191 protein-coding genes, 3 tRNA genes, 2 other RNA genes, 1 pseudogene and 1 riboswitch (2 of these 198 only partly in view) are annotated in these 230,686 nt (G+C 42.2%); of the genes and pseudogenes, 100 read left to right on the plus strand and 97 right to left on the minus strand.

What is annotated here, in order from left to right; translation table 11 throughout:
* Nucleotides 1-560: the 3' portion of a PepSY-like domain-containing protein gene (locus IRJ18_RS07470; protein ID WP_194105567.1), read on the plus strand. Its footprint begins 382 nt before the window's first position; 560 of the gene's 942 nt are visible here — the last part of the coding sequence; its start codon lies off the left edge, out of view; it ends in the stop codon at nt 558-560.
* 66 nt (nt 561-626) lie between these two features.
* Here the strand turns inward: IRJ18_RS07470 and IRJ18_RS07475 are convergent, their stop codons facing one another.
* On the minus strand, nt 627-1,523 hold the full coding sequence (locus tag IRJ18_RS07475; protein ID WP_194105568.1) for a pirin family protein: 897 nt from the start codon (nt 1,521-1,523) through the stop codon (nt 627-629).
* A gap of 68 nt (nt 1,524-1,591) precedes the next feature.
* On the opposite strand from IRJ18_RS07475, the gene IRJ18_RS21280 reads away from it, so the two are divergent.
* Together IRJ18_RS21280 and IRJ18_RS07485 are read left to right on the plus strand one after the other, a co-directional pair.
* On the plus strand, nt 1,592-1,792 hold the full coding sequence (locus IRJ18_RS21280) for a YqaE/Pmp3 family membrane protein (protein WP_194105569.1): 201 nt from the start codon (nt 1,592-1,594) through the stop codon (nt 1,790-1,792).
* A 26-nt stretch (nt 1,793-1,818) separates the two neighbouring features.
* On the plus strand, nt 1,819-2,580 hold the full coding sequence (locus IRJ18_RS07485) for a YdcF family protein (protein ID WP_194105570.1): 762 nt from the start codon (nt 1,819-1,821) through the stop codon (nt 2,578-2,580).
* 5 nt (nt 2,581-2,585) lie between these two features.
* Here the strand turns inward: IRJ18_RS07485 and IRJ18_RS21205 are convergent, their stop codons facing one another.
* Nucleotides 2,586-3,923 (minus strand): sensor histidine kinase, encoded by a 1,338-nt coding sequence (locus IRJ18_RS21205; protein ID WP_194105571.1) that lies wholly within the window; start codon nt 3,921-3,923, stop codon nt 2,586-2,588.
* A 197-nt stretch (nt 3,924-4,120) separates the two neighbouring features.
* On the opposite strand from IRJ18_RS21205, the gene clpB reads away from it, so the two are divergent.
* The 8 genes and pseudogenes from clpB (at nt 4,121) to rseP (ending at nt 14,462) form a co-directional block, all read left to right on the plus strand.
* Nucleotides 4,121-6,724, plus strand: coding sequence for an ATP-dependent chaperone ClpB (gene clpB / locus IRJ18_RS07495; RefSeq protein WP_194105572.1), 2,604 nt, complete (start codon nt 4,121-4,123; stop codon nt 6,722-6,724).
* A 342-nt stretch (nt 6,725-7,066) separates the two neighbouring features.
* A pseudogene (locus tag IRJ18_RS21285) lies at nt 7,067-7,159 on the plus strand (hypothetical protein); the annotation flags it as partial.
* A 308-nt stretch (nt 7,160-7,467) separates the two neighbouring features.
* Nucleotides 7,468-8,421: a glycosyltransferase family 2 protein gene (locus IRJ18_RS07505; protein ID WP_194105574.1), complete on the plus strand. Its 954-nt coding sequence runs from the start codon at nt 7,468-7,470 to the stop codon at nt 8,419-8,421.
* A 111-nt stretch (nt 8,422-8,532) separates the two neighbouring features.
* On the plus strand, nt 8,533-9,501 hold the full coding sequence (locus IRJ18_RS07510) for a glycosyltransferase (RefSeq protein ID WP_194105575.1): 969 nt from the start codon (nt 8,533-8,535) through the stop codon (nt 9,499-9,501).
* A gap of 9 nt (nt 9,502-9,510) precedes the next feature.
* Nucleotides 9,511-10,227 carry a glycerophosphoryl diester phosphodiesterase membrane domain-containing protein gene (locus tag IRJ18_RS07515; RefSeq protein WP_194105576.1) on the plus strand — a complete coding sequence of 239 codons (717 nt, stop codon included), beginning with the start codon at nt 9,511-9,513 and terminating at the stop codon, nt 10,225-10,227.
* 6 nt (nt 10,228-10,233) lie between these two features.
* On the plus strand, nt 10,234-11,727 hold the full coding sequence (locus IRJ18_RS07520; RefSeq protein WP_194105577.1) for a GH3 auxin-responsive promoter family protein: 1,494 nt from the start codon (nt 10,234-10,236) through the stop codon (nt 11,725-11,727).
* A gap of 197 nt (nt 11,728-11,924) precedes the next feature.
* Entirely contained in the window at nt 11,925-13,094 is a 1,170-nt protein-coding gene (locus IRJ18_RS07525; RefSeq protein WP_194106670.1) for a 1-deoxy-D-xylulose-5-phosphate reductoisomerase, read from the plus strand.
* A gap of 21 nt (nt 13,095-13,115) precedes the next feature.
* Complete coding sequence (rseP, locus tag IRJ18_RS07530; RefSeq protein ID WP_194105578.1) at nt 13,116-14,462, plus strand: RIP metalloprotease RseP; 1,347 nt, start codon at nt 13,116-13,118, stop codon at nt 14,460-14,462.
* A gap of 88 nt (nt 14,463-14,550) precedes the next feature.
* On the opposite strand, the gene IRJ18_RS07535 is transcribed toward rseP, so the two are convergent.
* The gene (locus IRJ18_RS07535; RefSeq protein ID WP_194105579.1) at nt 14,551-14,775 is read right to left on the minus strand and encodes a hypothetical protein; all 225 of its coding nucleotides are present in this window, start codon (nt 14,773-14,775) and stop codon (nt 14,551-14,553) included.
* Nucleotides 14,776-14,857: 82 nt separating this feature from the next.
* Between IRJ18_RS07535 and IRJ18_RS07540 the strand changes: the two genes are divergently transcribed.
* Together IRJ18_RS07540 and mutS are read left to right on the plus strand one after the other, a co-directional pair.
* Nucleotides 14,858-15,358, plus strand: a complete 501-nt coding sequence (locus IRJ18_RS07540; protein ID WP_194105580.1) for a hypothetical protein — start codon at nt 14,858-14,860, stop codon at nt 15,356-15,358.
* Between the two features lie 143 nt (nt 15,359-15,501).
* Complete coding sequence (gene mutS, locus IRJ18_RS07545) at nt 15,502-18,111, plus strand: DNA mismatch repair protein MutS (protein ID WP_194105581.1); 2,610 nt, start codon at nt 15,502-15,504, stop codon at nt 18,109-18,111.
* A gap of 61 nt (nt 18,112-18,172) precedes the next feature.
* Here mutS and IRJ18_RS07550 read toward each other — a convergent pair whose 3' ends face one another.
* The 3 genes from IRJ18_RS07550 to IRJ18_RS07560 form a co-directional block, all read right to left on the minus strand.
* Nucleotides 18,173-19,339 (minus strand): DUF418 domain-containing protein, encoded by a 1,167-nt coding sequence (locus tag IRJ18_RS07550; RefSeq protein ID WP_194105582.1) that lies wholly within the window; start codon nt 19,337-19,339, stop codon nt 18,173-18,175.
* A gap of 108 nt (nt 19,340-19,447) precedes the next feature.
* Nucleotides 19,448-19,663: a hypothetical protein gene (locus IRJ18_RS07555; RefSeq protein WP_194105583.1), complete on the minus strand. Its 216-nt coding sequence runs from the start codon at nt 19,661-19,663 to the stop codon at nt 19,448-19,450.
* Nucleotides 19,664-19,913: 250 nt separating this feature from the next.
* The gene (locus IRJ18_RS07560; protein ID WP_194105584.1) at nt 19,914-20,318 is read right to left on the minus strand and encodes a hypothetical protein; all 405 of its coding nucleotides are present in this window, start codon (nt 20,316-20,318) and stop codon (nt 19,914-19,916) included.
* Nucleotides 20,319-20,742: 424 nt separating this feature from the next.
* Here IRJ18_RS07560 and IRJ18_RS07565 point away from each other — a divergent pair, with 424 nt between their 5' ends.
* Nucleotides 20,743-21,969, plus strand: a complete 1,227-nt coding sequence (locus IRJ18_RS07565; protein ID WP_194105585.1) for a multidrug effflux MFS transporter — start codon at nt 20,743-20,745, stop codon at nt 21,967-21,969.
* Nucleotides 21,970-21,985: 16 nt separating this feature from the next.
* Here the strand turns inward: IRJ18_RS07565 and IRJ18_RS07570 are convergent, their stop codons facing one another.
* Nucleotides 21,986-22,552 (minus strand): C40 family peptidase, encoded by a 567-nt coding sequence (locus tag IRJ18_RS07570; RefSeq protein WP_194105586.1) that lies wholly within the window; start codon nt 22,550-22,552, stop codon nt 21,986-21,988.
* Between the two features lie 63 nt (nt 22,553-22,615).
* The gene (locus tag IRJ18_RS07575; protein WP_194105587.1) at nt 22,616-23,098 is read right to left on the minus strand and encodes a tetratricopeptide repeat protein; all 483 of its coding nucleotides are present in this window, start codon (nt 23,096-23,098) and stop codon (nt 22,616-22,618) included.
* Between the two features lie 107 nt (nt 23,099-23,205).
* Between IRJ18_RS07575 and IRJ18_RS07580 the strand changes: the two genes are divergently transcribed.
* A complete protein-coding gene (locus tag IRJ18_RS07580) occupies nt 23,206-23,400 on the plus strand; it encodes a hypothetical protein (protein WP_194105588.1) in 195 nt (64 codons plus the stop codon).
* A gap of 32 nt (nt 23,401-23,432) precedes the next feature.
* Here IRJ18_RS07580 and IRJ18_RS07585 read toward each other — a convergent pair whose 3' ends face one another.
* From IRJ18_RS07585 to pfkA, 4 genes are all read right to left on the minus strand, one after another.
* Nucleotides 23,433-24,605, minus strand: coding sequence for an aspartyl protease family protein (locus IRJ18_RS07585; RefSeq protein WP_194105589.1), 1,173 nt, complete (start codon nt 24,603-24,605; stop codon nt 23,433-23,435).
* Nucleotides 24,606-24,702: 97 nt separating this feature from the next.
* Nucleotides 24,703-25,698, minus strand: a complete 996-nt coding sequence (gap, locus tag IRJ18_RS07590; RefSeq protein WP_194105590.1) for a type I glyceraldehyde-3-phosphate dehydrogenase — start codon at nt 25,696-25,698, stop codon at nt 24,703-24,705.
* A gap of 6 nt (nt 25,699-25,704) precedes the next feature.
* A complete protein-coding gene (locus IRJ18_RS07595; protein ID WP_194105591.1) occupies nt 25,705-26,553 on the minus strand; it encodes a hypothetical protein in 849 nt (282 codons plus the stop codon).
* A gap of 5 nt (nt 26,554-26,558) precedes the next feature.
* Nucleotides 26,559-27,545: a 6-phosphofructokinase gene (gene pfkA, locus IRJ18_RS07600; RefSeq protein ID WP_194105592.1), complete on the minus strand. Its 987-nt coding sequence runs from the start codon at nt 27,543-27,545 to the stop codon at nt 26,559-26,561.
* 126 nt (nt 27,546-27,671) lie between these two features.
* On the opposite strand from pfkA, the gene IRJ18_RS07605 reads away from it, so the two are divergent.
* Nucleotides 27,672-28,367, plus strand: a complete 696-nt coding sequence (locus IRJ18_RS07605; protein WP_194105593.1) for an NUDIX hydrolase — start codon at nt 27,672-27,674, stop codon at nt 28,365-28,367.
* A 125-nt stretch (nt 28,368-28,492) separates the two neighbouring features.
* Here IRJ18_RS07605 and IRJ18_RS07610 read toward each other — a convergent pair whose 3' ends face one another.
* The 6 genes from IRJ18_RS07610 to IRJ18_RS07635 form a co-directional block, all read right to left on the minus strand.
* Nucleotides 28,493-29,344 (minus strand): N-acetylglucosamine kinase, encoded by an 852-nt coding sequence (locus IRJ18_RS07610; RefSeq protein WP_194105594.1) that lies wholly within the window; start codon nt 29,342-29,344, stop codon nt 28,493-28,495.
* Between the two features lie 169 nt (nt 29,345-29,513).
* The gene (locus tag IRJ18_RS07615; protein ID WP_194105595.1) at nt 29,514-30,107 is read right to left on the minus strand and encodes a dihydrofolate reductase family protein; all 594 of its coding nucleotides are present in this window, start codon (nt 30,105-30,107) and stop codon (nt 29,514-29,516) included.
* Nucleotides 30,108-30,135: 28 nt separating this feature from the next.
* Nucleotides 30,136-31,047 (minus strand): VOC family protein, encoded by a 912-nt coding sequence (locus IRJ18_RS07620; protein WP_194105596.1) that lies wholly within the window; start codon nt 31,045-31,047, stop codon nt 30,136-30,138.
* A gap of 105 nt (nt 31,048-31,152) precedes the next feature.
* On the minus strand, nt 31,153-31,554 hold the full coding sequence (locus tag IRJ18_RS07625; protein WP_194105597.1) for a DUF5655 domain-containing protein: 402 nt from the start codon (nt 31,552-31,554) through the stop codon (nt 31,153-31,155).
* Between the two features lie 62 nt (nt 31,555-31,616).
* Nucleotides 31,617-32,909, minus strand: coding sequence for a nucleoside hydrolase-like domain-containing protein (locus IRJ18_RS07630; protein ID WP_194105598.1), 1,293 nt, complete (start codon nt 32,907-32,909; stop codon nt 31,617-31,619).
* Between the two features lie 111 nt (nt 32,910-33,020).
* Complete coding sequence (locus tag IRJ18_RS07635) at nt 33,021-33,548, minus strand: DinB family protein (RefSeq protein WP_194105599.1); 528 nt, start codon at nt 33,546-33,548, stop codon at nt 33,021-33,023.
* Nucleotides 33,549-34,047: 499 nt separating this feature from the next.
* Between IRJ18_RS07635 and arr the strand changes: the two genes are divergently transcribed.
* Nucleotides 34,048-34,461 carry an NAD(+)--rifampin ADP-ribosyltransferase gene (gene arr, locus IRJ18_RS21290; protein ID WP_377094624.1) on the plus strand — a complete coding sequence of 138 codons (414 nt, stop codon included), beginning with the start codon at nt 34,048-34,050 and terminating at the stop codon, nt 34,459-34,461.
* Between the two features lie 947 nt (nt 34,462-35,408).
* On the opposite strand, the gene IRJ18_RS07645 is transcribed toward arr, so the two are convergent.
* Nucleotides 35,409-35,482, minus strand: a tRNA-Arg gene (locus tag IRJ18_RS07645).
* Between the two features lie 176 nt (nt 35,483-35,658).
* On the opposite strand from IRJ18_RS07645, the gene IRJ18_RS07650 reads away from it, so the two are divergent.
* Together IRJ18_RS07650 and IRJ18_RS07655 are read left to right on the plus strand one after the other, a co-directional pair.
* Nucleotides 35,659-36,990, plus strand: a complete 1,332-nt coding sequence (locus IRJ18_RS07650; RefSeq protein ID WP_194105601.1) for a cytochrome ubiquinol oxidase subunit I — start codon at nt 35,659-35,661, stop codon at nt 36,988-36,990.
* Nucleotides 36,987-37,997 carry a cytochrome d ubiquinol oxidase subunit II gene (locus IRJ18_RS07655; protein ID WP_317174061.1) on the plus strand — a complete coding sequence of 337 codons (1,011 nt, stop codon included), beginning with the start codon at nt 36,987-36,989 and terminating at the stop codon, nt 37,995-37,997. The genes IRJ18_RS07650 and IRJ18_RS07655 overlap by 4 nt, the downstream gene beginning before the upstream one ends.
* 23 nt (nt 37,998-38,020) lie before the next feature.
* Here IRJ18_RS07655 and IRJ18_RS07660 read toward each other — a convergent pair whose 3' ends face one another.
* The 3 genes from IRJ18_RS07660 to IRJ18_RS07670 form a co-directional block, all read right to left on the minus strand.
* Nucleotides 38,021-39,178: an MFS transporter gene (locus IRJ18_RS07660; protein WP_194105602.1), complete on the minus strand. Its 1,158-nt coding sequence runs from the start codon at nt 39,176-39,178 to the stop codon at nt 38,021-38,023.
* Between the two features lie 156 nt (nt 39,179-39,334).
* Nucleotides 39,335-39,601: a hypothetical protein gene (locus tag IRJ18_RS07665; RefSeq protein WP_194105603.1), complete on the minus strand. Its 267-nt coding sequence runs from the start codon at nt 39,599-39,601 to the stop codon at nt 39,335-39,337.
* A 156-nt stretch (nt 39,602-39,757) separates the two neighbouring features.
* Nucleotides 39,758-41,692 carry a tetratricopeptide repeat-containing sensor histidine kinase gene (locus IRJ18_RS07670; RefSeq protein ID WP_194105604.1) on the minus strand — a complete coding sequence of 645 codons (1,935 nt, stop codon included), beginning with the start codon at nt 41,690-41,692 and terminating at the stop codon, nt 39,758-39,760.
* A 272-nt stretch (nt 41,693-41,964) separates the two neighbouring features.
* Between IRJ18_RS07670 and IRJ18_RS07675 the strand changes: the two genes are divergently transcribed.
* Nucleotides 41,965-43,950, plus strand: a complete 1,986-nt coding sequence (locus IRJ18_RS07675) for an alpha-L-arabinofuranosidase C-terminal domain-containing protein (protein ID WP_194105605.1) — start codon at nt 41,965-41,967, stop codon at nt 43,948-43,950.
* A 32-nt stretch (nt 43,951-43,982) separates the two neighbouring features.
* Here IRJ18_RS07675 and IRJ18_RS07680 read toward each other — a convergent pair whose 3' ends face one another.
* Nucleotides 43,983-46,964, minus strand: coding sequence for a sensor histidine kinase (locus tag IRJ18_RS07680; protein WP_194105606.1), 2,982 nt, complete (start codon nt 46,962-46,964; stop codon nt 43,983-43,985).
* A gap of 154 nt (nt 46,965-47,118) precedes the next feature.
* Nucleotides 47,119-47,488, minus strand: a transfer-messenger RNA (tmRNA) gene (gene ssrA, locus IRJ18_RS07685).
* A gap of 288 nt (nt 47,489-47,776) precedes the next feature.
* On the opposite strand from ssrA, the gene IRJ18_RS07690 reads away from it, so the two are divergent.
* The 4 genes from IRJ18_RS07690 to IRJ18_RS07705 all read left to right on the plus strand — a co-directional run bounded on the left by IRJ18_RS07690 (nt 47,777) and on the right by IRJ18_RS07705 (nt 50,537).
* A complete protein-coding gene (locus IRJ18_RS07690; RefSeq protein WP_194105607.1) occupies nt 47,777-48,442 on the plus strand; it encodes a helix-turn-helix domain-containing protein in 666 nt (221 codons plus the stop codon).
* Nucleotides 48,443-48,593: 151 nt separating this feature from the next.
* Nucleotides 48,594-49,025 (plus strand): hypothetical protein, encoded by a 432-nt coding sequence (locus IRJ18_RS07695; RefSeq protein ID WP_194105608.1) that lies wholly within the window; start codon nt 48,594-48,596, stop codon nt 49,023-49,025.
* Between the two features lie 226 nt (nt 49,026-49,251).
* Nucleotides 49,252-49,716 (plus strand): hypothetical protein, encoded by a 465-nt coding sequence (locus tag IRJ18_RS07700; protein WP_194105609.1) that lies wholly within the window; start codon nt 49,252-49,254, stop codon nt 49,714-49,716.
* Nucleotides 49,717-49,754: 38 nt separating this feature from the next.
* Nucleotides 49,755-50,537 (plus strand): Abi-alpha family protein, encoded by a 783-nt coding sequence (locus tag IRJ18_RS07705; RefSeq protein ID WP_194105610.1) that lies wholly within the window; start codon nt 49,755-49,757, stop codon nt 50,535-50,537.
* A 59-nt stretch (nt 50,538-50,596) separates the two neighbouring features.
* Here the strand turns inward: IRJ18_RS07705 and IRJ18_RS07710 are convergent, their stop codons facing one another.
* Nucleotides 50,597-52,246 carry a serine hydrolase domain-containing protein gene (locus tag IRJ18_RS07710; protein WP_194105611.1) on the minus strand — a complete coding sequence of 550 codons (1,650 nt, stop codon included), beginning with the start codon at nt 52,244-52,246 and terminating at the stop codon, nt 50,597-50,599.
* A 248-nt stretch (nt 52,247-52,494) separates the two neighbouring features.
* Between IRJ18_RS07710 and IRJ18_RS07715 the strand changes: the two genes are divergently transcribed.
* Nucleotides 52,495-52,905, plus strand: a complete 411-nt coding sequence (locus IRJ18_RS07715) for a transcriptional regulator (RefSeq protein ID WP_194105612.1) — start codon at nt 52,495-52,497, stop codon at nt 52,903-52,905.
* Nucleotides 52,906-52,933: 28 nt separating this feature from the next.
* On the plus strand, nt 52,934-53,506 hold the full coding sequence (locus IRJ18_RS07720; RefSeq protein WP_194105613.1) for a hypothetical protein: 573 nt from the start codon (nt 52,934-52,936) through the stop codon (nt 53,504-53,506).
* Nucleotides 53,507-53,587: 81 nt separating this feature from the next.
* On the opposite strand, the gene IRJ18_RS07725 is transcribed toward IRJ18_RS07720, so the two are convergent.
* The 3 genes from IRJ18_RS07725 to IRJ18_RS07735 all read right to left on the minus strand — a co-directional run bounded on the left by IRJ18_RS07725 (nt 53,588) and on the right by IRJ18_RS07735 (nt 55,749).
* Entirely contained in the window at nt 53,588-53,869 is a 282-nt protein-coding gene (locus IRJ18_RS07725; protein WP_194105614.1) for a hypothetical protein, read from the minus strand.
* A gap of 158 nt (nt 53,870-54,027) precedes the next feature.
* The gene (locus tag IRJ18_RS07730) at nt 54,028-55,254 is read right to left on the minus strand and encodes a pyridoxal phosphate-dependent aminotransferase (protein ID WP_194105615.1); all 1,227 of its coding nucleotides are present in this window, start codon (nt 55,252-55,254) and stop codon (nt 54,028-54,030) included.
* A 90-nt stretch (nt 55,255-55,344) separates the two neighbouring features.
* Complete coding sequence (locus IRJ18_RS07735; protein ID WP_194105616.1) at nt 55,345-55,749, minus strand: DUF1573 domain-containing protein; 405 nt, start codon at nt 55,747-55,749, stop codon at nt 55,345-55,347.
* 138 nt (nt 55,750-55,887) lie between these two features.
* On the opposite strand from IRJ18_RS07735, the gene IRJ18_RS07740 reads away from it, so the two are divergent.
* The 3 genes from IRJ18_RS07740 (at nt 55,888) to IRJ18_RS07750 (ending at nt 59,956) form a co-directional block, all read left to right on the plus strand.
* Nucleotides 55,888-58,320 carry an alpha-ketoacid dehydrogenase subunit alpha/beta gene (locus IRJ18_RS07740; RefSeq protein ID WP_194105617.1) on the plus strand — a complete coding sequence of 811 codons (2,433 nt, stop codon included), beginning with the start codon at nt 55,888-55,890 and terminating at the stop codon, nt 58,318-58,320.
* 91 nt (nt 58,321-58,411) lie between these two features.
* Complete coding sequence (locus IRJ18_RS07745) at nt 58,412-58,993, plus strand: nitroreductase family protein (protein WP_194105618.1); 582 nt, start codon at nt 58,412-58,414, stop codon at nt 58,991-58,993.
* Nucleotides 58,994-59,137: 144 nt separating this feature from the next.
* The gene (locus IRJ18_RS07750) at nt 59,138-59,956 is read left to right on the plus strand and encodes a murein L,D-transpeptidase catalytic domain family protein (RefSeq protein ID WP_194105619.1); all 819 of its coding nucleotides are present in this window, start codon (nt 59,138-59,140) and stop codon (nt 59,954-59,956) included.
* 64 nt (nt 59,957-60,020) lie between these two features.
* On the opposite strand, the gene IRJ18_RS07755 is transcribed toward IRJ18_RS07750, so the two are convergent.
* Nucleotides 60,021-61,562: a L,D-transpeptidase scaffold domain-containing protein gene (locus tag IRJ18_RS07755; protein ID WP_194105620.1), complete on the minus strand. Its 1,542-nt coding sequence runs from the start codon at nt 61,560-61,562 to the stop codon at nt 60,021-60,023.
* A 150-nt stretch (nt 61,563-61,712) separates the two neighbouring features.
* Between IRJ18_RS07755 and IRJ18_RS07760 the strand changes: the two genes are divergently transcribed.
* On the plus strand, nt 61,713-62,243 hold the full coding sequence (locus IRJ18_RS07760) for a DinB family protein (protein WP_194105621.1): 531 nt from the start codon (nt 61,713-61,715) through the stop codon (nt 62,241-62,243).
* Between the two features lie 54 nt (nt 62,244-62,297).
* Here IRJ18_RS07760 and IRJ18_RS07765 read toward each other — a convergent pair whose 3' ends face one another.
* Nucleotides 62,298-64,469, minus strand: a complete 2,172-nt coding sequence (locus IRJ18_RS07765; RefSeq protein WP_194105622.1) for a glutamine synthetase III family protein — start codon at nt 64,467-64,469, stop codon at nt 62,298-62,300.
* A gap of 552 nt (nt 64,470-65,021) precedes the next feature.
* Here IRJ18_RS07765 and IRJ18_RS07770 point away from each other — a divergent pair.
* The 4 genes from IRJ18_RS07770 to IRJ18_RS07785 all read left to right on the plus strand — a co-directional run bounded on the left by IRJ18_RS07770 (nt 65,022) and on the right by IRJ18_RS07785 (nt 69,495).
* Complete coding sequence (locus tag IRJ18_RS07770; RefSeq protein WP_194105623.1) at nt 65,022-66,584, plus strand: ammonium transporter; 1,563 nt, start codon at nt 65,022-65,024, stop codon at nt 66,582-66,584.
* A gap of 222 nt (nt 66,585-66,806) precedes the next feature.
* On the plus strand, nt 66,807-67,856 hold the full coding sequence (locus IRJ18_RS07775; protein ID WP_194105624.1) for a porin: 1,050 nt from the start codon (nt 66,807-66,809) through the stop codon (nt 67,854-67,856).
* 66 nt (nt 67,857-67,922) lie between these two features.
* A complete protein-coding gene (locus tag IRJ18_RS07780) occupies nt 67,923-68,501 on the plus strand; it encodes a DUF4468 domain-containing protein (protein WP_194105625.1) in 579 nt (192 codons plus the stop codon).
* 148 nt (nt 68,502-68,649) lie between these two features.
* On the plus strand, nt 68,650-69,495 hold the full coding sequence (locus IRJ18_RS07785; protein WP_194105626.1) for an energy transducer TonB: 846 nt from the start codon (nt 68,650-68,652) through the stop codon (nt 69,493-69,495).
* Between the two features lie 47 nt (nt 69,496-69,542).
* Here IRJ18_RS07785 and IRJ18_RS07790 read toward each other — a convergent pair whose 3' ends face one another.
* Genes IRJ18_RS07790 through IRJ18_RS07810 form a run of 5 tightly spaced genes read right to left on the minus strand, consistent with a single transcriptional unit; the run spans nt 69,543 to nt 73,755 of the window.
* Nucleotides 69,543-70,166 carry an RNA-binding domain-containing protein gene (locus tag IRJ18_RS07790; protein ID WP_194105627.1) on the minus strand — a complete coding sequence of 208 codons (624 nt, stop codon included), beginning with the start codon at nt 70,164-70,166 and terminating at the stop codon, nt 69,543-69,545.
* 17 nt (nt 70,167-70,183) lie between these two features.
* Nucleotides 70,184-70,642, minus strand: a complete 459-nt coding sequence (locus IRJ18_RS07795; RefSeq protein WP_194105628.1) for a GNAT family N-acetyltransferase — start codon at nt 70,640-70,642, stop codon at nt 70,184-70,186.
* A 3-nt stretch (nt 70,643-70,645) separates the two neighbouring features.
* Nucleotides 70,646-71,104, minus strand: coding sequence for a PaaI family thioesterase (locus tag IRJ18_RS07800; RefSeq protein ID WP_194105629.1), 459 nt, complete (start codon nt 71,102-71,104; stop codon nt 70,646-70,648).
* Between the two features lie 49 nt (nt 71,105-71,153).
* On the minus strand, nt 71,154-71,846 hold the full coding sequence (locus IRJ18_RS07805; protein ID WP_194105630.1) for a response regulator transcription factor: 693 nt from the start codon (nt 71,844-71,846) through the stop codon (nt 71,154-71,156).
* Nucleotides 71,839-73,755, minus strand: coding sequence for a sensor histidine kinase (locus tag IRJ18_RS07810; protein WP_194105631.1), 1,917 nt, complete (start codon nt 73,753-73,755; stop codon nt 71,839-71,841). The genes IRJ18_RS07805 and IRJ18_RS07810 overlap by 8 nt, the downstream gene beginning before the upstream one ends.
* Before the next feature lie 216 nt (nt 73,756-73,971).
* Between IRJ18_RS07810 and IRJ18_RS07815 the strand changes: the two genes are divergently transcribed.
* Nucleotides 73,972-74,175 carry a hypothetical protein gene (locus tag IRJ18_RS07815; protein WP_194105632.1) on the plus strand — a complete coding sequence of 68 codons (204 nt, stop codon included), beginning with the start codon at nt 73,972-73,974 and terminating at the stop codon, nt 74,173-74,175.
* A 155-nt stretch (nt 74,176-74,330) separates the two neighbouring features.
* Here the strand turns inward: IRJ18_RS07815 and IRJ18_RS07820 are convergent, their stop codons facing one another.
* Nucleotides 74,331-74,852 carry a dihydrofolate reductase family protein gene (locus tag IRJ18_RS07820; protein WP_194105633.1) on the minus strand — a complete coding sequence of 174 codons (522 nt, stop codon included), beginning with the start codon at nt 74,850-74,852 and terminating at the stop codon, nt 74,331-74,333.
* Between the two features lie 181 nt (nt 74,853-75,033).
* On the minus strand, nt 75,034-77,559 hold the full coding sequence (locus tag IRJ18_RS07825; RefSeq protein ID WP_194105634.1) for a zinc-dependent metalloprotease: 2,526 nt from the start codon (nt 77,557-77,559) through the stop codon (nt 75,034-75,036).
* 261 nt (nt 77,560-77,820) lie between these two features.
* On the opposite strand from IRJ18_RS07825, the gene IRJ18_RS07830 reads away from it, so the two are divergent.
* The 3 genes from IRJ18_RS07830 (at nt 77,821) to IRJ18_RS07840 (ending at nt 82,302) form a co-directional block, all read left to right on the plus strand.
* Nucleotides 77,821-79,443, plus strand: a complete 1,623-nt coding sequence (locus IRJ18_RS07830) for an ArnT family glycosyltransferase (RefSeq protein WP_194105635.1) — start codon at nt 77,821-77,823, stop codon at nt 79,441-79,443.
* Nucleotides 79,444-79,559: 116 nt separating this feature from the next.
* A complete protein-coding gene (locus IRJ18_RS07835) occupies nt 79,560-80,744 on the plus strand; it encodes an alginate lyase family protein (protein WP_194105636.1) in 1,185 nt (394 codons plus the stop codon).
* Between the two features lie 7 nt (nt 80,745-80,751).
* Nucleotides 80,752-82,302 carry a hypothetical protein gene (locus IRJ18_RS07840; protein WP_194105637.1) on the plus strand — a complete coding sequence of 517 codons (1,551 nt, stop codon included), beginning with the start codon at nt 80,752-80,754 and terminating at the stop codon, nt 82,300-82,302.
* Nucleotides 82,303-82,399: 97 nt separating this feature from the next.
* On the opposite strand, the gene IRJ18_RS07845 is transcribed toward IRJ18_RS07840, so the two are convergent.
* From IRJ18_RS07845 to IRJ18_RS07875, 7 genes are all read right to left on the minus strand, one after another.
* Entirely contained in the window at nt 82,400-83,023 is a 624-nt protein-coding gene (locus IRJ18_RS07845; RefSeq protein ID WP_194105638.1) for a tetratricopeptide repeat protein, read from the minus strand.
* Complete coding sequence (locus IRJ18_RS07850) at nt 83,011-84,216, minus strand: hypothetical protein (protein WP_194105639.1); 1,206 nt, start codon at nt 84,214-84,216, stop codon at nt 83,011-83,013. Before IRJ18_RS07850 ends, IRJ18_RS07845 begins: the two co-directional genes overlap by 13 nt.
* Nucleotides 84,192-86,363: an urea transporter gene (locus IRJ18_RS21210; protein WP_194105640.1), complete on the minus strand. Its 2,172-nt coding sequence runs from the start codon at nt 86,361-86,363 to the stop codon at nt 84,192-84,194. Before IRJ18_RS21210 ends, IRJ18_RS07850 begins: the two co-directional genes overlap by 25 nt.
* Nucleotides 86,364-86,395: 32 nt before the next feature.
* Entirely contained in the window at nt 86,396-87,757 is a 1,362-nt protein-coding gene (locus IRJ18_RS07860; protein WP_194105641.1) for a type III PLP-dependent enzyme domain-containing protein, read from the minus strand.
* A gap of 16 nt (nt 87,758-87,773) precedes the next feature.
* The gene (locus tag IRJ18_RS07865) at nt 87,774-88,832 is read right to left on the minus strand and encodes an ATP-grasp domain-containing protein (RefSeq protein ID WP_194105642.1); all 1,059 of its coding nucleotides are present in this window, start codon (nt 88,830-88,832) and stop codon (nt 87,774-87,776) included.
* A 5-nt stretch (nt 88,833-88,837) separates the two neighbouring features.
* The gene (locus IRJ18_RS07870; protein WP_194105643.1) at nt 88,838-89,080 is read right to left on the minus strand and encodes a PqqD family protein; all 243 of its coding nucleotides are present in this window, start codon (nt 89,078-89,080) and stop codon (nt 88,838-88,840) included.
* 499 nt (nt 89,081-89,579) lie between these two features.
* Nucleotides 89,580-92,438 carry a S9 family peptidase gene (locus IRJ18_RS07875; RefSeq protein ID WP_194105644.1) on the minus strand — a complete coding sequence of 953 codons (2,859 nt, stop codon included), beginning with the start codon at nt 92,436-92,438 and terminating at the stop codon, nt 89,580-89,582.
* A 185-nt stretch (nt 92,439-92,623) separates the two neighbouring features.
* On the opposite strand from IRJ18_RS07875, the gene IRJ18_RS07880 reads away from it, so the two are divergent.
* Nucleotides 92,624-93,061 carry a nuclear transport factor 2 family protein gene (locus IRJ18_RS07880; protein WP_194105645.1) on the plus strand — a complete coding sequence of 146 codons (438 nt, stop codon included), beginning with the start codon at nt 92,624-92,626 and terminating at the stop codon, nt 93,059-93,061.
* An 829-nt stretch (nt 93,062-93,890) separates the two neighbouring features.
* On the opposite strand, the gene IRJ18_RS07885 is transcribed toward IRJ18_RS07880, so the two are convergent.
* The 13 genes from IRJ18_RS07885 to IRJ18_RS07945 all read right to left on the minus strand — a co-directional run bounded on the left by IRJ18_RS07885 (nt 93,891) and on the right by IRJ18_RS07945 (nt 106,703).
* Nucleotides 93,891-94,346 (minus strand): hypothetical protein, encoded by a 456-nt coding sequence (locus IRJ18_RS07885; RefSeq protein ID WP_194105646.1) that lies wholly within the window; start codon nt 94,344-94,346, stop codon nt 93,891-93,893.
* 107 nt (nt 94,347-94,453) lie between these two features.
* The gene (locus IRJ18_RS07890; protein ID WP_194105647.1) at nt 94,454-95,833 is read right to left on the minus strand and encodes a sigma-54-dependent transcriptional regulator; all 1,380 of its coding nucleotides are present in this window, start codon (nt 95,831-95,833) and stop codon (nt 94,454-94,456) included.
* A gap of 117 nt (nt 95,834-95,950) precedes the next feature.
* Nucleotides 95,951-96,322, minus strand: an RNA gene (gene rnpB / locus IRJ18_RS07895) — RNase P RNA component class A.
* Nucleotides 96,323-96,433: 111 nt separating this feature from the next.
* The gene (locus IRJ18_RS07900) at nt 96,434-96,850 is read right to left on the minus strand and encodes a c-type cytochrome (RefSeq protein WP_194105648.1); all 417 of its coding nucleotides are present in this window, start codon (nt 96,848-96,850) and stop codon (nt 96,434-96,436) included.
* Nucleotides 96,847-97,500, minus strand: coding sequence for an SCO family protein (locus IRJ18_RS07905; protein ID WP_194105649.1), 654 nt, complete (start codon nt 97,498-97,500; stop codon nt 96,847-96,849). The genes IRJ18_RS07900 and IRJ18_RS07905 overlap by 4 nt, the downstream gene beginning before the upstream one ends.
* Entirely contained in the window at nt 97,497-97,895 is a 399-nt protein-coding gene (locus tag IRJ18_RS07910; protein ID WP_194105650.1) for a hypothetical protein, read from the minus strand. Before IRJ18_RS07910 ends, IRJ18_RS07905 begins: the two co-directional genes overlap by 4 nt.
* Before the next feature lie 12 nt (nt 97,896-97,907).
* A complete protein-coding gene (locus IRJ18_RS07915) occupies nt 97,908-98,126 on the minus strand; it encodes a heavy metal-binding domain-containing protein (protein WP_194105651.1) in 219 nt (72 codons plus the stop codon).
* A 2-nt stretch (nt 98,127-98,128) separates the two neighbouring features.
* Complete coding sequence (locus IRJ18_RS07920; RefSeq protein ID WP_194105652.1) at nt 98,129-99,568, minus strand: PepSY-associated TM helix domain-containing protein; 1,440 nt, start codon at nt 99,566-99,568, stop codon at nt 98,129-98,131.
* 2 nt (nt 99,569-99,570) lie between these two features.
* Nucleotides 99,571-101,925, minus strand: a complete 2,355-nt coding sequence (locus IRJ18_RS07925) for a TonB-dependent receptor (RefSeq protein ID WP_194105653.1) — start codon at nt 101,923-101,925, stop codon at nt 99,571-99,573.
* A gap of 191 nt (nt 101,926-102,116) precedes the next feature.
* A complete protein-coding gene (locus IRJ18_RS07930; protein WP_194105654.1) occupies nt 102,117-102,491 on the minus strand; it encodes a hypothetical protein in 375 nt (124 codons plus the stop codon).
* Between the two features lie 117 nt (nt 102,492-102,608).
* Nucleotides 102,609-103,007, minus strand: coding sequence for a GNAT family N-acetyltransferase (locus IRJ18_RS07935; protein ID WP_194105655.1), 399 nt, complete (start codon nt 103,005-103,007; stop codon nt 102,609-102,611).
* A 162-nt stretch (nt 103,008-103,169) separates the two neighbouring features.
* A complete protein-coding gene (locus IRJ18_RS07940) occupies nt 103,170-105,158 on the minus strand; it encodes a M1 family metallopeptidase (protein WP_228072621.1) in 1,989 nt (662 codons plus the stop codon).
* 96 nt (nt 105,159-105,254) lie between these two features.
* The gene (locus IRJ18_RS07945) at nt 105,255-106,703 is read right to left on the minus strand and encodes a TlpA family protein disulfide reductase (RefSeq protein ID WP_194105656.1); all 1,449 of its coding nucleotides are present in this window, start codon (nt 106,701-106,703) and stop codon (nt 105,255-105,257) included.
* A gap of 199 nt (nt 106,704-106,902) precedes the next feature.
* Here IRJ18_RS07945 and IRJ18_RS07950 point away from each other — a divergent pair, with 199 nt between their 5' ends.
* Nucleotides 106,903-107,568 carry a carboxypeptidase-like regulatory domain-containing protein gene (locus tag IRJ18_RS07950; protein WP_194105657.1) on the plus strand — a complete coding sequence of 222 codons (666 nt, stop codon included), beginning with the start codon at nt 106,903-106,905 and terminating at the stop codon, nt 107,566-107,568.
* Between the two features lie 2 nt (nt 107,569-107,570).
* Here the strand turns inward: IRJ18_RS07950 and IRJ18_RS07955 are convergent, their stop codons facing one another.
* The 4 genes from IRJ18_RS07955 to IRJ18_RS07970 form a co-directional block, all read right to left on the minus strand.
* Nucleotides 107,571-108,497 carry a Ppx/GppA phosphatase family protein gene (locus IRJ18_RS07955; RefSeq protein WP_194105658.1) on the minus strand — a complete coding sequence of 309 codons (927 nt, stop codon included), beginning with the start codon at nt 108,495-108,497 and terminating at the stop codon, nt 107,571-107,573.
* 169 nt (nt 108,498-108,666) lie between these two features.
* On the minus strand, nt 108,667-110,007 hold the full coding sequence (locus IRJ18_RS07960; protein ID WP_194105659.1) for an ABC transporter permease: 1,341 nt from the start codon (nt 110,005-110,007) through the stop codon (nt 108,667-108,669).
* A 4-nt stretch (nt 110,008-110,011) separates the two neighbouring features.
* Nucleotides 110,012-110,914: an ABC transporter ATP-binding protein gene (locus tag IRJ18_RS07965; RefSeq protein ID WP_194105660.1), complete on the minus strand. Its 903-nt coding sequence runs from the start codon at nt 110,912-110,914 to the stop codon at nt 110,012-110,014.
* A gap of 199 nt (nt 110,915-111,113) precedes the next feature.
* Nucleotides 111,114-111,773: a hypothetical protein gene (locus IRJ18_RS07970; RefSeq protein ID WP_194105661.1), complete on the minus strand. Its 660-nt coding sequence runs from the start codon at nt 111,771-111,773 to the stop codon at nt 111,114-111,116.
* A gap of 115 nt (nt 111,774-111,888) precedes the next feature.
* On the opposite strand from IRJ18_RS07970, the gene accC reads away from it, so the two are divergent.
* Nucleotides 111,889-113,373 carry an acetyl-CoA carboxylase biotin carboxylase subunit gene (gene accC, locus IRJ18_RS07975; protein WP_194105662.1) on the plus strand — a complete coding sequence of 495 codons (1,485 nt, stop codon included), beginning with the start codon at nt 111,889-111,891 and terminating at the stop codon, nt 113,371-113,373.
* Here the strand turns inward: accC and IRJ18_RS07980 are convergent.
* Together IRJ18_RS07980 and IRJ18_RS07985 are read right to left on the minus strand one after the other, a co-directional pair.
* Nucleotides 113,368-114,615 (minus strand): transglutaminase-like domain-containing protein, encoded by a 1,248-nt coding sequence (locus tag IRJ18_RS07980; RefSeq protein ID WP_194105663.1) that lies wholly within the window; start codon nt 114,613-114,615, stop codon nt 113,368-113,370. The two genes, accC and IRJ18_RS07980, sit on opposite strands and share 6 nt — an antisense overlap.
* A gap of 57 nt (nt 114,616-114,672) precedes the next feature.
* On the minus strand, nt 114,673-115,140 hold the full coding sequence (locus IRJ18_RS07985; RefSeq protein WP_194105664.1) for an NUDIX domain-containing protein: 468 nt from the start codon (nt 115,138-115,140) through the stop codon (nt 114,673-114,675).
* Between the two features lie 128 nt (nt 115,141-115,268).
* On the opposite strand from IRJ18_RS07985, the gene IRJ18_RS07990 reads away from it, so the two are divergent.
* Complete coding sequence (locus tag IRJ18_RS07990; protein ID WP_194105665.1) at nt 115,269-115,853, plus strand: riboflavin synthase; 585 nt, start codon at nt 115,269-115,271, stop codon at nt 115,851-115,853.
* On the opposite strand, the gene IRJ18_RS07995 is transcribed toward IRJ18_RS07990, so the two are convergent.
* Nucleotides 115,850-117,121 carry a tetratricopeptide repeat protein gene (locus IRJ18_RS07995; protein ID WP_194105666.1) on the minus strand — a complete coding sequence of 424 codons (1,272 nt, stop codon included), beginning with the start codon at nt 117,119-117,121 and terminating at the stop codon, nt 115,850-115,852. The genes IRJ18_RS07990 and IRJ18_RS07995 overlap by 4 nt on opposite strands.
* A 114-nt stretch (nt 117,122-117,235) precedes the next feature.
* On the opposite strand from IRJ18_RS07995, the gene IRJ18_RS08000 reads away from it, so the two are divergent.
* Both IRJ18_RS08000 and IRJ18_RS08005 read left to right on the plus strand, forming a co-directional pair.
* Nucleotides 117,236-117,523: a hypothetical protein gene (locus tag IRJ18_RS08000; protein WP_194105667.1), complete on the plus strand. Its 288-nt coding sequence runs from the start codon at nt 117,236-117,238 to the stop codon at nt 117,521-117,523.
* A 72-nt stretch (nt 117,524-117,595) separates the two neighbouring features.
* The gene (locus IRJ18_RS08005) at nt 117,596-118,681 is read left to right on the plus strand and encodes a DNA topoisomerase IB (RefSeq protein WP_194105668.1); all 1,086 of its coding nucleotides are present in this window, start codon (nt 117,596-117,598) and stop codon (nt 118,679-118,681) included.
* Nucleotides 118,682-118,684: 3 nt separating this feature from the next.
* On the opposite strand, the gene IRJ18_RS08010 is transcribed toward IRJ18_RS08005, so the two are convergent.
* The 6 genes from IRJ18_RS08010 to IRJ18_RS08035 form a co-directional block, all read right to left on the minus strand.
* Nucleotides 118,685-119,488 carry a hypothetical protein gene (locus IRJ18_RS08010; protein WP_194105669.1) on the minus strand — a complete coding sequence of 268 codons (804 nt, stop codon included), beginning with the start codon at nt 119,486-119,488 and terminating at the stop codon, nt 118,685-118,687.
* Between the two features lie 100 nt (nt 119,489-119,588).
* Nucleotides 119,589-121,418, minus strand: coding sequence for a M56 family metallopeptidase (locus IRJ18_RS08015; protein ID WP_194105670.1), 1,830 nt, complete (start codon nt 121,416-121,418; stop codon nt 119,589-119,591).
* 5 nt (nt 121,419-121,423) lie between these two features.
* The gene (locus tag IRJ18_RS08020; RefSeq protein ID WP_194105671.1) at nt 121,424-121,786 is read right to left on the minus strand and encodes a BlaI/MecI/CopY family transcriptional regulator; all 363 of its coding nucleotides are present in this window, start codon (nt 121,784-121,786) and stop codon (nt 121,424-121,426) included.
* A gap of 287 nt (nt 121,787-122,073) precedes the next feature.
* Nucleotides 122,074-122,514, minus strand: coding sequence for a c-type cytochrome (locus IRJ18_RS08025; protein ID WP_194105672.1), 441 nt, complete (start codon nt 122,512-122,514; stop codon nt 122,074-122,076).
* A complete protein-coding gene (locus IRJ18_RS08030) occupies nt 122,514-123,806 on the minus strand; it encodes a PQQ-dependent sugar dehydrogenase (protein WP_228072622.1) in 1,293 nt (430 codons plus the stop codon). The genes IRJ18_RS08025 and IRJ18_RS08030 overlap by 1 nt, the downstream gene beginning before the upstream one ends.
* A 62-nt stretch (nt 123,807-123,868) precedes the next feature.
* Entirely contained in the window at nt 123,869-125,806 is a 1,938-nt protein-coding gene (locus tag IRJ18_RS08035) for a heparinase II/III domain-containing protein (RefSeq protein ID WP_194105673.1), read from the minus strand.
* A gap of 252 nt (nt 125,807-126,058) precedes the next feature.
* Between IRJ18_RS08035 and IRJ18_RS08040 the strand changes: the two genes are divergently transcribed.
* Complete coding sequence (locus IRJ18_RS08040) at nt 126,059-126,901, plus strand: hypothetical protein (RefSeq protein WP_194105674.1); 843 nt, start codon at nt 126,059-126,061, stop codon at nt 126,899-126,901.
* Nucleotides 126,902-126,982: 81 nt separating this feature from the next.
* On the opposite strand, the gene IRJ18_RS08045 is transcribed toward IRJ18_RS08040, so the two are convergent.
* On the minus strand, nt 126,983-127,933 hold the full coding sequence (locus tag IRJ18_RS08045; protein WP_194105675.1) for an aldo/keto reductase: 951 nt from the start codon (nt 127,931-127,933) through the stop codon (nt 126,983-126,985).
* A 15-nt stretch (nt 127,934-127,948) separates the two neighbouring features.
* Nucleotides 127,949-128,185, minus strand: coding sequence for a hypothetical protein (locus IRJ18_RS08050; protein WP_194105676.1), 237 nt, complete (start codon nt 128,183-128,185; stop codon nt 127,949-127,951).
* A gap of 337 nt (nt 128,186-128,522) precedes the next feature.
* Here IRJ18_RS08050 and IRJ18_RS08055 point away from each other — a divergent pair, with 337 nt between their 5' ends.
* Nucleotides 128,523-129,785 (plus strand): cation:proton antiporter, encoded by a 1,263-nt coding sequence (locus IRJ18_RS08055; RefSeq protein ID WP_194105677.1) that lies wholly within the window; start codon nt 128,523-128,525, stop codon nt 129,783-129,785.
* On the opposite strand, the gene IRJ18_RS08060 is transcribed toward IRJ18_RS08055, so the two are convergent.
* Complete coding sequence (locus tag IRJ18_RS08060; RefSeq protein ID WP_194105678.1) at nt 129,786-130,403, minus strand: FMN-binding negative transcriptional regulator; 618 nt, start codon at nt 130,401-130,403, stop codon at nt 129,786-129,788. It abuts the gene before it with no gap.
* A 9-nt stretch (nt 130,404-130,412) separates the two neighbouring features.
* The gene (locus IRJ18_RS08065) at nt 130,413-132,083 is read right to left on the minus strand and encodes an ArnT family glycosyltransferase (protein ID WP_194105679.1); all 1,671 of its coding nucleotides are present in this window, start codon (nt 132,081-132,083) and stop codon (nt 130,413-130,415) included.
* A gap of 139 nt (nt 132,084-132,222) precedes the next feature.
* Between IRJ18_RS08065 and IRJ18_RS08070 the strand changes: the two genes are divergently transcribed.
* Nucleotides 132,223-132,744: a GNAT family N-acetyltransferase gene (locus IRJ18_RS08070; RefSeq protein WP_194105680.1), complete on the plus strand. Its 522-nt coding sequence runs from the start codon at nt 132,223-132,225 to the stop codon at nt 132,742-132,744.
* A 106-nt stretch (nt 132,745-132,850) separates the two neighbouring features.
* Here the strand turns inward: IRJ18_RS08070 and IRJ18_RS08075 are convergent, their stop codons facing one another.
* The gene (locus IRJ18_RS08075) at nt 132,851-133,564 is read right to left on the minus strand and encodes an SRPBCC family protein (RefSeq protein ID WP_194105681.1); all 714 of its coding nucleotides are present in this window, start codon (nt 133,562-133,564) and stop codon (nt 132,851-132,853) included.
* A 283-nt stretch (nt 133,565-133,847) separates the two neighbouring features.
* Nucleotides 133,848-134,051, plus strand: a riboswitch (cobalamin riboswitch).
* A 105-nt stretch (nt 134,052-134,156) separates the two neighbouring features.
* Here IRJ18_RS08075 and IRJ18_RS08080 point away from each other — a divergent pair.
* The 5 genes from IRJ18_RS08080 to IRJ18_RS08100 all read left to right on the plus strand — a co-directional run bounded on the left by IRJ18_RS08080 (nt 134,157) and on the right by IRJ18_RS08100 (nt 138,795).
* Nucleotides 134,157-136,055, plus strand: a complete 1,899-nt coding sequence (locus IRJ18_RS08080; protein ID WP_194105682.1) for a TonB-dependent receptor plug domain-containing protein — start codon at nt 134,157-134,159, stop codon at nt 136,053-136,055.
* A gap of 37 nt (nt 136,056-136,092) precedes the next feature.
* The gene (locus IRJ18_RS08085; RefSeq protein ID WP_194105683.1) at nt 136,093-136,662 is read left to right on the plus strand and encodes a DUF6580 family putative transport protein; all 570 of its coding nucleotides are present in this window, start codon (nt 136,093-136,095) and stop codon (nt 136,660-136,662) included.
* Nucleotides 136,663-136,733: 71 nt separating this feature from the next.
* Entirely contained in the window at nt 136,734-137,426 is a 693-nt protein-coding gene (locus tag IRJ18_RS08090; protein WP_194105684.1) for an SIR2 family NAD-dependent protein deacylase, read from the plus strand.
* Nucleotides 137,427-137,511: 85 nt separating this feature from the next.
* Nucleotides 137,512-137,988 carry a hypothetical protein gene (locus IRJ18_RS08095; protein ID WP_194105685.1) on the plus strand — a complete coding sequence of 159 codons (477 nt, stop codon included), beginning with the start codon at nt 137,512-137,514 and terminating at the stop codon, nt 137,986-137,988.
* An 81-nt stretch (nt 137,989-138,069) separates the two neighbouring features.
* Complete coding sequence (locus IRJ18_RS08100; RefSeq protein ID WP_194105686.1) at nt 138,070-138,795, plus strand: Dph6-related ATP pyrophosphatase; 726 nt, start codon at nt 138,070-138,072, stop codon at nt 138,793-138,795.
* 320 nt (nt 138,796-139,115) lie between these two features.
* Here IRJ18_RS08100 and IRJ18_RS08105 read toward each other — a convergent pair whose 3' ends face one another.
* On the minus strand, nt 139,116-139,364 hold the full coding sequence (locus IRJ18_RS08105; RefSeq protein ID WP_194105687.1) for a hypothetical protein: 249 nt from the start codon (nt 139,362-139,364) through the stop codon (nt 139,116-139,118).
* 83 nt (nt 139,365-139,447) lie between these two features.
* Here IRJ18_RS08105 and IRJ18_RS08110 point away from each other — a divergent pair, with 83 nt between their 5' ends.
* From IRJ18_RS08110 to IRJ18_RS08130, 5 genes are all read left to right on the plus strand, one after another.
* Entirely contained in the window at nt 139,448-139,927 is a 480-nt protein-coding gene (locus tag IRJ18_RS08110; protein WP_194105688.1) for a GAF domain-containing protein, read from the plus strand.
* Nucleotides 139,924-140,577 (plus strand): alpha/beta hydrolase, encoded by a 654-nt coding sequence (locus IRJ18_RS08115; RefSeq protein WP_194105689.1) that lies wholly within the window; start codon nt 139,924-139,926, stop codon nt 140,575-140,577. The genes IRJ18_RS08110 and IRJ18_RS08115 overlap by 4 nt, the downstream gene beginning before the upstream one ends.
* Nucleotides 140,574-141,176 (plus strand): DNA-3-methyladenine glycosylase, encoded by a 603-nt coding sequence (locus tag IRJ18_RS08120; RefSeq protein ID WP_194105690.1) that lies wholly within the window; start codon nt 140,574-140,576, stop codon nt 141,174-141,176. The genes IRJ18_RS08115 and IRJ18_RS08120 overlap by 4 nt, the downstream gene beginning before the upstream one ends.
* 64 nt (nt 141,177-141,240) lie before the next feature.
* Nucleotides 141,241-142,521: a kynureninase gene (gene kynU / locus IRJ18_RS08125; RefSeq protein ID WP_194105691.1), complete on the plus strand. Its 1,281-nt coding sequence runs from the start codon at nt 141,241-141,243 to the stop codon at nt 142,519-142,521.
* Nucleotides 142,522-142,560: 39 nt separating this feature from the next.
* Nucleotides 142,561-143,463, plus strand: coding sequence for a histone deacetylase family protein (locus IRJ18_RS08130; RefSeq protein ID WP_194105692.1), 903 nt, complete (start codon nt 142,561-142,563; stop codon nt 143,461-143,463).
* A gap of 116 nt (nt 143,464-143,579) precedes the next feature.
* Here IRJ18_RS08130 and IRJ18_RS08135 read toward each other — a convergent pair whose 3' ends face one another.
* Nucleotides 143,580-144,935, minus strand: coding sequence for an MATE family efflux transporter (locus IRJ18_RS08135; protein WP_194105693.1), 1,356 nt, complete (start codon nt 144,933-144,935; stop codon nt 143,580-143,582).
* A 211-nt stretch (nt 144,936-145,146) separates the two neighbouring features.
* On the opposite strand from IRJ18_RS08135, the gene purL reads away from it, so the two are divergent.
* The 5 genes from purL to fbp all read left to right on the plus strand — a co-directional run bounded on the left by purL (nt 145,147) and on the right by fbp (nt 150,142).
* Nucleotides 145,147-147,372 carry a phosphoribosylformylglycinamidine synthase subunit PurL gene (purL, locus tag IRJ18_RS08140; RefSeq protein WP_194105694.1) on the plus strand — a complete coding sequence of 742 codons (2,226 nt, stop codon included), beginning with the start codon at nt 145,147-145,149 and terminating at the stop codon, nt 147,370-147,372.
* The gene (gene gloA2 / locus IRJ18_RS08145) at nt 147,373-147,762 is read left to right on the plus strand and encodes an SMU1112c/YaeR family gloxylase I-like metalloprotein (protein WP_194105695.1); all 390 of its coding nucleotides are present in this window, start codon (nt 147,373-147,375) and stop codon (nt 147,760-147,762) included.
* Nucleotides 147,762-148,475 (plus strand): tRNA1(Val) (adenine(37)-N6)-methyltransferase, encoded by a 714-nt coding sequence (locus IRJ18_RS08150; protein ID WP_194105696.1) that lies wholly within the window; start codon nt 147,762-147,764, stop codon nt 148,473-148,475. Before gloA2 ends, IRJ18_RS08150 begins: the two co-directional genes overlap by 1 nt.
* Nucleotides 148,476-148,578: 103 nt before the next feature.
* Complete coding sequence (locus IRJ18_RS08155) at nt 148,579-149,070, plus strand: metallophosphoesterase family protein (protein WP_194105697.1); 492 nt, start codon at nt 148,579-148,581, stop codon at nt 149,068-149,070.
* A gap of 22 nt (nt 149,071-149,092) precedes the next feature.
* Complete coding sequence (gene fbp, locus IRJ18_RS08160) at nt 149,093-150,142, plus strand: class 1 fructose-bisphosphatase (RefSeq protein ID WP_194105698.1); 1,050 nt, start codon at nt 149,093-149,095, stop codon at nt 150,140-150,142.
* A 117-nt stretch (nt 150,143-150,259) separates the two neighbouring features.
* Here fbp and rnhA read toward each other — a convergent pair whose 3' ends face one another.
* Together rnhA and IRJ18_RS08170 are read right to left on the minus strand one after the other, a co-directional pair.
* Nucleotides 150,260-150,733, minus strand: a complete 474-nt coding sequence (rnhA, locus tag IRJ18_RS08165; RefSeq protein ID WP_194105699.1) for a ribonuclease HI — start codon at nt 150,731-150,733, stop codon at nt 150,260-150,262.
* Nucleotides 150,734-150,844: 111 nt separating this feature from the next.
* On the minus strand, nt 150,845-152,938 hold the full coding sequence (locus IRJ18_RS08170) for a heavy metal translocating P-type ATPase (protein ID WP_194105700.1): 2,094 nt from the start codon (nt 152,936-152,938) through the stop codon (nt 150,845-150,847).
* 168 nt (nt 152,939-153,106) lie between these two features.
* Between IRJ18_RS08170 and IRJ18_RS08175 the strand changes: the two genes are divergently transcribed.
* Nucleotides 153,107-153,183, plus strand: a tRNA-His gene (locus tag IRJ18_RS08175).
* A gap of 119 nt (nt 153,184-153,302) precedes the next feature.
* On the opposite strand, the gene IRJ18_RS08180 is transcribed toward IRJ18_RS08175, so the two are convergent.
* Nucleotides 153,303-156,113 carry a PAS domain S-box protein gene (locus tag IRJ18_RS08180; protein WP_194105701.1) on the minus strand — a complete coding sequence of 937 codons (2,811 nt, stop codon included), beginning with the start codon at nt 156,111-156,113 and terminating at the stop codon, nt 153,303-153,305.
* A gap of 285 nt (nt 156,114-156,398) precedes the next feature.
* On the opposite strand from IRJ18_RS08180, the gene IRJ18_RS08185 reads away from it, so the two are divergent.
* The 3 genes from IRJ18_RS08185 (at nt 156,399) to IRJ18_RS08195 (ending at nt 159,692) form a co-directional block, all read left to right on the plus strand.
* Nucleotides 156,399-156,472, plus strand: a tRNA-Pro gene (locus IRJ18_RS08185).
* A gap of 267 nt (nt 156,473-156,739) precedes the next feature.
* Complete coding sequence (locus IRJ18_RS08190) at nt 156,740-158,881, plus strand: hypothetical protein (protein WP_228072623.1); 2,142 nt, start codon at nt 156,740-156,742, stop codon at nt 158,879-158,881.
* Between the two features lie 67 nt (nt 158,882-158,948).
* The gene (locus IRJ18_RS08195; RefSeq protein WP_194105702.1) at nt 158,949-159,692 is read left to right on the plus strand and encodes a hypothetical protein; all 744 of its coding nucleotides are present in this window, start codon (nt 158,949-158,951) and stop codon (nt 159,690-159,692) included.
* An 80-nt stretch (nt 159,693-159,772) separates the two neighbouring features.
* Here the strand turns inward: IRJ18_RS08195 and IRJ18_RS08200 are convergent, their stop codons facing one another.
* The gene (locus tag IRJ18_RS08200) at nt 159,773-160,990 is read right to left on the minus strand and encodes a hypothetical protein (RefSeq protein ID WP_194105703.1); all 1,218 of its coding nucleotides are present in this window, start codon (nt 160,988-160,990) and stop codon (nt 159,773-159,775) included.
* 147 nt (nt 160,991-161,137) lie between these two features.
* Nucleotides 161,138-162,967: a sodium:solute symporter family transporter gene (locus IRJ18_RS08205; RefSeq protein ID WP_194105704.1), complete on the minus strand. Its 1,830-nt coding sequence runs from the start codon at nt 162,965-162,967 to the stop codon at nt 161,138-161,140.
* A 530-nt stretch (nt 162,968-163,497) separates the two neighbouring features.
* Between IRJ18_RS08205 and IRJ18_RS08210 the strand changes: the two genes are divergently transcribed.
* From IRJ18_RS08210 to IRJ18_RS08245, 8 genes are all read left to right on the plus strand, one after another.
* Nucleotides 163,498-164,967, plus strand: coding sequence for a hypothetical protein (locus IRJ18_RS08210; RefSeq protein ID WP_194105705.1), 1,470 nt, complete (start codon nt 163,498-163,500; stop codon nt 164,965-164,967).
* 209 nt (nt 164,968-165,176) lie between these two features.
* Nucleotides 165,177-166,394: a pectate lyase gene (gene pelA / locus IRJ18_RS08215; protein WP_194105706.1), complete on the plus strand. Its 1,218-nt coding sequence runs from the start codon at nt 165,177-165,179 to the stop codon at nt 166,392-166,394.
* Nucleotides 166,395-166,499: 105 nt separating this feature from the next.
* Nucleotides 166,500-168,764: a DUF7133 domain-containing protein gene (locus tag IRJ18_RS08220; RefSeq protein WP_194105707.1), complete on the plus strand. Its 2,265-nt coding sequence runs from the start codon at nt 166,500-166,502 to the stop codon at nt 168,762-168,764.
* 91 nt (nt 168,765-168,855) lie between these two features.
* Nucleotides 168,856-169,446 carry a TetR/AcrR family transcriptional regulator gene (locus IRJ18_RS08225; RefSeq protein ID WP_194105708.1) on the plus strand — a complete coding sequence of 197 codons (591 nt, stop codon included), beginning with the start codon at nt 168,856-168,858 and terminating at the stop codon, nt 169,444-169,446.
* A 36-nt stretch (nt 169,447-169,482) separates the two neighbouring features.
* A complete protein-coding gene (locus IRJ18_RS08230) occupies nt 169,483-169,707 on the plus strand; it encodes a hypothetical protein (protein ID WP_194105709.1) in 225 nt (74 codons plus the stop codon).
* 12 nt (nt 169,708-169,719) lie between these two features.
* Nucleotides 169,720-171,006: an MFS transporter gene (locus IRJ18_RS08235; protein WP_194105710.1), complete on the plus strand. Its 1,287-nt coding sequence runs from the start codon at nt 169,720-169,722 to the stop codon at nt 171,004-171,006.
* A gap of 163 nt (nt 171,007-171,169) precedes the next feature.
* On the plus strand, nt 171,170-172,834 hold the full coding sequence (locus IRJ18_RS08240) for an ATP-binding cassette domain-containing protein (RefSeq protein ID WP_194105711.1): 1,665 nt from the start codon (nt 171,170-171,172) through the stop codon (nt 172,832-172,834).
* Nucleotides 172,824-173,945, plus strand: coding sequence for a glycosyltransferase (locus tag IRJ18_RS08245; RefSeq protein ID WP_194105712.1), 1,122 nt, complete (start codon nt 172,824-172,826; stop codon nt 173,943-173,945). Before IRJ18_RS08240 ends, IRJ18_RS08245 begins: the two co-directional genes overlap by 11 nt.
* Here IRJ18_RS08245 and IRJ18_RS08250 read toward each other — a convergent pair.
* Genes IRJ18_RS08250 through IRJ18_RS08260 form a run of 3 tightly spaced genes read right to left on the minus strand, consistent with a single transcriptional unit; the run spans nt 173,870 to nt 176,881 of the window.
* A complete protein-coding gene (locus IRJ18_RS08250) occupies nt 173,870-174,979 on the minus strand; it encodes a glycosyltransferase family 4 protein (RefSeq protein WP_194105713.1) in 1,110 nt (369 codons plus the stop codon). The genes IRJ18_RS08245 and IRJ18_RS08250 overlap by 76 nt on opposite strands.
* A 19-nt stretch (nt 174,980-174,998) precedes the next feature.
* Nucleotides 174,999-176,141, minus strand: a complete 1,143-nt coding sequence (locus IRJ18_RS08255; protein WP_194105714.1) for an amidohydrolase family protein — start codon at nt 176,139-176,141, stop codon at nt 174,999-175,001.
* Nucleotides 176,138-176,881, minus strand: coding sequence for a class I SAM-dependent methyltransferase (locus IRJ18_RS08260; protein WP_194105715.1), 744 nt, complete (start codon nt 176,879-176,881; stop codon nt 176,138-176,140). Before IRJ18_RS08260 ends, IRJ18_RS08255 begins: the two co-directional genes overlap by 4 nt.
* Nucleotides 176,882-177,021: 140 nt before the next feature.
* Between IRJ18_RS08260 and IRJ18_RS08265 the strand changes: the two genes are divergently transcribed.
* Genes IRJ18_RS08265 through IRJ18_RS08285 form a run of 5 tightly spaced genes read left to right on the plus strand, consistent with a single transcriptional unit; the run spans nt 177,022 to nt 182,641 of the window.
* Nucleotides 177,022-178,521, plus strand: coding sequence for a B12-binding domain-containing radical SAM protein (locus IRJ18_RS08265; protein WP_194105716.1), 1,500 nt, complete (start codon nt 177,022-177,024; stop codon nt 178,519-178,521).
* A 19-nt stretch (nt 178,522-178,540) separates the two neighbouring features.
* Complete coding sequence (locus IRJ18_RS08270) at nt 178,541-179,257, plus strand: class I SAM-dependent methyltransferase (RefSeq protein ID WP_194105717.1); 717 nt, start codon at nt 178,541-178,543, stop codon at nt 179,255-179,257.
* Between the two features lie 4 nt (nt 179,258-179,261).
* Entirely contained in the window at nt 179,262-180,311 is a 1,050-nt protein-coding gene (locus tag IRJ18_RS08275) for a radical SAM protein (protein ID WP_194105718.1), read from the plus strand.
* 45 nt (nt 180,312-180,356) lie between these two features.
* Nucleotides 180,357-181,826, plus strand: coding sequence for a B12-binding domain-containing radical SAM protein (locus IRJ18_RS08280; RefSeq protein WP_317174062.1), 1,470 nt, complete (start codon nt 180,357-180,359; stop codon nt 181,824-181,826).
* Nucleotides 181,820-182,641, plus strand: a complete 822-nt coding sequence (locus IRJ18_RS08285) for a class I SAM-dependent methyltransferase (protein WP_194105719.1) — start codon at nt 181,820-181,822, stop codon at nt 182,639-182,641. Before IRJ18_RS08280 ends, IRJ18_RS08285 begins: the two co-directional genes overlap by 7 nt.
* Before the next feature lie 2 nt (nt 182,642-182,643).
* On the opposite strand, the gene IRJ18_RS08290 is transcribed toward IRJ18_RS08285, so the two are convergent.
* From IRJ18_RS08290 to IRJ18_RS08310, 5 genes are all read right to left on the minus strand, one after another.
* Nucleotides 182,644-183,564 carry a hypothetical protein gene (locus IRJ18_RS08290; protein ID WP_194105720.1) on the minus strand — a complete coding sequence of 307 codons (921 nt, stop codon included), beginning with the start codon at nt 183,562-183,564 and terminating at the stop codon, nt 182,644-182,646.
* A gap of 139 nt (nt 183,565-183,703) precedes the next feature.
* Nucleotides 183,704-184,945, minus strand: a complete 1,242-nt coding sequence (locus IRJ18_RS08295) for an O-antigen ligase family protein (RefSeq protein WP_194105721.1) — start codon at nt 184,943-184,945, stop codon at nt 183,704-183,706.
* Nucleotides 184,923-186,029 carry a glycosyltransferase family 4 protein gene (locus IRJ18_RS08300; protein ID WP_194105722.1) on the minus strand — a complete coding sequence of 369 codons (1,107 nt, stop codon included), beginning with the start codon at nt 186,027-186,029 and terminating at the stop codon, nt 184,923-184,925. The genes IRJ18_RS08295 and IRJ18_RS08300 overlap by 23 nt, the downstream gene beginning before the upstream one ends.
* A gap of 5 nt (nt 186,030-186,034) precedes the next feature.
* Nucleotides 186,035-186,994 carry a glycosyltransferase family 2 protein gene (locus IRJ18_RS08305; protein WP_194105723.1) on the minus strand — a complete coding sequence of 320 codons (960 nt, stop codon included), beginning with the start codon at nt 186,992-186,994 and terminating at the stop codon, nt 186,035-186,037.
* Entirely contained in the window at nt 186,984-188,645 is a 1,662-nt protein-coding gene (locus IRJ18_RS08310; protein ID WP_194105724.1) for a hypothetical protein, read from the minus strand. Before IRJ18_RS08310 ends, IRJ18_RS08305 begins: the two co-directional genes overlap by 11 nt.
* A 257-nt stretch (nt 188,646-188,902) precedes the next feature.
* Between IRJ18_RS08310 and IRJ18_RS08315 the strand changes: the two genes are divergently transcribed.
* Together IRJ18_RS08315 and IRJ18_RS08320 are read left to right on the plus strand one after the other, a co-directional pair.
* Nucleotides 188,903-190,324, plus strand: a complete 1,422-nt coding sequence (locus IRJ18_RS08315) for an oligosaccharide flippase family protein (RefSeq protein WP_194105725.1) — start codon at nt 188,903-188,905, stop codon at nt 190,322-190,324.
* Entirely contained in the window at nt 190,324-191,526 is a 1,203-nt protein-coding gene (locus tag IRJ18_RS08320; RefSeq protein WP_194105726.1) for a glycosyltransferase family 4 protein, read from the plus strand. Before IRJ18_RS08315 ends, IRJ18_RS08320 begins: the two co-directional genes overlap by 1 nt.
* Before the next feature lie 3 nt (nt 191,527-191,529).
* Here IRJ18_RS08320 and IRJ18_RS08325 read toward each other — a convergent pair whose 3' ends face one another.
* Both IRJ18_RS08325 and IRJ18_RS08330 read right to left on the minus strand, forming a co-directional pair.
* Nucleotides 191,530-192,348 (minus strand): glycosyltransferase family 2 protein, encoded by an 819-nt coding sequence (locus IRJ18_RS08325; protein WP_194105727.1) that lies wholly within the window; start codon nt 192,346-192,348, stop codon nt 191,530-191,532.
* 109 nt (nt 192,349-192,457) lie between these two features.
* Nucleotides 192,458-192,646 (minus strand): hypothetical protein, encoded by a 189-nt coding sequence (locus IRJ18_RS08330; RefSeq protein ID WP_194105728.1) that lies wholly within the window; start codon nt 192,644-192,646, stop codon nt 192,458-192,460.
* Nucleotides 192,647-192,861: 215 nt separating this feature from the next.
* On the opposite strand from IRJ18_RS08330, the gene IRJ18_RS08335 reads away from it, so the two are divergent.
* Together IRJ18_RS08335 and IRJ18_RS08340 are read left to right on the plus strand one after the other, a co-directional pair.
* Nucleotides 192,862-193,500 carry an RNA polymerase sigma factor gene (locus IRJ18_RS08335; protein ID WP_194105729.1) on the plus strand — a complete coding sequence of 213 codons (639 nt, stop codon included), beginning with the start codon at nt 192,862-192,864 and terminating at the stop codon, nt 193,498-193,500.
* A complete protein-coding gene (locus tag IRJ18_RS08340; RefSeq protein ID WP_194105730.1) occupies nt 193,497-194,774 on the plus strand; it encodes a hypothetical protein in 1,278 nt (425 codons plus the stop codon). Before IRJ18_RS08335 ends, IRJ18_RS08340 begins: the two co-directional genes overlap by 4 nt.
* An 88-nt stretch (nt 194,775-194,862) precedes the next feature.
* Here the strand turns inward: IRJ18_RS08340 and IRJ18_RS08345 are convergent, their stop codons facing one another.
* From IRJ18_RS08345 to IRJ18_RS08360, 4 genes are all read right to left on the minus strand, one after another.
* On the minus strand, nt 194,863-195,972 hold the full coding sequence (locus IRJ18_RS08345; protein WP_194105731.1) for a bile acid:sodium symporter family protein: 1,110 nt from the start codon (nt 195,970-195,972) through the stop codon (nt 194,863-194,865).
* 108 nt (nt 195,973-196,080) lie between these two features.
* Entirely contained in the window at nt 196,081-196,260 is a 180-nt protein-coding gene (locus tag IRJ18_RS08350) for a hypothetical protein (RefSeq protein WP_228072625.1), read from the minus strand.
* 113 nt (nt 196,261-196,373) lie between these two features.
* A complete protein-coding gene (locus tag IRJ18_RS08355; protein ID WP_194105733.1) occupies nt 196,374-196,568 on the minus strand; it encodes a cold-shock protein in 195 nt (64 codons plus the stop codon).
* A 258-nt stretch (nt 196,569-196,826) separates the two neighbouring features.
* Nucleotides 196,827-199,337 (minus strand): MG2 domain-containing protein, encoded by a 2,511-nt coding sequence (locus tag IRJ18_RS08360; RefSeq protein WP_194105734.1) that lies wholly within the window; start codon nt 199,335-199,337, stop codon nt 196,827-196,829.
* A 435-nt stretch (nt 199,338-199,772) separates the two neighbouring features.
* Here IRJ18_RS08360 and IRJ18_RS08365 point away from each other — a divergent pair, with 435 nt between their 5' ends.
* The 10 genes from IRJ18_RS08365 (at nt 199,773) to IRJ18_RS08410 (ending at nt 218,583) form a co-directional block, all read left to right on the plus strand.
* Nucleotides 199,773-202,004: a fasciclin domain-containing protein gene (locus IRJ18_RS08365; protein ID WP_194105735.1), complete on the plus strand. Its 2,232-nt coding sequence runs from the start codon at nt 199,773-199,775 to the stop codon at nt 202,002-202,004.
* Nucleotides 202,005-202,019: 15 nt separating this feature from the next.
* Entirely contained in the window at nt 202,020-205,340 is a 3,321-nt protein-coding gene (locus IRJ18_RS08370; protein WP_194105736.1) for a SusC/RagA family TonB-linked outer membrane protein, read from the plus strand.
* 18 nt (nt 205,341-205,358) lie between these two features.
* Entirely contained in the window at nt 205,359-206,855 is a 1,497-nt protein-coding gene (locus tag IRJ18_RS08375) for a RagB/SusD family nutrient uptake outer membrane protein (protein ID WP_194105737.1), read from the plus strand.
* A 24-nt stretch (nt 206,856-206,879) separates the two neighbouring features.
* Entirely contained in the window at nt 206,880-208,634 is a 1,755-nt protein-coding gene (locus tag IRJ18_RS08380; protein ID WP_194105738.1) for a fasciclin domain-containing protein, read from the plus strand.
* Between the two features lie 38 nt (nt 208,635-208,672).
* The gene (locus IRJ18_RS08385; RefSeq protein ID WP_194105739.1) at nt 208,673-210,259 is read left to right on the plus strand and encodes a fasciclin domain-containing protein; all 1,587 of its coding nucleotides are present in this window, start codon (nt 208,673-208,675) and stop codon (nt 210,257-210,259) included.
* Nucleotides 210,260-210,273: 14 nt separating this feature from the next.
* Nucleotides 210,274-213,501: a SusC/RagA family TonB-linked outer membrane protein gene (locus IRJ18_RS08390; RefSeq protein ID WP_194105740.1), complete on the plus strand. Its 3,228-nt coding sequence runs from the start codon at nt 210,274-210,276 to the stop codon at nt 213,499-213,501.
* Nucleotides 213,502-213,526: 25 nt separating this feature from the next.
* Nucleotides 213,527-215,317 carry a RagB/SusD family nutrient uptake outer membrane protein gene (locus IRJ18_RS08395; protein ID WP_194105741.1) on the plus strand — a complete coding sequence of 597 codons (1,791 nt, stop codon included), beginning with the start codon at nt 213,527-213,529 and terminating at the stop codon, nt 215,315-215,317.
* A 124-nt stretch (nt 215,318-215,441) separates the two neighbouring features.
* Nucleotides 215,442-215,897 (plus strand): hypothetical protein, encoded by a 456-nt coding sequence (locus IRJ18_RS08400; RefSeq protein WP_194105742.1) that lies wholly within the window; start codon nt 215,442-215,444, stop codon nt 215,895-215,897.
* A gap of 126 nt (nt 215,898-216,023) precedes the next feature.
* The gene (locus tag IRJ18_RS08405) at nt 216,024-216,968 is read left to right on the plus strand and encodes a glycoside hydrolase family 43 protein (protein ID WP_194105743.1); all 945 of its coding nucleotides are present in this window, start codon (nt 216,024-216,026) and stop codon (nt 216,966-216,968) included.
* 67 nt (nt 216,969-217,035) lie between these two features.
* On the plus strand, nt 217,036-218,583 hold the full coding sequence (locus IRJ18_RS08410) for an alpha-N-arabinofuranosidase (RefSeq protein ID WP_194105744.1): 1,548 nt from the start codon (nt 217,036-217,038) through the stop codon (nt 218,581-218,583).
* A gap of 6 nt (nt 218,584-218,589) precedes the next feature.
* On the opposite strand, the gene IRJ18_RS08415 is transcribed toward IRJ18_RS08410, so the two are convergent.
* Complete coding sequence (locus IRJ18_RS08415) at nt 218,590-219,621, minus strand: GntR family transcriptional regulator (protein WP_194105745.1); 1,032 nt, start codon at nt 219,619-219,621, stop codon at nt 218,590-218,592.
* A 200-nt stretch (nt 219,622-219,821) separates the two neighbouring features.
* Here IRJ18_RS08415 and rhaT point away from each other — a divergent pair, with 200 nt between their 5' ends.
* From rhaT to IRJ18_RS08450, 7 genes are all read left to right on the plus strand, one after another.
* Nucleotides 219,822-220,952 carry an L-rhamnose/proton symporter RhaT gene (gene rhaT / locus IRJ18_RS08420; RefSeq protein WP_194105746.1) on the plus strand — a complete coding sequence of 377 codons (1,131 nt, stop codon included), beginning with the start codon at nt 219,822-219,824 and terminating at the stop codon, nt 220,950-220,952.
* Between the two features lie 31 nt (nt 220,953-220,983).
* Nucleotides 220,984-223,104: a bifunctional aldolase/short-chain dehydrogenase gene (locus tag IRJ18_RS08425; RefSeq protein ID WP_194106676.1), complete on the plus strand. Its 2,121-nt coding sequence runs from the start codon at nt 220,984-220,986 to the stop codon at nt 223,102-223,104.
* Between the two features lie 72 nt (nt 223,105-223,176).
* Nucleotides 223,177-223,491 carry an L-rhamnose mutarotase gene (rhaM, locus tag IRJ18_RS08430; protein ID WP_194105747.1) on the plus strand — a complete coding sequence of 105 codons (315 nt, stop codon included), beginning with the start codon at nt 223,177-223,179 and terminating at the stop codon, nt 223,489-223,491.
* Between the two features lie 20 nt (nt 223,492-223,511).
* Nucleotides 223,512-224,786, plus strand: coding sequence for a TIM barrel protein (locus tag IRJ18_RS08435; RefSeq protein WP_194105748.1), 1,275 nt, complete (start codon nt 223,512-223,514; stop codon nt 224,784-224,786).
* Entirely contained in the window at nt 224,786-226,168 is a 1,383-nt protein-coding gene (locus IRJ18_RS08440; RefSeq protein ID WP_194105749.1) for an FGGY-family carbohydrate kinase, read from the plus strand. The genes IRJ18_RS08435 and IRJ18_RS08440 overlap by 1 nt, the downstream gene beginning before the upstream one ends.
* Nucleotides 226,140-229,562, plus strand: coding sequence for a DUF4450 domain-containing protein (locus tag IRJ18_RS08445; protein WP_228072628.1), 3,423 nt, complete (start codon nt 226,140-226,142; stop codon nt 229,560-229,562). The genes IRJ18_RS08440 and IRJ18_RS08445 overlap by 29 nt, the downstream gene beginning before the upstream one ends.
* A 4-nt stretch (nt 229,563-229,566) precedes the next feature.
* Nucleotides 229,567-230,686 carry the 5' portion of an arylsulfatase gene (locus tag IRJ18_RS08450; RefSeq protein WP_194105750.1) on the plus strand. Its footprint extends 482 nt past the window's final position, so 1,120 of the gene's 1,602 nt are visible here — the first part of the coding sequence; it begins with the start codon at nt 229,567-229,569; the stop codon falls past the right edge of the window.

Here is a 230,686-nt window from a genome sequence, read left to right on the forward strand (position 1 = left end):
CTATTAATTACAATGGCAAGCCGGTAGGCTTAAAATTTGATGCCAGCGGTGCTTTTATACAAGTGCTGGAACAACGCGAGCGTAACGATCACGACGGACCAGGATGGCATATGGGCGGCCGTTTTGATAACCGTAATGGTATGCACCCGGATACGATAGCCTTAAGCGCATTGCCAAGTGCTATTAAAAGCTATTTTACAGCTAATTATGCTACCGATACCTTGCTGCATGCCGTAGTAACAAAAGATACGACCTATATTGTATTTAGTGCCAATAAAGGTTTATTTGCTACATCATTCAATTCTAAACTGGTATTTCTTAAAAGGATACAGCTTTATCCGCGGCCAATTAAAACCCCGGTTTTACAGGCTAATTTGCCAGCAGCAATCAGCACTTACTTAACCACCACTTATGCCGGTTACGTATTTGATAAAGCTTTTGTAGAAAAGGTTAACGGCGTAGTATCTAAATATGTGGTGTTGATAGACGCCAGCGGGACGCGTTATGCCGTGCAATTTGATGCGACAGGCACATTTATAAAAAGTACAACAATAAAATAACTACCCGATCCTAATATATATGATTAAGCGTTGTCCCCCTGGTTGTACCAGGGGGGCTTTTTTATATTATGTACGCGCTTTTAAATGCAGGTTTTCTGGCGGCAGTGGTACAAAGTCGGTTTCACCGGGCACTGGTTCAAATTGTTGTGCTTGCCATTTTGCTTTAGCCAGTTCAATCCGCTGCTGGCTGGTGGCAACAAAGTTCCAGTAAATGAAACGTTCTTCGGGGAACGGTTCGCCGCCAAAAAAATAAACTGTTGTATGGGCATTCATAGTAAATTCACACAGTTTGCTATCATTGGCCACTAATAATTCTTTTGGTTGAAAAGTTGTACCATCGCTTTCAATACTACCTTCTAATATGTACAGGCCAACTTCGCCATATAAGTCGTTACCAAGTTTTATGGTTTGCCTGTTTTCGCTTTTCAATTGCAAAAAGTAAAGCGGACTATAAACCGGCACCGGCGATTTTTTGCCCGCAATTTCACCGGCCACCAAAGTGTAACTTACACCATCGTTTTCCCATGTGGGTAACTCATCTTCATTAGCATGGAAAAAGGAGGGGGCCATGTCCTCTAACTGTTTAGGTAATGCCACCCAAATTTGCAGTCCATGTAAAGTTTTTTCACTGTTACGCAGGTTATCTGGTGTACGTTCGCTATGTACAATACCTTTACCAGCAGTCATCCAGTTTACTTGTCCGGGTTTAATTTCTATGGCTGTGCCCAGGCTGTCTTTGTGCATAATATTACCCTCAAATAAATAAGTAAGGGTTGATAAGCCAATGTGCGGATGCGGTGGTATATCCAGGTTTTCACCCGCAGATAGCTTTGCCGGGCCCATATGGTCGATAAAAATAAAAGGGCCAACCATTCGCTTAGTTTGAAATGGCAGCAGGCGGCCAACCATAAAGTTACCGATGTTACGCGGGCGTTCTTCTATAATCAAATTAATGTTAGACATAGCTTGTATAATGATGTAGCGCAATATAATCAGCTATTTGTATATTAGCCTAAACAAGTAATACATTTATGCGCTATTTCCTTTGCTTTATATTCCCCCCAGCTGCGGTTTTAACCACAGGCAGATTATTTACGCTGCTATTAAATATTATTTTAACCATCTGTTTTTGGATACCGGGGGTTATACATGCCATTTTAATAACTCAAGATTATTATGCAGCCAAACGGCAAAGGCAACTGGTTAAGGTTATGAAACGTAACCATTACTAAACCGCCTTTACAATTAAATCTGGCTTATGTATTTCCTGCTCTCAAAAATCCTGTTGTTTCTAATTTTCCCTATTAACTGGATCATAGTTTTATTGGTAATAGCCATATTCACCAAAAGGCAAAAGCTTAGGAAATGGGCCACTATAGCGGGTATAGTTCTATTGGCCATATTTTCTAATACCTGGTTATGCAATTGGTTTGCCCATGCCTGGGAATGGCCCGCAACCAATCTGCCCGAAAATGCACATTACAGTTGTGCTATAGTTTTAGGTGGTTTTGTCTCACAGATCAATGATAAAGATGGGCGGTTTAATCATTCGTCAGACAGGTTTATTGAGGGTATACGGTTAGTCAGTACAGGCAAGGCATCGCATATATTAATCAGTGGTGGCAATGGCAATATAAACCCAGACCAATTTTCTGAAGGGGAGTGGACACGCAAACAGCTTAAGCAATTGCATTTTGGTGACAGCACTATCCTTATCGAAGGAAAATCGCGTAATACGTTGGAGAACGCTAAATACTCGGCCGCCTTATTAAAAAAAAGTGGCTTAAAACCACCGTACCTGCTAGTAACATCAGCCTATCACATGCGCAGGGCTATGCACATTTTCAAAAATGCCGGTGTTAATGTGGTGGCTTATCCTTGCGACTTTATATCAGGAGATGTTGGCTGGCCCCGTTTGGCCGATCTGATACCAAATTTTGAGGCGCTAACCTGGTGGAATACCACTATTAAGGAAGTATGGGGCTATGGAGTGAATTATTTTATGAAAACTAACGACTAATATCGTTACTCACCCTTGGCTAAAGGCAACCATATGCTAAAGGTCGAGCCCTTACCTTCTTCGCTTGCCACACTTATTTTGCCGCCATGTTTTTCTATAATTTGTTTAACAATACTTAACCCCAGGCCTGTAGATGTTTCACCTTTTAAACCGCTGCGGCCTGCTTTGGTGAAGCGTTCAAAAATATGTGGCAGCATGGCTGCTGGTATCCCTACACCATGATCCTGTATTTGCAGTAGGGCCATATGATGATCGTGCCCTAATATAATATCAAGATCATCCCGTTCTTTCGAGAATTTCAACGCGTTACTGATCAGATTGTCCAATACCCGGTTAAATTTTTCGGGGTTAATATGCACAAATACGTTTTTTTCGTGCTCCGTCAGTCTGATGTGATTGCGTACCTCGCTCATACTTTTCCAGGTAGCAATAGTATTTTTTACTAAAGCATTCAATTCTATTAGTTGTGTTTCAAATGGGCGGTCGTTCTCGTTTTTGGCTACCTCAAGTAAATCGCTTACAATAGAGCGTGCTTTAACGCATGACGTTTTGATCATACCCAGGTTATCTTGCAATTCCTCATCCGGGCTTTCCAGTTCCATAATCATAGCTATCGATTCTATGGCTGCTATAGGGTTACGCAAATCGTGCGCTACAATGCCTAATACATCATTTTTGAAATCGCTGGCTTTCTCTATCTCGATGTTTTTACGCTGGATCTCATTCAGATGCATAAAGTGGCTGGCCTTATACGAATATATATATCGTGTAATAAAGTAAAATCCGCATAATAACACCATAGAGGTAACCTGATTGTAAATTACTTCGGTAGGGTCGGTTTCACACCAAAACAAAATTACGGTAAACAACAGTTCGGTAAGGATAGTGAGCATAATAGTATCTTCATACTCAAACACACACATTACACTAACGGTTATTAATGCTACCAGGTACATAGTCAGGTTATCCTGAAGGTTATACATAGCAATAAAGCTGGCCAGGATACCGCTAAACATCAGGTAAACCGAAAATGTGATTACGAAAGCATTCATTAGTCCGGTCGGCTTATTTTTTTTACCAAACGCGGTTAATAGCTGTTTACTAATGAGATAAAATATGGGCGTAAGGATAATATAAGCCCAGTTGCTATAATTAAACTCGGGAAAGTTTGCAGCACGTGTTAAACTATTGGGTACCAGTGTGTAAAATAGCCGTAAAAAAACATTCAGGGCAAAAAATATAGCGCTGGCAACCTGCACCGCCTTCAGGTTTTGAAGTGTGTAATGCTTGCGAAAGGCGGCGCGGTTGTTCGCCGGGATGTTTTTAAAAAAGTAAATATTCACAAATGTGTGTGGTTTAGTATAGCAAAACTATAAATTTTTTGCCCTAAAGCGCACATAAACAAAACAATAGGAATTAATGACATATTTATGATAAGGGGTTTATGTAATGATTGACAAACTGTCTGATGCTTTTAATTCTGCCTGACTTTTTTTCATATAATGCTCATTGGCAGGAGGTTTGAACAACAATTAATACTATGAATTTTAACAACTTTACCATAAAAGCGCAGGAGGCTGTTCAAAAAGCTTCCGAGATTACTACAGGTAACCAGCAGCAGGCTATTGAGAATGCACACCTGTTGAAAGGTTTATTATTGGTTGATGAAAATGTGATCACCTACCTGTTAAAAAAATTAAACGTAAATATTAACCGGCTTAACGAGCAGCTCGATCAGCAGATCGCGTCATTCCCTAAAGTTAGCGGCAGCAACGTATATCTTTCATCAAACGCTAATAGTGCCTTGCAAAAAGCACAGGGCTACCTAAAAGAATTTAAAGATGAGTTTGTTTCGGTTGAACATGTTTTATTGGGCATTTTAGCTGTAAATGATAAGGCCGGCACATTGCTTAAAGACATGGGCGTAAGCGAGAAAGATCTTAAAAAGGCCATTGTAGGTTTACGCGGTGATAGCAAGGTGACCGATCAAAACGCTGAAGCGACTTATAACGCGCTGAATAAATACGCCCGTGATTTAAACGAATATGCCGAATCGGGTAAGCTTGACCCTGTTATTGGTCGCGACGACGAGATACGCCGGGTAATACAGATATTATCGCGCCGTACAAAGAACAACCCTATTTTAGTAGGAGAGCCGGGCGTAGGTAAAACCGCTATTGCAGAGGGTATTGCTTTCCGTATTATAAAAGGCGACGTGCCCGAGAACCTAAAAAGTAAAATAGTATACTCATTGGATATGGGTGCACTGATAGCTGGTGCCAAATACAAAGGCGAGTTTGAAGAACGGTTAAAAGCAGTAATAAAAGAAGTTACCCAATCCGATGGCGAGATCATCCTGTTTATTGACGAGATACACACCTTAGTAGGCGCCGGTGGCGGTGAAGGGGCTATGGACGCTGCCAATATATTGAAACCCGCTTTAGCCCGCGGCGAACTGAGGGCTATTGGTGCCACTACGCTAAACGAGTATCAAAAGTATTTAGAGAAAGACAAAGCGCTGGAACGCCGTTTCCAGATGGTGCTGGTTGATGAACCAGATACGGCTGATGCGATCTCTATTTTACGTGGCTTGAAAGAACGTTATGAAACCCACCACAAGGTGCATATTAAAGATGAGGCCATAATAGCCGCGGTTGAAATGTCGCAGCGGTATATATCTGACCGTTTCCTACCGGATAAAGCGATTGACCTGATGGATGAAGCTGCATCCAAATTGCGTATGGAAATGGATTCGGTGCCGGAGGCCGTTGATGAAATGGAGCGCCGTATAATGCAACTGGAGATTGAGCGTGAAGCTATCAAGCGTGAAAAAGATACTGCACGGGTGAAAGAGCTGAGCGAGGAAATAGCCAATTTATCAGCCGAACGTGATTCACTGCGTGCTAAATGGCAAAGTGAAAAGGATTTGGTTGATAGCATAAACCTGAAAGTGGAGCAAGTGGAAAACATGAAACTTGAAGCCGAACAGGCGGAGCGCGCCGGTGATTATGCTAAGGTAGCCGAATTACGTTATGGCCGCATCCGCGAGGTTCAGGAGGAAGTTGAGAAGCTGAAAGCTGCCTTGCTTGAAAATCAACAGGATAGCCGTATGCTGAAAGAGGAGGTTACTGCCGAAGATATTGCCGGTGTTGTATCGCGATGGACAGGGATACCAGTAAGTAAAATGATACAAAGCGAACGCGAAAAACTGCTGAACCTGGAAGATGAACTGCACAAACGCGTGGCGGGCCAGGAAGAAGCAATAGAAGCTATTAGCGATGCCATACGTCGCAGCCGTGCCGGTTTGCAGGACAAAAAGAAACCTATCGGATCTTTTATATTCCTCGGTACTACCGGTGTTGGTAAAACAGAGCTGGCTAAAGCCCTTGCCGAATATCTTTTTAATGATGAAAATGCGCTGGTACGTATAGATATGTCGGAGTACCAGGAACGCCACGCGGTGTCAAGGCTGATCGGTGCGCCTCCGGGCTATGTGGGTTATGATGAAGGCGGACAATTAACTGAGGCCGTTAGGCGCAAGCCCTATAGCGTAGTACTGTTGGATGAAATTGAAAAAGCGCACCCGGATGTATTTAATATATTATTACAGGTATTGGATGATGGCCGCCTTACTGATAATAAAGGCCGCGTGGTGAACTTTAAGAATACCATTATCATCATGACATCTAATATTGGTTCAAACATTATCCAGGAGAATTTTACCAATTTCGATGATCAGGATAAAGAACAGGTATTGGCCAAAACTAAGAACCAGTTGTTTGAACTGCTGCGTACCACCATCAGGCCTGAGTTTTTAAACCGGATAGATGAAGTGATCATGTTCACTCCGTTAAGTCGCGATGAAATAGGGGATATTGTGAAACTTCAATTCAGGCATGTGCAACAAACTCTTGCTGAAATGGGGGTTACTATAGAAGCCTCGGATGAAGCGCTGGATTGGCTTGCACAGTTAGGTTATGATCCGCAATTTGGCGCCCGCCCGCTAAAACGTGTAATACAAAAGAAAATATTGAATGAATTATCTAAGCAAATTTTAGCTGGTAAAATTGATAAGGATGCGAAAATTAAATTGGATATGTTCGATCAGCAGTTTGTATTTTTAAATGATGATAGCGGAAAATAATAAGTGTCAGATTGACCATTAATTAATAATTAATTAATAACTATAAAAGGGGGCCGAAAGCCCCCTTTTATAGTTATTAAATTACTGTAACTGAAATGCTTGATATTATTAACTTATAAACATAATAGTCCCATATGTTCAAAAATAAATTTTCAAACATTAAAAATAAGTTATAATATTGTACCCCGATATCCTTAAGTTATCACAGTGAAAAATATAATATTTCTATTTATCATTTTTGGGTTTCTTATTACGTCCGCTTGTACAAAAGGTGGGGCACAGGTAGTCCTGCAGGGTATTTCCTTCACCCCTGATACTATAACCGTATCAGTTAACTGTTCAATGCAACTGACACCTGTATTTACTCCTTCTGTTTTCAGTTCAATCCCTGTAGAATGGTCTTCAACTGATAATTCTGTTGTTTCTGTTTCTTCAAATGGTGTTTTAACTACAAATTTGACCAAGGGCCAAGCCTGGATAAAAATCAAGGATAAATACAGCGCCACCACCGGCAAGTGCCTTGTGATAGTTCAGTAATCCGCCTTTTCTTTTCATTGCTTTCACCTTTATTGTTTAGTGTTTCTGCTTTTTACGAAAGCTGTTTTCAAAAGGTTTCTTTTTTTTTTGATTTTTTTTGATTTTTTCATCAGTATACAACCTGATGCAATCTGACAGCTTTTTTATATTTTTGCGCAAAGGACAGGCTGACAATAATTGTCTAACCGTCCCGTTTTTCCTTATCAATGGATATATCAGTTGTAGTACCCTTATATGATGAAGTAGAATCGTTACCCGAATTGGTATCATGGATAGCCAGGGTAATGAGCGAAAATCAATTCACTTACGAAGTAATTTTGGTTGATGACGGCAGTTCCGACGGTAGCTGGGATATGATAGTTAAACTGAAAGAGCAATTCACCTTCATTAAAGGTATCAAATTCAGGCGCAACTATGGTAAGTCGGCCGCGCTGAATGTCGGTTTTGAGGCGGCAAAGGGAAATGTTATTATTACTATGGACGCCGATTTGCAGGATAGCCCCGATGAAATCCCCGGCCTTTACCGACGCATTATTGAGGAGAAATACGACCTGGTATCCGGCTGGAAAGCCAAGCGTTATGATCCGCTGAGCAAAACTATCCCTACCAAATTATTTAATGCGGCTACGCGCCGTATGTCGGGCATCCCTAACCTACACGATTTTAATTGCGGGTTAAAAGCATACCGCAACGCCGTAGTTAAGAATATCGAAGTATATGGCGAAATGCACCGCTACATACCCGTATTGGCCAAATGGGCTGGTTTTACAAAAATAGGCGAGCAGGTGGTTGAACACCGGGCCCGTAAATACGGCAAAACCAAGTTTGGCATGGCCCGCTTTATCAATGGCTTTTTAGATCTGCTCTCTATATTCTTTGTTGGTAAATTTGGAAAACGCCCCATGCACTTTTTTGGCTCGATGGGCGTTTTAAGTTTTTTGCTTGGCTTTGCAAGTATAGTATGGGTTATTGGTGAAAAGCTTTACGCTATTGCCCAGCATATACGTTACGACCGCGATGTGACACAAAAACCGCTGTTTTATATAGGGCTTGTTGCTGTGATAGTTGGTTTCCAATTATTTTTAACAGGCTTTGTGGCCGAACTGGTGGCCCGCAGCGCAAGTGAGCGCAATAAATATCAAATTGAGGAAACGGTATAAATGTAAATTTCAAATGTGCAGATGTGCAATTGATATATACATTAATCGTTAACATTTAAAAATTAAATAAATCTGCATATCTGCATACCCGCACATTTGCACATCCAATATATGTTTTTCTCTATCATAATTCCTTTATACAACCGTCCGCAGGAGATAAAAGAACTGCTGTATACTCTCACTAAACAAACCTATACCCGGTTTGAGGTGCTGGTAATAGAAGATGGTTCGGTTAATGATGCCAGGGAAATAGTGGAAAGCTATGCTGATAAGCTGGATATTAAATACTTTGTAAAGCCCAACTCGGGCCAGGGCTTTAGCCGTAATTATGGTTTTGAGCGCGCCATGGGCGATTATTTCGTCGTGTTTGATTCCGACTGCCTGATACCGCCCGATTATTTGGAGATAGTGGCCGAAAGCCTTGCGGCAAACTATCTTGATGCGTATGGCGGCCCCGATGACGCGCACGCCTCGTTTACACCCATACAAAAGGCCATTAGTTATTCCATGACGTCGCCATTTACTACCGGAGGTATCAGGGGGAATAAAAAGGGGATAGGGCAGTTTCATCCGCGCAGTTTCAACATGGGTATTTCGCGCCGGGTGTGGGAAACAGCCGGTGGTTTTGTCATTACCCGCCTGGGCGAAGATATTGAATACAGTATCCGTATCCACAGCCTTGGTTTTAAAATTGGGCTGATCCCCGAGGCTAAAGTATACCATAAGCGCCGTACAAGTTTTGCACAATTTTACAAGCAACTGCACTTTTTTGGGCGTGCACGTATTAACGTATACAAGTTTTTCCCTGCAGAACTGAAGGCCGTACATTTTTTTCCCGCTGTGTTCACGCTGGGTTTACTGTTTACGGTCATTGCCAACCTGTTTCATTGGCCCATTGCCTTATTGGCCAATATGTTTGTATTATTATTCTTTTTGTTGATATTTTTTCATTCGTTGATTAAAAACAAATCGTTAAAAGTTGCATTTTTGAGCATTATTGCTGCGTTTATCCAGCTTACTGCTTATGGTTTAGGCTTTATGCAGGATTACTGGAAGCGGGTAATATTAAAAAAACAATAAATAGGCTATATGTACCACCCGTTCTCCGTTGCAGAAACCATAAAAGCTGCATGGAATATTGTAAAAAAGAATTTCGTTACAATAATTATTTATTCTGCCCTGGCGGTAGTGGCGCTTGTTGTTATACAATTAATTAATTTCATATTCAGGTCTTCGGCAGATTATGCCATACAGGTTATTTTGTTTTTCCTGCTTATGATTATGCAGGGCTATACCACGCTTGGATTATACAAACTGATATTTACACTTATTGATAGCGAATTTTACGAGTTTGAGTTTTCGCAAATAGTGCCGAGTATGCGCATGGTATTAAGCTATATTACTATCAGCTTAATATTTGCTTTTATTGTTACAACATTCAACTTTTTTATCATAGACACCTGGCTGGTTAATTATCCTGCCACCCAAACTATTGTTAAATTTTTTGGTGTGCTAATTTTAATGTACCTGGCATTGCGTTATATGTTTTGTGTATGTTTTATTGTAGATGATGACTCAGGCCCGTTTGAATCGCTACGACAAAGCTTTGCCATAACCAAAGGGAACCTTGCCAAAATTATCCTGATATTGCTGATCAGTATAGCGCTGATAGCCCTGGGTGTAATTGCTTTATTTATAGGTATTATTATTACTTATCCGTTAGTAAACATTATTTTGGTGGTTACCTACCGCAAATTGGTTTATAGCCATATGGATGTAGATGATGACATTGCCGAAACCAATTAATAGCGCATGGGTTTTAAATCTGTTTTAAGTAGGGTATTCGCGGCGGTTGTAAACAGAAAACTAAATTATCTCCGTAAAAACGCGGTAGCGTTACAGCAACAAGTTTTTCTCCAATTAATTGAACAAGCCAAAGCGACTGCTTTTGGGAAAGATCATCATTTCGATCAAATTAAAAGCTACACTGATTTCAAAAAGCAAGTCCCCATACGTGATTATGAAGACCTGCGCCCCTATATCGATCGTGTGGTGAACGGCGAACCCGATGTGCTTTGGCCCGACAAGCCAGCTTATCTGGCTAAAACATCAGGCACAACATCCGGGGTAAAATATATTCCCATTTCTAAAGAAAGCATGCCCGAGCATATTACCGCAGCGCGTAACGCATTGCTTAATTATATCCACGAAACCGGTAACGCCGATTTTGTAGACGGCAAATTGATCTTTCTACAGGGTAGTCCTGTTTTGTCTGAGAAAGCTGGTATATCAACCGGACGCTTATCGGGCATTGTAGCGCACCATGTGCCCGCGTATCTGCAAAAGAGCCGCCTGCCCAGCTACGAAACTAACTGTATTGAAGACTGGGAGCAAAAGGTAGATGCCATTGTTGATGAAACCATTTCGCAGGATATGCGCCTTATTAGCGGCATACCGCCATGGTGCCAAATGTATTTCGACAGGTTATCCGCCAAAGTTGGTGATAAAAAAATAAAAGACATTTTCCCCAATTTTAAGCTATTTGTATACGGCGGTGTGAATTACGAACCTTATCGCGCCCGCATTGAAGAGAGCATTGGCTTCGCCATTGATTCTATTGAAACTTACCCGGCATCCGAAGGTTTTATCGCTTTCCAGGATTCACAAAAAGATAAAAGTCTGCTGCTGTTATGCAATGCGGGGATGTTCTACGAGTTTATCCCGGCTGAAGAATATTTCGATGAAAACCCAACGCGTTTAAGTTTAGCCGAAGTGGAATTGAACAAAAATTACGCGTTGATATTAAATACCAACGCGGGTTTATGGGGATACAGCCTGGGCGATACCATTAAATTTGTTTCTAAAGACCCATATCGCATATTAGTTACCGGTCGGATAAAACATTATATATCAGCTTTTGGCGAGCACGTAATAGGCGAAGAGGTGGAGCATGCGCTGATGAGCGTAGCCAAAGCCGAAGGGGTAGATGTGGTCGAATTCACGGTAGCGCCACAGGTAAATCCGCCAGCAGGGCAACTACCTTATCACGAGTGGTTTATAGAGTTTGGCACCGATCCTGCAGACTTGCAAACCTTCGCGCAAAAAGTGGACAAAGCCCTGCAACAAAAAAATATTTACTATTTTGACCTGATTGAGGGTAACATTTTGCAGCCATTGGTTATCAAAAGCTTAAAAAAGGATACCTTTATAAATTATATGCGCGCGCAGGGGAAGCTCGGCGGGCAAAATAAAGTCCCAAGGTTATCAAATGATAGGAAGATAGCGGAGGGGTTGGAAAATTGTTAATTAAACAAGGTTTGTCATTGCGAGCGATAGCGTGGCAATCTCATAGTAATAACACCATGTCATTTCGATGGAGCATGGGCAGGAAGGAGCGGAGCGCGAAAGAGAAATCTTATACACGAAAACTGATTATCTTAGAAGATTTCTCCCTCCGGTTCGAAATGACAGTGTAGACAAAGATAAAGAACAATAAAGAATTGATTAAAAATATAGCAGTTTTAGGCTCTACAGGCAGTATTGGAACGCAGACATTAGAGGTAATTCAGGATAACCCTGACCGCTTCCATGCTTATGTGCTTACGGCCCAAACCAATGCCGATTTGTTAATAGCGCAGTCGCTTAAGTTTAAACCGGCGTACGCTATTATTTGCGACGAGCAGAAATATCCTCTGGTAAAGCAGGCTTTGGCGCATACCGCCGTTAAGGTATTATGCGGGCATCAGGCTATTTGCGAAGTAGTGACCGAAAAGCATATTGATATGGTGCTAACCGCCATGGTTGGGTTTGCGGGGTTGGAACCAACCATCGCTGCCATAAAGGCTGGTAAAGATATTGCCCTGGCTAATAAAGAAACACTGGTGGTTGCCGGGGAATTAGTTACCCAACTGGCCAAACAGCATAATGTTAAAATACTCCCGGTTGATTCCGAGCACTCGGCAATTTTTCAATGCCTGGCAGGCGAGGAGCATAACCCGATAGAAAAAATTATCCTCACCGCATCGGGCGGGCCATTCCGTGGCAAAGGTTTGGATTACCTTTCAACCGTTACGCGCGAAGCCGCACTGAAACACCCTAATTGGGTGATGGGCGCCAAGATCACTATCGATTCAGCATCGCTGATGAACAAGGGCTTAGAGGTGATAGAAGCCAAATGGTTGTTCAACTTAAATGTTAATAAAATTGAGGTAATAGTTCATCCACAGTCGATTATACATTCGATGGTGCAGTTTATCGACGGCTCTATAAAAGCCCAGATGGGTTTGCCGGATATGAAGTTGCCTATCCAATACGCGCTTACTTATCCGCATCGCGTAAGGAATGATTTTAAACGTTTTAGCTTTACCGATCACCCAACCCTAAGCTTTGAAAAGCCTGATAAGCAAAGTTTTCGTAACCTTGCATTAGCGTTTGAAGCGTTGGAGAAAGGCGGGAACATGCCCTGCATTATTAACGCCGCCAACGAAATTGCCGTGGCCGGATTTTTGAAGGATGAAGTGGGTTTCCTTGCGATGAGCGATATAATTGAACAATGTATGACAGGCATAACATTTGTGCAAAACCCATCGTTAGATGATTATTTGAATACTGACAAAGAAACACGCATATTAGCGCAAAATTTAATAAAGCACAATGCCGCTATAAAGGCATAACAATTTGAATATAAATAGAGAATGAGTATAGTGATTATGGTGGGCCAGTTACTGCTGGGCCTTTCAATTTTAGTGATCCTGCACGAGGCCGGACACTTTTTAGCAGCAAGGGCATTCGGGATTAAAGTAGAGAAGTTTTACCTGTTTTTTGATGCCTGGAACTTTAGCCTTGTTAAATTTAACTATAAAGGCGTAGAATATGGCATCGGCTGGCTGCCTTTGGGTGGTTACGTTAAAATTGCCGGTATGATAGATGAATCTATGGATACCGAGCAGTTAGCCGGTCCGCCGCAGCCCTGGGAATTCCGTTCAAAACCGGCCTGGCAGCGCCTTATTGTAATGCTGGGTGGGATTATAGTTAACATTATCCTGGGTATCTTCATCTTCTGGATGCTTACCTTACGTTACGGCGAAACCTTTGTACCCAATGATAATGTAAAATACGGCATCGTTCCGGGTAAAATAGGTACACATATTGGCCTTAAAGCCGGTGATAAGATCACAGCCGTTAATGGTAAACCAATAAAGCACTTTGAAGAACTTATTAGCAGCAAGGTGTTGTTGGGCAACACCCAGCTCACCGTATTGCGCGATGGTAAAGAGCAACTAATAACGGTGCCGGGTAACATCCTTAATGATGTTTCTGATTACGGGATAGGCGAATTTGTTACCCCGCGGACAAAATACTTTGTTGATTCTGTGAAAGCTGGCAGCTATGCCGCGCAGGCAGGCTTTAAGCATGGCGATAGCATTCTTGCCGTTAATAATGCCCCCGCAGTATTTGCTGATCAATTATACGATCAGTTGAATAAGCATAAAAATAGTACGGTTAGCTTTAAGATAAAACGTAATGCCGATACACTCACCTTACCAAAAGTATCTGTAAATAAAAACGGCACTTTGGGCTTTGCTGATGGCAAACCTGGGGTAGTATTGCGCCGGGAGAGCCTAAAAGAAGTTACTGAAAACTACAGCTTTACAACTGCACTGCCGGTAGGTGCATCGCGTGCCTGGGGTATGTTTAGCGATAATGCTAAAGGCTTAGGTAAAGTTTTTAAAGGCGAAGTGAAATTTAATAAAGCCGTGAGTGGCCCGGTAGCTATGGCTAAAATGTTTGGCAGCAATGTGGACTGGGTTAAATTTTGGAGCCTGGTAGGCTTGTTAAGTATGGCATTGGCCTTAATGAATTTATTACCAATACCTGCTTTAGATGGCGGCCACGCCGTTTTCCTGATCATTGAAATGATAAAAGGAAAACCCCTAAGCGATAAGTTCCTGGAGCGTGCACAACTGGTTGGTTTCGTTATCCTAATATCACTGATGGTATTTGTTTTTGGTAATGATATTACAAAGTTGTTTAAGAAATAATTAGAGATTAGTTAATTAGTCTTAGCTATAACCAATAAAAGCCGCATTTAAGTGGCTTTTATTGGTTTATACGGTATCGTTTCACACATCAATCCAAAATAATATACCATTGCTTTTCATCATTCAAAGCATAGGTAAGCCCGTCACTCATCTCATAAACCTCGCAGCTGTGTTTGGGGTTAAAATAAGTTTTAGTGATATGAATACGCGTACCGCCGTTCTCGCGGCGCAGGTAACTTAACAGATCGTACAGGGTGGGCTTAACCTCGTTAAGCTTTTCACTGTCACCCTCTTTTACAAATGCCGAACTCATAATAGTTAAACAAATGGCGCGACGAATGTTTGGTGCATATGTACACCTGCAAACCATCTGCTGCTAAAAACGTTGTATCTACATGAAAAACATTGCAGTATCACTCGTTGCCTTATTAGCCATTGCCGCCTGTACTTCCCCGGCATCCAAAAATAAAGATGCCGCTATTAAGAATGCACTGGTTAAGTCGCAAAGCGCGGGTGATACCAGTCATCAAGCCGCCATCACTTCCTTGTGTTTCGTGCACCTGGAAGGGACTAACCAGCAGGATAGTACTACTGTTGAATTGAGCATAAAAGGTAACGCCGTAACAGGCGAAATGCATTGGATACCCTATGGAAAAGATGCGCGCAAAGGTATATTGAACGGCACACGAAACGGCGATACTATCCGCGCAATGTGGACTTTCAAGCAAGAGGGGATGACCGACACTATGGCTGTTAACTTTAAATTGAAAGCTAATCAACTATCGCAAAAGCCATTGAGGGTAAATACCACAACCGGTCGCCAGCAAACCGATGAGGCCGCAGGGTATTCGGTGGAATATCAACCCTATGGCGGTCGTCGACCGGATAAAATATAACGGTAACGACACACCGACATAAAGCTTCGGACTTCCGGACTTTCCGTCTTTCGGACTTATTTCCACACTTTGGCAACTTTTCCACAATTCCTTTAAACCATCGGCAATCCATTAACTTTACGGGTTAAATAAAAGGAGCACGTTTGGCTAAGAGCGATACCAAGGAAACGCCGTTAATGCAGCAGTATAACCAGATAAAGGTGAAGTACCCCGGTGCTTTACTGCTGTTCCGCGTAGGCGATTTTTACGAGACTTTTGGCGAAGATGCCATCAAGGCATCGGGCATATTAGGTATTGTGCTTACCCGCAGGGCCAATGGTTCGGCTGCCTATATCGAACTGGCAGGCTTCCCGCACCACTCGCTGGAAACTTATTTACCTAAACTGGTGCGCGCTGGTCAAAGGGTGGCTATTTGCGATCAACTGGAAGATCCTAAAACTACCAAGACCATTGTAAAGCGTGGGGTCACCGAATTGGTTACACCAGGTGTGGCCATCAGCGATAATATCCTTCAGCAGAAAACCAATAACTACCTGGCTTCACTTTATTTTGAAAAGAATAGTATCGGTGTAGCCTTTATCGATATCTCCACCGGTGAATTCCTAACGGCGCAGGGGAACAGCGATTATATAGATAAATTGTTGCAGGGCTTTACCCCAAGCGAGGTAATCTACCCTAAAAGCCGCCATAAGGATTTTAAAGAACTTTATGGTGACCGGTTCTACACCTACATGCTGGATGATTGGCCTTATAGCGGCGACTATGCTCAGGAGTGTATGTTAAAACATTTCGAGGTAAAATCGTTAAAAGGTTTCGGTATAGATAAGTTGAACCTCGGTATTGTGGCTGCCGGCGTGGCACTGCACTATTTAAACGAGACCGAACACCGTAACCTGCAGCATATTTCATCCATCAGCAGGATAGAAGAAGACCGTTATCTGTGGATGGACAGGTTCAGTATCCGCAACTTGGAGCTGATAGGCTCGGCTAACGAGAACGCCATGACGCTGGTTGATGTGCTCGACCATACCTGTTCGCCAATGGGGGCCAGGCTGCTGCGCCGCTGGATAGTAATGCCACTGAAGGAGATAAAGCCTATTAATGACCGATTGGGTGTTGTGGAGCATTTTATTGCCAATGATGAATTGCGCGAAGAGTTACAGCAACATATCCGTCAGATTGGTGATTTGGAAAGGCTGATATCTAAAATTGGCTTACAGCGCGCCAACCCACGCGAGGTTTGTCAGTTAAAAAAAGCGTTAAAAGCCATTGAAGCAATTAAATCGATTACTGAGGCTGAAGAAAGCGCCCCTTTGCAGGCCATTGGTAGCCAACTGAACCCATGCAAACCTATCAGTGACAGGATAGGGCAGGAATTACACCCTGAACCGCCGGTAATGCTGGTAAAAGGCGGCGTAATTGCCGAAGGGATCAACGAAGAACTTGACCGGTTACGTAAGATCGCATTCGGCGGTAAAGGCTACCTGCTGGAGATACAAAAACGCGAGGCTGAGTCGACAGGTATACCATCGCTTAAAGTGGCGTTTAACAATGTTTTTGGCTATTACCTGGAAGTAACACACAGTCACCGCGATAAAGTACCCGCCGAATGGATTCGTAAACAAACACTGGTTAACGCCGAACGTTATATCACCCCTGAGCTTAAGGAATACGAAGACCAGATACTTGGTGCCGAAGAAAAAATACTGGCACTGGAAACCAAACTGTACAACGACCTGCTGTATTCGCTGGCTGAATATATTAAGCCGATACAACTGAATGCCAACCTGATAGCCCGTTTAGATGTACTGCTGAACTTCGCGCATATCTCTATTAAAAATTATTACGTAAAGCCCCATATCAATGATAGTAAAATCATCGATATTAAAGGTGGGCGGCACCCGGTGATAGAAAAGAACTTACCTTTAGGAGAATCGTACATCACCAACGACGTGTTCCTGGATTCAGATAGTCAGCAGATTATTATTATCACGGGCCCCAACATGGCGGGTAAATCGGCGCTACTAAGGCAAACCGGCCTGATAGTACTGATGGCCCAGATGGGCTGCTTTGTGCCCGCTAAAGAAGCCGGAATAGGCCTGGTTGACAAGATATTCACAAGGGTAGGTGCATCGGATAACTTATCTTCAGGTGAATCGACTTTTATGGTGGAAATGAACGAGACGGCAAGTATCCTAAATAATCTATCCGACAGAAGCTTGATATTGCTGGATGAGATTGGCAGGGGAACATCAACCTATGATGGTATTTCCATTGCCTGGGCCATTGCCGAATATTTGCACAGCCATCCTAACTATAAAGCAAAAACACTGTTTGCCACACATTATCATGAATTGAACGAATTGAGCAATAGCTTTAACCGCATTAAAAATTACAACGTAACAGTTAAAGAAGTAGGCCATCAGATCATCTTCCTGCGCAAGCTTGTTCCCGGCGGCAGCGAACATAGTTTCGGTATCCACGTAGCTAAGCTGGCTGGTATGCCGGGCAAAGTACTTAGTCGTGCCAACGAGATATTGAAAAAGCTGGAAAACGAACGCACCGGCGGCGAAAGTATTAAAGAGAGTATGAAAAAAGTGCAGAAGCAGGCCCTACAATTACAAATGTTCTCGATAGACGACCCCATACTGGTGAAGATACGTGATACATTGAATAACCTTGATGTAAACACACTTACCCCTGTGGAAGCCATGATGAAGCTCGACGAGATACAGCGGATGATAAAGAGTTAATAGGCTAAAAGCAAAAAGACTAAAGCAGAAAGGTTTTCCGCTCATGCTCGCTTTAATGCTTTTAGCTTTTCCTAAGCGGTAACCGCTTATTGTAACTCAATTGACGCCATATCCACTCTACAATACCATAATTGTAGCGCGATAACCACCACTTACTGAAATAGACCTGTATAATGTAAATACCCAAAGGGAAAGCCAAATAAAACCAATAAGGCATAGTATTACCCAGATTAAGTCCGACACCGCCAAATACAAAAAATAGAATGATATTTTGAACCATATAATTGGTCAGTGTCATTTTGCCGATGTTTTCCAAACTCCTGAAGAACGCTTTTAATTTACCGTTAATATATAGCCAACCCAGCGCTGAAACAGTAAACAGCATCATAATCAAAATAGCGGGGTAGCGCAAATTAATGTATCGATAATAAGTCCACTTAAGTTTTTGACCAGTTATGAAGAAGACTGTTAAAAGAATGGTTAATACAAGTGTGTACCAAAACACTCGTTTTAAATATTTTTTGTGTCCGGCCAGGTTCTCGAAAAAGTTTATCCTTTGCGCCGAGTACCCTAACAGGAAACATAGCAGCATAGTTAAGTGCACCGTTATGGCATAAGCGGGCATTTTAACTTCCCTCTCGTAAGTGCCCACCAGGTTAAACTTAAAATTATCGATAATGTTATGACTATGATATAATGGTAGCAGTTTGTTAAACCGTTCTTCGCCGTTATAGGGCATTTTGTTAACTAAAGGAGCAATGGCCGGCAAAGCCAAAAACAGAACTATGCATAATATAAAAGCGGGCTTTGGCTTCATTTTGTAAAAGAACAGCAGGATCAGTCCCATAAGGGCATAGTCCTTTAAAATGTCGCCCCACCAAAACATACAGTTAACAAAAGCTATCACAAACAGCCAGAACATGCGGATGGTAAAAAACTTTACCGGGTTAATACCTTTGTTGGCTACATTCCTTATCAGCACGGCAAAGCCATAACCAAACAACAGACTCAGCATAGTCCATGATTTGGCCGCGAACAGAAAGCTCCCTGAATACTGCAAAATATTGGTTAGCATATCAGGATTATATTTCGGATCATACGGGCGGCCTATCCAAAATATATCACTGTAGTTCATTAGCACTACGCCTAACAGGGCCCAACCGCGCAGCATATCAATAATAGCGATGCGTTTTGACGGGGCAATAGGTTGTATTTGTTCCGCAGTCATTAAATAAAGGTTAAATTGTGACAGAATGGAAATGGAGGCCTTCTATAAAACAATAAACCCGTTTACGGATAACCATAAACGGGTTTAATGCATTAAAGCAATTATTGCTTACCAGCCAGAGCCTTTTTTTGCATTGCCATTTTTGATATGCTCTTCGGCAGTAGCTTTGCCTAAAATAGCAGCCATTTTGTTGCCTGCTGAATCTTTTCCAGTTGCAATGTAACGACCTGATTTTACGTCGATAACAGGATCGATCATTGGAACGTTCTTAGTTTTTGTTTTTACTGAATAAGCGGTAATGCCGCCTGATGCTGCTGTTGCCATTGAATAAAATGTTTAGTTTTTAAGTGTTATTTCGATTTATTGGTATTTGTTTTTGGTAAGCAATTGTAGAATTGGCTTTACACAGACACAAGTATAGTATATTGATGATAAATTAGCGTTTAGTTAAGTACAATACTTATCCACATTTTGCAGGTAATAAACACTTTTGGGCGTAACTACCATAAATTCACCTATATGCATATATAACCGTGTTGTTTTAAGGCTGTAAATCCTTCTAAAATGCACTGTTTTATAGCTTCCCTGAAGCAGAATTGGTCTTAATTGCCTTGTCTAAAGCGTCGGCACTTATCTTTAAAAGGCTTATCAGTTCCTGCATTTCAGGTTCACCCAGTTCATTTTTGTTAGTATGCATCAATTCTATTATGCCTAATATATTAGCTAATGGCCGCCTTACCATGTGCGATTGATGAAACGAGATATCGCGGACCTGCTCCTTTTTTTGCAACAGTTCCCATTTCAGCCGGGCTATTTCTTCTTCTTTTTTACGTAACTCCCCGCTCAGCATTGTACGTTGTTGTTTAATAGCAAAGGGGTTTAAATCCCAAAAAAAGTCTTTTAGCTTCTTAAAGTAATTCGTGGTTTTTTGCTGTTTTTGTAACCCCTTGTCCAGGTGGATTGCCGATGTATTTTTCATTTACTTGCAGCGTAATTTATTATTAATGGTTGCAGATACATTCCGATCCTATTAAACCTACGCCGTTTAATAAATGGAGGTTGATCCCTGTTTAAATTAAGTGTTTCCGAAACTGTTATGCATAGTTGGCTAACACCAACAAAAACAAACTAACCAGGCAAAAGCCAATAAATAATTTGATCATCATATTTAATTTAATATCCATAGTGTATTGATTGATCAAAATTACGCTAACAGGTAAGGGCAGTCATACGTGCTACCACGTAATTTGCACCGTTAAAACACCCTAAATTTAATACGTGTTAATCCGGGTTATGAATACATCGCCTTGATAACAATCAATAAATCAGCAAATTATGAACTTCTGATAATTGTATGATGCTTATCACACTGAACAACGGTATCTTTGCGGCAACACATATTTATGACAAAACGACGCTATTTTTTCCTTGTACTTATCCTTGGTTCACTTACCGCGCTTAGCCCTTTTAGTATTGATATGTACTTGCCCGCATTCGCCCAGATTGCAACTACCATGCATACTACGGTTGAACAGGTTGGCTTATCGTTATCCAGTTATTTTATAGGTTTGGCTGCCGGGCAGTTATTATATGGCCCCCTGCTTGATAAATACGGGCGTAAAAAACCATTATATGTGGGCCTTTCAGTTTATATCCTGGCCTCATTTGGGTGCTTATCATCACAAAGTATTGATATGCTGATAGGCTTGCGCTTTATTCAGGCTGTTGGCGGCTGCGCGGCCGGCGTAGCATCAGTAGCTATGATACGTGATATCTTCCCTGTTAATGAGAACGCCAAGGTATTTGCCCTCTTAATGCTGGTGTTGGGGGCATCGCCAATGCTGGCCCCAACTATCGGCGGTTTTGTTACCGATGCTTTTAGCTGGCGCATCATCTTTTTTATATTAGCTGGTATAGCCGCAGCTATATTTGCAGCGGTGATATTTACCCTGCCCGATAAATATGTACCTAATAAAAAGCTGTCGCTTAAACCATTGCCTATTATATTAGGCTTTTGGGATGTATTGAAAGTACCGCAATTTTACACCTACGCCATAGCAGGATCGGTATCTTTCGCCGGGCTGTTTACTTATGTATCGGGCGCGCCGGTGGTATTTATGAAAATATATCATTTAGATGCCAAGGCATTCGGCCTCATCTTTGCCGGGTTATCTATTGGCTTTATTGGCTGCAGCCAGTTAAATACGTTATTATTAAGAAAATTCCGTAGCGAGCAAATTGTTCCTGTTGCATTTGCAGCACAGTTTATTACCGGCGTTTTATTCCTTATAGGCGCCGTTGCCAGTATCATAGGTTTACCGGGAATTATTGTGATGGTGTTTTTGCAGCTATGTTGTGTTGGTCTTATCAGCCCCAACACCTCTGCTTTATCTATCGCCCCATTTGCTAAAAACGCGGGGACGGCCTCATCTTTACTTGGAGCAATACAATTAGGTTTAGGCTCGCTGGCAACGGTTGGTATCAGTTCGTTCCATGTGGTGAACATAGTGCCGCTGGCCTCTGTAATGTGCGGGGCTGGATTTTTAGCTTGTGCGATATACTTTATTGCAGGGCGAAATATTAAAATGGGACCCCAGTCCTCTAAAGGGGAAGCAGCCATCATGCATTAATTCCCTCTTCAAGGAGTTAGGGGCTCACTTGCGAGCTCATTGAAGGCAGTATTGAACCGCCACGCGAGAAATATTTATACAGCGAGGGATCGTGCAGGCGTACTATGATAACGCCTTTGCGGCTGCTGGCATGCACTACGTAGCCATTTTGAAGATAAATACCAACGTGACTGAACTCCTTGCCGTCGAAATCAAAAAATACCAGGTCGCCTTCTTTTAGTTCTTCTTCATATTTGCGTTTAATGGTAGCTACCTGCTGCGCTGTGGTGCGTGGGATGTTAACTGCATAAACTTCCTGCTCCAGCAGTTGTGCCAAGCCGCTGCAATCAACACCATCCTTATCCTGCCCGCCAAATTTGTAAGGGACGCCCATCCATTGATCGATAAAAGCATATAACCTGCCGTTTTGAATCTGATCTTTATCCACGTTCATTAATTCAGCATACTTGTCGGCAATAAAACCTTGTGGTTTTACCATTTCGCCGGGCGAACCTTTTAACATTGCTTTTTTTGAATGGCAAGCGGTGAAAAAAGTAACAGTAAATAGCAGCAGTAAGCAGGATGGGTATAGCTTCAACTTCATGCCATAAAAATAGGGGATGGATTTATAGCCTGCAGGCAGATGTTTTTAACATATTAACATTCGCTAAAGCGATGCCTTGTATTCGCAATTGGCTATCGCCCTTTTATAATCCTCTATCGAATCGAAATTGAGACAAAGCTTAATGGCTTTTTTGTAATAGTCTATAGCGGTATCGAAATGCTGAAGGTATTCTTCCATAATTCCCAGCCGGTAGTTTATTAACGATTTATCAACCAGCGGCTTGGTCATGGCCCGGTCGGCAACAGGTTTTAGTTTGTCCCATTGTTCCTGGTAAGTATAAAGTATCAGCAGGTTTATATAAGCGTGCGGGTAGTTGGGGTTACTGCGTATGGCCGCTTTGTAATGGTTTTCGGCCCGTTCGTAATCATCAAACTGTGTACGGTACAGCCACCCTAACGAGTTATGGGCCTGCGCTGTTGAGGGTTCATCCAAAATGATGTTCTCTAATAATTGCTTGGCATGCAAGTAATTGGTGTTACGTATGGCTTCTTCAGCCTCCAGGTATGTATCCTCCCAGTTATGCATAGCTTCAATTAATTTTACATGCAAGATAAACTTTTTTTGCAAACATGGTTACTTTGCTTAAAAAACTTTAATCCTCTAAAAGAGTTAACTAAATATAAACAGCCAAAATGAACAATAAGTTTTACTATGTATATCTTATAGCGGGCAGCATAGCGCTGATCCTATTTATATACCAGCTTTTTATGATGCATTCTACCGGGTATAACTTGTGGAATATGAGTGGCGATATCTTTTTAACCATAGTGCTTTATTACCTTGCCTTTAAAACTTACCACGAGAAAAAAGATAAGGAGCTGATGTAACGACCTTGATTTAAGGATTGCCTTGATTTACATTACGAATCTGCCCTGTATTTTACGGCTGTTAGCTTGTTTGGCTTCAGATAAATATTATCGTTTTTAAGGTCAAGTATTATATTGAAACGTTTAAACAGGTCGTTTCCAATAAAACTTACTCCATAACCAGTCGGGCTTTTATAATTTAAAACTGACGCGGGGACGTTATTCAGCATATGTTGGTTGATGTTAAACAGTGGCACCTGTATGTTTTTGGTTTCATACTTGCGGCCTGTAGCATCGTGCAGGGTAGTGGATCTGATCACCTTTAAACTATTCAGGTTTGCACGGGCAGCAAAGGCACTGTCCAATACCATAGCTTGCTCCGAACCATTATCCAGCATAAAATCGCCGGTGTAGGTTTGGTTGTTAATTTGTACTGAAGCTTTTACTGTTAAGTCGGAATGAATAAAAGTAACAGGCGCTTTTGTGTACCCCTTTAAATTCCTGGGCAGCTTTGTATGAATGATCATTAGGTTTTTGTCGTAGTCAAGCTCTACTTGTTTGCCTTCAAATACATTCCAACCTATGCGACCGTCCATTTCGTGCGCGGTGACGTTGGTAGGCAGTATCTCCAGGTTGTTCCATACAAGGCCGCCTATTTTAAGTGTTTGCGCTTTGTTTAGTTTAGTAAAGTTGGGAACGGCGTTTGGGTTGGCTTGTTTGGGTAACAAGCTGGTTTTGTTTAAGATAGCTTCTTTAGTTAAATGAAAATCGAACGAACTAATATCATAATGCAGCTTCAGGGTATCTGTGCCGTTTAAAATGGCTTTCACCATTATTGCATTATAGGCGGTTAACGTGAATGGGATGGTGTCGTTTTTTATTGATTTGCTTTGCAGGCTTTCAGGCGGAATAGCGCTGGCAATTTGCGTATAACACGAATCTTTACCATTTAACAATACCACAAAATTATAACGCGAACCGGGTTTTACTTTAACCCTTATAGAATCTATATCCGTATAAAAAGTTACCCATTTAGTTTTGCGGGTCCGCTCGGCCTTGTAAACATCGGGTCTAACCTGCGGTAAAAGCGTCCACGAGTTTTTGCTGAGCACTCCGCCATCATTAATAGAAACACTTTTAGATGTAGCCTTAATTACAGGTAACTTTGCTTGAGAAAAGCCAGTTTGGGTCAATAATAATAATGTGAAAAGGTAGACATGTTTCATAGGAATGCGGATAAACAACGCTTAAATATACGCAAGCGGGGGCACAAAAAAAGCGCCCTGGTTAACCGGGGCGCTTTTTATAGTTAAAAGGAGTTAATTATAATTTACCAATTTCCTGAACCAGGTCGATCAGTTTGTTTGAATAACCCCACTCGTTATCGTACCATGATACTACTTTAACAAAGTTATTATTCAGGGCGATACCTGCTTTTGCATCAAAAATTGAAGTGCGTGCATCACCTTTAAAATCTTCAGATACAACTTCATCTTCGGTATAACCCAAAATGCCTTTCAGTTCACCTTCCGACGCATCTTTCATAGCTTTTTTAACATCTTCATAAGTAGCAGGAGTTTTCAAACGCACGGTAAGGTCAACTACCGATACATCGGCAACCGGTACGCGGAATGACATCCCTGTTAATTTACCTTTCAATTCAGGCAGTACTAAACCAACAGCTTTAGCAGCGCCGGTTGATGAAGGGATGATGTTTTGGTAAGCGCCACGGCCGCCTCTCCAGTCTTTAGCCGACGGGCCGTCCACTGTTTTTTGAGTAGCGGTTACCGCGTGGATAGTGCTCATTAAACCTTCTTCAATACCGAATTTATCATTTAATACTTTAGCAATAGGCGCTAAGCAGTTGGTGGTACATGAGGCGTTCGATACAATAGTTTGCTCTGCTTTTAACAGTTTATGGTTAACACCCATTACAAACGTAGGGGTATCATCTTTAGCAGGGGCGCTCATTACTACTTTTTTAGCACCGGCGTCAATATGTTTTTGAGCGGTCTCCATCGTTAAGAACAAGCCTGTTGATTCGATAACTACTTCGGCGCCAACTTCGTTCCATTTCAAATTAGCCGGGTCTTTCTCGGCAGTAACACGGATAGTTTTACCATTAACAACCAGGTGCCCGCCTTCAACAGCGATAGTGCCTTTGAACTGACCGTGGGTAGAATCATATTTCAACATGTAAGCCATATAATCAGGCTCAACCAGGTCGTTAATACCTACTACTTCAACATCAGGTCTTTCAATGGCGGCCCTGAAAGCCAGGCGGCCAATCCGACCGAATCCGTTAATTCCTATTTTCATTGTGTTTTAATTTTTACTTTGATAGTAATTTAATAAATTGTTTATGGGTTCTTTTAATATGTATTCAATACTAATGCCATTTTCGGCAGCGGTTTCGTGCAAATAATCCTGAAAGTTGGCCGCAACCGATCCGGCGAAATGTACCGGCATGCCGGGATACTGTTTGGTTAATGGGATAATGTATGTTTTGATCAGCTTTTCAAAACCGGCCTTTACCGTGTTCTTTACATAGCTTTCGCTGATGTTATCTACGAAAAAGTCGCTAAACGAACTTAAATATAGCGCGGGATGCTTTTGGCGGTATACTTTATCAAGTATAACCTTGCGGTCGGTTTCGTGTTTTCTGACAAATTTCTGGCGGATATCTGCCGGCAGCGTTTCACTCATGTAGCCTTTCAATAACTGCTTGCCCAACCAGTTGCCCGAACCTTCATCGGCCAGGATATAGCCTAAGCCGTAATTATTGGGCTTAATCTTTTTACCATCGTACCAGGCAGCGTTACTGCCACTGCCACAAATGCAGATAATGCCCGGTTTGTTTTTACAGCAAGCAATAGCTGCTGCCTCAATGTCATGCTGCACGGTGATCCTGGCGAATTTGAAAAAACCGGCAAAAGCGTTAATAATGGTGTTTTTTAACTCTTCGGAACTTGCCCCGGCGCCAAAAAAATAAATGCGCTTAATGGCTTCAGCGTGATGGATGAGGTTAATATTTTTATTCAGCAGTTGCAGTATAGCTTTTTCATCGCTGAAATAAGGATTAATGCCGCTGGTTTTAAACGAGGCCACAGTGCGCCCCCGTTCAGCCAAACGCCAATCGGCATAGTTCGATCCGCTATAAACAACTGCAATCATTAATCTTAGATAGATAATACATCGGCCATTAGCAAAAGGTCCTCTTCCAGTTTAAACTCGTGCTGGTTAAGTGCCTCCTCAAGGCTTGTTAAAACAATAGTGTTAGCTTGTAAACCAACCATTTTTTGCGATTCGCCCGCTATAAGGGCATTTACGGCGGCAAAACCCAAACGGCTTCCCAATATCCGGTCGAAAGCAGAGGGACTGCCCCCGCGCTGCAAATGGCCCAATATAGTCACTTTTATATCGTAATTGGTAACTTCTTTTTTAACGGTTTGTGCAATATCGTAAACGCCACCGTTTTTATCGCCCTCGGCCACAATAACAATACTGCTGGATTTTTTATTAAGCTCGCCATCCTTCAAACTGCTGATTAAATCATCAATGGCCGTCGCTTTTTCGGGAAGCATTATCGCTTCGGCACCGCAGGAAATACCTGCCCGCAAAGCAATAGCACCCGAATCGCGGCCCATTACTTCGATAAAGAAAAGGCGGTCGTGCGCGTCGGCGGTATCGCGTATCTTATCAATAGCATCAATCACCGTGTTGGTGGCCGTATCAAACCCCAGGGTATAGGTAGATCCGTAAAGGTCGTTATCAATAGTACCCGGAACGCCAATTACCGCTATATCCGGATATTTTTTGGAAAAGCGCAGGGCGCCGGTAAAAGTACCATCGCCACCAATTACCACTAATCCTTCTATTCCTTGTTTTTTTAAATTTTGATAAGCAATTTCCATACCTTCGTCGGTATGGAAGGCCATGCAACGGGCAGTTTTAAGTATAGTTCCGCCCAGGCTTAATATGTTACTGACCGAGCGGGGGTCCATATCGTACATATCATTATCTATCATGCCCTGATAGCCCTGTTTTATGCCGCTTACCTGTAAATTGTTGTATATAGCAGTACGAACCACTGCCCTGATGCAGGAGTTCATCCCCGGGGCATCGCCACCGGAAGTGAGTACAGCAATTTTTGAAATTTTAGGCATATAAGTTTATGTAAATAGAATTTACGAATATAGTGTGTAAAAATTACACTATATAAATTTTATTTATTTTTTTACATTTATCAATTAACCGTATATCTTTAACTTTTTACTAAATCTATAAAGGCCTTGGAATTGAACTTGCCTAAATTTGAGTCGGTTTTCTCTATTGATTGTGTGATATTTGGTTTTGAAGCAGGAGAGCTGAAAATACTTTTGATTGAACGAAACGAAGATCCCTACAAGGACTGGCTTGCTTTGCCCGGCTACATTGTGAAGCAGGATGAAAGCCTTGACGACGCGGCCGAACGTATCCTGTACGAGTTTACCGGGCTGCGGGGCCTGCATATGGAGCAGTTTCATACCTTTGGCGATGTTGACCGCCACCCGCAAGGCCGTGTTATTACCGTAGCATATTATGCTTTATTGCGCCTTAACGGACAAAAAGAGCTGAAGCCCTTAAACCCTATAGCTAAAAAAGCTTTCTGGCACCCGGTGAACGATTTGCCGAAACTGGGCTTTGACCATACCGAGATATTCAAGACCGGCTTTAATAAGATACGCCGTCGTTTGGGGTATCAGCCTATAGCATTTGAATTGCTGCCCGAGAAATTTACACTGACACAATTACAATCCTTGTACGAAGCTATCCTGAATAAAAAACTGGATAAGCGTAACTTCCGCAAAAAGATGCTGAGTTATGGGTTCCTTAAAGAACTGGACGAGAAACAAAAAGGGGTATCGTACCGTGCCGCTAAACTGTACAAGTTTGACAGAAGAAAATATTCGAAAATATTCCAGAATGATTTGAATTTGGATAAGTAGCGTTAGCGATTGGTTAATTAGTGATTAGAGATTAGTTTTTTATAAAGTAAAGGGCCGGTTAGTTTAACTAACCGGCCCTTGTTATTGTAAGGATTAAAAACTAATCTCTGATTAACCAATAATTTCTAAATTTTATTCTCCAGGTGGAATTTCACCAGGTCATCTATAGGCGAACGGATAATGTTGCCTACCACCATGCCGTTTTCGGTAGCCACTTCTTCCAGCACATTACGGAAGTTGTAACCAACCGAACCTATACAGTTAAAAGTGTATTTCTGATAGTCAGGGTAGTGGGTAACAAGGTTACGGAAAAAATCTTCGAACGATGTTTTTACCAGGTTGCGCGAATATTCAATATGCACATTGTTATCATACACAAACTTGCTGAAGCCTGCGCAAAAGCGGTTGGCCAGAGGTTTGGTGTATACTTGTTCGTTAATATCATCGGGGGTAAGCTTATAAGTTTCCCAAAACAGGTTGCGAACAGGTTCGGGCATGTAACCACGCAGATAATCGGCCAGCAGTTTTTTACCGATATAACAGCCGCTGCCTTCGTCGCCCAGGATGTAAGCGCCCGAATCAATGTTATGGATAATATCCTTGCCATCGTAAACGCAGGTATTCATGCCGGTGCCTAAAATAGCGGCAAAGCCTTCGCCTGTACCCAGCAGGGCACGTGCGGCAGCCATCAGGTCGTGGCCAATGTTAACCTTAGCTGCTGTAAACACAGCAGACATGGCATCTTCTACCTGTTTGCGTTTATCAACGGTTGAACAGCCTGCGCCGTAATAGTTTACTTCGGTTATCTTATCTATCTGTAAATCGGTAGGTAAGTTATCCTTTAGCGATTGTATAATGTATTCTTTACTTGAAAAATAGGGGTTATAGCCCTCGGTATTAAAATATACCTTTATACCTTCTTCATTAACCAGGCACCAGTTGGTTTTAGTTGAGCCACCGTCGGCAATAATTATCATAACGTTAAATTAATAATTTGCTAAAAGTATGATTTTACTTATTGTAAAAGAAACACTTTGAAAATTTTTACATAAAATCTTTTGCTGTTGTTTTGACGGTTATTAAGGCATTATAGCGCATAAAAAAAAGCCTTCAACTGAAGGCTTTTGATTTTTCATACATTATTCTTTATATATCGAAAGAACCGGTCTTTACTTCTCCGGCCCGTTTGTAGTTGGCAAAAATAACGCCGGCGGGCGTAACAGTGCTCTCGGTTAGCGTAAATGCCGCGGGGATAGGCCCATCGCCAAATATAGTTTTTCCTTTTCCGAGCGTTAACGGGTAAATTTTTAGCCACAATTCGTCTACCAGGTCGTTTTTAAGCAGCAGTTTAACAAGTTCGCTGCTGCCCCAAACTTTAAGGTCGGGCCCGTTTGATTGTTTGAGTTTTTCAATATCGGCTACGCTTTCCAGAAAAACCGAGTTTGCCCAGTCCGATTGTGTCATGCTCCGTGACAAAACGTATTTTGTAACCTCGTTTACGCCCGGCCAATAGTCGGCATGTTTGGGCCAATAGCCGGCAAAAATGTCAAATGTTTTTCTGCCCAGCAGCATATCTGCAGGCTGCATTTGCTGTTGCATTAACTTACCCGAGGTTTCGTCGGCATAAGGTGCGCTCCAGCCGCCATATTCAAAACCGCCAGATGTATCCTCTTCCGGCCCACCGGGGGCCTGCATTACGCCATCCAACGTTATAAATGATAACACGATTATCTTTCTCATGATATATTCTACTTTAGTGATCTAATGTTTATTCGCCATTATAAGCCCGTTGTATAGCTGCAACGTCAACTTTTTGCATCGTCATAAAAGTTCCTGTAACGCGTGCTATCTGCTCCGGGCTGCCGTTTTTCATCGCATCCTGCATCACTTTGGAAGTGATCTGCCACGATACGCCATATTTGTCTTTCAACCAACCGCACTGGCCAGGTTGCCCGCCAGCTGTAAGCGCCGACCATAAGTAATCTATTTCTTCCTGGGTGTCGCAGGAGATAAGCAAGGAGACCGCATCGTTAAAAGTAAACCCATGCTGATGGGCGCTGTCCATAGCTGCCATCCAGGTGCTGTCAACCTGAAAATCAGCATACATTAACGTGCCGGCTTTGTCAGGGCCCATATCCTGCGGGCGGGGTGCTGTGATGCCGCGTTTGCCATCTTTAAATACCGAGCAATAAAAATCAAGGGCTTCATTTGCTTTGCCGGCCATATCGCCTGTATACATCAGCGAAGGGACGATCACCGGCCTTTCCTCACCTTCGGGTTTGGTCAGGATCAATTGCCAGTTTACGCCGTATTTGTCACTCAGCCAGCCATAGCGTTCGCTGAAATCGTAGCGGTCAAGCGGCATCATTATGGTCCCGCCGTCTGTCAGTTTGTTCCAAACTTCATCAATGTGTTTGGCCGCGTCGGGGTCGCGCGATGGGTCGAAGTTGATCATAAAAGAAATAGACGGATTGATCTTTAACCCGGGATATGGAGCGCTGATGCCCAGGAACTGCTGACCGGCCAGCTTAAATTCAACAACTTCGCATTGGCCGCCGCCCGGCATGGAAAAATGACTGGCATAGTTTAAAGCTGAATTGGGTAATAAGGCTGCGTAAAATTCGGCAGCTTCTTTGGCTTTGTCCTGGTCGAACCAGATGTGTGGTTTAATGGGTAACATGGGTAAATGATTTAATGGTAAATAATTAAATCAAATATATAACTGAAACCTACCAGCGCGTCAGGTACGGTCAGGACATTTTGGGGGTGCGATTGCGACAAATACCTATAACAGGTTGTACGATTCGCGCAGATAGGTAAATAGCGCCGGCCGCAGGTCATCCAGTAGGGCCAGGCGGATATGGTTTTCAAACTTATTGCCAACGGCCACACTTTTAAGCACCGGTTTCTCGGGGTGTGCTGTTTTTGTATAAAACTTAATATCCAGTTCCTTTTTCATAGGGCGGATGATGAGGAAGGCGCGCCTGTGGGTAAACACAATGCAGTTAGGCGTAGTGCCCACAAGTACGCCATCCCAGTCGGCCACCTCGGCCAGTATCTTATCAAACACCAGCACCAGTTCAGGCGGCCGGCCGGTGAACAAGCTATCCAGACTTACCCGCGCGCAATAGTGCCGCTGATGGGGCAGGGGTAGTTCACGGTCGCATTTGGGGCATGTCCAGCTCATGGATTATGTACAAATATGGTGTCAGGTTGTTTTATTAGCACGCGGTACATCTGTCGGCAAATCTATTTTTTGAGCCAACCCCAACGCGCTGCCCAGTCGGTTAATACACTTTGTCTCCATTTCGACAAGGTTTTTCCGCCCTGTATTTTTCCTTCATATAAGGCTGGGTCAGCTTTGTCTGAGTACCAATTGGCACCAAGCTTATAATCGGTGTTATTTACCTTTCCCGGCCAATGGTTAGTTACTGTTAGTTTTCCTTCGCCAAAATCAACATTCGGGATGCTGGATCTAAACCGATAGCTTACAATTTCAGCCTGCTTAGGGACATACTTAAGACCGTATCGCCCCTTACCCAGGTAATACCCGGGCCACTTTTGTACTGCGTTTTTATAGGGCGTTTCCATCCAAAAACAAACAGAATCCTGCGGAATAACTATTTCAGGGCCTTTTAAGTTAAATTCAACAACGGTGCAAAAAGCAACCGTATCGGTAATACGGGTTGCACTATTAAACACTACATGTGGGCTGCGGCTTAAATGCTCAAAACTGCCACCCCAGCTTTCGCGGGCTGGGTTTTCAGGGTTCCCGTCCATCATGTATAAAAGAGATGGTGTATCACCCATCTTTACCTCGCCGTTGTAATAACTTTTAAAGTCCTTACCCAAATATCCGGCCCCCTGGATGTATTTATCATAGTAGTCGGTTGTTTTTACGCTGTCCAGTATATTGTTGTTTGAAAAGAATCCATAGTACGATGAATTTACTTCAATGAACCAAAGCCCCGGGAAATTTTCAGCGATATAGGCATAACTATTGGCGCCCCATTTTTTATTAGGGCCGCCGATCCAGTATACGCGAAGCTTACTTTGAATTTCAGGCGCATCATGCAAAGCCTGGGCTATATCTTCAAGCCCGCCCCAGCCCAATACCCAAAGGGGCTGGTCGCTTTTCTTTTTCGCACACTTGATAATCCAATCCGACCCTTCTGTTGCCTTGCTATATCCCCGGTAAGGGGCATTACCGCGCCTCCCTTGTTTGGTCACCGATCTTAAATAGGCAGGGGAGAGAAAGCCATTGCGATGGGCTTTTAATTTAGGCAGGTCCTGTTCGTATAAGTCTATCATGCGTAAAATCTCCCCTTTAGTACCACTACCATACGAGGGCGAAGAAACAAGTCCTTCAATATTAAATTTATCATTATACATCAGCAAGTGTGCCATCGACTGGTTATCATCAGGATCCGTCCCGCCAATATCGGTACTGATCAAAATTCGTGGTTTAACGGGTACGGGCTGTTGGGCAATAAGCGCAAAAGGATGAAAGCACAATGCAAATAATAATATAAACCTATTCATGCTTGTAAAGTAACAAAATAATATATTGCATTCAGAATATCGTACCCATTGCTTATAAAACGCAAAAAGCCCTTAATCTTTCGACTAGGGCTTTTATTTTGAAAATGATCCTTAAAAAAGTTTCTCCTGTGGTGGCTTCACACCGGCCAGCCTAAGGTATACCGTGGTTTGGCCGCGGTGGTGGGCCTGGTGCTCAAGCACTTTATTAAGGGCTGTTGCTTTGCTCATATCATAATTGCCGAACAGCTTAATATGTTCATCCAGTTGCGCGTCGGTCATGTTCTTAACCAGGCCTATCACAAAATCATAGCTGGCCATTACCTGTTTGGTAACGTTGGCTTTTGATTTATCGGTGCTTTTTTCCAACGAACCTTGAGGTATAGGGTTTTTTGTACCGGTAGCAGCGGCGGCAAGGCCATAATTGGCATCGGCCAGGTGCTGGTTCTGTTCGGCGAATGACCGGATCTCCGGCGTTGGTTTAAAGCCGTATTTATCCTCGGGCATCGCGTCAAGGTATTCTTTGGTATAGGCTTTCGAGCGTTCCCATTCCTTAACCAGTTCGGCGGTTTTGGTCTGGGCCCTTCCAAGCTGACTAAAAGCTACTAAACATAAGGCAAGTGCTAAGTTTTTAAGTTTCATAATTTTTTAGTTTTAAGTATTTGGGTTTCGATTTGATGGTGTAAACTTAAATGTAACTTGTGGGTTACGCAAATTTATTTAAAAATAACTAAAATAGCCCTCAATTGTATTAAAAGCCTAACACGAGGCAAACAACTAAAACATTATACTAAACAAATAATAATTTCAAATGGAATTTAGCCCAACCAACAATATTGTAAAACTCTGCATACAGGGGATGGACATGGAAGAAAAGGGAAACCCCGACGAAGCAGGCAAATTGTTTATGCAAGCCTGGAACGAGGCGACCAACGACTTTGAAAAATTTATTGCTGCCCATTATGTGGCCCGGCACCAAACAAATGTTTCGGACAAACTAAAATGGCACGAAACCGGTTTGCAGCTGGCATTAAGCATTAATAACGATATGGTTAACAGCGCGCTACCAACGTTGTATTTAAACATTGCCAAATGCTATGAAGAACTGGGTGATGCTGATAATGCGAAAAAGAATTATGAACTGTCGGCAGCCATAACGTACAAACCGACGGATAATGGGCCTTTTTACCACGGTACGCGGGCCGATCTGCAGGCAGGCGATTTCCTGACTGCCGAGCGCAGATCTAACTACCACGCGGACGTAATTATGAACCATATTTATTTTACCGCGCAGGTTAACGGGGCGGGGTTTGCCGCCGCATTGGCCCAGGGCGATGGCCGCGAGCGTGTTTATATAGTTGAACCGACAGGTCCCTTTGAAAACGACCCGAATGTGACCGACAAGAAATTCCCCGGTAACCCAACCCGTTCTTACCGCACCGCTGCACCAATGAAAATTATTGGCGAAGTAACGGATTGGGTAAGGCTTTCACCGGTAGAACTGCAAAAGTTTCGGGATAGGTTGGCGCAGAGTAAGGGGGAGATTATAAATTGAGGGCTTTAAAATTATTTGCTAATTTAAGCGGGACGCTTAAACTGTTGTGCGTCCAAGCGGCACGCTTGGATGGGCGGGGGTTAACATGAAATAATGATATACAATAGAACTTTTAAAAACAATCTACATCCATTGAAGGGTCTGATCTATAATACTATCGGGTTTTCCGTAGCCGCGTATTATTTCTCCAGGTCTGCCGAATATGACAATTCAACAACTTATCTGATACTTTTTTTAATTTGGCTGCTTATATTTGTTATTGTATGTGCTTTGCACATAGATTATTCTATTAAAGCTAAAAGTGTTGAAATTGATATGGTATCAAAATTTATAACGTTTGATAAGCATGATCGTATCTGTTTTAATCAAATCAAAGAAATTACTTTAGTAATTCCCCCTGCATTATATAGGAAGGACCCAATTAGTGTATCGCCTTTTGACGACTATTATTTCGCAGCATTCGTAACCAATGAGGGAAAACGTTATTTCTTTACATGTCTGTTAAGTCAAAATATAGAAAAGGAAATTACGAACATGGATATTTCGCTTCAAATTAAAAAAAAACTTATTGCATTCACTTTCTTTTGAAGAGTTGGTTGCTAATTAAAGGAAATCATGTTTATGAGAGTATAAATGAATATAGCTCTCCCACCCTGACACTATTTTCCTTGGCAGCTTAAAATTTGTTTTACTAATCAAGCCCGACCTCACCAGTTGGGCTTTACTTATTACCCTGTCAGCTATAATAAGGCACACAGCGGGTTTACTCCAGCCTGTCCAAGCGGCACGCTTGGACACAACATATTTAAGTGTTTTACTTAAATTGAAAGTATTATTAAGCGGGACGCTTAAATTTTGCTGCATCCAAGCGGCACGCTTGGATGGGCGGGATGCTACATACCTAAAAAGCCTCTAATCTTCCGATTAAAGGCTTTTCACTTTTCCAGTGATCTCATCAGGATTCGAACCTGAGACCGACAGATTAGAAATCTGTTGCTCTATCCAGCTGAGCTATGAGACCATCATCTTAATTGCTTAAGATGGCGCAAATATGCAAAAAAATTATGCAAAGGTAAAGGTTCTGTTTCAAAATTGGCATAAGCAGGGTGGCACTTTTTGCAAAACAGATATGTTCTAAATATCAAAAAATGTTTGTAAGTGCCATACGCACAGGGCATAATTACATACTTTTACCGCATGAACGATTTTATGGCCGCCCGGTCGCAAATGGCTTTATCCTTAGGCTTCCACATTGTGTTTTCGTGCATTGGCATGGTGATGCCATTTTTTATGGCTGTGGCCCACTTTCTGTGGCTGCGCACGGGCAACGTTAATTATAAAAATGTAGCCAAGGCCTGGAGCAAGGGTGTGGCCATTTTCTTCGCCACCGGCGCGGTATCGGGAACGGTGCTTTCGTTCGAATTAGGTTTACTTTGGCCCACGTTTATGAAACATGCCGGGCCCATCTTCGGTATGCCATTTTCACTGGAAGGCACGGCCTTTTTCATTGAGGCGATAGCGCTGGGCTTCTTTCTTTACGGCTGGGACAAATTCAACCGCTGGTTCCATTGGGTAACCGGGGTAGTGGTGGGCGTCAGCGGTATTGTATCGGGCATACTGGTGGTAGCCGCTAACAGCTGGATGAACAGCCCGTCGGGGTTCGATTACGTGAACGGCCAATACATTAATATCGACCCTATCAAAGCCATGTTTAACCGGGGCTGGTTCTCACAATCGCTGCATATGACTATCGCCGCCTTTGCCGCCACAGGATTCGCGGTAGCAGGCATACACGCGCTGATGATACTGCGCAAAACCAACGTAGGCTTCCACGCTACATCTTTTAAAATAGCGGCCATTTTCGGCGTCGTGGCGGCATTGTTACAGCCTGTCAGTGGCGATATATCGGCCAAGTTTGTGGCGCGTACACAGCCCGCTAAACTGGCGGCCATGGAAGCGCACTTTAATACCGAGAAAAACGCCGCGCTGATCATCGGCGGGGTACCCGATGTGAAAAACAAACAGGTAAACTACGCGGTGAAATTGCCGGGCATGCTCAGCTTTATGATACATGGTACTACCGATTCAACGGTAAAAGGCCTGGACAAGATACCCGTGCAAAACCAGCCACCGGTAAGCGTTACGCATTATGCTTTTCAAATTATGGTGGCGCTGGGCATGCTGATGATGGGCGTGGGGCTGTTGTACCTGTTCGCTATCTTTAAAAAGCGCGACTGGCTAACTAAAGCCTGGTTCCTGAAAATATTTGTAGCGGCCACACCGCTGGGTTTCCTGGCGGTCGAGGCCGGGTGGACGGTTACCGAGGTTGGCCGCCAGCCGTGGATCATCCAGGGCGTTATGCGCACTGCCGATGCTGTGACGCCGATGCCGGGTATCGCTTATTCGTTCTACCTGTTCACCGCCGTGTATTTTACGCTGGCGCTGGCCGTAATATTTTTGCTGAACCGGCAAATAAAGATGGTGCCCGTATTATATGATGTTGAACCCGCTAAACCCGCCCACGCATGATGTTGTATATTGTTATCGGTTTTTTGTGGGTGTCATTGCTGATCTACCTGCTGATGGGCGGCGCCGATTTTGGCGCGGGGATACTGGAGTTGTTTGCCCGGGAGACCAATAAATCGCAGGTGCGGAAAACATCGTACCAGGCCATTGGCCCCATTTGGGAGGCTAATCACATGTGGGTTATTATTGCCATTGTAATTTTGTTTGTGGGTTTCCCCGATGTTTATACCACCGTTTCCACTTACCTGCATATCCCACTGGTGGTGATGCTGATGGGTATTATTGCCCGCGGTACGGCCTTCGCCTTCCGCAATTACGATGCGGTGAAGGACAGGATGCAGAATATCTATAACCGCATTTACGTGTACAGCAGCTTTATTACGCCTTTGTTTTTGGGCATCATTGCCGGCAGCGCTGTATCGCGTAAAATAGATACGCAAGGCACCAATTTCCTGGATGTTTATGTGTACGATTGGTATAACTGGTTTTCGGTAGCCGTGGGTTTCTTTACGGTATGCCTGTGCGGTTTCCTTGCAGCTATCTATTTAATTGGCGAGGTGAAAGAAATCGACACCAAAGCCTACTACATCCGCAAGGCGAAAATTATGAATACAGCCCTGACGGTGTGGATCATCATCATCTTTTGGTCGGCGCACCAGGATAATATCCCGCTGACAACTTGGCTGTTCGGTAACTGGATAAGCCTGGCTACCATCAGTTGCTCGGTACCCGCGTTTGTGTTGTTGTGGGTAGCTGTTTACAAAGACAAAGTCCCGTTGATGCGGTCGTTGGCGGGAGCGATGATCATGATGTTGCTGATCGCCGTAACCTACAGTCACTACCCAAATATTGTGTTGTTTAAAGATGGCGGCCACCTGTCACTGATCCAGCAGGAAGGGCCCGATAAAACCATTACTTCGTTAGGTATTGCTCTGTTGGTAGGTAGTTTGCTGATATTGCCGTCACTGTTTTATTTGATTTATAGTTTCGGGAAAAGGCGGGTGGAGTAGGATTGGTATAACCCGAGGTTTTATTATTTCCCGCGCGTCAGCGCCAATAAACCCAACACCGGCCCAATAGCCAGCAGTATGTAAATATATTGCGCATTGGTTGTAGTGCGTAACGCGTTGATCAGCTGTATGCTTCCAATTGTGACAGCAAAACCGATGCAATTTACAATGGTCAACGCCGTGCCTTTGGTTTCGGCAGGCGCGTTTTGGGCTACCAGGGTAGAGAACATAGGCGAATCGGCAATTACAGCCAGCCCCCAAATGAACAGGAAGATGATCAGCACAATTGGCGAACTGCTGAACAACAGCAAAGGTGAAACAAGGCAACATACACACGATATGCTTAACGCGATGGTTGCAGTCCTCTTGGCCCCTAAACTTTGCGAGATTACCCCGCTAAAAACGCACGATAAACTCCCTGAAGCAATAATGGCGAACGATAGTAGGGGGACATTTAAATCGGCCAGCGGGTAGCGGGCATTATAAGCCGCCAGTATCACCGGCACAAATACCCAAAAGGCATACAGTTCCCACATATGCCCAAAGTAGCCAAATGCCGCAGCCCTGAATTGCGGTTTGCGGAAACCCGTTAAGCAAGCTGCCAGGTTTAGTTTCTGGCCCGGCTTACGGTTAGGGCCGTCCGGGACTAACAACACCATAGCTGTACCACCCAATGCGGAGAGGAGCGAGGTAGAGAAGATGACATACTTCCAGGGTAAGCCGTTAGTCATGCTTTTTAAAAAGTGCGGGAAGGCTGTGCCTAACACTAAAGCACCAACTAAAAACCCCAGCGATTTACCTAATCCCTGCTGGTAATGGTCGGATGCTATTTTCATCCCTACGGGATATATCCCCGCAAGGAAAAATCCGGTTAAAAAACGACAGGTAATTAACCCGGACAGATTGATGCCATTGATACTGATAGTTAAGTTTATCCCTGCCGCGATTATGGCACAGGCAAAAAACACCCGCGAAGGCGAAAACCTATCCGCAATACTCAATAATGCAAAAACCAGCGTGCCACAAATAAAGCCAGATTGTACAATACTGGTGAGGTAAGCTAAATAAGCTGGAACAATGTGAAATTGGCGGATAATATTGGCCATAATAGCATTACCAGCAAACCATAACGAAGTACAAAAGAATTGAGAGATAACAATTACAGGTAAAATTCGCTTCATTTATAGCTAATTATAGCCTATCTATATTTTTCTGTTAAGAACAAAGATAGTGAGCCATGACAAAGCTAATGCAATAAGGAACTTATGAAAGAATTTAGGAGTATAAAATATAACCAACCAGATTACCCTGTAGCGACAATAGACCACAGTTCAGCTTTAATTAGACTGGCTTATTAATTGCGGCTGGTAAACATCACCTATTTTTAGAGAGGGATTATCTACTGTTTTTAATGTAAAATATTGATGGCTGGCATCCGTTAATGTAAGTATTGAATATCCAGGCCTCCAGTTACCTATGCCAAATACAATATATGGCTGCTGATGAATATTTAATATGGCGGCATCATCAGTAATTGGTTTGTTTACAGCACAGCTCTCAAAAAGCATAGTTATAGCAGTAAGCATAAGTAATACTTTTTTCATTTAATTTTAAGTTTACAGGTTTACTAATATTTCCAACAACAATATATAAACAATATTTTTCAATATTGTTTTACCTGCTATGAAAAAATAATATTAAATTTTTAATATGTGAATATTAAAAAAACATTAAGCCCGGGAAACTTAAATATATATATGCTAAATGCTATTAAGACTAATTGAAAAGATTGAACCTCTGCCGGCCTCACTTTCAACTTTTATTTCGCCGCCATTTAGTTCAATAAATTCCTTGCAAAGTAATAAGCCAAGACTGGTACCTTTCTCGTTGTTGGTGCCTGTGGTACTAATATTATGGATATTAAATATCAGGTCGAGCTGATCCGCAGGGATGCCTACACCACTGTCCTTAACCTTTATTGTAATTTTGCCGTTAGGGTGATCCTTTTCCGCGCTAATGTCAATAACGCCATTAACGTAACTGAATTTTATAGCATTAGATATCAGGTTCCGTATCACAAAGTCAAAATGATCTGCATCAGCAAAAACAGCTATCTCATCATCAACTGAATTATTAATAGTAATAGCTTTGTGTTTTGCCGAATCTAAAAGCATAGCTATATTTCGATTGATAATCGGTTTCGCTTTAAAAGCTGTTTGATTAAGACGTATACCTTTTATTTGCATTTCGCCCCATTTAAGCAAGTTATTTAACGTTTCTAATGATGCTTTGCTGGTATCCTCCAATTGTCCTAATAGCTCTTTGCGCTGTTGAGAGTTAATGTCGTCATCATCAATAAATTCCACCAGGTTAATTACTGATACAAACGGCGAGCGCAGATCGTGCCCTAACACTGAAAATAATTTATCCTTAACCTGGTTCGCTTCCTGCAGGCTTTGGTTGGTTTTGTTAAGAAGGCTGTTAAGATGCCGGGTTTTGTAAAAGAAAAAGCCGACTACTAATAGCAACAGGATAGCGGCAACCATTACATATAGTATTGCCTTGCGCTCTAAATCCTGCTGTTTATTTTTAAAGCTCAATTCCTGCACCTTAGCCTTGGATTGATTAAGTTCGTAAGCCGCTTGCAAGCTGGCTATCTGTTTAGACATTTCTTTATAAAAGTATTTGTCTGCCAAATCGTACTGCTTACTCTTAGCTGCTAAGGCTGCTTTATAATTTGTTTGGGAAGTATATAATTCAGCCATACTATTCAAACTTTCAATCACCAATTTATGATCGTCCTTGCTCTGGGCCAGGTCAATAGCTTGTTGATAGTAAAAAAGGGCGTTTGTTGCATTATCTTTTCCGTAAGTAGCAGCAAGCGCGCTTAGTATTTGTACCTGCCTTATGTAATTGTTTATCTTCCGGGCTTTTTCAAGTGCTGCTTTTTGCAATTCAATTGATTTTGCTTTATTGCCCTGTTTAGCGTAAACCGATGCAAGGGTAGTGGTTAACGTAATATTTAAACCCTGATACTGGGGTACCCTGCTAAGGGGCAGGCCTTTATTCAGGTATTTTTTAGCTTCATCAAATCGTGACATTTCACGGTAGATGGAGCCAAAATCAACATACATGTTTAATGTTAAATTGGAAAAAGGCAGTTTCGAGTTTAAACTTTCAGCTATATGGAAGTATTTCAAAGCAATATCAAATTGCTTTTGCCGGGCGTAAGCCTCGCCCAACGTAAGGTTGGCTTCCATTTCGCCCGAAATGTTATTGCTTTTTTCACTGATTTTTAAAGCTTCCAGAAAATAACCAATAGCTTTATCATATACCCCTTTACGCATTTCAACAACACCTAACCTTATATTTTCGGCCGACATGCCTTTTGCATTAGCTGTTTGCTGATACAAGTTTAAGGCTTGCTGGTATTTTTTATGCGATTCATCGTAGCGGCCTACATTGTCATCTATCATACCCAGTTGGTTCAGCATCAAGGCCTGGCCATTTATGTTTTTCTGTTTTATAGCTTGTTCTAAGCCTTTTTGGGCAAAAAACACGGCAGAATCGGGTTTATCGTATCGATAGCGGCTAACCAGCTTGTTATAGGTTTCAATACTTGTAGTATCGGTTGTAATAGGAACTGTTGAAAAACTATTATGGTAACAAACAAGCAAAAATATTATTATAAGCAAAGTCTTTAGCCTGCCTGCAGTTAATTTTGGGGTGGGGGTGACAATTTTGCAAATGCTTAAAATGGGCATCTATCTTATAAGTGTGTCTATCCTAAATAATGCCTTAAAGATAAATACTTAACCAATGTATTAAAGGATAATTTATAATTATGAGCTAATTTGCTGCTATATTATATATCCATGAGGATTAGTTGTACAAAATACCATGCGGTTTTATATATTTGTCTTAATGACATTTAATATGTCTGATAAACCGATCAATTCTAATCTTCATGAAAAAATATTTTATCTGTCTGTCAATAGTATTGTTTTCTTTTTACGGCTTTAGCGCATTTTCTCAGCAGGCTAAAAAACTAACAGTATTAACCGATACAAAGGGGCCGGCCATACCTAAAGCCATGTGGGGGATATTTTTTGAAGATATTAACTTTTCGGCAGATGGCGGTTTATATGCCGAGCTAATTAAAAATCGTTCGTTCGAGTTTACCAAGCCATTAATGGGCTGGAAAGAAATAACTGCAAACGGCGGTGCAGGCAACACATTAATTATTAACAGGGGCGAAGCTAATGCCAACAATCCGCGTTTTGCAAGAATAACAGTAAAAACACAGGCGGGGGCTTATGGGCTTGCTAACGAGGGGTTTCGTGGAATGGGTTTGTTAAAAGATAAAAAATATAATTTCTCCATACTTGCTCGCAAGCAAAGCGGCAATTTAAAGATTAGGATAGAAGCCATCGGGGTGGACAACAAACTAATTGGAAAGGCAGAATTAAACAATTTCACTGGCGAATGGGCAAAATACACCGCATCTTTCATCTGCACCGCTACAGATGCCAAAGCGCATTTAAATGTTTATTTTGAAGGCCCTGGGACAGTGGATGTAGATATGGCCTCGCTGTTCCCGCAAGATACGTACAAAGGTCGGCCTAATGGCTTACGTGCTGATTTGGCTGAAAAACTGGCGGCATTGAAACCTGGTTTTATGCGCTTCCCCGGGGGATGTATTGTGGAAGGACGTGACCTGGCTAACCGTTATCAGTGGAAAAAAACAGTTGGCGATATTGGCGACCGGGAATTGATCATTAACCGGTGGAACACGGAGTTTGCCAATCGGTCGGCACCCGATTATTTTCAATCGTATGGATTAGGCTTTTTCGAATATTTTCAATTAGCTGAAGATATTGGCGCCGAACCGTTACCCATATTAAATTGCGGTATGGCTTGCCAATATAATACCGGCGAGGTAGTACCGCTTGACCAAATCGATCCCTTTATACAAGATGCGCTTGACCTGGTTGAATTTGCCAATGGTGCGACAAGCACTAAATGGGGCGGCTTGCGTGCGGCCATGGGGCACCCTAAACCGTTTAACCTGAAAATGATGGGCGTTGGTAACGAGCAATGGGACGAACAATATTTAGACAGGTATAAGCTGTTTGCAAAAACGCTGAAAGCAAAATATCCTGGCATTAAGCTCATCACAAGTTCGGGGCCATCACCGGAGGGAAAAAGATTTGATTATCTGCACGCTGAATTAACCAAAGAAAAAGCCGATTTTTTAGATGAACACTACTACCAGGCCCCTGAGTGGTTTATGAATAACGCATCGCGTTATGATAACTATGACCGGAAAGGCCCTAAAATATTTGCCGGCGAATATGCCGCGCATATTAAGGATACTAAAAATAATGATGCAGAATATAAAAATACCTGGATAAGCGCACTGGCCGAAGCTGCTTTTATGACAGGGCTGGAACGCAATGCCGATGTGGTGCAAATGGCTTCATACGCGCCGCTGCTGGCCCACGTTGATGCCTGGCAATGGCGCCCCGATTTAATATGGTTTGATAACCTGCGGTCGGTTGGTACACCCAATTATTATGTACAGCAACTATATTCAACCAACAAGGGTACTCATGTTATCCCCATAAAAATGAATGGCAATATTATAGCAGGCAAAGACAGCCTGTATTCCAGCGCATCAATTGATGCAGATATGCATCAGTTGATTATTAAAATAGTGAATACATCAGCCAAAGCACAAGCAGTTGAATTTGATTTACAGGGCAAAGTCAAACCAAAAAAAACATATAGTTTGGTAACTTTATCATCCGCAGATAAATTCACTTATAATACGCTGGATGCCCCCACTAAAATATCTCCTGTACAGCGTAGCGGTAATATAGCTTCAGGCAAAATACTAAGTAATCTGGAGCCCATGTCGGTAAACGTATTTAGAGTTTCGCTGGGCATATAAACACCGCAGCGATGAAGATCGGAGTTTGGTTTTTATTTACCCTCCTGTGTTTCTGCAGGTATTTTTAAAAGCTTTGTAATAAATAACTGCCATTTGGTTAGGTTTTTATCAAATTCACTAACCCTTAACGCGTTAAGCGGTATCTTAATGTTAATATGCGCACCGTTATTATTTTCAATAGAGAGATGGCCGTTTAATTTTTCAATTCGTGACCGGATGTTTCCAAGCCCCATCCCGTTAGCGCTTCCTTTCGATATTTGGTTATCGGGGTTTATGCCTATACCATTATCATAAACAGAGATATAAAGCGCTTGCTCGTCTGTAAACATTTTTAGCCCTATAGTGGTTGCTTTTGAGTGTTTAATGGCGTTATGTACTATTTCCTTTACTAAAAGATAGACGGTCCTGCGGCTTTGTACTGTGATTTTCAGATCAGGGATATCATCAGGCATCTCAGAAACAAGTTTTATCTCAAGGTATTCAAATAACTGGTGTATCTGGGCGTAAATGTAATAGATCAGCATTTCCAGGTTATCGTTACCCACGTGGGTGCTCCAGATAACTTCACGTATTTTTGCCGATAATTCATTCACCTGGTTTTTTATCTGATCTATTTCCGGGCTTGCATTCCCGGCTTTGCTGGCCTTATTAGCTAACGATTGAATGGTAAATACCCCCGACCCAATATCGTCGTGCATTTCAGAACTTATCCGTTGCCTTTCGGCCAGGATTAGCTGTTGTTGGGTATCAAATGCCTTTTTCAATGCCATTCTTTTACGCAGCATAATTGCATAACCATATAAAATAATAAGCAAGAATAGCAGGGCTAACATTATTTTAAAAATTGTGCTGCCCCACCAGGGCCTGTCTATACTAAAACTATAGCTGATCATAGTATCTGCCACACCTAACCTTGGGTCAACGGCAATTGCTTTGAATGTATAGTTTCCGGGCATTAATGAAGAGAAATGGATGGTCCGTTCGCCGGGCTCGGTTGTTAACCAGGTGCTGTCTGTTTTAGTTGCCAGGCAATATTTTATGTAAATGTCCCTGGCTTTCAAATAGGCCGGTATGCCAATATTAAAAAGTACATTATTTTCCTCGTAAGCTAATTTGAGTTTGCTGTTTTTGGTTACTATTTTATTATTTACTTTAATATACAACAAGTAGTTTTTCAATCGTTTATCCCCGGCATTTTTTACAAGCGGGAAATTTTCCAATCCGGATGAAGTAGCTAAATATATCATTTGATTTGCGCCCTCAAGATCGAATACCTGCGATGCGCTGCGATCGGGGAACTCGTAGTTGTCAACTAAGACCTTTTGTTGCGTATTAAACAGTTGTAACGGCCCCGAGCCAAGTATCCATAAATTCTTATCAATAGGTTTGATCTTGAATATCGACTTTGAAAAAAGACCGTTTTGAACAGAAATGCGTTTTACGCTATCCTTTTCCACCACTAACATGCCATTACTAATAGTGCCGATATAAAGCCGGTTATTTAGGTAAACCAAGGAGGCAGCGTAAACCTGATCGTTATTAAACAAAAAAGGTTTCATGCCATTTTTGTCGATTTTAAATAAGCTGTTTTTAATGGACACAAACAGAGAAGCCTGGTTCGGAAAATAAGCAATTGTACGGCATCGTAACCTCAGGTAAAAATAATTGTCAATTGCGCTGTATTTAAATACGTGGCCAAAAGCGTTCATGATCTGCTGATTAACCCGGTCAGATCTTTCGTGCGGTATCACAAACAGCCCACTTGTTGATGCTATGTAAATTGCTTTTTCATCATAGCATAGCTGCTTCACTGTTTTAATGTTAACTAACTCTGTAACCTTTTTGGTAGGTATATTTATTTTATAGGTAGCAACCGAGGACGCTAAGATATATTCATCAGCATTTATAGCAGCAATGTAATTTATTGATCCCGCGGTAGGCGATACTTTAATTTTAAAAACGGTGTTTTTTGAAACGGGGTCATAAAGGATAAGGAAGCCTTTTTGGGTGCCAACTAATAGCTTGTCTTTATAGTTTCTGATACTTATGACCAGGTCGCCATTATCTAACTCTGGGATTATTGTTTTACCGGCTATGTCTTTTTTGTATTGTATTAACAGGCCATAATATAAACTGCTAAACCAGGTATTACCCTCAAGGTCATTTACTATGGCCGATAAATTATACCCTTGTACTTTTTCGCCGGTTTTTAACGAGTAGCTACAATCGTTAGTGTTTATCCATTGGTTATTTGGAGTGATGGAGATAGTATTGATGAATCTGCCAAACGCTATTTGATCAACTTGCTTTAGGGTGTCGTTTAGCACCATCAGTTTCTTAACTATACCCGCAGGATTAACCATCATGTAAACGGTATCACGGTAAGTATTTTTAGTCAGCAGGTAAACATTACCGTTAATTTCCTCGTCTCCGGCATAAGATAGTTTTTTTAGGCCTGCTGCTTCGTTATAGCAATACCAGACTTTATCGCCATGAACCAATACCTGATTTTTTAACACGGCCAGGCTCGATGTATAAGTATTATTGCTTATGTATGTTCCGGTTAAATTTTTGGTATTTAGCACAAAAAGGCCTTTGTCTGATGTGGCCAAAAGCTGGTCGTGAAACAGTACCATCCGGGGGAAATTGCGCTCGTTGTTAAACTTATAACTCTCAAGTAGCGTAACGGTCTCATGTTCGATATAAAAGATCTGCCCGTTAAAGTTATTGAACCATATACGGCCGTAGTTGTCCTCCAGCAAATTGGTGCACCCTAAAGAAATTTGCCGCGGATTGCTAAAATGAACGCAGTTGATCCCATCGTAACGGGCCACGCCAAGGTCGCTGGCTATCCATAAAAAGCCATGTTTGTCTACATGCAGGTCGTATATCTCTTTAGTTGGAAATTCAAACGCTTGTTTTATTGGATTGTCCTGGGCTTTTAGGTTTGCACAAACAAAAAGTAGAAGGAGAGTGAGAGCCAGGTTAATCTTAAGTAAAAACAACTTGTACATGCGCTAAGGTAATTCACAGTAAATGTATCTATTTTTATAAAACAATACATCTAAAATTGTTAACCTTCCTTACGATGGTACGATAACATAGTGGGGGTTGCTCAACCCGTATATAATAAAGCAAAAAGCCCACAGAAATAAATCTGAGGGCTTTTAGTGGAGCCGGAGGGATTCGAACCCTCGTCCAAACATGGTATAAGGTAAGCTTTCTACATACTTAGCTTCTGTTTAATTGTCGGGATAGCAGAAGGCCAGTCGCTTGCCTGTACTGTTATCCTTAGGTGTTTTATCTCGCCTGTTTATAACACCGTCAACAAGCCAGTTTCAATTTTCGATGCCCCGGTTGCCGATCCATTGAAACGCAAAACCGGCGGGACAAAAGCTATGCTAATTCTAAATTAGGCAGCTAAGGCGTAGTTATTTTCGCCATTTGTAGTTTTGAGCGTTCAGATTTATGCGCTAATTCACCCAACGCGCAGTATGCTTACTTACTTATCTCCATCCTGTCAATTCCGGTCGACCCCATTGTTGAGTTCTGAGCCTTGAGTTTTAAGTTCAGAGTTAAGTTTACAAATATACAAAATTTGTACCGGTTTTTGAAGGTCATTTAAATGGCTGTTTCCCCCTCAACAGGCGGCGACCAGCCCGGCAGGCAGCCAAATCATGGTTTACATGGTTTACAAAATCAGGGTTTATTTTGAATTAAAATATTGAATATAAGATATTTAAGTAAAAATCGTGTAAACCATAATTTGCTATTGCATTTTGCTAAAAATATTAGTATATTTGTGCGTTAACCTAAATCAATTCGTATGGAAACTACCACCAAACCCCAAAAAACTGGCGGGGTGGGCTTAATAGCCGCCGACCAAAAAATTGAAAACCTTTTAAAACAACCAACCATCAGCCGGGACGATCTTGAACCCTTTAATAGCCTGGAGCGCAAACGCCTGGCTGAAACCTGCACCGCTATGCTGGCAAAGCTAAAGGATACCGAACGGGACGACTTTTTTGCTAAAATAGACGCTGTTATTACCCCCTTTACCAAAAGCGATATCTGGTACTATAACCACGCGGCTATCACCGATGCTATCTCGGCGCTGATGCTGCAGTATGGTACCATGCCCGGCAGAAAGGAAATAGCCGAGAAAACCGGCCTGAGCCGCCAAACCATTAATAAACATTTAAAGGAATACCACCGCCAGCCACAATTCGCCGCAGGCATGGAGCAATTTAGCTTTATGGCCCCCAGCGTGCTGACCAGCGTTTTTAAGAGCGCCCTTAAAGGCGATACCAAAGCCGCCAGGCTTTACCTGGAAATAACCGGCGCCGTAAATAAAAGCCGCGCCAACACCGTAATAAACGAGCAGAACAACTACATACAAATAAACAATACCATTTTAAGCCAGGAAAACCTGAACCAGCTAACTGCCGAGCAGTTGAACCAGATTGAAAGTATTGTGCTGGATAGGAGGTGAGGCTCTATATCAAGTTGGACGAGGGTTCGAATCCCTCCGGCTTCTTTTGCCAAGGGCGCTAATACTTAGCTTTGTATTCGTCAATTTCAAAATGAAAATTGCGTAGATTTATATTGAGAAGTTTAATGATTAAGCAATAAAAACTAAATTTATGACTGATGAGGAATGTAGGGAACTTGGCATTATGACCGACCAAGAGCTCAGAGATATGGATCTGAGGTTTGAAAGAATGGAAGAAAGCGGGATTGCTGACACCCAAAAGTATTTTGATAGGATGCATGATAAATTGTTCAGTTTAAACAACTTGTTAATCGCCGCGTACTTTGCATTAATCGCTTTCAGAAAAGATGTTCCGAGTTGGAGTTTAGTGATACCTACACTTAATTGTGTTTTGCTCCTGTATGTTGATTATCGTATGTTATTAAGGGCGCGGCTTCAAGCCAATATAACTAAGGTTAGTGGACGTGTACGAGAAAAGTATGGTTCTATTCAGACAGGAACAAATTTATATTCGCTATTATCCATTTACTCGACTTTAGCAGTTTTGTTATTTTTTGGATATTTTTTGTTATGGAATCGTTAAACCCCAAGCCGAATCCATATGCTGGCGAACATGTGCAGCATACGCAAGTATATGGGGCTTTGTATAAATAATAAGGTTATCTTCACGCAATTGGAAATATTCCAACGTCATCGATTATGCCGATTGTAAAGGATTGGCTAATATCGAATTGCTGTAAATTCAGGACACACGCGGCAACGCGTGCGCCAGCATGAAGGAATTTTTTATATTTGAAAAAACTTAAACCATGACTCCATTAAAAGCATTTTTAGAAACAGAGATTTCTGGAACCTTTGATTATCTACAAGCAAGCAAAATCACAGAAATAGTAAATTTAGCATGTAACGAAAGAACCACGTCAGATTTAGATTTTCTGAAGAGAGCAAAATCCGAAATTGAGAAGTATCTTTTAGAAACCGCAAGAGACAGTTTAAAATCAATGAATGAAAAGCTTGGGTATAATGATTACTCAGAAATCGAGGGCTTAAAGGTAAATATCGAATGTAAACCTTTATATGGTAATCCCCCTGTTCCTGAATTTCATGGCAACTATAAATTTTATGCCAAAAGTGTAGAAATTGGTGTGTTACAGTTTTTTGAGAATCAGACTATTGCGTATCATACCGAAGAGCAACCACAAGTAAGGTTCTGTAAATTAGATAAAACAGTAACATGCTATATTATTAAAAATTTTTGGGATTCAGAAGGCTAAGTGCAACATTAAATTCATGGATTTAATTTAAATTTATTATGGCTGATATTGAAAAGATACTCGATAATTTAAATGTCCCTAAACAAATTATCGATAAAAGTGAACAATTATTAAAAACGTTGTTCGGGCAGTCCTTTGATGAAATCGGAGGTATAATTGCTGATCAGGTCAAATTAAGAAGATTTAAAAATCAAATAAAGATATTTAGTAAAGCACAAGAGATTTTAAGAGAAAATAATATTGATCCCAAAAAAGTTTCATTAAAAGTTTTAGCACCACTAATTGAAATGAGTTCTTATGAGGAGGATGAAACTTTACAAGATAGGTGGTCGAAGCTTGTTGCTCATGTATTGTCTGAAAAAGAAGATATACTTTTTCATCAAAATTGTATTTCGGTTCTTAATAAAATCTCATCAGAAGAAGCTTTATTATTAGATGAACTATTTGAAGAACTTCAGCAAAAACGAATTCAGGAATACGAGATTAAACTGAAGCAATATAAAGAGATGGAACAAATATTTCCTGACAATAACCCTAATGCATATCCCCAAAAACCTGCTGATTATCCTGTAACAAGCTTCGAATTTAATCTTTCGAAATATGCCGAAAGAAACGGATTGGATGAAAAAGACCTCTATTTCAAAATTTCTAATCTCATCTCGTTAGGATTACTGAAATGGGAAACTGATGTGCATGTAGAAGCGAGCAAATATGATGAAGATCCAGCCGATACCGATATCGACGTAAACGTCTATGTTTACAATGATGAAGCATTTGTTTTTACAGCTATTGGTGAAAGGTTCATAAAATTAGTGAAATAGTAAAAGTTGTTTAAAAATTTGCTCATACTAGCACGCGTACCGCGTGTGCCATACAAACCTTATTGCTTATAAAACTTGATATGGAAAGAGTTTCCCTTACTCAGTTCAAAACCAAGGAAACGACCATTCGGCCCGGTGATGGGCTGGAGATAACTAAATGTTTCATCGCCTGTTAGTAACTGGCCTTTGCGGAAAAATTCAACTTTTGACGAGGCCCGGTGTAGTGCCGAGAAATAAAGCTCGCCGTTTTTCTGTGTTAACTGAAAGCTATAGTCAAGTTCGGGTGAGGTATAGGTACCGGCATATTTACTCACCAATTTAGGGCTCGGGGCAACCGGTATCAGTTTCTCCAGCAGCATGGGCTTATCCAACACCGGGCTATACAAAGCGGCATGCGTATCATCTGTAAACACATACTTCACCGCGGGGTTATTTAGTAAAGAATAATGATTGGCAGAATCCTTAGCCAGCATTAATTGCTCATCTATCCAAAGCTTATTCCGGATGAGCGACAGGCGCACATGGTAGCCATTTTCTGCATAATAGCTGCCGGTCAATTGTTCGGCCTCTGCTTTGTTTGTTACCAATGCTAAACTGGAGTCGCGCCGTGCAGGGCGGGAGGTAGCCGGTGCTTTTTTATTGGGGATGAATAAGGCGGCCAGTTGATCGAGCCTGCCAACTACATCAGACTCGCCGGAGTTGCCAAAGATAAGGAAGGCCATTTTTTGATCTGGGTAAACCGCAATAACAGTGCGGTAGCCGGCCAGTCCGCCGTTATGATAATATTGCCGCTGGTCTAACGATTCTTCATTACTAATGCCATACCCATATTTAATGCGCTGGCCGTTATTCAGCATGCCGCGCTCGGTCATTAGTTTTATCACCTGCTGATTGGTTGGGCTGTAATAATTGGCCGCCCATTTGGCCATATCGGGTATATTGGTAAACAAGCCACCATCGCCCATGGTGTATACATTTTGTAAACTGTTACTAAATTCCCTTTTGTTATTGGGCGAGTAAGACAAGGCCCTGTTAACTATCACATCATCGGGGTTGTCAACAAAACGGCTATGCAGCATACCCAGCGGCTTAAATATTTGTTGGTCAACAAAATCTTTAAAGGGCTGCCCGGTTACAGCTTTCACAATCGTCGCCAGCAGTACGTAGTTGGAATTGGAATAGGTGTATTTTTCGCCGGGTACAAAATTTAACGACCGTTGCTTTCTCAATATTTCTAATGCCACGTCGTCGGTCAGCATTCCTGACACGGGCAAGCCAATAATTTCCGATAAGTTGATATCGTCCCTGATACCGCTGGTATGGTTTAACAGTTGTTGAACGGTAACCTTAGCGCCCAGGTCACCCATCCAGGGCAAATAGGTGTGAATATCGGCTGCAGGGTCGATTTTACCTTGCTGCACCAGTAACGCAATAGCGTAGCCGGTAAACTGTTTGGATACTGAACACATGTAATAAATGCTCCCGGGCGTATTAGGAATTTGCAACTCCACATTAGCTAATCCGAAGCCCTTGGCGTAGATCAATGAATCGTTACGAATAATACCGACCGTACAGCCTGGTTTAGCAGGGTTAGACCATTTTTTAAACAGGGCGTCAACCTTTTTTTGGATAGAATCCGGTAACGATTGTCCTGAGCTTGTGCTAAAAGCAACAACCCATAAAAATAATAGTAAGGCAGTTTTATTCATCCCTAAATGACGTGGAGATTTTTAAAATGTGACACTTACCTACAACGCCTGAAAACCCGTAAGCTGGAAATGTATTAGAAAGGTAATCACATTTTTAAATTCCAGGCTCTGCGGATACTAACATCATTAAGATACGAGCAAATCTGCATCAAAAAGAAGAGCAAAAATGAAAATATTGCGTAATTAACACTGTAAAAAGCCGTTATAAATATTTCTATCATGTTTTTTGCTTAATAAAATTGGAAAAAATGGAAACATACAAGCTTGAAAAAGACATTAAAATCTTTTATGTAATAGCCGAATCTTTTCCAGAGGGTATTCAAGAAGCCCATGACAGACTTCATGCAATGGTGCCTTTTTCAGAAAAAAGAAAATATTTCGGCGTTTCCAGACCTGAAAACAAAGTGATCATATATCGGGCTGGCACTGAAGAAACATACGCTGGTGAGGCTGAAAAATATAAATGTGATACGCTAACTATTAAAAGAGGTGATTATGTTTCGGCTGTTGTAAGGGATTTTAGGAAAGATAAAACAAGCATCAGCAAAACCTTTGATGAACTGCTTAAACAACCCAATCTTGACCCTGAAGGATATTGTGTGGAATGGTATGCTAATGACAAAGAAGAAGTGAGATGTATGATAAGGCTTAGCCAATAATTTATCATATGCTTAAGGAGGAATATTTATGCAGGCTTTTTTGAGACCGTTTGCAGGAATTATTGGTATAGCTGCATATCTCCTTCTTATTGCCGGAATAATGAAATCAAAAGTCAGGCAAAGTTTTGTAGCATTTTTGTTATGGGCAATGCTTGATACCATAGCAACGATAACAACTATACTTAAGGAAGGGAATTATTGGCTTTCATTATCTAATGCGTTGGGCGCGGCTATCATTGCAATTTTACTTGCGCTAAAAAAACAAGTTTCATGGACTTGGGTTGAAACAACAACAGCAATTCTCGTGATTATTTGCCTGAATGTTTGGTATTTCACCGGTGCAAAAGAAGGAATAATTGCGAGTAGTTTGGCAATGGTCATTGCAGGTATTCCACAAGTGCTTGATACTTACAAAAACCCGGGTGAAACACCTACCATTGTATATATCATATTTTTAGGTGCAAATATTTTATCGTTTATTGCTGGGAAAGAATGGACGATTGAAGAGCGGTTCTATTCAGGATGTGCTATACTGCTTTGCGCTGTTATTGTGTGGTTTTCACTAAAAAATATTTTTAAATTAAATAGATCCAGCCCCTGAGCCTGGCACAAATACATCACGCGCATACTTGCCCTTCGTGCTGGCGCACGCGTGACGCGCGTGTTATACCCTCACACTCAATCACCTCATACAGAAATACAACACAACAACCGCCAATACTTGTATGCCAACTACAGCTACAAGCCTTGCAATACCTTTTATGGAGAGCGGGGTGAGCAGGTAGGCCGCGGTGGATACAGCATATATCCCAAGCGCAAATACCATTACTATTAAAAGGTTCTGGCCTTCAGGGTCATTAAACAAAAAGAACAACATTCGGGTGCAAACAAGGGCGGTAGCTGCCAGTAGCGTTAACGAGATCGCTTTCGACTTGAAATATAAATTCGCGGCGTTAGTTTCCATATTTATTAATTAAAGGTGAATAGAATGAATGATGAAACAAAGATATATAAAAGTACTTTGTATTTCAAAGTAATAATTGAATAAACTTTTATAGCGCTGAAACAAAAAAGCCGCCAAACAGGCGGCTTTTGTATTAAATCAAAAATCTTGAGACGCTATTAATTGCCCGCTGCCAATTGCTCAGTAACAATCGTCCTTCCCGGGTAAACTTTAAGGGCTTCCTCAAGGCAGGCCATGGCGTTTTGCAGGTCGGTGGTATTTAGCACGTAGGCCATGCGCACTTCGTTGCTGCCCGCGCCTTTGGTGCTGTAAAAGCCGGTGGCAGGGGCCATCATCACGGTTTGGTTATCATGACTGAAACTTTCCAGCATCCACTGGCAAAACTTATCAGCATTATCAATCGGTAGTTTAGCTACCACGTAGAACGCGCCGCCGGGGTTAGGGCAAAACACGCCGTCCATTTTGTTAAGGGCGCTCACCAGTATATCGCGGCGGTGGGTATATTCGGTATTTACGGCTTCAAAATAACTGTCCGGTGTATCAACAGCAGCCTCGCCGGCAATCTGCTCTACCATACCCGGGCTTAACCGTGCCTGGGCAAATTTCAACCCGGCGGCAATCACCGCTTTGTTTTTGGTGATCATACAGCCCAAACGCGCGCCGCAGGCACTGTAACGCTTGCTCACGGTATCCATCACAATTACGTTATCATCAATCCCCTCCAGGTGCATTGGCGAAATAAACTCGCGGCCATCATAGCAAAATTCGCGGTAAGCCTCATCGCTGAAGATGTACAGGTCGTATTTCAGGGCCAGTTCTTTCAGGGCGTTAAGCTCATCGGCACTATATAAATAACCGGTCGGGTTATTAGGGTTGCAAATGATGATCGCCTTGGTTTTATCTGTGATCAGCTTCTCAAACTCGCTGATAGGGGGCAGGGCAAAGCCGTTATCAATGTACGATAGTATGGGTTTCACCACAATATCGCTCTCGCAGGCAAAGCCGTTGTAGTTGGCGTAAAAAGGCTCGGGGATAATTACCTCGTCGCCGGGGTCAAGGCAGGCCATCATGGCAATGGTGATAGCTTCCGAGCCGCCTACAGTCACAATAATATTTTCGGGACTGATGTTGTAGCCCAGCTTATTATAATAATTAACCAGCTTTTTACGGTACGATAAAGTACCTTCAGATGGGGTATAGGCCCACACCTTAAAGTCGATGTTCTTTATCGCGTTCAGCATACCATCGGGTGTAGCAATATCCGGCTGACCGATGTTGAGGTGATATACTTTTTTACCGTCCAGTTTGGCTTTATCGGCAAACGGGGTTAATTTACGTATAGGCGAAGCGGGCATATGCTGGCCCTTTGATGATATTTTTGGCATGGTGCAAAATTAATAAAAAAACACGGCACAGGTTATAAACAAAAAAGGCACCCCGCAAAGGATGCCTGTAATATTTTTGTATAAGAACAATTACTTGCTTGATGTAGCTGCCGGGGCCGCTACCACTTCGCCAACTATATTAATAATTTTAGTTGGGGTAGCCGCGTTTGATGTAATAGTTATCGGCTTGTTGAACGGTGCAATTACAGCAGCGTTATAAGTGATCTTGATAGAACCTTTTTCGCCCTTTTTTACCGGGGTTTTTGTAAACTCGGCAATGGTACAACCGCAGCTTGGCTGCACGTTAGCTAAAATTAAAGGCTGTTCGCCAACGTTTGTAAACTCGAAAATAGTGGTAACAGGTTTACCCTGAGGTATTTTACCAAAGTCGTGTTTTTCTTCATTAAACTTAAACTCAGGTTTTTGATTGTCCTGTGCAGAAGCAGCAAATGTAAAGCCTAACACTACTGCGCATAATATGATCAACTTTTTCATGTTTGTTTTGTATATATACAAATATATAGATTTATTTTTAAGCAAAAAGTTTATTTAACCTAACTATTTTATTCGGGCGGATTTTATGCGTTTTACAAAATAGAATTTCATAATTTTACCGCCCTAACAGAATATTATATGCCTGAAACCGTAATGAATGCTACCAGCAGGTTTGACGCATCTGAACTGAGTTTTGAAGATTTCAGAAAGATCGTAATTAATGATTATCGTATTGGATATGAGAGCCGCCAGGCAAGTATACTGGGCAGGCGCGAAGTGCTGACTGGTAAGGCGAAATTCGGCATTTTTGGCGACGGTAAGGAAGTGGCCCAACTGGCTATGGCCAAGGCTTTTAAGGCTGGTGACTGGCGGGCAGGGTATTACCGCGACCAGACATTTATGTTTGCTACGGGCATGAGCAACCTAAAGGAGTTTTTTGCCCAGTTGTACGCCAATCCGGATATTGAAAAAGACCCGGCATCGGCAGGGCGACAAATGAATTGCCACTATGCTACACGCTTTATTGATGCTAACGGCAATTGGGTAAACCAGGCCGAAACCATGAACTGCTCGGCCGATATCTCTACCACCGGCGGGCATATGCCGCGTTTGTTAGGATTAGCCTATGCGTCTAAACTATATCGTCAGAATAAAGAGCTGGCTTATCTTAAAAATTTCTCGGTTAACGGGAACGAGGTGGCTTTCGGTACCATTGGTAACGGCGCTACATCCGAGGGCTTGTTTTTCGAGGCATTGAATGCAGCGGGCGTATTACAGGTGCCCATGGCTATTTCCATTTGGGATGATGCTTACGCAATATCTGTTCCGGCAAGTTTACAAACCACTAAAGAAGATATCTCTGAAATACTGAAAGGTTTCCAGCGCGAAGAGGGCACCAACGGCTACGAAATATTTAAAGTGCGCGGCTGGGATTACCCGGCATTGTGCGATACCTATGCCGCTGCTATTGAAGTTTGCCGTGCCGAACACGTGCCGGTACTGATACACGTGGTAGAAATGACACAGCCGCAGGGGCACTCTACCTCTGGATCGCACGAGCGGTATAAATCGAAAGACCGCCTGGCGTGGGAGATCGATCATGATTGTTTGCTGCAAATGCGCAAATGGATGATCAGTACTGCTATTAGTAATGACGAGGAGATGGACGAGATAGAGGCTACAGCCAAAAGGACCGTCCGCGATGCCCAGCGCGAAGCCTGGAACGAGTTGGCAGGCGAGATCAAGACCGAGCTTAGCGAAGTAGCCACATTAATTAATGCCTTGGCGGGCGAATCGGCCAAAAGCCATAAGATACAGGAGGTTGCCTCGGTATTGGAGCGTGCGATCGACCCGGGCCGGGCAGATGTAATTTCTGCCGCGCGTAAAGCTATCCGTTTAGCACTGGCCGAAGATGGTAGCGCCAAGCAAAATCTGAAAAATTGGTTAAACAATCAAAAACCGCTTAACGACGAGCGTTTTAACTCAAAATTATTCACCGAAACTTATATGTCGCCTTTACATGTGCCGGTGGTGCCTGTAAATTACGACCAGGAGCCCCGGATGCTGGATGGCCGCGAATTATTGAATGCTTGCTTCGATGCCAATTTTGAGCGCGATAAAAGTATAGTTGCCTTTGGCGAAGATGTTGGGGCGATAGGCGATGTTAACCAGGGTTTTGCGGGCTTACAGGCTAAATATGGCGACCTGCGTATTACCGATACGGGTATTAGGGAAGCTACTATTATAGGGCAGGGTTTAGGCTTAGCCATGCGCGGTTTAAGGCCAATTGCCGAAATACAATATTTAGATTACCTGTTATATGCCATTACGGTTTTAAGTGATGATTTAGCCAGCTTAAGCTACCGCACACGCGGCGGACAAAAAGCGCCATTAATTATCCGCACCCGTGGCCACCGTTTGGAAGGGATCTGGCATTCGGGTTCGCCGCTTGGTACGATATTAAATACCTTGCGCGGCCTGCATATTTGTGTGCCCCGTAACATGACCCAGGCCGCCGGTATGTATAATACCCTGCTGCGCGGCGATGAGCCTGCCATAGTAGTTGAAAACCTGAATGGTTATCGCCTTAAGGAAAAACTACCGGCCAACCCGGGCGAATATACCGTGCCGTTGGGCGTAGCCGAAGTAATAAGGGAAGGTTATGATATGACCGTGGTTTCCTACGGCTCAACGCTGCGTATTGTAATGGAGGCTGCCGAAGAACTGGAAAAAATGGGGGTAAACATTGAAGTAATAGACCCGCAAACCCTGTATCCATTTGATACTACCAGGGTTTGTAATGCATCTTTGCGCAAAACCAGTAAGCTTTTAATTGTAGATGAGGATATCCCGGGTGGAAGCTCGGCCTATATGCTGCAACAGATACTGGAAAACCAGCAAGGGTATTACTTATTGGATGCACAGCCTAAAACACTTTGCGGTAAAGAACATCGCCCGCCATATGGATCTGATGGGGATTACTTCAGCAAACCATCGTTAGATGATATTGTAGAAACCATTTACAATATGATGAGCGAGGCTAACCCGGTTAAATATCCGGCAATTTATTAATTAGTTCATGGTTTATAGATGATGGTTCATGGCAGATGTGCCCAAACTATTACTATGGACTATGAACCATCAACTATGAACAAATCTAAAAATGGACAATAATAATTTTTCTATCGTTTCAAATACAATTAAAAACCGCCGTAGCATTAAACCTGCTATGATGAACGGTAACAAAATCCCTAACGGCCATGTAGCGGCTTTATTAGAACTGGCCGACTGGGCCCCTAATCACGGCAATACGCAGCCCTGGCAGTTTATAGTATATGCAGACCCGGCTAAGTTTTGCCAGCAGCATGCCGACCTGTATCAGAAAAATACCGCTGCCGAGGCATTCAACCCAACTACTTTTAATAATTTAACCCACATGGGCGACAATGTATCGCACATTGTTATCGCAGTAATGAAACGCGGCGACCTGCCTAAAATACCTCCGTTCGAAGAAATTGCAGCAGCGTCGGCAGCGGTACAGAACTTGCTGATAGGCGCCACGGCGTTAAACATAGCATCGTTTTGGAGCACGGGAGGAATGACCTTACGTCCTGAATTTAAAGAGTTTCTGAACTTAGGCGATGACGATAACGTTTTAGGTATTTTGTACCTGGGCTATGCTAATGAACACCCTGAAGGCAAACGTAAAGTGCCTGTGGAAGAGAAGGTGAAATGGATGGATTGAATTGTTAACCAAAAGTCAATTTAATTTCGTTTAAGCGCAAAAATACTCCAGTAGTTTGGTAGTATATAAATATTGCGTATCTTTGTTTCACTAATTATAATAAACCTTTTTACTGTATTGATTAACCACTTTACAAAGTAAAATATGAGAAAACACTTTTTATGGACAATCTGCGCTCTGCTGGGGCTATCAGTATCAATTATTAGCCTTGGTTTCGCAAATGTTGCAAAAAGCGACAGTACATTAAGAAACACTTCAGAAAGAAAAGCACCAAATTCATCGGCTAAAGTATTATTCTTCCATTATGTGGATGATATATACGAATCTGCAAGCCTTGCACAGGCCGGACTGGATTCAGCTGTATTCCAAAAAGCGGTTGTTGGTTATTATAACTTAAAAATAGCTAACAAACTACCTGCTAACAGCAGCATATTAACGGTTGTTGATTTTAACAGGCCAAGCACAACTAAACGTATGTGGATCATCGATCTGCAAAACAGGAAATTGTTATTAAACACCTGGGTAGCGCATGGACAAGGTAGCGGCAATAATATGGCTAACGCTTTTTCAAACAGTGAAGAATCGCACCAAAGCAGTTTAGGATTTTATATTACAGATGATATATATATCGGTAAGCATGGTCGTTCGTTGCATTTAGATGGCTTAGATAAAGGCTTTAATGATAGGGCCCGCGAACGTTCAATTGTATTGCACGGCGCTGAATATGTGAACAAAAACACGATTGACCAGTTAGGCCGTTTAGGCCGTAGCTTTGGTTGCCCGGCAGTATCAACAGAAGTTGTTGACCAGGTAATAGATACCATAAAAAACAAAAACGTTTTGTTTATTGCAGGTAACGATAGCAACTATACCTCTAAATATTTAGACGAAGATAATGCCGCTAAATTTGCTTTTGCAGATAGTAGCTTTAATTTGGCAAAGGATGCATTTACTGCAAACTAACCAAGTATAAAAACTTAATAAAAAGCCCGTTAATATTATATTGACGGGCTTTTTTATGTATTAACTAAACCCCTGACAGCTTTTGCAGGTGCCCATACAACACAATATCTAATCCGTATACATCTGGTCTAACCTGCAGTTGTCCATTTTCGTCCTCCCAGCAGGTGATATAGGTAATATAAATAGGCATTTTCTTAGGCAGGGCAATATCAGTAGGTTCCGATTTGTCCTCGCTTACCAGTTTTTCAATCAAATTATATTTCTCACCATCGCCAAACAGGGCTTTGGCAAAATCAAGCGGTTTCTCAAGGCGAACACAGCCATGACTAACTGCACGCATGGTTTGATTAAAAGGTTCTTTTGCCGGTGTATCGTGCAGGTAAACGCTGCTTTTATTAGGAAAAAGGAATTTGATCTTACCTAACGCGTTATCGGAACCCGGTTGTTGTTTAAATGAATATTCAGATGCTGAGTTGTCATCCCAGGTAATAGTTTCGGGATCATCAACCAGCTTACCATCCTTATAAACGTTAATATTCTTATTAGATAGGTAGTAAGGGTCTTTTTGCGCTTCGGTAATGATTTCCTTACTGGCAATACTTTCTGGTATATTCCATACCGGGTTCACCTGCGCTTCGTTGATCATGCTGTTTAATTGCGGCGTTTCACGCGAGAACGGCCGGTCAACTTTATCGCTTTCATCATATTCTACAAGCGTATTGGTGTAGTCCTTGTTACGCCCTTCGCCTACGCAAACCTTCATGTTTAGTTCAGAATGGCCGCCGTTCATAATATTTAACTGAAAATCGGGTATGTTAACTATTACATAACGGTTTTCCGTAGGTTTGTTTTGCCATCTTAAACGTTCAAGGTTAACTACCAGCAAACGCTGGGTTTCCTGCCTGGTTAAACCCGGCGCAATATAATTGGCATCGGCCAGCGCTTTTTGTATGGCAATATATTGCGGGTTTTTGGGCTGTATGCTATCTAAATATGGTTTAAAACTACGCACATCAAATACATGGGTCATAAAAGTGCTGTCCGGACGTTTGGTTTGGGTAAAATAACGGGCATATATCCGGCGCGGATTGATCACACCAAATTGCATAGCGTTAGAATAATTAATTAATGAGTTTGCCAGCAACAACTCTAAATGGGCTATGTCACGATAGGCTTCATTTACATCCTTAATACCCTTTTTATTATAGAATGTATGCAGCAAAGTATCAATCTGCGCTGTTTGGAATATTTTGGGATCCAAGCCGTGGTTATTGGCATTGTTATAATAGGTTAAAAGGGTTTTAACATCATCGTTAGGGAAGTGTTCCATCACAAAAATAGGATCAAACCCGTTTTTGTGATAATAAGCGGAAATAGTATTGGCGTTATTTAGTTTGGATTTTTCCTGGTTCAGTACATCTTCAAAAACAGGGGCAAAGCCGTCGGGGGTAACATCCTTAAAAACCTTGTTGTTAGTTTTTTTAAATAATTGCGCACCCATATCCGAGCGGGCGGGCTTTTTACAACCTTGAAAAGTAAAAGTTGCAAGGAATAATAACACTGCATACACAGTGCAGTTATTTTTTTTAAATATATAGTTTATCATCAGTTGGGTTAATTACTGCTTATACATTATCAATGTTTATACCACAGCAAAAACCCGACGGTTTTAAAGCTATTTAGTTTATACCATTGTTATAAATACTATTTTGTCAGTTGTTAATTAAGTACACACAGTATTATAATTTAGGTCAGTATGCATAAATCAAAACTTCCTGAAGTGTGGCTGCGGGGGCCATTGCCAAACATACCGCAGTTGTTACAGCCTGTTGCCCATGCCTTGCTGCAATCGCGCGAAGAGGTAAATGAGATGTTAATCGATTTTCCAGAAAAAAGACTTTGGGATAAAGTATCCGGTCTTGCATCGGCCGGGTTTCACCTGCAGCATTTAACAGGTGTAATAGACAGGCTTTTTACTTATGCTGCCGGCAAAAAATTAAGCAATGAACAGTTGCAATACCTGGCAAAAGAAGGAAAGGATAACAGTGAAAGTATAGCAGCATTAATAAATTCTTTTAATATGCAGGTTGATAAAGCTATTGCGCAATTAAGTGCTACTGATGAAAACACACTTACTGAACAAAGGGGAGTAGGCCGCTCACAACTCCCATCGACTGTTATTGGCCTGTTGTTTCATGCTGCCGAGCATACCATGCGGCATACCGGGCAATTATTGGTTACAGTGCGGGTAACTACCCATACTAATCTCCCCAAAGGCGAGGAATAAAAAAAGCGCCAATATTAAATTGGCGCTTTCGTTATCTCTCCAAAGGAGAGGCGTTTACTTTATGAACAATAACTCCCTGAACTTAGGCAGTGGCCACATTGAGTCATCTATCAATTGCTCCAGTTTATCTACATGGTAGCGTATAGGCTGAAAGTAGGTTTTTACTTTCTCATCGTAGGCAATTGCTTTTTCGCGGCTGTCTTCAATAACGTTTGCTTTTTTACGTTCATCAATTAAATGTTCCACATTGCTTTTTATAAAGTTAACGTGTTCAGCAATTTTGGTGATGATATCAAGCTGGGCCGCGTAAGTTTCTTTAGGTAAGCCAAGGTCTTTTAACCCACGCACGTTTTCCACCAGTTTCGATTGATAGTTAATAGCCGTAGGGATAATTACGTTATTAACCAATTCGCCAATTACGCGGGCTTCAATTTGTAGTTTTTTATAAAAGCTCTCCAGCAAAATCTCATGGCGTGCCTGTGCTTCACGTTTGTTATAAACGCCGGTTTCATCAAACAAACGCTCTGTTTTGTCCGATAACAGCGCATCCAGGGCTTTGGGGGTAGTTTTAATATTGGTTAAACCACGTGCAACTGCCTCTTTTTCCCAATCCTCGCTATAGCCATTACCCTCAAACCTGATAGCTTTGGATTCTTTAATGCAGCGTTTAATAATAGTTAACAACGCAACATCTTTCTTCTCGCCTTTACGGATTAGCTTGTCCACATCATACTTAAACTTACGCAGCTGGTCGGCTACAATTAAATTTAGTATAGTCATTGGGTTAGCCGAATTGGCTGATGAACCTACCGCGCGTAATTCAAACTTGTTGCCGGTGAAGGCGAAAGGCGAGGTGCGGTTACGGTCGGTATTATCTTTAAATATCTGTGGTACCTTGGGTATGCCCTGCCATAATAGGCTATCGTCTTTTATTTTTTTACTGATGCGGGATGTTTCTATCTCGTCCAGCACATCGTTAAGCTGACTGCCTAAAAATATAGAGATAATAGCTGGCGGCGCTTCATTAGCGCCCAGGCGATGGTCGTTATTTACCGAAGCGATAGACGCGCGCAACAGGTCGGCATGTTCATACACCGCTTTTATTGTATTCACAAAAAATGTGAGGAACATCAGGTTGTTTTTAGGTGTTTTGCCCGGCGATAACAGGTTTTTGCCTGTATTGGTAATCATCGACCAATTGTTGTGCTTACCCGAACCGTTAATGCCCTGGTATGGCTTTTCGTGCAGCAGTACCTTAAAATTATGGCGTTTGGCCACACGGTCCATCAAATCCATTAACAATTGGTTATGATCGATAGCCAGGTTTATTTCCTCGTAAACAGGTGCGCATTCAAACTGAGAAGGCGCAACCTCGTTATGGCGGGTTTTTAATGGTATGCCTAATAATAAGGCCTCGGTTTCCATATCCTGCATGTAGGCATAAACGCGCTCGGGTATCGAACCAAAGTAATGATCTTCTAACTGCTGGTTTTTAGCCGACATGTGGCCAAACAGCGTACGCCCGGTAAGGTATAAGTCGGGGCGTGCATTATATAAGGCAAGGTCAACCAGGAAATACTCCTGTTCAATACCCAGCGATGGATTTACTTTTTCAATGCTTTTATCAAAATAATGGCAAACATCAACCGCGGCCTTATCCAGTACGCTCAGTGTTTTTAAAAGCGGTACCTTATAATCTAACGCCTCGCCGGTGTATGAAACAAATACGGTAGGGATACACAAGGTGCGCCCCATAATAAAAGCAGGGGATGAGGGATCCCAGGCAGTGTAGCCGCGGGCTTCAAAGGTATTACGTATACCGCCGCTTGGGAAACTGGAAGCATCGGGCTCTTGTTGGGCAAGGGCAGCGCCACTAAACCGCTCAATTACACCATCTTCGGCGGGTTCAAAAAAGGCATCGTGTTTTTCAGCGGTAGAGCCGGTTAACGGCTGAAACCAGTGTGTATAATGCGTAGCGCCTTTCCCAATGGCCCAGCTTTTCATGGCTGATGCTATTTGTTCGGCGGTTTCACGCGGGATAGGTTCGCCATCGCCGGTTGAATTGATAATGCTCAGGTAAGCATCGTTTGATAAATATTCTTTTAGTTTCTTGTTATCGAAAACATTTGCGCCAAAATAATCGGAAATTTTGCTTGACGGGGGTTTTACTTCGGGAATTGTTCGTGTTAGTACCGTTTCGAGGGCTTTAAATCTGAAATTCATCATTTTTTTAGGTAATTGATAATCAAAAATAAGCTAATCTGATTATAAACCTTAAAAAATCGGATAAAAATCGAAAAAAAATCTACCAGGGCTGGCCCATTTCATATCAATATTTTAATCACACCTATATAATACTGTACATTGTTGCTATAAAATCTATAGAAAACATGGATTTTATGTGATAATATCATAGTAAATTGGCTTATTTTAAAATATTGCTTATTTTCTTTCCGATTTTTTAATGATATGTGAATATACGGTCTATTTGTGGTTGTTATTTTAATGAAATGATAAAAGTTTATTAATTTGATGTTATTTATTCGTTATTTTTTTGGTTAAATGAAAATATATCTATAATTTCAGGAAAAAATTAGAGAATTTGATTATAAAAATTGAAAAATGTATCATTTTGATAATTTTAAATCATATTTTTAATACAAAAACTCAAAATATTCTCTAATTTTAAATTATAGTAAGTGTTATTTTATAGTTTTATTAAGTTTTGTAAATATTTAATCGTTCACATATCATTCTAACTAACTAAATTTAAAAACAATGGAAGTAAACTTCACAAAAAGCAAACTCTTCGACTCGTTTCGACAGCTGACACGAGAGAAATGGGCACTTGGTGCAACAATTTTTTCGGGGAAGATCCTGGGGCTATTTATTGTAATTATTGCTATGATGGTAGTACCTGGCCTCATTTCAACATCTGCACATGCAGCCGATACTTATACGGCTCACGAAACATCAATGATCAATACGGTTAATACCATATGGACATTGGTGGCTGCGTTTTTAGTATTCGGTATGCAAGCCGGATTTGTGATGCTGGAAGCTGGTTTTGCACGTAAGCGCGAAACCGTTAACATTTTGATGGAGTGTATTTTTGATACTTGCCTTTGCGGTATTTTGTTTTGGGCTATAGGCTACGCATTTATGTTTGGCAGCGGCAACGGATTTATTGGTTGGGGTGGTGCCGACGGCAAAACCTGGTTCTTTTTACAAAATACGCCACTTACTTATGGCAGCACAGGTATCCCTGTATTAGCACACTGGATTTTCCAATACGCTTTTGCTGATACCTGCTCAACAATTGTATCCGGCGCAATGATCGGCCGTACAAGTTTCCGTGGAGATATACTTTACAGTATTGGTATCACTGGCTTTATCTACCCAATTTTAGGTCACTGGGCATGGGGCCCCGATGGCTGGTTAGTAGCCAAAGGTTTCCTTGATTTTGCTGGTTCTACAGTGGTTCACACTATTGGCGGTATCGCTTCATTAGTTGGTGCAATGGTTTTAGGCCCACGGCTAGGGCGGATATTTAAACGCGATGGCGGAGGCATGCCAGCCCCGCACAACCTTACCATTGCCGCAGTTGGTGGTTTCCTGCTTTGGTTTGGCTGGTATGGGTTTAACCCGGGTAGTACCTTATCTGCCATGGACGGACAAGGTATAGGCCGTGTAGCTGCCAATACTACTTTAGCTGCCTGCGCAGGCGGTATAGTGGCCATGTATTTTGCACTATGGTTTGGCGATACTAAAGGGAAATTTGATGTTGGCTTTACAGTTAACGGTTTCCTTGCAGGTTTAGTTGCTATTACAGCTTCGTGCTATTGGGTTAGTCCGCTTGGCGCTATATTATTAGGTGCAATATCGGGTGTTATTGTTTATTACGGTACACTTGCTTTAGAGTACTTCCGTATAGACGATCCGGTTGGTGCTGTTCCTGTACACGGCTTAAATGGTATCTGGGGTACCTTATCAATAGGCTTTTTTGCCTGCGGTAAATATGGTTTCACCGGCCCAACCGGACCAGATGATTCTAAACCGGTTACCGGCTTATTTTACGGTGGTGGTACCGAGCAGTTAATGCACCAGTTAGTAGGTAGTGCAAGCATCACTTTTGCCACATTTGCTATAGCTGGTATTATGATGTTTGTAATTGGTAAGTTCCCTTATCCATGGAAACTACGTGTAGAAGAGCATGGCGAACTAATGAAAGGCGGCATCGACGTATTTGAGCATGGTACTTCAGCTTACCCTGATCAGGAAGATGACGAAGTAAGCCTTAGCGGTTTATTCGAATCGGGTGTTAAAGCACCGTTAGCATAAAATGATATGACAGATCTGTACGGATAAGCAATTATCCGTACAGTTTCTTACACATCATAATATATTACTATCAGCTGCTTGCATGCAATGCTTTATACCGCCCAAAAAGCAAGCAGTTAATTTTTGATTTGTTACACCTTGTTTTAACCGGAAAACGACCGGCAGGGGTGAGCCATGTCAAATTTATTCAACAAAATTCATTCAACCCTTTAACAATTAAATATGAAAACCAAACAATTACTTTTACTTGCACTTTCAGCGTTTGTTTACACTGCACAGGCGCAGGACGCGGCTAAACCGGCCCCGGCCGATCCGCCTTTAACTATAACAGGCTCGGTTGATACTTATTATAAGTATGATTTTTCGGGCCATCAAAACATCCCTACAAGTTTCGCAACCGACCAGAATTCTGTATCTATCGGCATGATAGACCTGGGTTTAAAAAAGAAAGTTGGCAAAGCAGCTTTTGTAGGTGAATTGGCATTTGGCCCAAGGGGGCAGTATCAGTCTATCCCAAATGGTGATGGTACCGCTGCTAATGCGAACAATTCATTCCATATCCAGAATTTGTACGTATCGTACGATCTGACCGATAAATTCAATTTAACAGCAGGCTATATGGCTACATTTGTTGGGTACGAAGTAATTAGCCCTACAGGTAACTTTAATTATTCAACTTCATACCTGTTTACTTCAGGCCCTTTCCAGAATGCAGGTTTTAAAGCTACTTATTCATTTTCTGATAAAGTTAGTTTGATGGCGGGCATATTTAACGATAACTGGAATACCTACACTGCAAATAAAGACGTTTCAACTTTCGGCGCTCAGTTAATGATTGCCCCGGTAAAAGGCTGGACAGCATATTTTAACCTGGCAACCGGCCCTTCGTCAGGGACTATATTTGACCTGACAACTGCTTATCAAATAACCGACGCGTTTAAATTAGGTTTAAATGGTGCTACCTATACCCCTGCACATGGCGGCGGTGGTTACGATGGTGTTGCCCTTTATCCGCAATATGGCGTATCTAAAGATGTTACACTGGGCTTACGTTACGAGTATTTTGAACTTAAAGCGATTGGTACTACCCCAAAAGAACATATTTCAGGACTTACCTTTACAGCTAACTTAAAAGCAGGGCCACTTACCTTTATCCCTGAAGTTAGGTTTGACAGCTGGGGCGATAAAACTTACACATCATTTACAGATAGCAAAGGCTTAGCCACAACTTCAGCCTCGCAGTTTTCATTAGCTGCAGTATATGCTTTCTAATAAAACCTTATTATAAGTTAACTATAGCCGCCTCGCAATACGGGGCGGCTTTTTTATCTTTATACCATGAAAAATATTTTTTTGATACTGGCCTGCTGTTTTTTAGTTAAAACATCAATCGCTCAAACCGGGCAGTTAACGCTTGATGAGCGTAATAAATACATTTTTTACCAGGTTGTAGATAAGCCGGCAGTATCTGCTGACACTTTGTTTAACCGATGCCTGGCAGGGTACAGATCAAGGTATTTAAAATCGTTTTCAAAGATTGCCGTGGTGGGCAAACAATCAATTACTATTAAGTCAGCGTTTATTGTATATAGTAACGCGGGTTTAACTAAACATGAAGACGGCGATATGGCCTATGTAATGAATATTGAATTTAAAGAGGGTAAATATCGTTACTGGTTGACAGATTTTGTTTATTACCCGTATCAGCGTAATAGGTACGGCGTTTCCGAACGCAGCCCGGGAGTAGAGGTACCTCTGGAGCGCTTAAAAGACAAAGCAGGCACCAAAACTTTTGACAATTATGCAGACCAAATTGTGAAGCTTGGTATTAAAGAAGGTGAAGAAATTGCTTTATACCTGGCTACTCCGCAAAAAAAGACCACAACAACACCTAAAATAAATACGCGCAACTGGTAACTAAATTATTAGTTTGAAAGAGATTTGTTTGTTTATTTAATAAACTAATAATTTAGTTTATGTTTTATTGAAATAGTATGAAAAGTGCAATTTTTCGCAATATGATGTAATTGTATAGCGTTAAATAAGAAATTTAATTTCAACCATCATGCTAATTTCAGAATTTGATTTGTACAAGCGCGAGTGGCTTTCGCTTGTATTTAAGAACCGTAACCAACAATATGGCGCTTATGAACTAAGGAGCCATTATGGTAGTACAATGGTAAGGGCAATGGCTATAACATTTTTTAGTGTAGCGGCCTTTGGTATTACGGAAACAGTTATCTCGCGCAGCAAACCAATAGAACCCGGGCCTGATTTAGTGAGGGTGGTGCCGGTGACACTGCCTGATGACAAAGTTTATAAGATGCCGGAAAAGCATAAAGAGGCAGCTAAACCCAAGCAAGAAGTAAAACAGCAACCGCCTGCTGCAGCCAAACCGGTATCTACGCAAAATATTAATTATAAGCCTGTAGAGGATAATAAAGTAACCGAAGACCCTAAGCCAGTGGATCCAAACATTGCCAGCGGCACGGTGGATTTAAAGGTGGAAGGGAGCCCTGTAGGCACAAACGCGCCATTAGTAACTGAAGGGGTAAAGGGCGGAACAGGCACCGGAGAGGATAACGGAGAAAAAGGTATTAACGAAGTACAAGTTATGCCCGAGCCAGTTGGCGGAGTGAACGCCTGGTCTAAATTCCTGCAAAAGAACTTGCGTTATCCTATTATGGCACAGGAAGCCGGCGCCAGTGGTAAAGTATTTATGAGTTTTATTATTGAAAAGGACGGCCATCTGTCAGATATTACGGTAATGCGTAAGGTAGGGTATGGGTTTGATGAAGAAGCAACCCGTGTACTTAAAATAGCACCAGCCTGGAAACCCGGGATGCAAAATGGTCAGCCTGTACGGGTACGGTATACCATCCCTATTAATTTCCAGTTAACAGATCAGTAAATAGGTAATGTTAAAGGCCAAAGCAGGGATACCGCTTTGGCCTTTGCTTATATGGCTGTATAATATTCTTCTTTTTCGGTAGTGTGAATACTGATAACACCCGATAAGACCAGGTTAACCAATATCCGCTGGGCATTTTTACGGCTAATAGTAAGCAGTTTACAAAACTCCTTAATATCTATCCGGTTATGCTCCTGCAAATATCCCAGTAAGGCCTTTTCATTGGCCGAATATTCAATCAATACGCCCTGCTCATCGGCCGACCTTTTTAGTACGTCAACCACAATTTTACTGGCCAGTACACTTTTATCTTTCACCCGCACATATACCCACCATTTGCCGTCTTCGCCAAGGGCATAGTGTGGTTTAGTATCGCTGCTTTCAATATTCACTATCAATACCAACTTATCATCTACATACACTTCTTCAAAAACGGGTTCAAGTGCGGGGCGTATGTATTGCTGATTAGCTTTAGTGATCATATACTTCTCTTCATCCTCATACTTTACACCCGGTATCGATCCATCATCGGCAACGCCAATTAGTAACCGCCCACCCTTATTATTGGCAAACGCCACCATCGTTTTAGCTATCTTATCGCAACGGGTTATGGTCTTTTTAAAGTCTAAGGAAACCCCCTCGCCTTCAAAGATCAGCTTTTTAATATTCATCTCTATTTCTCTCTTCCTTAGTTTTGGGTAAGATAAGGGGAGAAGATCTCCATCCATCTTTCCGGGTTGGTAATAACGGTAAACCCAAATTGCTGATACAAACCATGTGCATCGGCCGTAGCTAACGACCATCGGCGTAAGCCCTGCAGATCGGGGTGTTCACGTATGGTTTGCATTAACCATTTTGATAATCCCTGGCCACGATATTCATTAAGCACAAACACGTCAGCTAAATACGCAAAAGTAGCTTTATCGCTTATTATCCTTGCGAAACCTATTTGTTTATCGTAATGATAAACACCAAAGCACATAGAATTTACTATTGCTATACGCAGCCTATCTGCGGGTATCCCTTTAGCCCAATACGATTCCTTGTCAAGGTAATGATATATCGTATCAAAGTCAAGCAGGTTTTGATCTGTGGAGATACTAAACCCTTTTTTATGATACGCCTCGTCGTTAATGATCACTTTCATAAATTATGATAATAAACGTGCATACGCTTCAGATTGTACCGTAGCGCATAGTTCGTTGTCATTATTAAATATTTCGATGGTAAAGGTGCGGATAAATTTACCCTCGCTTAGTAATATTTGCTCGGCTTCCAAAATAGTTGCATCATCTATACTAATACTAAAATGCAGGTTTTTGTGTGCCGGTTTTAAATATTGTACCTGGGCCGATTTAAGCCACACAATTACATTATGCCCCCGTCGCAAAAATATCTGATGAAAAAGCAAAGGGTAAAAAGGGTCGGCTGCCGAAAATATAGTGCCCCCGAAAATAGAGTTATTGTAATTTTTGTTAAAAATGCTTTTACTAACCTTTACTTCGACCCCCTTAAAACCCTTGGCAAACGATTTTACCCAAATGCGCTGAAAAAACAACGGCGGATAAAAGCGGATGGCCCATTTTAAGGCATTTTCTGAAATTGGCATGGCGCCTAAATATCATAAAAAAATTATGGAATGAATAATTTTGCCGGTACTAATACACCAATTTATATCCTATCCCCCTGATATTAATGATCTGCACGTTGGGGTCGGCATTCAGGTGTTTGCGCAGCCGGGTTACAAAAACATCAAGACTGCGCGCGTTAAAAAAGTTATCATCGCCCCAAATGGTATTCAGTAAAATACCTTTAGGCACCACCTGGTGTTTGTTTTTATATAACAGGCTAAGTAATTCGCTTTCCCTTGCAGTAATTCCCCACTTGTTTATGCCATGGGCAATGGTATTACGGCCGGCATCAAACAACAGGTTGCCTATTTCATAACTATTGTTTTTGCTGATGTTATCTGGCACCAACATACGGTTTGATGTAAGCAATACCTTTATACGGATGATCAGTTCTTCTACACTGAAGGGCTTTTTTAAATAATCGTTGGCGCCCAGTTCAAAGCCGGTTATTACATCCTTGGTTTGTGAACGCGCCGTGAGAAAGATAATAGGGGTTTGGGTATCGGTAGCCCTGATCCTTTTCGCCACTTCAAACCCGTCCATTTTTGGCATCATTACATCCAGCACCAGTATATGCGGCGCGTGTTGATAATAGTTTTGCAAAGCCTGTTCGCCATCGGCGGATAGTATCACTTTATAATCGCGGTCTTCTAAACTTTCCCTTACAATGTGGGCCAGCGATAACTCATCCTCGGCAAGCAGTATCTTTATTTTATCCATTGCTTAAAGGTAATGAAACGATAAATTCGGTGCCGGCACCTATTTCACTTTTTGCTATTACATTGCCACCGTGTGCTTCAATAATATGTTTAACATAACTTAAGCCCAAACCCGTGCCTTTTACATTATGCACATTGCCCGTAGGGACGCGATAAAATTTATCAAATATCATACTCAGGTTAGCCGCCGCTATGCCAATGCCATTATCCTTAACGGAAAAGCAGACGAAGCCACCTTGCTGATAACAGGTGATAGCAATATCGACCGTATTGCCGGCATATTTGATGGCATTATCAACCAAATTATTTAGCACGTTGCGAAAATGGAACAGGTCGGCATCAACGGTGTTTATTCCATCCTTATTTAAATAGGTGATGTTTACTTCTTTACCAATTTGTATTTGTTCGGTGTTAATAATATCATTTATTACCTCATTAATGTCCACCTGTACTTTATGAAGCTGTATTTCCTTATTTTCAAAAGTAGCAATATTCAATACCTTGGTTACCAAATCATTCAAGCGATTTAATTCATTGCGCGATGTTTGCAGGTAGCGTTGTGTTTTTTCGGTATCATTCAATGCGTTAAACTTTTGCAGCCCTTCAATGGCTACGGTAATTGTGGCTATCGGGGTTTTCAGCTCGTGCGTCATGTTGTTGATGAAATCGTCTTTCAGATCGGCCAGTTTTTTTTGCTGAAGAATAATGCGGATGGTATACGCAAACGATACGGCGGTGAGTATAATGAGCAATACCGAAGCAATAAGTGTAAACGCCATTGCTTTTAACACCGCATATTTTGAACCTTTAAAAATGGCCTGCAGGTACAAAGGCGGTTTGTTGGCAGAAAGCCCAAATATGCGCATACCGTAGTATTTGTATTCCTGTTCGGTAGTTGCACTGGGCCGCGTTGTGGTATCTATAATAGCATGATGCTCTGAAAGGTTTAAGTAATACGGTGCGTTGATATGTTGAATTTTCAAAGCGGCATCGAAATATTTTTGCAATTTCAGCCGTTCGGTTTGCAGGTAATTAGCTGCCAATACACCTATTCCCCTGCGCTGAAATTGGCCGCCGCGTGCAAGAAAAGTATCCCTGGCGGCACCTTTATATTTATCCATAATCATCTTCATATGGGCTTTATTAACAGGATCGCCCATATCTACTGTGGTTAAAACCCCCCAAAGGGATTGCATGGTAGTTGGCACGTAAAACGACATTTCGGTCAGCACCTCCGGCACTGTTGCTTTATGCTTGATCATCCGTTTATAGAAATCCCAGCGCCTGTTATCAATAGCTATAGTTGGCGATAAAATTTCGCCCGACAAAGGATCGATCGATATTTTTGACTTATCCGGAATTGCTATATAGGAACGTTGCGCGATGAGATTTTTTTTTGGCGGCAATGTAACGGTGGAATTTGCCAACGGACCAGGTTTAGTTAATGTGATGACTGTGCCGTTTTTACCTACAAGATATTTTGGGGAATTTGCAAAGATGTCTTTTGGAGTGATGGTTACGGGCTTAGCGGCCAGGGGGGCAAACATCCGTAAAGGGGTTATAGTCCTGTTCACTGGAATTAGTCCAAGCATGCCACCCGTCGGAGTGCTCATGTAAATGTTATAGGAGAAAAAAGGCCCCTTTGCATCCGTGAACGTTGTGGAGGTAGTATCTACTTTGATTTTGATTTGGCTGGTATCACTCAGCCGTTTTACCATCATCACCCGTATCGAATCAAAATACCTTTTCTTGCAACTGTCCAACGCCTGCTGCATGGCTATATCAATTTTATTTTCGAATGTTTTTTTGTTGACATAATAAGCATTCACTGTCCAGTACAGCTGAAAAGCAACTATAGCGATCAATGAAAGCGATACCAGCCCGAATGCAATTTTTAATTTCTTTTCCATTATGAATATTAGCCTGGATAAAGGTATTTATCCCATAGTGAATTTGCTTATTCTGTTAACACACATTAACATAAAGTAAGGGATTTTAATTAAATCACTATTTGTAACTTTTTTGCTTTAAATGAAAAATGGATGAAAATTTTTAAACAAAGTACCATGGTTCACGTTTTAGGTTTATGTTACTTAACAGAATAGTTTATCAGTTATTTAATACCTATGAAAAAGCAAATTTTAAGTTTAGCCCTTGTGGCGACGATAATCGGGTCAATTGCAGCGGGCTGCAGTTCCAATAAAGCAGCAAGTGGCACAGACAGTGCAAGAGTGGATTCGGCAAAAATGAGTGCGCCGGCTAAAACCGATACCACCATGCGGACCGATACCATGAAAAAGGATACCACCAAAACGCCGCCAAAAATGTAAAGATCAGTTCATAAAAAAAGAGGCTGTCTCAGAAGTCCGAGAACAGCCTCTTTTTCTTTAACTTATTCGGATGGAGGTGGTAGAGAGCGTTTCGCACAAACGATTCTCAGAACCTTGATTTTACTTATGAGACAATCTCTTTTTTTTAGGTTCTTCTATCTGGTGTAATACAGCAAAACTGCGCCGCATGCGAACGGTTTACAGTTCACAAGTTTCAGCTCTAAATCGTTTTTTAAAGGATTAAAAGTTTGCTGTCCGTTACCAAGTTCAGCAGGGTTTACGAATAAATAAAACTCGTCAACCAAATCATGCTGAATTAATGAGGATGCAAACGAGTCGCCCCCATAAACAATAATATCTTTTCCGTTTTTGTTTTTCAAAACTTTTATTTCCTCTTTTATATCGCCGCTTATAATTGTTGTATTGTCCCACTTGCTGACCTTGAGCGTATTTGAAAAAACGGCATTAGGAATCTCTTTGAATAACTTTCCCAATTGATGCTCGGTATCGTTGGGGTTGCTTGCTACTTCGGCCCAATATGGAATAAAACCCTCTGCTGTTTTTCGTCCATGTAAAATGCAGTCAACACTCTTAAGGTTGTCGATACTAAAATTCGACATTCCGCTGTCCCATTTGTTATCAAGTAAAATATTCATTTGTAATTTTAACTTTCTCATGTCGATCCATTTTATGGTTAGTTGATATTTCAAAGTTACATGGTCGATGACTACAGGAAAAGGCAAAATCACGACATTTTAACGTTATGATTACGACATTTTAAGAAAGTTGCCATCGCAATTACACATTCGCTTTAAAATAAAAAAGAGGCTATCCTTTTGAGACAGCCTCTTTTTCATTTTAATATTGTCTTAGTACTTCAAATGCTTTATCAGGCATGCCAATAGGGGCTCCCGGCGGCATCTCCAAAGCGGGTTGAGGCTGGAATTTATCTGGTGATTTCTCAAATTCCTCAATTTCCGATAACCCCAATAGTAGCGAAGCTTTTTGCTTGGCTTCAGCGCTCGTCGCTTTGCCCTTCATCCATTCCTCCAGGTCATGCACTTTTAACAAAGCTTCGCCGCGCACGTTTTCGCCGGTATGGGTATCGGCAGCTAACGATAACAGGTGTTTTAACATCAGGTTATTCACCAGTATTTGCAATTCTCCTTTGTAGCCTGGTAATAATGGGGCCTTCCATGTTTTATCCAGCATCTTATCCAATACCGGTAATAAGCCAGGCTGTTTGCTGTCGCGGGCGTTGTATTCAATTAAGCGGGCCGCCCGTTCACTGTTCAGCATATAATCAATAGTTGTTTCTGCAGCAGTTTCGGCAGCAGCAATAGGGTCAAAGGTTGGCCCGGTATGTCCGCCAAAAGTTTCCACACTTCCCGGGTAACCTGTAGGGCGCGGCGGAATTTTCTGTATCAGGCCTTCAGGCAATGCCAAAGCATCCGGGGTAATAGTGGCCATCATGGCATCAAATGCACGCCATTGCTCGGCAGGGTCAACCATCTTAGTAGGTTCCTGTCCATCGTTTTTAAGCGCATGGGTAAAATATAGGCCACCAATTGATTTGGCTACTGCTTCTAACTGATAACGATGTAACAGATACATGGGCACCAGTACTTCTTCTATAGTAGACATCGGCGCATTTTCGCGGATGGCCTTTTCAGAAAAATTATCCAATACTTTGCGCCTGATGCTCATTAACTTATTAAGCTGATCAATAGGGTTTACGCCATCATCCCATTGGTTGGACATGGGGTGCACGTAGCCGCCAATATCAGGGATATATTTGTACCCATCGGCCAGGGTTTGTTTCATAATTTTGTCCAGCGCGTTGTTTTCGTCTACATTTTTAGGAAAATCGGAATAGCCCCAAATGATAGCCCGTTTGTCCCAGCTGCCAATACCTTTTGCATAAGCGTTGCTAATGTCGATAGTGCCGTCGGCTTTCATATCAAAGCGCGGGAAGGGATAATCCATTACCGATGCGCGGTCTTTAGGGCTTGCAGCAAAGTTGTGCGTTAAACCTAATGTGTGGCCAATTTCGTGCGCCGATAATTGCCTGATGCGGGCCAGCGCCATTTCTTCCATTTTTTTGCTAACCGGTTTGCCATCCTCATAGGGTTGTAACAAGCCTTCAGCAATCAGGTAATCTTCACGGTGCCTGTCAGACCCTAAGGTAACTACCCCTTTAATAATTTCACCGGTACGTGGATCGATGTAGGATGAGCCGTAAGAGAATGCCCGGTTTGGCGTACCCGAACGGGTAACCCAGTTAACCACATTATAACGGATATCCATCGGGTCAGCACCTTCAGGCAGTTCCTTAACTATAAAAGCATTTTTATAGCCAGCTGCCTCAAAAGCCTGGTTCCACCAGCTACCGCCTTCTATCAAAGCTTTTTTAATAATAGGCTGCGCCCCGCGGTCGATATAGTATACAATCGGCTCAACCGGCTCGCTTACTGATGCCGACGGGTCTTTTTTGATCAACCTGTGGCGTTCAATGAATTTTTTTGTGATCGGTTCGCTCATAGGTGCAGCAAAATCCATGTACTGGAAGTTAAAGAAGCCCGAGCGGGGATCGAACTTACGCATTTTATAACCGGGTTCAGGCAGTTCAATAAAGGCCTGGTGCTCGTTCAGTGTAACCGAAGTAGGGTCGGGGGCAACACCGCCGCCCCTACGCCCGCCGCCGCCCGAACCTGCAAAGGTTAACATAGCTTCAAATTCGGAGTTTTTAGGAAAGTTTTTGGTATTATCCATATACACAACCGAACGGGTATCATCTAAACGGTAACCTCCGCCTGCGCCGCCACCACCGCGGTTTCCTGCAGCCTGCGCCGTACCTGGATTTCCACTGCCGCTGCCCAGGCCGTCGCCAACGTGCATTACATCGCGTACTACAAATGGGGTAAAATCAATTAACACCTTATCGCCCTCAATGGCCGCCGGACTAAAGCCGAACAGTACAGATTTGGCAAAGTTATGCTCAACCGCTTTCACTTCGTCAGGGTTACCATTTACAGCGCGGTAATTAGTTACCGGTTGAACTAATAACACTTTTGGGCCAACTTTCTCAAACTTTACAATAACAGACGACGCCTGGCCACGCTCGGCGCCGCCATTGCCCACACCATCTACTAACGAACTGAAATAAAGAAACTCGGTGTTAAACTTGTCAATCTCCAAATAAATTTTGCCGGTTTTATCGTCGTAGTAGAAATTAAAGTAGCCATCAAATTTTTTTAAGTTTTGAGTAATTGATGAGATTGAAGTAGCGGGGCCATTAGTATTACCACCAGGTTGCCTGTTTTGAGCGTTCACAAGTGTCAATGATCCTAATGCGGTACAAAAAAATAGTAAAATTTTTTTCATGTGCTGATTAATTGGGGTTAGTATGCATAAAAGTGAAAATTTGATCAGTCGCGTATCGTAAACTTAATGATATTTATGCTCTGTGTGGGTTTTTTGTTAAATAATCATGTATATGTTACACTTTATTGCCATTTTGATATTTTAATCTTTCCGATAAGCATAGCGATGGTATTTAACTTCGCCGCTATTTTTATAATAAGTATCAACAATACCACAAAAAATTACTCAATTTGCAGGTTCAAAAACTGACGGTTTTTATCCATGAAAAAAATAACTGAAAGCAACGCTGCCGCATATACCTTAATACTCATTGCTGTTACATTTTTGATCCGTATATGGATAGCCGCTTACACGGGGTTGGGCATTGGCGAATCTTATTATTTTCGCGGCGCGTTGAACCTTAACTTAAGTTATTTCGATCAACCGCCATTGTTTTTTTGGCTCAGTGGGGTAAGTGTTAAATTGTTAGGCTTGAATAATCTTGGCCTCCGTTTTCCGGCAGTGCTATTGTTTGCTGGCACCAGCTGGCTGCTGTTTCTTATCACCCGAAGGTTCTTTAACGTGCGCGCCGGTTTCTGGGCCGTGGTAATGATGAATTTAAGCGCGGTATTTACCATAGCTATTGCCTGCTGGTTTCAACCTGATGCCCCGCTGATGTTTTTTTGGCTGGCCAGCGCCTACGTGATGGTCCAGATCATGTTCGACCCGCAAAACGACAAGCCCAATGTTAATTATCATACTAAAAAAATATACCTGCTGTGGATATTGGTCGGCATATTAATGGGGCTGGCCACACTAAGCAAATACCATGTAATATTCCTGTTTGCTGGTGTATTTATATTTGTAGGTACAAATAGAAACCAGCGCCACTGGTTAACACATCCAGGGCCATACCTGGCTATTGTAATTGCCTTTATATTCGCGTTGCCGGTATTGCTGTGGAACTATCATAACAATTGGGTATCCTTTGTATTCCAGGGTTCCCGTGCAGGCACAGGCGAGAAATTTCAACTGCATCCCGAATGGTTTTTACGTAGCATAGCCGGGCAGGCATTATGGTTACTGCCATGGGTTTGGTATCCGCTGGTAGTGCAGCTTGTAAAATCGTACAAAAATCGCAGCAAACAGGTTTACAGCTTTAATTTTTGGATAGCCATATTGCCATTGGTGTTTTTTACGGTGGTAACGCTATGGTCAAACCTGCAATACCATTTTCACTGGCAGGCACCAGGGTATATGATGTTGTTTATCCCCCTGGGGTATGCGATAGACCAGAAATTAAATGGCCCGGTGAAAGAGGGCAGGGGCACACGTCGCTTAATACGCTTTTCTGTTTGTTTTACGGTGATCACTATTGGTGTATTGAGTCTGCATATGGTTACCGGTTTCTGGCAATGGTACGGCCCTAAATGGATAGTTAAAACCGCCCATGGCGATAATGTAGACCCTACCATCCAGGGTGTGGATTATGACGATATAAAAGTACGCTTTGAGAAAGAGGGCTGGCTGAATAACCCGCGGATATTTACCGGCGCTACCCGCTGGTGGCTAACCGGGAAAGTGGATTGGGCAATGCGTGGCCAAAAACCTATTATTTGCTTTAGTGATGACCCGCGTAACCTGGCATTTTTAGTTGATCCTAATAAATTGATAGGGCAGGATGCCGTATTGATAGGGCAGGAACACGAAGAAAGCATCAACGCTGATGCTAAGCCTTTTTTTGATGAGGTAAAGCAACTACCTGATATTGCCATTATGCGCAGCGGTAGGGACGAATTGCACCTGCAGGTATACTACTGCAGGAATTTCCACCTACCAAAAACTCCCCGGAATGACCTGCCATTGTACCATCAGCTTACCGGCAGGCCACCGTTTGGAAAGTAGCAAGGGTATATTTATGCCAATGGAACATCATATCATGGTAAAATGAGTTATCCCGCCGCCAATATGTTGGTTTATATTTGAATACTGGTTAGCCAGCCATAATAAACCATACTGATATGAAATTCAAACTTATTATGCTTTTAACGGCGATAGCGCTGCAAAAAAGTTATGCCCAGTTACCTGAAGTTTTTTTACTTAACCCAACGCATATGGCCGCTAAAAAAGCAGCCTATAAAAATAATGATGCACAGGTAAAAGCGCAGGTGGATAGGGTTGTGAAAATAGCCGACGAACATTTAGCTGATAAGCCGGCATCGGTAATGGAAAAATCGTTGACACCGCCAAACGGCAGCAAGCACGATTATATGAGCATGGCGCCATATTTTTGGCCAGATCCATCAAAAGCCGATGGCCTGCCTTATATCCGTAAAGATGGGCAGCGTAACCCCGAGATCAAAAAAATTATAGACCATGCCTTGTTAAGCGATTTGGAAACCCGCTGTAAATACCTGTCCCTGGCTTACTATTTTACGCATGATGAAAAATATGCTGTTAAGACAAATGATCTGTTAAAGGTTTGGTTTATTGATGCGGATACCCGTATGAACCCTAATCTTAATTACGCCCAGGCTGTTCGTGGTGTAAATGATGGCAGGGGTATAGGAATTATTGAGACCCGTGCTTTGGCCAACCTGGCCGACTGGATGGGTTTACTGGCCGGATCAAAATCATTTCCGGCACAAAACCTGGCTGCTATAAAGGATTGGTATAAGCAATACCTAAACTGGATGACTACCAGCAAAAACGGAAAGGACGAGCATAACGCTAAGAACAATCATGGTACGCATTACGATGTTCAGGAAATAACGTTTGCGCTATTTACCGGCAATAACGAACTGGCAAAACAAGTATTAAATGCTGCCAAAAAACGTATAGACCTGCAAATTGAACCAAACGGCGAGCAAAAACTGGAACTGGAGCGCACCAACGCCCTCGGCTACAGCACCATGAATTTGGATGGTTGGGTAAACATGGCTATGCTGGGCGATAGGGCTGGCGTAGACCTATGGAACTATACATCGACCGATGGCCGTAGTATTAAAAAAGCCATAGATTGGCTAATGCCTTACGCGTTGGGAACCCAGCCATTCAAATACCAGCAGATCAACCCCTATAATAAAGATGAGTTTTATCGCCCAGTGCTGTTGATGGGCTTAGCCACAAAAGATCAGTCGTATTTAAAAACTGCTGCCATCTTGCGCAAAAACGAGTCATACTTAACCGACCTGCTTTATAATTAACCGCATTATGAATTACATCTTTAAAACTTTTGCGTGTTGTTTACTTTTTGCAGCAGTTATAAATAACAACGCCAATGCCCAGGCTAAAAGCCAGTGGGTGTATGCAGATAACCATGGTAAACTGATGTATAAAACCTTGCCGAAAGGCGATAAGATCATGGATTTCTCCTATGCAGGTTATATGGGCGGTGGTGTAGCGCTGCCATTGGTGCCGGTTAAAATAACATTGAACGCGGTAAGTGGCGATAATACTAATGCAATTCAATCGGCAATTGACCAGGTAGCCCAAATGCCACTTATCAATGGTTTTAGGGGCGCGGTTTTGCTGAATAAGGGTACTTTTTATTGCGAGCGCCCTATTAATATTAATGCCAGCGGTGTAGTATTGCGCGGCAGCGGTCAGGATGATAAGGGTACCATTATAAATATGACCGGCGCCCCGCATGTATGTTTAACAGTAAAGAACAGGCCGGTAATAAAAAATATAGGTGAAACATTAGCCGTTGCAGATGCTTATGTGCCCGCTGGAACAAATGTTTTTACGTTAAGCGCTACTACAGGTTTAGCTGTGGGTGATACGATATCGATTACCAAACCGGTAACAGACAGCTGGGTGTCCTTTATGGGGATGGATCAGTTAACGCGCGATAGTAAAAAGCAAACCTGGATAACCGGCGAGATTAGCACCGAACGTGTTATTACTGCTATTGCCGGCCGCAAGGTTACGGTTGATGTACCTTTTAACGATAATTATGATACTAAATATTTAGGTGCAGGCAAGGTATTGGTTAGTAAGATAAGCACAACCGGTATGATAGCGCAAGCGGGATTTGAGAGTTTGCGTATTGTATCGCCTGAGCAAACGGGGACTATTAACGAGAAACATAATGCTGCTATTAACTTAAGCGGGCTTACGGATGGTTGGGTAAAGGATATAACCGTTTACAATACAGTAAACAGCGTAGGCATTACGGGTAGCCGTATTACCGTGCAGCGTTTAAATATTATTCATAACCTGGCCACTACCGGGGCCGCTAAACCTGCTGATTTAAACGGCAGCGGCCCGCAACTATTGTTTGACCATTGCACCATAACCGGGGATAATGTTTTCTTTTTTGCAACGGGCGCCAAAGTAAATGGCCCGATAGTATTGTTAAACTGTATATTTAAAGGTAATGGCTGGATCCAGCCGCATCAGCGCTGGGCCACCGGTTTATTGGTTGATAATTGTGAAGTGCCAAATGGCGGTATCGATTTCATGAACCGTGGGGCAATGGGATCGGGCCATGGCTGGGCTATAGGCTGGGCCGTAGCCTGGAATTGTAAAGCTAAATCGTACCTAAACCAGCAACCGCCCGGAGCGGCCAATTGGGTTATAGGCAGCAGGGGAGAGCAACAAAGAAGGGACGTGCCGTTTATTAAAGGATCGGCCATGGTACCCGAAGGTATTTACGATTCGCATGACGTACCTGTTACACCACAAAGCCTTTATCTATCCCAACTAAAAGAAAGAAAAGGGGCGCAGGCTGTGAAAAATTTGGGGTATTGGTTGTGGTGATTGATAGTGAACAAGATTAGAGATTAGTTAGTCAAAGATTAGGCGGAATACCCCTGAATAACTAATCTTTAATCTCCAATCTCTAATTAACTGATTCCTACCTCGCCTTATTCAACCCATCGGTACAAGAAGCGTCGTCCGGTTTGATCAAGAGGCCTTTTTCAAAATATGCCCTTGCTTCACTTTTTTTGCCGGCCATTAAATACGACCAGCCTAACATTTGGTTGCCGTCATAATCAAATGGATAAAGGGTTACCACTTTACTAAAGTACCTAATAGCGGGTTCAAACTGTTTACGGTTATAGCAAATAATACCTGTCCAGTAATTAGCCTGAGTGTTTTGCGGATCTATTTTTAATATCACATTATATTGATCCAAAACCTTATCCCAGCTTTCCAGTAACGATAAAGGTTTAATATAGCCAAATCTTGCCTCTATAGCGTTTGGTCGCAACGCAACGGCTTTTTGATAATAATTTTGCGATGAAGTATAGTTTTTATTTAAAAAATATAGCCAGCCCAAACGTAAATTAACTTCATAATTATTATCTGCATAAAAAGGCATAATATCTGTAATGGCTGCCTGATAACTTTTCTTCGCCTCATCAACGTAGCTGTTATGGAAAGCTTTTTGCATTGCCGAAGCGCTGCCTTGCGCATGAAGCGAATTGGCGGTCAGTAATAATGCTGCAGCAAAAAGTAATTTCTTTAAAATTTCCATGTAAATCCTCCGGTTATTGAATGTTGATTATAATTGTTATTTAAATAAAAATCCTGCTTTTGTTCAAAAGCATAATTAAGGTAAACTACAGCGTGCTTGTTCAAGGGGAAAAAAGCAGTACCACCTGCCTTAAATTTGGTGACATCTATGGAATTATACACATATAATGCATCAGCTTCCAGGTAATTATCCATTTTGCCAAACCCCGCGTTAGCCTCAAGCCATAATTTATTAACTACTTTAAAACCCAAAGTTTGATTAAAAATTGTTTGTTGCACATCCCCGCTTTGTACGGAAAGCCGGCTAACGGTATATAGGTTTAAATTACCCAGTGGGTAAATACTTAGTTGCCCGTTATATTGCTGGGTGACAATATTACTGATGCTGCTAAAATCAGCATCGGCCTGAACGGCAAAATAATAGCCCCAATACTTTAACCCTACAAGGCCCACATGGTTTTGATAAGTGGTAGTACCGTAGCTTGTGTTTAGGTAATGATAGGCGCCTAATACTGTTAAGTTGCTGTTAACAGCTAAACCAAGTTTACCATAATATTCAAATTGCGAATCGGAATAAGTAGCACTGCCGCCTTGATTAACTAATGGCCCGCCGGGTATTTGTATGGCAATAGGGTTGTTGGATGTAATAGACTGATTATAATAACCTACAGATTGTTCCAGTTGCAATTGCCAACCCAGGCGGTTACTTAAAAACACGCGGGTATAGTTGCCGGTACCACGGTTGGCATTAGCCGACGTTTTTACACTGTTTTCCAGCCCCGCTTCCAATAGGCCAAAAGACGATATCTGCTCGTTTTTCAGCGTAAGGGTGTCAACATAACCGGCATGGTATGATGCACCATTGTTATTGCCCAGGTACTTGTTACATAAGTAACTAAAATAATGAGCAGTTTGATTCCGGGAATCGTCCTTCAGCACATGGCTGTAGTCGCCTAAAGCGCCGGCGTAGTTTCCGGTCATAAACTTTGCATAGGCCATGCGTAAACGCAATATAGGGTAGTCAACCCCGGCGTTAATGGCATTATTGCCAAGCTCCACCAACGATTTCCAGTCGCCGGCTGTATACCTGGCATAGGTGGTGCTATCTACCTGCTGAAAGCTGGTAGTTTGGGCTTTGGCTATAAAACTAAAGCCAATTATTGCCAGCATTAAAAAATATTTTCTGTTTGCCATTGTGCGGTTATTTTGGTTCCGTTTAAATTAATGCTGAATGATTGCAGCCCGCTATCAGTAATATTAATGCTGGCATTCATTATTTTCTTTTTATTGTCCAGCACTTGTTTATAACCAGCGGCGTGAATGGTTAGCTGCTGATGCTGGTAAATGCTGTAACTTTGGTATGTGCGTTTTATATATTGGTAGAACGGCGCTATTATATCGTGTAGCCATATCCCGGTTTGCAAGTTTTTTAATTGTAATGGGTAGGCATCGGTAGCAACCACGTTATTATCGGCTGTAAATACCACTTTGTAAGCCGCTAAATAAAAGTAGTAAAGTAATGAGCTGCTATCGCCATAAAAACCTGTAAAATAAAAGGCAGTACCATTGTTAATGAAATAGATGGTTGCCCCGGTTTCTTTACTGGTAATATAGGAATGATTATAGGCATCGGTAAATACTTCTACCGTTTCGGTTTTACTATTACTGCCTATTACTTTAGCTGTGTAGCCGGGTTGCCAGGTAAAGGCTTGCTTTAACTGGGTGTTTATATCAACTGTTTCCAGCACCATACCTTCTGTTGGTATCTCAAAACTATGTAGTTTTTGCCTCTCACTGTCACCGCTGATATAATACGCAAAAGGATAAGCTAACGTTTTTGAACTTATATAAGGGGTTACCTGGGCCTGGAAGTGTAAGTGTGGTTCAGGCGAACGACCGGAGTTGCCGCAAAGGCCAAGCAAGTCGCCTTGCTTTACATAATCACCAATCTTGACTTTTATAGAGTTTTGTTTCAGGTGCGATACTTTGGTATAAAAGCCTGTGGCGTGTTTTATTACTACGGTATTCCCCCAGTTTTGCTCTGTATTTACCTGCCCGATCTCGTTATCGTGAATATGATTAACTACATCTTCAATCACACCATCGGCGCAAGCCAGAACAGGTTTATTAAAGCAGTAAAAGTGTTCCGGCCGTGTACCGGGACTTTTAAATGTTATCTTATCCTCGTCCATGATTACAAAATCCAGGGCTTGTCCCCATTCGTCTTTATGGGTAATGCCGCCGTTGTAACCCTGAGATACCGTCCAACTGCCTATAAAAGGCAGGTTTAAACGCAAGTATTGCAAATCTTGTAAGCGTTCCCGCCCATTAAGGTATTGGTAAAGATTGATCTCGGGCGAGTAATGCTGTATGGGCGTTAGTTGCAGTTTCCCCGGGTTAACCCTTAGCATAAAGAAATAAAGCAAAGCAATAGTAAGCAAACAGAACGGTAATGAGAATATGGGTAGGTTGTGCACACCCAATACGCGCGTAAGTGCATTAACTAACAAAAATGTAACCGGGACAGCAACAACGGCCCATAAAAAGGAGCGTGCTGATGGGATAAGAAAAAAGCTGCCAATCCCTAACGACACCATCATAAAGTTAGCGCCTAAATGGTAATGGCTGATCCCATCTGGGTATACCCCGGTAAGGTGATTGAACAGGCAGGCTGTAACAAAGCCAATAATTAGTAAACTGAACCCAATGCGCGAATGGATAAACAACCCGATACTCATTACCATACCCGCTATAATGCTATTTTGAAAGAATATGGAGCTAACCGAACGGAAAAACAGATCGGGATAATATCCGAGGCTTATTTTGTCAATACTCGCCAGGAAATTGGTGACAGAGGCGCTGCCCCCGGCATATAGTTCGGTAAGCAGATAGCTTTCCTTTTGCTGTAACCCCATGCTTGCATACCCATTCGCGGCCAATAACACCAGCCAAAAGCTCACAATAAAAGGGATGGACAGCACAGGCAAGTCGTATTTACCAAACCAGGCGGTTAGTACAACCGTAAGTGTTACGGTTAACAAACAGGCCGCAACAAGCCAAAGCCAGAACGGGGTGTTTAAATGATAGAATGTACCAAAACCAATACCCAGCAATAACGAGTTAAAACTATATAACCCGGTTTGTATGCTTTCGCGATGATAGCCCATTAGACTTACTAAGGCGATAGACGCACAGGTGCAAAGTAAGCCTGCCAAACCTGCCTCTGGGTTAAAAAAAGATACCAGTAACAAAAGCACAGCCAGCACCCGGTTCTGTGAAAAAAACAGGATGGCATAGCTGTTTAATATCGATTTAATAGTATATAATATATTCTTTTTCACTTATTTACTTTTGTTACGGTAAATATACTTCATTAAACCAGCTTAAATTGCTGCAGGTGGGCGGGTACTTTTTCCAATTGTTCCAGGTATTCTAAATTTTCGGCCTGCCTTATTTCATGCACTTGCTGATTTTCATCTATCAATACTACCGATGGGCGCATGCTTATAAATTGCATCCATTGGGTCATATTGTAGGCGCCCACTTTGTGCACAACCACATGGTCGCCGGGGTTCAGCAGCGGCAGGGTCACACTATCCCGTACCACATCAATATTCATACATAGCGGACCATACAGCACCATATCTTCGGTATGCTCATTAAAATCCTGTGCTGGGCTAATTTTATGTTCATACCAAAAAGAAGTGAACAGGATATTTACCCCGAAATTCATAATAGTAGCGCGGCGGCCATCGCTTAGGCGTTTATTAGCCACCACGCTGCCCAACAGATAACCGGCGTCGTCAATTAATACGCGCCCGCTTTCCAATATTAATAGGGGTAGTTCATCTTGTTTAAAGCCATGCGCTAAAATGGTAGTGGTAATTGCTTCGGCAAAATCATCAACCGATGGTACGGTATCCACCCCCGGTAAATAAGCACCTTTTAGCGTATTGGTAGATGGGAAGCCCCCGCCCAGATCGAGATATTGAATAGGATTGTGCAGCAGGTTTTTGCAGCGTGTTGCTAATTCGCAAAGTTTGGTTGCTGCTGCAACATAAGGCGGGGTAGATAGCATAAAGGTGCCTATATGACAATGCAGGCCAACTAATTGCATTTTACCCGAAGCAACTATTTTAGAAACAGCATTCCAGGCCTGGCCGTTCTCGTAATTGAAACCAAACCTGTCCCATACGGGGTAAACACCGGTATCCATATTAACACGGATAGCTACACGCGGCCGTTTATTTAACTCGCCGCAAATTTCTATCAGCATATACAACTCGTCGAAATGATCGATGTGTATCAACGAATCATTTTCTATAGCCAATATCAGATCGTCGCGGTGTTTATCGGGGCCGTTAAAAATAATATGGCTGCCTGCTACGCCATTGCCTAATGCTTTGCGATATTCAAAGCCGGATACAACCTCGGCCCAGCTGCCTTCCTGGTGGAAAATATTACATACAGCATTCAGGTAATTGGTTTTATAACTCCAGGCAAACTGTACTTTAGGATAACGGGTTTTAAATGAACGCGCAGCCGATTGATAATTCCGACGGATCTGCTTCTCGGATAGTACAAACAGGGGCGAACCAAACTCGTCGATCAACCGTGTTACCGGCACACCGTCAATATGCTTTACCGGCTGAAATTCGGTACGGGTACCAAATTTATTCATCAGGCCGGCATTCATCTTTTTTATGAGCGGACGTTCGTACTTTAGTTTTTTCATTTTTATTAAGCTCTTATTATAGTTCTCCAAAGGCTGATAATTGCTGAAACTCGCTTACATCAGTAATATGGTCCCACGCATAGCGGATAAACATTTTGCCTACCTGGTATTCTTCGAAAGCTGGTACAGTTTCGCCCAAGGCCAGTTTTACCAAAGCTGCCGGCTGGTTTTGCCCGGCGCCCGCTGTAAGGTATATCCATGCCGGAAAACGCGGGTTCACTTCCATAATATAAAGTTTACCGCTGCTGTCCCGCATTATTTCCAGTTCGAAACCGCCACGCCAATTAGTGGCCTCAGTAAATTGCCGTGCCAGGTCAAGCAAATCAGTATCTTCAATAGTTATCCCCGCCCATGCCTTGCCTTTATCGGTGATATACAGTTTACGCATGGGGATAATACTAATACAATTCCCCTCGCCATCGCCCAGCGCTGCAATATTTATTTCGGTGCCTTTTATAAATTTCTGTACAATGATAGGCTGCCCCCATTTAGCGCTTAGCTGGTAAAAAGCCTTTTGCGCCAGTTCAAGATTTTGACAAACATAGGCCTCGTAAAATTTGCCTTTTACAACCAGCGGATAATCCAATTCCTCGGCTACCTTTTTAAGTTCTTCGGCCTTATGTATTACCCTGTCTTCAGGCACATGCATGTGGTGCTTTTTGCCAAATTTGGCCAGGTTAATTTTATCGCGGGCTTCCAGTTGCTCGTGTGTCGGCAAAAATGTATGGATGCCCATAATGCGTAGTTGCGGACTAACTTTAATAAAGTTATAAAGCTCGGCATCAAAATTTGGGATAATAATGTCCAGGTCTTCTTTGGCATGAATAAATTGCAATCGCTCTACCAGGGCTTCAGCACCGGCAGATGGGTAGGGGATTTGATAGGTTTTGTCAACCAGGTTATGTAAATATACCCCCGGTTCTAACGATTCATACGATAAGCCTATAATACGGATCTGTTCGCCAAGACCATCCCGCAAGGCGCGTATTATCGCCACGCCCGGGCCGGGACTATCTATAGCATTAAGCGCAGTAACGCCAATTACAAGGGGTTTAGCAACAAATTTCTTATTCATGCCGGTTATTGCTCTAACAGGTTAGCGTCCTTTAGTTGCAGTATCCAATCCTCCCAGTCGCGTTCAAGTTGTGTTTCATCTACCTCGTAATTATCTAAAATATGCTGTTTAATTTCTAATGATGTTTTCCCGGTTTTCATCAGGCCTAAAATTTCAGCCGCTATACCGTTACTGGAAAATGAATCGCCGGTAGATGGGTTGAAAATAAAACCATTCTCGCTGGTGGCAATATTTTTTTTGAGTTTCATTACGGGGTTAATCAGGTTTATCCGGCTACGCGGTTCAGCGTATATCCGGGTTTAAATTATAATTTGAATTTCCAGTTATTATATCGCTTTTATTATCCATGTGCCGATGAAAAGGACAATTGTATCGACAAACGGGTGTGTTAAAGGTACAATAAAGCCACAATTATTTAGTTGCAGTATGCGACGATAAAAAGAAAATAATCCTTCGGTCAGCCGTTTTTTTGATCACCTTTAGGTGATGAGAAGAGCGAGGACAAGGTATACCAGGCTAAGCCGAATATCAGGAAGGCAAGGGAGCATAAACAAAGGAAAAGTTTTTTCATAGCGCGGGATAAGTGCTTTGAAAATAACTTTAAATATCGGCCGGAATGTTAAGAACCGATAGATAGGATGATTGTATCGACAAAAATATATTAAAATAGAAACGCGCCTGAATTAAGTTAACCAATTCAGACGCGTTAGCGCATGCATCAATAGCAGGATGCCTGGTGACCGATCTTTATTTCTCTAATGCCAATCCCCAGTCTTTGCCTTTATCAACCGCCGGTACGCCTTTATCCATCCAAACCGGCATAGGCGTGCCTTTCAGGAAATGGTCGAAAAACTGTTGCTCACGGATGCTGATGTCCTTACGGTTTTTGCGCTGTACAAGGTTGTGGGCTTCATCATTATATTGCAGCAACCACACCGGTTTGTTAAGGCGGCGCATAGCCGTAAACAATTCAATGCCCTGGTACCACGGCACGGCGCCATCCGCATCGTTACTCATGATCATTAGCGGCGTTTGCACTTTCGGTAAATGGAACAACGGCGAATTTTCGATATATAACTCAGATTTATCCCAAAGGGTTGCGCCTATACGGCTTTGTGTTTTCTCGTACTGAAACTGCCTGTTCACACCACTTTCCCAACGGATACCACCATAAGCTGATGTCATATTTGCTACCGGCGCCCCGGCCCAGGCGGCGGCATACATATTGGTAGCTGTAATTAAATAAGCCACCTGGTAACCACCCCAGCTTTGGCCTTGTATACCAATGTGCGTCCCATCCACCCAGGGGTTCTTCTTTAGCATTTCCACACCCGAATTCACAAATTCAACAGCAGATTGCCCAGGATGACCGACCTCATAACTGATATCCGGTGTAAACACCAGGTAGCCATTGCTCACAAAGAAAGAGATAGGCAAACGGGACGGTGTAGGGGCAGGGGCCTGGTAATTATATAAAGTCTCGGATACTTTTTCATAAAAATAGCATATCATCGGGTACTTTTTATTTGGGTCGAAGTTTTCAGGTTTGAACAACACCCCAGTCGATTTATAACCCTTTGGTGTAGTCCAATGCACTAATTCAGCCGTTCCCCAGTTATAGTTAGCCTGCTGCGGATTTATCGCGCTTAATTGCGTTTCATTTTTCAGATCGGTAGAAGCATACAGATCGGGCGAATGGGTATAGCTTTGTTTGGTGTAAATAAATACATCGGCGTTTTTCGCTTTTTGCAGCGGACTGATATTATAGTCACCCATAATTACCTTTTCAGGCGCTTTGGTGCTGCCCAATTGCTTTTTATAATAGCCCCACTGTTTGGTTTCATCGTTTTGGGTTAACAACCAAAGCGGTTGCTTTTCGCTAATGTACTTCAATTCTTCCAGCGAACCGTTGCCTGCACCGCCACGGCCGCCTCCACGCGCACCGCGTTCTAAAAATGGGTACCGGAAAATAAGTTTATTGGCCCGGCCCATACCATTAGTGAAATTTGTAGCGGCACCTGTAGCGGCATCTACCTGCCAAATATCAAAGCGGTCATATAACAACACGGTTTTGTCGCCGCTTGTCCAGCCCGAAATACCGTATGCTCCAGGGTCATCGGGTACATCATTGTCTTCCTGTCCTAATTTGGTAGGGATATTGGCGCTCAGATCAGTTTTTTTACCTGTAGCAACCGAATAGCTGTAGTAGTGCTGGTTTTTTGAATCGAACCAAAGTACATAATTACCAGCCGGAGACATGCTGTAGCGTGCCTTAGTGCGGTTAATGATCTTTTTGCGTTCGCCTGTTTTGGTGTCTATCAGGTAGGCTTCATTATTACCGCCACCATTCCATTGTGCCTGTACGCGTGCGCCGGTATCGGTTGTGCCTAAAACGTAACGGGCGTCGGTATTTTCGGGCAAGGTAATTTGCTCGATATATTTATCGGCTAATTGCACTAATTTATTACTTTCGGTTGGTCTGATCACCGCCAGGTAGCTGCGCCTCAGATCGCGCTGAAGGTTTTTTAACTGCTCTGGCTGCAGGTATTCATCCTTATAATTCCATATATCCAGTTTCGCCGTTTCAAAATCTACTAACGTAGTATCCAAAGGTTTTGGGATAGGGGCTGTGCCCAAAAATAAACTGCTGCCATTTCTGCTGAACGATAAGCGGCCATCGCCTGAAACTGCCCACTTATCAGGCATACCAGTCGAACCGGGGCCTGCAATTACACTGGCGCTATCCGCTTTAGTATTATAGTAATACAATTTAAAAGGTTTTACCTGCGCTTTCTCAGGGTTCTTTTCGGCAGCAAAAGCCAATTGAGTGCCTGCATCATCAAATACAGGGTTACGATAATTACCACGGCCGGTGCTTACGGCCTTCAGGCTGTCCCTTTCAATATCATAAACATACATACCCGATTTTGCACCTTTTGGTGCACCGCGGGCCGGAACCGTTGAGGCAAAAGCAAGTAATTTACCGTTTTTACTTAGTTGATAATCAGTTACATATTTAAAAGTGCGTTGTTTGCCGGTGGCCAGGTTTTTTAGGGTAAGGTCATCACCCTCACGTGTTGGCGGTGCAATAGTATTGCGTACGGCTCGGCGTGATGTATCACCGGCAAGTGGCCTTTTTAACGTATCTGTTTTAGCTGATGCCAAATAGGCAATTACCGAAGCTTTCTCCGCTATTTTAAATGAGCGTATAGCGGGTACTTTGGTGATGGATGAGTTACCTAAGGTAATTAAGCCCAAAGTATCCTTTGGCATTTCTGCCGGGGTTTTCTTTTTAATACGTGCCTGCCTTACTGCCGCGTAGAATGGGCGGATCAAAAACGCCGCGTATTTGGCATCGGATGTTAAACGGGCGGTATCCGCGCGGGGCACCTGCAGGTTGTATTTTCGTTGCGGGTCTGTAATAACCAGGTTGGCATCGCCTGCCTGGGGTTTAACCACATATAATATCCACTTACCATTCTCGCTAATTATCTGGTTGGTAACGCTTTGCCAGCCATCATAAACAGAATGGTCTAAAGGTTTTTTCTGTGCTTCAACGCTCAGGTATATAATCAGAAAAACACTTAGTAGTAAAATTTTACGCATGTTGTTTAGTTTTAATTTTTGCAATTACAAGATGATGAAAAAGGTTGGAAGCAAAAAGCCGAAACCAAAAAGCTTTTGTAAAAATTAGACGACACTTGACTGGACGACTTACATTTGCCATTAATCCTTGCATATATGCCATAGTCAAACTACTTTAGTAAACACATTATAAACCAACATAACCCATGAAAAAATTACCCGTATTAATATTTGCTTGCTTATTATTTACTGTGAGCGCTTTCGCACAAACTAAAGACGAAAAGGATGTAGCCGCCGCGGTTGAATTTATGCGTAAAGCAATGGTTGATGGCGACCGCGCTAATCTGACCAAACTTGCTGCAGATGATTTAAGCTACGGCCACTCCAGTGGGAAGATACAGGACAAGAAGGAGTTTGTAGAGGCTATAGCCAGCGGAGCATCTGACTTTGTAACTATCGATCTTACTGATCAAACCATAAAAGTAGCGGGCAATACTGCCATTGTACGCCACAAGCTATCGGCTCAAACTAATGACGGGGGTAAACCCGGCAGCACGGTATTAGGTATTATGCTGGTATTCCAAAAACAAAAAGGAGCGTGGAAATTATTAGCCAGGCAAGCTTATAAATTGCCGGTGCAGTAAATATATTGCTTTTACCCAAAAAGCCGTGTGATATGCTATGTCACGCGGCTTTTTTTATGCGCTAAATTCGTTTTTTTAATGAAAGAGGGAAGGTTCAGGTTTTTTCGAAGAGCTAAAAAATACTTCAACCCGTTCATTTTGTTTAAAACTATAATGTTGATAACGTTAAGGTAAATGTTGTCAAGGTGCTGATAAACATGCATTATTTAATCCCCTTAAATGTTAATAACTCTACTTTTTAGGTTGATAACCTGTTCATAAAAACGATACGATTTTTCTTGACATGGATGGGTTTAGACACTACCTTAGATAACATCAAGAACGACGTACTTTGACAGCCTTACAATAATTCAGACCGCGAATCGGGCAAGTCTTCGGATTAGCTAAAGATCGCAGGAAGGTTATTGAGTTACCCGGAAACATAAGAAGCCGCGAGGCTTTATCAACAAAGGGATAATTAAAGAACAGGCATTACGCTGATCGCAGACGACCACGGTAAGAAGCGAAAACAGGTAACAGGTGCTACATAATATCGGCGTTGGCATAACGAAGATAACAGAAGCGCGAACATCAGGCCACTTGCAAAAGCAGGCAGAAGTAAAGCGGACGAATTTCGGAAGTGTGCGGAAGACAATGATAGGAGTACACCAGGCAAAACTACACAAAACTTGGTGCCCAATATTCGGCTACGGCTGGAAATAGGGTTAGGAACGGGAGATCAATTCGAAAGATGCGGCTCCCGTTTTCGTTTTTATATGCCTTAGCTATTGCAGAAATTTCCTTCCGCAGGATTTGCGTAGGTAATAAGAAAAGGATGGTTTGGGCTTAATTAATCGGCTTTATAAAGCATTATCTTACCCGATGCTTTGTCGAAAATTACACTAACCTGTCTGCCGCTCGGGTCGCCATTAAACCTGGGGATAGCCAACCGCACTTTTTTACCATTAACTACAGTGTCTTTAAATTTCGGGAAACGTTCCTCGGTTTTTTTGTGCGACAAAATTCCATTAATATCAGTAATAGGTATACTTAGCTCGGTTGCTGTATTACGAACGTGTGCCGTTAATACATAGGTGTTTTTTAGCTGATAGGGCAGGCTTGTTTTAACATAGTTTACCAGTTTGCTGTAATATGGCATTATAGTTTTTGGCAAAGCTGCAGTATCGGTAATTTTTACCCAGTTACGTGTCCTTATATAAGTTGTAAGCGTAGTGTCCGGCTTTGCCTGGCTAAAAGCCGATAGGCTTCCTAAAAAGAATAACGCTAATACTAAATACCTCTTCATAAATTACTGATTTGATAATTGGTTAAATATAAACAGAAAAGGCCGCGATCAATAAAAAACCACAGCATAAATTTATGTGCTGTGGTTTCATTTCACGGTTTTTAAGGTTATTCGCCTCTTTTTAAGCCAAATTTTTCAATTTTACTATAAAGATGACTGCGCTGGATATCAATATCATCAGCAGTTTTGGATACGTTCCAATTGTTCTTTTCTAGTTTGAATTTAATGTATTCGCGTTCAGCAAAATCTTTGTATTCCTGGAAGTTTTTAAACTGGTCGTAGTCGGTTTGCGGGGCGGTTGTACCCCCAGCGGTAGCGGCTACCGGTGCAGATGGGTTAGCAAACGCGCGGACATCATTATCGGTAATAACTTTATCGCTTAGAATTACCAAACGCTCGATCATATTGCGTAATTCGCGAATGTTACCCGTCCATGGCAAGGCTTTTAAGGCTTCCATACCTGCTTCTGATACTTTTTTTACCGGCATGCCATACTCATTGCAGATCTCCTCTAAAAAACTTTGGGTGATCATCGGGATATCATCGCGGCGCTCGGTTAGCGGCGGTACGTGTATCAGGATAACGCTTAAGCGGTGGTATAAGTCCATTCGGAAGTTGCCGGCTTCAATTTCTTTTAGCAGGTCTTTATTGGTCGCCGCTATTACACGCACATCTACATCAATCTCTTTTTCGCCGCCCACGCGTGTAATTTTGTTTTCCTGCAGGGCGCGCAGCACTTTGGCCTGAGCTGATAAACTCATATCGCCGATCTCGTCCAAGAATAGGGTACCGCCATTGGCCGATTCAAACTTGCCGATACGTTGTTTAACAGCCGATGTAAACGAACCTTTTTCGTGCCCGAACAATTCGCTTTCTATCAATTCCGAGGGTATCGCCGCGCAGTTCACCTCGATTAAAGGCGCGTTAGACCGGTTCGATTTCTCATGCAGCCAGCGGGCTACCAGTTCTTTACCGGCCCCATTAGCGCCGGTTATCAGTACCCGTGCGTCGGTAGGGGCTACGCGATCAATCGTTTCTTTGATTTTGTGGATCGGTTGCGATTCGCCAAGGATCTCGCGGGTTTTTGATACCCTGCGTTTCAGTACTTTGGTTTCCGTAACCAGGCTGCCCCTGTCTAACGCGTTGCGTACGGTAATAAGTAAGCGGTTCAGATCAGGCGGTTTGCTGATAAAGTCGAACGCGCCCTTCTTGCTGGCTTCAACGGCGGTCTCTACGGTACCATGCCCCGATATCATAATAAAAGGCAGATCGGGTTTTATAGCCAAACCCTCAGTCAGCACTTCCATGCCATCCATGCGGTTCATTTTGATATCGCACAGCACCAGGTCATAATCGTTATCACGTATCATTACCAGGCCGTCAATGCCATTATCTACATCTTCTACCGTATAATCTTCGTATTCTAAAATTTCGCGTAAGGTATTGCGGATTGCCCGCTCATCGTCAATAATTAAAACTTTAGCCATGCTTTTGTTTGTGGGTTGTGATATTATTGGGTTAAATATATGTGATTTTGTATGGTAAACAACACACTTTTAAAATTGTGTTAAAAAAAATGCCCCCTTTTTTACAAGGGGGCAAATATCAGCAGCAAAACTGTAAGCCGGGTTCTGTACTTCGTTGCCAAAGTTTCTATCATTAATCTGATCTGTACATTGCTGCACAGCTTAAACGACCTACCCATCCTGAAATCTCTTGAGAGAGGGAGCGAGCAACTCCGCGTTCAGGACCTATTTGGTCTTTCAACTCCTGAGGTTTACCGCAATCCCGGTCGCCCGGAAAAGCCGTGAGCCCTTACCTCACGTTTTCACCCTTACTTCTTGCGAAGCGGTATATTTTCTGTGGCACTTGCTGTCGCCGGCTGGCGGCGCCTTCCCGTTAGGAAGCAGGATGCTCTGTGTTGCCCGGACTTTCCTCCACCCGCCAAAGCGGGTAGCGATAGAACGATTTGCTTGAGGGCAAAGGTAATAAAAATTGCACGTCATTGCGAGGAGCGAAGCGACGTGGCAATCCCCGAGTGGCAGAGACGCTAAGCATACCGGGGATAGCCACGCTACGCTCGGTGATTACTTACATCCTTGAATATCCCTTGCTACATCATCATGATTGATCAAACCCTGTTTATTCCCGAACGAATTGGTAACATAAGTAAGCACCTGGGCCATTTCCATTAAAGACAATTTAGCAGGGGGCATTTGACCATCAAAACTTTTGCCATGAATGACGATACCTTTTTTCAAGCCGTTTTGCAGGATACATACTAATTCGTTTTTATAAGCTTTCAGGAATAATGTATCTGTTAGCGGCGGCATTAACGCAGCCAGTCCCTGGCCTTTATCGCCATGGCAGTTTTGGCAATGCGTTTGGTAAACCGTTGCGCCGGCAGCATAGTAGCGGTTAAAGTCCATTTGCTGTTCGTTTTGGCAGGAAGCCATGATGACCACCGCCGCTAAAAATGAACCGATAACAATTAATGCCTTCATTGTGCTATGCTTTGGTCGGGTTCGGCTTGTAATGTTTTTATATCGGCAATTAGCTTGGTTACCTGGTCTGGCTGCGTGCCATCATAAGCCCCGCGGATATGCTTTTGCTTATCAACTAAAATAAAATAACCATCGTGGATGTGTCCGCCAGGCGCAGAGGCATCGTCGGCTGCGTGCGTTAAATAGCTTTCGGCAAGCTTATAGGTTTCATCTTTCTTGCCTTGCAAAAGCCACCAGGCCTGGCCGCTTATCCCCAGTTTATCGGCATATTTCTTCATCACGGCAACACTATCATATTTGGGGTCGATGCTGTAGGAGAGGATCTTAAAATCGGCAGCGTTTTTAAACTCGTTATATACGTTTAACATATTACGGTGCATTACCGGGCAAATAGAAGGGCAGCTGGTGAAAAAGAAATCGGCCACGTATATTTTACCATTAAGGTTTTTGCTGCTGATACTATCGCCATATTGGTTCACCATTTTAAAATCAGGTATGGTTTTATAAATGGTATCGGTAACGGTTTTGCCATTAACTGTTTTGGTAACCGGCGTGCGGTTGCCAAGTATAGGTAAGGCGTTGTTGGTGCCTGATTTACAGGCTGATATAGCTATTGCTATTCCCGATAAAATAATTATCGCTCGTTTCATTTCTTTTTAAGGTATTTATCAGTTTTATCTAACGATAGGTTTATTAACGAATCAACCCTTCCGATCTGCTTTTTTTGAGACTGTAGATAAGTAATTACTTCAGCGTGAGATTTGCCTGTAAAATCGGGATTGAATTTATGCATCCAGGTTTCCATGGCTTCATCAGCCATATTTAACTGACTTTTTAATGCATGCACCTCAGTGGTGTCTTTGGAAGTTTTGGTTACACTATCCAGCGATGTTCTGTATTTTATAATAAGGTCACTTTTACCCATCACGGTATCATGCTTATTCATAATATCGGTCATTAAGGTTTTTTCCTGGCCTTTATCATCCGAGCAGGAGCTGAATATGCCTGCCATCCAAAACGCTGTTACTAATATTTTTATTTTCATTGTGATACTTTATTATTTTTCTTTCTCTTTTTCTACCAGTTCCATACCGCACTTAGGGCAAACGCCGGGCTTGTCTTTCAACACATCGGGATGCATAGTGCAGGTATATTGTTTTGCAATTTTATGGTTTTTTCCATCAGCAGACACATTTTTTTTCTGATCGGGTTGACTGCCGCACCCTGTTGATAAAATGAACAAGGATAATAGCCCTGCTATTATATAATTCTTCATAACTATTTGTTTTTAATAAAGGCCATAAAGCCTAATAAAGCTACGGTTAAAATACTTAAAGCAGCCAGCATACTTACCACGTCGCGGATATCTTTACCTGCCCAGGTCATCCAAAAGAATTTATGCAGAAAGATAAACGCTAAGCCTTCAACCCGGTCGATGCCAGCTACATGAGCGGCCAATTTTCCGGTGGTGGTTTCTACATACCAATTATCGTTACCATGATAACTCACTTGCTGCACCGGTAAACGTTTGTTAATGAATCCATATTCGTTGGTGAATTGTTTGATCGGATTTACAGTTGGCGCCTCATTTTTAGTTTGCGGGCGATAAAAATTAGCCAAATAAGTTGCATAAACCTGGTCGCCACCCAATAGTTCCGTGCCATGGGCAGTATTAAAATAATGAATGTTCTTTTTAATATCTGTTACCTGATAGTAGGTATCATCCATAATTTTCACAATAGCCTGTTTAAGAATAAGGCTATCAGCCATAGGCAAGTGCAGGTTACCAGCCTTTAAGCCATCAGTTTTAATTAATTGAGCGTACTGTTTTTCAATTGGGTTAACATTATGCAGTTTTACCAATATATGAAAACCAGCGCTGGTAAAAAACATCAACATCAGGACTGATACGAATAATCCTAACTGGCGATGGTAGCGATGCAGCCAGCGTTTATCTTCAATGCCTTTTGCTTTTCGCTTTTGAGCTATTTCTTTAAATCGTTTCCAAAAGAAGCCGTATATCACCAGTCCGCTAATAAGGGACAGGAACAGGATAGTTACCACGCAAAGCATAACAATCAGCCTAAATTGGTCGCCAAACAAAGCGGCCATAAAATCCCAGGTATGCATTTGCTCGAATACCGATAACAATACTTTACGGGTGGTGTTATTAAAAGTGGCAAGCCGGCTTTGCCCGGTTTCTACGTAAATATCCATGCCATCGGCACGGTCGAAACTTACTTTCCAAACCGGCAGCAGATGATTTATGGGTTGATACTGCCCATCAAATTGCTTTTGCAGCGTAACGCTTTTTACTTTAGATACGGAATCCTGGGTGAAGTATCGCGCCAAATAAATTGCATAATCTCTATCGGCGTTGGGCAATAGCTTAGCATCTGTTGCCAAATAGTAGTTGTATGAACTATCCTGTTGTAATATTTGATAATAGGTTTGTTTATTAAAGCTGACCAATCCAAAATTCCTGAATTGGGTAATATGGTTTTGATTTAACACCTGCTGTAGCGACAGCGTTGGTTGGAGTTGATTTTGTGTTGGTTGCTCATAATGCTCTTCGGGTATAAACGGCCTGAACCAGTTAGACATGAAAGGGTGAGATAGGCCGCTGAGTGTCCAACAAATAATAGGTACAAGGGCAATAAGGCCCAGTATGCGATGCCATTTATAGAAGCTGCGCGATAAGTTTTCGTTTTTTTCCATCATCAGTTTTTTGAAAATGAATAACTAAGCCCTACGGTATAAATACGCGGCGGGGCGGCGTTGTAGGTATCGCCATATTGGTTGCTGGTTACCGTGGTAGCATAAAGCTGGTTGGTGAGGTTAAGTGCATTAAACCAAAGGCCTATCCCTTTTAAAGTGTCGTGCTTAAAATCATACCCCAGGCGTAGGTTGAAAATATGGTAACCGGCGTAGGTTTTGGTGTTTGCCGGATCGGTAAAGTATTTACTGATATGCTGCCATTCGCCTGCTATGCGGAAGCCTGCAAAGTATCCGGGCTTGTAGGTCATCTCCGAATTTACTACCCAGGTGGGTGCGTTATTCATGCGGTTGCCATTATAAATTAAGTTATAACTGCTGCCGTTTGCGGTGCGAACTTCACTATAATCTAAATAGGTATGCCTGGCATTAGTACCGTTAAACCTGAAGGTTAATTCCCTTACCGGCGCATAGGTGATGGCGTATTCTATGCCCTGGTGCCGTGTTGCCCCGGCATTTTGGTTTTGAGTAGTATTATCGGGCAGTAACTGATTGATGATCTCGTTCCTGCCTTCCAGATCATATAAACTTACCTCTATATACATCTTCTTGTCCAGCGCAGAGAACCAGCCGCCAAATTCATAATTATTAAAGTTGGCTTGTTTTAATGGGCTTAACTGCCTTGAACTATAAAGGTTACTGGTTTCAGGCGGTTGGAAGCCTACACTGTAGTTAACATACAAACCTTTGTTGTTCCCAAAGTTGTAGGTAAGGCCAAGCTTTGGGGCCGCAATATTAAAATCATTGGTTTCAAACTGTTTGTATTTGGTGTTCGATGGCGGCAGGCCATTAGTAAAGTTATAATGCACATGGTCGTAACGTAAGCCCAGGGTAATGCGCAATGGTTTGGCAGGGTGTAGTTCGTACTGCGTATAAGCCGCGTAGTTTAATAATTTAATACGGTAATCATCAATATACGTACCGGTGTTAGTGAATCCCGTATAATAGTTATTAGCCACATCTTTCTGAATATTCAGGAATTGGGCATAATAGCTGCTGGGACTGTCATCTAAATAAGCGCCAACAATCAGCCGTGAGTGAAGAAAAGCAAAATTGGCCCGGTGCTGGGCCAGCAAACCGTAGCTTCGAAACTTTTGATCATTTACCTGGCCATTCGAACTTTGGTAAACACCGCTGCTGTTCCTGACATCGGAAATATAATAACTGGGCAGCTGGGCTGTTGAATTATCCCTGAAAAATGCGGTTACAAAGGTGCTGTTCTGCATATCCCAGGCATGCTCTAACCGGGCGCTTGCCCTGAAAGCGTTTACTTTACGGTAGGTAAAGCGCTGGTTGCTGCCATAGCTGCGATTGTAAAAATGCATACTGTCTAATGTTCCGGGTGTTTGCGTATTCAGATAGTTGTAGGATGCTGCGGCAGTTAAACTGGTGTGGGCATCAAAATCATATTTAGCTTTCAGGTTGGCCGAATACTTATCAAAATCCGAATAATCCTGCCAGCTACCTTTTTGATGGGCGATGTAGCCACCCGCGTATAAACCAAACTTACCGGCGCTAAAGCCACCACCTGCGTCAACCCGGCGATAGTGGTAATTATCCCCTTGTACTGATAGGTTACCGGCAGACCCGGCGGGCGGGTTTTGAGTGATAAAATTTACGGCACCGCCAACCGAATTGCTGCCGTACAGCGACGAAGCCGGGCCCTTAATTACCTCAATATCCCGCACGCCCGACATATTGATCTCATAAAGTGAATTGTGGTTGAAAATCCCGGTAGGGCGGATAGGTAGCCCATCTTCCATATACAGGTATAAGGCGTTGTAATTAATGGGCTGACGGATAGCCATGGTATGCTGTTCGTTCCCCAGATCTACCATATAAACGCCGGCTACTTTGTTAAGCAATTGGTACAGTGCTGTAGCTTTGGTATCCTGTATTTGTACCGAACTGATCTTGCTAATAGCAATGGGGGCGTCCTGCCGAGCCTGCCGCTCGCGGTTGGCCGAGACAATGACGGGTTGCAGATCTATACTTCCACGAACTAAACCTATATTTATTTCATTGGCGTTTTTAGTTGTGCCTATATTAACTAACTGAGAACTATAACCTACCATGCTAAACTTAAGCTGATCGGTAGTAATTGGTAAGGTTAGGGCGAACTTTCCTTTAATATCAGTAGGGTTAATGGCAGTATTTTGCGTATTATTAATTAAACTGATAGTAACACCAGGCAAGGCCTCGTGCGTAATAGCATCGGTAACCGTGCCCTTTACAGTGGTTTGGCTATATGCAAAAAGCGCCATAACAGATAGCCAAAAACAAATTAGAATTTGCTTCATATGAATTATTTTAATAATCTGTTAAACAGATTATTATGAATAAATAAATTGATTGGGAAGCAGGAGGTATTTTGGCATCATGCCGGACTTGTTTCGGCAGCTCACATGCATGTCCGTGAGGCAAACCGCCTGATAGCATACCGAAACAAATTCGGTATGACGTTAGCTTATTGTATTCCTGCTATAAAAAATTATGAAGCGAGTTGCGGAGGGTGTAGTATATTAATCGATACGTTTTGCGGGGCCATCTGTTGATAGCGCTCTGGGAAAACCTGCAATAATTGCGATGAAAAAATAATTTTATTAGTAGTGCAGAAAAACACTTGTTGAATAAGGTTTTTTTGCGTTTGGCGTTCTTCGTTCTTTTCCTTGTCTTCGGCAGCCTTTATTTTTTTCATCAGGTAGCAATGCCCGTTACAATGCAGCCAGGGCTTGTCGCGGTTCTCGCAAAGACTACTGGCAATATATTTCTGGTTCAGTTCAAAGCCCGCAAACACAAACAATCTTGTAAAATTAGCTGCGAGTGTGCAAATAATAAGCAATATGGTAATACCACGCTGAAACATTGCTGCAAAGTATAAATAATCTAAAAGTGTTTACACATTATAAATAAAGATTTACATTAAAATGTTTATAACACCGATAAACGTATATCATCAGGTGATAAGATTAAAAGGGTATGGTTATTTGTTGCGCGGAATGATAAACCCGTTTTTTACTTCGTTCATACCTATCTTAGGGTAATATTCCATAGCAGTAGGGGCTGATAGCAATAACAGCATGCTTTCTTCGCTAATAGCTTCCCGCGTTAATTGCACCAGCTTTTTGCCAATACCGGCTTTTTTATATTCATCGCGGATAGCCAGGTCCGACAGATAGCAGCAATAACAAAAGTCAGTCAGCGACCGGGCTACGCCAACCAGCAAGTCACCGTCCCAGGCGGTGGCAAACAGGTTTGAATTATCATACATCTTTTGGATGCGCGCGGCGTCGTTAGTAGGTCGGTTCAGCCCGGCGCTTTCATAAAGATCGATAACTTGCTGTGGTGTCGGCTTAATTGTGGTGCTGTAGGTAATGTTCATGATGCAAATGTATTTTTTAAAACAAAACAAGCAACCAAAAAGGTTGCTTGTTTTGTTTATCATGTGTCATTTCGAACCCGTAGGGAGGAATCTTATACGAATGATATGTATAGCCGTAAAAAATATCTCCCCGTACCTCGCTCGCAATGACAAAGTACGTTATTATTTTACTTTAAAAACGTTATTGGCCCTGTTAATGTCCGGTAATGCCGCATCCGGATCAAGGCGTACACTTTCTACTTCGCTGGTTGTAGGAATAGTAAACGTGATGGCTTTGGTTTGTATCCAGGTTTCAACAGGCAATTGCATGCGTTTTTTGCTGCCATCATTCATAAATACTTCAACCCAAAATGGCATCGGCAGTTTTTCTTTGTTGGCGATAGTTACCGATAGACCCTTTTTCGCATCATTGTCTACATACTTCGCGTCAATAATATCCAGGTCAAGCTTGTAATTATTATAGAACCAGCCTTTCCAGAACCACGACAAGTCTTCGCCAGCACCGCTCTCCATCGAACGGAAAAAATCGTCGGGCTGCGGGTGTTTGTAAGCCCATTTGTGAATGTAGTTACGGAAGGCATAATCAAACCTGTCTTTTCCTAAAATTTGTTCGCGCAGCAGCACCAGGCCAAATGCCGGTTTAAAGTATTCTACCGGGTGGCGATAATTTCCAGGTACGGCATCAGCAGCGGTCATAATAGTAGGGGCGTTGGGATCAACAATAGTCGGGATGATCTCATCAGCCGGGTTGCCTTTATTAGGTGCATATTCACCATCGCGTTTAGGGGCGTATTCACCTTTGTTAAATACATCGCTGGCGTAGATATCAATAAAAGTATTAAAACCTTCATCCATAAAAGCAAAACGGCGCTCGTCCGACCCGACGATCATCGGGAACCAGTTATGGCCTATCTCATGTGCTATCAGCGAGAATAAACCCTCACCTTTGGCACCCATACCATCGAACAAGATACCGGGGTATTCCATGCCACCAGCATGCCCGGCTTCGTTTATAGCCACAGGGTAAGGGTATACAAACCACTTTTGCGAGAAGTATTCAATAGAACCTTTCAGGTATTCGGTAGAACGGCCCCAGTCACTTTCTACCGGGTAAACCGACATGGACAGTGATTTTTTACCGCCCGGCAGGTTTATCCTTGCAGCGTCCCATATATAAGCGTTTGACGCACCAAAAGCCACATCGCGGGTGTTGAACATTTTAAAATGCCAGGTAAGCGTAGGTTTGGCCGATTGATGCGACGAATGGTTAGCCGCCTCGGCAGCGGTGCGTATCATCACCGTTTTATCACTATTACGGGCTTTTGCCAGCCTGCTGATCTGCTGCGGGGTCAATACTTCGTTCGGATTTACCAATTCGCCTGATCCGGCCACGATCATGTTTGATGGCAGCGTAACGGAATAGTCGATATCGCCATACTCGCAATAAAACTCGCCGCTGCCTAAAAATGGCAGGATATCCCAGCCGCTGGTATCATCATAAACACACATGCGCGGGAACCATTGGGCAATTTCGTAAGTGCTACCATTCTTAGTTTTAAAATGGCCGGTGCGGTTTCCGTTGGCCGGTACGGTGTAGTGATATTTGATCAGGATGTTGATCTTACCGCCGTTAGGTGCCAAATCTTTAGGCAAGCGGATCTGCATGCGGGTATCTGAAATGGCATAATTTGCTTTTTGCACTTTACCAGCAACAGATAGTTCAACAGATTCCAGCTCATAGCCTTTGGTGTGCTGCCCTGAAGGCCCGCCGCCTGTGGCGAAGTTAGAACGGGCGTCTTCCTTATAAGTGTTTTGATCTAACTGTACCCACAGGTAGGATAAAGCATCCGGACTGTTGTTGGTGTAAGTGATATTTTCAGTGCCGCTTAATACGTGGGTGGTGGTATCTAAATTGGCCTTCAATACATAATCTACTCGTTGTTTCCAATATTTAGGACCCGGTTCGCCATTGGCTGAATGAAACTCGTTGCCCTTATCGGTATAGTGTAAAGGTTCAAATAACTCTTTAGGTACGTAATTGGATTTAATGGTGTCGTTGGTATTAACCCTGCGGCCACCACGGCGTTGTGCCTGTGTTGAACTAACGACAGTTAATAAAGAAAGGGAAAAAAGTAAAAATTTCATTTTCATAGCGATCAGTTTATGGAAAAGCAAGATACGCACGAAGCATTGAAATTTCAGGCCGGTCTTAAAATTGATACAATTAATAATAGCTTATGTCTGCTATTATAATGTTATCAGTGTTTTCAATTTATTCATTAGTGCCTCATTTCGCAAATCAACCGCGATGATTTTACCGGAAGGGTCTAATAAATAGGTTGTTGGATACGAATTAATATCTTCATAACCATTTATTTGTGTTGTGATGGTGTCTGTTTTTATGTTTGGCCACAAAATATGATGTTCTTTCAAAATTTTTACAAGCGCGTCTTTGCTCCGTTCATCAGCAACACCAATTATCTCAAAATTCTTTTTATTGAATTTTGAATAAACCTCTTTTATTTTGGCAAACTCTTCAATACAAGGGCCGCAGCTTGTGCTCCAAAAGTCAATGAATATATACTTACCTTTTAAGTCATTGGTGTTTATTGTGGTTCCTGATTTCGAACCAGGAGTGACATTAATACCTTTTATAGAAGGTGCTTTAAAACCCAATTGTCTTGAAATAATGGTTGTTGCGGTAGGCTTGGTATTTGTAGTTTTGATGATCTGGTTTGAATTAAATCCGCTAATATCACTGCCTACTAAAGTTATTTCACTGGCGTTATCAGTTACAGACGAAAGCATGAAATTATCCCCGCCAATTTGTGCAAATTGTCCAGGCTTAATGGCATTGGCACGGTTTAAGCTCACAAAATATGGCCTGTCGGGTACAACTGTATAAAATGGGAGATAGGTGTTCCCCTCAGAGCATATCATATACGGTTGCCCTTTATATTTAAAACGCATGTACCTAAACTCAGGGAAGGAAAAAGTCATTGCGAATTTTTTAGGGTTACGCGACTGTTGCATAAATACCGTCCTGGTTCCACCTTTGATTTGGCCATTATACAAGTAAGTTATACTTACCGGCGTAGATGATGCAATTACCAACGATTCATCATGCGTATCTTTTAAAAGAGGTTTTAAAACATCATTAGCATAGTCGCCATCATTATCGGCATCAACTATGTAAACGGGTTCATTATCCTTAAATCCTCCTAATACAGAGATGTAGCATTTTAAAGGTTCACGTGATAGCTTGACAGTATCGCTAAGGTCTATTTTGAAATCTTTAAATTTTTGAATTAATAAAGATTTACTGTAAATGCCCGTTACATAATTTTGATAGTAAAACTGGGCGTTGTCTAACACATAAAAATATTCAACTACATTTTTTAAATTGTCCGGTTTGTTTTTTAGCAGCGGATAGCCTTTGAATTCTTCTTTTAATTCTGTTTCAGTGCTGTTTTTGTAGGTATCTATTGTGCCTATTTCATTGGTCATAAAGCCGCTGGGGCCAATGCCGTTAACCTTGTTAAGATGAAAAGTTATTGAGCTCCTTTTAGGTGGAGCAATATTTGGCAAGACAGTAAGTTGATTTGCCGATTCTTTATTCACCGGTTTTTTAGATTGACCGTAAACTATTGTGCAATAAATAAGTAAGGCTATAATTGTAATGGGGTTTTTAGGCATATATATGTAATAGCTACACCAAATTAAGAACTATTAATTGATTAGTGAAAAGAAGAGACTTTATTAACACACTTTAACATCTAATCAGCTAAATTTTTAACTTTTTAGAACATCGTTTATGGAAAAGCAAGATACAAAGCATCATAGTAAATAGAAACACCTATTTAAAATGATATGATAACCTTAAATTAGCTTAGCAATGAAAAACATTAAAAGCATTAGCATCACAAACCCGTGCCACGAAAAATGGAGCGGGATGACACCGTTAACTAATGGCAGGCACTGTGCTACCTGCTGTAAAACTGTTGTTGATTTTACGACGATGAGTAACCAGCAAATCATAGATGTGCTGTCGGGGGCAAATAACGTGTGTGGCAGATTTATGCCGGCGCAAATGGCACTGTTAAACCAATCGTTGCAAACTCAAAAAACTGTACAGGCTTTTTGGAAAAAGTGGGCTGTGGCAGCGGCTATTTTGTTATGCTCGGTACCAATATATAAAGCCGCAGCTAAGGAAAGGCCTGTGATAACACTTCAACCCATTAAGGCTGATGACAAAATTCAAAAATCGAGAATCGATACTACAGCACAAATTACAATTTCCGGAAAAGTAGTAACCAAGGATGATGGGGCGCCTCTTCCAGGTGCACTTATCAGGGTACCTAACACTAATATCAAGACAGCAACCAGCGTTGGCGGCGATTTTCAATTAGTGATCCCTGCTAAGGTGAAAGAATTTGAAGTAGGATTTATTGGCTTTGAAATAATGAAAATAAAGGTCAAATCAAATCCGGACCATAATTATAAAATAGCTTTAAAGACAAGCACTGCTGTAATGGGAGAGGTGGTTATAGAGCGACAATAATTTCAAGCTATCAATTCAGCCAGAACCCCTTCTTTCAGTGAATACATAGACATGGCTACACGGTAAATTTGCAGCCTGTCCATTACGTAACGGGTAATTAGTGAAGCGACAACGATCATGTCTACCCGCAATGGGATTATCCCTTTCATCGCTGCCCGTTCCTGGTGTGTGGATGAGATGAGGCGAGCGGTCAGTTCTTCAAACTCACTGGTGTTAAAATCCTCACATTTAATGCTTTTTAAATCAAATGCATGACCTTTTTCCAACTCCATCACTTCAATAAAGGTTTCAAATGCGCCAGACGAACCGATGAGCTTTTGTATTTCTATTCCGTTAGCAGCTGTAAAAAGAGGGGTGAGGATATGATCGAGGTAGTTTTGCAGTTCTTCTATCGCTTCGGCTGATATTGGGTCGCTGGTTTGGAAACGTTCCATTAGCCGGGCCGCGCCAATTTCAAAACTTTGCTTCCATTTAATGTGTTCGCTATCGCAGATGATAAATTCTACACTGCCACCGCCGATATCAATGATAAGGGAATTTTCATCCGACAAACAGCCCGAGGCTTTAACACCGTTGTAAATGTATTCGGCTTCTTTATCGCCATCTATTAATTCTATTTCGATGCCGGTTTGCTGTTTTACCTGTTCAATAAAATCCTTGCCATTAGCAGCATTTCGCAGGGCAGAGGTAGCAATAGCCTTAACTGCGCCAACCTCAAATTGCGCGATATGCTGATGGAATTTTTGCATGGTTTTTACACCACGCTCAAATGCATCGGGCTGAATAATACCTTTGTTTATCCCTCCTTTGCCCAGGCGCACGGGTTCGTATAGATGTAATAATTCCTTCGGGTCGTCGGGATTGGCTTCGGCAATCAACAGGTGGAATGTGTTGGTGCCAAGGTCCATTACAGCTACGGGTTTATTCATGTACCTAAAAATAAAAAATCCCCGTAAATGTTTTGCATCACGGGGATAATAATTGTTGATATTGTTTTGGGTTTGAGTGCTTGTTAGTAATCAAAGAATGAAGATTAAAGATTGGGTGCTCTATAACTAATTTTTAATCTTCATTCTCTAAACTGCCGCTACGCGGCGCTTATTCTTTATAAAAAAACCATTTAACTAATTCCTTGTAGCTTGTCTTTTTACCATACATTAAAATACCCACACGGTAAATGCGCGATGCTACCCACGTGGTGAATAAAAACCCACCTATCATTAATGCGCCTGATAGGAACAATTGCCAATCGGGCACCCCAAATGGTACACGCACCATCATAGCCACAGGAGCCGTAAATGGTATAATAGACAGCCAGAAGGCTAAAGAACTATCAGGATTATTAATTAAAAACGCGAATGATAATATATACGTAAACAGCAGGGGCAAGGTTATAGGAAACATAAATTGCTGCGTTTCCGTTTCGCTATCAACTGCCGAACCTACAGCTGCAAATAAAGCGCTGTATAGCAGGTAGCCCGTGATGAAATAGAAAATAAAACAGCTTAAAATGTAGGTGAAGTTGATAGTTTGCAAGCTATCATAAAAACCCATGGCCGGGCTTTTAGGTACGGTACTTTGCTGTGCTGCGGCAGTGCTTTTTGAAACCACCTCGCCGGGTTTATGATAGTTTTTTTCTGTTTTGATAGGCAACTTATCCTTCATAAAAATATTGCCGGCAATAACAGTTACCCCGGTTGAGAGGATTATCCACAACAAAAATTGGGTTAACCCAACCATGCCCACACCAATAATTTTGCCCAGCATTAACTGGAACGGTTTTACCGACGAAACGATAACCTCGATAATACGGTTGGTTTTTTCTTCAATCACCCCACGCATCACCTGCGCGCCATAAATAAACAGCGATATGTATATCAATATTGCGCCTGCAATGCCCGCACCATAAGCCGCGCCTACACTGCTGTCTTTTACACCTTTATCGGTAATTTCTAAAGATTTGATATTAATATCAGGATTTATCTTATGCAATTTTGCAGTGTCAATGCCCGCTTGAACCATGCTATTGTCGCTGGCAATCTGCTTCATTTGGTCTTCTATACTGCTTACAATAGTGAAGTTGGGTTTGCTGCGTGATAGTATTTGTACGCCATCCTTTTTGGTGTAATCGGGAGAGATATTTAAAAGGAAGTCATCCTTATTGGTGTTTTTATCGGCTTTAGCCTGTTCTGTAGCACTTGCCGCATTAATAAATTGCAAATTCTTTTTATTGTGAAATTTGCCCTGGAAAATGCCGCTTTCATCGTGCACGCGGATAACGTGGGTAGCGTTTATTTCATCGCTGTTTTTTACGATGAGAAATATAATGCCATACATTACCAATATTAACCCCGGTACCAGCAAGGTCATCACCACAAACGATTTCTTTTTTACACGGACTAAATATTCGCGCTGTATAATAAGTAATACTTTATTCATGGGCTTAATTTTTCTGGTTTACGGTTTTAATAAATACTTCGTTAAGGCTTGGGATAACCTCCTGCAGCATAGTGATCTGTACCTTGGGTATAAGGTATTGCAATACATCGTTTGATGACTGGCCATTCAGTTTAATACGCATGGTATTAGTATCAATACCAGTTATTTCTTCCTGTAACTCAAAGGGCTGGCTGCCATCAAGCATTAACTTATCCCCGGTGTATTCGATCATATAAGTATCGTTACGGTAGCTGTTGCGGATATCGCGTACTTTGCCATCCAATATCTTTTTCGATTTATTGATCAGGGCAATAGCGCTGCACATTTCCTCGACTGATTCCATACGGTGCGTACTGAATAGGATAGTAGCACCTTTACGGTTCAATTCCATAATTTCGTTTTTGATCTCTTCAGCGTTCACAGGGTCAAAGCCACTAAATGGTTCATCAAGGATGATCAGGTCGGGTTCGTGCAAAACGGTAGCCACAAACTGGGCTTTTTGCTGCATCCCTTTTGATAGTTCTTCAACCTTTTTAGTCCACCAGCTGGTTATTTCCAGTTTTTCAAACCAGTATTTCAGGCGTTTCATGGCCTCGTCGCGGCTTAAGCCTTTCAGGCGGGCCAGATAGATCATTTGTTCGCCTATCTCCATTTTTTTATACAGGCCGCGTTCTTCGGGCATGTAGCCAATGCGTTCTATATGACTTTGGTTCAGCTTTTCGCCGTTGAAATAGATCTCGCCTGAATCGGGTGCGGTAATTTGATTAATGATACGGATAAGGGAAGTTTTACCGGCGCCATTAGGGCCAAGCAAGCCAAATATTTGCCCGCTTTCAACTTCCAAACTTACATCGCTTAACGCGCGGTGACCGGCGTATTGTTTTACAATGTTGCGGATGCTTAACATGTAGTTCAGTTAAATTATTAGTGTGATTTTACTTTAGATGAAAGTACAATAATTATGTTACAACTAATTTGAGTGGGAAAGAAAAAATATCCTATTAGTATATGGAAGGGGGGAGTGATGGATTTACGATGAGGAATAAAAAAAATGGGATAGAATACTAATGCGTAATCTATCCCCAATAGGAAAGAAACCGTTAAGGTTACTTAATATTATAACTTGTAATAGTTTGCTTAGCAATAAGGGTAGTACCAATAAACGCGTCAACTTCAATAAGGCCAATGCCTTTGGCAACATAATACTCACTCATATCAACAGTTTGGAATGGGCTGGTATTGGTGCTATACTGCAATTCGCTGCGCGTATGTATTACATTATTATATGTTTTACCACCAATGGTTTTAGTAATATTTTTTTCCAATATGGTAAGCAGATATTGTGCGGTAACATAAGATGGCGCAGCCGGGTCAACCACGGGTTGTTTATAAGTATCGCCCGCGGCTTTAGTATCATCCAGATAGGGCACTGCATAACCATCGTCATCGCTGTAACTAAAATATGTTGAGCCACTACGGCCGAAATAACCTACAGATGAATCTGTTCCGCTGGTTTCCAGCGCTTTAAAAAATACAGTACCGTTAATATTTTTATTATCTCCGGTCATGGTGATATTGGCTGTTTGTAACGCGGTTTCCCCGGAAACTTGTATGCTGTATTTCCAGGTTGAATTTTTGGTTACCGGCTGGTAACTGTCAGAATTGGTAGTGCCGCCCTCAGCATTGGGGCCTACAACTTCTTTTAAACCGCAGCTGTTTAAAAACAAGGCCAGGGTTATTACTGTGATAGGTATAAGTTTTTTCATTACTGCAAAAATAATAAAAAGCGGTTAGATAGCAATTAATAAGGGAGTTATAAGTGAAGGATTAATGGTTTAGTTTGCAGGCCAGCACAATTATTTTAACTTTGATTTTTAGCATATGAAAAAAATACTGGTAGCCAACCGTGGCGAAATAGCTTTAAGGGTAATGCGTTCCGCGCGCGAAATGGGTATTAAAACTGTGGCGGTTTATTCGGCTGTCGACAGGGACGCGCTACATGTTCGTTATGCCGACGAAGCTGTTTTTATAGGCGAAGCACCCAGTAACCAAAGTTACCTGGTAGGCGAGAAGATCATCGATGCCTGCCGCAAAACCGGCGCCGAGGCCATCCATCCGGGTTATGGTTTTCTTTCAGAGAACCCCGCGTTTGCGCGTTTGGTACGCGAGTCGGGGTTGATCCTGATAGGCCCGTCGCCTGAAGCTATGGAGATAATGGGTAACAAATTGTCGGCTAAAGCCGCGGCTATGAAATATAATATCCCTATGGTGCCGGGTACCGAAGAAGCAATTACCGACGTTGCAGAAGCTAAAAATCGCGCAATTGAAGTGGGTTTTCCTATCCTGATCAAAGCAGCGGCGGGGGGCGGCGGCAAGGGCATGCGTATTGTAGAGCAGGCTGCCGATTTTGAAGAACAAATGCAACTGGCCGTATCTGAAGCTACTTCGGCATTTGGTGATGGTTCGGTGTTTATAGAACGTTATGTATCGTCGCCGCGGCATATTGAGATACAGGTTTTGGGCGACACGCATGGCAATATTGTCCATTTGTTTGAAAGGGAGTGTTCGGTACAACGCCGTCACCAAAAGGTAATTGAGGAAGCGCCTTCATCGGTATTAACCCCTGAAATACGCCGGCAGATGGGCAAGTGCGCGGTTGATGTGGCGCGTTCTGTAAACTATACCGGCGCAGGTACCGTGGAATTTATTTTGGATGAACAACTGAATTTCTTTTTCCTGGAAATGAACACGCGTTTGCAGGTTGAGCACCCGGTATCGGAATTGATCACCAATATTGACCTGGTAAAAGAACAAATAAAAATAGCCAGAGGAGAGGCCATCAGTTTTAAACAGGAGGAACTGGAAATAAACGGTCATGCTATTGAATTGCGTGTTTACGCGGAAGACCCTGCCAATAATTTTCTTCCGGATATAGGCACCCTGCAAACCTATGTTACCCCTAAAGGCCCTGGCGTACGTGTGGACGACGGCTTTGAACAAGGTATGGAAATACCCATTTATTACGACCCGATGATTGCCAAGCTGATAGTTTACGGCAAGGACAGGGCAGAGGCCATTGAACGCATGATACGGGCTATAGATGAATATCAAATTACAGGTATTATCACCACTTTGGCTTTTGGTAAGTTTGTAATGCAGCATCCGGCCTTTACCTCGGGGCAATTTGATACACACTTTGTAAAAAAATATTTTACACCGGAAGTATTGCAATCCGAAAACCAGCTGGAAGCCTTAATAGCCGCATTGGCAATGGAGCAATTACTAAGCTATCAAAAATCAGCGAAAAGCAATGCTACCCCGATTGCCGAAACATCAAACTGGATAAAGAACCGCCGGGTATTATAAGTCCCCAGGTTTTTGCCAGAAATAAGTCGGGTTATTGGTCGCATACCTGTTCGATTCTTTTACCGAGCCGCCTGATATATGCAAAGTGGTGAAATTACCCGGATACAGGTTAACATATTGAATAGGGCCTTTGCCCGGTTTGCCGGTCTCTATATCCCACTCGCTTTTAGCAGCACATTGCAGCCAATACAGGTTTTTACTCATGTAGTAGCCCAGGTAATTATCTTTAGTTTGCTTGTTTTTGTTATTCCAGTTGGCATCATCGTTCAGCACCAGATCGGCAGTGCCATTTTTAACCAGGTGTTGCCTTACTTCTTCAATATTCAATAAATTACCTTTCGTATCTGTTACGTAAGCGTTAAAGGTAGGATCCATCCAAACCCATTTGTTTAAGGTTTTAGACCATACTACGGTAATTACGTGGCAGTCATTGTCCAAAGTATCTTTTGGCATACAGGTAACCACACGGGTTTTAAAGCCTTCTGCCTGGTACACATCACGCAAAATGGTGGCCATCATGCGGCAATTAACTCCCCGGTTCTCTTTTTTACAAACAGCTATTAAATCTACGGCGTTTCTTGACGATGGATTATTTGAGTTACCATCGTGTTTTACCTGGTTATGGACCCAATAAAGCAGGTTCTTAAACTTGCTGATCTCGTCTTTTTTGCCAGCCACCGAATCAAGGTTAAACTTATTTTTTAAATCAACCAGTTCGGGCGATGATGCAGATTGATAGGTAAACACAGGCGATGCATTGGTGGTTTTATTATCATACGGCCCGGATTTTTGCAGGATATATCCCATATCACCACGCTCGCGCAGTGTATTCAAAGCCGCCTTAAAACGCTTATTATCATGCAGGTTTTCTAAATCAGTATCAACCTTTGTATTAGCATAATTACTATAGCCCAGGCTTACGCTCTTTTCCAGCGCAGTAAGCGCTTCTTCGCTTTTGCCATGTAGGTTCACATAACAAGCCAGGTTATAATACATGCCGGGATTCAAACTTTTAAAATTTTGGATAATAGCGGGTGTGGCATGCTCATATTTAGCTATCCACTCGGCGCATAAATTGCCCGCGGTTATATAATCTTTCTTTTCGGTTGCAGCACGCCGGTTGTTTTCAAGTTCGGCTGTATAATTTTTAAAATCGGTAATTTCTTTAGATGGAGCTGGCGACTGGGACATCGCAAACAGGGATATAAGGCAAATGAGCGTAGTGAATAATGATTTTTTCATAGCATGGTTGTTTTAAAGAAGATGCGTTTTAAAACAAAAAGGTTGCACTAATTTAAATTAATTTTTTGAGATGATTATTTTCATTAATTCATCAATCATTACGGTTTGCGCCTGGTTAATCTTCTGTTTCGCCATCGGTACATCGAACCATTCGCCTTTATCAATTTCGGGTATCTCTATCATTTTTCCCGATTTTGGCGGCCATTCAAAGGGGAAGGTGTTGCTTACTATATTGGTTTCGTCTACCTCGGCTTCCACGGCCCAGGTGTGTACCGTTTTACCGCTTTTTAACCTTACGGGTTTCAATTCTATAAATTCGCCATCAATAGTCTGGCCAGTTTCTTCTAAAAACTCGCGTTTTGCGGCAACCAAAGCATCCTCATCATCTGCAAATTCCCCTTTAGGTACCGACCATGCGCCCTCATCCTTATTTTTCCAGAATGGCCCGCCCGGATGCACCAGGAAAACCTGTAATGCTTTATTTCTGATACGATATGCTAATATACCCGCGCTTTGCTTTGCCATATAGTTAATATATAAGCCCCACCCAAACCCTCCCCAGAAGGGAGGGCTTTCGAAAATTTTTTTGTAAAGTCTCCCCATCTGGGGGGAGATTTAGAGGGGGCTTCTATTAAAATTCATAAATTTACCAAATGTTTACCGGAATTATTGAAACCTTAGGCACTGTGACCGATCTTAAACAAGATCAGGGCAATTTGCATATCACTGTAGCATCAGCTATATCACATGAATTAAAGATCGATCAGTCAGTAGCGCACAACGGCGTTTGCCTGACCGTGGTGGCTATTGCCGATGGTACGCATACGGTTACAGCTATTGAAGAAACGTTGAATAAAACCAATATCGGTCACCTCAAAACAGGCGACCTGGTGAATTTGGAACGCTGCATGCAGATGAACGCCCGGTTGGATGGCCACATCGTTCAAGGCCATGTAGACCAGACCGCCGTTTGCACCAATTTTAATGAATTGGATGGTAGCTGGGAATATACCTTTGAGTATGATGCCAGCAAAGGTAATGTCACTGTCGAGAAAGGATCTATCTGTATCAACGGCATCAGCCTCACTGTAGTTAACTCAAAAGCTAACAGCTTTTCGGTAGCCATTATCCCTTATACATTCGAACATACTAATCTGCAAAACGTTCGCCAGGGCGATACCGTCAACCTTGAGTTTGACATTATCGGCAAATATGTAGCCCGCTTAATGCAGCGCTAATTTTTTGTTTGCAGCTGGCCAATACGGCTTTTGGTATAAAACACATAATTCTGCTCCTTTTGCGGTAGTTTGGCATCCAGGTATTTCTTGTAGTATTTCACCGCATTGGCTGTATCTTTCAGTTGTGTATCGTACAGGTTAGCTAACGAGTAATAGGTCATGGGTGTGGCGCTCACCTGGATATCTTTTTGATAAGCCGCTGCGGCTTTCTTATAGTAAACCATCGCGGTGGCTTTGTCTTTTAGCTGGGTATCGTATAGAGTCGCGATAGCATAATATATAGCCGGGTCTTCTTTAAACTGTAAAGCCTTTTGGTAAGCAGACAACGCTTTTTTGTAACGGATCAATTTTTCGTTAGTATCGGCTATCTCGCCATAATAAGCCGGTACATTAGCAGATATGGCCTGCGTAAGCGAATTATTTAGCATCAGCAGCGACCTGTCGTAATCTTTCAGACCTTTAAAGCATAAAGCAGCAAAATAATATCCAAATTCAGTTTGATCCTGATCCCTTATCATGGCAAAAGTTTCGGCGCCGCAGGCGTAGTTTTTGACGCTGTAATAAGATACACCTATGTCATAAAGTACATTCGCATCGGCGGCATCAAGGGCAATTAATTTTTTTCCGGTGGCAATTACTTCGTTAAACTTTTTCTCTTTATAAAGCAGGATAACCATTTTTTGCAGGATAAAAACATTATCTGGATCGCTTTCCGAGGCTTTGTTGAGCACCGCCATGGCTTTATCAAAATTCTTTTGCGAGATATAGAAGCCACTCAGGTCAACTGCAATATCTACATCATAAAAATTCAATCTGTTGGCATGCTGCAGGTAATCAACTGCTGATACGGTATCTTTTTTTCCTGCGGCTATAGCGGCCAGTTTGGTATAAACAGATACATTGGTAGTATCGTGAGACAGGATTCGTTTAAAGAACAATTCAGCTTTTTGATTATTACCCCGTTTCAAATTAATATTAGCAATGCTGAATAATGCGGCTTCATTCGTAGTATCCATATCGTAAACCCGCTGATAGTATGCCTGGGCTTCAGGTAATTTGTTAGCCATTTGGGTAGTATAGGCCAATTTAGCCAGCGCTTTAATATCGGTGATGGGTTCGGGGTAAACCTTTTTCAAGTAATCCGCCGCATCCTGGTAGCGCTGCGATTGGTAATAATCTAACAGCAGAGCATCGTCGACTTTGGTTTGTTGGGCGAATGCAAAAGAGATAAATAGCGAAAATGCGAGGGTAGTGAGGATAGTCTTCATAGTTAATGATATAAAACTAAATTATTAGTTATAAATGAAAAATCCAAGCTTTTAAACAAAAAGATGTTTTAACCTGTTGTAGGATTATTATTTCACCATAAATCAAAAGACAATATGGATACGTTGAAAAAGTTTGCCCTAATGGAGAAGATAGTCCACGAGTTAGAGGACTTGAAAAACAGCCAACAGGCCATTATACAAAAATTGACCAAAATTGAAGTTGACAATATAGACCTTGGCGACAAACGCCTGGAGAAAGACCTGCCCGATATGCACCAGCGCGTATCTGATAACCTGGATACTATTGCAAGTATCCTTGAAGATTTTGCTACCCAAACCGATAAGTTTAGTAACAGCAATAACGTAACCGCTTTGAAGGAGCAGGAAGCGTTGGGAAAATAATAAACCTAAAGTCTTAAGTTAAAAGTCATAAGGCTTCAATTTAAGGCTCCAGACTTTTAATTTAAGACTTACATGAACCGACTGCTAAAAAAGCTTGAAAAAATTGGCCGCGATCCTAAGATAACGGCCAAAGCAGTGGGCTTGTGTTATGTATCTGATAGTACTCCCGGGTACACCCGCAAAAAAAAGGGTAATGGTTTCGCGTTTTACGATGCTGAGGGAAAAGTAGTGAAGGATAAAGAGTTAGTTGAGCGCTTCAGGAAGCTGGTTATCCCGCCGGCTTATACTAATGTTTGGATATCACCTAAAGAGAATGGCCACTTGCAATTTACAGGCACAGATGCAGCCGGGCGCAAGCAATACCGTTATCACCCCGATTGGAATAAGATCCGTAATCAATCAAAATATTACCGCCTGCAAAGTTTTGCTGCTGCCTTGCCAACCATACGGCAGCAAGTAGATAAAGACCTGGACAGGCCCAAGCTTGATCATCAAAAAGTAGTTGCCCTGATTGTACGCCTGATGGAGCTGACCAGTATTAGGGTGGGGAATGAATCGTACAAAAAACTGTATGGATCGTTTGGGTTAACCACCTTGCAGGATAAACATGTAAAGTTTGACGGTACTAAAATTAACTTTGAATTTAAAGGCAAAAAAGGCGTTTTCCATAAAATAACCCTGCAAAGCAGAAAGCTGGCCCGTTTAGTGAAACAATGCCGCGATATCCCAGGCAAAGAGTTGTTTCAATATTATAATGAGGCGGGAGAACGCTGCTCTGTTGGCTCGGGAGATGTGAATAATTACTTAAAGGAGATCACCGGTGAGGATTTTACCGCTAAGGATTTCCGCACCTGGGCAGGTAGCGTAAGCGCTTTATACGCGTTTAAAGAAGCCGGCGAGTTTGATACCATAACTGAATGTAAAAGAAAAATAGTTAGCGTGCTTGATGAGGTGGCTATGAATTTGGGCAATACACGCACTGTATGTAAAAAGTACTATGTGCACCCAACCATAATAAAAAGCTACGAAGAGGGGCACTTATTTCAATATATTAAGGAACTGGATGGGCATGAAGATATTAAAGCAGCTGAATTGAATAAAGCAGAAAAAGCCCTGTTACAACTGCTGGATACAGAAAAACTGGCGGAGGCCAGCTAAAGGTTATTGTTTTGCTAAAGTGTATTCACCCCAAAAGTCGGTAGGGGCGGTGGTTTGCGCTTCCAGTCCCAACTTTGCGGCCATTAAGCCCTCGGCATCGGGCATTATTGGCACTTGTTTAAATTTAATCGGTACTTTGTCAGGTAAAATGCTTGTACCGTTTAGCATGATATGGTAATTGAACCTTGGGGTGTTTACGGACAAACCAACATGTTTAAGCGATACGGCAAGTTCATAAGTATAGGCCATTTTATTATCAAATTTTTCAGCCGCCTTGATATCGTTATCGTTATAAACCGAAATAAGGGTATCTATACCCTTTATCCCGGTAACCATTATCAGTTTTGATTTCTCTTCCAGCCGGCGATTGTTTTGCATTACAATTGAATCGGCAGCATTAACTGTTGCTGTTTGTTCATAAAAAGATTTGCTGATGTTTAACGCAGGCCTGGCATTTCTTTCAAACACCGGGTAAGTTATTGTTTGGGCTTCTTTATCTTTTTTATCACCTGCAGCAACCGTGAAACTAATACCACCATTTAATATTTTACTAATAACCGACCGGTCTTTTGCCTGTATAGTTAAGTATAAATTATTGTCATCGTTTGATATGGTATAAAACACTTCTGTCGCATGGTTAAATGCGTGGAATTGGTTATCCCATTCAGTTGCTTTGCCATCAATTTTAATATTAACAGGTGCACGTAAACTTATTTCCTGTTTGTTAGGGAGTTTTTGCGCTGATAAATGAAGTCCATAAAAGCTTATCAAAATAAAAAATAAGCTGTATTTAAAAGATGTTTTCATGTGGTTAAAGATATACGATATCTTTCGTATATCAAAATATAAGAAAGCCGGGATAGCCCGGCTTTCTTTCAGCAACATGTATTAACTGATCTCACAATACTTAGTTATTCTTTTTAGTGGTGATAATTATCACCCCATTCTTTCCCTTGTCGCCGTATTTGTCTGTAGCAGCATCGCCTTTTAAAACGCTTACACTTTCAATATCAGCGGCTGAAACTTTCTTTAATTGTTTTTGGGTAGCTTCCTTGCCATCAATAACTACCAATTTGTTCGAAAAGTTATCAATTGTCGCGGCGCCATTGAATGATCTGTAATTTTGTATGCCGGTAATTTTGTTACCCGAAGCATATCCTCTTACAGTTACCGCGCTTAAAGCCGGATGCGCCGTTCCAATAGTAACCGCGCCTGATGTATACACTGTATCACCAACAATCACATTACCTTTTGTGCCGGGGCGGGAAATAACTGTAAGTGTTGTAGGTTTAAGGCTGCTTGAACTTCTTGTGATTGCTACCCGTTGTAATTGATGCCCTTCTACTACTTTTTCATTCAGGCCTTTTATAATCACCGTATCTACGGTTAAACGGCCGGTTAGGGTTTTATCATCTGCGTGGTCTTTGGTAATGATATAAATCACGCCTTTATCGCCTTCTTTTTTCACATTAACAGTGGCAATTTTATCGGGGCTTATGGTTTCAAGCGCGTCATCTGTTTTTATGCCATTAATATAAATTACAGGCTTGTTGTTTCCGTTTAGCCTTACCTTAATAATTTTGCCGGTATCGCTTACTGAAAGCGGCATGCCTTGCGCTATTATTACATCCTTGCTGGTATCGCGCAGCATTTTAAACATCACTTTGTTAAGCACAGGGCCGCCCTGGCGACTATTTTCCCCGGCAGAATCACCTGCTATATTTATGTGACTAACCGCTGTCAATTGAACGGTATTTCCTCTGGTATTGCTGCTTGTAGCTGGCTCATCCATTAATGTGATCCTGTTCACTACCGTTTTAAAGGTGTGTATCATATGGGCGCTCTTTTTAGCTACTTTATTCAGTTCGGCTTTCGATACCGAGAAAATAAGCAGCAGGCACATTACAGCAGGTATTAAAAACAAATACCGGGTAATATTTACGTTCGAAGATCTTTTAGCATTCATCATAATTATGCGTTTTTTAATGGTTGAAATGTTGAAGTGGTTCACGATGGCATTGTTTTGTGCACCAAAGTTTACATTGATGAGGCTGTATTGGTATGCTTTGCAGTCTACACCTTTTTTCAGGATCTTGTGGTCGGTTATAAACTCAATATTCTCGCGTATTGCCCTTTTCATTAACCATATACCAGGGTTAAACCAATAGCATATAGCGCTGATCTCGCCCAATAATATATCCAGGGTGTGCCACTCGCTTACATGTATTTGTTCATGCTCTAAAATGGCATCCAGTTCGTGCGGTGGATGGTTTTCGGGATTAATATAAATATTGCGCCAAAAGGAAAATGGGTTGATGTTCCCTTTAATAATACGGATAACATAATGACGCAGCTGTGCCGGTTCAGAACGTTTATGCAGTTTATATAATGAAAGTAGTTGTGTTAGCAGCCTTATAGCGAATACAGTAACGCCTGTCCAAAATGCTGTAAGCAGCCAAAACCATATATCGTGCCCCAAAAACGTTTTGGTGATGTTTCTAACCGGCTCCTGCCAGTTAACTACCACTACCTGTATAGGTTTGGCAATCTCTTCGTGGCGGTTCAGAAATTCGGATAGGTTGAGCCTTGGATAAAGCGTTGAAAATACAATAGCCGTTACCAGGTACGCCCGGTTAAGATTATAAAAAGTAAGATGGCGCAGTACCGCGTAATAACCCGCGCAGAATATCAGCAGGGCTACATTCACTTTTATCAGGTAAATAAACAAAGCTGGCATAGCGTTTATTTTTTATTGTTTTCAATAAGGTTGATGATATCCTGCAATTCGTTGGCGCTTATTTTCTTTTCTTTAGCGAAAAATGTCACCAGTTCCTTGTACGAGTTTTGGAAGTAATCGCTCACAAAACCGTTCATAAAACGTTTTTTATAATCGGCTTCAGCTATAATGGGATTATACCGATAGGAATTGGCAACCTTAATGGCTTCTAAAAAACCTTTGCGCTCCAGGTTTTTAACAGTTGATGCCAGGGTAGTGTAGGGGGGCTTTGGCTCGTTCAACAGGTCTAAAAAGTCCTTAATAAAACCACCGCCGCTTTGCCAAATTACCTGCATTGCTTCTTCTTCTTGTATTGTTAATTTTTCCATTTCGTACGATTATTTAGTAAACCTACGAAAGTTTCGTAATAAACAAAACTATTTAACAATTTTTAACAAGAAAGTTATTTAGGAGGGGGTAGGATAAGAGAGAGGCATCGCCAAATTATGTGTGTCATTTCGACCAGCGGGAGAAATATTATACGCGCAGCCAGGATGACGTAGAAGATTTCTCCTCACGCCAGGCATCGCCAATACAGGTTCGTTCGAAATGACAAGGTTGTAAACAATTAAAGGCCACTCAATTTGAATGGCCTTTAATTGTTTTGCTATCAAATTTATTTCAAACTTGCCCTGATCTTTTTTACATCGGCAGCTTTAACAGCGCTGGCCTTGTTGCCAAAGCTGTTACGTACATAAGTTAGTACGTTGGCCACCTCCTGATCGGTTAGCGTAGCTTGCGCTGGCATGGGGTTGGTGTAGGTGTCGCCATTTATTTCAACCCCTTCGTTAAAACCTTTTAATACAATTTGTATCATTTTGTTCTTATCGCCAAGCACGTAAGTGGTGCCAATAAGCGGCGGGTTCATATTGGCCACACCACCGCCATCAGCCATATGGCATGAAAGACAATGCAGGGTATAAACCTTTTTACCGGCAGCTATTGATGAGCTTAATCCAGCTACTGTGGATTTTGAAGTGGTTTTATGCGCTTGAGCATATAATTGTGTGGTGCCGACTAAAACAAGTAGGCCTAATAAGCAATAAATTTTTTTCATTATTTTTTATAAGATATACGGTATAAAGCGCCTTTTGTGTCATCGGTAACATATAGCGAACCATCTGGGCCCTGTGCTAAGCCACAAGGTTTATGATCAACCCGGCCAGAAGCTGTTTTTTCAGGCGAGCCTGAAAATCCATCAGCAAAAACTTCCCATTGGCCATCAGGCTTGCCATTTTTAAACGGCTGAAAAACTACATAAAAACCAGCTTGTGGTTCAGGCGCGCGGTTCCATGAACCATGAAAAGCAATAAAAGCGCCGTTTTTGTACCGCTCGGGGAATTGGTTACCTGTGTAAAATAGTAATCCGTTAGGGGCCAGGTGACCGGGGAAAGCTACCACAGGATCAATAATAGATTTGTCGCCTTCTTTTTTCTTATCACCGCCGTATTCAGGGGCTACTATTTTTTTGTGCTGCAATTGGTCGTAGTATATAAATGGCCAGCCCGCGTTATCCCCTTTCTTAAGTGCATACATACATTCGGCAGGCAATAACGCCGATTCTTTAGTGGTATACATATCGGGGAAAATGTCATGGAGTTGATCCCGGCCGTGCTGCATCACAAACAGCTGGTTAAGTTGCTGGTTCCAGTCAAGCCCTACCACATTCCTTAAGCCGGTAGTATAGCGTACGCCATCTTTATATGTCTGGTTCGGTTTATCAGCCTTAAACATCCAAATGCCACCCGCCGAATCCAGGATAGGGCAGCCTTTGATGCCCATTGAACCCTTTTCGCGATCCTTTTCCTGGCACGAGTTTGAATAGGCGCCAATGTTTACATAAATATTGCCGGCATTATCCAGCACAATTGATTTGGTTTCGTGCTGGCGCCCCATTTTTAAACCAGTGATGATCTTTTCTGGCTCGTTAGGGTTAATAACTTCATAGTTAGCATTTACCTTATATCGGAATACTTCCTGGTTTGATGAAGCATACAGATAGCCATTTTTTAAATAAATACCCGTGCCGCCATAATTTCCAAAACCCGATATAATAGTGGCTTTACCATCAGCGGCTTGCTTTAAAACCAGTATGGCTTTACCTTCTTTATTGGGCCGGGCCAGCTTTATATATATTAAACCATTAGGGGTTACCACAAGGTGCCTTGGCCTGGCGCCGGTTTCAGCAATAATAGTGACATTAAACCCTGCGGGGATTTTCAGGCCAGCATTATCATTATCGATGTTTATAGCCTGGTAAAATGCAGACCGGATGGCCGGGGCTACAAGCAGTAGCGTAGCCGTAAGTATCATCGGTACAAACGATGTTAATAATTGTTTCTTTTTCATAGTAATATAGCAGAGCTACGAATATAGTTTATTACTCTAAAAATAAATTATGTAATTTTGGCTTACTTGTGTATAATATACGTTACAATTGCATCATTTACAGGTGATTTGGCTGTAAGTAATACCCGGTAAATATCATGATGCTCCCAGCTGCTTTTCAAGCCCTGGTCTTCAGGAGTGGTTAGCTCCATTTTTTCTTTTTTGATGCCCCATAGTTTCGCGTTATAATCAAGCGTTACCTTTTTACCATTAGGTAAATCAAATATAATTTTACCGCTTTGGCTAATATCAACCGGGCACACCGTCATAAAACTTTGCGTTAACGTTTGTATGGGTGTTGATGTGCTGAAATTGTCGTCAATTTCAATTTTACCTGCTTTGTTGACAGTGACGGTACGTTGCAGGCTGTTAATACCAGTATTAGATGGATAAGCCGGCTTAATATCCATCGCTAACTTCGCCGTAGTGCCATTTAAACTATATTTTACATCGGATGCTGCATATTTAATGCCTGCAGACTGCTGCAGACCGTTTATTGCCGGTAAATTATGATAAGGTGAAGTGTTGAACCATAAACTATATCTGTCTTTACCAAAAGTGCGCGCTGTATAAGTTCCGGAACCAACATCTATTATTACGGGATAGCCATCGGCATACACTACAAAATCGCCCACATCATTATGGTTATGGCTTTCGCCATTATTTCCGGCATGACTGGCCACAAACAACCCGTTGTTTGTGCGCGATGCCATTAATTGTACATCATTGAACCATACATCGGGCACATCGGTAAATTTGCTGCCGTTGCCGGTCATGCCGCTTAACGCAAATAGGTTATATAATGCCCGACTGCGGTGAAACCCTTCTGTTTTTATTTCGCGGTGTTCTAAAGCATTAAAAGACCAATCGCCGAAATCGGCCAGCTTGGGATCATTAATCGCTTTGCCGAAGCGGTGCAGCATCACACCATCTGGTGTCATTTCCGGGTGAGCGTCGGCTACGTTAATAAAATATCTGCCGGCAATATGGGTTTTATAAATATACGATGCCATTTTTTTGGTGAATGGATCGTTATAAATGTTCAGCTTGTTATCAGTAGCATCACTAAGCAGGTTTAGCACATCAAACACTGCCCCGCCGGCAGCAAACCAATAGCTTGGGCCCTCATCACAGCCACCATCTTCGCCCAATCCGTTAATATATTGGTCGGTAATCTTCATGGCTATTTCAAGTGCATGCGCGCGTTTTGTTTCATCTTTTTCTAAAAGAAGATTGGCGGCCGTATAATTAGCCATTATCCACGGCGCCCAGTTATTTAATTTTGCCTGCGGATTGTTGCCCCCTGCCCAGCCATACTTAGCGGTAAGCATAGGCGTGAAGATGCGCCGGTTTACTTCGTAATAAATACGCGGGCGGATGAGTTTAGATACCTTTTCCAGCTTAGGTCCCACAAAATAGTCGGCCCAGCCCAATATACAAGCGGTTTCGCCCGAAAATAGTTCAACAATAGGGTCTTGTACATCGGGCAAACCCGGCCCTGCTTTTTGTGCGCCTAAATGCGCGGTAGCGCCCCAAAAAGTTTCTTCGCAGATAGACCATACGCCGTCGGCAATATGATCAGTAAAGCGGCCCTTATCTTCCAACGTTTCAGCCAGTACCAGGTCAAATAATTGATTACGCTTAGCGAACGACAAAGCTTCGTAATCGCTCCGGTTACCACTGCGCACAAATTCAAGGGTCACCGATGCAGGGATATTGTTGAATGGTTTCTTTAATGCAGTTTCGCCATTTGCAATTATTTTCCTTATTACCGAATCGGGTAGTTGCCTGCGCCATTCCGCGGCGCTTTGTGGGAATGGTTTCCATTTGCTTTGGGGGATAAGCCACTCGCCCACCTGCTGCTGCGAAAACTTTTGCAGCAAATTGCGCGGTGTGATTTGCGCCCGTAGCGATATAGTTAATAAGAGTAAGCTTGCTGTGATGATAGCTGTTGTTTTCATAAGATAGATAAATGTAGCAGGTGCATAAATATCATTAAAAAAAATTTAATTCTGTAATTAAGCAACCAACCAATATATTATAAGGTAAAAACTGGTATATGTCAATTTTTAAAGAATATAATATTTGAAATTTATATTATACCAGAATATAGTTTTATGAAATTAAGATGAAACGGAATATATAGTACAACTGGATTAAACCATTATATATGGCCAGCGTCTATAACTGTATAAAAACTAAAACTTGAAAAAATGAAAAAGTTAATATTAATGTCGGCTTTGGTGATGGGTGGTTTAGGTATAAAAACTGCTGATGCACAATTAGGTATCCACGTTAATTTACGTTTTGGTACCCCGGTTTACGCTCCTGCCCCGGTAGTGGTTAACGAGCCGGTATATGAGGACTATTATTACCTGCCCGAAGCAGAGGCTTACTATAGTGTTGGTGAACATTGCTACTACTATCAGGATGGCGACAGATGGATATCAGCTGCTTACTTACCTGGCCGTTATCGTAATTTTGACTGGAGGACAGCACGCCGTTACGAAATACATTCTAACCGTCCGTTTATGCACCACGATGTTTACCGTGGCAGGTTTGGCGGTCGTATGGAACGCGGTGATGTATATGCAAGAGGTGGCTATTCAAACAGGGATTTTAATAACGGCCGCGACAGACATGACCAATACGATAACCGTGGCGGCTTCGACCGCAGGGATAATAATCGTGGTGGGTTTGACAGGAGAGATGACCGTAACCAAGGTGGCTATAACCAACCTATGCCTGAGAGAAATCAAGGCGGTTACAACCAAAATCCAGACCGTAACCAGGGTGGCTATAATCAACCAAGCCAGGGCGGTTATAACCAACAAATGCCGGGCCGTAACCAGGGCGGATATAATGGTGGCAGCCAACCTTCACAGGATCAGGGCCAACGTGGCGCAGGCCGCGGCTATAACCAGGACGGCAGCAGCCAGCCAACTAACCACACAGGCGGCCAGAACCGTGGAGGCAACATGAACGAACACTTTGCCGCAAGCAACATGGGTGTAATACAAGATAGGTCGGCCTTAGCACGCCCGGTACGCAATTAATATTACCAACTCAACATATATAACAAATGCCGCTCTTTATAGGGCGGCATTTCTTGTTTAATATGCGATATAGTTATGTGGTCAGTAACTGCTGGCCACAGTCAGCAAGTCAAGCGCTTCTTCGTTTAAATGCAGTTCTGTAGCATTAATCAAAGCTTGCAATTGCTCAATACTTGTGGCACTGGCGATAGGTGCCGTAATACCGGGCCGTGTCATTAGCCAGGCCAAAGCTACGCTGGCTTGCGATGTTTGGTGCTGATCGGCTACTTTATCCAAGCCATCAAGTATGCGGTAACCACGGTCGTTAAGATATATTTTTATGCCTTGCCCGCGTTTACTTTTTCCGAAATCGGCTTCAGAACGATATTTGCCGGTAAGAAAGCCACTGGCTAAGGAATAGTAGGGCACCACGCTTATACCCCGTTCAACACAAAGCGCTTGCAGATTGGTTTCATAATCCTGCCGAGCGTAGAGATTATATTCGGGCTGCAAGGTTTGATAGGATGGCAGGCCATGACTGGCGGCTGTTTGCAATGCATCGGCTAAACGGTTAGCCTTATAGTTTGAGGCACCGATAGCCCGCACTTTGCCTTCTTTTATCAATTGGCCATAGGCTTCTAATGTTTCTTCAAATGGCGTGTCCTTGTCGTCCTCGTGCGATTGGTATAGGTCTATATAATCGGTTTGCAAACGCTTTAATGAGGCTTCAGCCGCTTGTTTAATATATTTGGCTGATAGCCCTTTTTTGCCATCGCCCATATCTTTACCAACCTTGGTTGCCAATATAACTTTATCCCGTTTGCCCGATTGCTTAAACCATTTGCCAATGATCATCTCCGAATCGCCACCGGTATTACCTTGTACCCAACGCGAGTAAACATCGGCAGTGTCAATAAAGTTAAGGCCTGCATCCGTAAAAGCATCCATCAATTTAAAGGAAGCGGCCTCGTTTACCGTCCAGCCAAATACATTGCCGCCAAACATTAGCGGACTAACAGCAATTCCGGTTTTACCTAATTCGCGTTTTTCCATATGTTAAATATAGTCTTATCGTTTAACAACCGAAACCTGTTCGGCTAACTCGTCAACCCAACCCGAAAAATAAGGGTCGGTGCCAGCCACCCGGTGCCATTCGCCTTCGTCATCGCGGGCAATCACTAAATGTAATGTTTCGTCGGTTGATAAAAATTCATACGCATCCTTCCCGGCGAAAGTAACCGGCGTGGCTATTCCTTCAATCGGACTGTCAGATCCGGTAAGTGTTACATCAATAGGTGTTTTCATAATAAGTATTTGTTGCATAACACCATAATCCGGTTTGTGTTTAATCTTCCCACTAAGGATAGGATTAATTGAAGCTATATCCTTAAGCTAACGTTGATGCGCTTTTAAAACCATAGCGTGTTTAGGTTATTGATTAACAGTGATTTACTGTTAATTCGTATATGAAATATTTCCCTGGCAGGGTAGGGCGTATAGGGATGAAATTATTTTTCGTGAATGTGTATATATTATAGCTAATCGTAAAAGTATTTCATAGTATTGGATGGACGGGATTATTGGCACTGTTTTTACTATATTGTAGCCCAAGCCATAGATATCTTCGGAAAATTATTAATGCATGGATCTGTTTTTCATAATCGCTTTATTAATTATCATCAGCGCCACCTACTCGTATATCAACGCAAGGTTCATTAAATTACCGGGTACCATTGGTATTATATCATTGGCAATTGGCGTTTCCATCATTGTTTTAATTATTAATAGTGTAAACCCCAAAGCAGCTAAATACCTTACTGTTTTAGCCAAAAACATCGATTTTTCGCGTACGGTATTAAATATTATGCTGGGCTTTTTGCTTTTTGCGGGCTCGTTCAATCTCAATGTTAAAAGGTTAAAAAAAGAAATGCGCCCGGTACTGGTATTAAGCACTATTGGTGTTATCTTATCTACCGGTATTTTTGGTGTGCTGTTTTATTTTATCGCGCCGCTTTTTCATATTTATGTGCCACTTATCTACTGCTTGCTTTTCGGGGCGCTGGTTTCGCCTACAGACCCGGTAGCGGTTGGCGCTATTATTAAAAACTCGCGGCTGCCTGCGCACCTGGAGACTATTATTTCCGGCGAATCATTATTTAACGATGGCGTAGGGCTGGTGCTTTTTATTACCCTGCTGGAAATTACCGAATCGGGCATACAGGATATCGATTTTGCCAATGCCGCGGTCCTTTTTGTGCGCGAGGTGTTTGGCGGTATCATATTAGGTGTAGTTTTTGGGTTCCTGGCATTCAGGTTAATGCGGTCTATTAAAGATTTTCAAACCATTGTGCTGGTTTCCTTGTCGCTTGTTATGGCCATATCGCTGATAGCTAATTACTTACATTTGTCAATTCCCCTGGCAGTTGTTTCAGCAGGGTTGTTCGCGGGTAACCGTTCTATCAATTTGGATGATAATGAACACTCGCACCAGGCCTTAGAACGTTTTTGGCAATTGGTTGATGAATTGCTGAATACCATCCTGTTTGTAATGATAGGTTTACAGATGGTAAATTTCCCCTTCCTGAATAATTATTGGATGACAGGCAGTTTAGCCATCATATTGATATTAATGGCACGCTGGGCCAGTGTAACCATACCGCTGACTTTTTTGAAACGTACGCTAAATGTTAATTACAGCAGTGTTAAAATATTAACCTGGGCAGGCTTGCGGGGTGGGATTTCCATAGCCTTAGCCTTGTCCTTACCGCATACCAAATACCGCGAGCTGATATTGGCCGGTAGTTATTTTATAGTAATATTTTCAATTATAGTGCAGGGATTAACCTTAAACCGGGTAATTAACGCGGCATATAAATCAGAGCATCCCGAGCCCAGTAAACCTTAATTAAGATTGGTTTTTCATGGCAGCCATATAAGCGGCTATTTCCTGCTCGTTGCTGTGCGGGCTATCATTTAGCTTATTGATGATATTATCGCGTTCGATGGGTGTACGATTTTGGCTTAACTTTTTCTTGGCTTGCAGGTCGGTAACCGTAATATCAAAAGTTAGGATCCCTTTTATCATTTTTAGTTTATAATCCATAGGGAGACCTTCCCATTGCTGCAGGTAGCCCTGATCATAAAAACGGATCATTTTTTCAAGAACAGCCAATTGTCTGGTCTCGTCGGTCACCACCTTTGCCTGCCCGTAAGCATGTATGGCAATATAATTCCAGGTAGGTACATTTTGTTGTTTCTCGTAATTTGATGGAGAAATATAGGCATGCGGTTCGGTGAAAATAACCAGCGCGATATTCGCTTCAATGCCCGCAGCTTGCGGGTTTGCTTTAGCAAAATGAGAAGAAAGAATAAGCGCATCACCTTGTTGTTCTATTAAAAAGGGGAGATGCGTTGCCTCCGGATAATTATTAGCCGAAGTAATGAGCGTAGCAAAGCTGTAGCGCTGCATAAAATCAATCGCTTCCCGGGTATTGCCAGCTTCAAAATGCTTTGGGATGTACATACGTTTTGTTTAAGGTTTGCTGATCAAATATACTATTTGCAAGGTACTGCCGCGGGTTTTGGCATTAATAAAAGCCGGTAATATGTTTTCCTGCGGATAATCCATACCATGCCAAATAACCTTAAAAGGAATGTGTTGTGCTTGAAAATAAGCTATCGCTTCCGCATCGGCATAAAAAACGGCGTTAGGTTCGGTAGTTATAGTTTTAAATTCCTGAAATGGTACCAGCTTTACCGGCCTATCGCAGTAAAACTGGAAAATGTTGTTTTGATCTTTTAATGAATATACCGGTTGACTGGCCGGGATTGTTTTGTTCACTTGCCCGGCTGCATTAATTTGCCCTTTGTTTGCAATAATGATGGGGTATAAGGTAGTATTTACATAAAAACCCACGTACAACATTACTACGCAACTTAGCATAAAGGTTTTTATATGCTTATCTAAACGGCTACCAATTATCTTCCGGAAAGCAGTAGCCAGTGGTGCCGCTGCTATGATGAAAAACACATTATTTTTGGGCTCCAAATAAAAATGTAAAACCCAAACAACTGCAATAAATAATACGATATAAAGCCACTGCGCGATTAAACGGAAAGTGTTTTCAGCTTTATTGGATAACGCCTCCCCGCAAAAATTGGCGGTTATAATGGCAAACAAAGGGAAGATAATGTTGGTATAAAACGGAAGCTGAAAGCCGGATACGGAAAAAAGGATTAACAACAATAACCCGCCGCTTATGGCATAGTATTCCGGTTGTTTTATGCCCTTAAAGATTTTTTTTACCGACTTAAAAGCAGCGTAATAAAACAACAGGCACCATGGTGCAAAGGCCCAAAGCAGGGTATGGATAAAAAAGAAAACATCGCCGGATGCACGGGTAATTGGCCCATCGTTAGCAAAACGCCCAAATTGGCTATCCCATAAAAACCACTTTATGCCCGATACATGTTGCTTATTGAATACTGTTTTTTCAGGGTGCAGATCGAACTGGATATACAGGGCATAAATTTCGGGGGTGATAAACAGCAGGGTTAATAATACCAGGCCTATCCATTTGATACTGAATATTTCCCTGTATTTTTTATTCAATAACAATTGACCGCCCAATGCGCCATAGATGGGTACGATAACAAATATACCCTTGGTCATGATAGCGAAGGCCGTGAGTAAAGCCGCTAAAACGAACTGGGTAACGCTAAAGCGATCTTCAAGCCTGGCTATGTGGTATATTGCCCCAATGATAAAAGCCATTAAATAAGGCTCGGCACGCACATCAGTGTTGGACATTATGATATGCAGCGAAGTGCTGACAATAAGCACTGCCATGATAGCCTTTAGTTCGCCATAGTATTTTTTTGTAAACAGCCAGGTATACCATAAGCTTAATAAAAAGCATAGTAAGGCCGGTAATTTATAAGACCAGGTATGGATGCCGAACGCTTTAAAGCTAAGCAGGATGAGCCAAAAGGGCAGGTGTGGTTTATCGAGCCAATCGCGGCCGTATGAAAAAAGCTGGAAAAACTGATGTTTATAAACTAACTGTTTGGCTATGGAAGCATATAAGCCCGGATCGTCGGTAAAAAAAGCGGTATTGATAGTGCAAACATTTACCAGTACAGCCAATAACAATAGTATTTTGAAGGCGGTAAGAGGGTTATGGCTGCTTTGCTGGTTTAACATGTTACTGTAACGATATGCTATTTTGTGCAATATTACTAAATAATAAAACCGGTGCAGTAATAAATGAACGGCTGTAGTTGAAAGTATGTGTTTGACATGGAACTGAAAAACCGTTAGGTTTGCCGCTTATTTACATTTTATGCCTGTTACATTAGCTACTATAAACGACGTTCCCGAACTTACTAAACTGGTTAACAAAGCCTATCGCGGCGATAGCTCAAAAAAAGGCTGGACAACCGAGGCCCATTTATTGGATGGCAACCGCATTGATGAGGAAACAATGGCCGGCTATTTTACGGTGCCCGGTATTTATATTTTAAAATACACCAACGAAAGCGATGGGTCAATTGATGGTTGTGTTTACCTGGAAGAGAAAGATAATAAGCTTTACCTGGGCATGCTATCTGTCGACCCTGATTTGCAGGCAGGAGGGATAGGACGGATGCTTTTGCTGGAAGCGGAGCAGTTTGCTTTAAGCTTAAACCTGCATATTATAGGCATTACCGTAATATCAACCCGGACTGAATTGATAAGCTGGTACCAGCGCAGGGGGTACCGCCCGACAGGAGAAATGCTGCCATTTCATGTGGCGGAAAAGTTTGGCATCCCGCGGGAAAAGATCGAGCTAATAGTAATGGAAAAACCGCTGAAAAACGAATAAGAATAAATAATAATAGATAAATACCACTGAAACTAAGTAAATCATAGCGATCCCCACACAATGATGTGATTGCGGCTGTAAATAGTTAAGCGGACACCGAAAAAAATTACTCGCTTATCTCCGAAATGATCTCGCTCATGTCCATATACCGCTTGAAGTTCTCCACATCGTCCTGTACCATTTTTTGGAATAACGGATTTACCAAATGGGCTATCCACGCGCCAAGTACACCCACCGGCGGCTCGTAGGTTATGGTCACATGCACCAGGGTGGTATCCGGTTCGGGGGTATCAACAAAACGTACTTTGCCGGTGGTATGGATGTTCGATCCCGGTAACGATTCCCAGGCAATTACTTCGCCGGGGTCATCGTAGGTAATTTCTGCATCCCACGATAGCGACGCGATATCAGTAGGTAGTTTTAACGACCATCTTGAAGATAAGTTATCCAGTACTTCCACGCTCTTTAAATGGCTCATAAACAGGGGCAGGTTATCCAGTTTGCGCCAAAAATCATATACCTCCGTGCGCGGTTTGCCTACCAGCACCGAAGCGCGGATGGCCACTTTTACAGGTTCGGTATCGGTTTTGCCCACTTGCTCATAAAGTTCGCAATGGCCGGTAATGCCCCTGTTAAGCAGGTAGCCGCCCGTGCCAATTTTAAGGATACTGGTAAATGGGCTCGAAAACATATGTTTTAATCCCGATAAACCAACTTTAACCCCGGTTATTACCGAGATATAACGCTCGGGCCATTTTAAATTGATGTTATGCTGGTTCGGCAGCGAACGGCCGTTGATATGTTGTGTTATTGTTGCCATGATACTTTTACAACAGCCTGGCATTGTAAAGGTTTTGGCAGGGATGTAAATGATACGCTGAAGTTTTTAACCAGCAGCAGAGGTAATATCCGGGCGATTTAACCAGCGCAATTAAAGGTCTTTTTATGGTTTACACTTTTTTGAATATTTTTTCATTAATTAACTAATTATCAAATAATTAAACTAAATAAATGCCCGAATTTTGTAAACCATGTAAACCATGATTTGGCCGTTTTAACCAGGGCATACATCTGTATCCTTTTGCAATTGTGGATCCCTTTATTACATTTGCACCGCTTTAGGTTTACGGTGCAATTCATTTGTGCTGTAATTAAAAGGGAATCCGGTGCAAATCCGGAGCTGTCCCGCAGCTGTAAACTCTGTTACCAATGTCCATCTCAAAATGGTCACTTTCCGCCAAACGGCGAATGGGAAGACCGGACAAAGGGGAGTGAGCCAGAAGACCTGCCCAAGGCATTATATTATTCATAGCTTTCGGGGATTGAAGCTTGAGTGAGAATACCGCTGTTAGTGTATTTCCATTCCAAGATGTTTCGTTTCTGTATGCTGTGAGTTTAAAACTCACAACAACATGAAAAAAAATGATGTTATTGTTGCTGCAGGCCTGGGGCTTGTACAACTGGCGCTGCTTAGTGCGGCAGCGCGCGCGCAGGACACCTCACGGGTGCTGCAAGATGTAGTGATTACGGCTACCAAAGCCGACCAAAAACAGTCGCAAACCGGCAAGGTGGTTACCGTTATTTCCCGGCAGGAATTGCAGCGCAGTTCGGGTAAATCGGTTTCGCAATTACTGGCCGAACAGGCGGGTATTATGGTAAATGGGTCAAACGCGAACCCGGGGTTGAACAAAAGCGTTTATTTGCGTGGTGCAGATAACAAACACACTTTAATATTGCTGGATGGCGTGTTGATCTTCGACCCATCGGGCGTAGGCGGCGCTTTTGACCTGCGATTGTTATCTGTTGACCAGATAGACCATATCGAAATCCTGCGTGGCGGGCAATCAACCCTCTACGGGTCAGACGCGGTGGCGGGAGTCATCAATATCATTACTAAAAAGAATGCCGGGGCAACGCCGGGTATTAATGGTGTTGCAAGCGCAGGTAGCTACGGTACAGCTAAGGGTAATGTGGGTTTAACTGCCCGCGTAAAAGACCTGAGCTACAATATCAACTATAGTCACGAACGCAGCGATGGCGTTTCAGAAGCTGCACAGCCTGCCACAGCTACCAGCTTTTTTGATAAGGACGGCTATAACCAGGATGCAGTTAACGCACAATTTGGAATAAAACTAAGTGATAGGTTTCAGCTGAACCCGTTTGTGCGGTTTTTACAAGGCAAGTATAGTTATGATAACGGAGGTTTTACAGATGGCGACGGTTATTTTACAAGCAAGCATTTAAACTTAGGTACAAATGCAACCTATAAAACTGACAAAGGACTGTTTAATTTGAACTACAGCTTTGAAAATACCGACCGTAACTATAATGGCACGAGCCCATTTATCGGTCGCCTTAATTTTACGGAACTATACTATAAACACCAGCTTTCCGATCATATTAAAATATTAGGTGGGATTGATGATCGTTATTCAAGTATGAATGCCAAAGGTAATGCAAGGGTCGATTCGTCGGCTAATTCGTTAGGCGTTTATACTTCGGTTTTCTTCAATAACATCGCTTCTGTCTTTAATCTGGAAGCGGGTGGCAGGTATACCCATCACACCAAATTTGGTAATAACTGGACCTATTCGGTTACCCCATCGGTTGATCTGATCGCTAACGATAAACTAAAAGTATTTGGAACAATATCTACCTCATTTAAAGCGCCCGACTTAGGTGCATTATACGGGCTGTATGGCCCCAACCCAAATCTGAAGCCGGAGAAAGCACAGGAATATGAGGCTGGCGCAAGCACGGCGTTATTCGGCAACTTTAATTTACGGGTAGTGGCTTATCAGCGTAAGCTTACTAATGCTATTATTTATCTGTATCCACAGGGATATCTTAACCAGGATAAACAAAATGCAAAGGGAATTGAAGTGGAGCCGTCTGTTAAGTTAGATAAATTAACCCTGAGAGGATATTACACTTATTTTAAAGCGGAAGCTATCTCTAAAAACGGCGCGGGGGCAGAAAAATCATTGGATTTTCTATACCGTCGCCCGGCACACAACTTTGGTTTATTCGCCGGTTTGCAGGCATCGCAAAAACTGTTTGTGAGTTTAAATTACCGTCATTACAGTCAGACTTACGACCTGTTCTACAACTCCAAAACCTTCGCTAACGAATTGCAAAGCCTTAAAGCTTATGGCTTGCTTGATGGTTATGCAGAATATGCGTTGATAGGTAAAAAGTTGAAAGTATTTGCTGATGTGAAGAATATACTGAACGCAAAATATGCCGAACTGTATGGTTATACGGCCCTGGGCACAAACTTTAATGCCGGGTTAAGTTTCAATATTCAGTAAATAATTGATAGTTTTGCTTAAGCAGATAAATACAAAAATGTCAGAAAAAATAAAATCAAGGAACGCGGTACTTATCTTAATGATAGTTTTTGCCGTGGCTATGCGTTTAGTAAGCTATAAGTTTCAATGGCTAAGCAATTTTACGCCGGTAGGCGCAGTAGCGCTGTTTGGCGGCGCTTATTTCAGTGATAAATGGAAAGCCTACCTGGTGCCTTTAGCAGCATTGTTTTTAAGCGATATAGCTATTAACTACCTGTATACCGGCAAACTGGTGTTATGGTATGGCGGTTCGGTTTATGTATACCTTTGCTTTGCGCTGATGGTATTTATTGGCACCATGATAAAGAAAGTAAATGTTACGAATGTATCCATAGCTTCATTAGCATCGGTTGCCGTACATTGGTTAATTATGGATTTGCCATGGTTATACGGTACGCTTTACCCGCACACACTGGCTGGTTACGGTCAATCGCTAATTGCAGCTATTCCGTTTGAAAAGAACATGATATTAGGCGATGCCATTTATGGCGCTATATTATTTGGCGGCTTTGAATTAGCTAAAAGCAAATACACCCTGTTACGCAGCAAGGCGGAACTGGCGGTTTAATTATAAAAGAACCCGATGAAAAGCGCCCTGTTATTACGGGGCGCTTTTTTTTGTTTAAATTGAAATCAGGTATGAAAAAGATAGTAATACTCACCGGTGCCGGAATAAGTGCGGAGAGCGGCTTAAAAACTTTTAGGGATAGCGATGGATTGTGGGAGGGATATGATATTGAAGAAGTAGCCACACCCCAGGCCTGGGCACGTAATCCGGCCCTGGTGCAGGAGTTTTATAATATGCGCCGTAAAGCCGTACTGGAAGCTAAGCCCAATGCGGCTCATTTGGCACTGGTTGAACTGGAGAAGCAATACGAGGTAACTATCATCACCCAAAATATTGATGATCTGCACGAGCGGGCCGGATCAACCAACGTGCTACATTTACACGGGATCATCACGCGGTCGCAATCGAGTTTGAACCCCGAGTTGACTTACCCAATTGATGGCTGGGAGTTAAAAATGGGCGACCTGTGCGAATTGGGCTCGCAACTGCGCGCACACGTGGTTTGGTTTGGCGAGGATGTGCCCATGATTAGCAAAGCGGCGCAGTTATGCCAAAAGGCCGACCTGTTTATACTCATAGGTTCCTCGCTTGCGGTATACCCCGCAGCCGGTCTGGTAAACTTTGTGCGACCTGAAGTACCAAAATATATTGTTGACCCGGTTATCCCCGATATGCAGAGCGGAAGGATGTTTAACAAAATTGAAAAGAAAGCAAGCATCGGCGTGCCGGAATTGGTAGCTAATCTTCTTGATGATGATATTTAGGTTTAGTTTAGCTTGTAAATATTGTTTGCAATATCGCGACGGAAAGTTGTGAACTTTCGCACCTGTTTTCTTAATTTAGATAAATATGAAATGTAGATTTATACTAATTATCGGGATTGTTATACTATTTGCAAGATGTCAGTACGACCCTTTTGCTGATGAGTTAACTACAGTGCGACCTAAAATAAAAGATATCATCGGGACTTATATATTCGAAAAGCAGACTTTAATAAATAATTTAAGTAATAAACAAACGGATTATTCAAAAATCACGTTGAAATCTGATAGTACATTTCTTGCAACTCATATTCCAAATTTTACCGGACAAGCAGAGTTTTATTACAATGGAGTTGTTTCTGCAAAGGGTAAGTGGCAGATTGCAACAAACGGGGGCGTTGCTAACGCCTCTGGTGGTACTGACACTGTATGGGGAATAGATTTAGATTCCTTACCGGTTAATCTTAAACATATCGAGTTTTTAGGAAAACACCCTCCATATAAATTAATTGTGACTTACGGAGATCCCGATGAGGGCGCAGTAATGATATTTAGAAAACAATGATTCAATATATCAATAATATCATCTATGAAATTATTTCAAAAGCTACTACTATCGCCAAATCGATAACGTTTGTTCTCTGACATGAAATGCATCTTCAACTGGAGCGGCGGTAAGGACAGTGCGCTGGCTTTATACCATTGCCTCCAAAACCCTGATATAGAAATTAAATACCTGCTGACTACCGTTAACGATTCGGTGAACCGGATCTCTATGCATGGCGTACGGGAAAGCCTGTTGCTGCGGCAGGCTGAAGAGATCGGTATCCCATTATACCAGGTGCGCTTGCCCGAAATGCCGGGTATGCAGGAGTATGACGATACCATGCGCTATCACCTTAACAAACTAAAAGCTGAAGGCATCACGCATTCTATTTTTGGAGATATCTTTTTGGAAGACCTGAAAGATTACCGTGATAAGCGTTTGGCAGAGGCGGGATTGACTGGTATTTACCCCCTGTGGAAACGAGACACCCGTGAACTCATTAACGAATTCTTGTCGCTGGGCTTTGGCACCGTGATAGCCTGCACGCAGGAACGCTTAGGCCATTTGGTAGGACAGGAGATAACCCCTGAATTGATTGCCGGGTTGCCGGCGGATGTAGACGTATGCGGCGAGAATGGGGAGTTTCATACCTATGCTTTTAAAGGTCCCATCTTTAAAAATGAAATAAAATATCAAACAGGGGAGCGGGTGTTCAAAGCCTACAACGCCCCCAAAAATACTGACGAAACTTGCGGCGACAGCACCGCCGATAGACCAGCAATCAGTGGGTTTTGGTATTGTGATCTGCTGCCGTTGTCACTCTAATTATTTGTCATTGCGAGGAGTGAAACGACGTGGCAAACTCGTAATTCGCAGATCAAACTACGAGTTTGCCACGCTGTCGCTCGCAATGACATTATTTTCTAACTTCTCATTTGTTTGGCATATTTAACTACAAAATATAATTTTTACTAATTTCTTAAATAACTATTTACCAATAGCTTAATTAGTATATAATGTAGTGTAGCTTTAAATAGAGTAACTTTTAGAAGTAAAAAATAGCCCGGATTGCCAAATAAAATTCTGAAATTGAATATTTAAATTTATAAATCGCTGTAATATAATAAGTTGTGTACGATAGCGAGTTAAAAATTATACCGACCATAAGCGGCACGATAATCCTGATGCATTTCTTTAAAACGCTGGCCAACTTTGGTTAAAAACTCCTCGTCCAATAATTCAAACACACTATTTACGCCGTCGGTCAGGTCCATTTCGGCGACTTTAAAAATCTGTTCATATACCCCTTTCTCTATCTTCACAATAAACTTTTGGTTCATGCTCATAATGGTGATCTTAAAATCGGGGTGCGGTAGTTCGGCAACTATTCTCATTTAAATCCTTTTGTAGCGAAATAAAAGATTAAATATGATATTTCACTTATTTAATTCACAACGCGGTATTGTAACTTTGAACCATGGCAGAAGATTTAACCATCAATACATCAACCAACAAGGCTGAACAATACAAATCGTTGATCCCGCAAATTGAAGGCTTGCTTTATGGCGAAACCGACCTGGTAGCCAATATGGCCAATGTATGCGCAGCGTTAAAGGAGCAGTTCAACTGGTTTTGGGTAGGTTTTTACCTGGTGAAGAATGGCGAGCTGGTATTAGGGCCATTCCAGGGACCGGTGGCCTGTACACGTATTGCCAAAGGGAAAGGCGTATGCGGCTCGGCATGGGAGCAGGCCAAAACCCTCATTGTGCCCGATGTGGATGCCTTTCCGGGCCATATAGCCTGTAGTTCGCTTTCCAAATCCGAGATCGTACTGCCTGTGTTCAGTAATGGTGAAGTAGTAGGCGTGTTAGATGTCGACGCTTCGGAACTTGATCAGTTCGACGAGACCGATGCGCTATACCTTGAGCAGATCATACAACTCATAAATTTTGCATGAGCAGGATATTCCTGATACCCGGTTTGGGCGCTGATAAACGTATCTACAAAAATATCAATCCAGGCAGCGCTGCCGATGAACTGATCTATATCGATTGGCTCAAACCCGCTAAAACCGATACTTTAACCACCTATGCGCAAAAGCTGATAGATGAATATGATATTACGCCCGGCGCTGTTGTTATTGGCAACTCGCTAGGCGGCATGCTGGCTGTAGAGATAGCCAATAAAATACAACTAAAAAAAGTGGTATTGATATCCAGCATAAAAACTGCTAATGAAGCGCCGTTTTATTTCAAGTTGTTTAAATGGGTACCCATTCACCGTATCATCCCGGGTAGTTTGTTTAGCCGCATGGGGGGATTGATAGCGCCCTTGTTCGGTAAAATGTATTCGGTTGATGCATACCTGTTCAATAGCATGCTGCAAAATACATCGCCGGTATTTATTAAATGGGCTATGAGTGCGGCGCTGAACTGGCAAAACAAAATTGTACCGCCAAATCTTTATCATATAACCGGCGACAGGGATTTGATATTTGATCATAAGAAGATCAAAGAACCGATTATTATAAAAGGCGGAACGCACATTATGATATTTGACCGTGCCCGGGAAATAAACCAATTGTTGAAAGATATACTAAGTCATTGAAATTACCCGAATCTTATTATACCAGTAGTGATGTGGTCAGCATAGCGCGCGACCTTATAGGCAAGTACCTGTTTACCCGTATTGATGGTTTAGTTACTGGTGGTTACATTGTTGAAACAGAGGCATATAATGGCATTGTTGATAAAGCATCGCATGCCTATGGTAACCGACTTACGCCACGCACCAGTACGATGTACCAGCAGGGCGGTATAGCCTATGTTTACCTGTGTTACGGTATCCACGAAATGTTGAATGTGGTAACTTCGGGCGAAGGGCAACCCCATGCGGTTTTGATACGCGCTATAAACCCAACCGTTGGATTAGATGTAATGCAGGCGCGCCGTAACATGGCAGTAATTAAACCAAACATTACCATGGGGCCGGGTTCGGTAGCTAAAGCTTTAGGTATATCACGCAAAATAAACGCCATAAGTTTGCAAAGCGATACCATGTGGATAGAAGACCAGGGCTTAGCCTTCCCGGATGATGCCGTGGCTGCTGTGCCCCGCGTAGGCGTAGATTATGCCAAGGAAGACGCGCTATTGCCTTATCGCTTTTATGTGAAGGGGAATGTATTTGTGAGTAAGCCGAGGCAGTAGCCTCAGATGTGTCATTTCGAACGAGGAGAAATGACATGGGTTTTAAATTCGTAATATTGACCCAATGATTTTTCAAAACACACCTGAATTTGCCAGCCAGCTTGATGCGCAGGACGAACTGAAACATTTGCGTAGCGAGTTTATTATTCCGCAGCATAACGGCAAGGATGCTATTTACCTGTGCGGTAATTCTCTGGGCCTGCAACCTAAAGCAACAGCTGAGGAGATAGCGAAGCAAATGGGTAGCTGGGCGTCAAAAGGTGTTGAGGGTTGGTTTGATGGGGATGAACCCTGGTTAAACTATCACCAGCAGTTAAAAAGTACCCTTGGCGAAATTTTAGGCGCGAACGAACAGGAAATAACGGTGATGAACTCGCTTACTGTAAACCTGCATCTGCTGCTGGTAAGTTTCTATCAGCCAACAGCTAAAAAGTACAAGATCATTATGGAAGCGGGCGCTTTTCCTTCCGACCAGTATGCGCTGGAAAGCCAGGTACGTTTTCACGGATTTGACCCTGATGACGCGATCATCGAAATACATCCGCGTGATGGCGAATATACTTTACGGACTGAAGACATTATCAAAACTATAAACGACAATACCAATGAACTGGCCCTTGTGCTTTTTGCCGGGATAAACTATTATACAGGTCAGTTTTTTGATATGCCGGCCATTACACAGGCCGCGCATGCAGTTGGCGTGTATGCGGGGTTCGACCTGGCGCATACTGCGGGTAATGTGCCTTTGCATTTGCACAATTGGGAGGTAGATTTTGCCTGCTGGTGTTCGTACAAGTACATGAACTCGGGCCCGGGCGGTATCAGTGGGATATTTGTGCACGAAAAGCATTTCGGGAATACAAAGCTAAACCGATTTGCTGGCTGGTGGGGCAACCGCCGGGATACCCAGTTTAAAATGGCTAAAGGTTTCGAACCCGAGCGGGGTGCAGATGGGTGGCAAGTAAGTACCAGTCCGATACTTTTGATGGCTGTGCACAAAGTTGCGCTGGATGTATTTAATAAAGCGGGAGGGATGCTATCATTACGTAAAAAGGCCTTGCTGTTAACCGCTTATCTGGAATATTTAATCAATAACATTAGCAGTCAACAAGGCCAGGCAATATTTAAAATTATTACTCCAACGAATGCTGAAAAACGCGGCAGCCAGTTATCCATCATCTGTAAGGAAAACGGGAAAGTGATATTCAATTACCTCACCGAAAACGGCGTAATAGGCGATTGGCGTGAACCGGATGTGATCAGGCTTAGCCCGGTACCGTTGTACAATACTTTTACCGATGTTTGTAAAACAGGGCAATTACTATCGACCGCTGCAGGTATTTAATTTGAATCGGTGGAATCATAAAGAATCAGTGGAATCACCATGTTAAAAATCGCCTTCGATCTCATTTACGCGCATCCCCTGCCGGAGGGGCACCGTTTCCCCATGCTGAAATATGAGTTGATACCAGCACAATTACTGCACGAAGGATTGATCACTCCCGACAATCTGTTTTCTCCTGATGAACTGGACGACGCCACGATCCTGCTAACACATGATGCGGATTACTACAAGCAATTAGCTGAATTAACTTTACCGCCCAAAGAACAACGACGCATAGGTTTCCCTTTATCGGCACGGTTAATTGAGCGGGAACGCCGCATTGCCAAAGGCACTATTGACGGCTGTCACTATGCGCGGCAATATGGCGTGGCTTTTAACGTAGCCGGTGGTACGCACCATGCCGGCACCAACTGGGGCGAAGGCTTTTGCATGTTAAACGACCAGGCTATTGCAGCTAATTATTTGCTGAATAATAAATTAGCCACATCTATCTTAATTATTGATTTAGATGTGCACCAAGGCAATGGCACGGCACAGATATTTGAAAATGAGACCCGGGTATTTACATGCTCTATGCATGGCGCCAATAATTTCCCTTATCGGAAGGAGCAGTCCGATTTGGATATTGCTTTGTCTGATGGGGTGACCGGAGAGGAGTATCTGAGCATACTTAAAGCAACTTTGTCTAAACTTATCGCACAACAAAAACCTGATTTTATATTTTACCTCTCAGGTGTGGATGTGCTGGCTACTGATAAATTAGGCAAACTATCCTTAACTATTGAAGAATGTAAAGCACGCGACAAGTTTGTATTTGAACAATGCCTGCAACATCATATTCCTGTACAGGTAAGCATGGGCGGCGGCTATTCGCCCGATATTAAGCATATTGTAGAAGCGCATTGTAATACTTTTAGACTGGCAGATGAGATGTGGTTTTAATCAAAAGTTGTCATTGCGAGGAGCGTAGCGACGCGGCAATCTCGTAGTATGATTTGCGAACTATGAGATTGCCGCACTACCGCTCGCAATGACACATTGTAGTTGCTGAATTGAGTTTATATATTGCTAAACTTCCTGCTCATCCGTTGAAACCGCACAAACAATAATATAGAGGCTGCCATTAACCCCAGGGTTAAACCATACCACACGCCGCTGACGCCCATCTTGTAGTGTATGCCTAATAAATATCCTATAGGTAAACCCAATATCCAATAAGCTAAAAAGGTAATAAACGCCGGTATATTAACATCACCCATGCCACGCAGCGTGCCCAAACCAATAACTTGGGTGCCATCAAATAACTGGAAGAATGCAGCTATAATAAGTAATTGTGCTGCAATAGCTATTACCCGCTCATCTGAAGAATAGATCCATGGTAATAAATGGTTCCCAAAAGCAAAAATCAGCGCTGTAATGCTCATAAATGCGATAATCATATGATAGCTGGATATAGCCGACAAACGTAGGGCCTGGTGGTTTTTCGCGCCGAAATGGTTGCCCGTTTTAATAGCTGCGGCATCGGCCATGCCGCTGGCCATAATGTAAGTAAGCGATGCCAGGCTTAAGGCTACCTGGTGTGCCGCAAGTGCTACGGGGCTGATAGTGCCTATAATAAACCCGGCCCCGCAAAACGCACTCACCTCAAAGATGTATTGAAGGGAAACAGGCAGGCCAATTTTGTACAACTGAAAACTGCGCACCCTGCTAATATTCCTGATGGCGAACTCGTGCAGATATTTTTTAAAGTGTACCGACCGCAATACGTAAATAAACATAACAACGGCCATTATGCAGCGGTCTATCAGCGTGCTGTAACCTACACCACGAATACCCATTGGCGGTATCCCAAACCAGCCTTTTACGAATATAATTCCCAGTACAATGTTTATCACATTGCCCCAAATGGATATCATCATGGCTTGTTTGGTAAAGCCCAGGCCTTGTGCAAATTGTTTGAATGTGTTGAATACGAGCATGGGTATCATAGATAAGCCCAGTAGGTACAAAAACGGCCGGGCCTGTTCAACAACCAATGGCGATTGATGCAAATAGGGTATTACAGAATTAAACCCAAATTGAATAACCAGGCATAAAATAATGCCGCTGATGATATTGATAAACAAACTGTTTATTAACAGCTTGCCGCAGCCCGCAAAGTCTTCGCGGCCGTTTGCCTGTGCAATAAGCGGGGTTATGCCATAGGCTATCCCCATGCCAAGCACCATAACAATAATAAAAACATTATTGGCCAGCGACACCCCGGCAAGTGCAATGGTACCTACAAAGTGCCCAACCAAAACACTATCACTTACCTGGGTAAGCATGTGCCCTGCCTGGGTAATCACCACAGGGATAGCCAGTTTTAAATTTTCGGAATAATGTGTTTTGTATTTCTGGTAAAAGGCTTTCATAAGTTAGTGCGACAAGCAAAGGTAGGTTATTGGTATAAATTTATGGATATGAATGTAAATAGCGGATATTTTAAGGGTAAGACGAAAGGTTATCAACAACCTTACAGTTAAGCGCAGTAATTTCCAACATTATGCACATTTACCTATCCGCACAGCTACACATTCGCACAATTTTGCTAATTTCGCAGCGTCTTACCAAATCATAAAAACATTGGAGCACCAGCAACTCACCACCGTAGAAACAGCTAAAGACCTGGGCCTTTTACCCGCAGAATACGATCGCATAAAAGAAATACTGGGCCGTGTGCCAAATTTTACCGAATTATCTATCTTTTCGGTTATGTGGAGCGAACACTGTTCGTACAAAAATTCAATTACCTGGTTAAAAACATTGCCAAAAGATGGCCCGCGTATGCTGGCCAAGGCGGGCGAGGAAAATGCCGGTTTGGTTGATTTGGGCGATGGTATTGGCTGTGCTTTCAAAATAGAATCGCACAACCACCCTTCAGCATTAGAGCCTTACCAGGGCGCGGCTACCGGTGTGGGCGGTATTAACCGCGATATATTTACCATGGGTGCACGCCCCATTGCGCAGCTTAATTCGTTGCGTTTTGGCGATTTAAGTCTGGATAAAACCAAGTGGCTGGTTAAGGGCGTGGTTAAAGGGATCAGTCATTACGGCAATGCCTTTGGTATCCCAACCGTTGGTGGCGAATTAGCTTTTGACGAGTGTTATAATATCAATCCGCTGGTAAATGCCTTCTCTGCAGGTATTGTTAAAGCCGGCGAAACGGTTTCGGCTACATCATACGGTGTAGGTAACCCGGTTTATATTGTGGGTTCGGCTACCGGTAAAGATGGTATCCACGGCGCGGCTTTTGCATCAAAAGATATTACGGAAGATTCAGTGAATGATCTTCCGGCTGTACAGGTGGGCGACCCGTTTCAGGAGAAACTGTTACTGGAAGCTACTTTAGAAGTAATAAAAACCGGCGCTGTAGTGGGTATGCAGGATATGGGTGCGGCAGGTATCATCTGTTCAAACTCGGAAATGAGCGCTAAGGGCGAGCACGGTATGCGTATCGATCTGGATAAGGTACCCACCCGACAGGAAAACATGAAGCCGTTCGAGATCCTGTTGTCAGAATCGCAGGAACGGATGCTGATAGTGGTATTTAAAGGCCGCGAAGCCGAAGTGCAGGCCATATTTGATAAATGGGATTTAAACTGCGTGCAGATAGGTGAGGTAACCGATACTAAACGCCTGCATTACTACATGCATGGCGAACTGGTAGCCGACGTACCTGCTGATGACCTGGTATTAGGTGGTGGCGCACCTGTTTACGAGCGTGAATACAAAGAGCCTGCTTACTACGCCGAAAACCAAAAATTTAATATTAACGATGTTCCTGAGCCTGCTAATTTATTAGACGTGGCCGAACACCTGATATCGCACCCTAACATCGCATCAAAGCGGTGGGTTACCGATCAGTACGATTCGATGATCGGTACAGCTACCATGACCACCAACCGCCCAAGCGACGCGGCCGTAGTTGCAGTTAAGGATACCGATAAAGCTATTGTTATTACGGTTGACTGCAACAGCCGTTATGTATACGCCGACCCGCAAAAGGGCTGCGCTATTGCCGTTGCCGAAGCTGCACGTAACATTACCTGCGCAGGTGGCGAACCTGTGGCCATTACCAACTGCTTAAATTTTGGTAACCCATACAAACCCGAGGTATACTGGCAGTTTGTAGGCGCTATTAAAGGTATGGGCGAAGCTTGCCGCAAGTTTGAAACCCCTGTAACCGGTGGTAACGTAAGCTTCTACAATCAATCCAGCGACGAAGGGCCAGTATTCCCCACGCCAACTATCGGTATGCTGGGTGTAATGGATGATATCGGCAATATCATGACATCGGATTTTAAACAGCCGGATGATCTGATCTACCTGATAGGCGAATCGGTGAATGACATTGCTTCATCACAATACCTTGCATCGTACCATAAAATATTAAAGGCGCCTGCGCCATATTTTGATCTTGATAAAGAATACGCCACCCACCAGGTTATTAAGCAACTCATCACTGGCAAAATTATACAGTCGGCGCATGATGTGGCTGATGGCGGGTTGTTCATTACCCTGGTAGAATCGGCCATGCCAAACGGCCTGGGCTTTGATATAGCAACGGATAGCAGTATCCGTAAGGATGCCTTCTTATTCGGTGAGGCACAGGGCAGGATAGTAGTGAGCATAGCACCTGCAGACCAGGAACGTTTTATTGAACTGATGGCTACCAGCGAGGTAGAGTTTAGCTTATTAGGTACAGTAGCGCACGAAGGTGACCTGATGATAGATGAAGAGCACTTCGGAAACATTCAGGATGTGAAATTGGTTTACGATAACGTGTTGCACGTGATATTAGGCGAATAAATGTTAAAACTGAATAAGATACACCACATAGCCATTATCTGTTCGGACTATGCAGTATCTAAAAGGTTTTACACCGAGGTTTTAGGCCTTGAAATTATACAGGAAGTTTATCGCGCTGAGCGAAAATCATACAAGCTCGATCTGGCTGTTGGAGGGCAATACCAGATCGAGCTTTTTTCTTTTCCAAACCCACCTAAAAGGACATCCCGCCCAGAAGCGGCTGGTCTAAGACATTTAGCTTTTGAAGTAGCTGATATTGAAGCTGCGATATTGGCCCTAAGCGACCATAAGGTTGTTGCCGAACCCATACGCATTGATGAGCACACGGGCAAGCGCTTCACTTTTTTTGCCGATCCGGATGGTTTGCCTATTGAACTTTACGAGCAATAATGGCTGACTTATTCCATTTCAAGCAATTTAGCATAGACCAAAGCGGTTGTGCCATGAAGATCAATACCGATGGTGTGTTGTTAGGTGCGCTTGCCGAAGTAAATAAACCTCAGGCCATACTTGATATAGGTACGGGAACCGGGGTAATCGCCTTAATGCTGACACAACGATTCCCTGAAGCTAAAATTGATGCGGTTGAAATTGATGAAACAGCGGCCAAAACAGCAGCCTCTAATTTTGCCAAGTCCCAATTTGTAAATCGTCTTACCTTATTCCCCAGTTCATTTGAACAATTTTTTGAAGCTAATGATGATAAGCATTACAACCTGATCGTTTCCAACCCACCGTTTTACATCAATTCGCTGCATTCGCCTGGCGCAGGAAAGAAGCTGGCCAAGCATGCGGATGTGGATTTTTTTAAAAATTTAATTAGTGATGCTGCAAAGCACCTAACTGCTGAAGGTATGTTTTGGTTGATTTTACCTGTAGATACCGCTGAATTGGTGAAACAGCTGTCAATAGTTAACGGGTTAATGATACATCATATTATCAATATTAGATCATACCCTGAATCAAAACCGCATCGGCAGATAATTTCTTTTGACCGGCAGCAAACAAATATGTTCGAAACGCAATTTGTTATCTACGATGCACTTAAGCAGTATTCAGGACAATACCAAACAGCTTTAAAAGATTTTTTCACGATATTTTAGCCAACTTGTCATTTCGAACGAGGTACGAGGAGAAATCTTCTACATGAAGCAGGTTGCTTTTAGAAGATCCTCCCTACGGTTCGAAATGACACATTTTAATTATATGACCCGTATAGGCCTCCTTTCAGATACCCACAGCTATATAGACGATAACATTCTATCGCATTTTAACAATTGCGATGAGATTTGGCATGCCGGCGATTTTGGAAATATGGAGGTTGCCGACAGGCTCTCAGCCCTGAAACCTTTGCGCGGGGTATATGGAAATATCGATGGCGGCGATGTGCGTAAAACCTTTCCCGAACATCTGCGTTTTAAATGCGAAGAGGTGGATGTTTGGATGACGCATATAGGCGGTTATCCGGGCAGGTACAACCCGGCTATTAGAAGTGAAATTTACACTAAGCCCCCTAAGTTATTTATTTGCGGACATTCGCATATTTTAAAGGTGATGTTTGACGAAAAGATAAAATGCCTGCATATTAATCCGGGAGCGGCTGGAAAACAAGGCTGGCATAAGGTTAGGACCTTAATTAAATTTTGTATTTCTGACGAAAAAATCCATACCTTAGAAGCAGTAGAATTGTTAAAGTAGTTGTAAAAAATACACTAAGTATATGAAGGTAGTTAAAACCCTTGGTCAATTTATTATTGAAAAACAAGCTGATTTTCCTTACGCGAAAGGTGAACTTTCAAGGTTATTAAGGGATATTGCTATAGCGGCTAAAATTGTTAACCGTGAGGTAAATAAAGCCGGACTGGCTGATATTATTGGCGATGCGGGCAGTATTAATGTGCAGGGCGAGGGCCAAAAATTACTGGATGTGTATGCTAACGAACAATTTATATCTGCACTGAAAAGTGGTGGCGAATGCTGCACGGTGGTATCTGAAGAAAACGACGAATATATTTACATCGATCATGAGATTTCTAAGAATGCCAAATATATTGTAGCTATCGATCCGCTGGACGGTTCATCAAATATTGACGTGAACGTAGGGGTGGGCACCATATTTTCTATTTTCCGGCGTAAAAGCCAAAATGGCAAGGCTACTATGGAGGACGTGCTGCAGACAGGTACAGAACAAGTAGCGGCCGGGTATGTTATTTATGGCTCATCCACCATGCTGGTTTATACTACAGGCAAAGGTGTTAACGGCTTTACGTTAGACCCATCAATTGGCGAGTTTTGCCTGTCGCACCCCAATATGAAGATACCTAAGGATGGTATTATCTACTCGATCAACGAAGGATACTATGCTCATTTCCCCGATGGCGTTAAAAAATATATTAAGTTTTGCCAGGTAGAAGATGATAAAACCAACCGTCCTTACACCTCGCGCTATACCGGTTCTATGGTGGCCGACCTGCACCGTAATATGATAAAAGGGGGGATATTTATCTACCCGATCACTGCCAAATCGCCCAAGGGTAAGCTGCGGCTAATATACGAATGTAACCCTATGGCCTTTATTATTGAACAGGCTGGGGGCAAAGCCAGCGATGGTTATAACCGTATACTTGAATTGGAGGTTACCGAACTCCACCAACGCTCGGCCATATTTATAGGATCTGAAAATATGGTTAAAAAAGCGGAAGAAATGATGGCATGCTTCTCGCCGCAAGTAACCAAAAAGAGTTTTGAGGGAGTGGTATCGGTGCAGTAAGTAGAATAAAGCGTCATTCTGAGCGATAGCGAAGAACCTCATATAGCCGGAGGACTTATAGTATAACTGCCAACCGGGGATTCTTCCCTCTGGTCAGAATGACGCGTATCTTGCAATTTACAACAAATCCGTCCGCATAGCCTCAGTTTCAAACACGGCATCAATTAGCAAGTCTTTCTGTTTACTTGCTGCCACCGCTAATTGATCACAGCGCTCATTTTCCGGGTGACCGGCATGGCCTTTTACCCAAACAAATTTTATTTGATGGATGCGGCTTACTTCAAGGTAACGTATCCACAGGTCCTTATTCTTTTTACCGGCGAAGCCTTTTTTTACCCAGCCTTGCAGCCATTTCTTTTCAATAGAATCAATAACGTATCTTGAATCGGAATAGATAGTAACCTGTTGGTTAGGGTTCTTCAAGGCTTCCAAACCTTTAATAACGGCTAATAGTTCCATGCGGTTGTTGGTGGTTTTGCGGTAGCCTGCCGATAGTTCTTTGTAGTGTTGCCCTGAACGTAATATAGCTCCATAACCACCCGGACCCGGGTTTCCGCTCGATGCACCGTCAGTAAATAGTTCGATAGCCATTGTGCTGCAAGTATAGGAAATGTTGATGGTTCATGGTTAATAGTTCATAGAAAAAGCTATTGTAAACCATCTCTATAAAGCAAAGTTCAATTATGAACGATTAACCATAAGCTATGAACGCACATTCTTTACCTTCAATCGCAATGAATTCCCAATTACTACCACATCAGAGAATGCCATGATAAATGCGCCCAGCATTGGGCTCATGAAGCCTAATGCGGCTAAGGGAATAGCTACAATGTTATAAGCAAAGGCCCAAAACAGGTTCTGCTTAATGGTGACTAGCGTATGCTTGCTGATCTGCAAAAAGAAAAGCAGCGAGTTAAGGTCGGTGTTAAGCAATATTACCCTGGCCGATTGTATAGCGATATGGCTGGCATCATTCACAGATACGCCAACATCGGCTTTGGTGAGGGCAGGGGCATCGTTAACACCATCACCTATCATAATGGTTTTCCCTTTTTGCTTGTATACATCTATAATGGACAGTTTTTCATCCGGCAGTTTTTCTGCATGTATGGCAGTAATACCCAGGGTTTGTGCCACAGTATCACAGCGAGATTGTTTATCACCGCTTAATAATACCGTGACAACCCCCATTTTTTTCAGACTGGCAATCAAATTTGCCGCACCGGGTTTAACATCGTCCTGTATAGCTATTTCAGCAATTAATTGCTGGTTTTTGTATAAGGCAAGGTTATAGGCAATGTCGGTTCCTGTTTTTGCCGCACCCAGGAAATAATGATTACCCTCTACATCTTCGGCACGCATGCCCAGGCCCTTTTCTTCGGACACTGCTTTCAGGATGGTCTTTTGTTGCGGCTGGCCTTTCAATTGTTGCACTAATGAACGCGCTATAGGGTGGTTAGAACGCTCCTCTATAGCCGTAACAATACCGCGTATGGTTTCAATTGAAGCGCTGCCTTGTGCCCGGATATCGCGTAGGGCAAATGTACCTGTAGTTAGTGTCCCGGTTTTATCAAACACTATATATTTAGTATTAGCAACGGCTTCAATAGTATCGCCGCCTTTAATCAGCACGCCGTTTTTTGCCGCACGCCCCAAACCTACCATTACTGCGGTAGGCGTGGCCAGTCCCATAGCACAGGGGCAGGAGATGACCAGCACGGCAATAGCATGCATCAGCGAGTTTTGCAATGTGCCGCCGAAAGCAAAATAGGTTAACACAAATGTTATTAAGGAGATCAAAATAACAGTGGGGACGAATATGCCCGCTACTTTATCGCCCAGTTTTTGGATAGGAGGTTTTGCCGCCTGGGCCTTCTTCATCAGGTCGATGATCTGCGCCAGTACCGAATTGGAGCCTACTTTGGTAGCAATGATACGGATATTACCCGATTGCAAAATAGTGCCGCCAATAACACTGTCGTACTTTTGCTTCTCCACCGGGACGCTTTCGCCAGTGAGCATTGATTCATCAACCGAGGCGTTTCCCTCTAATATATCACCATCAACAGGTATTTTATCGCCTGTATTCACCAGCAAAATATCGCCCGACTTAACTTCCCCGGCATTAATGATCTCTACCTGCCCGTTTATGATTCGGCGGGCATCTACCTGCTGATATTTTACCAAATCCTTAACCGCCGATGTGGTTTGGGTTACCGAACGTTTCTCGAACAGGTTGCCCAGCAGCACCAAAGTGATAATGGTAGCACAAGTTTCGTAAAATTGATATTGTTCACCAAGGTTTTGTATAGTACCTGCCAGGCTGTAAATAAAGGCCGCTGACGAGCCAATAAATATTAGTACATCCATATTTGGCACACCACCTCTTATTGAACTGATGGCGCTTTTACCAAAGTGCAGGCAGCCGACAATAAACACCGGCAGGCATAAAGCTAATTGAATATACGGATGGTGCAGCAAGTGCCACGGTAAAACCATGTGCAGCAGGAGCGGAGCTGTAAGTATGGCGCAGAAGATGAATTTGTTCTCTATTTTCTGATAAAATTTCTCGCGATGGGTGGCCACATCATCTACTACGTGAAAGCCAAGGCCTTCAATATCTTTGATTATCTGCGGTATAACAGTTTCATCGGTTGTAGAGAATTTAACTTCTTCGCCTGCAAAATCGACCAGAATATTCTGCAGCCCTTTTTTTTCTAACAGGCGATGGACGGATATCGCACAGTTATTACAGTGCATCCCGGTAACGTTCAACTCAACTAACTGGTCTGTCATGCCACAAATTTACCATTAGTTTAGCCGGGGGATTAAATTATTAGGTAAGCTTTGTGTAATTTTAAAATGATACAAGGTCAATATCAATTATTTATGCAGGGATTAATGAATTTGAAAAAAAGCATTTGACATTAAACCTGATTTTTATACATTTGCAGTCCCAACACGGTAGGTATAGCTCAGTTGGTTAGAGCATCGGTTTGTGGTACCGAGGGTCGTCGGTTCGAGCCCGATTACTTACCCCAGCGCCTCTTAGGAAACTAAGGGGCGTTTTGTTTTTACTACAAATCATGATATGAAAAATGATTTTGGTAGGATAGCAGGATGATTAGTTATAAGCGTAATTAACAAGCCATATCTTAATTTATTTTTTTAAATCGATAATACCGGTCTTCTCAATAATCGATCGGATCACCTGGTCTAACTCATTAGCCGATGCTACAAGGTATTCTTGGATAAGCCGCTGTTCGGGATCATCTCCTGTATATGGGGTAAGCATTGGGATCAAACCCATAATGCGGGATAGGGGCGCGCGGATAATATGCGACTGCATCCAGGAAATATCCATCAGTTTTTTATTTTGTGCTTCGATAGCTTCTATATAACGCACCCGCTCGGTCACATCATTAGCCAGCACCACTTTGGCCCTAACGCCTTTATAACTGATCTGGTTGCTTTGGATGTCCACCTGGATAATTTCGCCGGTTTTTTTACGGTGCCTGAAGATGCCGTGCAGTTGTACTTTTTCTTGTTCCTGTTGCTCGGCAACGGTCTGTTTAAGCAGCGGGATATCGTCTTCAGGCCTGATGTCCACAATGGTCATGGATAAAAATTCTTCACGGCTGTAACCATAATGTGTAATAGCCGCAGCGTTCACATCCAGATATTTTAACGTCTCCATATCATAAACGAACATGGGCTGTGGACTAAGCTGAAAAAGGTTGCTGTATCGTCTTTCCGATTCAGCCAATGCTTGCGCGGACTTTTTTGCTTCTGTAATGTCCCTGAAAAATACAGATAATCCATTTTCTGAAGGATACGCATGCACACCAAACCAGGTTTGCATAGGCGGGTAATAATCCTCAAAATGGACCGGTTTACCTGTAAACATTGCCTGTTGGTAGTATTGGTAAAATTCCAGATCGACAGCATCACTGTATATATCCCAGAAATACTTTCCAAGCATCATTTCCCTTGGCGTACCCATTGTTTGTTCGGCCGTAGCGTTCCAATAGGTGACGATCCAGTTACGGTCGACGGCAAAAAAACCATCACCAATGCTGTCCAAAATATTGTTGCGTTCGGCGAGTGCTGCAGTGGCGGCTAATTCCGCTTTTTTACGATCGTCAATGTCCTGAAAACTGCCATACACCCTCACACACACTCCGGCACGAAACTCTGCCTCAGCAATTGCGCGAACCCAACGCGTATGGCCCTTCGCTGTAACCAATTGCACTTCAGCATCGCAAGGCTGCCCAGTGGCAATGGTGCCGGCCATTTTACCGGCGATATAGTCCCGGTCAGCACCTTCCCTATAAAAAGGAAGCCAGTTATCACTATTTGGCACAAAATCTTCAGGCACGTCGTAAATTTCCCTTGTAATTGGCGACCAGTAAGCCGTTCCATTCACCCGGTCTACCTCCCAGCCACCAATCCTGGCAAGTTGATTAACTTTTTGCAACAGGTTTTCCATTTCCTTTTTATCTGAAATATTTTTCCCTACGCAAAACATTATCCCTTCTTCCGCAGAACGCGTTACAGTCCAGGATAGCCATATCGCTTTGCCGTTTTTAGTTAAAAAGCGATTTTCGAAATACATGGTCTGGTCACCACCGACTATAAATGCTTTCGTACGTTCCCGGCTGACCTCCAGATCATCTGGGTGTACCAAAAGATCGAGCGGAGTGGCCAACAGTTCCTGTTCTGTATATCCCAGTTGCCTGCACATGGCTGCGTTAACCCTTTTGAAATAACGGTCGATCCCAACAATGCCGATCAAATCAGGAGCACGGTCAAATAGCAACCGAAGCTGTTCATCTGCCTTTTTACGGCTGGTTATATCGCGAATGAACATCGAAAAACCATCAGCCCTGGGATAAATACGGTTTTCCTGCCACAGGTCAAGCGGGGCATAATAATCTTCACTCACTATATATCGGTTTTCACGCAACGCCTGTTGAATGGATTCGTAGGTTATTGAGCCTACGGCATCGGGGAATAACTCCCACATATTGCGCCCGATCATTTCTTCTGGTGTTAAGCCGACCATTTCACACAGCCGTTTATTCACATAGGTATAACACTGGTTGGCATCAGCGGCAATAAAACCGTCGGTAATGCTGTCCAGCAGTTCTTCCATCTGTTTCGATTTTTGCCTGATCTCAATTTCAGCAGCCTTGATCTCAGTAATGTCATACACCAGCGAGTAAAAGCCTTTAACATTTCCAGGTTTACCATCTGGCAGGTATTGGGTATGCGTGAATAGGGTAGTACCCTCCGGGCCAGGCAGGCTGCGTTCAAAGCTTTGACGCTTTCCTTTTAAAACAGCTTTTATATGACGTTCGTGGGCGCTGTTTTCACCAGGCAATAATAGTTCGGTCTTTAACTTTCCAATCACGCTTCCGCCAGCGCCAAAATGTTCTTCGTAGGGTTTATTAGCAAAACGGCAGCGCAGGTCTGCTGAAAAGTAGGCGATCATAGCCGGCACATGATCAGTAACAAGGCGAATAAAGGCGGCATTATCCCGAATGATGTCCTGGCTTTGCTGCTGTTCGGTTTCCAGATCCACTTGCCGCGTTATATCTACAAAATTAAAAACTATGGCCTCCACTTCAGGCTCATACAACAGATTGGTGAGAATACATTCCACCCAGATATAATGCCCTGCATAATGCCGCGTGCGGAACCTGGCCGATAAGGGCTCGCCGGGTTGCGCATATACCCGCAGCAAAACTTCCTGAAGTATGTGTTCATCCTGAGGATGTACCAAAGCGGCAAGGGCAACTTCTGCACGGTCTGTGCCCTTCCAGCCCGTAATACGTTCGGCAGACGGGCTTCGGTAAATTACGTTCAAGTCCCGGTCAAGAAGCGTTACGCCTGCGTAACTGTGTTCTATGAGCTTGCGGAAACGCACGTCGCCGTGGTTCATCTGGTCAGTTTTTAATAATACACCCATAGCATTAGATTTTACTTTCTGGTTAGTGAAAGTGGGATATTCTAAAGTTACAACCTTATACAGATAATCAAAAAAAAGATTTTGAAGGGGGTTTATAATTGAAAACAACACTGGTAAGCAATTTCAGTTTGCATATCGATGGAATAAAAACCGAAAAAGTTAAAATATAATCAATTGATAAACAAGCCAATTGAAAAAAACGATTTTTTATAGTGAAAATTTATTCAAAAAGTTTGCAATAACATTTGCAGCGATAGGTAAAAAAACTATCTTTGCAAACCCAAACGGGATGTAGCGTAGCCCGGTATCGCGCCACATTTGGGATGTGGAGGCCGCAGGTTCGAATCCTGCCATCCCGACGAAAGCGATACCAAGCAAAACCCTCTTCAGATTAACTGAAGAGGGTTTTTTGTTTTTGCTCAATCCTTTGAAGTGATCATACTATCCCTTGCCTATATGAACAAAAAAGGTGAACAGATTTAATAAATCAGCCAACCCTTTAATTAATGTGTTTACATACATATTCATGGCTTGTTGTGATTCTGCTTTTTTTTGCGAACTTTACATATGACTACGTATGCAAATATGGCATGGAGGCAGATATAGTTAGACTGATCTCAAATATTATGAAAATTAAATTTATGTTTATCTTTTTTTTATCCCTGGTACTGAACACGGCAGGGGGATATGCTAAAAACAAGGCTGTGTTTTTTTGCGGAAGTGTGAAGAATGATCTTTATCTTCTGCTTTCCTGTGAGGGTTTTAAGATAAACCTTTATAGATCGCCGTTTGCTGCGATCGATGAAGCCCCCAAAAGATCAGCTGTATTTATTGTATCAGATACCTACCCCTTAGTCGATGAAACCAAACGGATCACACAGGAGATGCTAAATATTGCAGCTAAAAAGAAGCTACAGCTGTACATTGAATATCCCGCTTCTTATCCCGGGCTTAACCTTACTCAAAAACCGGTTGAAACGAGGCTGGAGCGCGGGGTGATTACCAGTGATGTTTTTGGCCCCAAATTATTACCCATGAGTTTACTGGGGATACATAATTGTCACGTGTTGCCGGTGAATATTGATAACCCATTAATAGTGCTGGCCAAAGTAGTAGGTTTTGATAAAGCCGAATATGGATTAGACAGTACAAAAGCCTATCCGTTGCTTTTTGAGAAAGGGAATTCAATCATCGCTATGACAAGTATGAGCAACTTTGCAACCGGTCGTTATGGGCCTAATGAATCTGTAAAACAAGTCTGGACTTACATCCTGTCCCGGATGCTCAAAGATGAATCATTTAAGATAAATCATTGGTTTTCTTATGTTTCGCCTACGTACAGCAAAAATGAAATTTTGCCTGTTAATGCAAGAGTAAAAAGTATTCAAAAAGGGGCCAACTGGTATTATAATGGTCGGTTTTTTGTTCACCCAACATGGAAACAAGACTGGTTGAAATATGGAAGTAATGGTTCAAATCCGGTGGGGCCGCCTGTCGGTAAGGATAAACTAATTGGTGACGGGAACCTTGGGGTGATAGAAGGTCATACTTCTACTATTAACTATGACGGCACCCAACGATATCGGTATTGGATGCGCGGTGACGTTCAGGGGGAAGTGAGTATGACACTGGCTGCAGCAGGAAGTTTATTGAACAATAAAGATTATAAAAAGAAATCCGCAAACCTGATCGATTATCTGTTGAAAACTTCGAACCTTCGGGCTGGCGCCAAAAATGATTCAAATAGTGCGGCATATGGCCTGATTGGATGGGCAACTACCAATTCGGGGACATTCTATGGCGATGACAATGCCAGATCCATATTAGGGATGATCGCTGCTTCGTCTTATCTTAATAGTAATAAATGGGACAAAGAAATAGCCGAAGCCATTTTAGGTAATTTCAGGACCACTGGTAAAAAAGGTTTCCGGGGTGAACGCCTTGAAGAAGAAGATATTTTAAAGAACGGATGGAAATACTACTGGAACAGAGATTATATTCACCTTTCCCCCCACTTTGAATCCTGGATGTGGGCATGTTATCTGTGGCTATACCATAAAACCGGCTATCAGCCATTGCTTGATAAAACAAAGACAGCTATTAGGCTAACCATGGAGGCCTATCCTAAAAAATGGTTATGGGGAAGCAGCCTTCAATCCCAACGGGCGCAAATGATCCTTCCCTTAGCCTGGTTAGTACGAATTGAGGATACAGAAGAGCATCGCCGCTGGTTAGACATCGTAGTTTCAGATATGCTTAGATGCCAAGCAACATGCGGCGCCATCCGAGAAGAGGTTGGAGAGGGGAAGGGCCAGTTTAAAGAATTAAAATCTAACAAGGATTATGGAACGGATGAAGGTTCGATGATTTTTAAAAACGATGACCCGGTTGCGGACATGCTAGCTGCCAATAACTTTGCATTATTCAGCCTTAATGAAGCAGCGCATGCTACCGGTAATCGGGCGTATAAAGCAGGTGTTGATAAATTATCTGATTTCCTTACCCGAATACAAATTAACAGTGAAAAATATAAAGACCTGGATGGTGGATGGTTCAGAGGATTCGATTATAGCCGCTGGGATTATTGGGCTTCTAATTCTGATGCAGGATGGGGGGCCTGGTGTACATTAACCGGATGGAGCCAAAGCTGGATAGTTGCCACACAAGTACAGGTTCAGGAAAATCAAAGTTACTGGGGCCTTACCCGTAAATCTGAAATAAATAAGTATATGCAACAAACTGTTAAACTAATGTTTGGCAAGGAATGAAGTGATTGATAGCGTTACTTCGAAAGCTGTTTCACAAACATAATATTTGTCTTTAATCCTAATATAAATGAAAATTAGATTCCGAATCGGCTGTGTGTTTTTCCTGGTGCTGCTTTCAGCAATGGGATATTCAAAAAGTAAAACTGTATTTTTTTGTGGAAGTGTTAAGAATGATCTTTATCTTCTGCTATCCCATGAGAGTTTTAAGATAAAACTTTATACATCCCCGTCTGATGCGATCAGTGCAGCCAAAAAAGGATCAGCTGTATTTATTGTATCAGATACCTATCCCTTAGTTGATGAAACCAAACGGATCACACAGGAGATACTAAATATTGCAGCTAAAAAGAAGCTACAGCTGTACATTGAATATCCCGCTTCTTATCCCGGGCTTAACCTTACTCAAAAACCGGTTGAAACGAGGCTGGAGCGCGGGGTGATTACCAGTGATGTTTTTGGCCCCTTGTTCAGCCTGAATGAAGCCGCACACGCCACCGGAAAAATAAAATATAAACAGGCGGTTGATAAATTATCCAATTTTCTGATACGTGTGCAGATCAAAAGTAAAAAGCATACAGATTTAGACGGTGGATGGTTCAGAGGGTTCGATTATAACCGCTGGGATTATTGGGCTTCTAACTCTGATGCTGGCTGGGGGGCTTGGTGTACATTGACAGGATGGAGTCAGAGCTGGATAGTTGCTACCCAAATACAGGTTCAGGAAAACCAAAGCTATTGGGATATTACCCGTAAATCAGGGGTAAACAAGCATATGCAACAAACTGTTAAAATTATGTTTGGCAAAGAATAAAGTAATCCATTTTTCAATTAACAAAGCGTAAAGAATAGTCTTAACTACTTTTTTAATGCTTTATATTACTCTGGTATATATTATTTATTATACAGTTTATTCAGTAAACGAACAGCTTCGTTAAAAACAATTTGATCGGAACCCTTTTCCAGGAATGACCATTTACCCGGTCCTGCCTCATAGCCACCTTCTTCAAAAGCAGTAGCTGTAGGGATATAACCAATGTTATTTTCACTAAAACCCATGATGATGATATGTTCAAAAGGCGACGCTTTTTCAATGTCAAACGCCGTTTCAATAAAAGGTTCGCCCGGTAAAAATAATAATGCTAATGAACCAATTTTTATGGCATTGATTCTGGCTATAGCGTCTTTTCGGCTTTCTCTACCAGTTCCGGGTCTGATAGCCAATTGCTTTTCAATATGCACAAAATCAAATACAGAGGTATCAATATCATGTAACCCCGATTTTTCCATGGCCACATTCGCCAGCGCCTGACCATGCTTTCGTGCATATTCCTTGCCCACAGAAACGGTGGGGGGATTTGTATTACCTGCAGCACCATTTAAAAAAACAGAGGTTCCGTATCCGCCTAAAGTATCCAATGTTAAACACATTTCTCCGGGGAACTCTGACGAAACCTTGGGAATGCACATTTCATGCACGGGGTGGCAAATAGCATGCACAATAGTTGCAATGGCATTTTCATCCATATCCCGAAAATACAAAGTATTAACCCTCCGATCTACAGGCTCCCTGTCAAATAACTCAGGAGCTATCGGCTGAATGGAATCAGACATGATAATATTACCTTCAGGTGTTTTTATACGGCGTTGCAGCGAGAATCCATCTAAACGGGAGGCCGAAATTTTTAAATTGCATGGTTTTATATTCGCTACGGCCTCGTTAATGGCATCTTTAATCTGCGACCTTATGTACGCAATCCAGATTTTATAACTATCTGTCAGGTATAGATTCGATGCACCACCTGATTCGGGCGCGCAGTGTGTATGTGTACAGCATATAATTATTCTTTCGGGGGCAATAGCATCTGAAAGCCCTTTTTTGAATTCTCTCCAACCGCCAACTCCTGTATCATTCAGGTTTAGCAAGTCTAAAGACACAATAACTACATATTCATCATTAAACCTAAAAACCAGCGCTTTTGCATTTAAAGGTGAACTTACACTTTCGAAAGGTTTGTACGTGCCCTTAACAGATGAGGTTAAAAGTCCCACCTCTAGCGGTGGCGTTATATCTCTTACCGAAACACCGGTCATTAATTTTGATTGCCGCATTATTTCTTTTTTATCCTGTATAGCGCTTATTGCTAAAATGCATCATAGGCTTCCCACAACTCAAAGTTTATTCCCCAAGCAGCGCTCATGTCCAGAAGTTAGTTTTGTAATAATTAATAATTGACTTTTTAAATCGTATTAAACGATTTAGCTGTCTCCTCTAAATTTATATTCCGCATCCCCGGTATGTTTCGCTAGGAAGTTTAGGTAAGATTTGGATGTTTTTTTAAATACAACGAATAAAATAATAGACGTAACTATAGCGGCAAATGCAATCCAATAACGGCCAAACCAAGCCTCGGTAAGTCCTTGTATCAGTAAGGCTGTTGCCGCAAAGCCAATTGTCGCTACCCACAGTCCTCGTAATATAGGTTTTAGTATTTCTTTTGTTGATGTAGTTGAACCAGCTAATTTGAAGGGCTTCCAAAAACCTAAAGGACGCACCTTTTGGTAAAAGTCTTGTAATAGTTCTTTAGGATCAGGCGGAGTCAATAAAGCTACCGCAATCCAAAGAATGGTCGTTAGCCCCATAACTAGCAGGGTTTGCCACCACCAGGGTAAAACTAGCTGTTGGGCAGCTGTTACACCAAGCAATATTAGCAGCTTCGGTACAAGAACCACGATACAGAAGATTGCTGCGCCGCCAAATGAGGCTGCCATGCGGGCCGGGCCGTTAAAGCGCCACCACCACCATTGTGCCCAGTTGGCAGGTAGTTCTGCCGCGCTGAGTTGCAACATAAATATAGCTACATTAGTGATAAACGTGACATTAAACACTACGGCTATAGCCATGCAAACAATGATGGCCATGCTTATTTTTCCAACAATCATATAATGCCGTTCGCTGGCTGATTTGACAAACCATTTACGGTAGATATCACTTAGAATAACCTGACTGCCAAAGTTAAGGTTATCCCCAACTACAGACATGGTGGCAGCCATCATAGCGGCTATCAGCAACCCCATCGCACCAGCCGGCAGCATCTCTTTCATTAAGCGTCCATAAACCAATTCACGGTCGGCACCTACGGCGCGCAATTCTGGCCAGATTACGGTGGCCGAGATACTGGGCAAGGTAACCAGCAACAGCAGTATAAACATAGTAATAGCGGTTACTACATACATTGTTAGTGCTTCAGCAGGGGTTCGTGTAGATAATATCCGTTGCCCTTCCATGGCTCCGCCCATTGGCGCGGCATCGCCACCGTAGCCTATGCTCTGCCCGAACAACCAGGCCATGGCCCCCACCATGGGGAATATGTTATGTTTGGTGGGTGGTGTTAATTGTAATATTTCGGGATGTGTTGTACTGAAAGCATGACTGATCGCACGAGTCATGGCAACAGGCCCGCCGAAATGATGAAGTGTAAGTCCTGCAAGCACTACAGTGCCTACAAAAAAAATGGTCATTTGTATAAGGTTGGAGATAACCACTCCTTTATATCCGGAAAAAAACACGAAAAGGAAAGAGGCCGGTACAACCAGGCATAAGGTTTCAATTTTTGTTAAACCAAATGCTGGCCCCATAATTTTAAAAGCAGCTAATAAGGTTATACCTGTCCAGGCGGGCATCGCTATAAGTGAGGTACGTACGGCTATCCATATGCGCATGGCCGCAGCTGGTTTGGTTTTGAAACGCATGTCATAAAACTCCAGCGAAGTAAACAGGTTCAACCTGCGCCAGAATACAGCAAATAGCACCCCGCCGATAAATAGCGCTAGTCCAAAACGGCTCAAATACCACCAGGAAACAAATGCGCCGGTAACCACTGCTAAACCGCCTAAACCGGTTGCAGCATCCGGACTGACCATAGCTGCAGTATAGGAGATGCCGTTCAGCCAGCCGGGAATTTTACGGCCACCCAGGAAAAAGTTTTCCAGGTTGGCTGATGCAAAACGCCTATGCCATAACGACATCACCAGCATTAATATTAAATATATGATCACTATCCAGATGTCTATTTGGTGCCAGTTCATAAAAAGGTTGAGCTAAATAGGTTAATTTATTGTGAATACGTATTCACAATGATAATTTATTTAATTCATTTTCTAAACATTTTTTAAATAAAATTTAATCATATATGGAGTTTGATCCTGTGCTCAGGTAATCGGAGCGAGTCAACAATCCAACCTTTTTTCGATTTTTGAACGATTTTCAAAGCATGTTAAATCAGTGCAGCTCGCCGGTTCGCTACGATTTTACCTACAATGGCGAGTGGTTAGGCACTATTTCCCTTAAATAGAAATACTTTTTTGTTTCTCCCGGTTAAGCCAAATTTGCAAATGTTCTCCTTTATGCGTTTTATTTTGTAAAATAAAACGCATAAAAACGCAAATAATATTTGTTTTAGAATATTATTCCATTAATTTTGATTCAACGTGTACGTAAACTATCAATAGGGTACACAGAATTATACATCTGCCAGGATCTATCTGGAAATAAACATCCCTGTTAATCATTCCACTGAAATAATCAACTATGTATAATTTTACTAATCACTAAAAAAATGAGATCAAAAAGAAAACTATGGTATTGCTTTTTAGCAGGCCTGTTAGGTGTTGTTTCCTGTTCAAAGGATAAACAAAGTTTAATCACCGAAAAACAACCGGAAAAAGGTTTAAAAACAACATCAACCAGTTCAATTGTCAGCTATGTGAAGGATAACAGCACATCCGTTACCAAACTTGAATCTGATAAAGTAGGCGGAGTATTTCCTAAATATGTTGTCTATTCTATCGGCCCGCTAACTGTTGAGGCGGCAGATGTTGTTTCGGCGCACCTGCAACGTGAACTTACCTGGACGGGTACCAACGAAATTTCTGCCAATTGCGGTATTGTTGTAGCAACATCAGCCACATGCAGGGACAATACGGATCCTGGTTTCCTGGGCATGTTATCCCCGTTTTGCGGAAATAACCTGGTTGTTGGCGCGGAAGGTAATTCTGAGATTCTGACCCGCACGGGCTCTTATCAATTTGCAGCGGCATCAAGCTCTATCTATATAAATGCAGTATTTTACGCTGCTAACCTGGGGACGCCGGGTGCAGGTATTGATATGGACTTGCCGGTAGGAAGTAATTATGGCGAACTGGTATCTGTAGTAGAACGTGGGGTTCAGCGATATTCAAGTACTACTCATAATACACCATACGGAACCTGGTGGTTCGGCACCGGTTATGCCATACCAATTGGCGGTACCCAGTACGTTGACAATTCAATCGGGCCCCTGACTATCGCGCCAAACACTATGGTAGATATACGGTACCAAACAGAAGTAACCGCTGATATAGCCAACGGTACAGACCCTGCCCAAACATTGGGAAGAAAAACCATTTATACTACATCTGCAACCTCTACTACAGGCACTAACTTTACCAGCCCCAGCCAGCATGGGATTGTAAAATACGAACGGCATGATGTATCATCGCACGTAGGCGGGGCATTTTTTGGCTCAACAGGCGCCACTAACGCATATTTTAATTCAGTAGTATGGTCATATGGTGGGTCAGGTTCTCCGTTACAACTTGAAAACGGAGGCTCAGCCAGCCTGCTTTATGGTAGCTGTGCCGTTGAAACCCGGCCATACGTATATTTTAGTCAGGACCTTTCGCGAAATATTACCACAGTTAGCAGTACGCCACAGGTGCTTTACTCAGTCGGGCCAGTTGATATTGATGCCAATCAGGTTGTCGAGATCAGATATGTGGCGGCTTTCGGTGCGCCGGCCAGCCTCACACCCTTTAATTCCAGCATTATCAGGGCCACATCTCCTACAGCTACAACAGGTGTTACTGTACAGCCGGCGCTTTATCGTAAATACGGGCCTTCTTATGTTTATAACCAGGCTATACATTCTACAGCGGAAAGGCCAACTACTGCTTTAACCGGGCAGTACTATAATGTAATAGTAACATTGCCAAGCGGCGGCTCTCTTCCGGTGATAGATTGGGGTGAATTAGAAGTAGTTAAACGATAATAATTGGTGCCATGGTTGGCAATAATGTATAAAAGCCCTTGTTGGAATTTACCGACAAGGGCTTTTTGTTTCGAATATCTGGTAATAAACACGGTGAATTTAAAATTGGGAACGTTTCCGGAGATTTAGTCGCCGAATTGTTACCAATAAGCAATTGTTATGGGTTTCAAAAAAGTAAATTTACAGAACAATATAACCCTCAATTCGCCATGAAGTATAATACCCCGCTAATAAAAGTGGTTTTTGGTTCAATTATTTTAACTGTGCTTAATACAGTTTTTATATCGAAAGCACTGTCACAAAACCAGGCAAAAACATATGCCTATACCCGGGTTGATCCGGCTCCCTTTGCCGATAATGCCGGTCATTGGTATGCTATTTTTGATAAAAAGAATATCATTAACGCCCGCCCCGGCAGGCCAAAATACGATGCGACCGAAATAACTAATATTGCCGATAATATCCTGCTGTTCCAAAAAAGTAACGGAGGCTGGCCAAAGAACTACGACATTTTTGCTAAACTGACCAACGACCAGAAGGATAGCGTAAGCGCCGCCCGAAACGAATTGAACACCACTTACGATAATGGCAGCACTTATACACAAATAGCCGTGTTGGCTAATGTGTATACCGTTACTAAAAATGAGAAATACAAAACCGGAGCCCTGAAAGGTTTCGATTTTATACTGAAATCGCAATATAAAAATGGCGGCTGGCCACAATATTATCCCCTGGAAAATAATTATAGCAGGTGTATAACCTTAAACGATGGGGTATTTGAAGGAATAATGCGATTATTAAAAGATGTTCAGGACGATAAACCGGAATATGCTTTTATTGATGCTAAGTATCGCGCTAAGCTGGCTGCCGCTTACAATAATGGCCTGCAATGCCTTCTGAAAATGCAGATAAACGATAATGGTAAGCCCACGGCTTGGTGTCAACAGCATGATGAGGTTACGCTGCAACCGGCTTGGGCCCGCAAGTTTGAACCACCAAGCATTTCCAACGGTGAAAGCTCCGGCATAGTATTATTTTTAATGAGTATCGATCATCCTCAAAAAGGGGTTATTGATGCCGTGCAAAACGCTGTAAATTGGTTTCAGGAATCAAAAATTTACAATACTCGTGTAAAAAGTATTCCGGCACCACGTATGGTTACACCCTTTCGCGTATCTACCGGAGATAGGGTAGTAGTAACCGATACTACGGCGCCGCCTATATGGACACGTTACTACGAGTTGAAAACCCATAGGCCTTTGTTCTGCAACCGGGATAGCAAAGTAGTATACTCGCTGGCTGAAGTTGACCGTGAGCGGCGCGATGGTTATGGCTGGTATACTTATGCCCCGCAAAAAGTGCTGGACCAGTACCCAACATGGCAAAAAAAATGGGCTGCCGATAATAATGTGTTAGAGAAAAAATAAGCTTCAATTACATATATCTATTAGTGCCACTGCTAATTGATGTTTGGAAATATCAAATTGATGATATACCTTCGGTAACGTAAACAATCGATTGCATACTATCACATGAATACTCGTAAACTCTTGTTGGCAGCAAGCCTGATTGCTGTTTCTATATTGGTAATTACCTGTAAAAATTTAAGAAATGGTAGAAGCGGCCATTATCAAAGCCAAATATTAAGAGATGCCGCAGGCAACGTTATCGTGAACCCGCACCCGGCCAATACTTACTTATCTCCACAGGAAAGTATGCAGAACTTTGTGCTCCCAAAAGGATATCACATGCAACTGGTGGCCAGCGAACCCATGATAAGTAAACCGGTGGCTATAGTATGGGATGGCAATGGCGCCATGTATGTTGCCGAGATGAATACTTACATGGAAGATGTGGATGGCACAGGCGAAAGCAATAGGACATGTAAAATTAAAAAGCTGGAAGATACCAATGGCGACGGTGTGATGGATAAGGCCACAGTATTTATTGATAGTTTGTTATTGCCGCGTATGATCATGACGCTGGACGATCGTCTTTTAGTGAACGAAACTTACTCTAACAATATTTATAGCTATAGAGATACCAAGGGTACAGGCCATGCCGATGAAAAAAAACTGGTTTATCGCAACGATGTTGTTAGTACGGCCAATTTAGAGCATCAAAAAAGCGGACTTGTATGGAATATAGACAACCGTATTTATGTAACATATGATGATTTGCGATACAAATATGCCAATGGTAAACTGGATGCAGAAAAACTCCACGAAAATGCAGGCGGGCAATGGGGGCTGGCTACAGATGATTATGGACGAATATTTTATTCTGTAGCCGGTGCGGAGAACCCGGCCTCAAATTTTCATCAAAACCCTTTTTACGGCCGCCTGGACATAAAAGACCAGTTTAACGAGTTTTTTCAGGAGCCCTGGCCAATTATAGCTACGCCCGATGTGCAGGGTGGCGTAAAAAGGTTACGTCCTGATAGCACCCTGAACCACTTTACAGGTTGTAACGGGCAATCCATATACCGTGGCGATAAGTTACCAGCTGATTTAAAAGGCGACTACATATTATGCGAACCCGTTGGCCGGCTTGTCCGACGTGCAAAGGTTATTGATAATGATGGAAAAATAACACTGGAAAACGCCTATTACAAAAAAGAGTTTATTGCTTCGGCCGATGTAAATTTTCGCCCGGTTAATTCAGCCACTGGCCCCGACGGTTGTTTATACATTGTTGACATGTACAACGGTATAATACAAGAAAGTAACTGGACAAAGGAAGGCAGTTATTTAAGGCCTCAGATATTGAGAAAGGGTTTAGAGAAACACACTGGCCGCGGACGCATTTACAGGGTTGTGTATGATGGTATAAAACCATTAAAAACCCGCCCTAATATGTTAAACGAACCAGGTTCAGCCCTGGTAAAATACCTATCGCACCCTAATGGGTGGTGGCGCGATAATGCCCAGAAGCTGTTAGTGATACGCGGCGAGAGATCGGTAGTGCCGGCATTGAACCAACTTGCAGCTAACTCCCAAAACACCATAGCCCGGATACATGCGCTTTGGACCCTCAATGGTTTAAATTCGCTTAGTGACGACCTGCTTTTTGCAAGTTTGAAAGATAAGGATACCCACCTGCGCAAAACCGCGGTTTGGATAGCCGAAGACCGCATGAGAATAGACAAAGCTGTATTGCCACAATTGGCCTTGCTTAAAGATGATCCCAGCGCCGATGTCCGTTTTCAGCTATCATTAACGCTGCGTTATAATGAAACAGTCGAAGCTCAGGACCTGGAAAAATACCTTATTCAGCATTATCCGAATGACCAAGTGATGATTGCATCAAACACCAAATATACTGACGCTATTATTGCAAAAAAGAAGCGCGACGAAGCGGAACGGTTATTAAAGGAAACTGATAGACTGTTAGTGAATAACGGGGCAATAATTTTTAAGACACTGTGTGCTACGTGCCACGGCTTGGATGGTAAAGGGATTGCCATTGGTGGTAAGGAAATGCCTGCGCCGCCGCTTGCCGGCGCGCCTGACGTTAATGGCAGCCCTGAAAAATTGGTGCGGATATTACTGCATGGGCTTACAGGCCCGGTTAATGGAAAAGTTTATGCAGACGTAATGCCCGCATTGGGGGCTAATAGCGATAAGTATATCGCATCTGTTTTAAGCTATATACGTAACGATTTTGGCAATAAGGCAAAAACTGTGACAGTGGAAGAGGTAAAAAAGATACGCGAAGCAACCATTGGCCGGACCAAAAGCTGGACGATAGATGAATTAAATGCGCTTAATCCATCCGCGCCCAACATAAAAAAATAAATAAGAATTTGTTTTAAAGGGTGTTATGTAAAAATAAATAAAAACATTTCTTAAATAAATGAATATTCACTTATATTTGTGACGATTAACTATGCGTACAAGAAATATTGATAAGGAACAGTTGGTAAAGCAAAAGGCCATTGAAAGTATTGTTAAATATGGTTTTGAGGGCTTTAGTATGAATAAACTGGCAAAGGCCTGCGGTATATCAGTAGCCACGCTATACATTTATTACAAGGACCGGGACGATTTGATTTTAAGTATAGCGCTGGAGGAAGGCGATAAAATGGGCGATGCGATGATAAAAAGCCTGGACCCGGAAAGCTCATTTGAAGAAGGGTTGAGGGTACAATGGAAGAATCGTTATAAGTATATGATTGAAAACCCTTTGCTGGGGAATTTTTTTGATCAGATACGAAGTTCGAGCTACCAGGTACAGTTTGCAGATATTTTTCTGAAAAAGTTTAAATCCATTGTGGGGCGATTTATGGAGAATGTGGTAGCGAGGGGAGAAATTGATGAGATGCCATTTGAAGTTTACTGGTCGATAGCTTTTTCGCCTTTGTATGCATTAATAAAATTCCATATGGAAGGGACAAGTGTAGGGGGGAAGCCATTTACTATGACAGATGAAATACTTTGGAAAACATTTGATCTGGTGGTTAAGGCTTTAAAGAACTAATATTTTTTTTGAATTTAAATAAATGAATATTTATTTATGAACAATTTTGATCACATACTCATATTTAAAACAAACATACAATCGGCCAGGGATAAACTGGTATTGCACGAATTATTGGACAATGATAATGCCATAAGCGAGTGGAGCATAGATATGGAAGATGAAGATTGTGTGCTGCGTGTAGTAACATATTCGCTTCAGCATTATCAAATTATCGATCTGTTAAATGCCAAAGGCTATCTGTGCTGCGAATTAATTTAAACTAACACAACTATGGAACAACAAAAACAAGAAATGATACCTTTTACCGGCTACCAAAAATTAGTGATATTTTTGTTAGCCATTACACAATTTACAGTAATATTGGATTTTATGGTAATGTCGCCGCTGGGCGATATGCTGATGAAATCCATGAACCTTAAACCCTCTGCCTTTGGCGTGGCCGTATCGGCTTATGCATTTAGTGCGGGTATATCCGGGCTGCTCACAGCCGGCTTTGCTGATAAATTCGATCGGAAAAAGCTATTGCTGTTTTTTTATATCGGCTTTATTGCAGGCAGCGTATTCTGTGGATTATCGCAAACCTATGTACAATTGGTAGCCTCCCGTATTATCACCGGGCTGTTTGGCGGCGTTATTGGTTCCATTTCTATGGCCATCATAACCGATCTGTTTGCTTTACAACAACGCGGGCGCGTAATGGGATTTCTGCAAATGGGTTTCGGCGCCAGCCAGGTTTTAGGTATCCCAATTGGTTTATACCTGGCTAATTTAATGGGTTGGGAAGCACCGTTTTTTATGGTAGCAGGGCTGGCAATTATCGTCGCCATTATTATTATGATTAAAATGGCCCCTATTGTTAAACACCTGGAAATTCAGCGCGACAAATCAGCTTTTGTTCACTTGTGGCATACCGTTGCAAAACGCGATTATCGCATTGGTTTTACCGCAACAGCGTTATTATCAATAGGTGGTTTTATGATGATGCCTTTTGGCAGCGCCTTTGCTATTAATAACCTGGGGATAACTAACGAACAATTACCGGTATTATTTATGATATCGGGTGTAAGCTCGTTATTTATTATGCCGGTGATAGGTCGCTTAAGTGATAAAATAAGCAAGTTTAAACTATTTGTGGGGGCATCAATATGGATGATGGTGATGTGTGTGGTCTATACTAATCTATCGGTTACTCCTTTCTTTTTAGTGATTGTATTAAATATTTTGATGATGATGGGGATCATGAGCCGTATGATACCTTCATCGGCTCTGACCAGCGCCGTGCCGGATATGGCCGACCGTGGCGCCTTTATGAGCATTAACTCATCACTACAGCAAATTGCCGGGGGCATAGCAGCCGCGGTTTCAGGAATAATAGTTGTTCAGCCATTTAAGGGGGCGCCGCTTCAAAATTATAATATTGTGGGCTATGTAATTGTAGGTATTTCCGTTATTAGCATGTTGCTTATGTCACGTGTTAGCGAACTTGTCCGCAAAAAAACAGCTAATAAACCAGCTGCCGTAAAAGAAGGGGATGTAGTTATCAGTGAGGGGTTTTAATAGCTTACCACAGAAAAACAAAGCCCCGTAATTTAATTGCAGGGCTTTGTTGATTTTAGGATACTGTACTTCGGTATAAATATTTTTCTTGTAAAAACACGGGCAACTATACTGCAAAAATTGCCGTAATAACTTTAAGTAATACCAATGCTTAAAGCATTTTATGAGGCAATTCATAACGTCACTATTTAAAATACTAACCCCTAACGAGAAAAACCGTTTGTTTATAATGGCCGGTTTCGACCTGCTGATGGGTTTGGCTGACGTGGTTTTTCTGATAGCTTTGGTATTTATCATCCGGGTGTATACCAGTGGTGTACCGGTTTCTTCCTCCCTAACTTATTATAGCGCGCTTGCTAATGCCAACCCCATAACAGTTACCGGGTTATTCCTGTTGCTGTTTTTTATTAAAAATATGGCTGGCGTATGGCTGTCAAAAAAACAACATAGTTTTGTTTATAGTGTAGCATCCCGCTTGTCGGGCGACCATATAAACAACTACTTACAAGGAAGTTATACCGATTTTGTTAATGTAGATTCATCAGTCCGTATCAGGCAAATAGGGCAGGTGCCTATTGAATTTGGTCATTACGTACTAACCAATTTTCAGCAGATCATTGCGCAGGGGGTATTGATCTTTTTCACCGTTGCGGCAATACTGCTGTATCATCCGGTTTTATTTGTTTTATTACTTATACTGTTATTTCCACCGGTTGTATTGCTGGGCTGGTTTATTAAAGGCAAGCTTAAAAGCGTCCGCGCGCAAATAAAAGAATGCAGCGCCAGGGTGATCCAATATTTACAGGAATCATTATCAGGTTATGTGGAGAGTAATATCTATCATAAAAACAGCTTTTTTGTAAACCGTTATTCCCGGCAACAATCTCAGCTAAACCAAACACTGGCCGCACAGCAAACCTTACAAGGCATGTCATCGCGGTTTGTAGAGGTTTTTGCCCTGCTGGGCTTTTTTATCCTTATTGTTATCAATAAATGGTTTGGCGGTAAAACAACTATCGATGTGCTGACCATCGGCATATTTATGGCGGCAGCCTACAAAATTATTCCGGGCGTGGTAAAAATACTAAACTGTGCTGGGCAAATGCGTACGTATAGCTTTACGTTACAGCAACTATCCGGTACACATTCTACTACCATGCCCGAACCTGCAATAGCCGATACCCCCATTCAAAATATCAGCTTTAGTAATGTAGTATTTGGGTACAATGGCAACCCGGTAATCCGCGACTTAAGTTTTGAAGTAAATACCGGCGATTTTGCGGCTATCTCGGGTATATCCGGGCGTGGGAAAACTACTATTATTAACCTGTTATTAGGGTTTTTAAAGGAAGATGCAGGCACTATTCTTATAAATGATAAACCCGTTGATATGAAGCAGCGGCAAGTCTATTGGAACAGGATAGTTTACGTAAAGCAGCAAAGCTTTTTTATGAACGACACCATCTTAAAAAACATCACCCTGAGTGACGAAGGCTATAATGAAGATAATTTAAACGAAGCCTTGCACATTAGCGGGTTAGACATGTTTTTAAACGAATACCCCGAAGGAGTGCATAAAATGATACACGAACACGGTAAAAATATTAGCGGCGGCCAGCGCCAGCGGATAGCTTTAGCACGTGCCCTTTATCACGAGTGTGATCTATTGATCCTGGACGAACCCTTCAGTGAAATAGATGAAGCTGCCGGGCGGCAAATACTCAACAGGATCAGGAATGTTAAGCACGATAAAATAGTGCTATTTATAACGCATAATAAAACCAGTTTATCATTTTGTAATAAAACCATATCACCATATGCTGCCTAAGCCTCCCATATTGGTTATACTAACGCCCGGTTTCCCTGAAAGCGAAGCCGATACTACCTGCCTGCCTTTACAGCAGGCCCTGGTAAAAGCTATTAAGGAAGATCACCCGGGCATAAATCCGCAGGTGCTATCGTTTGAATACCCGTTCAAAGCCCGTAATTACACATACCATGGTGTCCCGGTACAGGCATTTGGTGGCAGGAACAAAGGGAAATTGTTCAGGCTATATAACTGGCTAAAGGTGTGGATGGCTTTGACCAAATTGAAAAAAGATTACGAAATAATTGGGCTGCTCAGCTTTTGGTTAGGCGAATGTGCTTTTATAGGCGAGCAGTTTGCAAGGCTGCACCGGCTTAAACATTATTGCTGGATGCTGGGACAGGATGCGCGGTTCGATAATAAATACTTTACCCTTGCAGGGATAGATAGCAACAGACTGGTGGCCATATCTGATTTTTTGGTAAGTAATATGGAAACCAATTATGATGTCACTCCTAAACATGTGATACCAGGTGGGATTGATCAATCGAAGTTTGAAGAGAACGATTGTGAGCGTACTATTGATATAATTGGGGTAGGCTCCTTGATCCCGCTAAAACAATATCATCTTTTTTTAGATGTAATTTGCCGGTTAAGACGCCGTTTTCCCAATATTAAAGCTGTAATATGCGGCGCAGGCCCCGAGCGGGCCAGGTTAATGCGTATGATCTATAAGCTGAAAATACAAACAAATGTTACCCTTGTTGAAGAACTGCCACACCCGCAGGTGTTGGCCATGATGCAGCAATCTAAAGTGCTTTTGCATACCAGTAATTATGAAGGCCTGGTAATGGTAGCACCCGAAGCTTTGGCTGCCGGAGCAAAGGTGGTAAGCCTGTTGCGCCTGATGGATAAAGATATCCCGAACTGGGAGATAGCTGAAAATACGCATGATGCAGCAGAAATAATTACCGGTATATTAACTGATGCCAATGTTGAATATACACCCGTAGTACCTTTTAAAATTGAAGATACCGCCGCGCAGTTTGTAAAACTTTATACCGAAAGCAATGTAGTAGCTATTTCGCGGAAACGGCTGGCAATAGCATTAAAAGATAAGGTAGCCTTATAGTGCGCTAATGTATATTCCCTTTTTGCAGAGGTATCTATCTGTTGGGTTTGTATTAAAGCGGTTAACACCCCCCCTGCATCGCCCGGCTCGAATAGCATGCCGCATTTGCCATTATCGGTTATCATTTTAAAGGAATCGATAGCAGTAACAATAGGTATACACCCGCAAGACATAGCTTCGCACAAGGCCGTTCCGCTGCCTTCATAAAAAGAGCACGAAATAATATAATCGGCGCTGTTATACCAGTACAAAAGATCGGCATGCGGCACCTGGCCAATTAATTTGATATTGTTTTTTTGGCTCGGATGTTTGGCTAACTCTATCAGGATATCCTCCAGCAATTCATCGGTTTGATAGATCATATAAAGTTTTGCGAGTGGCTGAACTGAAGCATATTGTAAAAAAGCCCTTACAGCGGTTAACGGATCTTTGTTTGCATTTAAACGGCCAACCCAAAGAAATACCGGCTGGCCTGCAACTGCTGTTTTAGATTGGGCAATTTCTTTATTGATAACTTTAAAATCTGACGATACTTCCATTACCTCGTGCAGCTTTTTAGCTGATGCCAGGTTGCCTTTTTGTACCCAGCGCAACCCCATTGGTTTTGAAGCAAACATATAAGCATGCACGCCACGGTCGGCTATGCGCTGCAGCTGTTTTTTTATACCGGTAAATGGCTGTTCTGCATGGTTTTGGACTATGATTTTTACATGCGGGCTTAACATTAAACGCAATTGTATTATCTGCAAAGGAAAATGCAAACCCTGTATAACTACTACATCAGGACTAAGGCTACGGATAAACCGGTGAAGTTTGGACGGAAAACGCCGTTCATGATTGCTGTAACGTTTAAAATAATATTTAACCCCGTTGTTTACGGCTTCGCCTTCATAATCAATCTGTTCAATACTAATCACCGTGTCGGTTACGGCCAGCGCTTCCAGGGTGCCCAAATAAAAACCGATATGCTTTATCCAGGCATGCGGGTCGGTAAATCCCGGGGAATATACATAGCTGGCAAAAACAAATTTCATTAGCGCAATATTGTGGTTGTTAACTGGCGGTAACCGGAAATTGTATATGGTGATGGTAGGCTTGTATCTGCTTCATTAATCCGGGTAAATCGCCATATACATACTTGTATACCTTGTTTATCATTATCTTACTATAACGGCTTTTATCAATACTATCCAACTGACTGTAAAGCATTTCATCAAACAGGCGGATATTCCCCTTGCTCATCACCAACAGAATGTCTGCCGGGTCTACATCAAACAAGCTGTTCATGGTGCTTTGACCGTTCTTTAAACGCGCCACCACTAAATCGGCATCGTTGCCGGGCGCAATTACACCGCTGTTTATGCCCCAAACCTTTGCCGGGTTGGTGGTTAAATTGGCCAATAGTTCTTTGTCCGACAGGTAGGTGGTTTTCCGGGCCTGGCGTATATGCTCCCAAATATTCCAGTCCCCGGTAAGGGTTGAATCCGTTCCGAAAATAATAGGCACATAATCTTTAAGCCGGTGAACAGGCGCGGTAGTGCCCAACAGGAAATAGTTTGATTGCGGGCACCATACCAGAGCTTTAAAGCTTCTGGCTTGTTTGGGGGTCATAGCTACCCCATGTATGCCAATTAATTCACGATGCAATAAATTCCAATGTATCAATTGTTCAATTTCATCGCAGGCAGCCTCGTCTGTGCCTTCGCCGGTATGTATAGCTACCCGGGCAGTTAATTTTAAGGGGTTATTCAGGCGGCGTTTCCAATGTTTTTCAAACCGTACCGAATGCAGCGACTGGCAATTTTGCATCACATTAATTGGTACGTCTTTTAATTCCAGTTCGTTACCGTGATTTACCACAGTTGTAACGCCGCAAAGCATGTTTTTATAAACACCCCATGCAGTACGCAAAGCAAGGGGGATATTCAATATGGCATCTATCTCCGGCTTATAGTAACGGTGTATATAATTACCCCACTCGGTATAATTATGATAGATATGGTGCCCTAATTGGGGGAAAAGGTTAAAGTCTAAATGATCGTGCGAGTTAATTAATCCAGGAAACACAATAGCATTATCAAAAACAAGTTTCGGGTGGTGTGCAGCGTGCACAGCGGTATCAGTTATCAGCCCATGGCTGATACTGATATTGCCGGCTTCATTACTGCCAACCCGATGAACATTGCTTAGTATCATGCCTCATGTTTAAAATGGAGACCGTAAATAATCGGCATTCCTTTAAATTTATCGTAAACGTGTAATGCGTTATTGCTTTCGTAGTAATGTTTTAATGTTTCATCAATAACTATTTGTTCCCTGTGTATTACTTTCCATTTTTTTGAACCTAATACAGCTTCTATTTCATCCAGCCGGTGTACAAAATTGCGCACTGCAATATGGCCATTGCCATGCTTAAACGTACGTTGCCCGCCCTTAGCCAAAGCATCCGGATGAAAGTCGGTGATCAGTATATCACCGCTGTTTTTAACAATGCGGCACCAGTTAAGCAAGGCATCGTCCAGGTTTTTAATATGCGCCATGGTTAGGGTAGATACAACAACGTCAAAGGCATCGGTAGGTACATTCGGCATGCGGTCGCTAATTATCTGGTGGGCTTCCGATTCGGGGAACTTTTGTTTCAGTTTGCTCAACATCCCCACAGAAACGTCAAAGCCTGCCAGTTCCAAAGGTTGGCGTCGCATTATTTTAGGCCAATGACGCCCTGTTCCACAACCAATATCGGCAATTTTCTTTCCTTTTATATCGGTACGCGCCAGCATGCGGCTAAATATGATCTCATCCAGATCGAGCATTAAGTTGCCCGGCTGGTTATCGTAGTTTTCAGACCATATATCGTATGCCGTGCCCGCCTCGGTTTCGGGGATGTAGGGGTTTAATAAACGCTTGGGTATAAACCGTCTTAATTGTTGCAGCATAACAATGTTATTGTGAATAATAAGAATACGGTTTAACGATTGTAATGGTTGCTTAGCAGGCTTTATTTACGCACAAAGGCAACCTGCATAGCCCAGGCGGCGTAATTATAAATGAGAATACACGACACCCGGACCATTGTATGAACAAGATCATATTATTTAACCCCCTTAGCGCTGTTGCCAAGCACCGTATACCCAACTCGTTAATGAATATTGCCGCATCGGTAGAAGGTAAGTATGACTGGGTTATTGTTGATGGCAATTGCGAGACCGACCCATTACAGAAAATACAAAGCTACCTGTATACAGGCGAATATAAATATATAGGCGTTACCGTAATGCCCGGGCCGCAATTAAAGCAGGCCACACCGGTGTGTAAAGCTATTAAAGCTAAAAACCCGCAGGTGAAAGTAATTTGGGGGGGCTATTTTCCATCTACCCAGCCCGATACTGTGCTGTGTTCGGGCTATGTGGATTTTATTATTAACGGCCCCGGCGATCACGCTTTCCCCTTGCTGATAGATGCATTGGAAAATGGCACGCCCTACGAGTTCATAAAAAACATTATTTACAAAACCGATACCGGTATTGTTAAAAATGGTAAAGAAGATTTGATAGACCAGGAAACCCTGCCGCCATTACCTTACGATAAACTGGATACGATGTATCCGATAAAAAAATATCTGGGCCGCACTTACCTGGGCGAAAAAACGCTGGCTTACCATTCAAGCATAGGTTGCCCATTCACCTGTTCATTTTGCGCGGTAGTGCCTATTTACGAGGCCAGGTGGAAAGCCAAATCGGCACAAACCGTTTATAAGGATATTAAATACATTAAAGATAAATGGGGCGCCGATGCTATTGAATTTCATGATAATAACTTTTTTGTATCGGAAAAACGTGCGGTTGAATTTGCCAGGCTGATAGCGCCTGAAAAAATGTCGTGGTGGGGCATGGCGCGTATTGATACCATGGATAAATTTAGCGACGCATCGTTACAAGCGATCAGGGACGGCGGCTGTAAGATCATATTCTTTGGTGCGGAAAGCGGCAATAACGATATTCTGGAACAACTGGATAAAGGCGGTACCCAAACCGGCGACCAGATCATCCGTTTTGCCGAGCGGTTGAAGAAGTTTGATATCATCCCCGAATACTCGTTTGTATTAGGCACACCCGCACCGACACCCGAAAAGGTACAGGCGCAGATTGATTTTGAAATAGAATTTATTAAGAAAGTAAAAGCGGTAAACCCCAATACCGAAATAGTAATTTATACCTACAGTCCTGTACCGACTGAAGGCTCGGAACTGTTTAAGCAGGTTTTGGATGCCGGCTTTAAATTCCCGCAGACACTGGAAGATTGGGTTAGCCCGGCCTGGGAAAATTTTGATATGCGCAAAAACCCTTTAACGCCATGGCTTACGCCTGAGATGATAAATAAGATAAGAAATTTTGAGACGGTGCTGAATGGGGTATACCCAACCGTAACTGATATTAAACTTAACGATTTAAAACGCCGGTCGATACGGTTTGTGTCTGCAATAAGGTATAAAGCAAGTTTGTACAAATACCCATACGAGATAAAGCTATTACAACGGTTTTGGAAATACCGCCAGCCGGAGATACAGGGTTTTTAGTTAACATGAACTTTTAGAAATGCAAAGCCCCGAATTAATTGAAACGGATTTTGAGCAGCTTTACCTTGCCGTAAGGGCATATGAAGGGCGTGTATATACCGATGCCGAAGTTAGTCGGTTACCGGATGTTGATACTACCCATAAATACTACAACGAGTGGCTTATACGTAAGCATTCAGCTAAAAGATTGATAAGTTATTTACAAAAGAAAAATAGGCCGTTGGCTATATTGGAAGTAGGTTGCGGTAATGGCTGGTTAGCGGCAAAACTGGCTGATATCCCCGGTGCAAAAGTGACAGGGATTGATATTAACCAGGTAGAAATAAGCCAGGCTATGTGGGTTTTTAAAAAAGATAACCTGCAGTTTGTTAATGATAGTTTGGATGGCGATGTGATCGGTCATATGCGTTTTGATGTCATCGTTTTTGCGGCGGTACTACCTTATTTCTCCGCTGCGCAAGCTATCCTTAAAACGGCGCTCGGTCGTTTAAATCCGCATGGAGAAATACATATTATCGATACGCATTTTTATGGGCCGGGCGAAGTTTACGGAGCCATAAAGCGTTGCGCTGACTACTATCAGGCAATGGGGTTTCCACAAATGGCAGATCTGTACCATCACCATACTTTAAATATATTAACCGGTTTTAACTACGAGGTTTTGTTTGATCCGGGCAGCATTTTTAACCGAGTGGCCAAAAGAGGGCCGTTCTATTGGATCTGTATAAAGAAATAGCACTATGGGGCAGTCGTTACAACATACCTGGAGAAGATACCGCACGTTGCAAACACATGCTATAAAAGCATTGCCTATTGTAATATTAATGCCCCATAGCGCCTGCAATTGCCGTTGTGTAATGTGCGATATATGGAAGGATAACCGCAACCTGAAGCAACTTACCGAAGATGATATTAAAGGTTTACTGGTTTCGCTGAAAGCTTTTGGTACACAACAGGTAGTGATGTCGGGTGGTGAAGCTTTACTGAACCCTAATTTTTTTAACCTGTGTACAATTCTTAAAAAGCAGGGCATAAAAATAACGCTGCTATCAACAGGGTTATCCATCGAAAAAAATGCCCCGCAGTTACTAAAACTGGTAAATGACCTGATCGTATCCTTAGATGGTGATGAAGTTTTGCACGATGCCATCCGTAATATACCCATGGCATTCAAACGGTTAAAAGCAGGGGTGGGGCACATTAAAACGATCAACCCGGATTATCGCATTACCGGTCGTACGGTTATCCACCGGCTTAATTTTCGTAACTGGCCAAACATTATTAAGGAGGCTAAAGAAATGGGTTTAAACCAGATCAGCTTCCTACCTGCCGATGTAAGCAGTCATGCTTTTAACCGCCAAACGGCATGGAGCGAACCAAAGCAGCACGAGATATTATTAAGCGAACAGGATTTGCCGGAACTGCAAGCCATAATAGATCAAATACTTGTGGAATATAAAACCGAGTTCAGGAACGGTTTTATTGCCGAACCGCCTTTAAAAATTCAGGCTATACACGATTATTATGCCGCATTTTACCAACATAACCCTTTCCCCTATAAAAAATGTAATGCACCCTGGGTATCAACAGTTATTGAAGCCGATGGCAGCGTAAGGCCCTGCTTTTTTTTGGATACGATTGGCAATATACATGACACATCCTTAACCGAAATACTGAACAGCCCCGAAGCCGTAAACTTTAGGAAAACGCTTGATATGGATAAAAATGCCGCCTGTATAAAATGTGTTTGCTCGCTTAATTTACCGCCGCGTATGAACCCGGTTGTTTAACTATAGGTAAGCAACCAGTATACTTTAATTAACGTAATTGATATAGTGAAACAGCACAGCATACTTTTTAGTCACTCGTATTTTATGCGGTTCGACCCAAAGCAATGGGCGACGGGCAAGCCCTATCCACCATTGGGGACACTATATGCTGCTGCGTTAATGCGCCAGCAAGGTTACCAGGTTTCGCTGTTCGATACGATGTTTTTGAGCAATGCTGAAGAAGTATTAGCAGCCATTGAAACTAACAAACCGCAATTTTTTGTTGTGTACGATGATGGTTTTAATTATCTGACTAAAATGTGCCTCACCAACATGCGTGAAGCGGCATTCCATATGTGTAAACTGGCCAAACAACAAGGCTGCACAGTTATAGTTTCCAGCTCGGATAGTACAGATCATTATAAAGAGTACCTTGATGAGGGTGCCGATTTTGTGATCATCGGTGAGGCTGAGCAGACATTATTGGAACTGATTGATGCTTTGAGCGAGGAAATGACAATGGCCGAAGATATTTTAGGTTTGGCTTACAAGAATGAGGGGCAATTTGTAAAAACCCAGCCGCGACCGGTAATGAAAGACCTGGACGTACTACCATTACCTGCCTGGGACTTGGTTAACATGCAGCAATACAAAGATACCTGGCTAAAAAGCTCGGGCTACTTTTCGCTGAATATGAATACCACACGGGGATGCCCGTTTAAATGTAACTGGTGTGCCAAACCAATTTACGGCAGCAGATATAACACCCGCAGCGTAGCCCATGTGGTAGAAGAATTAAAACTACTGATCAATCACTACGGTGCCGAACACATTTGGTTTAGTGATGACATATTCGGACTGAAGCCCGGTTGGGTGCCTGAATTTGCAAAACAAGTAGCTGCTGCAAGTCTGAAATTCAGGTTTAAGATACAATCCCGCGCCGACTTGCTTTTACAGGATGATCAGATAGCGGCCCTCGCAGCTGCCGGTTGTGAAAACGTTTGGATAGGAGCGGAAAGCGGTTCACAAAAAGTGTTGGACGCTATGGATAAAGGCACAACTATCGAACAGATCCATCAGTCAACCAAATTGATGAAGAAGTACGGCATTAAACCATCATTCTTTATCCAGTTCGGTTACCCTGGAGAAACCAAAGAAGACATTGCTTTAACTATAGCCATGATAAACCAGCTGCTGCCGTTTGAAATTGGCATATCCGTATCTTACCCATTGCCGGGTACCGCTTTTTACGAGCGCGTAAAAGCCGATCTGAAAACCAAAAGCAACTGGACAGATTCGGACGAGATGGCGCTGATGTTTAGTAACACTTTCCCGCCGTCCTACTATAAACAACTGCACAAATATGTGCATAGTAATTACCATCAGCATTTGGCGCGCAATAGCTTTGCTAACCTGATAAGTAACCCCTTCAAGGCCGATATTAAAGCCATCAGAAAGGCTTTATCAGTGCTGTATTATATGCCGGCTACCATGTTTCAGAAATTTAAACTTAACCAAACCGAACGCTCATGGTGAGCGATAACCTCACGCACGAATTGTTGGCCGGCGATGCTTTTACGCGTCAGTCGGTTATTTTTGATGAGTTATACTCATCAAACACTATCGTTACTTACAAGCGCGACAGGGTGCGCAGCCATATCCTGCAATACCTGAAACCTGGTAGTAATATTTTAGAATTGAATAGCGGAACAGGGGAAGATGCGCTGTTTTTTGCCAGCCAGGGCTATTATGTGCATGCTACTGATATATCAACAGGTATGCAGCAGGTATTGAAAGAAAAGATAGAAAAAGCCGGAAAAACAACTATGGTGAGCACAGAACTATGTTCGTTCACCAAACTGGAACAATTAACAGCGCGCGGCCCTTACGATGCCATATTTTCAAACTTTGGCGGCCTTAACTGTACAGGTGAGCTGGATAAAGTGCTTGCCTCGCTGCCATCGCTATTGAAACCAGGGGGGACGGCAACTCTTGTTATTATTCCTGGTTTTTGCCTTTGGGAAGCCTTACTGATATTTAAGGGCAAGTTTAAAACGGCTACACGGCGGTTCTTTAGTAAAAACGGGCGCACAGCGCATATTGAAGGCCAATATTTTAAATGCTGGTACTACAACCCGGCTTACATAATAAAAAATAGCAGGCAATACTTTAACTGTTTAAGTATTGAAGGTTTATGCACTATTGTACCACCATCGTACATAGAAGGTTTCGCTGAAAAGCATCCGGCAAAATTCAACTGGCTTAAGAAATGGGAAAATAAAATGAAGGGTACCTGGCCGTGGCGCACTATGGGCGATTATTTTATTATCACCCTGCAAAAAAAGCACTGATCTTAATAAACCATGCTGCTTTCGCGGTTTTGAAACAGGCACGCTATTTTATCATTATATCGGCCCACTAACTTTTTCTGAAATTCAACAGGGTGCGGTTTTGCGCAATGCTTTTCGGCGCTCATACTTAAGACTATTCCATGTGCATTCAGGCGCTTTTCAATGGTTTTTTTGCTCCAACGGCTGCCGGTTATTTTCATTAATATCCTGTCGAAAAAGTCGCCTACATGGTTGTTGAATAGTGACTCTACCGCGTTTTTTAATGCATTGTTTTTTACTGACTGGGCTGACGATAAACGGAGGTAATTGTTAGGTAAATACTCCTGTGTCCAAGCGTTAGCTGCAAAAAACTGATCGAATATGGCATCGCCTTGTAACGGTATCAGAGTAACTACTTCAGTGGCGGTATAAATGTTTTTTTCTGTTATCTGCATTTGCTGCTCATCCACATAGTAGTTCATGCAAAAATAATGTTGCTTATTTATCAGGAAAGTAAGTTTTTTAAAGGCATGCATTATAGTGCGTGCTATCCATAATCGGTTTTTGGCTGTAATAATAAACAGATCGATATCCGATTTATCATCAGCATAATTTTTTGATAACGAGCCTGAAATAGCGATACCTCTTACATAGGGAAAGCGGATAAGCAATTCGCTCACCCTGCGGGCTGTCTTCATCAGTTCGGCGGCTTTTCGGTTGCCCATTATGCGCCGGTCAACTAAACCATGATCATTCTTTAGCGTATAAAAATTATCAAACTTATATATGGCCTGGCTTACCACCAAATATTGCAGGGCAACATCAAAATCCTGCTGACGATATTTTTGCTGCAGGAACAGGAATATCTCTACACGCGTTAACGGGTAATTAAACATATCGAAATACGCGAGTGTAGCTAAAATATTTTTGTTGATCTCTGTCAAGGTGTTTTGATGTTTATGCGTCTGATCACTACGTTCTTAAAGAGGTATATTGTTTAGTGTTATACCTGTAATGATGACGGAACAAAAGAGGCTTTGGTTGCCAGCAACTGTAAATATTTAAGGAATATTTATTTACTTTTTAACGGGCTTTTTCCCGTTCAGAAAAGACAAAGAATGAAAAGAACAAACTATAGAAATAAATCCCTTTCTCCGCGTGAAGCAAACTCTCTGATACTGAAACAACAACAATAGTAAGCAGGAAGATAAAGAAAAGCATATCGCGTTGTCTGAAGGCTATTTCGAAGCCGAAATATAGTGTACTCAAGTAAATCAATAAACCAATAATACCGGTAGTAAGTAAGAAAGTAATGTATTGATTATGCGCATTAAGCCTGTTTACAAAAGAGATATACATTTTTTTCTCGAAATATTTGTCGGCCAGTATAGGTAGTTCGGCACCGGCGCCATAGCCGACTATTGGGTTTTTAACGGCCACCTCAAGCGCAGCCTGCCATCTTACAACACGTGGTTCTACATTTTCATAATCGGTAAATTTTGACAGATCTGTTTCCAGGCCGGTAACATAGCGTTGTTTAAAACTGTTAATGCTTAATGCACCGCCCACAACTATTACTGTAATAACCGAGCTGACTAATACATACCTCATCTGTTTACGGGCGGATATAATAAAATAAGGGACGGCCACCAGCATACCAAGCAACACTACAATAAATATAGCTTTGGACCCTAACTGAATTATCCCAGCAAGCAATATTAAGGAGGTAAGGATATATACGGCTTTGGTTAAAAAGTTTTGTTGTTTTAATAGCCTGATGACTATATAAAAAAATGCTATCACTACCTGCATTGAAAAAAAGGTAGCATGTATACCAATAGGTGCGCTGAATTTGTGATTGATAAAAGTTTCAGAAAAAATGACTTTTACCGGGAGTTTAAAGTAATGTATAACGTACAATGCATACAGGTACAGATAAACAATTGTGGCGGCAGAAACAATGGAAAATATCAGCAGCAAATTATCCCGGTATTTGCGAAAATTGAACGATGTAAGGGAAAAAAATACAGGGAATAGCAAAATGGTTAGCTGTCGTGTAATATCATCTCCTGCTTTTGCCGGATATGCTGTATAAGTTAAACTGATAAGTGTTACAAAAAAGATGGCTTGCATAATTCCTGTCCTTAGGGTAGCTAACTGTTTAATCCTGTCTTTTTGTAGATGGAACAGGGTATGCAGCGCAAAACTGATAAATATAATGTGGCTGTAAAACTGATCGAACGGAAGCACGGCCAACATTAGCGCCAGATGATAGTAGCTTATCTGGTTAGATAAGGTGTCCTTAATCAGCAATAACTGTTTCATGGGGTTGGGCGCTATGGGGTATTACTGCCTGGTAAGCTTTTAATGTTTCTTCGGCTGTTTTTTGCCAGGTAAAGTTTTCCAAAATTCTATAATATAATTCTTTATTGTAAGCCGCCTGGCTTGCTTCGTCTACCGCTTTATAAATACTTTCAGGTGATGATGGATCGCAATAGAAGGCGTAATCTTCAAAATAATACTGTGTGTCACCTTTATTGGTTATTACAATATTGCAGCCCATGGCTGCTGCTTCAAGTGTGCTTAGTCCGGTGGTTTCAAACCAACTGGGTAGCGCATGTACTTTGGCCCAGCGGTAGTGTTCAACCAACTGTTTCAGCGGCAGGTAATCAATAAATTCAATATTGGCGGCTGCTATTTTACGGCACTGGGCATAATAATCTAATTGGTTGGGGGCTGGTTTGCCTACAACTACCACTTTAAAGCGAGTGTTATTTAAAGCTTTAATTAAATTAAGCTGGTTTTTATTGCCTTCAATCCGGGCTACACATAGTACCATATCAGGGTACTTATCAGTATCAGGGGAGTTAAATGTAGCCTGTTCAACCCCATTGGGGATAACCCGGTATTTTGCTGTTAAGCCATACTGTTCAACCAACCTTTCATATTCTGACGGCGAATTGGGTAACAATATGGCTGCTCCTTTAATCAGTTCTTTTATGCATCTGCGCTGCCCTTTCCATATAAACTCCTTACTGGCCAGGTAATCCTTACCCAGCAGACACCGGGCTATGGTTTTAATATATTCAATCGCATCTGCTGAAAAAAACTTTAACAAGCGACCGGCACCGCGGCGGAAATACTTATCATACTCACTATGATCTAACAGTATGGTTGAAATTACATAGGGCTTATTCGATGCCTTACTATGCCGCAACATATCGGCAGGGCGGGGGATGTTAAAAAAGTGCAACAGGTCATACTCATCATAATTAATAACCTCATTTGAAAGTTTTACATCCACTTCAACATCAAGTGTACGCAAATGCTCAGCAGTTTTTAATACCTGGACGGTATCTCCTCCGCGCCCTGTATAGGCTGTAGATCGGGTAATAAATACAATTTTCATTGGCATTATAGCTTATTGGGACTTAATTTATGCAACCATAAAATTATTTTCACAGGCAGGTAACTAACAAGGTATAAAAGGTAATTGTCCAATCTTAACGGATGTATTTCAATAGCCTTTTTAATATGTGCGCGTGCTTTCTCCAGTTGGTAGTTTTCGGCCAGGTATTTTTTTCCGCTCAGTGCATGGTACGATCCTTCCTTTATACGCGGGGTGTCTTGTCTTTTTATGATAGCTAATAGTTCATCACCTTCTTCGTGGGTAATGGCCCCGCGTTTTACAGCCATGCGTTTTAAATCCCGAAACCGTTTACCTCGCCAGCGTTCGTCAATAGTTACCGAAGAAGGATTGTGGCGATATTTTATCAAGGCTTCGGGCAGGTTGCCCATTTTACCCGTTTTTGCTATGCTGGTCCACAATAAGTAGTCTTCAAAATTATGCGCATGTGCCGAATAACCGCCAGCATTACAGATGACATCTTTACGGTACATTACAGCCGGGTGTATAAAAGGGCAATAAAAATATAGCTTGTCCATCACCTCGTTATAGGTATGTGCAATACATTGAAAATGGAAAAGGAAATCGCCATCTTCTAAAATATAGTCGGCATCGCTGCCAACCATTACATAATCGGGGTAACTGGTTAAAAAATCATATTGTTTTTGTAATCGTTCAGGATAACAAATGTCGTCGGCATCAAAGCGGGCAATGTATGCGCCTTTTGCATACTTTAAACCGGTATTTAATGCTTCGGCAATACCTTTATTTTGCTGATTTATTACTACGATCCGCTTATCATCAAAACTGTTTATTACAGCAAGCGTACCATCGGTTGATCCATCGTTAACAATTAGTAGTTCAAAATCAACAAAGGTTTGCTGCAATACCGACTGTATAGCTTCGCCGATATATTTCCCGGCATTATAAGCTGGCATTAAAACTGTTATGGACGGTTTATGATGCATGAGACGTCATGTTAACTAATTTTTCACTTTCTTTTATATTTAAAAAAAGCAGCAGCTCAAAAACTATCATAATAGATAATTGCTCAAACCAGTAATCTGTAATCAACACCATGGCCAGGAAAAAAAGTAGTAGCAAACCGTAGGTCAGTTGTTTATACCGCTTTAAAAAGTACCCCAAATAGCAAATAAAAAATGCCAGCAGGCCTAATAAACCATATTCGGCCAGTAACTGATCATATACCGAAGCAGGGTTGTTACTGATGGAATGAAAGCCTTCCTCTTTGCTGAAATAATGCATATATAGGTCCAAATGATTGCTTAAAAAAGCGGGATGGATATAAGTAAGATCTTTGGGATAGCCGCCATTCAATCCTAATCCCGTTGCGCGGAAAGCAATTTTTGATGAAAAACATCCGACGCCAAACCCCGCTATTATACCTTGGGGGTGTTGCTTTATATAATCGATAGTTTGTACCGCACCTGCTATTTTTCCTGGCAAATTTGAACGGTAGTTGCTACTGCCCGATACAGGCAGGTTTTGCTTATGGTCGTTGATAAAACGAAGTAGTTTTACTCTGTCGGGTTCCGGGATGTTGCTTACGTTAAGTTGGCCGGCATTAGTATCTGGTAGTGGGATAATTATACCCCCGTCTTTCATGAATTTTAGCGGCAATAATGGTATATAACGCCGATAACCATACTTATTTCTGATAGCCGCATTAACACTATCCAAATAATGCAAGGCAAATTTCTGTCTTCTTTCATCAAATGTTAAAAGGTTATCGGGCTTTTGCGTGATAGCTAGATTGGTGGGCGTGGGTGTTACATAATCCTGGTGTTTTATATGCAGGCTTCGGTAAATAACCTGGGTAAGGTATACTTTATTTTGCGGCGATACCTTGATCATAAATATACCGAAAAGCATAATGCAAACAACTATTATACTTTTTTGGTCGCGGCTGCTTTTGAAAGCAAATAAAGCCAGCAGTATAATTATTAACATTATGGTTATGCAGTTGTTGTAGGTAAGCATCAGCATACACATGCATAGCATACTCATTACCGTGTTCCTTTTAAATAAAAAATAGATCACCCCAAACGAGTTTAGGATAGCGCCGGTGGGGGCAATATCAAACGTAACTCCTTTTATAAAATCGCCGGTATTGATGAAGTATTTCTGATAATCCCCCCTGAAGGTATAGGGGTTAATATCGTGTATCCTGAAAATAATAAACACTAGGTTAGCTAAAGAAAATATGGCATTAATGATAAAAAAAGCAATAATAGTTTTATGGACAGTTTGGGTATCGGCCCGCTCAACCATCAGTTTAACCTGGTGCATGGCCAGCAATGCCAGTACCCAAAAAGCAATCCCGGTAAAAAATATCGGCATATAATGATGGGCCTGGTAATTTTGATTAACAATCAAGCCAGTAAAAGCGATGGGAATAATCAGCAAATAAAACAGCGGCAGCCTGGAATTTTTGAAGCTGAGTTTAAACTTAAGATCAAATTGCAGCAGGTATATTAATACTAAGGCCGCAATTTTAATAGGCAGCTTAATGTTTAAAAACAGCAGCAGGAACAGGAGTAGTTTCCAATCAACATTGGCCGTAAGTTTTTTAAAGTTTAATGTAAGCTGTTTAATCATCAATTGTTAACAGTTTAATGTTATAACCGCGTTGCTTTCGGCGACTGATCATCCCTGTTATATCTCATTAATCATTACGTTGCGTTGCTTAAATAGGTTGCTTTAAATACGCATCTTTATAACCTTGTTTTATAATGGCCGACTTGTTTTTGCGGCAGTTGATTAGTTTAGGAATAATTAATACCTCAATTAGTTAAATACAGGCAACCAGTGCGATGAAAAAAATGTATTAGTTTTAATCCCAAAGAAATATAACGTTGCCAAAAAATAAACTATCCACCAGGTTTTTTTCATCCGGATTGCAATCTGTAGCAGTACAGGTATTGGGCAGTGTGTTCTTTTATTTAGTATCGGTTTATTTTACCAAGGAAACCTTCGGTATGATCAGCTGGATGAACGCGGTTTCATTGTTTATTACCACCATATTAGGGTTAGGGCTTGAACAGGTGGTTATCCGGCGTATAGCGGCATCCAGCCGGTCAGATTGGGCGGCGGCGGCGTTCTTTTTGCACTCGCTCACAGGTTTCGCTATAACATTGGCTGCATTGTTACTATTGAATTCCATTCTGGGGGATAAAAACCCTGTGTACAAATACCTACCATGGTTTTTCGCGGCGCAGGGCCTTATATTTACCGGTACCCCCCTGAAGCAGTTTTTAAACGCGAAGGAGCAATTTACTCCATATGGCATTATCGCCTTTATCAGCAATAGCAGTAAGGTGGCGGCAACTGTTATACTTCAGCAAACGCATCAACTCACTATTAATACCGTTATAGTTGTGCTTGTTAGCGCGGCGGGTTTTGAGTTAGTGGCCTTGCTTACCTATGTTTTAATAAACACCAGCTTCAGGTTTAAATTGCGGTTAAAGGCTTATGTTAAGCTGGTGAAGGAATCGTCGGCACAATATATTTCGGTAATATTTGACATGAGCCTTTCGCGTATGGATTGGATATTGCTGGGGATAATGACCACCAACGTAATGCTGGCCGATTACAGTTTCGCTTACCGGGCTTTCGAGCTGGCCCGTTTGCCCATCCTAATTATAGCTCCCATTATTATGCCGCGTTTATCACGGTTAATGGCAGCTAATCATAAACCCGACATTGCAAACCGGCAATTGATAAATGCTTTTAATTCGGTTGAAATGTTTTTTGCTATGCTGATACCTTTATCGCTTAATATTTTGTGGGTGCCCGTGGTCAGCTTCATTACAAAGGGTAAATATGGCGACACTAATTCTATGCAATTTCTCATTCTATCGTGGGGTATCCCACTGCAGGTTTTTATTAATCTGCTATGGTCGTTAAGTTTTGGGGCTAAAAAGTACAAGCAAGTTACCCTTATAACTATTTATTGCGCTGTTACAAATATGGTGCTAAACCTTGTTTTCATTCCCAAATTTGGCGGACTGGGTTCCGCTATTGCGTTTTTAGGGACTACCTTATTACAATGCGGCCTGTTGTATAAACTTGTTTACCGGCAAATTATGGCCATATCATTAAAGCCGTTTTTTCTGTTTGCCACTATTGCCGCCGTGGTTTATTTATTGGTTTTATGGCTAAATACCTCATTTTTTATAAGCCTGCCAATTGCTTTGGTAGTTTATATTTTAGGGGGTATTTTAAGCAGGCAAATAACCAGGCAGCACCTGTATAACTTTAAAAATTTTTTATCCTGATGAACATACTATACCTGTGCGATGAGTATCCTCCCGGTCAGCACGGGGGCATAGGCAGTGCGGTACAGTTAATGGCCCGGCAAATGGCGGCAATGGGCTATACGGTTGTGGTTGCAGGGTTGTACACCCCGGGTTACGGCGGCGAAGATGAATTTTGGGATGAAGGGGTAAAAGTTTACCGCTTCCGCCTGGAGCTTGACGGAAGATTTTTTGAAAAGCGCAGCCGACTAATGGTACGCATAGTTACCCGGTTACTTAAAGATACCGGACTTATGCAACGGGATATCCGTAAAAGACTGCCTGAATTTAAAGACCGGCTGGAAGAAATTATTGACCGGTACCATATCGACCTGGTTGAAATGCCTGACTATAATGATTATATAAAGTTTTGTACATCGTATCTGCCCTTTCCTAAACTATCGGTGCCTGTGATAGTGAAGTTGCATGGCTCAATAACCTATACCAGGCAGGTAACAAAACTACCGCCCGCACATATTATTAAAATGGAGCAGGATATTTTAAATCAGGCGGTGGCGGTTGTTGGTGTAAGCGAGTATATGGCCCGGGAAAGCGCTAAATATTTATCGTACACAAAAGCTATTGAGGTAATATATAACGGAATAGATACGGATATTGCTATTGATATAACAAGAAATACAGAGCAAGTTATTTATACCGGTACCCTTGTAGCCTCGAAAGGGATATATCAATTAGCCAAGGCATGGAACCTGGTAAATAAAGCCGTCCCCGGTGCACGGTTAATAATTTGCGGCAGGGGAGACCAGAGAAAGGTAATTTCTTATTTATCAAACGAGGCTAAAAAAACAGTGACCTTTACCGGGCATATTACTAAACAGGCTTTATTTAAGCATTTATCATCTTCGGTAATAAGCGTGTTCCCTTCCTATTCCGAAGCTTTTGCCCTGGCGCCGTTAGAAGCTATGGCTTGCGGTACAGCCGTCATTAATACCAAGCGCACATCAGGACCTGAATTAATTGAAGATAAGATAGATGGCTTATTGGTAGATCCGGATGATGTTGAACAAATAGCTTCCTCTATCATCTCTCTTTTAAATAACCCTGACGTATGTAAAACCCTGGCAGTAAGGGGTAATAAAAAAGTAAAGGCGCAGTTTGATATCAAAACTATAGCCCAACAGCATGTTGAGTTTTACAAACGTATATTACAGCTTGATTTATAAAAGCTAAGACGTTTGCTTTATTTGCGGGTACATGTATAACAGGTTATCGCTTTGGTAAGTTTTTTGGATAGGCATACTTTCTAACTGATACAGGTGATGGTACTTAAGCCAAGTGTGTCTGGCGGTATTTTTGGCAATGCACCATCCTTCCCAACCATCTAAAAAGCCCAGGTATAAGCAATAGTTCCGCAAGAAATTAAAAGCAGGGGAAAGGTATAATTTAATAAAATTACTTTTTTTACCAATGTGGTAGTATTTTTTTGCGCTCAGCAAAGCATAGTGTAAAGCCTTTTCCCGGCACTCTTTCTCGTTTTTAACCGAATAATGATGTATAAAACCCGCAAGGGTTTTTTGTTTGGTGCCTTTGGGGAATAGCAAAGTTTCGTGTACGGGCAATTCCGACCATTTTACCGTACCGCGATGGAATAAGCGCACGTGATGGTCGCGGCCCCAACTACCGAAACTGATCAGCTTATCGCCAAAATAAGTTTTAAACCTGATGTTATAAACAGTATCAGGGTTGTTATAATGCAGGTGATGGAGCGCTGTAACCAGCTCTTCGTCAATTATTTCATCCGCATCAATACTTAATATCCAATTGTACCGGGCGCAGGCTATGCCTTTGTTTTTGTTAGCGCCGTAACCGTCCCAATTTTTTTGGAATACCCGGCATCCGTATTCAGTTGCTATTTTGCCGGTATCATCGCTGCTGCCATTATCAATAATTACAATATCATCGGTAATTAACCGAGCCATTGCAACACTGCGTTGAATAACGTCAGCCTCGTTCTTTGTAATAATGACAACTGAAACAGGAACCATAATGAAGTTAGATTTTATTAGATAGTTAAGCAAATGAAAGACCGCTTATCTATTTAATATATCGGATGGATGGCTTACAGGGTTGCCTGTGGCATGCAGCAAGGCGGGATTATTTTTTATTTTGCTCGTCCCACGCTTTAAAATTAGCCGTTTTACCCTCTACGCTATTATTACATGCTGCATTGGGGCATAACACAATCCAGGTATAGGCATCCTGCGCAACAACAGGTCTGCGGCCGCATTTTATACAATTAGCTACCATAAAGTTATCCTGTATTTTATAAGTGGTTACACTCATTTGGTTTTATATAATGTGTATATTTATATTTAACACGTGTAAACGGCGGTTACGGTTGCTTACAAATTATTCAAATACGGCTTCATAAATTGATTAGGAATATCTAAATAGTTCCCTGCGAAAAATAAATTATAACCAAGGCAACCTTTTAAACCATGTTTCCGTGATAATGATATTAATGATCGATAAACGCATTACTTAAGGGGATTCCCCATATGACAGAGGAAGATTTACATCAACTGATCAGAGGCTGCGCTAAGCAGGATAGAAAATGCCAAAAAATGCTGTACAAAGCTTTTTATGGCTTTGCTATGGGTATTTGCTTAAGATATGCGGGTAACAGGGACGAGGCTGCAGAAGTGATGAACCAGGGATTTTTTAAAGTATTTACACATATAGACAGGTACGATCATGATCGACCTTTTAAAGCATGGCTGGGCCGCATTATGATGAATGCTTCTATAGACCATTACCGGGCCAACTTGAAAATGGCCTATACGGATGACCTGGATAAAGCTGAACATATTAGCGACGGGGAACTGGCCGATAAAAAATTAAGTTACGATGAGCTTTTAGCCATGGTACAATTGTTACCCCAGGCCTACAGAACAGTATTTAACTTATTTGCAATTGAAGGTTATGGGCATGATGAAATTGGCGAAATGCTTGGCATTAGCGCCGGGACATCAAAATCAAACCTGCACAAAGCACGACAAAAACTAAAACAAATGATATTAAAAGCCGACCAGCCATATACAGACCGTGGCGACGGTAAAATGACCTATTCATCTGTTGTAGCAATAAATTCAACAGATATGAACGGGGTATTCTTTAACAGGGGAATCAGGATATGAGCGCGGAAGAGAAAAATAAACTGGATGAGCTATTTAAAAGCGGGCTGGATGTTCCGGACACCCACTTTGAATATAATGACCAGGATTGGGATGACCTTGAGGAACTTATGGGGGACCGCAAGCGCCCGCGTATTATTGCATTTTGGCTGCCTGTTCTTAGCGGGGTAGCCGCATTATTGCTATTGGTTTTGGGCTGGTGGTTTTTTAAACCAGCGCCGATAGATACCCAGCAGGTTGCCATTAATAAAAAACCGGTGACCCAGGCGCCTGTAAATAATTCAAACGGTACCGCAACTAAAGCTGACAGTGCCAATGGACTGGCTGTTCACACAACTGCTCCGCAACAAGTTAAACAGGAGTTTGCAAAACAAAAGCCTGCCTATACTAAAGTGTTGCACTCACCCCCACATTACTTTGCTATTGTAGATCCTTCTGTTACTAAACAACCAGTTAGTGACAACAACAAAGTGGCTCCTGTTAACCCGGTACAGCAAAACAACCCGGAAGTTATCGCTAATAATACGTCCCCAAAAAATAATGCGGTGAATACTGAGAATACCGTTAATTCAGCGACATCAGGAAACACCGATAACGCCAACGCGAAAGTTATTGCTAAAGTAACCGACGAGCCCGCTACCTCAGTTGCAAATGAGAAGCCTAAGAAGGTAAAAACTGTAATAAGTGGGCATAAAGGGCCACAATTTGGATTGGCGATGCTGCTATCGCCTGATATTAACGGGGCCGGATCATTCCAGGATGCAAAGGTGGGCACCAATATTGGTTTACTGTTTTCGGTATCAATTAAAAAGCTGACCATAAGTACCGGGGCGGCATATGCTAAAAAGCCTTATCTCACCAAGTTTGACAATTACTATACCGCATATAAGTTTAAAACCGACCCGCAACAGGTAAGTGCCGATTGCCGTGTGTTAGATATCCCTTTAAATATTGATTACCAGGTATATCATAAAAGCAAAAATTCATTTAGCATAGGGACGGGGTTATCATCGTACATTATGCTGAAGGAAACTTATAATTACGATTATGCTGTTCCGGGCACAACCGGCCCGTCAAGCGTTACTTTTATAAACAGGCACCAGCATATTTTAGGGGTGTTGAATTTAGATGCTACCTATGCGCACCAGTTGAATGATAAATTCAGTATCGCGGCACAGCCATATTTAAAAATACCACTAACAGATATTGGTAACAGTCGGGTGAAATTACAATCGGCAGGGGTGGCTGTAGGACTGCGCTGGAATATTAATAAATAGGATATTAAGTATTGAAATAGTTTTTGAGAATTGTGATAGAATGGTTTAAGTAGGGAAAAGCCCGGTAGTAAAATATCGGGCTTTCTCTTTATGTTAAGGTAACCGTTTCTGCTTGTTCACGATTAGTTGGTTTACGGTGCCACCACGAGGCCAGCACCGATCCTGTAATATTCATTACCGGGCCAAAAATAGCGGGAGCAAGGCCTACGGTAGCTATTTTACCCATACCTTTAGCCAGGCCCGATGCAAGGCCACCGTTTTGCATGCCTACTTCAATAGCCATTGTACGGCAATCGCGCTCGCTCATCCTGAATAACCTTCCCGACCAATACCCTAAGCTGTAACCCAGTAAATTATGTACAAGCACCAGAAATATCAGTAAAGGGCCAATGGTTAACAAACTGTTGCGGCCGGCCGATATAATGATCAGGATGATAATGGCTATACCCGCCATGGAAACTACCGGCAGCGCTTTATCCAACCATTTTACCTTTCCGTGTAGAAAATGATTGAAAACCAATCCGGCACCTATAGGCATTATTACCATTTTAATAATATCCCACATCATGCTCAGCACATTTATTTCAATAAAGCTGCCGGCCAGTAATTTAATAAGCAGCGGGGTAAGCAATGGTGATAACAGCGTAGACACAGCGGTAATAGTAATAGATAACGCCAGGTTTGCTTTAGCCAGGTACGATATAACGTTGGAAGCCATACCATTTGGCGAACAGCCGATCAGCACTATGCCCGCGGCTATTTCCGGCTGGAAGCCGCTTAAATGGGCCAGCGTAAAGCCAATTAGAGGCATAATTACAAAATGACTGCCCACGCCGATAAAAACGCCGCGCGGGTTTTTAAGTACGCCGGCAAAATCATGCACGCTCATAGAAGTACCCATGCCAAACATAATTACCTGCAATAGCGGCGTAATAAGGTTGGACAGTTTATAACCGTTAAGATCAACAAAGTGTGCCGGATAATATAACGCCAAAGCTACGGCCGCAAATATGATGATAGTATAAGTAAAGCCTTTTAGTGTAGCGCTGCCGCTGAAACCCACGGCCAGTAATAAAAAGAAAAGAATAATTGCCGGCCCGCCATTGCTAATATGGCCGGTACCTATCAATATAAAAAACACAATCAGGCAGGCTATAGCCGCACCGAAAGCCAGGGTATATAAATTAGCTTTTTTCAATTATTGCCGATAAATGGTTTACCCGTTAAAGATATTCATTTCCGGCAAAAAATAATGTTGTGCCTGTTGCAGCTTTACGAAGCCCTTTCAGGGAAAGTTGTGGGAGTATTACTCCTGATCTTTAAGTTTCGGTTTTTCGGGTGGGGTAGAAGTGATCTCGCCAAATTCATTCACATAAGCCATCATGTTTTCCAATCCGCCGCCTGCAGAGTTTTCTTTGCGTTCCTGCTTGCGTTCCGCCTTTTCATTTTTCTTTTTTTTACGGTTAGCGTCTAATTGTTTTTTCATGAAGGATGCTTGTGATTTAGCCATATGCTGATGTGGGATTACGTGAATAAGAATATGAAGAATAAAAAAGCACCCCGATTATCGGGGTGCTTACGATTAAATTTTATAGTGGTTTAAAGTACTTTTACATTTATCGCGTTGATACCTTTTTTGCCGTTTTCAACCTCGTAAGATACTTGGTCGTTCTCACGGATTTCGTCAATAAGGCCTGTAGAGTGAACAAATACGTCCTGGCCACCTGCTGTAGGTGTAATAAAGCCGAAACCTTTTGTTCCGTTAAAAAATTTTACTGTTCCTTGTGTTTGCATTATATTGTTTTTTACTAAGCGGGCAAGGTAGGTATAATAAATGGGGTATTTTTACTTTTGGTTAAACTATTTAAATAAATTTTAAATAAAGGGATTTAGAGGCGACGACATTATTGAATTTTTGATCAGCGTTAAAAGCGTCATAACCAATTGGAATCCGCTGCAAAAAGCTCAATAATTATTTATTATTATCTATAATTATCTAAAATGTTTAAAAAGGGCAAAGTAATTATTCAGATTATTAGGTAAACAAGTTGATTATTTCACTACATAATTCTTTACTGCATTAACCGGTTCACCGGTATCGGTAACCCCTTGCACAATTACGCGTACCGTTGTTTTTGGATCAGCGTTATAGAAACTAACCTTTGCAGATCCTGTGGCATCTGTCTTAACCATAGGTTCCCAATGTATGGTATTCCTCATATCAGGCTTAGATGAATCGAAGCCTGTACTATTATGTATGGGTTTGTAAAAGGTGCGTGCTTCATAATATCCCTGAATGTTAGCTGTGGTTATCCCGCCGTTGTTCTTTTGCAAAGCACCGGGTTTTAAAGTAAGATAAATTATAAAAATAAAGTTTATCCCGCCACTTTTGGCCCCTAACACTGTATTGCCCATTATGTTTGCCTGCTGGTTGCCGCCAATTTTAGGGGCTTTTAATCCGGCCATTAATCGCTTTATCACTACTTTCTCCACAACATTCATAGGCAAATTGAGGTAGGAATTATAATAATGCTCTAATATATCAGCGTCATCTTCGTCAGTAAAAGGGACCTCTGTATTGTCAACTATAATTCTGGGCTTATAAGTATGGCCATCAGCAAAAAAAACAATATTATCCCCATTAGGGTCGGGTTTTGCTTGTTTGGAAGCGTACAGTATATAAGCCTTCAAACTTTTAAAGGTCAAATCGTCGGCTTTAACGTTTAATACCTCATCAGGGTAACCGCTAGTTACTGCAATCTGGTCGCGCAGGGTAATATTGTGGGTGCCCCTTATTTTTACCTCTTTCAAGTTGGTCACGCTGTCCAAACCTTTTATCAAAGGCGCGCGCCTGGCCACTTCTGCTATAAGTTGCGGGTTTACATCCTGGTTGGATTTAACACCGGCTTTATTAACGGACAGACTATGCGTAGCCAGGGAGTCAAGTTCGATAATGCCATTTGCTTCACCTTTAACATCACGGGTAGATACACGAACGTTTTGTTCGCCAAATAACTGTAAATTATCAAAGTAATAATTACCTGAAGCGTCTGTTTGTGTAAAGAACAACTTTTGCCCGCTTGCCCTGGGCGCCGATAGCGTAACATTTGCTGCGGCAACAGGCGCCTTGTTCGATTCCTTTTTTACCCGGCCGTTCAGCGTAAAGCCCTGCTCGGGTAAATAGGATATATTAATGGGTGCATCGGCCAGCCGCTTCCAAACAAAATCGCGCCAGCCCTGGGTAAGTAATAACAGGTCTAATTGCTTTACCCTATTTATGTTAGTGGTATCAAAATAACGTTCGGCATGTTCAATATTACCTTTTATTTCAGATTGCAGCATAAAATAAGCGGCAATATTGCTGCGCTCTACCGGATTAAGCCCTGCATCCACCACCGCTACCGAAAGGTTGCCGTTAACCGGATGGTTTTTAGCATCTGTAATCTTGATGTTTACATTAACCCGTTCCCTTGGTTTGTAAACGGGTTTATCTAAACCAATAGCAAATTTAACAGTGTTTGTGGAGCGATCAATATATATTAAGCGCTCACAATTGGGTTTATGCTGATCATCATATAAGGTAAATGCAGCTATTCCTTCAGGCAAAATATCCTGGGGTATTTTAACCGATACCTGGTTGCCAGTTAATTGTATCTGCTGATCAATTACGGTGCTCCCCGCGTGTTTAGCTGATAAAGTAAACGGTTTACCAGCCAGGGATGCAGCCGTCGCCTTATCGCAACTGATAGTTATATATAATAAAGTGTCCTTTTTTGCAATTTTTAGGGCTAACCCGTTCGCTAAAGCCGCAGGTAATTGAGCAGTGATATTTTGCCCCTGGTATTTGATGGTGCCATGATAGCTTTGTCCCGCGAATGGGAGTAGCGCAAATGCACCCATACCTAACGAATCACAACTAAAATGCGCCACGGTATCGCCTGCGGCAGAAATAATTGCTCCAGCAGCCGGTATGCCTTTACCTTGTGCGTTCTCGGCCCTAACCGCTACAATCGAACTAATTTCGTTCACCAGCGAACCGCCTTCAGGAAAAAAACGGAGGGCAGGCTGTGAAAGAATAGAGGTAGATGTTCGATTTTTCTCAGCTTGTATTGAAGTGACCGCTCTTTTGCCTGTTGCTTCTGTATTTCCAGTTATGGTAACCGGTTTTTCAAAAATAAAATTATCGCCGAAGTTGCGCATCCAGTTAGTATAGGCCCTTAATCTATAATTGCCGGCAGGCAGTTTGGGTTTAATTGAAAAATCGCCTTTGGCTATTCCATCCTCTAAATAGACGATCTCTTTACTCACTATACTATCACCGGGTGCAATAAGTTCAACATACAGGTTTTTACTGGTGCCTATCAAATGGTTATCGCGTGCATTAATTACGTATGCTTTAAACCACAGGTCTTCGCCCGGTGCATATAAGGCCCTGTCGGTATGTATATATACCTTTTCAAAAAACAGCTTCATTTTGTTTTGAACGGGCGGCGGCGTTTGTGCCAATGCACTGACTGATATAAACAGGAGAGCAAGAGCAAATTGATGTTTAAGGTAATTCATGGTAAATGAGGGTTATAATAGTAAGGGTATCTTTATACAAATCTGATAAACATTTATAATAGTATTGTTTATGACTTCGTAATTCAGGATAGGGCAGGATAGTTGTTTTAAATTGTTGTTTATATCTTTAATTCATAATAAGGGGATAACCAAAATCATTCCGACACGAATTACCCTGTATAAACCAATTTTATAAACCAGTACCGAATATGAGTAAATTTTTACAAAACCAATTAGTGGGCAGGTTGTGCATAAGCAATCAAGTATCTGTCAAAATTACATTTATTAATGCAATCGATATCGGCAACTAACCCTAAAATTACTATTTAGGTAGTTTAAAGACGTTAACACGTTTCTTTAAAGCAGATATCTAATACCCCATTTACTTTTTTAATCAATTTTTGTATGTATAAATTTTTAAAAAATTTATCCTGTTTGCTTTGTCTTATACTTGTTTTTGGAGGGTGCCGTAAAAAAGCATTCGACGAGTATTACGGTAGGCCTGATAACTTACAACCGCCTATTTACCAGGTATTACAGCAACGGGGTAATTTTACTACCTTATTAGCAGTTATAGACAAATCGGGCTACAAGCCGACGCTAAGTGCAGCCGGTTACTGGACTTTCTTTGCTCCCAACGACGCCGCATTTCAAAAGTATTTTACGGCCAATAATCTTACACTTGATAAGATAGACTCGGTAACGGCACGTAAAATCGTCACCTATGCTTTAGTATATAATGCCTTCCAAACAGACCATTTATCCGATTATCAATCGGGGGCTGGTTGGGTACCAGGGGCGGCATTTAAGCGCCGTACCGCTTATTATGATAGCTTTTATACAGGCCCGGGCCCTGAAGGCCCTAATACAGTGTTAATTTCGCAAAACCGGAATGCTGCCACTTATCAGTTTGGCGATAACAATAATAAATATATCCCTTATTTTACTTCAGCCTTTTTTGCTTCGGCTAAGTTAACCGCGTCCGACTATAACTATTTTTTCCCGGGTACTACTTTCAGCGGTTTTAATGTAGTAAACGGTACAGTAGTAAATAAAGATATACTGGCCGAGAACGGTGTAATACACGAAATAGATCAAGTGGTTTTACCCCTGCCAAGTTTGGAGCAAAAACTGGCTACCAATTCTCAATACAGTGTTTTCAAGAACCTGTACGATCAATTTATGATAGGATACTCTGCTAATGCAGATATCACCAGCCGTTATAATGTGTTAACGGGCAAAAGCGATAAGGTTTATGTGAAGTTTTATAGTGCCCTGCTATCTTATGCCCCCAATAATGAAAACTTCTTAAAATTGGATGATAATGACGGGCAGCAAAACGGCTATTCTATGTTTGCTCCTACAAACGACGCCCTGACACCGTATTTGAATACCGTAATACTTGAATTCTATAAAGACATTAAGAATTTGCCACCTAACATAATTGCCGATTTGCTTAACGCGCATATGTGGACTTCAATAGTATGGCCAAGTAAATTTAACACAACTGCAAATTCATTAGGCGAACCAGCACGTTTTAACGCATCTGCCGATGTTGTAGAGAAGCAATTTTGCAGTAATGGTGTGTTTTACGGGGTCAGCCAAGTGCAAAAAGCCAACGTGTTTAGCACTGTTTACGCAAGGGCATACCTTGATCCGGCATATTCTATCATGACCAGATTATTGAACGATTTTTTAAAAACACAGGTTACCAGCCCTACTTTAAAGTACACTGTTTTCATGATGTCGGATGCGACACTTAATGCCCTGGGATATGGTTTCAATACAACAACTTCAAATTATACATTTACCCAAAATGGTTCAACTACCAGCGGGGCAACCCCAAAGGCAGCTTTGCAGCGTATTTTGAACTTGAATATAGTGCCAACACCCAATGGTGAACTCAATAGCCTGGCCGGTGATGGCATAGCCGAGACCAACGGCGGGGAATACATCCGCTGGCATAATAACACCGTATCTTCCGGTCGTACGGTTGAATTAGGGCAAACGCTAACTGTTGTAGATTCGCGAACCTACAGCAACGGTAAGGTTTACTTTCTGAATAGTGGCTTGCTTGACGCCCCGACTAAAACTATTGCTGCCGATATTGCTGCTAACGCCGGAACCTCAACAGCGCAAGGGCCTTACTATGATTTTTATCAGTACCTGATCAACTCGACAGCTTACAGTGCAGCTGCGGGAGAGATTAATAATATACAATTGGGTGGTAACTATACAGTATTTATTCCAACTCAGGCAGCTATGAAGCAGGCAGTAGTTGATGGATTTTTACCTGGTACAACAACCATAGTAGGAGGGGTAAAAACATTTGCATCATTCACCACCAATCCCACTACAACTGCCGATAAGGACTTAGTAGCGCGTTTTATTTATTTCCATATACTAAATGGCATAACCATAGCGCCTGACGGTAAAAAAGGTGTTAATGGTACTCCTTTCCCTACTTTGTTGAAAGACTCCCAGGGAAATACACTTAACCTGATCACTTTCAACCAACCAAATAATTTGAAGATACAGGATAACCAGGTTCGCACAGCTACGGTTACCCCGCCTAATAACAACAGTTACTTCCCGGCCACCAGTAATTACCTGGGTAACCGCGCACTGTTGCATCAAATTGATAATTACTTAAGATACAATTACTAAACGCCTATCTTACACATGAGAAGAATTTTTATTCCTGTTTTTTATGCGGTTGTACTTTGGTGCATATTTGCCCTTAGTAGTGCACAGGCACAAACAACAACCGAAAAGGTTCTGATAAAGGGCCGCGTTATTGATGCAAAAGACAAGCTTCCGGTTATAGGCGCTACTGTTATTGAGCAAGATAATGACAAACGTACCATTGTAGGCCAAGCCACCGATATTGACGGTAACTTTGCACTAAAAATAAGCGATGTTAGCCACAAACTGGTAATATCAATTATAGGTTATAAAAGCCGCATTTTCGATATTGGTACACGTCGTGTATTCAATGTTACACTTGAGGGTAGCGCTAACGATATAAGCGAGGTGCAGATTGTAGCCCATGCCCGCACAGGAAATGGCACAGGCTTAACCATTGATAAGCGAGATCAAACCACATCTACAGTTACCCTAAATGCTAAAGATGTGGAGGAACTGCAGGCAACTACAATTGACCAGGCCATACAAGGCCGTTTACCGGGGGTAGACATTGTGTCTAATTCAGGAGACCCGGGTGCAGGTATGTCTATCAAAATCAGGGGTACATCATCCATCAATGGTGTCAGCAACCCGTTGATAGTGGTGGATGGCGTACCGTTTGACACCCAAGTGCCAACCGATTTCAACTTCGCAACAGCTGATAATAACCAATATGCAGACCTGTTATCAATAGCCCCATCTGATATTCAGACCATATCTATATTAAAAGATGCGGCGGCCACCGCGGTATGGGGTTCGCGCGCTGCCAATGGTGTGTTAATTATTACAACGAAACGCGGTGTAAAAGGCTCGCCAACTATATCTTATACCTTTAAAGGTACACTAACACAACAACCAAGTGGTATCCCGCTGTTAACCGGCGACCAATATTCAACCTTTATACCCGAAATGGTAATGAACGTTACCGGTGCACCACTTAATACACAAACAGTAAGGGAGTTTTCTTATGATAAGAGCGACCCTTATTATTTTTACAATTATGGCCAAAACACTAATTGGCTAAAAGCTATTTCGCAAACTGGTTATGTAATGGATCATAACTTATCTATTACAGGTGGGGGCGATAAAGCCAGATATTTTGCTTCAGTAGGTTATAACGACCAAAAGGGTACTACTATCGGCACCGGCTTAAACCGGTTAAATACCAGGTTAAACCTGGATTACATTGTTTCTAATAAAATACATTTTACAACGTTTGTCGCTTATGCACATACCAATACTCAATACGATTATGCATTTGCCAGCAACGGCAGCGGCTTTGATGGCGTGCGTGCCATTGCAGCCACAAAAATGCCTAATATGAGTATTTATGAGTACGATCAATATGGACATTTAACACCAAATTTCTTCTCTCCGGCCAGTAATATACAAGGTCAGTATGTGGTGTCCACTAGTACACCTTCGGCCAGTTATGCCGGTACTTACAACCCTGTTGCTATGGCAACTGCAGCCCTAAATAACCTGATAGGAGACCGTATTACACCACACTTCCAGTTGGTATATAATATATCCGGGGCCTGGACTGCTACAAGTGATGTGGTTTTTGACATCAACAACCAAAGGCAGGCTAAATTTTTACCACAAATTGCAACAGGCCGCCCTTTTACAGAAACTGCTGTTAACCGCGCCTCAAATTCAGATTTCGATACTTATAGCGTATCTACCAAAACAAACATTTTATTTAATCCCGAACTTGGTGAAAAGCACTCGTTCACTGGTTTAATCTCGCTACAATCAGAAGATGACAAGTCCTACACTCAAGGCCAATTAATTTCCAATACTGCATCAAGTACTTCAACAGACGCTTCGGTGCCGGGCAGAACAACTAATACCGACCTTAGCTTAACATCGGGTGTTGCCCAAACACGTACAGTTGCCGCCCTAATTAACGGGCAGTATAAATATCTTGACCGTTATATTATTAACGTTGCTTTACGTGAAGACGGGAACTCGCGTTTTGGCGAATCAGAGCGTTATGGGTTTTTCCCAGCGGTTTCTGCACGCTGGCGCTTATCGGGCGAACCGTTTATGAAAAAATATGACAAATGGTTAGACGAGTTTAGTTTCAGAGGCAGTTATGGGCATTCAGGTAACCCGCCTAATAAAGATTATCTTTTTTATAGCGTATATACCAATACACCAAATAACTATCTGGGGTTATCTGGCTTATACCCCAATAGTATTCAACTTAACAACCTAAGGTGGGAAGACCTTGTAGGTATTGACGCAGGCGTGAATATCATCATGTTCAAGAACCGTTTGAATATCGACTTAGATTTGTATCGTAACCGTACTAATAACCTTTTGACACCAAACTTATCGCTGGCTACTTATACAGGATATAGCTCGGTAGCGCTTAACGTCGGTACACTGGATAACCAGGGATTTGAGTTAAGTATTTTTAGTACCCCATATAAATCAAGGAAACTACAGGTTGATTTTAATTTTAATATATCGCAAAATTTAAATACCCTGCGTTCAATTTCACCTTACTATGCTACATCCAGCGGTGATGTAACTACTAATGGGCATTATTTATCTGTACTGCAGTTAAATAATCCATTAGGATCTTTTTATGGCTACAAGTTTAAAGGCGTTTACACGAATGCCGATGCTACAATTGCCCGTGATGCCAATGGAGGTAAAATTGTAAGTCCGGATGGTACGCCTGTCCAAATGCGGTTTAATTACCCTAAAGTAGATTATAAATTTCAGCCGGGCGACGCGATTTACGAGGATATAAACCATGATGGTAACATTAACTACCAGGATGTAGTATACCTGGGTAATGGTAACCCTAAATTTACTGGTGGTTTTGGCCCAACCGTTACCTGGGGCGGCAGGATTACTTTACAAGCATTTTTTAATTATCGTTTAGGTGGCCAGATCATTAACGGCACCAAAATGCAAACCACAAACGAGTATTCTTACGATAATCAAAGTAGTGCTGTACTGCGCAGATGGCGTACCCCTGGGGATAATACCGATATCCCACGTGCATTGTTTAACTATGGCTACAACTGGCTGGGTTCAGACAGATATGTTGAAAGTGGTACATTTCTTCGCTTTCGCTCAATCACGGCAAGATATAATTTTGACAAAGCATTGGCCAGCCGTATCAAAGCAAAAAATTTGAGTGTATACCTAACGGCAGAAAACTTGCTGACCTTTACACATTACACCGGTCAGGATCCCGAGGTATCAACATCAGGTGTGGGTATATTTTCACAGGTGGTTGATAACTCAACTACACCGCCACTGAAACAAGTAACCTTTGGTTTATCCGCATCATTTTAATATTTAAAAGATATAACAATGTTAAAAAACAAAATATATAAAGCAGTGGTGATGGTTTTAGTGGCCATATCATTCTGCTCGTGCCATAAATACCTGGAGCTTCGCCCCCAAAACGGCATCACCAGCGACCAGTACTGGCAAACTAAAGAGCAAGTACAATCGGCCGTAATTGGTATCTACAGCGGCCTTATTAATGCGCAGGGAGGTAAAATGCCGGCTGAATTATTTTTTGTGTGGGGCGAAACCCGTGCAGACTTTGTAATTCCAGGTCCTGGTATCTCCAATGATGAAAATAATATTATTAGCGATAATATATTACCAACTAACGGCTATGTAAGCTGGGGATCAATCTACCGTGTTATTAATTTGTGTAATAATGTGCTTGATAATGCACCGGGTGTAATACAAAGAGACCAAACACTTACACAGGCCTCACTTAATTCTTTCATGGCCGAAGCATATACTATACGCTCATTAATGTACTTTTATCTGGTAAGGTCGTTTGGCGATGTCCCTCTGAAGTTAAAAACAACTGCCAGTGATGATGATTTACAACAATTAGCTAAAACATCTCAAAAAGATATTCTGACCCAAATTGTTGCTGATTTAAAAACAGCGGAAGGATTTGCGGTAGCCAGCTATGGTGATAATGCATCGGATAGGGGGCGTATTACTAAATTTACAGTAAACGCATTACAAGCCGATGTATACTTATGGATGGACAATTATACCGATTGTATCGCTGCCTGCGATAAAATAATCAATTCGGGCAAATACGGCCTTGTATCAGGTGATGCGGGTTGGTTTAATACATTATACGTTAAAGGTAACTCTGCCGAAGGTATTTTTGAGCTACAGTTCGATCAGCAGGCGCTGAACCCGTATTTCAACATGTTCTCTACAACGGTAAGGCCCCGTTACCTGGCTAATCCATTAATAGTGGATAACTTTTATACACTTGATCCGATTGACCCGACAAATGTAGATATACGTGGTATTGACGTGGCTATACACGTGGCTGACCAGGCTATTTACAAATACATAGCGTTAAACCCTACCACGCTTCGTACTACAGATGGATCATATGCTCATTGGATATGTTACCGGTACGCTGATATTTTGTTAATGAAAGCTGAAGCTTGTATTAATTCCAGCCGCGGCCAGGACGCTCTTGACCTGATTAATCAGGTACGTACACGCGCGCATGCTTTGCCAGGCTCGGCCCTTTCACCTGCAGCAACAGACGTAAACGGTATGACTGATTACTTAATGGCTGAACGTGCAAGGGAATTTGCTTTTGAGGGTAAAAGATGGTATGATTTACTGCGAAACGCTAAACGAAATAATTTCGCCCGGCTTGATATTCTTACCAGTGCTGCCATCACAAGTGTTCCGGCAATATCACAACAATCGGCTTTAAACAAACTGAAGGACCCGAACAGTCTGTATTTCCCTATACCACAAACCGAGATACAGAACGATCCGAACCTGGTTCAAAATCCCTTCTATAAATAATTGTAAATCTAAATTAGAAAAAAGATGAAGAAGTTAACAAATAGGCTTGCCTTAATAACACTGATACCAGTGTTAGCCCTAGCATTGATGACCTGTTTAAACAGCTGTAAGCGCGACCACCTTACGCTAACTACTACCAGTGTAGTGAACATATACACTTATTTGGGAGAGAACAACCAGTACTCTATGTTTAAACAAATTGTAGACAAGGCGGGCTACGCCAGTTTTTTGGACACTTATGGTACGTATACCTTATTTGCACCAAATAACGATGGCGTGACAGCCTACCTAAAAGCTGCAGGTAAAAGCAGTATAGATAATATTGACGCCGCTACGGCAAAAAACCTGGTAAGTATTGCGCTAATAAACGATACTATTGCGACACAGTATTTTACCGATGGAAAAATGCGGTCGCCAAGTACAAATGGGCAATATTTAATAGCTGGCGCCAAAAACACAAATGGTGTTACTACAACAGTTATAAATAAACAGGCAAACCTGGTAATTGGCAATACCAGGGTGGGTAACGGAATTATACATACTATTGATTTTGTGCTTACGCCGGCTACATTAACTTTAGCCCAAACTATTGAGCAAAATTCAAAATACAGCATATTCACAGCAGCATTAAAGGCTACCGGCTTTTATGACACTATAAATGTAGCGGCGTCAGCAAATACTAATGCCAACCGAAAATATTTAACGGTAATTGCGCAAACAGACAGCACTTTTAAAGCAGCAGGTTTTGCAGACTTTAATGCCCTGAAAGCCAGGTATTCCACTAAAGGCGACCCACGCAACCATGCGGATAGTCTGTGGTTATTTGTAGCTTATCGCGTTTGGCCTGAGTTATCTTACCTCTCTGATATTGCAAGTACCGATACGCATAACACGCTCGCCCCACTTGAAATCACAACCAGCGATCTGGTAGGCCAAACCGTATTGTTGAACAATGATACATTTAATGGTGTATTAGAGCCGGGCCAGGTATTATACCGCCCTGCAAGCGATATTTCGGCTACCAATGGTGTATTGCACAATGTACTAACAAATTATGCTATAAAGGTGCGTCTGCCGTCGCCCGTTTATTTTGATGTGGCTAATCAGCCCGAAATTGTACGTACCCCGGGCTTATACAGGCAACCTGGCAAAAGTTCGGTACCTTTTTTACAGGGATCGTTAGCGAATGTTACCATTGTTCCTGGCTCGACAACAGCAACGACTAAAGACTATGCTGTAATGTATAGCACAACTACAGCTGTGCCTTCAGCGTCCCAATGGTACTATAATCAGGATTATTTAACCATAGGCACACGTTTCAGAACCGGAAATAATGGTTTGAATGTGCAGGCTATTACGTTTAAAACCCCCGTTATAGTTAAAGGCCGCTACAAAATATGGGTTGATTATGTAAGGCAGGGAACCGGACAGGTAGTCCCCGTAACATTTGACGGTCAGGGGATGCCTAACACTTTTAATCCAAATGATGGATTAAATGAAGCTGAAACAGAACGCCAGGCCGAAGCGCGCGGATTTAAAAGCTATACAGACTCACCGCTTACACCTTCAACCAATACTTCAGCCGGTTACAACGGCTTTGTTGGAAGGCTGCTTGGTGTAGTTGATATACCAACTACCGATAGGCATAGTATTACTTTTACTGCAACAGCTGCTTCAGGCGCTTCAGCAACCTTAGTTTTAGATGTAATTGAGTTTAGACCAGTAGATATGGATCAGTTGCACCCAAGATTAGGGCGTGCGGGCGTGTTGGTTCCATAACATAGTGAAAAAATATTAACCAAATTGATTAGAAAAGAATGAGTCATTTTAAATATAAATATCTCTTTATCGGCTTGTTGCTTGTAGTAGTAGCATCGGCATGTAAAAAACAATGGGACCAGCGGAACGCGATAACAGATCAGCAGTTAAATGTGAATTTGCTTCAACAAATTCAAGCTAACCCTAATCTGAGCACATTTGCAGGATACCTGGCAAAAATTGGTTACGATAAATTATTATCATCAACCAAAACTTTCACTGTATGGGCACCTACTAACGCGGCGCTTCAGGGGATAGATCCGGCTATTGTTTCGGATACAGCCAGGTTACATAAGTTTGTAGCAAATCATATAGCAAATCAAACCTATCTTACAGGTAATATACAAGGTTCGTTAAGGGTACGTAACTTAAATGGCAAAAACTTAACATTTACAACTACTACTGTTGAGGACGCAAACATTACACTTGCTAATCAATATGTAAACAATGGGGTGTTACATATAATTGATAAGGCGTTGCCTGTTAAAATGAATATTTCGGAATTCGTTAGGGGCCTAACCACTGTAGGCTTGTTGCAACAAGCATATGTACTGCGCCAGGATACATCTTTTATTGATACATCTAAGGCTACGGTAGCCAGTATTGACCCCAAAACCGGAAAACCAATCCTGGTGGCTGGTACAGGTGTGGTAACACAAAATAAATACTTTAATAAAACTGGTGCTCTCGCTAATGAGGATAGCCTTTATACCTACTTTGTTTTAACTGATAACGCCTATAATGCAGAGCGGGCTAAGGTTAGTAAATACTTTGCTACCGTAACAAATTCAACAGATACTACCATGAATTTGCTTTCGGCATTCAACGTACTTAAAGATGTAGTGGTGCGCGGCGTATACACATCGGCTAATTTACCCGCCACCCTTAAATCAGTTAACGGGGTAACCGTACCAATAGATAAAACTGCTATTGTACAAACCTTCAATGCAAGTAACGGGATTGTATACGTAATGAGTAGTATGAACTTCAATGTTGCTGAAAAAATTACGCCGATAATTATACAAGGTGAAAGCGCTTCCTTCTTCACCCGTACCGACCAGGGGGGTAAAATTGCCATACGGGCAAGAAAAGAACTGGATGGCACTACAGTGTACCGCGACCTGTTAATATCCGGATCGGGTTTACCAGCAAGCTTTTTTGCCGGGTATAAATTAAGCAACCTAAATACTTGCCAGTATAAAGTGATTATACGTGCTGTTAACGATACTTTATTTACTAAAGTGCCTATGAACACTACAAACCCGGCCCTAAATCAAAGTATCTCTGAAAGGGTGATGTTTGGGCAAATTACTGCTGCGCCTGTAGTTGCGGGGAATGTTACACCTACTACAGCAGTAAACTTCCCATATACATCTATAACACCATATAACTATAATGAACTTACCTTAACCAATGCTACAACAGGTACGGTTACGGCAAATTCAACCCTTAATATGGCTAATGGCACGTTGAATGTCACTAAATATAGCTCCATATTTATGTATGTGCAAGGAGCGGCAACAACAGCTGCCAACACAAACGACGTACTTGTAGATTACATTAAACTGATACCTGTATTACAATAATTTTAACTTGAACTATGCAAAAATTTACCAGATTAATTAGTTTACTGCTCTTCTTGTACCTTTTTTGTGGTATAAAAGCATATGCGCAGAAAACAGATAGTATATCGGTTAAGTTAGCTGATAGTATTGCACGCTATAAGGCTGATTCAACTAAAATCGCCCGTGGCGATAAAATAAGTGGTGTTATTAAAGACGCCGCAACTGGCAAGCCGGTTTTAGGTATAAGTGTTGGTGTAACAGAGTATTCAGCTACATTTACTGATGATAAAGGCCACTTTACATTAAATGTACCCAATTTAGACGCGATACTGTTTATAAAAGGGCAGGGCTATCAGCAAAAAGAAGTGCCGCTTAAAGGGCGTAAAACCTTACCAGAAATTATACTTTTCGAAGATACCTATAACTCTGTTTATGATGAGGCCAGGCTACCGCTTAATAACGTTTCTGCCAATAGGCAATCTGGCGCGGTTAAGAGTGTTAACACATTAGGGGCGTGGGACCCCACAAGTCTGGAAACGCCCGACAGTTATCTGCAGGGTAAAGTAGCCGGTTTAAACGTAACCCGCCGTTCGGGTACCCCTAATATTGGTGCCAACTTATTTTTGCGTGGCTTCAATTCATTGTATGGCAGCAATGCGCCGTTACTAATTGTAGACGGTATGATATATGATACCTATCATTATGGTAATTCAATAATAAGCGGACATATTAATAATCCCTATGGGGAATTGGATTTGCACGATGTTGATAACATTACCGTGTTAAAAGATGCTTCGGCCAGTATTTATGGTACTAAAGCAGCTAACGGGGTTATAACAATTTCAACCAATAATAATCCTGATGTAGCCACTAAAATAGATGTAGGTATATATAGTGGCTATAACTATATGCCTTCCAGTTCGTTTATACCAATGATGCAGGGTGGCGATTACCGCACCTACCTGTCTGATGTATTGCGTACAAGTAACCAAACATCTACCCAGATAGCTGCCCAGCCCTATATGAATGACAACATTAATAGTGGGTCTTATTACGTTTATCATAACAATACCGACTGGCAAAAACAGGCTTTTAAAAACGGGTTTAATCAAAACTATAACTTAAGGGTATCTGGTGGTGACAACATTGCCCGTTACGTATTGGCGGTAAGCTATGGCGATAACAAAGGTATTACCCGGTTAACAGACCTTACTAAATACAGTACCCGTTTTAATGGTATCCTTAATATTAGTAAACATTTTACCATCAACACAACATTATCGTTTGCTTATAACTCACAAACAATGTTCGATCAGGGATTGTCTCCTAAAACAAACCCACTATACCTTAGTTTAACCAAGGCGCCGTTTTTACGGGTGCACGATGTAAATGCCGCTGGGGTTGAATCGCCAAACCTGGCCGATGTTGATGTTTTTGGTGTGAGTAACCCTGAGGCTATTTTTACGCACGCGCAGGAATCAAATCAGAATTATCGTTTTTTCGGTAATTTTAATTTCCGCTATAATTTTAATAAATACTTCAGTGCGCAAACCCTTATTGGTATTACTACCGATAAAGTGCGTGAAAATACTTTTATACCAAGGGCCGGTGTAGCTAATGATACATTGGCTATAGGGCAAATTGCCGATAGCCGTTTAGGCAGCCAGGTACAAAGATTATTTAATATATATAGCGATACGCATATTACCTACAACCGCACATTTAACCGTATCCATAATTTAATTATGAACCTGGGTACCAGGTATACCCACTCAAATATAACCTACAATACTAATATAGGGTATAACTCGGCAATTGACCAGTTGGTAAGTGTGGGTACAGGCAACCCTGCATTACGTGTTAACGGTGGCGATATTGGGGTATATCATTGGATGAATAATTACTTCAGCACTAACTATACCTTGTATAATAAATACATTTTTAACCTTAATGTAACCGCCGACGCCTCATCGCGTTTTGGTACTGCTATATCGGGCGCCCCATCTATTGGGGGCGTTAAATATGCCGTACTACCATCATTATCAGCAGCCTGGTTAATTTCTTCAGAACGCTTTATGTCAGATGTGAACTTTGTAGAATTATTGAAACTAAGGGGTAGTTATGGGTTAACCGGTAACGATGATATCGGTAATTATGCTGCACGCCAATACTATGTTTCACAAAGTTTACTGGGCTTGCAAGGCCTGGTTAGGGGCAATTTTGGTAACCCGGCATTACAATGGGAGGTTGGTAAAAAACTTAATTTAGGTTTGGATGCATCTTTTCTGCAGGAAAGACTGAATATTACGGCTGATGCGTTTTGGAACAAAACTGATAAAATGATTACCCAAACCCCACAATCAACTACTGCCGGTTTATTATATGCAATTGCAAATGATGGTGGCATGCAAACAAATGGGGTAGAACTAAGTATAACCGGGCGTATAATTAATAGCGGTAAACTTAAATGGGATTTAGGGCTAAATATAGCTACTTACCGTAATAAAATTACCAAACTGCCTAATAATAGCATGGTTAACCAGTATGCCGGTGCAAACATAATTACCCAGGTAGGTTCGGCAGCTAACCTGTTTTATGGTTATAAAACCAATGGTGTTTATACAAGCAATGCCGAGGCTGCATCTGCAGGCCTAAGTTATAAAACATCTAATGGTATGCTAATACCTTTACAGGGAGGCGACATGAGGTTCCAGGATACAAATGGCGACAAGGTTATTGATTCAAAAGATATGCAGGTTATAGGTAACCCTAATCCGGATTATACCGGGGGGATCAGCACTATGCTATCTTACAAACGACTTACTTTAAACGCTTTGGTAACCTTTACCCATGGCAACTCGCTTTATAATTATACCCGTCGTCAAATCGAGTCTGAAAATGGCGTATCCAACCAATCGCTGGCTATTTTAAACAGGTGGCGTGGTGACGGCCAGGTTACGTCCATACCAAGGGCTTCATACGGCGACCCGAGCGGTAACGCTGGTTTTTCTGACAGGTGGATAGAAGATGGTTCCTATTTACGCTTGCGTACAGTAACTATTAATTACGACGTACCATTTAAGATTAAGACCTTTAAATACATAAAAATATATGCTACAGGTAATAACCTGCTAACATTTACACATTACATGGGTTACGATCCTGAATTTTCAGCAAGTGATAATGTGCTGATGCAAGGCATTGATACTACCCTTGAGCCGCAGTTCAGAACAGTGCAGTTAGGCATACGTGTTGGCATATAATATTAATCAGATTTAATGATCAATTATGAAAAAGATCTCTATAAAAATAGTTTATAAAACACTGCTGGTTAGTACCTTGCTGACTACATTTTCATGCAAGAAAGTATTTGATGTAAAACCGCAAGACCAGGTTGATATAACCAATAACTATCGCAACGTTTATGATGCTAATGCTGCTGTAATTGGTATTTACGGCCAGTTTCAGACCCTTGCCGACAGGTACATTATACTGAACGAGTTACGGGCCGATTTAATGAGTCCTACAGCTAACGCAGATCAATATCTGCGCCAGCTTAACGAGCACGCAGAAACTACCGACAATCCATGGGCCGATCCGCGTCCGTTTTACAAAATTATTCTGAACTGTAACGATGCAATGGCCAACTTTGATAAAATGGTTGCCGATGGCAGAATGACAAGCTCAGATTATCAACAGCGTTATTCTGATGTTGGCGCTATACGCAGCTGGTTGTACCTGCAGTTAGGGATACAATTTGGTTCGGTACCTTATGTTACTGACCCGCTGACGAGCATAGATGATTTAAAAGATGCCTCAAAGTTCCCGAAGATCAGCTTTGATCAGCTTTTAACAAACCTGATCGCTTTTATGGGCGATGGTAAACGCTACCTGGATGTTTATAGCACAAGCGTATCTACTACCGGTGCTACTAATACATCTTTAAATACAACCGTAGATGGTTATGCCACCAATTTGTTTTTTATTAATAAACGATGCCTGCTTGGCGACCTTTATTTATGGCACGGGGATTATAAACTGGCATCAGCTCAATATCATTATGTGTGTGAATTAGGCTCGCTAAGCACAAACGGAAGTTGGCTATACGATCAGTATTTGGTGCAAAACGGTGACGGTAACAACCATGTGGATATTTATTACGGTAATTCCACAGATGAGCGCACTTTGGTTGATAATAACAATGGCGGTTGGCGCGCAATATTTGGCGGGGGCGTTGGTACGCTTACAGGCCAGGAATGGATATGGAGTATCCCCTTTGATAAAAACTTTTTACCACAGGACCCGTTTGTTAACCTGTTTTCAAATACAGGCGGTAGTTACCTGCTTACTACATCACAACTGGCTTTAGATAACTGGAACAGCCAAACCCAGCAAAACGGCTTACCTTACGATGCCAGAAAGCTGATAAGCGTGCGCACCATTAACGGGCAGCCGGTAATAATGAAACAGCTTTATTATAATGTTGATGCTACCAGCTTTTTACCTACAAGTGTATTGCAAAAACAAGGCCGCTGGTTGCTTTACCGCGGCGCTACAAATATGCTGCATTTTGCCGAGGCCGCATGTAACGATGCTACACTGGGTACCAGCGGTGTAAAACTGGCCTATGCCTTAACTAATGTTGGTGTTACACGTGTTTATGACAATACCTGGCCCGCGGCTTCAAGCCTACCAACCGACCGTACAAACATTGAGCAAACATTTTTGGATGCCCCTTATAACTTAGACGGCCGTAATGGCGAGACACCCTATTACAGGGGCCTCTGGTATCGTCAGGTTGGTTCGCGTACCAGGGCTTACCTGCAACCACTTCCTGCAGCGTTGGCATCTGATAAATTAGGAATGGAAACTGCTATTATTGACGAGGATGGACTGGAACTGGCGTTTGAAGGACAACGTTGGGGCGATTTAATGCGTGTAGCGCTCCGCCGTAAGGATCCCGCATTTTTAGCCGATAAAGTTTATAACAAGCTATTACGTGATGGAAATGGAAATGCTGCAGCAGTAAGAACCAAGTTAATGAACACAGCTAATTGGTATATGCCATTTAAATTGTAACGATAAGAAGGAGCTCCTTTGTTTTAATAACTACCTGATATACTATTGATGTAATTTTTGTCTCGAATGCACAGAGGAAGCCGAAAATCTTGAATAGAGTAGGCATCAATATATATTTATAGTTATGAAAAAGATCTTTTTATCCACACTGTTTGTATTTGCAATTGTGGTTTGTTATGCACAAATAAGAGACGAGCCGAGTAGTCTGCGAAGTCGGACTATATTGAATTTCACCCCTACGATATACCATAGTTGGACAACAGCTGATACATTGCTGAATCATCAGTTAACAACCTTTAGCACTGGGAATTATGAAATGATTTCATCTTTATCAGGCACCCCTGCTGCTCATATCAGATATATATCGGTTTCTTTTAATGCGGTTGCCATTAACCCTTATGACGATTATTATTTCACTAATTTTGTTCAGGATCAAAATGGAGCTATACCTGACAATACTTCAATAAATGGTTATGTAACCGATTTAGATTGGAGCCATTATAGTCAAGTTGTTTTTGAATGGTATGTTGAATACACAGACAACACTTATGAAGATTATTGGATACAATACGACTTATAATTTATCCGTATCAAAAAGAGGCTGTCTCAAAAAGGCAGCCTCTTTTCGCTAAACGTGTTGCCAAAATAAAATAGATCCAATACAATATTTCGAAATTTGCTTAGCGCTAAACGAAAGATAATACCTATGAAAAAAGTACTGTTAATATTATTGTTAGCATTAAATTTATATAGCAATGCGCAAACGCGCAATAAAGATGCTTACATGTTTTGTTATTTCAAAAACAACGGACAAGACGGTTTGCATCTGGCTTATAGTACAGACGGCTTAAAATGGACCGCTTTAAAAGGCGATAGTTCTTTTCTTACTCCAATGGTATCAAAAGATAAACTAATGCGCGACCCATGCATTATCCGGGGCGCTGATGGCCTATTCCACATGGTATGGACAGATAGCTGGGCAGACAGGGGGATAGGCTATGCCAGTTCGCCCGATTTGATACATTGGTCGCAACAGCAGCAATTGCCGGTGATGGAAAATGAAGCAGGCGCGCGCAATTGCTGGGCACCCGAGATCACTTACGATAAAACATCTAAAACTTATATGATCTATTGGGCAACTACCATCAAAGGCCGCTTCCCCAATCCGGATAGCCTGTCGGAAAGTGGCTACAATCATCGTATCTACTACGTTACTACTACAGATTTTAAAACCTTTACGCCTACTAAGCTACTGTTCGATCCCGGTTTTAACTCCATCGACGCTACCATAGTGCCAGATGGTAAGCGCTTTATTATGTTTTTTAAAGATGAAACCTTGCATCCGGTACAAAAGAATATTAAAATAGCTTACGCCGATAAACTCACCGGGCCATATAGTAAACCTGGCGAAAAAATCACTGGAAACTATTGGGCCGAGGGGCCAACCACATTACATATTGATAATAAATGGATAATTTATTTTGATAAGTATCGCGACCATAAATATGGGGCGATCATGTCAACAGACCTGAAAAACTGGACTGATATATCCGGCCAGATACAGTTACCTATAGGGATTAGGCATGGTACGATCTTCAAGATCACGTCTGATGAGTTGGATAAGATCATACAATCCACCGATAAAAATTAATAATAATTGTATATTGTACATTTATTATTAATTTTTAAATTTACCAGGTAAACCAATACATCCTAAAATGAAAAAATCTGTACAAATCCTAATTGTTATAGGCTTGCTATGTGCTATCAATAGATTGTCGTATGCTCAAACAGCCAAAGCTACTATCAGTAACGATTCCAAGCTAATTATAAGTAAACATATCTACGGTCAGTTTGCAGAACATTTGGGCCGTGGTATTTATGATGGCTTTTGGGTTGATAAAAACATGCCGGTAAAAAAACAGGACAGGATACGTTTGGATATTGTTGAAGCTTTAAAAAAAATAAAGATACCTAACCTGCGCTGGCCGGGCGGATGCTTTGCCGATGAGTACCATTGGCGCGATGGTATTGGCCCAAGGCTTAGCCGTCCTAAAATGGTAAACACAAACTGGGGCGGGGTAGTGGAGGACAATAGTTTTGGCACGCACGAGTTTTTACAGCTTTGTAATCTGTTAGGATGTGAACCATACATTAGCGGAAACGTGGGCAGCGGTACGGTGCAGGAAATGTCGAACTGGATTGAGTATCTGAATTTTGATGGCACAAGCCCAATGACGGCCATGCGTGCACAGAATGGTCACCCGAAACCATATAATGTGACTTTTTGGGGTGTAGGCAACGAAAGCTGGGGCTGCGGCGGCAACATGACGCCCGAATATTACAGCAACGAGTTTAGAAGGTATGCTGCATTTGCGAAAAATTATCCCAACGCGACGCTTAAAAAAATTGCTACTGGACCAAGCGATGCGGATTATAATTGGACAGAATCGTTAATGAAAAATGTTGGTACGCGTATGTGGGGCCTTGCTTTGCATCATTATACCTTACCTACAGGCGATTGGAAAGATAAAGGATCGGCTACAAAATTTACCCGGGAAGATTACTTTAAAACCATGCAGAACACCCTGAAAATGGAAGAGTTGGTGACTAAGCACTCAGCTATTATGGATAAATACGACCCTAATAAAAAAGTGGCTTTAGTAGTTGACGAATGGGGGATATGGACAAACGTAGAGCCCGGCACTAACCCTGGCTTCCTGTTCCAGCAAAACAGCCTGCGCGATGCCCTGATTGCCGGGACAAATCTGAACATATTCAATAACCATTGCGAGCGGGTGAAAATGGCCTGCCTGGCCCAGGCAGTAAACGTACTGCAATCGTTAATACTGACTAAGAAAGAGAAAATGGTGCTGACACCCACCTATCATATTTTTGATATGTACAAGGTTCACCAGGATGCCCGTCTGCTGCCGATAAAACTGGATGCGCCAGATTTTGAAATGAACGGCCAAAAGATACCTGCTATCAATGCTTCAGCCTCGCAGGATGCAGCTGGTAAAATACATATCTCGTTTGTAAATATTGATGCTACCAAAGCCATTGAAGTGAAAGCCGATATGGGTGATATGAAATGGGATACCGTTGATGGCCAAATATTAACATCTGCCAACTTAACTGATATCAACACTTTTGAAAACCCTAATAAACTAAAAATAGCGGCATTCTCCGGCGCTAAAAAGAGCGGAAATAATGTTATAGTTACGCTGCCGGCGCATAGCGTAGTAGTTTTGGAATTGAAATAGTAATCGTTATAACGATGATCGCAGCGTTAAATAAAACGGCACTTCCATTTGCGAGTGTGCGTTATTCTTAATAATGTCTGCGGTCATTTCGCCCATTTTCTGGAAATCGGTAGAGATAGTGGTCAACCCGTTAAGGATGATCTTTTTTAATGGGGTTTCGTTGTAAGATATCACACCTATATCTTCTCCTATTTTAAGTTTGGTTGATAAAATACGCTCAATCAGTATCACCAAATCGTTCTCCATCAGGTTAATAAACACTTCACCTTTATTAATAGGTTCTGTTTGGATGTTGTGTACAACTTTATAGGTAAACGCGTATTGAATGCAAAAACTAAAAAAGCCTTTTAATATTTCGTTAGGGAAGTAGGTATATTCCGGGAAGATGATCTTTAATGTATTGTATTTGCTTAATTGTGGTAAAGCTTGTTCCAGCGCATGAAATATATCTTTTTCAAAATTCTCATATACCGCACCAAAGTCGCCGGTTACACCGGGAACTAATTTATCAAGCAGTATTAGTTTTTCTTTCGGCAGGGTGTTAATGATCTCGTGTACGTTTTCGCCGCCATCCATAAAGTGGGGAACGATTACGTAATGGGTATAATCATTATTTTTATTCTGTAAAAGCTTTTTAAAGAAGGCGAAATCGTTGTTGTAGATATAAAAATCTATCGCAGCCTCGTTACCCAGGCCATCAACAATAGCATCGTATAAGATCTTTTTATGCGGACTAAGCTTATTAAATATCAGAAATACTTTATATTGCTGTTCGGCTTCGGCATTTTTTATATAATAACCTTTGCCAGGCACCGAACCTAATAACCCTATCGATTTTAAATATTTGTAAGCCTTCTCAGCAGTATCGCGTGATATTTCGAAATTGTAGTTTAGCTCATTAATTGAGGGCAGTGTATCGTTCTTGGTCAGCTTCCCCTCGCGTACACTTTGGATAATAGAATTAGCCAACTGCAGGTACTTTGGGGTAGATGAGTAATAATCAATATAAATGTATTCTAAAAATAAAGACGATTTCATGCCGTGTTCACAAATGCTGGTTAATATAAATTGGGTGGCTAAATGTAAATTTATTCGGGCTAATAATGCAAAATTGTTTAATTAAAACATGACAGTGCATGATAGCCGTGTTACCTAATAACCATGACAGTGCATGATAGCTGGTATAGTCTGCTTTTCTAAATTTAGTCCGTCAATTACCAATTATAACAAATATAGTAATGCAAATCATTTTTGGGGTTATCTTTCATTTTATAGGCGGCTTTGCTTCCGGTAGTTTTTACATACCTTATAAAAAGGTAAAAGGCTGGGCCTGGGAAAGCTTCTGGATAGTAGGTGGGATATTCTCCTGGCTAATAGTACCGCCATTGGCCGCCTGGTTAACCATACCACATTTTTTTGATATTATAAAAGGTACCAGCGGGCATATACTTGCCTATACATACATGTTTGGTGTACTTTGGGGTATAGGTGGTTTAACTTATGGCTTGGGTGTACGCTACTTAGGTGTATCGTTAGGTAGCACTATTATATTAGGACTATGCTCTATATTCGGTGCACTAGTACCATCTGTATATTACCAGTTTAATCCTAAAGCTGGTAAGGACACTATTGAAGTATTAGCTACTACCGATTGGGGACGATTGGTGCTAATTGGTATTGCGGTTTGCGTGTTGGGTATTATTATATGCGGTAGGGCAGGTTCATTAAAAGAAAAGGAACTTTCTAAAGACCGCGAAGTAGCCACCAACAACACCGAATACAAATTTGGCCTGGGCATTATTGTAGCCATCATATCAGGTGTGCTTAGTGCCTGCTTTGCTTTCGGTATTGATGCCGGTAAAGAAATGGCTAACACTGCTGATGCGGCCTGGAAAGCTATCCATCCTAACGAGGGTAACTTCCTTTACCAAAACAATGTGACCTATGTAGTAATTTTATGGGGCGGTTTAACCACCAACTTTATTTGGTGTATGATATTGAATGCCCGTAATAAAACATTTGGCAATTATACAGATAACAAAACACCATTATTCAAAAACTACCTGTTCTCGGCTTTGGCTGGTACAACATGGTTCCTGCAATTCTTTTTCTATGGTATGGGCGAAAGCCGTTTGGGTAATGGCGCCAGCTCGTGGATATTACACATGGCATTCATTATACTGGTTGCCAATATGTGGGGTTTGCTGTTGAAAGAATGGAAGGGTGTAAGCAAGAAAGCATTTACAACCGTTATTGTGGGTATTGCCACAATTATACTATCAGTAATTATAGTTGGTAAAGGAAATAAATTAAAAGATGACGAGGCGAAAGCCAAACAGGTTGTAAAGGTTTCAAACCTGATTAAATAAGATATAATTTTTATAATAATAAATGAGTACTATGTCAGTTAATACGATTGATTTTAAGCACGTTAGTTACCTGTGGGATGATGCAAAGGCGGCAGAGCTGGCCGGCGATGAGGTAGCTTTGTTAATATACCGTTCTAATTTATTAGGCGCCGATTTGCGCTTAACAAATTACGGTGGTGGTAACACTTCTTGCAAAGCCATGGCGAAAGACCCGCTTACCGGCGAAGAAGTGGAAGTGATGTGGATAAAAGGTTCAGGTGGCGATATTGGCACCCTGAAAAAAAGCGGCCTGGCTGCTTTATATGTAGACCGCCTGCGTAGCCTTAAAAACGTTTATCGTGGTATTGAACACGAGGACGAAATGGTTGAACTGTTTAACCATTGCATATACGATCTTGCTTCAAAAGCGCCGTCTATTGATACACCTTTACACGGTTTCTTACCTTTTAAACATATCGATCACCTGCATCCTGACGCGGCAATTGCTATTGCGGCTGCAAAAGATGGCAAAAAGATCACTGAAGAATTATTTGGTGGTAAAATAGGTTGGGTTGAATGGCAAAAACCAGGTTTCGACCTTGGCCTGCAATTAAAACAATGTCTTGACGAGAACCCCGGCATCCGTGGTATCATGTTAGGCTCGCACGGGTTATTTACCTGGGGTGACACTGCTTACGAAAGTTACATGAACACGCTTGAGGTTATTGAGCAATGTGCTGAGTATCTTGAACAAAACTATGGTAAAAAAGGCCCCATCTTTGGTGGCCAGAAAATACAAAGCCTGCCGGAAGCCGATCGTAAATCGCAAGCGGTAGCTTTAGCCCCAATATTGCGTGGTTTTTGCTCGTCAAAAACTAAAATGATCGGTCACTTTACCGATGATGCACGTGTATTGGAGTTCACCAACTCCAACGACTTAGGCCGTTTGGCACCATTAGGTACCAGCTGCCCCGACCACTTCCTGCGCACTAAGATCAGTCCGCTGGTATTGGAATTAGCACCGGGTGAAGATCTGAGCGATGTTGCCGCTTTGAAAGAGCGTTTAGCCCCGGCATTTGAAGCTTACCGCAAAATGTACGAGGATTATTACAACACTTGCAAACACCCGAACAGCCCCGCCATCCGCGATGCTAACCCGGTTGTTATTTTATATCCGGGTGTAGGTATGTTCACTTTTGCTAAAGATAAGCAAACCGCGCGTGTAGCTGCTGAATTTTATATCAACGCTATCAACGTGATGAAAGGCGCTGAAGCAATTTCTGAATACACCTCGTTACCACGCCAGGAAGCTTTCAATATTGAATACTGGTTGTTGGAAGAAGCTAAATTACAGCGTATGCCTAAGCCGAAAATCTTGTCGGGCCGTATTGCTTTAATTACCGGCAGCGCTGGTGGTATTGGTAAAGCTATCGCCAAAAAGTTTGCTGAAGAAGGCGCGGTAGTGGTGTTGAACGATATGAACGCTGAACGCCTTGCAGAAGCAGGCGAGGAATTTAAAAAGCTATTTGGTAAAGATGTATATGCAACCGCTGTACTTGACGTGACCAAAGGCGATGATATTGCCGGTGCTGTTGCTACAGCTATCCTGGCATTTGGCGGGGTAGACCTGATCGTTAACAATGCTGGTTTATCTATCTCAAAAACCATTGCCGACCATACCGAAAAGGACTGGGATTTATTATACGATGTATTGGTAAAAGGCCAGTTTATGGTTACCCAGGCTGCTGTTGCTGTAATGAAGAAACAGGATATCGGTGGCGACATTATCAATATAGTTAGTAAAAACGCTTTAGTTAGCGGGCCAAATAATGCTGGCTACGGCAGCGCCAAAGCTGCGCAATTGCACCTAAGCAGGTTAAACGCCGCTGAACTGGGTGTAGATAAAATCCGTGTAAACGTGGTTAACCCTGACGCGGTGATCAGCGATAGCAATATTTGGGCTGGCGGCTGGGCCGAAGGCCGCGCTAAGGCTTACGGTATTACTGTGGCTGAATTGCCTGCTTACTACGCAAAACGTACCTTATTGAACGAAATCATATTACCGGATGATATTGCCAACGCTTGTGTGGCCCTTACCGGTGGCTTGCTCAATAAATCGACAGGAAACGTACTTAACGTTGATGGTGGCGTAGCTGCGGGATTTGTACGATAGTGAGTAGTTGGATCAGGTTGATTAAGTAGTTTATACTTAATCAACCTGATCCAACTTAATTAACTAATACCTATGGATAGAGTAGCATTCAAAATGAAACTGTTTCCCGGCCAGGAAGCGGAGTATAAAAAGCGTCACGACGAAATATGGCCCGAGTTATCGGCGTTATTAAAGGAAACCGGCGTAAGCGATTATTCCATATTTTTAGATGAGGAAACCCTGAGCCTGTTCGGTGTTTTAAAAGTAACCGATAAGGCTTTATTAGATACGCTTCCTGCCAAGGCAATAATGCAGAAATGGTGGGCCTACATGGGCGATATTATGGAAAGCAATCCCGATAATTCACCAGTAAGCGTATCATTAAAAGAGGTTTTTTATTTACCATAACCAATTAGAACCAAGAAATTATGCAGATAGAGAAATATAAAATAGACGAGGCTAACAACCAGCAAGCTGCCGCACATCAGCGCAAGTTTGATTTTGTAGCCGAAGGCGTTGCCAATCTTGATGAAGTGATGGGCAAACTGGCCGAATTTAATATTGCTATACCAAGCTGGGCATTGGGCACAGGCGGCACCCGCTTTGGCCGTTTTTCAGGTGGTGGCGAACCACGTTCGTTAGAAGAAAAAATTGAGGATATTGGCGTGCTGCACGCGCTTAACCGTTCAAGCGGCGCTATATCTTTGCATATTCCATGGGATATCCCAAAAGACGCGAAAGCTATTAAAGCCTTAGCCGCTCAGCATGGCCTGCGCTTTGACGCCATGAACTCTAATACGTTCCAGGATCAGGCAAATCAGCCGTTAAGTTATAAGTTTGGTTCTTTGCAGCACGTAGATAAAAACGTGCGCAAACAAGCGGTTGAGCACAACATTGAAGTAATTAAACAAGGGATTGAGTTGGGCTCAAACGCGTTAACCGTTTGGTTGGCCGACGGCTCAAGTTTCCCTGGTCAGTTAAATTTCCGCAAGGCTTTTGAAAATACTTACGAAAGTTTACAAGAAATATACGCGGCTATGCCAGACGATTGGAAAATGTATTTGGAATACAAATGCTACGAGCCAAACTTCTATTCAACTACAGTAGCCGATTGGGGCCAATCGTTATTGTATGTAAACAAGCTGGGGCCTAAAGCTTATACTTTGGTCGATTTAGGTCACCACCTGCCGAACGCCAACATCGAACAAATAGTTTCACTATTGCTAATGGAAGGTAAACTGGCTGGTTTCCACTTTAACGATTCGAAATATGGTGATGATGACCTGACTGTAGGCAGCATTAACCCATACCAGTTGTTCCTGATATTTAACGAGCTGGTTGAAGGCATGGATGCCCGCGGCATGAACCACGCTAACGACCTGGGTTGGATGATTGATGCATCGCACAACGTTAAAGACCCTATTGAAGACCTGTTACAGTCGGTAGAAGCGATTAAAATTGCTTACGCCCAGGCTTTATTGGTTGATAAGAAAAAATTGGTTCAGGCGCAGCTAAATAACGATGCGGCCCTGGCGCAGGAAGTATTACAACAAGCCTACCGTACAGATGTACGCCCTCTGGTAGCCGAATCACGTTTACGTGCAGGCGGCGCGTTAGATCCAATTGGCGCATTCCGTGACATGCAGGTAAGAAGCAATTTAATTAAAGAACGCGGTGAGAAAACCGTTGCAACCGGTTTATAATGACAAGTATACCCGTAATAGCAATTTTTGATATAGGAAAAACGAACAAAAAGTTTTTCCTGATCAATGAGTATTACAAAATTGTGCTGGAGCGTACTACTGCTTTCGCGGAAACAACCGATGATGATGGCGACCCCTGCGAGGATGTGGCCATGATGAAGCAATGGGTAGCCGATACTTTGCACGATGCTTTATCACAAAAAAAGTTCGATATCCAGGCTATAAATTTTTCTACCTATGGCGCCAGCTTTGTACACCTGGACAAGAATAATGAAGTTACCGCGCCGCTATGTAATTATCTGAAGGATTTCCCTGAAGATCTGAAACAAGAGTTTTATAGCAAGCACGGGGGCGAAGCCAGGATAGCCCAGGAAACAGCATCGCCGGTTTTGGGTAACCTTAACTCGGGCATGCAGTTATACCGCATTAAGTATCGCAAACCTGAGTTATTCGATCGAATAAAATATTCATTGCATTTGCCGCAATATTTAAATCATTTGGTAACGGGCAAATACTATTCGGATATTACCAGCATTGGCTGCCACACGCAACTGTGGGATTTTAAAAAGAACACTTATCACGATTGGGTTTACCAGGAACATATCGACAGGATATTGGCGCCGATATTCCCTTCGGATAAAGTAGACGTGCTGGAAATTGAGGGACATCCGCGCGCGGTGGGGGTAGGCTTGCACGATAGTTCGGCTGCGCTGATACCTTATCTGGCCAATTTTGCCGAACCGTTTGTGTTAATATCTACCGGTACCTGGTGTATTAGCCTGAATCCGTTCAATAATAACGTACTTACACCTGATGAGCTAACTAAGGATTGCCTATGCTATATGGAATACCATGGCAGGCCGGTAAAAGCTTCAAGGTTGTTTGCGGGTAACGAACACGAACAGCAAACCAAACGTTTAGCAGCCCATTTTGATAAGCCCGGCTTCTACTATAAATTGGTAGCGTACGATCCGGACCTGGTGCCATCGGCGCAAGCGGTAACTACTAATGGTGCCGATCAGCCATTGTTAAAGCAATCGGCCTTTGTAGACCGCGACCTGAATACCTTTAAAACCTACGAAGAAGCCTATCATTGCCTGATAGCCGACATAATGCAGCAACAAAAAGCATCTACAGACTTGGCTATCCAGGATACGCAGGTGAAACGCATTTTTGTAGATGGCGGGTTCAGTAAAAATCCTATCTATATGAATTTGCTGGCCAAGGCCTTCCCTCATTTCGAGGTGTATGCTGCTTCTGTTGCGCAAGCTACGGCTATTGGCGCCGCGCTTGCTATTCATAAATACTGGAACAATAAACCATTACCAGCCGATATGATCGAGCTGAAATACTATGCAGTCGCACAAAATATTGAAATATGATGCGAGTCATTTTTTAAATCCCGGGGGCAAACACATGTTGTTTGCCTTTTTATTTAGCGGGATTTTTCAGTTACTTGCTATTGCAGCTCACGGTCAGCAACCCGCGCGCTTATGGCATGGTATTGAACGCGAAATACGTTACCATCCAGATGGACAGGATTTTGTAATTCAGAATGGTAAGCGCCGCTTTAATCGCGCGTTATACGGTACTAACACCGCTTTCCGTGTTGAAGCCGGCGACCTGCCCGAATTTGCTTTGTATCTGCCGGGCATGGGCGGTAATTTAAAGTTTGGCTTAGTTAGCGGCGATAAAAGCAAATGGTTGATCAATGCCGCATCTATTGAAGCCCGTTACCGACCCGGGACAATGATCTATAAAATTAAAGACGAGTTATTGGGCGGGGGTGTATTAAACATCCAGGTACTTGCAGGGGCCGACGATGAAAATATCATTGTCAAAGCAACATTATTAAATACCAGCAAACCGGTAAAACTATTATGGGCATTTGGTGGCGCCACGGGTAAAAAAATCTCGCGTGATGGCGATATTGGCGCCGACCCGGAATCATCATTTTATCTGCAACCCGATTACTGCAAGGGCAACGTTTACACCACCGGTGAACAACAATTTACACTCAATTTTAGCGGCAAAGCCTTAAGCGAAACCGGACGATATGAAATTGACCACACCGGTACGGCAGCAAAAACTGAATCAGTGACCAAAAATGTGGTATACGGCATTTATCCCGCATCAACACAAATACATATTGCTGACGCGAACGCGCAGGAATCACCATTGCAATTGTTCAATTCCAAAGGCGGGGAACTGCCTGTGATTACCGGTGTGACGGAGGCCATAGCTGGTAAAGACTTGTATTGGGCAATCCAAAACGGAAAAAGTCTGAATTCCGCTAATCCTGCGCAATTATTCACAAAATCAGAACAAAATCGCCAAAAACTTGCTTCCCGTGTTACTGTTAAAACACCTGATCCATATATCAACACGCTGGGCGGTGCATTGAGTATTGCGGCTGATGGTATCTGGGAAAGCCCCTCGTATATGCATGGAGCAGTGGCCTGGCGCATGCGTTTACCCGCCTGGCGCGGGCCCTATGTGGCCGATCCGCTGGGTTGGCACGATAGGGCATGGTCGCATTTTAGCAGTTATGCCCTCTCGCAAATAACCGAACCACTTACCGGCCCCGTTGTAGCAGATACTGCTTTACATTTAGCAAGACAGAAGGAAGAATTGGGGACATCCATGTTCAGCAGTGGCTATATCAGCCGTAACCCTGGTGGTAAAATAGTGCCTCACCACTACGATATGAACCTGGTTTATATTGATGAACTGCTAAATCATTTTAAATGGACGGGTAATTTAGAAGAGGTTAAAAAGCTTTGGCCAACCATTAAACGCTCATTGGCCTGGGAGAAACGCAATTACGATGCTGACGGTGATGGTTTATATGATGCCTATTGCGCCATTTGGGCAAGCGATGCCCTGCAATATAGCGGCGGCGGGGTAACACATTCATCGGCTTATAACTATCGCGCCAACCGTGATGCCGCTTATTTGGCCAAACTTGTCGGCGAGGACCCAAAGCCTTACGAGCAGGAGGCTGCGCATATTCTTAATGCTATTAATAAACAATTATGGATTTCATCCACGGGTAGTTATGCTGAATATAAAGACCTGCTTGGTGAAAAACTATTACATCCATCAGCGGGATTGTGGACGGTTTACCACGCAATAGATTCGCAAGTGCCTGATGCTTTTCAAACCTACCAGGCTTTACGATATGTAGATACACGTATTCCGCATATTCCGGTTATTGCCAAGGGTTTAACGGGTGATAATCACCTATTGTCTACTACAAACTGGGAACCGTATGATTGGTCGTTGAACAATGTTGTGATGGCCGAGAACCTGCATACTGCCCTGGCTTATTGGCAAGGTAACCGCGCAGAAGATGCTTATCAATTGTGGCGCAGCGCCATCATCGAAAGTATGTATTTGGGTGCCAGTCCGGGTAACTTTCAGCAGATATCTTTTTACGATGCCGTGCGTGGCGAACTATACCGCGATTTTGGCGATCCGATTGGAATGGCTGCGCGTTCGCTGGTTGAAGGGTTGTTTGGTATCCGGCCGGATCTATTGCATAATACAGTTGTTATTAAACCTGGTTTCCCTGCCGGGTGGGATCATGCGTCGTTGGAAATACCTGATGTGAGATTTGATTTTAAGCGCAGTGGTAACATCGATGCTTACAGCATTATCCCAGCATTTCAAAAGCAAGCTGATCTGCAATTTGAAATTCCTGCACGATTTGATCGTATAACGGCTATAACTATAAACGGTAAGGTAGTGAAATGGACAGTAGCCGGTGAGGCAGTTGGTCAGCCCATATTAAAGATATATGCTGGCAGACTTAACAAATACAATATTAAAGTTATCTGGAGAGGAACTAAGATAAAACCCTCGAATGAGCCGAAAGCAGGGGCAAAGGTGTTCGACCCGCAGAACGTTTATCATCAGACGAACATTGTTAATGGTAGTCATACTTATTTTTATCAGCATAAGCAGGGATTATTTACATGGTGGCAACCAGTAAACAAAACAATTACAGACACTGTTAAACATTTGGCTACTCAAGTTTGGGTAGCTAAAGGCTTTAAATCAGAATTGATTGATCTGAAACCTTACTTCAATGATAAAGTCACCAATATTTTCAAAAATCAATATTTATCCCCACGACCGAAATCGCCAACGTTACAGTTACCTACGCAGGGGATAGGTAACTGGGCATACCCGTTGGTTACGGCTAATATTGACGATAGTGGTTTAAAAAAAGCCGTTATTAATGGCGTGTTTACTATCCCGCAAGGCATACCGTTTGCCACATCTGCTGGCAATGAGAAAAACATCCTGTTCACATCACAATGGGATAACTTTCCAAAACAGGTAACTGTGCCATTATCGGGCAAAGCCGCACACGCTTATTTCCTGATGGCAGGATCGACCAATCCAATGCAATCGAGAATGGTAAACGGCACTATTACTGTAACTTATACCGATGGAGCTAAATCTATACTTGAATTGAAAAACCCTGAAAACTGGTGGCCTATAGAGCAGGATTGCATGAATGATGGCTTCGCCTTTAACACAAATGCGCCGAAACCTTTACGCGTGCATTTAAAAACCGGCGAGGTAACAGCAGATGTGAAGAAGTACAGCAGCATAAAAGGGTTTAGTAATACCGCTATTGATGGCGGCGCGGCAACTGTGCTGGACCTGCCGCTGGATAAAACAAAAGAATTAAAAAGCCTGACACTTGCCACGCATACTAACGATGTGGTGATAGGGCTAATGGCAATAACATTGATAAGGGAATAATACTATGAAAAAACTATTTATTATCACCATCCTGGCGGCATGTGCTTTTATGGCATCGGCACAGAAAACCGCTAAAAAACCAAATATTATCATCATCCTGGCCGATGATATGGGCTATTCCGATATCAACTGTTTCGGTTCGGATATTCAAACACCCAATATTAATGATTTGGCCAAAACGGGTTTGGTAATGACACAGTTTTACAATGCCTCGCGCTGCTGTCCGTCGCGTGCTTCGCTGCTGACAGGTTTATACCAGCATCAGGCAGGCGTAGGTGATATGGTAAATACCCGAAAAGAGCCAGCTTACCAGGGCTATCTGAACCATAACTGTGTAACCATTGCCGAGGCTTTAAAAGCAGGCGGCTATAACACTTATATGGCCGGTAAATGGCATGTAGGCACCGCGCCCGAAAACTGGCCGGTTAAACGCGGGTTCGATCATTATTTTGGTTTGATAGATGGTGCAGGCAGTTATTTCAATCCAACGGCTTCATATCGCCCTAACCAGCACTTAACTGTAGCGCTGGATGATAAGCCATTTACACCCGGCCCGAATTGGTATTCGACTGATAATTATGCCGATTATGCGGTGAAATACATTAAAGACAACAAGGGTACCGGCAAGCCATTCTTTTTGTACATGGCGTTTACCAGTCCGCACTGGCCTTTGCAGGCTTTGCCCGAAGATATTGCCAAATACAAAGGCAAATTTATGAAAGGCTGGGATGTATTACGTGAAGAGCGCCTGAAAAAGATGATTGCCCTGGGTATTGTACCAAAAGATACCAAGCTATCGCCGCGTGATAAAAACGTGCCGGAATGGAACTCGTTGACCGATGCTGAGAAGGTAGATTTTGATGATAAGATGGCGGTATATTCAGCTATGGTAGATAGGATGGATCAGAACATTGGCCGCATCCGCAAAGCGCTGAAGGAAACTGGTGTTGATCAGAATACCCTGATCATGTTCTTGTCGGATAACGGTGCCAGCAGCGAATACACCAAAGGTAACGGCTTCCTGCCCGAGATCATCGCGGCCAGTAAAAAACCAGCCAGCGACCCGACATCATTTACTACCTACGGTTTCCCCGGGGCTAACGTGAGTAATACACCGCTGCGTC

The organism is Mucilaginibacter boryungensis, assembly GCF_015221995.1.
Taxonomy (GTDB): Bacteria; Bacteroidota; Bacteroidia; order Sphingobacteriales; family Sphingobacteriaceae; genus Mucilaginibacter; species Mucilaginibacter boryungensis.

Excerpts from the sequence above, each read along its gene's own strand:
- IRJ18_RS07475 (WP_194105568.1), bottom strand. The coding sequence starts at position 1,523 with ATGTCTAACATTAATTTGATTATAGAAGAACGCCCGCGTAACATCGGT.
- IRJ18_RS21280 (WP_194105569.1), top strand. The coding sequence starts at position 1,592 with ATGCGCTATTTCCTTTGCTTTATATTCCCCCCAGCTGCGGTTTTAACC.
- IRJ18_RS07485 (WP_194105570.1), top strand. The coding sequence starts at position 1,819 with ATGTATTTCCTGCTCTCAAAAATCCTGTTGTTTCTAATTTTCCCTATT.
- clpB (WP_194105572.1), top strand. The coding sequence starts at position 4,121 with ATGAATTTTAACAACTTTACCATAAAAGCGCAGGAGGCTGTTCAAAAA.
- IRJ18_RS07505 (WP_194105574.1), top strand. The coding sequence starts at position 7,468 with ATGGATATATCAGTTGTAGTACCCTTATATGATGAAGTAGAATCGTTA.
- IRJ18_RS07510 (WP_194105575.1), top strand. The coding sequence starts at position 8,533 with ATGTTTTTCTCTATCATAATTCCTTTATACAACCGTCCGCAGGAGATA.
- IRJ18_RS07515 (WP_194105576.1), top strand. The coding sequence starts at position 9,511 with ATGTACCACCCGTTCTCCGTTGCAGAAACCATAAAAGCTGCATGGAAT.
- IRJ18_RS07520 (WP_194105577.1), top strand. The coding sequence starts at position 10,234 with ATGGGTTTTAAATCTGTTTTAAGTAGGGTATTCGCGGCGGTTGTAAAC.
- rseP (WP_194105578.1), top strand. The coding sequence starts at position 13,116 with ATGAGTATAGTGATTATGGTGGGCCAGTTACTGCTGGGCCTTTCAATT.
- IRJ18_RS07535 (WP_194105579.1), bottom strand. The coding sequence starts at position 14,775 with ATGAGTTCGGCATTTGTAAAAGAGGGTGACAGTGAAAAGCTTAACGAG.
- IRJ18_RS07540 (WP_194105580.1), top strand. The coding sequence starts at position 14,858 with ATGAAAAACATTGCAGTATCACTCGTTGCCTTATTAGCCATTGCCGCC.
- IRJ18_RS07550 (WP_194105582.1), bottom strand. The coding sequence starts at position 19,339 with ATGACTGCGGAACAAATACAACCTATTGCCCCGTCAAAACGCATCGCT.
- IRJ18_RS07555 (WP_194105583.1), bottom strand. The coding sequence starts at position 19,663 with ATGGCAACAGCAGCATCAGGCGGCATTACCGCTTATTCAGTAAAAACA.
- IRJ18_RS07560 (WP_194105584.1), bottom strand. The coding sequence starts at position 20,318 with ATGAAAAATACATCGGCAATCCACCTGGACAAGGGGTTACAAAAACAG.
- IRJ18_RS07565 (WP_194105585.1), top strand. The coding sequence starts at position 20,743 with ATGACAAAACGACGCTATTTTTTCCTTGTACTTATCCTTGGTTCACTT.
- IRJ18_RS07570 (WP_194105586.1), bottom strand. The coding sequence starts at position 22,552 with ATGAAGTTGAAGCTATACCCATCCTGCTTACTGCTGCTATTTACTGTT.
- IRJ18_RS07575 (WP_194105587.1), bottom strand. The coding sequence starts at position 23,098 with ATGCATAACTGGGAGGATACATACCTGGAGGCTGAAGAAGCCATACGT.
- IRJ18_RS07580 (WP_194105588.1), top strand. The coding sequence starts at position 23,206 with ATGAACAATAAGTTTTACTATGTATATCTTATAGCGGGCAGCATAGCG.
- IRJ18_RS07585 (WP_194105589.1), bottom strand. The coding sequence starts at position 24,605 with ATGAAACATGTCTACCTTTTCACATTATTATTATTGACCCAAACTGGC.
- gap (WP_194105590.1), bottom strand. The coding sequence starts at position 25,698 with ATGAAAATAGGAATTAACGGATTCGGTCGGATTGGCCGCCTGGCTTTC.
- IRJ18_RS07595 (WP_194105591.1), bottom strand. The coding sequence starts at position 26,553 with ATGATTGCAGTTGTTTATAGCGGATCGAACTATGCCGATTGGCGTTTG.
- pfkA (WP_194105592.1), bottom strand. The coding sequence starts at position 27,545 with ATGCCTAAAATTTCAAAAATTGCTGTACTCACTTCCGGTGGCGATGCC.
- IRJ18_RS07610 (WP_194105594.1), bottom strand. The coding sequence starts at position 29,344 with ATGATAATTATTGCCGACGGTGGCTCAACTAAAACCAACTGGTGCCTG.
- IRJ18_RS07615 (WP_194105595.1), bottom strand. The coding sequence starts at position 30,107 with ATGAGAAAGATAATCGTGTTATCATTTATAACGTTGGATGGCGTAATG.
- IRJ18_RS07620 (WP_194105596.1), bottom strand. The coding sequence starts at position 31,047 with ATGTTACCCATTAAACCACACATCTGGTTCGACCAGGACAAAGCCAAA.
- IRJ18_RS07625 (WP_194105597.1), bottom strand. The coding sequence starts at position 31,554 with ATGAGCTGGACATGCCCCAAATGCGACCGTGAACTACCCCTGCCCCAT.
- IRJ18_RS07630 (WP_194105598.1), bottom strand. The coding sequence starts at position 32,909 with ATGAATAGGTTTATATTATTATTTGCATTGTGCTTTCATCCTTTTGCG.
- IRJ18_RS07635 (WP_194105599.1), bottom strand. The coding sequence starts at position 33,548 with ATGAAACTTAAAAACTTAGCACTTGCCTTATGTTTAGTAGCTTTTAGT.
- IRJ18_RS07650 (WP_194105601.1), top strand. The coding sequence starts at position 35,659 with ATGAACGATTTTATGGCCGCCCGGTCGCAAATGGCTTTATCCTTAGGC.
- IRJ18_RS07655 (WP_317174061.1), top strand. The coding sequence starts at position 36,987 with ATGATGTTGTATATTGTTATCGGTTTTTTGTGGGTGTCATTGCTGATC.
- IRJ18_RS07660 (WP_194105602.1), bottom strand. The coding sequence starts at position 39,178 with ATGAAGCGAATTTTACCTGTAATTGTTATCTCTCAATTCTTTTGTACT.
- IRJ18_RS07665 (WP_194105603.1), bottom strand. The coding sequence starts at position 39,601 with ATGAAAAAAGTATTACTTATGCTTACTGCTATAACTATGCTTTTTGAG.
- IRJ18_RS07675 (WP_194105605.1), top strand. The coding sequence starts at position 41,965 with ATGAAAAAATATTTTATCTGTCTGTCAATAGTATTGTTTTCTTTTTAC.
- IRJ18_RS07680 (WP_194105606.1), bottom strand. The coding sequence starts at position 46,964 with ATGTACAAGTTGTTTTTACTTAAGATTAACCTGGCTCTCACTCTCCTT.
- IRJ18_RS07690 (WP_194105607.1), top strand. The coding sequence starts at position 47,777 with ATGGAAACTACCACCAAACCCCAAAAAACTGGCGGGGTGGGCTTAATA.
- IRJ18_RS07695 (WP_194105608.1), top strand. The coding sequence starts at position 48,594 with ATGACTGATGAGGAATGTAGGGAACTTGGCATTATGACCGACCAAGAG.
- IRJ18_RS07700 (WP_194105609.1), top strand. The coding sequence starts at position 49,252 with ATGACTCCATTAAAAGCATTTTTAGAAACAGAGATTTCTGGAACCTTT.
- IRJ18_RS07705 (WP_194105610.1), top strand. The coding sequence starts at position 49,755 with ATGGCTGATATTGAAAAGATACTCGATAATTTAAATGTCCCTAAACAA.
- IRJ18_RS07710 (WP_194105611.1), bottom strand. The coding sequence starts at position 52,246 with ATGAATAAAACTGCCTTACTATTATTTTTATGGGTTGTTGCTTTTAGC.
- IRJ18_RS07715 (WP_194105612.1), top strand. The coding sequence starts at position 52,495 with ATGGAAACATACAAGCTTGAAAAAGACATTAAAATCTTTTATGTAATA.
- IRJ18_RS07720 (WP_194105613.1), top strand. The coding sequence starts at position 52,934 with ATGCAGGCTTTTTTGAGACCGTTTGCAGGAATTATTGGTATAGCTGCA.
- IRJ18_RS07725 (WP_194105614.1), bottom strand. The coding sequence starts at position 53,869 with ATGGAAACTAACGCCGCGAATTTATATTTCAAGTCGAAAGCGATCTCG.
- IRJ18_RS07730 (WP_194105615.1), bottom strand. The coding sequence starts at position 55,254 with ATGCCAAAAATATCATCAAAGGGCCAGCATATGCCCGCTTCGCCTATA.
- IRJ18_RS07735 (WP_194105616.1), bottom strand. The coding sequence starts at position 55,749 with ATGAAAAAGTTGATCATATTATGCGCAGTAGTGTTAGGCTTTACATTT.
- IRJ18_RS07740 (WP_194105617.1), top strand. The coding sequence starts at position 55,888 with ATGCCTGAAACCGTAATGAATGCTACCAGCAGGTTTGACGCATCTGAA.
- IRJ18_RS07745 (WP_194105618.1), top strand. The coding sequence starts at position 58,412 with ATGGACAATAATAATTTTTCTATCGTTTCAAATACAATTAAAAACCGC.
- IRJ18_RS07750 (WP_194105619.1), top strand. The coding sequence starts at position 59,138 with ATGAGAAAACACTTTTTATGGACAATCTGCGCTCTGCTGGGGCTATCA.
- IRJ18_RS07755 (WP_194105620.1), bottom strand. The coding sequence starts at position 61,562 with ATGATAAACTATATATTTAAAAAAAATAACTGCACTGTGTATGCAGTG.
- IRJ18_RS07760 (WP_194105621.1), top strand. The coding sequence starts at position 61,713 with ATGCATAAATCAAAACTTCCTGAAGTGTGGCTGCGGGGGCCATTGCCA.
- IRJ18_RS07765 (WP_194105622.1), bottom strand. The coding sequence starts at position 64,469 with ATGATGAATTTCAGATTTAAAGCCCTCGAAACGGTACTAACACGAACA.
- IRJ18_RS07770 (WP_194105623.1), top strand. The coding sequence starts at position 65,022 with ATGGAAGTAAACTTCACAAAAAGCAAACTCTTCGACTCGTTTCGACAG.
- IRJ18_RS07775 (WP_194105624.1), top strand. The coding sequence starts at position 66,807 with ATGAAAACCAAACAATTACTTTTACTTGCACTTTCAGCGTTTGTTTAC.
- IRJ18_RS07780 (WP_194105625.1), top strand. The coding sequence starts at position 67,923 with ATGAAAAATATTTTTTTGATACTGGCCTGCTGTTTTTTAGTTAAAACA.
- IRJ18_RS07785 (WP_194105626.1), top strand. The coding sequence starts at position 68,650 with ATGCTAATTTCAGAATTTGATTTGTACAAGCGCGAGTGGCTTTCGCTT.
- IRJ18_RS07790 (WP_194105627.1), bottom strand. The coding sequence starts at position 70,166 with ATGAATATTAAAAAGCTGATCTTTGAAGGCGAGGGGGTTTCCTTAGAC.
- IRJ18_RS07795 (WP_194105628.1), bottom strand. The coding sequence starts at position 70,642 with ATGAAAGTGATCATTAACGACGAGGCGTATCATAAAAAAGGGTTTAGT.
- IRJ18_RS07800 (WP_194105629.1), bottom strand. The coding sequence starts at position 71,104 with ATGCCAATTTCAGAAAATGCCTTAAAATGGGCCATCCGCTTTTATCCG.
- IRJ18_RS07805 (WP_194105630.1), bottom strand. The coding sequence starts at position 71,846 with ATGGATAAAATAAAGATACTGCTTGCCGAGGATGAGTTATCGCTGGCC.
- IRJ18_RS07810 (WP_194105631.1), bottom strand. The coding sequence starts at position 73,755 with ATGGAAAAGAAATTAAAAATTGCATTCGGGCTGGTATCGCTTTCATTG.
- IRJ18_RS07815 (WP_194105632.1), top strand. The coding sequence starts at position 73,972 with ATGAAAAAGCAAATTTTAAGTTTAGCCCTTGTGGCGACGATAATCGGG.
- IRJ18_RS07820 (WP_194105633.1), bottom strand. The coding sequence starts at position 74,852 with ATGAGAAAGTTAAAATTACAAATGAATATTTTACTTGATAACAAATGG.
- IRJ18_RS07825 (WP_194105634.1), bottom strand. The coding sequence starts at position 77,559 with ATGAAAAAAATTTTACTATTTTTTTGTACCGCATTAGGATCATTGACA.
- IRJ18_RS07830 (WP_194105635.1), top strand. The coding sequence starts at position 77,821 with ATGAAAAAAATAACTGAAAGCAACGCTGCCGCATATACCTTAATACTC.
- IRJ18_RS07835 (WP_194105636.1), top strand. The coding sequence starts at position 79,560 with ATGAAATTCAAACTTATTATGCTTTTAACGGCGATAGCGCTGCAAAAA.
- IRJ18_RS07840 (WP_194105637.1), top strand. The coding sequence starts at position 80,752 with ATGAATTACATCTTTAAAACTTTTGCGTGTTGTTTACTTTTTGCAGCA.
- IRJ18_RS07845 (WP_194105638.1), bottom strand. The coding sequence starts at position 83,023 with ATGGAAATTTTAAAGAAATTACTTTTTGCTGCAGCATTATTACTGACC.
- IRJ18_RS07850 (WP_194105639.1), bottom strand. The coding sequence starts at position 84,216 with ATGGCAAACAGAAAATATTTTTTAATGCTGGCAATAATTGGCTTTAGT.
- IRJ18_RS07860 (WP_194105641.1), bottom strand. The coding sequence starts at position 87,757 with ATGAAAAAACTAAAGTACGAACGTCCGCTCATAAAAAAGATGAATGCC.
- IRJ18_RS07865 (WP_194105642.1), bottom strand. The coding sequence starts at position 88,832 with ATGAATAAGAAATTTGTTGCTAAACCCCTTGTAATTGGCGTTACTGCG.
- IRJ18_RS07870 (WP_194105643.1), bottom strand. The coding sequence starts at position 89,080 with ATGAAACTCAAAAAAAATATTGCCACCAGCGAGAATGGTTTTATTTTC.
- IRJ18_RS07875 (WP_194105644.1), bottom strand. The coding sequence starts at position 92,438 with ATGCGTAAAATTTTACTACTAAGTGTTTTTCTGATTATATACCTGAGC.
- IRJ18_RS07880 (WP_194105645.1), top strand. The coding sequence starts at position 92,624 with ATGAAAAAATTACCCGTATTAATATTTGCTTGCTTATTATTTACTGTG.
- IRJ18_RS07885 (WP_194105646.1), bottom strand. The coding sequence starts at position 94,346 with ATGAAGAGGTATTTAGTATTAGCGTTATTCTTTTTAGGAAGCCTATCG.
- IRJ18_RS07890 (WP_194105647.1), bottom strand. The coding sequence starts at position 95,833 with ATGGCTAAAGTTTTAATTATTGACGATGAGCGGGCAATCCGCAATACC.
- IRJ18_RS07900 (WP_194105648.1), bottom strand. The coding sequence starts at position 96,850 with ATGAAGGCATTAATTGTTATCGGTTCATTTTTAGCGGCGGTGGTCATC.
- IRJ18_RS07905 (WP_194105649.1), bottom strand. The coding sequence starts at position 97,500 with ATGAAACGAGCGATAATTATTTTATCGGGAATAGCAATAGCTATATCA.
- IRJ18_RS07910 (WP_194105650.1), bottom strand. The coding sequence starts at position 97,895 with ATGAAAATAAAAATATTAGTAACAGCGTTTTGGATGGCAGGCATATTC.
- IRJ18_RS07915 (WP_194105651.1), bottom strand. The coding sequence starts at position 98,126 with ATGAAGAATTATATAATAGCAGGGCTATTATCCTTGTTCATTTTATCA.
- IRJ18_RS07920 (WP_194105652.1), bottom strand. The coding sequence starts at position 99,568 with ATGGAAAAAAACGAAAACTTATCGCGCAGCTTCTATAAATGGCATCGC.
- IRJ18_RS07925 (WP_194105653.1), bottom strand. The coding sequence starts at position 101,925 with ATGAAGCAAATTCTAATTTGTTTTTGGCTATCTGTTATGGCGCTTTTT.
- IRJ18_RS07930 (WP_194105654.1), bottom strand. The coding sequence starts at position 102,491 with ATGTTTCAGCGTGGTATTACCATATTGCTTATTATTTGCACACTCGCA.
- IRJ18_RS07935 (WP_194105655.1), bottom strand. The coding sequence starts at position 103,007 with ATGAACATTACCTACAGCACCACAATTAAGCCGACACCACAGCAAGTT.
- IRJ18_RS07940 (WP_228072621.1), bottom strand. The coding sequence starts at position 105,158 with ATGAAAATGAAATTTTTACTTTTTTCCCTTTCTTTATTAACTGTCGTT.
- IRJ18_RS07945 (WP_194105656.1), bottom strand. The coding sequence starts at position 106,703 with ATGCCTAAAAACCCCATTACAATTATAGCCTTACTTATTTATTGCACA.
- IRJ18_RS07950 (WP_194105657.1), top strand. The coding sequence starts at position 106,903 with ATGAAAAACATTAAAAGCATTAGCATCACAAACCCGTGCCACGAAAAA.
- IRJ18_RS07955 (WP_194105658.1), bottom strand. The coding sequence starts at position 108,497 with ATGAATAAACCCGTAGCTGTAATGGACCTTGGCACCAACACATTCCAC.
- IRJ18_RS07960 (WP_194105659.1), bottom strand. The coding sequence starts at position 110,007 with ATGAATAAAGTATTACTTATTATACAGCGCGAATATTTAGTCCGTGTA.
- IRJ18_RS07965 (WP_194105660.1), bottom strand. The coding sequence starts at position 110,914 with ATGTTAAGCATCCGCAACATTGTAAAACAATACGCCGGTCACCGCGCG.
- IRJ18_RS07970 (WP_194105661.1), bottom strand. The coding sequence starts at position 111,773 with ATGAAAAAACTTATACCTATCACAGTAATAACCCTGGCCTTGTTTTTA.
- accC (WP_194105662.1), top strand. The coding sequence starts at position 111,889 with ATGAAAAAAATACTGGTAGCCAACCGTGGCGAAATAGCTTTAAGGGTA.
- IRJ18_RS07980 (WP_194105663.1), bottom strand. The coding sequence starts at position 114,615 with ATGAAAAAATCATTATTCACTACGCTCATTTGCCTTATATCCCTGTTT.
- IRJ18_RS07985 (WP_194105664.1), bottom strand. The coding sequence starts at position 115,140 with ATGGCAAAGCAAAGCGCGGGTATATTAGCATATCGTATCAGAAATAAA.
- IRJ18_RS07990 (WP_194105665.1), top strand. The coding sequence starts at position 115,269 with ATGTTTACCGGAATTATTGAAACCTTAGGCACTGTGACCGATCTTAAA.
- IRJ18_RS07995 (WP_194105666.1), bottom strand. The coding sequence starts at position 117,121 with ATGAAGACTATCCTCACTACCCTCGCATTTTCGCTATTTATCTCTTTT.
- IRJ18_RS08000 (WP_194105667.1), top strand. The coding sequence starts at position 117,236 with ATGGATACGTTGAAAAAGTTTGCCCTAATGGAGAAGATAGTCCACGAG.
- IRJ18_RS08005 (WP_194105668.1), top strand. The coding sequence starts at position 117,596 with ATGAACCGACTGCTAAAAAAGCTTGAAAAAATTGGCCGCGATCCTAAG.
- IRJ18_RS08010 (WP_194105669.1), bottom strand. The coding sequence starts at position 119,488 with ATGAAAACATCTTTTAAATACAGCTTATTTTTTATTTTGATAAGCTTT.
- IRJ18_RS08015 (WP_194105670.1), bottom strand. The coding sequence starts at position 121,418 with ATGCCAGCTTTGTTTATTTACCTGATAAAAGTGAATGTAGCCCTGCTG.
- IRJ18_RS08020 (WP_194105671.1), bottom strand. The coding sequence starts at position 121,786 with ATGGAAAAATTAACAATACAAGAAGAAGAAGCAATGCAGGTAATTTGG.
- IRJ18_RS08025 (WP_194105672.1), bottom strand. The coding sequence starts at position 122,514 with ATGAAAAAAATTTATTGCTTATTAGGCCTACTTGTTTTAGTCGGCACC.
- IRJ18_RS08030 (WP_228072622.1), bottom strand. The coding sequence starts at position 123,806 with ATGAAAAAGAAACAATTATTAACATCGTTTGTACCGATGATACTTACG.
- IRJ18_RS08035 (WP_194105673.1), bottom strand. The coding sequence starts at position 125,806 with ATGAAAACAACAGCTATCATCACAGCAAGCTTACTCTTATTAACTATA.
- IRJ18_RS08040 (WP_194105674.1), top strand. The coding sequence starts at position 126,059 with ATGAAAAAGTTAATATTAATGTCGGCTTTGGTGATGGGTGGTTTAGGT.
- IRJ18_RS08045 (WP_194105675.1), bottom strand. The coding sequence starts at position 127,933 with ATGGAAAAACGCGAATTAGGTAAAACCGGAATTGCTGTTAGTCCGCTA.
- IRJ18_RS08050 (WP_194105676.1), bottom strand. The coding sequence starts at position 128,185 with ATGAAAACACCTATTGATGTAACACTTACCGGATCTGACAGTCCGATT.
- IRJ18_RS08055 (WP_194105677.1), top strand. The coding sequence starts at position 128,523 with ATGGATCTGTTTTTCATAATCGCTTTATTAATTATCATCAGCGCCACC.
- IRJ18_RS08060 (WP_194105678.1), bottom strand. The coding sequence starts at position 130,403 with ATGTACATCCCAAAGCATTTTGAAGCTGGCAATACCCGGGAAGCGATT.
- IRJ18_RS08065 (WP_194105679.1), bottom strand. The coding sequence starts at position 132,083 with ATGTTAAACCAGCAAAGCAGCCATAACCCTCTTACCGCCTTCAAAATA.
- IRJ18_RS08070 (WP_194105680.1), top strand. The coding sequence starts at position 132,223 with ATGCCTGTTACATTAGCTACTATAAACGACGTTCCCGAACTTACTAAA.
- IRJ18_RS08075 (WP_194105681.1), bottom strand. The coding sequence starts at position 133,564 with ATGGCAACAATAACACAACATATCAACGGCCGTTCGCTGCCGAACCAG.
- IRJ18_RS08080 (WP_194105682.1), top strand. The coding sequence starts at position 134,157 with ATGAAAAAAAATGATGTTATTGTTGCTGCAGGCCTGGGGCTTGTACAA.
- IRJ18_RS08085 (WP_194105683.1), top strand. The coding sequence starts at position 136,093 with ATGTCAGAAAAAATAAAATCAAGGAACGCGGTACTTATCTTAATGATA.
- IRJ18_RS08090 (WP_194105684.1), top strand. The coding sequence starts at position 136,734 with ATGAAAAAGATAGTAATACTCACCGGTGCCGGAATAAGTGCGGAGAGC.
- IRJ18_RS08095 (WP_194105685.1), top strand. The coding sequence starts at position 137,512 with ATGAAATGTAGATTTATACTAATTATCGGGATTGTTATACTATTTGCA.
- IRJ18_RS08100 (WP_194105686.1), top strand. The coding sequence starts at position 138,070 with ATGAAATGCATCTTCAACTGGAGCGGCGGTAAGGACAGTGCGCTGGCT.
- IRJ18_RS08105 (WP_194105687.1), bottom strand. The coding sequence starts at position 139,364 with ATGAGAATAGTTGCCGAACTACCGCACCCCGATTTTAAGATCACCATT.
- IRJ18_RS08110 (WP_194105688.1), top strand. The coding sequence starts at position 139,448 with ATGGCAGAAGATTTAACCATCAATACATCAACCAACAAGGCTGAACAA.
- IRJ18_RS08115 (WP_194105689.1), top strand. The coding sequence starts at position 139,924 with ATGAGCAGGATATTCCTGATACCCGGTTTGGGCGCTGATAAACGTATC.
- kynU (WP_194105691.1), top strand. The coding sequence starts at position 141,241 with ATGATTTTTCAAAACACACCTGAATTTGCCAGCCAGCTTGATGCGCAG.
- IRJ18_RS08130 (WP_194105692.1), top strand. The coding sequence starts at position 142,561 with ATGTTAAAAATCGCCTTCGATCTCATTTACGCGCATCCCCTGCCGGAG.
- IRJ18_RS08135 (WP_194105693.1), bottom strand. The coding sequence starts at position 144,935 with ATGAAAGCCTTTTACCAGAAATACAAAACACATTATTCCGAAAATTTA.
- gloA2 (WP_194105695.1), top strand. The coding sequence starts at position 147,373 with ATGTTAAAACTGAATAAGATACACCACATAGCCATTATCTGTTCGGAC.
- IRJ18_RS08150 (WP_194105696.1), top strand. The coding sequence starts at position 147,762 with ATGGCTGACTTATTCCATTTCAAGCAATTTAGCATAGACCAAAGCGGT.
- IRJ18_RS08155 (WP_194105697.1), top strand. The coding sequence starts at position 148,579 with ATGACCCGTATAGGCCTCCTTTCAGATACCCACAGCTATATAGACGAT.
- fbp (WP_194105698.1), top strand. The coding sequence starts at position 149,093 with ATGAAGGTAGTTAAAACCCTTGGTCAATTTATTATTGAAAAACAAGCT.
- rnhA (WP_194105699.1), bottom strand. The coding sequence starts at position 150,733 with ATGGCTATCGAACTATTTACTGACGGTGCATCGAGCGGAAACCCGGGT.
- IRJ18_RS08170 (WP_194105700.1), bottom strand. The coding sequence starts at position 152,938 with ATGACAGACCAGTTAGTTGAGTTGAACGTTACCGGGATGCACTGTAAT.
- IRJ18_RS08180 (WP_194105701.1), bottom strand. The coding sequence starts at position 156,113 with ATGGGTGTATTATTAAAAACTGACCAGATGAACCACGGCGACGTGCGT.
- IRJ18_RS08190 (WP_228072623.1), top strand. The coding sequence starts at position 156,740 with ATGAAAATTAAATTTATGTTTATCTTTTTTTTATCCCTGGTACTGAAC.
- IRJ18_RS08195 (WP_194105702.1), top strand. The coding sequence starts at position 158,949 with ATGAAAATTAGATTCCGAATCGGCTGTGTGTTTTTCCTGGTGCTGCTT.
- IRJ18_RS08200 (WP_194105703.1), bottom strand. The coding sequence starts at position 160,990 with ATGCGGCAATCAAAATTAATGACCGGTGTTTCGGTAAGAGATATAACG.
- IRJ18_RS08205 (WP_194105704.1), bottom strand. The coding sequence starts at position 162,967 with ATGAACTGGCACCAAATAGACATCTGGATAGTGATCATATATTTAATA.
- IRJ18_RS08210 (WP_194105705.1), top strand. The coding sequence starts at position 163,498 with ATGAGATCAAAAAGAAAACTATGGTATTGCTTTTTAGCAGGCCTGTTA.
- pelA (WP_194105706.1), top strand. The coding sequence starts at position 165,177 with ATGAAGTATAATACCCCGCTAATAAAAGTGGTTTTTGGTTCAATTATT.
- IRJ18_RS08220 (WP_194105707.1), top strand. The coding sequence starts at position 166,500 with ATGAATACTCGTAAACTCTTGTTGGCAGCAAGCCTGATTGCTGTTTCT.
- IRJ18_RS08225 (WP_194105708.1), top strand. The coding sequence starts at position 168,856 with ATGCGTACAAGAAATATTGATAAGGAACAGTTGGTAAAGCAAAAGGCC.
- IRJ18_RS08230 (WP_194105709.1), top strand. The coding sequence starts at position 169,483 with ATGAACAATTTTGATCACATACTCATATTTAAAACAAACATACAATCG.
- IRJ18_RS08235 (WP_194105710.1), top strand. The coding sequence starts at position 169,720 with ATGGAACAACAAAAACAAGAAATGATACCTTTTACCGGCTACCAAAAA.
- IRJ18_RS08240 (WP_194105711.1), top strand. The coding sequence starts at position 171,170 with ATGAGGCAATTCATAACGTCACTATTTAAAATACTAACCCCTAACGAG.
- IRJ18_RS08245 (WP_194105712.1), top strand. The coding sequence starts at position 172,824 with ATGCTGCCTAAGCCTCCCATATTGGTTATACTAACGCCCGGTTTCCCT.
- IRJ18_RS08250 (WP_194105713.1), bottom strand. The coding sequence starts at position 174,979 with ATGAAATTTGTTTTTGCCAGCTATGTATATTCCCCGGGATTTACCGAC.
- IRJ18_RS08255 (WP_194105714.1), bottom strand. The coding sequence starts at position 176,141 with ATGATACTAAGCAATGTTCATCGGGTTGGCAGTAATGAAGCCGGCAAT.
- IRJ18_RS08260 (WP_194105715.1), bottom strand. The coding sequence starts at position 176,881 with ATGCTGCAACAATTAAGACGGTTTATACCCAAGCGTTTATTAAACCCC.
- IRJ18_RS08265 (WP_194105716.1), top strand. The coding sequence starts at position 177,022 with ATGAACAAGATCATATTATTTAACCCCCTTAGCGCTGTTGCCAAGCAC.
- IRJ18_RS08270 (WP_194105717.1), top strand. The coding sequence starts at position 178,541 with ATGCAAAGCCCCGAATTAATTGAAACGGATTTTGAGCAGCTTTACCTT.
- IRJ18_RS08275 (WP_194105718.1), top strand. The coding sequence starts at position 179,262 with ATGGGGCAGTCGTTACAACATACCTGGAGAAGATACCGCACGTTGCAA.
- IRJ18_RS08285 (WP_194105719.1), top strand. The coding sequence starts at position 181,820 with ATGGTGAGCGATAACCTCACGCACGAATTGTTGGCCGGCGATGCTTTT.
- IRJ18_RS08295 (WP_194105721.1), bottom strand. The coding sequence starts at position 184,945 with ATGAAACAGTTATTGCTGATTAAGGACACCTTATCTAACCAGATAAGC.
- IRJ18_RS08300 (WP_194105722.1), bottom strand. The coding sequence starts at position 186,029 with ATGAAAATTGTATTTATTACCCGATCTACAGCCTATACAGGGCGCGGA.
- IRJ18_RS08305 (WP_194105723.1), bottom strand. The coding sequence starts at position 186,994 with ATGCATCATAAACCGTCCATAACAGTTTTAATGCCAGCTTATAATGCC.
- IRJ18_RS08310 (WP_194105724.1), bottom strand. The coding sequence starts at position 188,645 with ATGATTAAACAGCTTACATTAAACTTTAAAAAACTTACGGCCAATGTT.
- IRJ18_RS08320 (WP_194105726.1), top strand. The coding sequence starts at position 190,324 with ATGAACATACTATACCTGTGCGATGAGTATCCTCCCGGTCAGCACGGG.
- IRJ18_RS08325 (WP_194105727.1), bottom strand. The coding sequence starts at position 192,348 with ATGGTTCCTGTTTCAGTTGTCATTATTACAAAGAACGAGGCTGACGTT.
- IRJ18_RS08330 (WP_194105728.1), bottom strand. The coding sequence starts at position 192,646 with ATGAGTGTAACCACTTATAAAATACAGGATAACTTTATGGTAGCTAAT.
- IRJ18_RS08335 (WP_194105729.1), top strand. The coding sequence starts at position 192,862 with ATGACAGAGGAAGATTTACATCAACTGATCAGAGGCTGCGCTAAGCAG.
- IRJ18_RS08340 (WP_194105730.1), top strand. The coding sequence starts at position 193,497 with ATGAGCGCGGAAGAGAAAAATAAACTGGATGAGCTATTTAAAAGCGGG.
- IRJ18_RS08350 (WP_228072625.1), bottom strand. The coding sequence starts at position 196,260 with ATGAAAAAACAATTAGACGCTAACCGTAAAAAAAAGAAAAATGAAAAG.
- IRJ18_RS08355 (WP_194105733.1), bottom strand. The coding sequence starts at position 196,568 with ATGCAAACACAAGGAACAGTAAAATTTTTTAACGGAACAAAAGGTTTC.
- IRJ18_RS08360 (WP_194105734.1), bottom strand. The coding sequence starts at position 199,337 with ATGAATTACCTTAAACATCAATTTGCTCTTGCTCTCCTGTTTATATCA.
- IRJ18_RS08370 (WP_194105736.1), top strand. The coding sequence starts at position 202,020 with ATGAGAAGAATTTTTATTCCTGTTTTTTATGCGGTTGTACTTTGGTGC.
- IRJ18_RS08375 (WP_194105737.1), top strand. The coding sequence starts at position 205,359 with ATGTTAAAAAACAAAATATATAAAGCAGTGGTGATGGTTTTAGTGGCC.
- IRJ18_RS08380 (WP_194105738.1), top strand. The coding sequence starts at position 206,880 with ATGAAGAAGTTAACAAATAGGCTTGCCTTAATAACACTGATACCAGTG.
- IRJ18_RS08385 (WP_194105739.1), top strand. The coding sequence starts at position 208,673 with ATGAGTCATTTTAAATATAAATATCTCTTTATCGGCTTGTTGCTTGTA.
- IRJ18_RS08390 (WP_194105740.1), top strand. The coding sequence starts at position 210,274 with ATGCAAAAATTTACCAGATTAATTAGTTTACTGCTCTTCTTGTACCTT.
- IRJ18_RS08395 (WP_194105741.1), top strand. The coding sequence starts at position 213,527 with ATGAAAAAGATCTCTATAAAAATAGTTTATAAAACACTGCTGGTTAGT.
- IRJ18_RS08400 (WP_194105742.1), top strand. The coding sequence starts at position 215,442 with ATGAAAAAGATCTTTTTATCCACACTGTTTGTATTTGCAATTGTGGTT.
- IRJ18_RS08405 (WP_194105743.1), top strand. The coding sequence starts at position 216,024 with ATGAAAAAAGTACTGTTAATATTATTGTTAGCATTAAATTTATATAGC.
- IRJ18_RS08410 (WP_194105744.1), top strand. The coding sequence starts at position 217,036 with ATGAAAAAATCTGTACAAATCCTAATTGTTATAGGCTTGCTATGTGCT.
- IRJ18_RS08415 (WP_194105745.1), bottom strand. The coding sequence starts at position 219,621 with ATGAAATCGTCTTTATTTTTAGAATACATTTATATTGATTATTACTCA.
- rhaT (WP_194105746.1), top strand. The coding sequence starts at position 219,822 with ATGCAAATCATTTTTGGGGTTATCTTTCATTTTATAGGCGGCTTTGCT.
- IRJ18_RS08425 (WP_194106676.1), top strand. The coding sequence starts at position 220,984 with ATGTCAGTTAATACGATTGATTTTAAGCACGTTAGTTACCTGTGGGAT.
- rhaM (WP_194105747.1), top strand. The coding sequence starts at position 223,177 with ATGGATAGAGTAGCATTCAAAATGAAACTGTTTCCCGGCCAGGAAGCG.
- IRJ18_RS08435 (WP_194105748.1), top strand. The coding sequence starts at position 223,512 with ATGCAGATAGAGAAATATAAAATAGACGAGGCTAACAACCAGCAAGCT.
- IRJ18_RS08440 (WP_194105749.1), top strand. The coding sequence starts at position 224,786 with ATGACAAGTATACCCGTAATAGCAATTTTTGATATAGGAAAAACGAAC.
- IRJ18_RS08445 (WP_228072628.1), top strand. The coding sequence starts at position 226,140 with ATGCAGTCGCACAAAATATTGAAATATGATGCGAGTCATTTTTTAAAT.